This window comes from Desulfobacter postgatei 2ac9, from assembly GCF_000233695.2.
GTDB lineage: Bacteria > Desulfobacterota > Desulfobacteria > Desulfobacterales > Desulfobacteraceae > Desulfobacter > Desulfobacter postgatei.
The window spans coordinates 2,412,279-2,642,964 of sequence record NZ_CM001488.1 but is presented as its reverse complement, the minus strand read 5'-3'; the positions used below and the strand labels follow the sequence as shown (position 1 = coordinate 2,642,964).

General features: G+C 47.3%; 209 protein-coding genes, 6 tRNA genes and 1 pseudogene. 95 read left to right on the top strand and 121 right to left on the bottom strand.

Annotation, left to right across the window (positions count from 1 at the left end):
* Window positions 1-80 precede the first annotated feature (80 nt).
* The 10 genes from rplA to DESPODRAFT_RS12020 all read right to left on the bottom strand — a co-directional run bounded on the left by rplA (window position 81) and on the right by DESPODRAFT_RS12020 (window position 3,041).
* On the bottom strand, window positions 81-776 hold the full coding sequence (gene rplA, locus DESPODRAFT_RS12065) for a 50S ribosomal protein L1 (RefSeq protein WP_004073787.1): 696 nt from the start codon (window positions 774-776) through the stop codon (window positions 81-83).
* Window positions 777-800: 24 nt separating this feature from the next.
* Entirely contained in the window at window positions 801-1,223 is a 423-nt protein-coding gene (gene rplK, locus DESPODRAFT_RS12060; RefSeq protein ID WP_004073786.1) for a 50S ribosomal protein L11, read from the bottom strand.
* A gap of 35 nt (window positions 1,224-1,258) precedes the next feature.
* Window positions 1,259-1,789 (bottom strand): transcription termination/antitermination protein NusG, encoded by a 531-nt coding sequence (gene nusG / locus DESPODRAFT_RS12055; protein WP_004073785.1) that lies wholly within the window; start codon window positions 1,787-1,789, stop codon window positions 1,259-1,261.
* A 16-nt stretch (window positions 1,790-1,805) separates the two neighbouring features.
* Window positions 1,806-2,051, bottom strand: a complete 246-nt coding sequence (secE, locus tag DESPODRAFT_RS12050) for a preprotein translocase subunit SecE (RefSeq protein WP_004073784.1) — start codon at window positions 2,049-2,051, stop codon at window positions 1,806-1,808.
* Between the two features lie 181 nt (window positions 2,052-2,232).
* A tRNA-Trp gene (locus DESPODRAFT_RS12045) sits at window positions 2,233-2,309 on the bottom strand.
* Between the two features lie 10 nt (window positions 2,310-2,319).
* Complete coding sequence (gene rpmG, locus DESPODRAFT_RS12040; protein ID WP_040015969.1) at window positions 2,320-2,478, bottom strand: 50S ribosomal protein L33; 159 nt, start codon at window positions 2,476-2,478, stop codon at window positions 2,320-2,322.
* Between the two features lie 107 nt (window positions 2,479-2,585).
* Window positions 2,586-2,662: transfer RNA gene (locus DESPODRAFT_RS12035), tRNA-Thr, on the bottom strand.
* Between the two features lie 43 nt (window positions 2,663-2,705).
* Window positions 2,706-2,781, bottom strand: a tRNA-Gly gene (locus DESPODRAFT_RS12030).
* 89 nt (window positions 2,782-2,870) lie between these two features.
* Window positions 2,871-2,955, bottom strand: a tRNA-Tyr gene (locus DESPODRAFT_RS12025).
* A 10-nt stretch (window positions 2,956-2,965) separates the two neighbouring features.
* Window positions 2,966-3,041, bottom strand: a tRNA-Thr gene (locus tag DESPODRAFT_RS12020).
* 427 nt (window positions 3,042-3,468) lie between these two features.
* Here DESPODRAFT_RS12020 and DESPODRAFT_RS12015 point away from each other — a divergent pair.
* The 11 genes from DESPODRAFT_RS12015 (at window position 3,469) to DESPODRAFT_RS11970 (ending at window position 16,621) form a co-directional block, all read left to right on the top strand.
* Window positions 3,469-5,220 (top strand): LysM peptidoglycan-binding domain-containing protein, encoded by a 1,752-nt coding sequence (locus DESPODRAFT_RS12015; RefSeq protein WP_004073774.1) that lies wholly within the window; start codon window positions 3,469-3,471, stop codon window positions 5,218-5,220.
* Window positions 5,221-5,401: 181 nt separating this feature from the next.
* Window positions 5,402-5,476 (top strand) — tRNA-Arg (locus tag DESPODRAFT_RS12010).
* A 51-nt stretch (window positions 5,477-5,527) separates the two neighbouring features.
* A complete protein-coding gene (locus DESPODRAFT_RS12005; RefSeq protein WP_004073771.1) occupies window positions 5,528-6,757 on the top strand; it encodes a peptidase U32 family protein in 1,230 nt (409 codons plus the stop codon).
* Between the two features lie 194 nt (window positions 6,758-6,951).
* A complete protein-coding gene (locus DESPODRAFT_RS12000) occupies window positions 6,952-10,158 on the top strand; it encodes a hybrid sensor histidine kinase/response regulator (RefSeq protein ID WP_004073769.1) in 3,207 nt (1,068 codons plus the stop codon).
* A gap of 37 nt (window positions 10,159-10,195) precedes the next feature.
* Entirely contained in the window at window positions 10,196-10,645 is a 450-nt protein-coding gene (locus DESPODRAFT_RS11995; RefSeq protein ID WP_004073767.1) for a chemotaxis protein CheW, read from the top strand.
* Window positions 10,645-11,727, top strand: a complete 1,083-nt coding sequence (locus DESPODRAFT_RS11990) for a protein-glutamate methylesterase/protein-glutamine glutaminase (RefSeq protein ID WP_004073766.1) — start codon at window positions 10,645-10,647, stop codon at window positions 11,725-11,727. Before DESPODRAFT_RS11995 ends, DESPODRAFT_RS11990 begins: the two co-directional genes overlap by 1 nt.
* Window positions 11,728-11,759: 32 nt before the next feature.
* Window positions 11,760-12,602, top strand: coding sequence for a CheR family methyltransferase (locus tag DESPODRAFT_RS11985; RefSeq protein WP_004073765.1), 843 nt, complete (start codon window positions 11,760-11,762; stop codon window positions 12,600-12,602).
* A 12-nt stretch (window positions 12,603-12,614) separates the two neighbouring features.
* Window positions 12,615-14,309 carry a HEAT repeat domain-containing protein gene (locus DESPODRAFT_RS11980; protein ID WP_004073764.1) on the top strand — a complete coding sequence of 565 codons (1,695 nt, stop codon included), beginning with the start codon at window positions 12,615-12,617 and terminating at the stop codon, window positions 14,307-14,309.
* A gap of 158 nt (window positions 14,310-14,467) precedes the next feature.
* On the top strand, window positions 14,468-14,989 hold the full coding sequence (locus DESPODRAFT_RS21125; protein WP_052314674.1) for a hypothetical protein: 522 nt from the start codon (window positions 14,468-14,470) through the stop codon (window positions 14,987-14,989).
* Window positions 14,974-15,828 (top strand): IS1380 family transposase, encoded by an 855-nt coding sequence (locus DESPODRAFT_RS21120; RefSeq protein WP_052314677.1) that lies wholly within the window; start codon window positions 14,974-14,976, stop codon window positions 15,826-15,828. Before DESPODRAFT_RS21125 ends, DESPODRAFT_RS21120 begins: the two co-directional genes overlap by 16 nt.
* Before the next feature lie 334 nt (window positions 15,829-16,162).
* Window positions 16,163-16,621, top strand: coding sequence for an N-acetyltransferase (locus DESPODRAFT_RS11970; RefSeq protein WP_004073763.1), 459 nt, complete (start codon window positions 16,163-16,165; stop codon window positions 16,619-16,621).
* 7 nt (window positions 16,622-16,628) lie between these two features.
* Here the strand turns inward: DESPODRAFT_RS11970 and DESPODRAFT_RS11965 are convergent, their stop codons facing one another.
* The 12 genes from DESPODRAFT_RS11965 to DESPODRAFT_RS11915 form a co-directional block, all read right to left on the bottom strand.
* Window positions 16,629-17,684: a hypothetical protein gene (locus DESPODRAFT_RS11965; protein WP_004073761.1), complete on the bottom strand. Its 1,056-nt coding sequence runs from the start codon at window positions 17,682-17,684 to the stop codon at window positions 16,629-16,631.
* 25 nt (window positions 17,685-17,709) lie between these two features.
* On the bottom strand, window positions 17,710-18,885 hold the full coding sequence (locus DESPODRAFT_RS11960; RefSeq protein ID WP_004073759.1) for a phosphoglycerate kinase: 1,176 nt from the start codon (window positions 18,883-18,885) through the stop codon (window positions 17,710-17,712).
* 26 nt (window positions 18,886-18,911) lie between these two features.
* Entirely contained in the window at window positions 18,912-19,184 is a 273-nt protein-coding gene (locus DESPODRAFT_RS11955; protein WP_004073757.1) for a hypothetical protein, read from the bottom strand.
* A complete protein-coding gene (gene radC / locus DESPODRAFT_RS11950) occupies window positions 19,181-19,900 on the bottom strand; it encodes a RadC family protein (protein WP_004073756.1) in 720 nt (239 codons plus the stop codon). The genes DESPODRAFT_RS11955 and radC overlap by 4 nt, the downstream gene beginning before the upstream one ends.
* The gene (gene gyrA, locus DESPODRAFT_RS11945) at window positions 19,878-22,430 is read right to left on the bottom strand and encodes a DNA gyrase subunit A (RefSeq protein WP_004073755.1); all 2,553 of its coding nucleotides are present in this window, start codon (window positions 22,428-22,430) and stop codon (window positions 19,878-19,880) included. The genes radC and gyrA overlap by 23 nt, the downstream gene beginning before the upstream one ends.
* Window positions 22,431-22,544: 114 nt before the next feature.
* Complete coding sequence (locus tag DESPODRAFT_RS11940; protein WP_004073754.1) at window positions 22,545-23,636, bottom strand: AI-2E family transporter; 1,092 nt, start codon at window positions 23,634-23,636, stop codon at window positions 22,545-22,547.
* 93 nt (window positions 23,637-23,729) lie between these two features.
* Complete coding sequence (locus tag DESPODRAFT_RS20380) at window positions 23,730-23,885, bottom strand: hypothetical protein (RefSeq protein ID WP_004073753.1); 156 nt, start codon at window positions 23,883-23,885, stop codon at window positions 23,730-23,732.
* A gap of 171 nt (window positions 23,886-24,056) precedes the next feature.
* The gene (locus tag DESPODRAFT_RS11935; RefSeq protein ID WP_004073752.1) at window positions 24,057-25,385 is read right to left on the bottom strand and encodes a replication-associated recombination protein A; all 1,329 of its coding nucleotides are present in this window, start codon (window positions 25,383-25,385) and stop codon (window positions 24,057-24,059) included.
* Window positions 25,385-26,914 carry a ribosome biogenesis GTPase Der gene (der, locus tag DESPODRAFT_RS11930; protein ID WP_004073751.1) on the bottom strand — a complete coding sequence of 510 codons (1,530 nt, stop codon included), beginning with the start codon at window positions 26,912-26,914 and terminating at the stop codon, window positions 25,385-25,387. Before der ends, DESPODRAFT_RS11935 begins: the two co-directional genes overlap by 1 nt.
* Before the next feature lie 152 nt (window positions 26,915-27,066).
* On the bottom strand, window positions 27,067-29,259 hold the full coding sequence (ppk1, locus tag DESPODRAFT_RS11925) for a polyphosphate kinase 1 (RefSeq protein ID WP_004073750.1): 2,193 nt from the start codon (window positions 29,257-29,259) through the stop codon (window positions 27,067-27,069).
* Between the two features lie 76 nt (window positions 29,260-29,335).
* The gene (locus DESPODRAFT_RS11920) at window positions 29,336-29,767 is read right to left on the bottom strand and encodes an arsenate reductase ArsC (RefSeq protein ID WP_004073749.1); all 432 of its coding nucleotides are present in this window, start codon (window positions 29,765-29,767) and stop codon (window positions 29,336-29,338) included.
* A 330-nt stretch (window positions 29,768-30,097) separates the two neighbouring features.
* Window positions 30,098-31,546, bottom strand: a complete 1,449-nt coding sequence (locus DESPODRAFT_RS11915) for a sigma-54 dependent transcriptional regulator (protein ID WP_004073748.1) — start codon at window positions 31,544-31,546, stop codon at window positions 30,098-30,100.
* 381 nt (window positions 31,547-31,927) lie between these two features.
* Between DESPODRAFT_RS11915 and DESPODRAFT_RS21485 the strand changes: the two genes are divergently transcribed.
* From DESPODRAFT_RS21485 to DESPODRAFT_RS11835, 17 genes are all read left to right on the top strand, one after another.
* Window positions 31,928-32,164: a M23 family metallopeptidase gene (locus DESPODRAFT_RS21485; protein ID WP_280985090.1), complete on the top strand. Its 237-nt coding sequence runs from the start codon at window positions 31,928-31,930 to the stop codon at window positions 32,162-32,164.
* Window positions 32,165-32,285: 121 nt separating this feature from the next.
* Window positions 32,286-33,419: a peptide-methionine (R)-S-oxide reductase MsrB gene (gene msrB, locus DESPODRAFT_RS11905; RefSeq protein ID WP_004073747.1), complete on the top strand. Its 1,134-nt coding sequence runs from the start codon at window positions 32,286-32,288 to the stop codon at window positions 33,417-33,419.
* A 211-nt stretch (window positions 33,420-33,630) separates the two neighbouring features.
* Window positions 33,631-34,164 carry a hypothetical protein gene (locus DESPODRAFT_RS11900; protein WP_004073746.1) on the top strand — a complete coding sequence of 178 codons (534 nt, stop codon included), beginning with the start codon at window positions 33,631-33,633 and terminating at the stop codon, window positions 34,162-34,164.
* A 61-nt stretch (window positions 34,165-34,225) separates the two neighbouring features.
* The gene (locus DESPODRAFT_RS11895) at window positions 34,226-34,501 is read left to right on the top strand and encodes a CBS domain-containing protein (protein WP_040015966.1); all 276 of its coding nucleotides are present in this window, start codon (window positions 34,226-34,228) and stop codon (window positions 34,499-34,501) included.
* Window positions 34,498-35,478 carry a universal stress protein gene (locus tag DESPODRAFT_RS11890; RefSeq protein ID WP_004073745.1) on the top strand — a complete coding sequence of 327 codons (981 nt, stop codon included), beginning with the start codon at window positions 34,498-34,500 and terminating at the stop codon, window positions 35,476-35,478. The genes DESPODRAFT_RS11895 and DESPODRAFT_RS11890 overlap by 4 nt, the downstream gene beginning before the upstream one ends.
* A 62-nt stretch (window positions 35,479-35,540) precedes the next feature.
* Window positions 35,541-36,473: a universal stress protein gene (locus DESPODRAFT_RS11885; protein ID WP_004073744.1), complete on the top strand. Its 933-nt coding sequence runs from the start codon at window positions 35,541-35,543 to the stop codon at window positions 36,471-36,473.
* Window positions 36,470-36,709 (top strand): CoA-binding protein, encoded by a 240-nt coding sequence (locus DESPODRAFT_RS11880; RefSeq protein ID WP_040015965.1) that lies wholly within the window; start codon window positions 36,470-36,472, stop codon window positions 36,707-36,709. The genes DESPODRAFT_RS11885 and DESPODRAFT_RS11880 overlap by 4 nt, the downstream gene beginning before the upstream one ends.
* A gap of 11 nt (window positions 36,710-36,720) precedes the next feature.
* A complete protein-coding gene (locus DESPODRAFT_RS20075; protein ID WP_157488476.1) occupies window positions 36,721-36,885 on the top strand; it encodes a hypothetical protein in 165 nt (54 codons plus the stop codon).
* Complete coding sequence (locus DESPODRAFT_RS11875) at window positions 36,882-37,067, top strand: hypothetical protein (protein WP_040015964.1); 186 nt, start codon at window positions 36,882-36,884, stop codon at window positions 37,065-37,067. Before DESPODRAFT_RS20075 ends, DESPODRAFT_RS11875 begins: the two co-directional genes overlap by 4 nt.
* A gap of 176 nt (window positions 37,068-37,243) precedes the next feature.
* Window positions 37,244-38,953: a sensor histidine kinase gene (locus DESPODRAFT_RS11870; protein WP_004073743.1), complete on the top strand. Its 1,710-nt coding sequence runs from the start codon at window positions 37,244-37,246 to the stop codon at window positions 38,951-38,953.
* A gap of 29 nt (window positions 38,954-38,982) precedes the next feature.
* Window positions 38,983-39,405 (top strand): response regulator, encoded by a 423-nt coding sequence (locus DESPODRAFT_RS11865; RefSeq protein ID WP_004073742.1) that lies wholly within the window; start codon window positions 38,983-38,985, stop codon window positions 39,403-39,405.
* Between the two features lie 10 nt (window positions 39,406-39,415).
* Window positions 39,416-39,826: a response regulator gene (locus tag DESPODRAFT_RS11860; RefSeq protein WP_004073741.1), complete on the top strand. Its 411-nt coding sequence runs from the start codon at window positions 39,416-39,418 to the stop codon at window positions 39,824-39,826.
* Window positions 39,823-41,397, top strand: coding sequence for an SLC13 family permease (locus DESPODRAFT_RS11855; protein ID WP_004073740.1), 1,575 nt, complete (start codon window positions 39,823-39,825; stop codon window positions 41,395-41,397). The genes DESPODRAFT_RS11860 and DESPODRAFT_RS11855 overlap by 4 nt, the downstream gene beginning before the upstream one ends.
* Window positions 41,398-41,404: 7 nt before the next feature.
* Window positions 41,405-42,586 carry a hybrid sensor histidine kinase/response regulator gene (locus DESPODRAFT_RS11850; RefSeq protein WP_004073739.1) on the top strand — a complete coding sequence of 394 codons (1,182 nt, stop codon included), beginning with the start codon at window positions 41,405-41,407 and terminating at the stop codon, window positions 42,584-42,586.
* Between the two features lie 42 nt (window positions 42,587-42,628).
* A complete protein-coding gene (locus DESPODRAFT_RS11845; protein ID WP_004073738.1) occupies window positions 42,629-43,069 on the top strand; it encodes a sigma-54-dependent transcriptional regulator in 441 nt (146 codons plus the stop codon).
* Window positions 43,070-43,094: 25 nt separating this feature from the next.
* On the top strand, window positions 43,095-44,573 hold the full coding sequence (locus DESPODRAFT_RS11840; RefSeq protein WP_004073737.1) for a sensor histidine kinase: 1,479 nt from the start codon (window positions 43,095-43,097) through the stop codon (window positions 44,571-44,573).
* The gene (locus tag DESPODRAFT_RS11835; protein ID WP_004073736.1) at window positions 44,551-45,987 is read left to right on the top strand and encodes a sigma-54-dependent transcriptional regulator; all 1,437 of its coding nucleotides are present in this window, start codon (window positions 44,551-44,553) and stop codon (window positions 45,985-45,987) included. Before DESPODRAFT_RS11840 ends, DESPODRAFT_RS11835 begins: the two co-directional genes overlap by 23 nt.
* On the opposite strand, the gene DESPODRAFT_RS18735 is transcribed toward DESPODRAFT_RS11835, so the two are convergent.
* Window positions 45,977-48,055: an OmpA family protein gene (locus tag DESPODRAFT_RS18735; RefSeq protein WP_004073735.1), complete on the bottom strand. Its 2,079-nt coding sequence runs from the start codon at window positions 48,053-48,055 to the stop codon at window positions 45,977-45,979. The two genes, DESPODRAFT_RS11835 and DESPODRAFT_RS18735, sit on opposite strands and share 11 nt — an antisense overlap.
* A 375-nt stretch (window positions 48,056-48,430) precedes the next feature.
* Between DESPODRAFT_RS18735 and DESPODRAFT_RS11825 the strand changes: the two genes are divergently transcribed.
* The 4 genes from DESPODRAFT_RS11825 to DESPODRAFT_RS11810 all read left to right on the top strand — a co-directional run bounded on the left by DESPODRAFT_RS11825 (window position 48,431) and on the right by DESPODRAFT_RS11810 (window position 52,103).
* Window positions 48,431-48,685 carry a hypothetical protein gene (locus DESPODRAFT_RS11825; protein ID WP_004073734.1) on the top strand — a complete coding sequence of 85 codons (255 nt, stop codon included), beginning with the start codon at window positions 48,431-48,433 and terminating at the stop codon, window positions 48,683-48,685.
* Between the two features lie 75 nt (window positions 48,686-48,760).
* The gene (locus DESPODRAFT_RS11820) at window positions 48,761-50,335 is read left to right on the top strand and encodes an SLC13 family permease (RefSeq protein WP_004073733.1); all 1,575 of its coding nucleotides are present in this window, start codon (window positions 48,761-48,763) and stop codon (window positions 50,333-50,335) included.
* A gap of 53 nt (window positions 50,336-50,388) precedes the next feature.
* On the top strand, window positions 50,389-50,829 hold the full coding sequence (locus tag DESPODRAFT_RS11815) for a sigma-54-dependent transcriptional regulator (RefSeq protein ID WP_004073732.1): 441 nt from the start codon (window positions 50,389-50,391) through the stop codon (window positions 50,827-50,829).
* A 200-nt stretch (window positions 50,830-51,029) separates the two neighbouring features.
* A complete protein-coding gene (locus DESPODRAFT_RS11810; protein ID WP_004073731.1) occupies window positions 51,030-52,103 on the top strand; it encodes a patatin-like phospholipase domain-containing protein in 1,074 nt (357 codons plus the stop codon).
* Between the two features lie 7 nt (window positions 52,104-52,110).
* Here the strand turns inward: DESPODRAFT_RS11810 and DESPODRAFT_RS11805 are convergent, their stop codons facing one another.
* From DESPODRAFT_RS11805 to fbaA, 9 genes are all read right to left on the bottom strand, one after another.
* Window positions 52,111-53,010 (bottom strand): hypothetical protein, encoded by a 900-nt coding sequence (locus DESPODRAFT_RS11805; RefSeq protein ID WP_004073730.1) that lies wholly within the window; start codon window positions 53,008-53,010, stop codon window positions 52,111-52,113.
* Between the two features lie 27 nt (window positions 53,011-53,037).
* A complete protein-coding gene (locus tag DESPODRAFT_RS11800) occupies window positions 53,038-53,859 on the bottom strand; it encodes a purine-nucleoside phosphorylase (RefSeq protein ID WP_004073729.1) in 822 nt (273 codons plus the stop codon).
* Window positions 53,859-54,542 carry an SH3 domain-containing protein gene (locus tag DESPODRAFT_RS11795; RefSeq protein WP_004073728.1) on the bottom strand — a complete coding sequence of 228 codons (684 nt, stop codon included), beginning with the start codon at window positions 54,540-54,542 and terminating at the stop codon, window positions 53,859-53,861. Before DESPODRAFT_RS11795 ends, DESPODRAFT_RS11800 begins: the two co-directional genes overlap by 1 nt.
* Before the next feature lie 204 nt (window positions 54,543-54,746).
* Window positions 54,747-55,523 (bottom strand): ABC transporter ATP-binding protein, encoded by a 777-nt coding sequence (locus DESPODRAFT_RS11790; protein WP_004073727.1) that lies wholly within the window; start codon window positions 55,521-55,523, stop codon window positions 54,747-54,749.
* Window positions 55,520-56,398 (bottom strand): ABC transporter ATP-binding protein, encoded by an 879-nt coding sequence (locus DESPODRAFT_RS11785; RefSeq protein ID WP_004073726.1) that lies wholly within the window; start codon window positions 56,396-56,398, stop codon window positions 55,520-55,522. Before DESPODRAFT_RS11785 ends, DESPODRAFT_RS11790 begins: the two co-directional genes overlap by 4 nt.
* Entirely contained in the window at window positions 56,398-57,321 is a 924-nt protein-coding gene (gene nikC / locus DESPODRAFT_RS11780) for a nickel transporter permease (RefSeq protein WP_004073725.1), read from the bottom strand. The genes DESPODRAFT_RS11785 and nikC overlap by 1 nt, the downstream gene beginning before the upstream one ends.
* A 19-nt stretch (window positions 57,322-57,340) precedes the next feature.
* Window positions 57,341-58,315, bottom strand: a complete 975-nt coding sequence (locus DESPODRAFT_RS11775) for an ABC transporter permease (protein WP_004073724.1) — start codon at window positions 58,313-58,315, stop codon at window positions 57,341-57,343.
* 145 nt (window positions 58,316-58,460) lie between these two features.
* Window positions 58,461-60,041, bottom strand: coding sequence for an ABC transporter substrate-binding protein (locus DESPODRAFT_RS11770; protein ID WP_004073723.1), 1,581 nt, complete (start codon window positions 60,039-60,041; stop codon window positions 58,461-58,463).
* Between the two features lie 11 nt (window positions 60,042-60,052).
* Window positions 60,053-61,084, bottom strand: coding sequence for a class II fructose-bisphosphate aldolase (fbaA, locus tag DESPODRAFT_RS11765; protein ID WP_004073722.1), 1,032 nt, complete (start codon window positions 61,082-61,084; stop codon window positions 60,053-60,055).
* 347 nt (window positions 61,085-61,431) lie between these two features.
* Here fbaA and DESPODRAFT_RS11760 point away from each other — a divergent pair, with 347 nt between their 5' ends.
* The 4 genes from DESPODRAFT_RS11760 to DESPODRAFT_RS11745 all read left to right on the top strand — a co-directional run bounded on the left by DESPODRAFT_RS11760 (window position 61,432) and on the right by DESPODRAFT_RS11745 (window position 63,536).
* On the top strand, window positions 61,432-61,863 hold the full coding sequence (locus DESPODRAFT_RS11760; RefSeq protein WP_004073721.1) for a hotdog fold thioesterase: 432 nt from the start codon (window positions 61,432-61,434) through the stop codon (window positions 61,861-61,863).
* 67 nt (window positions 61,864-61,930) lie between these two features.
* Entirely contained in the window at window positions 61,931-62,524 is a 594-nt protein-coding gene (locus DESPODRAFT_RS11755) for a TrmH family RNA methyltransferase (RefSeq protein WP_004073720.1), read from the top strand.
* The gene (gene nadE, locus DESPODRAFT_RS11750; protein ID WP_004073719.1) at window positions 62,521-63,300 is read left to right on the top strand and encodes an NAD(+) synthase; all 780 of its coding nucleotides are present in this window, start codon (window positions 62,521-62,523) and stop codon (window positions 63,298-63,300) included. Before DESPODRAFT_RS11755 ends, nadE begins: the two co-directional genes overlap by 4 nt.
* Window positions 63,297-63,536 (top strand): sulfite exporter TauE/SafE family protein, encoded by a 240-nt coding sequence (locus DESPODRAFT_RS11745; RefSeq protein WP_040015962.1) that lies wholly within the window; start codon window positions 63,297-63,299, stop codon window positions 63,534-63,536. The genes nadE and DESPODRAFT_RS11745 overlap by 4 nt, the downstream gene beginning before the upstream one ends.
* Before the next feature lie 100 nt (window positions 63,537-63,636).
* Here the strand turns inward: DESPODRAFT_RS11745 and hcp are convergent, their stop codons facing one another.
* The 11 genes from hcp to gspG form a co-directional block, all read right to left on the bottom strand.
* Window positions 63,637-65,280, bottom strand: coding sequence for a hydroxylamine reductase (gene hcp, locus DESPODRAFT_RS11740; RefSeq protein WP_004073718.1), 1,644 nt, complete (start codon window positions 65,278-65,280; stop codon window positions 63,637-63,639).
* A 677-nt stretch (window positions 65,281-65,957) separates the two neighbouring features.
* On the bottom strand, window positions 65,958-67,097 hold the full coding sequence (locus tag DESPODRAFT_RS11735) for a GTP pyrophosphokinase (RefSeq protein WP_004073717.1): 1,140 nt from the start codon (window positions 67,095-67,097) through the stop codon (window positions 65,958-65,960).
* A gap of 38 nt (window positions 67,098-67,135) precedes the next feature.
* Complete coding sequence (gene gspE / locus DESPODRAFT_RS11730) at window positions 67,136-68,836, bottom strand: type II secretion system ATPase GspE (protein ID WP_004073716.1); 1,701 nt, start codon at window positions 68,834-68,836, stop codon at window positions 67,136-67,138.
* A 1-nt stretch (window position 68,837) separates the two neighbouring features.
* Entirely contained in the window at window positions 68,838-70,808 is a 1,971-nt protein-coding gene (gspD, locus tag DESPODRAFT_RS11725) for a type II secretion system secretin GspD (protein WP_004073715.1), read from the bottom strand.
* Window positions 70,809-70,874: 66 nt separating this feature from the next.
* Window positions 70,875-71,435, bottom strand: a complete 561-nt coding sequence (locus tag DESPODRAFT_RS11720) for a type II secretion system protein M (RefSeq protein ID WP_004073714.1) — start codon at window positions 71,433-71,435, stop codon at window positions 70,875-70,877.
* Entirely contained in the window at window positions 71,432-72,892 is a 1,461-nt protein-coding gene (locus DESPODRAFT_RS11715) for a PilN domain-containing protein (protein WP_004073713.1), read from the bottom strand. Before DESPODRAFT_RS11715 ends, DESPODRAFT_RS11720 begins: the two co-directional genes overlap by 4 nt.
* A 3-nt stretch (window positions 72,893-72,895) precedes the next feature.
* Window positions 72,896-74,047, bottom strand: coding sequence for a type II secretion system minor pseudopilin (locus DESPODRAFT_RS11710; RefSeq protein ID WP_004073712.1), 1,152 nt, complete (start codon window positions 74,045-74,047; stop codon window positions 72,896-72,898).
* Window positions 74,001-74,723: a prepilin-type N-terminal cleavage/methylation domain-containing protein gene (locus DESPODRAFT_RS11705; RefSeq protein ID WP_004073711.1), complete on the bottom strand. Its 723-nt coding sequence runs from the start codon at window positions 74,721-74,723 to the stop codon at window positions 74,001-74,003. Before DESPODRAFT_RS11705 ends, DESPODRAFT_RS11710 begins: the two co-directional genes overlap by 47 nt.
* Complete coding sequence (locus tag DESPODRAFT_RS11700) at window positions 74,689-75,123, bottom strand: prepilin-type N-terminal cleavage/methylation domain-containing protein (protein ID WP_004073710.1); 435 nt, start codon at window positions 75,121-75,123, stop codon at window positions 74,689-74,691. The genes DESPODRAFT_RS11705 and DESPODRAFT_RS11700 overlap by 35 nt, the downstream gene beginning before the upstream one ends.
* Window positions 75,107-75,637, bottom strand: coding sequence for a pilus assembly FimT family protein (locus DESPODRAFT_RS11695; RefSeq protein ID WP_004073709.1), 531 nt, complete (start codon window positions 75,635-75,637; stop codon window positions 75,107-75,109). The genes DESPODRAFT_RS11700 and DESPODRAFT_RS11695 overlap by 17 nt, the downstream gene beginning before the upstream one ends.
* Entirely contained in the window at window positions 75,603-76,097 is a 495-nt protein-coding gene (gene gspG / locus DESPODRAFT_RS11690) for a type II secretion system major pseudopilin GspG (RefSeq protein WP_004073708.1), read from the bottom strand. The genes DESPODRAFT_RS11695 and gspG overlap by 35 nt, the downstream gene beginning before the upstream one ends.
* A gap of 320 nt (window positions 76,098-76,417) precedes the next feature.
* Here gspG and dnaX point away from each other — a divergent pair, with 320 nt between their 5' ends.
* The 4 genes from dnaX to DESPODRAFT_RS11670 are packed head-to-tail and all read left to right on the top strand — an operon-like array spanning window position 76,418 to window position 79,560.
* Window positions 76,418-78,187 carry a DNA polymerase III subunit gamma/tau gene (gene dnaX / locus DESPODRAFT_RS11685; RefSeq protein WP_004073707.1) on the top strand — a complete coding sequence of 590 codons (1,770 nt, stop codon included), beginning with the start codon at window positions 76,418-76,420 and terminating at the stop codon, window positions 78,185-78,187.
* Between the two features lie 24 nt (window positions 78,188-78,211).
* Complete coding sequence (locus DESPODRAFT_RS11680; RefSeq protein ID WP_004073706.1) at window positions 78,212-78,520, top strand: YbaB/EbfC family nucleoid-associated protein; 309 nt, start codon at window positions 78,212-78,214, stop codon at window positions 78,518-78,520.
* Window positions 78,521-78,544: 24 nt separating this feature from the next.
* Window positions 78,545-79,144 (top strand): recombination mediator RecR, encoded by a 600-nt coding sequence (gene recR / locus DESPODRAFT_RS11675; protein ID WP_004073705.1) that lies wholly within the window; start codon window positions 78,545-78,547, stop codon window positions 79,142-79,144.
* A 2-nt stretch (window positions 79,145-79,146) separates the two neighbouring features.
* Entirely contained in the window at window positions 79,147-79,560 is a 414-nt protein-coding gene (locus DESPODRAFT_RS11670; protein ID WP_004073704.1) for a YkgJ family cysteine cluster protein, read from the top strand.
* A 92-nt stretch (window positions 79,561-79,652) separates the two neighbouring features.
* On the opposite strand, the gene DESPODRAFT_RS11665 is transcribed toward DESPODRAFT_RS11670, so the two are convergent.
* Window positions 79,653-79,895 carry a type II toxin-antitoxin system MqsA family antitoxin gene (locus DESPODRAFT_RS11665; RefSeq protein ID WP_004073703.1) on the bottom strand — a complete coding sequence of 81 codons (243 nt, stop codon included), beginning with the start codon at window positions 79,893-79,895 and terminating at the stop codon, window positions 79,653-79,655.
* Window positions 79,895-80,143: pseudogene (locus DESPODRAFT_RS11660) on the bottom strand (DUF4258 domain-containing protein); the annotation flags it as partial. The pseudogene DESPODRAFT_RS11660 and the gene DESPODRAFT_RS11665, both read right to left, overlap by 1 nt.
* A 388-nt stretch (window positions 80,144-80,531) precedes the next feature.
* Here DESPODRAFT_RS11660 and DESPODRAFT_RS11655 point away from each other — a divergent pair.
* Window positions 80,532-80,729, top strand: a complete 198-nt coding sequence (locus DESPODRAFT_RS11655) for a phage integrase N-terminal SAM-like domain-containing protein (RefSeq protein WP_040015961.1) — start codon at window positions 80,532-80,534, stop codon at window positions 80,727-80,729.
* 397 nt (window positions 80,730-81,126) lie between these two features.
* Here DESPODRAFT_RS11655 and DESPODRAFT_RS11650 read toward each other — a convergent pair whose 3' ends face one another.
* The 5 genes from DESPODRAFT_RS11650 to DESPODRAFT_RS11630 all read right to left on the bottom strand — a co-directional run bounded on the left by DESPODRAFT_RS11650 (window position 81,127) and on the right by DESPODRAFT_RS11630 (window position 87,008).
* Window positions 81,127-82,749 (bottom strand): RHS repeat domain-containing protein, encoded by a 1,623-nt coding sequence (locus tag DESPODRAFT_RS11650; protein ID WP_040015960.1) that lies wholly within the window; start codon window positions 82,747-82,749, stop codon window positions 81,127-81,129.
* Between the two features lie 44 nt (window positions 82,750-82,793).
* Window positions 82,794-83,399 (bottom strand): IS630 family transposase, encoded by a 606-nt coding sequence (locus DESPODRAFT_RS11645; RefSeq protein ID WP_040016018.1) that lies wholly within the window; start codon window positions 83,397-83,399, stop codon window positions 82,794-82,796.
* 81 nt (window positions 83,400-83,480) lie between these two features.
* Window positions 83,481-84,887, bottom strand: a complete 1,407-nt coding sequence (locus DESPODRAFT_RS11640; protein ID WP_040016342.1) for a hypothetical protein — start codon at window positions 84,885-84,887, stop codon at window positions 83,481-83,483.
* 187 nt (window positions 84,888-85,074) lie between these two features.
* Window positions 85,075-85,491 carry a helix-turn-helix domain-containing protein gene (locus DESPODRAFT_RS11635; protein ID WP_040015959.1) on the bottom strand — a complete coding sequence of 139 codons (417 nt, stop codon included), beginning with the start codon at window positions 85,489-85,491 and terminating at the stop codon, window positions 85,075-85,077.
* A 305-nt stretch (window positions 85,492-85,796) separates the two neighbouring features.
* Window positions 85,797-87,008, bottom strand: coding sequence for a PEP-CTERM sorting domain-containing protein (locus DESPODRAFT_RS11630; protein ID WP_040015958.1), 1,212 nt, complete (start codon window positions 87,006-87,008; stop codon window positions 85,797-85,799).
* 51 nt (window positions 87,009-87,059) lie between these two features.
* Between DESPODRAFT_RS11630 and DESPODRAFT_RS21110 the strand changes: the two genes are divergently transcribed.
* On the top strand, window positions 87,060-87,362 hold the full coding sequence (locus tag DESPODRAFT_RS21110; RefSeq protein ID WP_004073701.1) for a hypothetical protein: 303 nt from the start codon (window positions 87,060-87,062) through the stop codon (window positions 87,360-87,362).
* Window positions 87,363-87,386: 24 nt separating this feature from the next.
* On the opposite strand, the gene DESPODRAFT_RS11620 is transcribed toward DESPODRAFT_RS21110, so the two are convergent.
* The 6 genes from DESPODRAFT_RS11620 to DESPODRAFT_RS20630 form a co-directional block, all read right to left on the bottom strand.
* A complete protein-coding gene (locus tag DESPODRAFT_RS11620; RefSeq protein WP_004073700.1) occupies window positions 87,387-87,869 on the bottom strand; it encodes a PilZ domain-containing protein in 483 nt (160 codons plus the stop codon).
* A 158-nt stretch (window positions 87,870-88,027) separates the two neighbouring features.
* On the bottom strand, window positions 88,028-88,834 hold the full coding sequence (locus tag DESPODRAFT_RS11615) for an OmpA/MotB family protein (RefSeq protein WP_004073698.1): 807 nt from the start codon (window positions 88,832-88,834) through the stop codon (window positions 88,028-88,030).
* Window positions 88,835-88,862: 28 nt separating this feature from the next.
* Window positions 88,863-89,624 carry a motility protein A gene (locus DESPODRAFT_RS11610; protein ID WP_004073697.1) on the bottom strand — a complete coding sequence of 254 codons (762 nt, stop codon included), beginning with the start codon at window positions 89,622-89,624 and terminating at the stop codon, window positions 88,863-88,865.
* 5 nt (window positions 89,625-89,629) lie between these two features.
* Window positions 89,630-90,997 carry an HD-GYP domain-containing protein gene (locus DESPODRAFT_RS11605; protein ID WP_004073696.1) on the bottom strand — a complete coding sequence of 456 codons (1,368 nt, stop codon included), beginning with the start codon at window positions 90,995-90,997 and terminating at the stop codon, window positions 89,630-89,632.
* A 25-nt stretch (window positions 90,998-91,022) separates the two neighbouring features.
* Window positions 91,023-91,574, bottom strand: a complete 552-nt coding sequence (locus DESPODRAFT_RS11600) for an HD domain-containing protein (protein WP_004073695.1) — start codon at window positions 91,572-91,574, stop codon at window positions 91,023-91,025.
* A 362-nt stretch (window positions 91,575-91,936) separates the two neighbouring features.
* The gene (locus DESPODRAFT_RS20630; RefSeq protein WP_216594001.1) at window positions 91,937-92,074 is read right to left on the bottom strand and encodes a hypothetical protein; all 138 of its coding nucleotides are present in this window, start codon (window positions 92,072-92,074) and stop codon (window positions 91,937-91,939) included.
* 245 nt (window positions 92,075-92,319) lie between these two features.
* Here DESPODRAFT_RS20630 and DESPODRAFT_RS11595 point away from each other — a divergent pair, with 245 nt between their 5' ends.
* The 4 genes from DESPODRAFT_RS11595 to DESPODRAFT_RS11585 all read left to right on the top strand — a co-directional run bounded on the left by DESPODRAFT_RS11595 (window position 92,320) and on the right by DESPODRAFT_RS11585 (window position 94,893).
* Complete coding sequence (locus DESPODRAFT_RS11595; protein WP_083843628.1) at window positions 92,320-92,754, top strand: DMT family transporter; 435 nt, start codon at window positions 92,320-92,322, stop codon at window positions 92,752-92,754.
* A gap of 117 nt (window positions 92,755-92,871) precedes the next feature.
* Window positions 92,872-93,351 (top strand): hypothetical protein, encoded by a 480-nt coding sequence (locus DESPODRAFT_RS21105; protein ID WP_245531903.1) that lies wholly within the window; start codon window positions 92,872-92,874, stop codon window positions 93,349-93,351.
* An 81-nt stretch (window positions 93,352-93,432) separates the two neighbouring features.
* Window positions 93,433-94,278: a hypothetical protein gene (locus tag DESPODRAFT_RS21100; protein ID WP_004070694.1), complete on the top strand. Its 846-nt coding sequence runs from the start codon at window positions 93,433-93,435 to the stop codon at window positions 94,276-94,278.
* A 30-nt stretch (window positions 94,279-94,308) separates the two neighbouring features.
* Entirely contained in the window at window positions 94,309-94,893 is a 585-nt protein-coding gene (locus tag DESPODRAFT_RS11585; RefSeq protein ID WP_004073692.1) for a DMT family transporter, read from the top strand.
* 90 nt (window positions 94,894-94,983) lie between these two features.
* On the opposite strand, the gene DESPODRAFT_RS11580 is transcribed toward DESPODRAFT_RS11585, so the two are convergent.
* The 3 genes from DESPODRAFT_RS11580 to DESPODRAFT_RS11570 all read right to left on the bottom strand — a co-directional run bounded on the left by DESPODRAFT_RS11580 (window position 94,984) and on the right by DESPODRAFT_RS11570 (window position 98,523).
* Window positions 94,984-95,172: a ferredoxin family protein gene (locus DESPODRAFT_RS11580; protein WP_004073691.1), complete on the bottom strand. Its 189-nt coding sequence runs from the start codon at window positions 95,170-95,172 to the stop codon at window positions 94,984-94,986.
* A 111-nt stretch (window positions 95,173-95,283) separates the two neighbouring features.
* On the bottom strand, window positions 95,284-96,240 hold the full coding sequence (locus DESPODRAFT_RS11575; protein ID WP_004073690.1) for a hypothetical protein: 957 nt from the start codon (window positions 96,238-96,240) through the stop codon (window positions 95,284-95,286).
* 6 nt (window positions 96,241-96,246) lie between these two features.
* Entirely contained in the window at window positions 96,247-98,523 is a 2,277-nt protein-coding gene (locus DESPODRAFT_RS11570) for a cysteine synthase (protein ID WP_004073689.1), read from the bottom strand.
* Window positions 98,524-98,691: 168 nt separating this feature from the next.
* On the opposite strand from DESPODRAFT_RS11570, the gene DESPODRAFT_RS11565 reads away from it, so the two are divergent.
* The 8 genes from DESPODRAFT_RS11565 to DESPODRAFT_RS11530 all read left to right on the top strand — a co-directional run bounded on the left by DESPODRAFT_RS11565 (window position 98,692) and on the right by DESPODRAFT_RS11530 (window position 110,916).
* On the top strand, window positions 98,692-100,935 hold the full coding sequence (locus tag DESPODRAFT_RS11565) for an LPS-assembly protein LptD (RefSeq protein WP_004073688.1): 2,244 nt from the start codon (window positions 98,692-98,694) through the stop codon (window positions 100,933-100,935).
* Entirely contained in the window at window positions 100,932-101,456 is a 525-nt protein-coding gene (locus DESPODRAFT_RS11560) for a UpxY family transcription antiterminator (protein WP_004073687.1), read from the top strand. Before DESPODRAFT_RS11565 ends, DESPODRAFT_RS11560 begins: the two co-directional genes overlap by 4 nt.
* Before the next feature lie 83 nt (window positions 101,457-101,539).
* Window positions 101,540-101,815, top strand: coding sequence for an HU family DNA-binding protein (locus DESPODRAFT_RS11555; protein ID WP_004073686.1), 276 nt, complete (start codon window positions 101,540-101,542; stop codon window positions 101,813-101,815).
* Window positions 101,816-101,830: 15 nt separating this feature from the next.
* Window positions 101,831-102,859 (top strand): DNA polymerase III subunit delta', encoded by a 1,029-nt coding sequence (holB, locus tag DESPODRAFT_RS18725; RefSeq protein WP_004073685.1) that lies wholly within the window; start codon window positions 101,831-101,833, stop codon window positions 102,857-102,859.
* Between the two features lie 102 nt (window positions 102,860-102,961).
* A complete protein-coding gene (locus DESPODRAFT_RS11545) occupies window positions 102,962-103,774 on the top strand; it encodes a PSP1 domain-containing protein (protein ID WP_004073684.1) in 813 nt (270 codons plus the stop codon).
* Window positions 103,771-105,681: a methionine--tRNA ligase gene (gene metG, locus DESPODRAFT_RS11540; RefSeq protein WP_004073683.1), complete on the top strand. Its 1,911-nt coding sequence runs from the start codon at window positions 103,771-103,773 to the stop codon at window positions 105,679-105,681. Before DESPODRAFT_RS11545 ends, metG begins: the two co-directional genes overlap by 4 nt.
* A gap of 38 nt (window positions 105,682-105,719) precedes the next feature.
* Window positions 105,720-107,105 carry a penicillin-binding transpeptidase domain-containing protein gene (locus DESPODRAFT_RS11535; protein ID WP_004073682.1) on the top strand — a complete coding sequence of 462 codons (1,386 nt, stop codon included), beginning with the start codon at window positions 105,720-105,722 and terminating at the stop codon, window positions 107,103-107,105.
* A 97-nt stretch (window positions 107,106-107,202) separates the two neighbouring features.
* A complete protein-coding gene (locus tag DESPODRAFT_RS11530) occupies window positions 107,203-110,916 on the top strand; it encodes an SIS domain-containing protein (RefSeq protein WP_004073681.1) in 3,714 nt (1,237 codons plus the stop codon).
* A gap of 157 nt (window positions 110,917-111,073) precedes the next feature.
* Here DESPODRAFT_RS11530 and DESPODRAFT_RS11525 read toward each other — a convergent pair whose 3' ends face one another.
* The 12 genes from DESPODRAFT_RS11525 to DESPODRAFT_RS11475 all read right to left on the bottom strand — a co-directional run bounded on the left by DESPODRAFT_RS11525 (window position 111,074) and on the right by DESPODRAFT_RS11475 (window position 127,894).
* Complete coding sequence (locus DESPODRAFT_RS11525) at window positions 111,074-114,415, bottom strand: Swt1 family HEPN domain-containing protein (protein ID WP_004073680.1); 3,342 nt, start codon at window positions 114,413-114,415, stop codon at window positions 111,074-111,076.
* 11 nt (window positions 114,416-114,426) lie between these two features.
* Entirely contained in the window at window positions 114,427-117,309 is a 2,883-nt protein-coding gene (locus DESPODRAFT_RS11520) for a DUF1156 domain-containing protein (protein WP_004073679.1), read from the bottom strand.
* Between the two features lie 9 nt (window positions 117,310-117,318).
* Window positions 117,319-118,230: an Abi family protein gene (locus DESPODRAFT_RS11515; RefSeq protein WP_040016337.1), complete on the bottom strand. Its 912-nt coding sequence runs from the start codon at window positions 118,228-118,230 to the stop codon at window positions 117,319-117,321.
* A 145-nt stretch (window positions 118,231-118,375) separates the two neighbouring features.
* On the bottom strand, window positions 118,376-121,966 hold the full coding sequence (locus DESPODRAFT_RS11510) for a DUF8742 domain-containing protein (RefSeq protein ID WP_004073676.1): 3,591 nt from the start codon (window positions 121,964-121,966) through the stop codon (window positions 118,376-118,378).
* Between the two features lie 94 nt (window positions 121,967-122,060).
* Window positions 122,061-122,828: a ComFC family protein gene (locus DESPODRAFT_RS11505; protein WP_004073675.1), complete on the bottom strand. Its 768-nt coding sequence runs from the start codon at window positions 122,826-122,828 to the stop codon at window positions 122,061-122,063.
* The gene (gene rlmB, locus DESPODRAFT_RS11500; protein ID WP_004073674.1) at window positions 122,825-123,655 is read right to left on the bottom strand and encodes a 23S rRNA (guanosine(2251)-2'-O)-methyltransferase RlmB; all 831 of its coding nucleotides are present in this window, start codon (window positions 123,653-123,655) and stop codon (window positions 122,825-122,827) included. The genes DESPODRAFT_RS11505 and rlmB overlap by 4 nt, the downstream gene beginning before the upstream one ends.
* On the bottom strand, window positions 123,655-124,215 hold the full coding sequence (gene gmk / locus DESPODRAFT_RS11495) for a guanylate kinase (RefSeq protein WP_004073673.1): 561 nt from the start codon (window positions 124,213-124,215) through the stop codon (window positions 123,655-123,657). The genes rlmB and gmk overlap by 1 nt, the downstream gene beginning before the upstream one ends.
* A gap of 3 nt (window positions 124,216-124,218) precedes the next feature.
* A complete protein-coding gene (locus DESPODRAFT_RS11490; RefSeq protein ID WP_004073672.1) occupies window positions 124,219-124,491 on the bottom strand; it encodes a DUF370 domain-containing protein in 273 nt (90 codons plus the stop codon).
* A 19-nt stretch (window positions 124,492-124,510) separates the two neighbouring features.
* Window positions 124,511-125,395 carry a YicC/YloC family endoribonuclease gene (locus tag DESPODRAFT_RS11485; protein ID WP_004073671.1) on the bottom strand — a complete coding sequence of 295 codons (885 nt, stop codon included), beginning with the start codon at window positions 125,393-125,395 and terminating at the stop codon, window positions 124,511-124,513.
* 21 nt (window positions 125,396-125,416) lie between these two features.
* Window positions 125,417-125,947: a DUF4416 family protein gene (locus DESPODRAFT_RS11480; RefSeq protein WP_004073670.1), complete on the bottom strand. Its 531-nt coding sequence runs from the start codon at window positions 125,945-125,947 to the stop codon at window positions 125,417-125,419.
* Window positions 125,944-126,117 (bottom strand): Trm112 family protein, encoded by a 174-nt coding sequence (locus tag DESPODRAFT_RS19505; RefSeq protein WP_004073669.1) that lies wholly within the window; start codon window positions 126,115-126,117, stop codon window positions 125,944-125,946. Before DESPODRAFT_RS19505 ends, DESPODRAFT_RS11480 begins: the two co-directional genes overlap by 4 nt.
* A gap of 22 nt (window positions 126,118-126,139) precedes the next feature.
* Complete coding sequence (locus DESPODRAFT_RS11475; protein WP_004073668.1) at window positions 126,140-127,894, bottom strand: ABC transporter ATP-binding protein; 1,755 nt, start codon at window positions 127,892-127,894, stop codon at window positions 126,140-126,142.
* Between the two features lie 66 nt (window positions 127,895-127,960).
* Here DESPODRAFT_RS11475 and DESPODRAFT_RS11470 point away from each other — a divergent pair, with 66 nt between their 5' ends.
* Together DESPODRAFT_RS11470 and DESPODRAFT_RS11465 are read left to right on the top strand one after the other, a co-directional pair.
* Window positions 127,961-129,259, top strand: a complete 1,299-nt coding sequence (locus tag DESPODRAFT_RS11470) for a 3-deoxy-D-manno-octulosonic acid transferase (protein ID WP_004073667.1) — start codon at window positions 127,961-127,963, stop codon at window positions 129,257-129,259.
* A gap of 24 nt (window positions 129,260-129,283) precedes the next feature.
* Window positions 129,284-130,621: a Fic family protein gene (locus tag DESPODRAFT_RS11465; RefSeq protein ID WP_004073666.1), complete on the top strand. Its 1,338-nt coding sequence runs from the start codon at window positions 129,284-129,286 to the stop codon at window positions 130,619-130,621.
* A gap of 100 nt (window positions 130,622-130,721) precedes the next feature.
* Here DESPODRAFT_RS11465 and DESPODRAFT_RS11460 read toward each other — a convergent pair whose 3' ends face one another.
* The 9 genes from DESPODRAFT_RS11460 to DESPODRAFT_RS11420 all read right to left on the bottom strand — a co-directional run bounded on the left by DESPODRAFT_RS11460 (window position 130,722) and on the right by DESPODRAFT_RS11420 (window position 139,737).
* Entirely contained in the window at window positions 130,722-131,162 is a 441-nt protein-coding gene (locus DESPODRAFT_RS11460) for a DUF1294 domain-containing protein (RefSeq protein WP_052314703.1), read from the bottom strand.
* Window positions 131,163-131,300: 138 nt separating this feature from the next.
* The gene (locus DESPODRAFT_RS20625; RefSeq protein WP_040015765.1) at window positions 131,301-131,624 is read right to left on the bottom strand and encodes a hypothetical protein; all 324 of its coding nucleotides are present in this window, start codon (window positions 131,622-131,624) and stop codon (window positions 131,301-131,303) included.
* Between the two features lie 874 nt (window positions 131,625-132,498).
* Window positions 132,499-132,927: a response regulator gene (locus tag DESPODRAFT_RS11450; RefSeq protein ID WP_004073665.1), complete on the bottom strand. Its 429-nt coding sequence runs from the start codon at window positions 132,925-132,927 to the stop codon at window positions 132,499-132,501.
* A 62-nt stretch (window positions 132,928-132,989) separates the two neighbouring features.
* Window positions 132,990-133,637: a sensor histidine kinase gene (locus DESPODRAFT_RS11445; RefSeq protein ID WP_004073664.1), complete on the bottom strand. Its 648-nt coding sequence runs from the start codon at window positions 133,635-133,637 to the stop codon at window positions 132,990-132,992.
* Window positions 133,634-134,005: a response regulator gene (locus tag DESPODRAFT_RS11440; RefSeq protein WP_004073663.1), complete on the bottom strand. Its 372-nt coding sequence runs from the start codon at window positions 134,003-134,005 to the stop codon at window positions 133,634-133,636. Before DESPODRAFT_RS11440 ends, DESPODRAFT_RS11445 begins: the two co-directional genes overlap by 4 nt.
* 3 nt (window positions 134,006-134,008) lie before the next feature.
* Window positions 134,009-135,736 carry a sensor histidine kinase gene (locus tag DESPODRAFT_RS11435; RefSeq protein WP_004073662.1) on the bottom strand — a complete coding sequence of 576 codons (1,728 nt, stop codon included), beginning with the start codon at window positions 135,734-135,736 and terminating at the stop codon, window positions 134,009-134,011.
* A gap of 30 nt (window positions 135,737-135,766) precedes the next feature.
* Window positions 135,767-136,984 carry a response regulator gene (locus tag DESPODRAFT_RS11430; RefSeq protein ID WP_004073661.1) on the bottom strand — a complete coding sequence of 406 codons (1,218 nt, stop codon included), beginning with the start codon at window positions 136,982-136,984 and terminating at the stop codon, window positions 135,767-135,769.
* Between the two features lie 12 nt (window positions 136,985-136,996).
* Entirely contained in the window at window positions 136,997-139,132 is a 2,136-nt protein-coding gene (locus tag DESPODRAFT_RS11425; protein WP_004073660.1) for a SulP family inorganic anion transporter, read from the bottom strand.
* Window positions 139,133-139,158: 26 nt separating this feature from the next.
* Window positions 139,159-139,737 carry a TetR/AcrR family transcriptional regulator gene (locus tag DESPODRAFT_RS11420; RefSeq protein ID WP_004073659.1) on the bottom strand — a complete coding sequence of 193 codons (579 nt, stop codon included), beginning with the start codon at window positions 139,735-139,737 and terminating at the stop codon, window positions 139,159-139,161.
* Window positions 139,738-139,927: 190 nt separating this feature from the next.
* Between DESPODRAFT_RS11420 and argJ the strand changes: the two genes are divergently transcribed.
* Both argJ and DESPODRAFT_RS11410 read left to right on the top strand, forming a co-directional pair.
* The gene (argJ, locus tag DESPODRAFT_RS11415) at window positions 139,928-141,121 is read left to right on the top strand and encodes a bifunctional glutamate N-acetyltransferase/amino-acid acetyltransferase ArgJ (RefSeq protein ID WP_004073658.1); all 1,194 of its coding nucleotides are present in this window, start codon (window positions 139,928-139,930) and stop codon (window positions 141,119-141,121) included.
* Window positions 141,102-141,833: a pseudouridine synthase gene (locus DESPODRAFT_RS11410; RefSeq protein WP_004073657.1), complete on the top strand. Its 732-nt coding sequence runs from the start codon at window positions 141,102-141,104 to the stop codon at window positions 141,831-141,833. Before argJ ends, DESPODRAFT_RS11410 begins: the two co-directional genes overlap by 20 nt.
* Here the strand turns inward: DESPODRAFT_RS11410 and DESPODRAFT_RS11405 are convergent.
* Complete coding sequence (locus tag DESPODRAFT_RS11405; protein ID WP_004073656.1) at window positions 141,822-142,832, bottom strand: tryptophan--tRNA ligase; 1,011 nt, start codon at window positions 142,830-142,832, stop codon at window positions 141,822-141,824. The two genes, DESPODRAFT_RS11410 and DESPODRAFT_RS11405, sit on opposite strands and share 12 nt — an antisense overlap.
* A gap of 93 nt (window positions 142,833-142,925) precedes the next feature.
* The gene (locus DESPODRAFT_RS11400; protein WP_004073655.1) at window positions 142,926-145,598 is read right to left on the bottom strand and encodes a CBS domain-containing protein; all 2,673 of its coding nucleotides are present in this window, start codon (window positions 145,596-145,598) and stop codon (window positions 142,926-142,928) included.
* A gap of 148 nt (window positions 145,599-145,746) precedes the next feature.
* Between DESPODRAFT_RS11400 and DESPODRAFT_RS11395 the strand changes: the two genes are divergently transcribed.
* From DESPODRAFT_RS11395 to DESPODRAFT_RS11325, 15 genes are all read left to right on the top strand, one after another.
* A complete protein-coding gene (locus tag DESPODRAFT_RS11395; protein ID WP_004073654.1) occupies window positions 145,747-146,958 on the top strand; it encodes a type II secretion system F family protein in 1,212 nt (403 codons plus the stop codon).
* On the top strand, window positions 146,951-148,264 hold the full coding sequence (locus DESPODRAFT_RS11390) for a two-component system sensor histidine kinase NtrB (RefSeq protein WP_040015956.1): 1,314 nt from the start codon (window positions 146,951-146,953) through the stop codon (window positions 148,262-148,264). The genes DESPODRAFT_RS11395 and DESPODRAFT_RS11390 overlap by 8 nt, the downstream gene beginning before the upstream one ends.
* 166 nt (window positions 148,265-148,430) lie before the next feature.
* Window positions 148,431-150,104: a 4Fe-4S dicluster domain-containing protein gene (locus tag DESPODRAFT_RS11385; protein ID WP_004073652.1), complete on the top strand. Its 1,674-nt coding sequence runs from the start codon at window positions 148,431-148,433 to the stop codon at window positions 150,102-150,104.
* Window positions 150,101-150,934, top strand: a complete 834-nt coding sequence (locus DESPODRAFT_RS11380; protein WP_004073651.1) for a CoB--CoM heterodisulfide reductase iron-sulfur subunit B family protein — start codon at window positions 150,101-150,103, stop codon at window positions 150,932-150,934. The genes DESPODRAFT_RS11385 and DESPODRAFT_RS11380 overlap by 4 nt, the downstream gene beginning before the upstream one ends.
* A gap of 231 nt (window positions 150,935-151,165) precedes the next feature.
* Window positions 151,166-152,644, top strand: coding sequence for a lysine--tRNA ligase (lysS, locus tag DESPODRAFT_RS11375; protein ID WP_004073650.1), 1,479 nt, complete (start codon window positions 151,166-151,168; stop codon window positions 152,642-152,644).
* 9 nt (window positions 152,645-152,653) lie between these two features.
* On the top strand, window positions 152,654-153,877 hold the full coding sequence (locus DESPODRAFT_RS11370; protein WP_004073649.1) for a lipoprotein-releasing ABC transporter permease subunit: 1,224 nt from the start codon (window positions 152,654-152,656) through the stop codon (window positions 153,875-153,877).
* Window positions 153,870-154,559 (top strand): ABC transporter ATP-binding protein, encoded by a 690-nt coding sequence (locus DESPODRAFT_RS11365; protein ID WP_004073648.1) that lies wholly within the window; start codon window positions 153,870-153,872, stop codon window positions 154,557-154,559. The genes DESPODRAFT_RS11370 and DESPODRAFT_RS11365 overlap by 8 nt, the downstream gene beginning before the upstream one ends.
* A 33-nt stretch (window positions 154,560-154,592) precedes the next feature.
* Window positions 154,593-157,229 (top strand): outer membrane protein assembly factor BamA, encoded by a 2,637-nt coding sequence (bamA, locus tag DESPODRAFT_RS11360; protein ID WP_004073647.1) that lies wholly within the window; start codon window positions 154,593-154,595, stop codon window positions 157,227-157,229.
* A gap of 30 nt (window positions 157,230-157,259) precedes the next feature.
* Entirely contained in the window at window positions 157,260-157,793 is a 534-nt protein-coding gene (locus DESPODRAFT_RS11355) for an OmpH/Skp family outer membrane protein (RefSeq protein WP_004073646.1), read from the top strand.
* A gap of 3 nt (window positions 157,794-157,796) precedes the next feature.
* Window positions 157,797-158,834 carry a UDP-3-O-(3-hydroxymyristoyl)glucosamine N-acyltransferase gene (lpxD, locus tag DESPODRAFT_RS11350; protein ID WP_004073645.1) on the top strand — a complete coding sequence of 346 codons (1,038 nt, stop codon included), beginning with the start codon at window positions 157,797-157,799 and terminating at the stop codon, window positions 158,832-158,834.
* Window positions 158,831-159,610 (top strand): acyl-ACP--UDP-N-acetylglucosamine O-acyltransferase, encoded by a 780-nt coding sequence (gene lpxA, locus DESPODRAFT_RS11345; RefSeq protein WP_004073644.1) that lies wholly within the window; start codon window positions 158,831-158,833, stop codon window positions 159,608-159,610. The genes lpxD and lpxA overlap by 4 nt, the downstream gene beginning before the upstream one ends.
* A gap of 5 nt (window positions 159,611-159,615) precedes the next feature.
* Entirely contained in the window at window positions 159,616-160,467 is an 852-nt protein-coding gene (locus DESPODRAFT_RS11340) for an LpxI family protein (protein ID WP_004073643.1), read from the top strand.
* Window positions 160,460-161,605 carry a lipid-A-disaccharide synthase gene (gene lpxB, locus DESPODRAFT_RS11335; RefSeq protein ID WP_004073642.1) on the top strand — a complete coding sequence of 382 codons (1,146 nt, stop codon included), beginning with the start codon at window positions 160,460-160,462 and terminating at the stop codon, window positions 161,603-161,605. The genes DESPODRAFT_RS11340 and lpxB overlap by 8 nt, the downstream gene beginning before the upstream one ends.
* Window positions 161,606-161,620: 15 nt before the next feature.
* Window positions 161,621-162,868, top strand: a complete 1,248-nt coding sequence (locus tag DESPODRAFT_RS11330; RefSeq protein WP_004073641.1) for a hemolysin family protein — start codon at window positions 161,621-161,623, stop codon at window positions 162,866-162,868.
* Window positions 162,869-163,007: 139 nt separating this feature from the next.
* A complete protein-coding gene (locus DESPODRAFT_RS11325) occupies window positions 163,008-163,739 on the top strand; it encodes a class I SAM-dependent DNA methyltransferase (protein ID WP_004073640.1) in 732 nt (243 codons plus the stop codon).
* 186 nt (window positions 163,740-163,925) lie between these two features.
* Here the strand turns inward: DESPODRAFT_RS11325 and DESPODRAFT_RS11320 are convergent, their stop codons facing one another.
* Window positions 163,926-164,570, bottom strand: coding sequence for a DDE-type integrase/transposase/recombinase (locus DESPODRAFT_RS11320; RefSeq protein WP_083843576.1), 645 nt, complete (start codon window positions 164,568-164,570; stop codon window positions 163,926-163,928).
* Between the two features lie 107 nt (window positions 164,571-164,677).
* Here DESPODRAFT_RS11320 and DESPODRAFT_RS11315 point away from each other — a divergent pair, with 107 nt between their 5' ends.
* From DESPODRAFT_RS11315 to DESPODRAFT_RS11285, 9 genes are all read left to right on the top strand, one after another.
* On the top strand, window positions 164,678-165,247 hold the full coding sequence (locus DESPODRAFT_RS11315; protein ID WP_052314702.1) for a group II intron maturase-specific domain-containing protein: 570 nt from the start codon (window positions 164,678-164,680) through the stop codon (window positions 165,245-165,247).
* Between the two features lie 193 nt (window positions 165,248-165,440).
* On the top strand, window positions 165,441-166,127 hold the full coding sequence (locus tag DESPODRAFT_RS11310) for a hypothetical protein (protein WP_004073639.1): 687 nt from the start codon (window positions 165,441-165,443) through the stop codon (window positions 166,125-166,127).
* A 510-nt stretch (window positions 166,128-166,637) separates the two neighbouring features.
* Entirely contained in the window at window positions 166,638-167,000 is a 363-nt protein-coding gene (locus DESPODRAFT_RS18720; RefSeq protein ID WP_052314701.1) for a hypothetical protein, read from the top strand.
* A gap of 125 nt (window positions 167,001-167,125) precedes the next feature.
* Window positions 167,126-167,365 (top strand): zinc ribbon domain-containing protein, encoded by a 240-nt coding sequence (locus DESPODRAFT_RS19495; protein ID WP_216594000.1) that lies wholly within the window; start codon window positions 167,126-167,128, stop codon window positions 167,363-167,365.
* 360 nt (window positions 167,366-167,725) lie between these two features.
* Complete coding sequence (locus DESPODRAFT_RS21480; RefSeq protein WP_004073638.1) at window positions 167,726-167,851, top strand: hypothetical protein; 126 nt, start codon at window positions 167,726-167,728, stop codon at window positions 167,849-167,851.
* Window positions 167,852-168,551: 700 nt separating this feature from the next.
* Window positions 168,552-169,238 carry an aquaporin Z gene (gene aqpZ / locus DESPODRAFT_RS11300; RefSeq protein WP_004073636.1) on the top strand — a complete coding sequence of 229 codons (687 nt, stop codon included), beginning with the start codon at window positions 168,552-168,554 and terminating at the stop codon, window positions 169,236-169,238.
* Window positions 169,239-169,566: 328 nt separating this feature from the next.
* The gene (locus tag DESPODRAFT_RS11295; protein WP_004073634.1) at window positions 169,567-169,869 is read left to right on the top strand and encodes a sll1863 family stress response protein; all 303 of its coding nucleotides are present in this window, start codon (window positions 169,567-169,569) and stop codon (window positions 169,867-169,869) included.
* A 94-nt stretch (window positions 169,870-169,963) separates the two neighbouring features.
* Window positions 169,964-170,503 (top strand): peroxiredoxin-like family protein, encoded by a 540-nt coding sequence (locus tag DESPODRAFT_RS21475; protein WP_263657641.1) that lies wholly within the window; start codon window positions 169,964-169,966, stop codon window positions 170,501-170,503.
* 94 nt (window positions 170,504-170,597) lie between these two features.
* Complete coding sequence (locus tag DESPODRAFT_RS11285; protein ID WP_004073632.1) at window positions 170,598-172,022, top strand: SDR family NAD(P)-dependent oxidoreductase; 1,425 nt, start codon at window positions 170,598-170,600, stop codon at window positions 172,020-172,022.
* A 57-nt stretch (window positions 172,023-172,079) separates the two neighbouring features.
* Here DESPODRAFT_RS11285 and DESPODRAFT_RS11280 read toward each other — a convergent pair whose 3' ends face one another.
* The 5 genes from DESPODRAFT_RS11280 to DESPODRAFT_RS11260 form a co-directional block, all read right to left on the bottom strand.
* Entirely contained in the window at window positions 172,080-174,044 is a 1,965-nt protein-coding gene (locus DESPODRAFT_RS11280) for a DUF1365 family protein (protein WP_004073631.1), read from the bottom strand.
* On the bottom strand, window positions 174,041-175,321 hold the full coding sequence (locus tag DESPODRAFT_RS11275; RefSeq protein WP_004073630.1) for an NAD(P)/FAD-dependent oxidoreductase: 1,281 nt from the start codon (window positions 175,319-175,321) through the stop codon (window positions 174,041-174,043). Before DESPODRAFT_RS11275 ends, DESPODRAFT_RS11280 begins: the two co-directional genes overlap by 4 nt.
* 126 nt (window positions 175,322-175,447) lie before the next feature.
* Window positions 175,448-177,571 (bottom strand): hybrid sensor histidine kinase/response regulator, encoded by a 2,124-nt coding sequence (locus DESPODRAFT_RS18710; protein WP_004073629.1) that lies wholly within the window; start codon window positions 177,569-177,571, stop codon window positions 175,448-175,450.
* A gap of 20 nt (window positions 177,572-177,591) precedes the next feature.
* Window positions 177,592-178,107 (bottom strand): pyridoxamine 5'-phosphate oxidase family protein, encoded by a 516-nt coding sequence (locus DESPODRAFT_RS11265; RefSeq protein ID WP_004073628.1) that lies wholly within the window; start codon window positions 178,105-178,107, stop codon window positions 177,592-177,594.
* 42 nt (window positions 178,108-178,149) lie between these two features.
* A complete protein-coding gene (locus DESPODRAFT_RS11260) occupies window positions 178,150-179,685 on the bottom strand; it encodes an SDR family oxidoreductase (RefSeq protein ID WP_004073627.1) in 1,536 nt (511 codons plus the stop codon).
* Window positions 179,686-179,863: 178 nt separating this feature from the next.
* On the opposite strand from DESPODRAFT_RS11260, the gene DESPODRAFT_RS21095 reads away from it, so the two are divergent.
* The 5 genes from DESPODRAFT_RS21095 to DESPODRAFT_RS11245 all read left to right on the top strand — a co-directional run bounded on the left by DESPODRAFT_RS21095 (window position 179,864) and on the right by DESPODRAFT_RS11245 (window position 182,880).
* Window positions 179,864-180,385, top strand: a complete 522-nt coding sequence (locus DESPODRAFT_RS21095) for a hypothetical protein (RefSeq protein ID WP_052314674.1) — start codon at window positions 179,864-179,866, stop codon at window positions 180,383-180,385.
* Window positions 180,370-181,224, top strand: coding sequence for an IS1380 family transposase (locus tag DESPODRAFT_RS21090; protein ID WP_052314677.1), 855 nt, complete (start codon window positions 180,370-180,372; stop codon window positions 181,222-181,224). The genes DESPODRAFT_RS21095 and DESPODRAFT_RS21090 overlap by 16 nt, the downstream gene beginning before the upstream one ends.
* Window positions 181,225-181,615: 391 nt before the next feature.
* Entirely contained in the window at window positions 181,616-181,726 is a 111-nt protein-coding gene (locus DESPODRAFT_RS21975) for a hypothetical protein (protein ID WP_337833555.1), read from the top strand.
* A gap of 19 nt (window positions 181,727-181,745) precedes the next feature.
* The gene (locus tag DESPODRAFT_RS11250) at window positions 181,746-182,141 is read left to right on the top strand and encodes a hypothetical protein (protein WP_004073626.1); all 396 of its coding nucleotides are present in this window, start codon (window positions 181,746-181,748) and stop codon (window positions 182,139-182,141) included.
* Between the two features lie 481 nt (window positions 182,142-182,622).
* A complete protein-coding gene (locus DESPODRAFT_RS11245; protein ID WP_245531902.1) occupies window positions 182,623-182,880 on the top strand; it encodes a hypothetical protein in 258 nt (85 codons plus the stop codon).
* A gap of 724 nt (window positions 182,881-183,604) precedes the next feature.
* Here the strand turns inward: DESPODRAFT_RS11245 and DESPODRAFT_RS11235 are convergent.
* From DESPODRAFT_RS11235 to DESPODRAFT_RS11135, 21 genes are all read right to left on the bottom strand, one after another.
* On the bottom strand, window positions 183,605-185,296 hold the full coding sequence (locus DESPODRAFT_RS11235) for a DEAD/DEAH box helicase (RefSeq protein WP_004073624.1): 1,692 nt from the start codon (window positions 185,294-185,296) through the stop codon (window positions 183,605-183,607).
* A 304-nt stretch (window positions 185,297-185,600) separates the two neighbouring features.
* Complete coding sequence (gene ftsZ, locus DESPODRAFT_RS11230; RefSeq protein WP_004073623.1) at window positions 185,601-186,899, bottom strand: cell division protein FtsZ; 1,299 nt, start codon at window positions 186,897-186,899, stop codon at window positions 185,601-185,603.
* Between the two features lie 19 nt (window positions 186,900-186,918).
* A complete protein-coding gene (gene ftsA, locus DESPODRAFT_RS11225; protein ID WP_004073622.1) occupies window positions 186,919-188,145 on the bottom strand; it encodes a cell division protein FtsA in 1,227 nt (408 codons plus the stop codon).
* A 1-nt stretch (window position 188,146) separates the two neighbouring features.
* Window positions 188,147-189,112, bottom strand: coding sequence for a cell division protein FtsQ/DivIB (locus tag DESPODRAFT_RS11220; RefSeq protein ID WP_004073621.1), 966 nt, complete (start codon window positions 189,110-189,112; stop codon window positions 188,147-188,149).
* Window positions 189,102-190,040 carry a UDP-N-acetylmuramate dehydrogenase gene (murB, locus tag DESPODRAFT_RS11215; RefSeq protein ID WP_004073620.1) on the bottom strand — a complete coding sequence of 313 codons (939 nt, stop codon included), beginning with the start codon at window positions 190,038-190,040 and terminating at the stop codon, window positions 189,102-189,104. The genes DESPODRAFT_RS11220 and murB overlap by 11 nt, the downstream gene beginning before the upstream one ends.
* 19 nt (window positions 190,041-190,059) lie before the next feature.
* Window positions 190,060-191,427 (bottom strand): UDP-N-acetylmuramate--L-alanine ligase, encoded by a 1,368-nt coding sequence (gene murC / locus DESPODRAFT_RS11210; protein ID WP_004073619.1) that lies wholly within the window; start codon window positions 191,425-191,427, stop codon window positions 190,060-190,062.
* Window positions 191,414-192,550: an undecaprenyldiphospho-muramoylpentapeptide beta-N-acetylglucosaminyltransferase gene (murG, locus tag DESPODRAFT_RS11205; RefSeq protein ID WP_004073618.1), complete on the bottom strand. Its 1,137-nt coding sequence runs from the start codon at window positions 192,548-192,550 to the stop codon at window positions 191,414-191,416. Before murG ends, murC begins: the two co-directional genes overlap by 14 nt.
* On the bottom strand, window positions 192,537-193,688 hold the full coding sequence (gene ftsW / locus DESPODRAFT_RS11200; protein ID WP_004073617.1) for a putative lipid II flippase FtsW: 1,152 nt from the start codon (window positions 193,686-193,688) through the stop codon (window positions 192,537-192,539). The genes murG and ftsW overlap by 14 nt, the downstream gene beginning before the upstream one ends.
* Window positions 193,681-195,051: a UDP-N-acetylmuramoyl-L-alanine--D-glutamate ligase gene (gene murD, locus DESPODRAFT_RS11195; RefSeq protein WP_004073616.1), complete on the bottom strand. Its 1,371-nt coding sequence runs from the start codon at window positions 195,049-195,051 to the stop codon at window positions 193,681-193,683. The genes ftsW and murD overlap by 8 nt, the downstream gene beginning before the upstream one ends.
* A gap of 1 nt (window position 195,052) precedes the next feature.
* On the bottom strand, window positions 195,053-196,132 hold the full coding sequence (gene mraY, locus DESPODRAFT_RS11190; RefSeq protein ID WP_004073615.1) for a phospho-N-acetylmuramoyl-pentapeptide-transferase: 1,080 nt from the start codon (window positions 196,130-196,132) through the stop codon (window positions 195,053-195,055).
* A 4-nt stretch (window positions 196,133-196,136) separates the two neighbouring features.
* Window positions 196,137-199,139 carry a UDP-N-acetylmuramoyl-L-alanyl-D-glutamate--2,6-diaminopimelate ligase gene (locus DESPODRAFT_RS11185; protein WP_004073614.1) on the bottom strand — a complete coding sequence of 1,001 codons (3,003 nt, stop codon included), beginning with the start codon at window positions 199,137-199,139 and terminating at the stop codon, window positions 196,137-196,139.
* Window positions 199,126-200,862: a peptidoglycan D,D-transpeptidase FtsI family protein gene (locus DESPODRAFT_RS11180; RefSeq protein WP_004073613.1), complete on the bottom strand. Its 1,737-nt coding sequence runs from the start codon at window positions 200,860-200,862 to the stop codon at window positions 199,126-199,128. Before DESPODRAFT_RS11180 ends, DESPODRAFT_RS11185 begins: the two co-directional genes overlap by 14 nt.
* Window positions 200,863-201,174: an FtsB/FtsL family cell division protein gene (locus DESPODRAFT_RS11175; protein ID WP_004073612.1), complete on the bottom strand. Its 312-nt coding sequence runs from the start codon at window positions 201,172-201,174 to the stop codon at window positions 200,863-200,865.
* A gap of 16 nt (window positions 201,175-201,190) precedes the next feature.
* Window positions 201,191-202,129 carry a 16S rRNA (cytosine(1402)-N(4))-methyltransferase RsmH gene (gene rsmH / locus DESPODRAFT_RS11170; RefSeq protein ID WP_004073611.1) on the bottom strand — a complete coding sequence of 313 codons (939 nt, stop codon included), beginning with the start codon at window positions 202,127-202,129 and terminating at the stop codon, window positions 201,191-201,193.
* Between the two features lies 1 nt (window position 202,130).
* The gene (gene mraZ, locus DESPODRAFT_RS11165) at window positions 202,131-202,571 is read right to left on the bottom strand and encodes a division/cell wall cluster transcriptional repressor MraZ (protein ID WP_004073610.1); all 441 of its coding nucleotides are present in this window, start codon (window positions 202,569-202,571) and stop codon (window positions 202,131-202,133) included.
* Window positions 202,572-202,849: 278 nt separating this feature from the next.
* Entirely contained in the window at window positions 202,850-203,569 is a 720-nt protein-coding gene (locus DESPODRAFT_RS11160; RefSeq protein ID WP_004073609.1) for a lysophospholipid acyltransferase family protein, read from the bottom strand.
* On the bottom strand, window positions 203,566-204,567 hold the full coding sequence (locus DESPODRAFT_RS11155; RefSeq protein ID WP_004073608.1) for a DUF4340 domain-containing protein: 1,002 nt from the start codon (window positions 204,565-204,567) through the stop codon (window positions 203,566-203,568). Before DESPODRAFT_RS11155 ends, DESPODRAFT_RS11160 begins: the two co-directional genes overlap by 4 nt.
* Window positions 204,568-204,588: 21 nt before the next feature.
* Window positions 204,589-206,772 carry a Gldg family protein gene (locus DESPODRAFT_RS11150; RefSeq protein WP_004073606.1) on the bottom strand — a complete coding sequence of 728 codons (2,184 nt, stop codon included), beginning with the start codon at window positions 206,770-206,772 and terminating at the stop codon, window positions 204,589-204,591.
* Between the two features lie 9 nt (window positions 206,773-206,781).
* Entirely contained in the window at window positions 206,782-207,486 is a 705-nt protein-coding gene (locus DESPODRAFT_RS11145) for an ABC-2 transporter permease (RefSeq protein WP_004073604.1), read from the bottom strand.
* A complete protein-coding gene (locus DESPODRAFT_RS11140; protein ID WP_004073603.1) occupies window positions 207,486-208,430 on the bottom strand; it encodes an ABC transporter ATP-binding protein in 945 nt (314 codons plus the stop codon). The genes DESPODRAFT_RS11145 and DESPODRAFT_RS11140 overlap by 1 nt, the downstream gene beginning before the upstream one ends.
* A 9-nt stretch (window positions 208,431-208,439) precedes the next feature.
* On the bottom strand, window positions 208,440-209,015 hold the full coding sequence (locus tag DESPODRAFT_RS11135; RefSeq protein ID WP_004073602.1) for a hypothetical protein: 576 nt from the start codon (window positions 209,013-209,015) through the stop codon (window positions 208,440-208,442).
* A 249-nt stretch (window positions 209,016-209,264) separates the two neighbouring features.
* On the opposite strand from DESPODRAFT_RS11135, the gene DESPODRAFT_RS11130 reads away from it, so the two are divergent.
* Window positions 209,265-210,080, top strand: coding sequence for a YdcF family protein (locus tag DESPODRAFT_RS11130; protein ID WP_004073601.1), 816 nt, complete (start codon window positions 209,265-209,267; stop codon window positions 210,078-210,080).
* Window positions 210,081-210,084: 4 nt separating this feature from the next.
* On the opposite strand, the gene DESPODRAFT_RS11125 is transcribed toward DESPODRAFT_RS11130, so the two are convergent.
* The 3 genes from DESPODRAFT_RS11125 to DESPODRAFT_RS11115 form a co-directional block, all read right to left on the bottom strand.
* Window positions 210,085-210,507, bottom strand: a complete 423-nt coding sequence (locus tag DESPODRAFT_RS11125) for a hypothetical protein (protein ID WP_004073599.1) — start codon at window positions 210,505-210,507, stop codon at window positions 210,085-210,087.
* A gap of 125 nt (window positions 210,508-210,632) precedes the next feature.
* Window positions 210,633-212,978 (bottom strand): tetratricopeptide repeat protein, encoded by a 2,346-nt coding sequence (locus DESPODRAFT_RS11120; protein WP_004073597.1) that lies wholly within the window; start codon window positions 212,976-212,978, stop codon window positions 210,633-210,635.
* Complete coding sequence (locus DESPODRAFT_RS11115) at window positions 212,975-213,802, bottom strand: hypothetical protein (RefSeq protein WP_245531901.1); 828 nt, start codon at window positions 213,800-213,802, stop codon at window positions 212,975-212,977. Before DESPODRAFT_RS11115 ends, DESPODRAFT_RS11120 begins: the two co-directional genes overlap by 4 nt.
* Before the next feature lie 154 nt (window positions 213,803-213,956).
* Between DESPODRAFT_RS11115 and DESPODRAFT_RS11110 the strand changes: the two genes are divergently transcribed.
* A complete protein-coding gene (locus DESPODRAFT_RS11110) occupies window positions 213,957-216,248 on the top strand; it encodes a tetratricopeptide repeat protein (protein WP_004073593.1) in 2,292 nt (763 codons plus the stop codon).
* Window positions 216,249-216,379: 131 nt separating this feature from the next.
* On the opposite strand, the gene DESPODRAFT_RS11105 is transcribed toward DESPODRAFT_RS11110, so the two are convergent.
* The 3 genes from DESPODRAFT_RS11105 to DESPODRAFT_RS11095 are packed head-to-tail and all read right to left on the bottom strand — an operon-like array spanning window position 216,380 to window position 219,709.
* Window positions 216,380-216,772 (bottom strand): secondary thiamine-phosphate synthase enzyme YjbQ, encoded by a 393-nt coding sequence (locus DESPODRAFT_RS11105; protein ID WP_004073591.1) that lies wholly within the window; start codon window positions 216,770-216,772, stop codon window positions 216,380-216,382.
* Window positions 216,773-216,806: 34 nt separating this feature from the next.
* Window positions 216,807-218,810, bottom strand: coding sequence for a transketolase (gene tkt, locus DESPODRAFT_RS11100; RefSeq protein WP_004073589.1), 2,004 nt, complete (start codon window positions 218,808-218,810; stop codon window positions 216,807-216,809).
* 29 nt (window positions 218,811-218,839) lie between these two features.
* Complete coding sequence (locus tag DESPODRAFT_RS11095) at window positions 218,840-219,709, bottom strand: radical SAM protein (RefSeq protein ID WP_004073584.1); 870 nt, start codon at window positions 219,707-219,709, stop codon at window positions 218,840-218,842.
* Between the two features lie 318 nt (window positions 219,710-220,027).
* Between DESPODRAFT_RS11095 and DESPODRAFT_RS18695 the strand changes: the two genes are divergently transcribed.
* Window positions 220,028-221,344 (top strand): D-alanyl-D-alanine carboxypeptidase family protein, encoded by a 1,317-nt coding sequence (locus DESPODRAFT_RS18695; RefSeq protein ID WP_004073583.1) that lies wholly within the window; start codon window positions 220,028-220,030, stop codon window positions 221,342-221,344.
* A gap of 120 nt (window positions 221,345-221,464) precedes the next feature.
* On the opposite strand, the gene DESPODRAFT_RS11080 is transcribed toward DESPODRAFT_RS18695, so the two are convergent.
* Window positions 221,465-222,175: a TerC family protein gene (locus DESPODRAFT_RS11080; RefSeq protein WP_004073582.1), complete on the bottom strand. Its 711-nt coding sequence runs from the start codon at window positions 222,173-222,175 to the stop codon at window positions 221,465-221,467.
* A gap of 142 nt (window positions 222,176-222,317) precedes the next feature.
* On the opposite strand from DESPODRAFT_RS11080, the gene rlmN reads away from it, so the two are divergent.
* Both rlmN and DESPODRAFT_RS11070 read left to right on the top strand, forming a co-directional pair.
* A complete protein-coding gene (gene rlmN / locus DESPODRAFT_RS11075; RefSeq protein WP_040015953.1) occupies window positions 222,318-223,361 on the top strand; it encodes a dual-specificity RNA methyltransferase RlmN in 1,044 nt (347 codons plus the stop codon).
* Between the two features lie 106 nt (window positions 223,362-223,467).
* Window positions 223,468-224,286, top strand: a complete 819-nt coding sequence (locus tag DESPODRAFT_RS11070) for an SIR2 family NAD-dependent protein deacylase (protein ID WP_004073576.1) — start codon at window positions 223,468-223,470, stop codon at window positions 224,284-224,286.
* Between the two features lie 59 nt (window positions 224,287-224,345).
* Here DESPODRAFT_RS11070 and DESPODRAFT_RS11065 read toward each other — a convergent pair whose 3' ends face one another.
* The 4 genes from DESPODRAFT_RS11065 to DESPODRAFT_RS11050 all read right to left on the bottom strand — a co-directional run bounded on the left by DESPODRAFT_RS11065 (window position 224,346) and on the right by DESPODRAFT_RS11050 (window position 228,222).
* The gene (locus DESPODRAFT_RS11065) at window positions 224,346-224,792 is read right to left on the bottom strand and encodes an NUDIX hydrolase (RefSeq protein WP_004073575.1); all 447 of its coding nucleotides are present in this window, start codon (window positions 224,790-224,792) and stop codon (window positions 224,346-224,348) included.
* A complete protein-coding gene (locus DESPODRAFT_RS11060; protein ID WP_004073574.1) occupies window positions 224,789-225,727 on the bottom strand; it encodes an alpha/beta fold hydrolase in 939 nt (312 codons plus the stop codon). Before DESPODRAFT_RS11060 ends, DESPODRAFT_RS11065 begins: the two co-directional genes overlap by 4 nt.
* A gap of 334 nt (window positions 225,728-226,061) precedes the next feature.
* Window positions 226,062-227,321 carry a CNNM domain-containing protein gene (locus DESPODRAFT_RS11055; RefSeq protein WP_216593999.1) on the bottom strand — a complete coding sequence of 420 codons (1,260 nt, stop codon included), beginning with the start codon at window positions 227,319-227,321 and terminating at the stop codon, window positions 226,062-226,064.
* Window positions 227,302-228,222 carry a Tim44 domain-containing protein gene (locus tag DESPODRAFT_RS11050; RefSeq protein WP_004073572.1) on the bottom strand — a complete coding sequence of 307 codons (921 nt, stop codon included), beginning with the start codon at window positions 228,220-228,222 and terminating at the stop codon, window positions 227,302-227,304. Before DESPODRAFT_RS11050 ends, DESPODRAFT_RS11055 begins: the two co-directional genes overlap by 20 nt.
* A gap of 148 nt (window positions 228,223-228,370) precedes the next feature.
* Here DESPODRAFT_RS11050 and DESPODRAFT_RS20060 point away from each other — a divergent pair, with 148 nt between their 5' ends.
* Together DESPODRAFT_RS20060 and DESPODRAFT_RS11040 are read left to right on the top strand one after the other, a co-directional pair.
* A complete protein-coding gene (locus DESPODRAFT_RS20060) occupies window positions 228,371-228,670 on the top strand; it encodes a hypothetical protein (RefSeq protein ID WP_004073567.1) in 300 nt (99 codons plus the stop codon).
* Window positions 228,671-228,817: 147 nt separating this feature from the next.
* Window positions 228,818-229,219, top strand: a complete 402-nt coding sequence (locus DESPODRAFT_RS11040) for a nucleotidyltransferase substrate binding protein (RefSeq protein WP_004073561.1) — start codon at window positions 228,818-228,820, stop codon at window positions 229,217-229,219.
* A gap of 38 nt (window positions 229,220-229,257) precedes the next feature.
* Here the strand turns inward: DESPODRAFT_RS11040 and DESPODRAFT_RS11035 are convergent, their stop codons facing one another.
* Window positions 229,258-230,271 (bottom strand): IS630 family transposase, encoded by a 1,014-nt coding sequence (locus DESPODRAFT_RS11035; RefSeq protein ID WP_004073560.1) that lies wholly within the window; start codon window positions 230,269-230,271, stop codon window positions 229,258-229,260.
* A gap of 64 nt (window positions 230,272-230,335) precedes the next feature.
* On the opposite strand from DESPODRAFT_RS11035, the gene DESPODRAFT_RS20365 reads away from it, so the two are divergent.
* A partial coding sequence (locus DESPODRAFT_RS20365; protein WP_083843626.1) for a nucleotidyltransferase domain-containing protein occupies window positions 230,336-230,686 on the top strand: 351 nt, incomplete at its 3' end.

Genomic DNA, 230,686 nt, shown 5'->3' with positions numbered 1-230,686 from the left:
TATTATATGCACCTACTGTCTATGACAGGTTTAAGCGTGTTTCGTTTAATAAACACCAAACACGCTTATTATTTATTTAATCAACTATTTATCAACAAAGGATCTACTTTAATACCAGGACCCATTGTTGAAGATACGCAGATGGATTTCAGATAGGTTCCTTTGCTTGCCGCAGGCTTGAGAGAGACAATCTTATCAAGAAAGACGGTTACATTTTCCAACAGCTTCTCGGCACCAAAGGATACTTTACCAACGGGGACATGAACTATACCTGCTTTCTCAACCCTAAAATCAATTTTACCGGCTTTTACTTCATTGATGGCCTTGGCAAGTTCAAATGTAACGGTACCGGTTTTTGCATTGGGCATAAGGCCTCTTGGACCAAGGATACGCCCCAGTTTACCGACGGTACCCATCATATCCGGTGTAGCAATTGCTTTATCAAACCCGAACCATCCGTCCTTAATTTTCTCAACGATCTCGTCTGTGGCAATGAAGTCTGCGCCTGCATCAAGGGCTTCCTGTTCTTTTTCACCTTTGGCAAAAACCAGGACTTTTACCTCTTTACCCAGTCCATTGGGCAGAACAACGGTTCCGCGAACCATCTGGTCTGCATGCCGCGGGTCAACCCCCAGCCTTACGGCGACATCAACCGTTTCGTCAAATTTTGCATAACTGGAAGATACAGCAATTTCCAGGGCATCTTTGGGTCCATACTGAACCATTCTGTCCACTTTGCTCAGTGCTTCGTTATGTTTTTTACTCCGCTTAGGCATTTTAATCACTCTTATACTTGAAAGTTAAACGACTTCTATTCCCATACTTTTTGCAGTGCCTTCAATAATTCTCACGGCAGCATCAATATCCGAGGCATTCAAATCCGGTTTTTTAGTTTCTGCAATCTCAACAACCTGATCTTTTGTCACCTTGCCGACTTTTTCTCGATTCGGCTCTCCAGACCCCTTGGAAAGCTTGGCTGCGGCCAGAAGCAGTCTTGAAGCGGGCGGGGTTTTGGTTATAAAACTGAAAGACATATCCTGATATACAGTGATAACTACCGGAATAATCTGTCCTGCATCATTAGCGGTTTTAGCGTTAAACGCTTTACAGAAATCCATAATGTTGACACCGTGCTGCCCCAGAGCCGGACCAATGGGGGGAGACGGATTTGCCTTGCCGGCTTCAACCTGAAGCTTAATCTGTGTCATTACTTTTTTTGCCATTTTATTACTCCTGAAACTCTTTATTTATAACCCGACTAAATCTTGGTTACCTGTATAAAATTTAATTCGACTGGAGTGGCGCGTCCGAAAATGCTGACTAGCACTTTGACCTTCTCCTTATCCGGAGACACTTCTTCTATAGTACCGTTGAAGCTTGAAAAAGGTCCGTCAATAACCCGCACATCATCTCCCGGCTCAAAATAATATTTGGGCTGGGGTTTCTCCTTACCCTGCTCCATCTTTTCAATAATGGTCTGGGCTTCTCTATCGCTTATGGGGGCAGGTTTATTTTTCCCACCAAGAAAACCGGTAACCTTTGCAGTGGAGCTGACAATATGCCACGTCTCGTTATCCAGATGCATACGCACGAGAATATATCCAGGATAAAACTTCCTGGAAGACTGCCTTTTTTTTCCATCCACCAACTCAACAACATTTTCGGAAGGAATCAGGATGTCCCCGAATTTTTCCGGATGCTTTAAACCCTGGATTTTCTCTTCCAGGGCAAGCTTCACCTTTTGCTCATGACCGGAATAAACGTGGACGACATACCATTTTAAAGACATCTTAATTTCCCTCAGTCTAAGTAAGGACAACTTGAACAAGCTTGGACAGACTGTAATCAAAAACGCCCAGAAAAACAGCAACGATAAATACGAACACAATTACCACAACCGTTGTTCCAGTTGTCTGCTTCCGGGTCGGCCAGACAACTTTTTTTAATTCAACCTTTACTTCCCGAAAAAACTCTACTGTCCTTGCAAAAAGATTATCTACCCCAGGCTGCCCCACCGGTTTTTCAGGCCTGGCAGCAGATGATGGCTGCATCGGCTTCCCTGGCGCAGTCGATCTTACAGCAACACCTGTATCGCCGTCGATTTCAACAGCACGCTTTCGTTTTTCACTTTGAGGTTTTTTTTTCTGTAATCTCGACATATTTCACCGATGATTTACCTACTTACACCTAACTGACCGACATTAAATACCGATCAGGAGGCCATAAAAAAAATGGCAGGTCAGGAGGGAGTCGAACCCCCAACAGCCGGATTTGGAGTCCGGAGCTCTACCAATTGGAGCTACTGACCTGCATGGTAAATTATTTTATTTTTGTTTCTTTATGGACGAGATGTTTATTACAGAACTTGCAATATTTTTTAAATTCAATCTTGTCCGGAGTACTGCGTTTGTTTTTGGTCGTTGTATAATTTTTTCTCTTGCACTCAGTACAGGCAAGAGCAATAAGTACTCTGTCCACTTTCAACCCCTTGACTTGACGTTTATTTTTGATTTGCTTACATCGCCTAACTATTAGGCTGGCAAATGACACCTTACGTTATGCCGGAATAAATCTTTAGCATAATTTGGAGCCCATGACCAGAATCGAACTGGTGAACCTCTTCCTTACCAAGGAAGCGCTCTACCAACTGAGCTACATGGGCTTAAGCGCCATACAATCTGACCCGGCGTACAGGAAACTACGAATGGAGCGGGAGACGAGGCTCGAACTCGCGACATTCAGCTTGGAAGGCTGAAGCTCTACCAACTGAGCTACTCCCGCTTATGATAAGACTAAATCAAGTCAATCAACCAAACCGACTATGTAGTCCCAGCAATCCACTACGCTACGCAGATCTCCTACATCTCTTTTGGTGGTGGGGGGAGGATTTGAACCTCCGAAGGCTGAGCCGTCAGATTTACAGTCTGATCCCTTTGACCACTCGGGAACCCCACCTAAGCTATTCTGGAGCCGATACCCCGAATCGAACGGAGGACATTCTCATTACAAGTGAGATGCTCTACCAACTGAGCTATATCGGCTTACTTTAAGCTACACAATCTCCGTAGCAAAAAGACCGGGTAAATGTACCAGAACATTTTTGCCATGGCAAGCATTTTTTTTAAAAAAACTGCATTTTTTTTAAGCCTTCGATAAACACCAGATAATTTGAATCTGCCTCAAGGCATGTAAAGACATAACAACGCCCCAAAATCAGACTAAAAACATCAACACGATATAATTTTCATCGGTTTCTATGACAACTTAATGAAACATTCTAAAACAATCGTTCCACATTTTTTTCATTGACATTCCATACGATCTTCATTAAACCAATACAACTTCTGTGAAAGCTATGGGGAATCTGGTATATCAACACCCAGATTCAACCCAATAATAAAAAAAACAACAGCAATTCAAAAACTTAATTTAAACTCACCAATAACCTTATAGCGGTAAGGAGACAAAGTGAATACTCACAAACTGGCCGCATTAATTTTTTTATTATTTCTTATCACCGGTTGCCAGCAGTCCCATTTGTCAGCCAATAATCCCATAACAGACCAGACTTTCAAAATGGGTGATGACCAGGACCAAGCTACCCTTCAGGATGAAACAGAAGACCGGAACCAAGCCCCGAATTCTGATCAGGGCAAGATAGACCAGGCCCTCGAACTTGCCAGTGAGGCACAAAATTACTGGGAAGAAGATAACCTTGAAGAAGCATTGTCAAGCCTTGATGCAGCCTATGCCCTGATCCTTGAAATTGAAACCACTGACAATTCCGAATTTGATCAGCAAAAAGAGGACATCCGTTACCTTATCTCTAAACGTATTCTTGAAATTTATGCGTCTCGACAAATTGTTGTTACCGGACATCATGAAGCCATTCCCATCACTTTGAATGATCATGTCAATGCCGAGATAAAATGTTTAACAGGCCCTGAGCGTAATTTTTTTATCCGTTCACTTAGCCGTTCCTACCGCTACCGCCCATTTATTGTCCAGGAGCTTAAAAAAGCCGGACTGCCTGAAGAGATATCCTGGCTTCCCCTGATTGAAAGCGGCTTTAACAGCAGAGCGTTGTCCCCAGCAAGAGCACTTGGCATGTGGCAGTTCATACCGTCAACCGGCAATAAATTCGGATTAACCCGTAATCACTATATAGATGAACGCATGGATCCTGAAAAAGCCACCAGGGCCGCTATTGATTATCTCAAGGAATTGCACAATCTGTTCGGGGACTGGACCACTGCCATTGCAGCGTACAATTGCGGGGAATACCGTGTTTTAAAGACAATCCGCCAACAGAAACTCAACTACCTGGATAATTTCTGGGATCTATACCAAAGCCTACCCCGAGAAACGGCAAGGTATGTACCAAGATTTCTGGCCACTGTTCATATTGTCAACAACCTGGAAAAATACAATATTGTTATAGACACACCCCCAACGCCTCTTGAATATAAGACCTTTGATATAAAAAAACAGATACGCTTAAGCGATATTGCAAAAGCAATTAATGTAGACACAGATACACTTGTTTCTCTCAACTCGGAATTGCGTCATAAAATCCTGCCGCCAGAAACCTACACGATTAAAATACCTATAGCGCACGCAGACCAGTTTATGACCAAGATTGATGAGATTAAAACGACTTACCAGAAGACTCCTCAGCCTCAGCCTCAACCTCAGTATAAGTATAAGTATACTTACTACCGCGTACGAAAAGGAGACACTTTATCAGGCATTGCCGATAAACACAAAACCTCTGTAAGTACCCTTGCCAGTTGCAATAACATTTCAGAAAAAAGCCGTATTGCTACCGGAAAGGTATTGAAAATTCCAGGATCAAAGCACCAGGCAAGAGCGAAGACAGCCTCAGGGACCAAGAAGGGCAAAGGCTCAAAACAGATCACATATACCGTCCGAAGAGGAGACAACCTGTGGATGATTGCCCAAAAATTTTCTACGACCACAACACAAATTAAAGCACTTAACAAATTATCAGGGAGCAGGTTAAGCAGTGGTCAGCGCCTGAGAATTGTCACCGGGGGTACAGAAAACAGTAAAACCCTCTCAAAATATCAAGTTAAATCCGGAGACAGTCCTCTTTGTATTGCAAAACGACACAATATGAGTCTTGACCGTCTGCTGTCATTAAATAATTTGAGTACGAGAAGCAAAATTTATCCCGGTCAGAACCTGCTTGTTGAATAATGGATTCTAAAGGATGTTGAAATTGAGGTCTTAAATTAAGACAAAATCATACTCGCATCAATGTTATCACTTGCTTTCATAATAATTTTAGAATATATCCGAATCTCCCATTAATTTGGAAGCTTGAGTATTGTCTAAAAGGCCAATTTATGATACTTATAGCTCGAATTAATAAGCTCGTGCCCCCGTAGCTCAGTGGATAGAGCATAGGATTCCTAATCCTTGTGCGCAGGTTCGATTCCTGCCGGGGGCACCATTATTTTAACGAGCCTTGGCTGTGTGGGTATTTTGCAGCAACTGGTATACAATGTCGGATGTATTAAAAAAACCTGAGTTACTTGCACCAGCCGGCAACTTTGAAAAACTCGAAATTGCGGTCCATTACGGGGCAGATGCAGTATATCTGGCTGGTAAGGATTTCAGCCTGAGAAATTTTTCAGGCAACTTCACAGACAACGAACTTGAAGATGCGATAAAATTTGCCGAAAAACACCAGGTCAAAATATATCTTACTTGCAACATTTATTCCCGTAACCATGAGCAGGACAATATCGAAGCCTTTCTGGAAAGGATAGGCAAAATCGCCCCCCATGCCATAATCATTTCAGACCCAGGCATTATTCTAAAAGCAAGACAGATTATTCCGCATATTGACATACATTTAAGTACCCAGGCCAATACCACAAATTTCAATGCGGTCCTTTTCTGGGAACAACAAGGCGTTAAACGAATAAATCTGGCGAGGGAATTATCCATTGAAGAGATAAAAATCATTACATCACGCACAACAATCGAGACTGAGACCTTTGTCCACGGCGCCATGTGCATGTCCTACTCCGGCAGGTGCCTCTTGAGCAGTTTCTTAAGCGGCCGCGACAGCAACAGAGGACTGTGCAGTCATCCCTGCCGCTGGAAATACGCTGTCATGGAAGAGCTTCGGCCCAATGAATATTATCCTGTTCAGGAGGACAGCCGCGGCACCTACATCTTTAACTCCAAGGATATGTGCCTGATAGACCATATCCCCGAATTAATCCATGCCGGAATTTCCTCCTTTAAAATCGAGGGAAGGATGAAAGGAATAAATTATCTGAGTTCCGTGGTCAAAACATATCGTAATGCCATTGACTCATATATCGCAGCACCGGGGTCTTATTCCGTCCGTCCGGAATGGCATTCAGAACTATACCAGATATATCACCGGGCTTATTGCACCGGTTTCTATTTTGGCCATCCGGATGACGAATCAAAAAACAGCTTGAATCCCGGAAACGCGCATAAAGGAAAGATTCATAGTTTTATAGGTAAAATCATTGAAAACCGTGGAAAAAATTTATACTTGATTGATATCAGAAACAAGCTGATACCTGGTGACGAAATAGAGATCCTCAGCCCCCAAGGCCCTGCACGGCAAGCCAAAGTATTGTCACTGACGAATGATAAAGGCAAGCCCGTGGATAATGCGAAACCCAATACACGTCTGCTGATTGGGATACCTCTGGACGCCCGGCACAACGATATTGTTCGTAAAATATAAAGTCTTTGTAACAACACCCAGGTTCAACCTACGACAAAACACGAAAGTAATTTAAGAACTTAAACTTATTGGAACGTTCGTATAAAATATGGCGGTCGCTTTAATTTGACTTTACATTATACGGTCTGTAGATTATTTTTATATCAAATATTTTAATTAAATCATTTCTATGACATTCCTTCAGGAGTTTTAATATGTTTGAAGACGACGAAACCCTACAGATGTATATTGAAGAATCACTGGATCACTTGGCAGACATTGAAAGTGATTTATTGACGATAGAGGAAGGGGGCGCAAACATTGATCTTGATCTGGTCAACAATGTTTTCAGAGCCGCCCATTCTGTCAAAGGCGGTGCGGGATTCATGGGGCTGACAACCATTAAAAACCTTGCACACCATCTTGAGAATGTACTAGGGATGATCCGAAACAGAGAGCTGATCCCCGATTCTGAAAAGATCAGCATATTGCTCAAAGGGTTTGACGAACTTGAAAGTCTGTTAAAACACATTCAAACCAGCAATGAGGTTGATATCTCCGTCCATGTCCAGGCTCTGGAAAATATAACCCGTGCGTCTGCACCTGACCAGAAAGCAGAACAACAAGAGGCTCAGGAAGAGAACCAGACAGATGCGCTTGCAGATATTGCACTCAAGGACGGTAGAAAATTCCAGCAGGTGCCACTCAAAGCAATTGAAATCAGCAAGATCGAAGGCAAAAACCTATTCCTAATTGAATATGACCTGATTACCGATTTTCAGCAGAAATCCAAAAAACCTATAGAGGTTTTAAGCAATCTGGCTAAAACCGGCACAGTTATAGAAACCAGAATTGATACCGATGGTGCCGGCATGCTCAGTGATGCAGGCATGCCCGGAAAGATTCCTTTCCAGATAGTGTTTGCATCTATTATTGAATATGATATGGCCGAGACACTCTTTGGTGTCGCAAATCGTTACATCCATATCATTACAGACGATATGATCAGCGCTTCAGCAGACAGTGCCGGTGCAATCCCGCCGCCCCTGCCCCAACCTGTCGAACCCGTAACAGCAACACCCCAGAGTGCAGTGATAGCTCAATCCACGCCTGTCGCCTCCCCTGCACCCACAGTCGCAAAACCGCAGGACAAACCGGCAGTCGAAGAAACGACCGTGACCAAATCCCAGGAAAAAGATTTGGCCATAGGCGGAAAACCCCAGAGCTCTTTGCGTGTTAATGTCGGACTGCTTGACACGTTGATGAACCTTGCAGGAGAACTTGTGCTCAGCAGGAATCAGCTTCTTCAGGGGGTCAACGCGTCTAACGTAAAGGCGACAGAGCTGTCCAGTCAGCGAATTGACATGATCACATCAGAGCTCCAGGAAGCGATCATGCGCACACGGATGCAGCCTATTGCCAATATCCTGAACAAATTTACCCGCGTGGTCAGGGATTTGTCGCACCAGTTGGGAAAATCCATAGAACTGGAAATTGAAGGCAAGGATGTTGAGCTGGATAAAACCATCTTGGAATCCATCAATGACCCGCTAACCCACCTTGTAAGAAACTCCGTTGACCATGGTATTGAAACGCCTATGGAAAGGGAAGAGATGGGCAAAAATGGCACTGGAAAAATTATTTTAAAGGCATTCCACGATGCCGGTCAGGTCAACATCGTCATCTCAGACGATGGCCGAGGCCTGAATCCTGACAAAATAGCCTCATCTGCCATTGAAAAAGGTCTGATATCGGAATCAAGGGTGGCGGAAATGTCGGACAAGCAGAAAACAGAACTGATTTTCCTGCCGGGATTTTCAACTGCCAAAGAAGTCACGGATGTGTCCGGACGTGGTGTAGGTATGGATGTGGTGGTCACAAACATTGAGGCGTTAGGCGGAATTATAGAGCTGGATTCAACACCCGGACAGGGAACTGACATTCAGATCAAGCTGCCTTTGACCCTGGCCATTATTCCCAGCCAGATCACCTCTGTGGGCAATGAGCGCTATGCCGTTCCGCAGGTCAACCTCAACGAGCTGCTCAGGATTCCGGCAAGCCAGATCAAAGAAAAAATTGAAAAAGTTGGGGATGCGGAGGTTGTCCGGCTCAGAGGTGAGCTGCTTCCCCTTCTGAATTTAGCGGACATGCTCGGCATAGAGCGCACGTTTGTTGATCCTGAAACCGGCGAAGAACGCGAAGACCGCAGGATAAGGCTTTCTGACCGCAGATCAAGGGTCCACATGCCTGGAAAGGCTCCTGATTCTGGGGACAAAACAGAAGGCGAAACAAAAAGAGCGAAAGGCGACCGCCGGTATCATGCCGCATCTGCGATCAATATTGCGGTTGTATCTGCCGGGGCATTCAAATACGGCCTTGTGGTAGATCAGCTTCATGACTCCGAAGAAATCGTCGTGAAACCTGTGGGACGTCATTTAAAGAAATGCACAGCCTATGCCGGTGCCACGATTATGGGTGACGGCAAGGTTGCTTTAATCCTTGATATCTCCAACCTTGCCCAGATGGCCGAACTTTCTGCCGTTGCGGAAGCAAGCCAGAATGCTGCCAAGGCCGCAAAGGACGAAGAAGCCGCCAGAGCCGATAAGGTCGCGTTACTGACATTTAAAAATAATGAAAAAGAACATTTTGCTGCACCGTTAAGTATTGTGGAACGTATTGAACGCATCAAAACATCCGACATTGAACAGATCGGCAACCGTAAGGTTGTCCAGTACCGCGGCGGTTCCCTGCCCCTGTATGAACTGTCCCAGGTGACAAACGTTGAACAACTGCCGGAAAGGGAGCAGCAGGAAGTTATTGTGTTCAAGGTTAAAGACCGGGAATTAGGGCTTATGGTCACCCCGCCTGTGGATGCCCAGGAAGTTGTGCTCAACATAGACAGTTCTACTCTGAAACAGCCTGCCATCAGCGGCTCCATGATCATCAACAACCATACCACCTTACTGGTTGATATTTTCGAATTGGTTAAAACTTTAAACCCGGATTGGTTTGACGCCGAGGCCAAGGCAGCAGCAACCATGGCTGAAGACGGCGAAAAAATTATCCTTTTTGCCGAAGATTCAGCCTTTTTCAGAAGCCAGGTTAAAAAGTTCATGGAAGAGGACGGCTTCAAGGTCATTGAAGCTGAAGACGGACTTATTGCCTGGGAATTGTTAAAAGAACGCGTTGACGATATTGACCTGGTTGTAACGGATCTGGAAATGCCCAACATGGATGGATTTGAATTGACCAAGCGAATTAAGAGTGATCCTATCTACTCACATCTTGGGGTTATTGCCTTGACCTCCCTTGCCAGTGAAGCACATATTGAAAAAGGTAGATCCGCGGGTATTGACGAATATGAGATCAAACTTGACAGGGAAAAACTGATGGCTGTTATCAGACAATACACGAATTTATAAAACACCCACAAAGAAGATACCCGTTAAGGAGATTTACATGAAAAAAGAGACCAAAGAAACCACATCCAATGACATAGAGTTCTCCACGTTCTATGTTGGCGGGGCCGTCTGTGGAATCGACATATTAAATATTCAGGAAATCAATAAACATTTTGAAATTACACAGGTACCCCAGTCATCTGAATACATCAAAGGGATATTAAATCTTCGGGGCAGAATTGTAACCATTATTGACCTGGGCAAAAAATTAGGTCTGGACCCGGTCGTCCCAAGCAAAGACAACCGCAACATCATAGTCAATTCTGAAGATGAGCATATCGGACTTCTGGTGGATTCCATCTCCGATGTGGTCATCACCCAAAAGGAAAATATAGAGGCGGCACCTTCAAATATCGGAGGTGTCAAAGGTAAATATTTCCAGGGCGTTTTAAAAACAAAAAATCAGTTGATCGGCATTCTTGATATTGATGAGGTGCTCAAAGAATAATGAACACCATCAAAGCGCTTGTGGTTGATGACACAATTGTCTACCGGAAAATTGTTGGAGACGCACTCAAGCAGATGCCGGGCATTGAGGTGGTAGGTACAGCCAACAACGGGAAAGTTGCCCTTTCAAAAATTAAAACCCTCAAACCGGATTTGATAACCTTGGATATCGAGATGCCGGAAATGAACGGCATTGAACTCCTTCAGGAACTTCAGAATATGGATAGCCCGCCCTTGGTGATCATGGTTTCCACCCTGACCCACCAGGGCGGCGCCTTGACCCTGCGGGCCCTGGAACTTGGTGCGTTTGACGTTCTGCCCAAGCCCGAAGACGGAAAAATGGCAGAGAATATGCTTAAAATTCAAAAAAACCTTGAACCTATTGTACGCCATGTCAAACGTCATAAATTCGGAATAATTGATCCACCGGCCAGACTGAAAGCTGCGGTGGCGTTTCCAGATAGGGTTTCCCATAGCCCGGCAAAGCCCAGACCGGCCGGCATCAGGTCAAAATCTGAAATTATAGGTATCGGTATATCTACCGGCGGTCCAAATGCATTGACAAAAATGATACCGATGCTGCCCAAGGATCTCAAGGTACCGGTTCTCATTGTACAGCATATGCCGCCTGTATTTACGGCCTCCCTTGCTGACAGCCTGAATAAAAAATCAGCCCTTGAAGTCATAGAGGCCAAGGATGGGGATATCATTAAGCCCGGCAAAGTCTTTATTGCACCTGGGGGAAAACAGATGAAAATTGTTGCAGGGGCAGACGGTTTGACCCGAAAAATAAAAATTACGGATGATCCACCTGAAAATTCGTGCAAACCCTCGGCAGATTACCTGTTTCGCTCCATTGCCCAGCACTATGTTGGAAGATCCACAGGCGTCATCATGACTGGTATGGGCGCTGACGGATCAAAAGGGCTCGTTCAGATGAAAAACAACGGCAGTTTCATTATTGCCCAGGATGAAAAGACATGCATCGTTTACGGCATGCCCAAAGAGCCTATTGAATCCGGGATAGTCGATATCATCGCACCATTAGAAAAAATTGCAGATGAAATCGTAAAAACCGTTTAACCTGAAACCCAGCCGATACCGACACGATATTTATGAGTAAAATCAAAGTAACTCCGGAGGAGTTTAAATTATTTTCCCAATATATTCTGGATATATCCGGGATTGCGATAACTGTTGGGAAAGAATACCTTCTGGAAACCAGACTCAATCCTCTGCTTGCCAAATATCAGTGCAATTCATATGCGGATTTGATAAAAAAATCCAAATTCGGTTTTAACAAAGAGCTGGAAGGCGAAATTATTGATGCCATTTCCACCAATGAAACCTATTTCTTCAGGGACAAATCACCGTTTAAACTTCTCCAGCATAAGATACTGCCGGATCTGATTGATAAGCGTTCAAAAAAGAGTATTGGCAAACCTACCATAAAAATATGGAGTGCGGCAAATTCAACGGGGCAGGAACTGTACAGTCTTGCCATGACCATGATTGAAATGGGTATAACGATTGACAAATACAATATCCGACTGCTTGGTACGGATATCTCTGATGCAGCCATTGCCAAGGCCAGTTACGGCGTTTACAACAAATTTGAAGTGGCACGCGGACTTGAGCCTGTCCGGCTTAACAGATTCTTTCAACCCAAGGAGGATAAATATAAAGTTAAAGACGAGCTTCGGGCCATGGTTCAGTTCAAAAAAATGAACCTGATGAAACCGTTTATCGGTATCGGAAAATTTGATATTATCCTTTGCCGAAATGTAATGATCTATTTCACCACTGAGGATCGCCGAAGAATATATTCAAATATTTCAAAGGTTATGGAACCGGACGGGTACCTTTTGATTGGTTCCACAGAATCCCTGGTAAATGACACAGACCATTTTGCCTCTTTCAGATATTTAAATTCGGTATTTTACCAGTTTAAGGGTTAGCAGAGTGACGTTATGGGTGGTATTAATGCACAAGATTTTATTAATGAACTGATTTTCTGTCTCAACGAAAAAGATATAATTAAAGCCAAGGCCCTGCTTCAATTTGCATCGGATTCCAACGTTGATGTTCAAGTACAGAAAATGGCCCTTGCAGAGCTGGCAAAAGGACCTAAAAACGTAGTTTTTCCTTTGCTTGAATACCTCACTAAAATAGAGATTTCCAACACAGATATCCAGGAAAGCCTGTATGATCTGATTCTGGACAAAGCATACGGCAATACCAATCTGGTCATAGAATATATTATCAACAACGAAAAAAAGACCCGGATTCAATTTATCCGTGCAGCCGGAGATCTGTTCATTGAAGAAACCATCCCGGTACTGATCCAGATTGTGCAGGGTGAAAAAGACCCGGAAATTATTATTCCGGCCATTAAATCACTTGCGGTATTCCGCAAACCCGAACATATTCAACTATTTGCTTCGTTTACCACGCATTCAGACACCGAGATTATCAGAGCTGCCATTTTCGCCATCGGTGCCATGCCCAATCCCCAGGCAGCAGACACCCTGATAAGCTTTCTATGCGAAGATGAAACCATAAACAAACTCGTTGTCCAGGCCTTAGCAGATAAGCAGGAACTTTATGACCTGGAAAAAATAACCCTTCTTTTATCGTCTCCTGTCACCATTATCAGGGATACAGCCATTGATGAACTTATCAATATGGGCAAAAAAGCCACACCGCTTCTCACCAAGGCATTCCAGAATGCAGAAGCCGACTATATGGTGCACCTGATCACCACCCTTGGCTACATTGAGGATCAGGCTGCCATCCCCGCTATCATGGACATTATCAATACCCAACCCCAGGATGCCAACATCCGCCAGGCTGCGTACGAAGCCATGGAACGTATTCCATCTCCCCGGACAGCCATCTGCCTGGTCCAGGGTCTCCAGGATCCCGAAGAATCCGTTCGCATGAGTGCGGCCCGGGCCATTGACAAAAACCTGTCCAAACCATTGGTGGCCGGACTGAAAAATATTATCAGGGACAAATCCACTGAAGCCATATTAACTATAGGTGCACTTATAGACACGGAAGCAACCAATATTTTCAATTTTCTAATGGGTGAAGAATCCTTCAGGGAACTTGCCGGTAAACATATTACTGAAAAAGCATCTCCTGCCATCCGCAAGGCCTTCTTGAAAAATATGGCATCCATTGGTCAAATTGAGTTTGCCAAAGAAATTGCATCCCAAATCACAGGGAACACTCAGGCAGAACCGCCATCTACAATGAAAATTGTAGTGGTGGATGATTCAAAAATGATGCTCAGGCTTTACCAGAACAAATTGTCAGCATTAGGACTTGGTTGTGAAATCTATCACCGCCCGGAAGATGCGGTGAAACGGATACTGTCCGGAAAAACAGACCTCGTCATTACGGATTTAAATATGCCCAACATCAGTGGCCTGGAACTGACTACGGAAATAAGGCGCAAATTCACCCGGACGGATCTGCCCATTCTGATGATCACCACTCAAAGTGATTTTGTAAAAGAAAAAAAAGAAGATGTAAATGTCAACGCATCCCTTTTGAAAAAAATCGGCATCAATAGAATCCTTCACAAACCCTTTAGTGACAATAATTTCAAAGAAGCCGTATGTAAACTGCTGCCCTTCGATCCCTGTGAAGCGGAATAGAAGATTGTGATATACCCTATATAGGAAACATGCTATATTTTATGTTTAACCTGAGTTAGCGGCATAAAGATTGCTTTTTTAATTATAACATATTGAAATTTTAATATAAAATTAATACAATGGCATTAAAAAAACATTCACTTCGGAGGTGAAGACCGATGCCGACCACTATCAATGTAAAACATGGAAATGAAAACCTTGTCAGTCAAAGCGGATTGCTCCCTGTAGGTGCATTGCTTAAGTCGATTAATTTTGCCCAGCGGTTCAAAAATTTACCGGATGTACATTGTGTTGATCCTAATATTTCTCATGGAGAGATCCTTTCGTCCATGTTGGGACTTATTTGTGTTGGTAAGCCAGACTATATCGCTATTGAAATTTTCAGGCAGGATCCATTTTTCTTTACACAATCTCTGGGAATCAGCAATTGTCCTTCTCAATCAACATTGCGTGAACGCATTGACCTGATCGGGGAATCTGCCAATGAACTTATCAAGGAGGCTTCAGTTGAAATGATTCGAGGCAAAGCACCCGCCATTTCACCGGTTCAGACGAGTGTCGGCAATTATATTCCCTTAGATCTGGACGTTAGCCCTTTTGACAATTCAAAAACGAAAAAGAGGGAGTTTCCAGGACATACAAAGGCTGTGATGGCTATGCACCAATGTTCGGATATTTAGGAACTGAAGGATACTTAATCAATGTAGAGCTTAGAGAAGGCAGCCAGCATTGTCAAAAAAACACCCCGGAATTCATTCAAGAAATATTAAAATTAACCAGGCAGATTACCCAGGAACCTCTTCTTATCCGTCTTGATTCAGGAAATGACAGTCAGGATAATTTTGAAGTAATAAAAACATGCGAAGGTGTTGATGTCTTGGTTAAGCGCAATTTACGTAAAGAATCTTTGGATGGTTGGCTTATCCTGGCCCAGAATACTGAAAGCGTTAGATTGATTCGCTGTGGACACAAAAGTGTGTGGGTCGGGCAAACAACTGTTGACCCAAAAGGGCGGGCATTGCCACGTCCGATTGTCTTCAAAGTGACTGAACGATATGAAGAAAAAGGGGAGCCCCTGCTTTTTCCCACAATTGAAGTCGAGACCTATTGGGTTACCATCGCCGGGCTGAGCCCCCAAGAGGTCATCAATTTATACCATGATCATGGAACCAGTGAACAATTTCATTCAGAAATCAAAAGTGATCTTGGGTTAGAACGCTTCCCCAGTTGCCGTTTTAGCAGCAACAGCCTGATTCTCCATCTTGCTCTTTTGGCGTATAACATTCTTAGAATCATAGGCCAAATTAGCCTTGAGGAGCAGGATGAGAACAATCTTCCGATCAACCGTAGAAAAAAAGTCTCACGAAGGAGGTTAAGAACAGTTATGCAGGATTTAATGTATATGGCTGGCCGTTTAATATATAGTGGTCGGCGGTGGAGCATTTCATTTGGTAAGATCAACCCGTTTGCCCAATTGGCTGAGAACGTATTGTACCGGTTACGTTGTTCTCCAGGATAAGCACATTATTGGGTAAAAAATCGGGATGGAGAAGTTATGCGCAGAGCGCTAATGGTGAACTGTGCCTATCTGGCGTGATTTGACCATGGGTAATCAAGTATAGTTCAGTAAAAAAATGGATTAGCTAAGATTGCTGGCCAATAAGTCATCAAATATGATCTTGGGTCAGGGTTTGCAGAGGCCAAGCCTCAGCAGATTTTTATGTATCAGAGCGCAAGGGTTGGCTAAGCAAATTTTATGCCGGGAATCCAGGTTTAAAGTAATCGTATCAGAGCGTAGCAAATTTTAAACACAGCTACCCTCCTAAGGAGCCCTGTAAAAAGGGATTTTACCCATGATTAGAAAAGCCCTTATCCATGATGTTGCCCCCATACATGCCCTGCTTCAATTTTATGCCCAAAAAGGAGAGCTTTTAGGCCGGCCTTTAAGCAACCTTTACGACCATTTACGGGATTTCTGGGTATATGAGGATGAAGATACCGGCATAATAACAGGTTGTGCAGCGCTAGCCTTTTGTTGGGAAGATATCGCGGAAATCCGATCCGTTGCAGTAAAAGAGGAATACCATGGCCAGGGGATTGGATCGGCCCTTACAGAACGCTGTATCCAGGAAGCCTTCTATTTTAAATTGAAAACATTATTTGCAATGACCTACCGCCCGAATTTTTTCGCCCGTTTCGGATTTAAAATAACTGAAAAAAACAATCTGCCCATGGTCAAAATATGGGCCGGATGCCTCGACTGTGTCAAGTTTCCCGATTGTGATGAGATCGCAATGATCAAAAAATTATAGTCATTGTCTAGGCATAAACCATCTTGTAGGGAATGGGCGCGTATTTTGATACGGACGGTTTGGGAAGAATTTGTTCTTCGGCCACGGTCAGCCAGTTATTATCCGGATTCAGTTCTCGAAGGCGTCCGCCTTCCGAAGGCAGGGCATGACTGGTGTAATCATACCAGACATTGAAAATACAGATATAAAATTTTCCCTCGCGGGCCACCACATAATTATTGGTAAAGGTACTCTGGGGAAGCCCCTCCTGCTGGGATAAGGCTTTGACCTGGTCAACCTCAAGCTTCACCAGAACGGACTTTGACACGCCTTTTTCATCAAGGCGAAGCAAGCTTCGGGATTCGCTGGACCCAACATACACCGTAGTAATTGAGTCGAGCTGCCGGAAATACTGGGCAGCGACAACGGCAGCTGTCCGTCTTCCACCGGCCAACACAGGTACCCCATAATATTCAAACAATTTTTTTTGCATATTTTCAGCGTAACAATCCCCTTTCTCGTAAAGGTCTTTGGAGATATAACGTAAAAATTTGGCAAGGTTTTCTGACGCATCTGCAATGGGCCAATCCACCCTGACGTGAAAATGGGTCAGGGCGTATTGGGTCTTTAAGCGGTGGTTGGGCTGGATTAAAATGGCATAATCCACGGGCAACAGGTTTTTAAGAAGAGAAAAAAAACCGTCGGACTCAAAACATTTTATGTTCCGGTTATAATTTTCAAGGTCAGGAAAATCTTTAAGCCGGAGCAGATTGGTTTTCGTGGTTTTATTAACGTCAAAGTACCGGATATACTTTTTGTGCGTTTTATCAATATACTCTTCACAGAAAATAATCAGAAAAGAATTTTGTGCCTCAAACTCCACGGAAGGGATGCGCGCCCGGGGTTTGAGTTCCCTTAACTCAACAAAGGGATAAGGGGTCCGAAGCTTTAAAAAATTATTGTAGGACCCCACAAGGCAGTAATCCAGGACAAACTGATCCAGTTCATCCCTTAATACCTGGTAATAGGAGCGGCGCAGCCGGTCTTCCCTGCTCAGAGCATGCCGTAATTTGCAAAACTTCACCTCAGGTTAATCCTTTCAAGTTAAGCTATTCCAGGGCAGCCACCCCTGGTAGCACTTTCCCTTCCATCATATGAAGAAAAGCCCCACCTCCGGTTGAGATGTAGCTGACTTTTTCCGTGATCCCGCATTGTTTGGCGGCAAGGCCCGTATCCCCCCCACCCACGACGGAAAAGGCAGAAGATTGGGCAATGGCATCCGCCAGGGTCTGAGTACCTGCAGCGAATCGCTCCATTTCAAACACCCCCATGGGGCCGTTCCACACAATGGTACCGGCCCTGGCAATGGTCTTGGCAAAGCTTTTGGCACTTTCAGGCCCAATATCCAGAGCCATCCAGCCATCCGGAATCTGATCCAAAGAAACAATCCGAGACTCGGCATCCTTGTCAAAACGCTCCGCAACAACCAGGTCTACGGGTAAAGCCAAGTCAATGCCTTTTTCCTTTGCATGGTCCATGATATCCGAGGCGGTCTGAATCAAGTCCGCTTCAATCATGGAACCCTTGGTATCCACGCCTTTTGCCGCAAGAAAGGTATTGGCCATGGCACCACCGATAATCATGCAGTCTACAAACTTGAGCATATTTTCAAGGGCAGCCAGTTTGCTGGAAACTTTTGCACCGCCAATCACAACGACGAGCGGTTTCTTAGGATTTTGCACAGAATCGTAATATGAACGAACCTCTTTTTCAAGCAGAAAACCGGCTGCAGACGATTTCGCATACCGGGTAATACCGGTAACCGATGCCTGGTCCCGATGGGAGACGGCAAAGGCATTGTTCACATAAACGTCGCAAAGCTCTGCAAGGGCCTTTGCAAATTCAGGATCGTTTTTCTTCTCCTCATCGTGAAATCTTAAATTTTCAAGCATGAGAATCTGGCCGGGGCCAAGGGATTCCACCTGCTTTTTCACCGCATCCCCAATGCAGTCATCGGCAAATGCCACCGGCATGCTTAAAAGCTCCGACAACCTGACCGCTGCAGGCTTAAGGCTGAATTTTTCATCCCGCCCACCTTTGGGACGGCCCAGATGGGAGGCCAGTACCAGCTTAGCCTTTTTTTCAATCAAATAGGAAATCAGTTCCAGGGTGGCCCGGATCCGGTTATCGTCTGTAATATTTCCATGGTCGTCCATGGGCAGGTTGTAGTCCACCCGGATAAAAAGGGTCTTGCCGTTTACATCTATATCTCGAATCGACTTCATGTTTCCTCCTAATAAAAAGCTTAGTACTATTTCTTCATTTTCAGGCCACGCCTGTACGCCTGTTTCTTTCTGGACCAGCGTTCAAAAAAGGAGATGGCCCCGGCTTTGCTGGAACGTTCAATAACCTCTTCTTCAACCTGAATCCCGTTCTTTGTGGCCATGGCCTGTTGAAGGCAATTGGTTTTCACAGGACAATGGTAAAAGCATTGTTCCGGGGTTTCCCGCAACCCATTGGGCCCCATGGGAAACACTTTTTCAAGATCGCCAAAGCAGTCAGGAAGCTCGTCGTTGCTCGTCATTTAATCTGTTCATACTCCTTTTGGAATTGCGCCATTACCCCCTGGGCCGCAAAACTGTAATACCCCTGGCTGCCTGTGACAAGATGGTCGTGGATATGAATGCCGGCAAATGCCAGGGCAACATACAGGGTCCGGGTAATACGGATATCCTGGGCTGACGGGGTAATATCCCCGGATGGATGATTATGCGCTAAAACCACTGATGCCGCATTGTGTGCAATGCTGCGTGCAATGACTTCCCGTGGATATACAGCCGAGGCTGAAAGGGTTCCGGTGAAAAGGACTTCCGATGCCAAGACCCTGTTTTTGGCATCCAGGAATATCCCTAAAAAATGTTCTTTGTTTTTGTAACCAATAGTCTGGTTTAAATATGCGATAAGGCTTTCAGGATTACTGACCACATCCATCTTGAGTATGCGCGTTTCAAGATACCGGTCTGCCACAGCCTTGATCAGGTGAATCCCGAAGCTGTTGGCAGGCCCCACCCCGTTAACCCGACAAAGGGCCTGGGTATCGGCCTCCAGCACCCGGGGCAGGGTTTTAAATTCTGCTAAAAGATCTTTGGCAGCCTGTTTGGTATCCTTTCGCGGGGTGTTCAGAGCCAAAAGCAGTTCCAGGACCTCATAGTCCTGGAACCCTGACAGGCCCCCCTGGAGGAAGCGCTCCCTCAGGCGCCGCCGGTGTCCGGCACCCTTATTCGTCGTCTCCCTGGTCATCAATCGGGTCATCCGTATCAAAATCTTCCGGATACATATCCGTTTCCAGCTCATCCAAGAGGTCGGCATCATCCCCATCCGGATGAAAACATGCGTCACCATCATCAGGTTGACCATCCTCTTTAGGAAGCCGTGCAATGCCGATAAGCGTCTCTTCCTTGGCCAGGTTAATGAGTCGGACCCCCTGAGTATTTCTGGAAATCACGTTGATCCCGCAGATATCGGTACGGATCAGTTTTCCTTTATCTGTAATCATCATCAACTCATCATTGTCTCCCACCAGCGCAAGGGCCATCATTTTACCGTTGCGCTTGGATGTTTTGATGGAAAAAACACCTTTACCCCCCCGGGCCTGGGTTTTGTACTCCTCAATTTTAGAGCGCTTACCATAACCGTTTTCCGTAACCGTTAAAAGCGTCTCTTCGTCCCCCAGCACCTCCATGCCCACCACCCGGGCACCTTCGTCTATGCGCATGCCCCGCACACCCATGGCGCCACGGCCCATATCACGGACGTCATCTTCATTGAAGCGGATTACCTTACCCCCTTCGGACCCCAAAAAGATCTCCTGGTTGCCATCAGTGATGCGTGCGGCAATGAGTTCATCACCGTCAGCCAGCGTCACACCGATAAGACCCCCGGCCCGGGGACGTGAATAGGCCATCAACTCGGTCTTCTTGACCCGGCCTTTTTTGGTGGCCATGACCACGTACCGGTTCTCTGTAAATTCATCCACGGTGAGCACAGTGGCAAGTTTTTCGCCCTCATCAAAATTAAGCAGGTTCACAATGGCTTTACCAAGTGAGGAGCGCCCTGCCATGGGCAATTCATACACCTTGGCCTGATACACCTTGCCGAAATTGGTGATAAACAGGAAAGTGGCGTGGGTAGAGGCCACAAACAGATGTTCGACAAAATCGTCGGATTTGGTTCCCATGGCGGTCTTGCCTTTCCCACCCCGGTGCTGGCTGGCATAAAGGGTAATGGGATTACGCTTGATGTATCCGCTGCGGGTCACCGTGACCACCATGTCTTCTTCGGCAATAAGATCTTCAATCGAAATTTCAGCAGTGCTCTCCACGATACGCGTGCGGCGCCCATCCCCAAACTCATCATTGAGTTCGGCCAATTCATCCTTGATCAGCCCCCGGACCACGGTTTCAGAGCCAAGAATCTCCTTGAACCAGGTAATATCCTTAAGCAGGGCCTGATATTCGGTTTCAATCTTTTCCCGTTCAAGCCCAGTCAGGCGTTGCAACCGCATGTCCAGAATGGCCTGGGCCTGAATCTCGGTCAGGTTAAACCGGTTTATCAAGCCGGTCCTGGCCTCTTCCGGTGACCGGGAAGCCCGGATCAGGGCAACGACTTCATCCAAATTATCCAGAGCAATCTTCAACCCTTCCAGAATATGGGCACGTTCTTGTGCTTTACGCAGATCATAGCGGGTACGCCGGATAATGACATTGGTCCGGTGGGAAATAAAGTGGTTTAGGATTTCCTTAAGAGAGAGCAGCTCAGGCCGATTGTTAACCACCGCCAGGAAGATGATGCCAAAGCTGGTCTGCATATTGGTGTGCTTGTAAAGCTGATTGATCACCACGTCAGCGATCTGGTCGCGTTTAAGCCCAATAGCCATACGCATGCCATCACGGTCGGATTCATCCCGAACATAGGAGACGCCGGTAATCACCTTATCCCGGACCAGCTCGGCGATCTTTTCCACCAACTTGGCCTTGTTCACCTGGTAGGGAAGCTCGGTGACCACAATGGTTTCCTGGCCGGTTTTCTTGTTCTCCTCCACCTCGACTTTGGCCCGCAGCGTGATAATCCCCCGGCCGGTGTCATAGGCTTCAAAAATTCCCTTGGTACCGTAAATATGACCATAGGTGGGAAAATCCGGTCCCGGGATATGCGCCATTAGCGCCCTTGTGTCTATATCCGGGTTATCAATCAGCGCCTTTAACCCCTCAATAACTTCACTGATATTGTGGGGCGGCACATTTGTGGTCATGCCCACGGCAATGCCGGAGGAGCCGTTGACCAGCAAGGCCGGAAATTTAGTGGGGAGCACCGTGGGTTCTTCCAGGGTTTCATCATAGTTGGGGGTGAACTCTACGGTCTCCTTCTCAAGATCGGCCAGCATCTGGTGAGAGAGCTTGCGCATACGGATTTCCGTATAACGCATGGCCGCCGGAGAGTCGCCGTCCACGGAGCCGAAATTGCCCTGGCCGTCCACAAGGGTATAACGCAGGGAAAAGTCCTGAGCCATGCGGACAATGGTGTCATACACGGCAGAATCGCCGTGGGGGTGGTACTTACCAATCACATCACCCACGATACGGGCAGATTTCTTATAGGGTTTATTCCAGTCATTATGCAACTGCTGCATGGCGTATAACACACGCCGGTGGACCGGTTTCAACCCGTCCCGCACATCGGGCAGGGCCCGCCCGATAATGACACTCATGGCATACTCGAGATAGGACTGCCTCATCTCCTTCTCAATACTGGTACTTTCGTTTTGAATCATCCTAAATTAACTGCTCCCGATTAAATTGCTTATGAGAAAAACCCTTCAAGCCGTCTTCAGATATGTTCAAGGCGCATTAAGGGAATAACCCTGGTGAAATTATTGGTCAGACCATCAATCCAGCATCCCCTTGCCCGGTTCCACCATGGACTGAAACGTGGAAAAATAAATATCGGAAAGGGTCAAAAACAAAGTAGCGATCAAAGGCCCGTAAATTATACCTAAAAGTCCGTATACGTTCAAACCGCCGATAATGGCAAAAAACACAACCAGCGGGTGCATGGCCACCCGATCGCCCACCAGCTTGGGTTTAAAAAGGTACTCAACACCCCATGATAAAACAGCATAAAATCCAGCAATGAAAAAGCCTTTACCCAAACTGCCTGTCAAAAGGAAAAACAAGGCCGCAGGCAGCATGACCACACCAATGCCGACAATGGGCAGAAAAGCCAGAAACCCCATGATGACGCCCCATAAAAAAGGAGAATTCAGCCCGAGAGACCAGAACAACACCCCGCCCGCAATCCCTTGAATCAATCCGCCCAGCCCGTTGCCGATGAGTACGGCACCGGCCATACCGTTGAACTTTTCGAAAAGCTTGCGGTCATGCTCGTCCTTGAGCGGAGACAAGTCATACATGTACTGTATGAAGCGTTCGCCATCCATGAACATGTAGAAAACCACAATGAGCATCAAAAAAAAGTAAAACACCAAATTCAGCAGGTTGGAGGTCAGAAACCTGGCCTGTTGGAACAGTGAAAAGCCTAAGTTTTTTCCAACTTCAGTCAAAGGGTCGATCAACTCACGCCAGGTGATATGGGTGTGAATATTGGCCCTGATTAGAAATTCGTTGATCCGCTCAAGGGCCCGGGTGCTTTCCAAAAAATCAATCAGATTTTTGGAAAACACGGCATCCTTTGCCAGGGTGTAAAGCCCCAAAGCTTCCCTGGAAAGAATGCCCACAAAAAAGACTACCGGAATAAAGACTATGAAAAAAACAGCCAGACAGGTGAGAACCGAAGCTGGCCGTGCAGGCATAAATCTATGCAGTTTTTTAAATACAGGGCTGAAAATACCGGCAATGACGATGCCAAGAAGCAGGCTTGCAAAAAACGGGGCAATCACTTTTCCCACGAGAAAAATGGATATGCAAAACAGAGTCAGAAAAAAAAAGAACACTGCCCGATGAAAAATATTCTGCTCCAAATATACCTGCCTAAAGAATGAGGTAAAGCCGCATCATGCAGAAAATTTTCTGCACAGGTGCGGCTTTGCCTTTAATGTACGAAATGCCCGGCGTTAACTGCTTATAAATCCCAGGGCAGCCAGCACCAGCAACACTTCCCAGATAATCACCTGGGTAAAACTTCCAAATAAATGGTATACAATTCCGCCGCCTACGATGGCAGGTACGGCCGTGAATATCAATACCCCAAGTTTGCGTGGAATATCCATGGTTTTACACCTCTTTTTTCAATTCAATTTCAATCAGTTATACCGGCAATATTAATTTGTCTGTTTAACATTTTAAGGGCCTGAAGTAAAGGAGAACATGGCGGAAAATCCCAACAATCTACCGTTCAATAATCATTTCCTGATCTTTCAGGGTTGCAGGGAAAAACGCCATCAGGTGTTTATCGTGTTCTTTTTCAGATCCAGCCATGCCTCAAGGCGCTGCTTTACTGTTTTTTCATACCCCCTGGCGGTGGGATGGTAGAATCGTCTGCCTTCAAGGGATTCCGGCAAATAAGACTGGGATGCATACCCATGCGTGTAATCATGGGCGTACTTGTAACCGTTGCCGTAACCCATCTGTTTCATTAATCCGGTGGGCGCATTTCGGATATGCATGGGCACGGGCAGAGACCCATATTTTTTCACGGCCTCCTGAACCTGTTTCTGGGCCGCATACACGGCATTACTTTTTGGCGCTGTCGCCAAATACACAGCGGCCTGGTACAAAGAACCGTCCCCTTCGGGGCGGCCCAAGCGCCTGAATGAGGCATCCGCATTCATGGCCATGGTCAACGCCCCGGGATCGGCAAGGCCGATATCCTCGGTGGCAAGGCGAATCATCCGTCGTAATATATAAATGGGGTCATCTCCCGCAGCCAGCATCCGCTCAAGCCAGTACATGGCCGCGTCCGGATCACTGCCCCGCACACTTTTGATAAAGGCGGAGATCAGGTTAAAGTGCTCTTCCCCTGCCTTGTCATGGCGTAAAAGTTTTTGGGCCACCACGCCCCTGACATCGTCCACATCCAGCGTTTTGCCGTCCCTGCGGTTCAACGCACAGGCCTCAAGGTTTGTCAGTGCCGCCCTTGCATCTCCATCAGATGCGGCGGCGATGTGTTCAACAGCCTCTTTGGAAAATATATCTGATGACAGCCCAAGCCCCTTGACTTTATCGATTAAAGCCCGGTTCAAAATCCGTACAATAGCATCCTGGGACAGGCTGTTCAGGGAAAAAACCCGGCATCTGGATACCAGGGCGGGATTGACTTCAAAGGAAGGGTTTTCCGTGGTGGCCCCGATCAGGGTGATCAATCCGTTTTCCACATGGAAAAGAAAGGCATCCTGCTGGGATTTGTTAAACCTATGGATCTCGTCCACAAACAAGAGAGTCCGCCGGTTGTGAAGCCGTCTTCTCTCCTGTGCCGCCTCAATGATCTGCCGGACCTCCCTGACGCCCGACAACACCGCAGAAATTTTGACCCATTGGTTTTTGGTCTGGGCCGCGATAACATTGGCCAGGGAGGTTTTACCACACCCCGGCGGTCCCCACAGAATCATGGAAAAAACCCGATCTTCGAACACGGCGCGTTCAAGCAGGCTGCCATTGGACGTGATATGCTCCTGCCCCACAACATCTTCCAGTCGCCGGGGCCGCATACGTTCGGCCAATGGTGCAGCCCCCGCCATATCCTGACCGGCGGTATGATCAAAAAGATCCATTACAATGTGTTCTTCTGATCCCGTTCGCGTTTTTTGCGGCTTTGCTCCTTGCGCTGCTTCTCCCGTTTTGTCATGACCTTCTTTTTCTTCTCCTGGATTCGCCTGAACTCCTTTGTGTTGCCGGAAAATTCAATTTTACCGGTTTTTTCCCTGAAATAAAGCGTAACAGGTGTCAAGGTCAAAGGGATCATCTGGCGCAGCTGGTTGACCAAATAACGCTTATAAGAGAAGTGCACTGCATCGGGATAATTGACAAAGCAGACAAAACAGGGGGGTTTTACAGCCACCTGGGATGCGTAAAAAAACTTGAGGCGCCGGCCCTGATGAAGGGAAGGCTCCTCCCGGGACACGGCATCCTCAATAATCCGATTGACCATGCCTGTATTGATTCTGTGGCAGTATTCCGTATAGACCTTTTCCACTTCATCAAAAATCTTGTGGCAGCTCTGGCCGGTTTTGGCTGAAATGGTAACGGCAGGCGCAAAGGAAAGAAACCTTGCTTTCCGGCGCAACTCTTTGATAAACGCCTGCTGCCCTTTTTCGGATTTATCCACAAGATCCCATTTATTGAGCAGGAAAACAGCCCCGCATCCTCTTTTTTCGGCATAGCCTGCAATGGTGATGTCCTGGTCGGTAATTCCTTCGGAACAGTCGATGACGATTAAGGCCACATCACAGTCTTCCATACTGTCCAGGGCTTTAAGAATCGAAATTTTTTCAAGTTTATTCGTAACTTTGCCTTTACGGCGGATGCCCGCAGTATCTTTAAGGATAAATTCCCGCCCGTTGCGTTTCACGGACAATTCAATGGCATCCCTTGTGGTGCCGGCCTTATCGTCAACCAGCATACGCTGTTCTCCGAAAAGCCGATTGGCAAGGGAGGATTTCCCCACGTTGGGACGCCCGATAATGGCAATACGGATGGGACCGTCGACATCATCTTCTCCCGGCTCGTCCGATTCGTCCGATTCGCCCGATTCGCCCGATTCGCCCGATTCGCCCGATTCGCCCGATTCCTCTATGACCGGAGCATTGGGCAGCAGGGCAACCAGATCTGAAAGGAAATCCCCTACCCCCAGACCGTGTTCAGCTGATACCTTGTAAAACCGGTCCATCCCCAGGGTGTAAAACTCTCCAAGCTCCTCTTCCTGTCGGTGCAGGCTTTCAACCTTATTAATCAGATAAAAGACCGGTTTTTCGGTGCGACGTAAAAAATCGGCAAGATCCCGGTCATAGGGAGAAAGACCTGCCCGACCATCCAGAATAAACACCAGGATATCGGCCTCCTCAACGGCCCGCGACAGCTGCTCTTTGATCTGGGATGCAAAATAGTCATCATCCGCACTTAAAAAACCGCCGGTATCCACCAGCGTAAAGGCTTTATCATCCCACTGTGCATCGGCATAGTGCCGGTCCCGCGTCACACCTGGCATATCATCCACCAGGGCCTGGCGGGATTTTGTAATCCTGTTGAACAGTGTAGATTTTCCAACATTGGGGCGGCCGACAAGGGCCACAACCGCTTTCATATTTATTTCTCCCGGACAAAAAAAAGATTAAAAATATATAATTATAGGATATTTTGAGAAAAAAAACTACCTTACGATATTATTATCAGGCTGCCGCACCCATGGCCGATAATTGCAGGACTCCTCCCGAATTCCTATTTCATATATCAAGTTTATTTCTTCTTTTTTGACGCAGCCTTCCCTTTCTTCAGTAGCATCCGGTGTGTTGTTTTCAGCCTCTTTTCCGCATTTTTAATGAGGAGTTCAAAAGAACTTCGCGCATCTTCACCCTGTTGCGCCTGCAGTTGGACATAGCTACCGTCACTTTGCATCTCCCAGCAACTGTGCCTGTCGTTCAACTGGATATCAAGCATCTCCCGCAATAAGGCCTGCAGGCGAGGAGATTCGACAGGCGTGCAGACCTCGACTCGACTCTCGAGATTTCGTTTCATCAGATCGGCCGAAGATATAAAGTATTCTTCCTTACCGTCATTGCGAAAATAAAACACTCTTGAGTGTTCCAGAAACCGGCCGACGATGGAAATAACCCGCACATTCTCAGAGAGTCCTGGAATGCCCGGCCGCAACCGACAGGAATCACGGACGATGAGATCAATGTGAACACCGGCCTGAGAGGCCTTGTACAATGCAATTGTAATTTCTTTGTCTTCAAGGGCATTTGTTTTTAACTGGATTAGTCCCGCCTTCCCTTCAGCTTGCAACTTACTCTCCCGGTCAATCTTTTCCAGCAATTTTTTTTTCAAAAAATTGGGGCAAGGCAAAAGCTTCTTGTACTTACGGGCAAGCGTGTATCCGGTAGTCAGATAATTAAACAACTCCGTGAGATCGGAACCAATGACTGCATCACAGGTAAGGAGACCAAGGTCGCTGTATCCCCGGGCAGTACCGGCATGATAGTTGCCGGTTCCGATATGGGCGTAGCGATGCAAGCCGTCAAAATCCTTGCGTACCACAAAGATAACTTTTGAGTGGGTTTTCAAGTCAACAACCCCATAGGTCACATGGATACCCACCTCTTCCAAAGATCTGGCCCAGAGGATGTTGGCCGACTCATCGAAACGAGCCTTCAGCTCCACAACCACGGCGACCTGCTTACCGTTCTGGGCTGCATCAATCAGGTACTGCATGACTCTGGATTGCTTGGCTGTCCGGTAAAGCGTCATCTTAATGGCTAAAACTTTGGGATCCCGACTGGCCTCTTTTATAAACCGTTCCACTGAGGTATCAAACGATTCGTATGGGTGCTGCAGAAGAATGGAACCCCTTTGTTTTATGATATGAAAGATATTAGGATCATCTCCAGCCAGTTCCGGATGATCCACGGGTTGATGAGGCGGAAAGCGCAAATCCTGCCGATCAAGTTCGGCAATTTGCATCAGGTGCCTCTTAGCGATGATTCCCTCAACTTCGAAAACATCCTTTTCTTCATTGATGTTGAGTTCTGCAGCCAGCAGTCCTCGCAGAGGCATGCTCATATCCGGATTCACCTCAAGCCGGACGATCTCAGCAAACTTTCTGTCACGGAGGGCCGATTCGATCATAGACAGAAGGTCGTTAGCCTGTTCCTGGTCGCGTTCAGTAATGGCATTCCGGGTTACCCGGAAAAAATCGCATGATTCAATAACCATACCTGGGAAAAGCAAGTCAAGGTTGTTGGCGATAACATCCTCTATCGGCACATATAAATCCTCTTCACCAATCTTTATAAATCGCGAAGATACCCCGGAGTCGACCGGAACCTTGATTCTGTTCAGATACGCGTGCTCCGTATTGGGATAGCTTACCTTGACAAGAAGGTTCAATGATAGGTTGGAGATAAAAGGAAAGGGATGTGCCGGATCCATTCCTTGGGGCGTCAGGAGTGGGTATACATTATCGGAAAAAAAATTGTTGGCAAATGTCTTCTGCTCTTTTGTCAATTGGTCGTAGCCCATAAGAACAATACCCGCTTCAGCCAGCCGTGTCTTTAACTCCTTTTCCAACATCTGGTTTTGTTTTAAGATGTCCTGAACAACAATATGGCAGTCATAAATCTGCTCCTGCGGTGTCCGCCCGTCGACACTCAATTTTTTGACCCCGGCCCCTACCAGTTGTTTGAGTCCACCGATACGTTTCATGAAAAACTCATCAAGATTCGAGCCAACGACTGAGAGAAAGAAGACCCGTTCCAGAAGGGGGGTACGTGAATCCTGTCCTTCATGAAGGACCCTGCGGTTGAATTCCAGCCAGGTCAGCTCCCTGTTCAGGAACCATTCCGAAGAATCCAGGTCAAACTGCGTGGAAAGTTGTTGTTTCGCTGAAATCGGTTCACGTTCTATGGCATTATTCTGTTCATCGAAAGACATGATTCACTCCGAATTGTTTTTACAACGTTACAAAATGTCTATGTCTAATGTGTTAAAATACTGCTGTTATAAATACTCATTCTTCAAGCCAGCTATCGATCCGGGATCGGATTTGATCCCGGATCTGTTTTACCCTTATGATTTTTTCATCAAAAGTCCCTTCAAGCGCCGATGGATCTTCAAAGCCCCAGTGCATTCGTTCTCCCTTTCCAGGAAAGACAGGGCATTGCTCTGCGGATGATTCATCACATACGGTGATTACATAATCAAATTCTACGCCGGCATCCAGAAATTCGTTAACCGATTTGGTCCGGTTTCCTGAAATATCAATACCATCCTGTTTCATTGCTTCAACAACTACAGCGTTAAGGTTTCCAGGCTCAAGACCAGCGCTGAACACCTCAAATTTTTTTGAACCTGCTTTTTTCAAATAAGCTTCTGCCATCTGACTTCTGGCCGAATTATGACTGCAAACAAATAAAACACTTTTTTTCATCTTGATATCCATTATAAGTTTCCAAAAAAATTATTGCCAGGACAGCGCCCTGGGAGAAATTGACTGAAATACTTTATTGGAAAGCTTTTCAGTCATATATAAAAAAAACACAAAATGGCGCAAGCCCAAATGGCACTTTTAGACGCCCCAAACGAAATCAATAACCTGAGGCAAATATAAACTAATATTATAAGAATTGTATTAGCGACCTACCCTGCATATCTAAAAATTCATTTCTCATAATTATTGGAAAACTTCAATGATCGGTAATTTCAAATATTTTAGGAAAAGGAATCAATTTACCATCGCGCCTCTCTTTGGGCGGTGGCTTTACGACTTTCTTTATCCCCGGGGTTCCCCTGTGTTTTTATAATTTTCCTTGAACAAGGCGTGCTTTTTCATCAATTTATGGAGCTGTCGGGTAGTGATACCCGCAGCGGCAGCTGTGGCATTTATTTTCCCATTGCATGTTGTTAAGAGCAGGTCCAGATAATTATGTTCAATCCTGCCAAGTTCAATCTTCCTGACTTCGGAAAGGGTTAAATTATGGTTAATAGTACCGGGCATAGGCTTAGGCGGATATGTAAACAGCTCCACCGGGAAATTTTGCGGCCTGAGGATGGATGTTTGTTCTAAAATATAAGCCCGTTCCAGGATGTTTTCCAGTTCCCTGATATTACCTGGCCATGAATAGGCTAAAAAAGCCTCAAGAACCTTGGGGTGCACCTCTGCAATATCCTTGGAATGAAAGGTGTTGAGTTTTGCCAGGAAAAGTTCCGCCAGTTGTGGGATATCCTCTTTTCTTTCCTTGAGAGGCGGCAGTTCCACAGGAAATACATTCAGGCGGTAATACAGGTCCGAACGAAAAAGCTTGTCATCGCGCAGCTGCTTTAAATCAATATTGGTCGCGGCAATGATGCGCACATCAGACTGAATATCCTCTTCTCCGCCCACCCGGTGAAAGACACCATCCTGGATGACCTGGAGGAGCTTGATCTGTGCCGGCGGGGTAATGGTGCCGATTTCATCCAGAAAAATGGTACCGTTTCTGGCAATCTCAAATTTACCCAGTTTACGCTTAATAGCACCTGTGAACGCGCCTTTTTCATGGCCGAACATTTCGCTTTCTACCAAAGTATCCGGAATCGCCCCGCAGTGGACCTCAATAAACCGCTCGTTTTTTCTTAAAGAAAGCCTGTGAATAAGTCGGGCCGTAAACCCTTTGCCGCTGCCGGTTTCACCGGTTAAAAGCACGGTACTCTTGGTGGCAGCCACAGCCCGGATGTTTTCAAACACTGTTTTCATGGCCGCACTTTTGGTATGGAGCAGTTCAAACTCGTCCTCCTGCCAGACCTGCTCCCTGAGATAATCCAGTTCCGATTCCGCCCGAGTCTGTTCAATGATGCTGTTGATCACCAGCCGGAGTTCATCAGGCACCAGGGGATAGGTCAGATAGGATGCTGCACCTTCATGAACAATTTTTACGGCCTCCGGCAGCAATTTTGGGGTGGCCATGACAATAATACTGATATTCGGGCAAATCAGACTGATGGTTTGGAAAACCGCCTTGTAGTTGCTTTCGGCAGCAGCCTGCTGAAGGATTTCAATATCTACAAATACAAACTCGGGCCGACTGCGGCGGAAAACCTGAAGAGCCGCACTCAATTGCCGGTTGGAATCAATATGATAAACAGATGACAGGTTGTCTTGGATGCCTTTTAAGGCATCTGTCTGCTTGAGGATAAAATGAAGTTTTTTCAAAAACGTTGTTATGCCTTTATCTATTGTCACACTATTTCGGCCTGAGATCTCCCCAACGCGACCGGCTAAAAAAGGAACTTTAAATTCTTATTAAAAAATCCCAATGAAAAACGCAATGCTTTTTATATATTTGTAACCTCCCGGGTGATTGATGATAAGCCTCGCATATTATGTTGAATGCTCTCTTAGAGAAAACCATCCAAGACTTGCCATAATCGCAACAGCTATTTATGATAAAGTTGGGTACAGATATTCTTACCACCCAGCCAGGTCGCTAAAAACTTCTGATCCGGGCCTGGGCAGGAGAAAAAGAAACGGTCCGGCAACGGTGGATACTTATCGTTGCCGGAACATATCCCCGCCAGGAGCTGAACCTTCCGTCAAAGATGGTGACCCCTCCCGCTGTTGAACTTGAGCGAATCAAAGCGGAAAGAACACCATGGTAACGGCGTCATCTCCTTGTACTTTCATCTGAATAAATTTGACGTTATTCAGGGGAATATTGTAAAAAGGGGAGAGATTATCGGTCGATCCGGCTCTACGGGCCGAGACACGGGGCCTCACCTGCATCTGTCTATATCTGTGCAGGGCCAGTTGGTGGATCCGATGCCCCTGTTTGAGCAGACAAGCGGCCAATTGATCCGGTGAGACGCGTTTGGGAAGATGCGATTCGCGCTCTTTTTTTGCTCCGTCCTTTTTTTATGATTCATTCGTGATTATGTTTGGTAGAATCGACAGACAAGATACCAGAAAAAAAAGGAGAATCAATATGAAATACGTTTTTATCATAATCATATCACTGGTATCACTCATTTTGTTTTTCAGCTCTGAACTCTTTTCCCCAAACCCGGATATGGAGGTTAAAAAAATGAAAACAACTGAAAATAAGCACCTGGAACTGGCGACATTTGCCGGCGGATGTTTCTGGTGTACGGAAACAGACTTTGAAAAAGTGCCCGGTGTTATAAAAGTTACATCCGGATATACCGGCGGACATGACATGCAGCCGGACTATTATTCTGTGTCGTCGGGAACCACCGGCCACGCAGAAGCGATCCAGGTGCAGTTTGATCCTGAACAGGTCAGCTATGAACAGCTTTTAGATATTTTCTGGCGACATATCAATCCAACAGATGCCGATGGTCAGTTTGTAGATCGTGGCGACCAGTACCGCTCTGAAATTTTTTATCACACAGAATCCCAGAAAGTAAAAGCCCTGGCATCCAGGAAGGCGCTGGACGCTTCAGGCGTTTTTCAAAAACCGGTTGTCACATCAATCACCCCGTTTAAAAAATTTTTCGCGGCTGAAGAATATCACCAGAATTACGCAAAAAAAAATCCCAGCCATTACAAATTTTACCGACTGGGTTCCGGACGTGACCAGTTTCTGAAAAAAGCCTGGGGAAATCTGCCCGATTCTGCACCGGACCGCCACAAAGTATGTACACTTCCAAAAACATCGGCATGGTCTAAACCAGAGGCACCCGATATCAAAAAAAAACTGACCCCGCTTCAATATGATGTTACCCAGAACGAGGGCACAGAACCCCCATTCAATAATGAATACTGGGATAACAAAAAAGAAGGCATCTACGTGGATATTGTATCCGGAGAGCCGCTTTTCAGCTCTCTGGACAAATTTGATTCCGGGACAGGTTGGCCAAGCTTTACCAGGCCTTTGGAATCGGAGCATATTGTGGAAAAATCCGACCGGAGTTTATTTGTGACCCGAACCGAAGTCAGAAGCAAAAACGGCGACTCCCATCTCGGTCACGTTTTTGATGATGGCCCGGCGCCGACAGGTCTTCGATACTGTATTAACTCAGCGGCACTTCGCTTTATCCCGAAAGAAGACCTTGAAAAAGAAGGTTATACTCCATACACAAAGCTATTTGAACAATAATTCTATATGTCAACCTTTTTTACAGATTGAAAAACCTATCGACAAACTTAAACTTAAACTTTCGCCGGGGCGCTGATAACAAAACAAATATCATTTTTAATTTCAATATATTAAATTTTTTTTAGCCCTGGTTTTTATCCGGCATCATAGTTGCTACATGTAGTTCCAGACAAGAGAACCTTTTTTTCAACAACCAACAAAGGGGAAAATCTTGAATACACCAGGGGCACTTTCGGCATTGAAATTTTACAGCCAGGGTGTAATCCGGCTTCTCATCGAACCGGTCCTGTTTTTTGCAGATCTGCCTGCGGTCCACACCCTGGGCCGGGCCTTGGGGTTTACAGCCCTGTGTGCCGGATTTTATGCCGGTGCAGGAGTTCTTACAGGTCCAGGCCCCCAATCTCCTGCGGTCATGGCATTGATCTATTTTATCAATGCGGCAGGCATGGTGCTCATCAGCTCAGTCACGGGCTTTTGCACCATGGTGATGATGAGCGGTAAAAGCCGGGGCTTTTCCCTGGTGTTCGGGCTTTATGCCTATGCATCCGGGATCACCATGCTCATCTCATGGCTGCCCTTCATGCTCTGGTTTACGGAGCCGTGGAAATATTGGTTGGTTTATACGGGATTCAGACAAAGCTGCGGTCTGTCCAAAGCCCGGGCGATTAGCGTCCTGTTGATATCTGTGCCTGTCCAGTGGTGCCTGATTTATTCGGCCATAAGAGCAGTCACAGGCCGTGTGTAAAAAAATTTAAATAGGAGCAATATAATATGAAACAACCCATAAAAGTCTTAATGGTTTCTTAATGGTTGATGATGAAAAACCGTTCAGGGAAACCACGCGCAAGATTCTGGAACGGAACGGTTTTCAGACCATTCTTTCGGAAACCGGCCACAGAACCATACTGGTCATGGAGAAAAACAGGCAGATTCAAGGTATTCTCACGACTCGTGATCTTTTAGAACGGATTCTGCCCGCATACCTGACCACAAGCAAACCCGCAAGGGTAATCCGGGAACAGGACCTGTTTTTTCAAATGGGAAAACACCTGATTCCCCCAAGATTAAGGAGAAACCAATGACTGACATCAAAACCATCATGGCCTGCGTAGACCTGTCCGACTATTCGCCCATGACTCTGGGCTATACATTAGGCCTGGCACAACAGGGAGATATCAAGATCACCATTTGTTCGGTTATTCCCCTAAGGGAGGTCACCCCGGTGTTCATGACAGGGACAATATACCACTGCAGGGAAGATACAACGGAATATCTGGAAGAACTCAAAGAAAACCGGAAAGCCGAAATTAATGCACTGATCAATAAACTGATCATGGAACGATGCCCGCAATTTTCCAGTAAAATAGATATCCGGGTCTCAACGGGACATCCGGCAGATGCAATTCTTGACATGGTTGAACGCATCAACCCGGACCTTGTTGTCATGGCAAATAAGGGCCGGTCCAACCTGTCCAATTTCATGTTCGGCAGTGCTGCCGAATATGTGTTCCGTTACTGCACAGCCCCGTTACTCAGCGTCAGGGACAAAAATGTTTTCAAACGCATGGACTCAGGGAAGGCCACACTCGAAGCCGAAAAGATCCGCACGGTGATGGCGGCTGTGGACTTTTCGCCCTGGTCTCCGGATATTCTGGCCAAGGCCGGGTGGGTGGCAAAAATCAGTGGGGCAAAACTGCATGCATTCAACTGTATCAGCACCCAGGAGATCTCCTGGGTAAAGTCCCACTATATTCCTGAAAACACATTTGACCTAGAACAATTTTTGCAAAAGGAAAAACAGCGGCGGCATGATCTTCTGGCCGACCAGATAAAGGCAGCCGGACTTGACAGGATTGAAGGCATAGATATTTCCATTGATTCAGGTGTACCTCACGAACAGATTCTTTCGACGTCACAGGATATCGGCGCTGACATCCTGGTTCTAGGCCCCAGGGGGCGAAGCCGTTCAGCCAGATTTACCCTGGGCAGCACCATAGAAAAAATTTTCCGCCACAGCCCGGTACCGGTGCTTCGTCTAGGACCGGATATCATCCATTAAACAAAGCACCCCCCGGGTTCGGGTCCAATCAACCGGCCCGGGGGTTTCCAAAGGAGGTCCTCATGTCTGACGAAAAAAGAATATTAGTTACCCTTGACGGCTCAAAACGTTCAAAAAGGACCATTGACTATCTGTGCAGCTTCACCCCCTTTAAAACCAGGCAGGTGACCTTATTTAACATAACAACGCCCGTGCCCGAAGCCTATTATGACCTGAACCAAAATTCCTTCGGCAAGATTGCCGTCTCCCAGGTTAAAGCGTGGGAAATGGGCCAGAAAACCATAATGACCGAATTTCTCAAAGAAGCGCGCCAAAAAATGATAACTGCCGGTTATGTACCGGCAAATATCGAGGTCAAGCTTTCCAAGCAGGAAAAGGGGGTTGCCAGGGGCATTCTCAACGAAATCGGAAGTAATGCGTACCACACGCTTGTGATCCGCAGAAAAGGAAGTGCAAACTCCATTATGGGCGTAACCATGGGTGGCGTTGCTGCCAAGCTGGTGGAAAAAGCAGATAAAATTCCTTTGATTATTGCCGGAACCCGTCAGATTCAGCACTATTTGTGCATCGCGGTTGACGGTTCCGCAGGATCCAAGCGCGTGATCCAGTATACGGCCGAAATAATGGGAAAAACAGACTGTCGTATTCTTCTATGCGCGATCATGCGCACCACTGTTACAGATTCAGTACCTGAAGGAAAGGACCCCTTTGTAGACATGTCGATTCAGGCCAAATGCAAACTCGAAAATGCCCTCGCCAAGGCAAAAGAGAACCTCACCCAGGGAGGAATCCCGGACGACCGAATCGAAACCCGTCTTATCCAGGGGGCTGAAAGCCGGGCAGGCGCTCTACTGGACACGGCCCGGGCGGCAAAGTGCGACACCATTGTCCTAGGCCGCAAGGGTATATCGGACGTTGAGGCTTTCGATTTGGGACGAATCCCCAGAAAAATTATTTACGCATCCAGAAAATTTACGATTTGGCTGATTCCATGATACAGGGAATTGTGGACCTGGCTGTTGTGACGGCACCCATCAATCAGGTTCCCCAGATCATTGAGGTGTGCGCAGACAAAGGGGCAGCAGGTGCTGTGATCATCAGTGGCGGAGGCAGGGAGACAGGAGACCAGGGGGCCAGGATAGAAATACAGATCAAGGCCGCTGCCGGGCAAAGCGGTATGCGCATCATCGGCCCCAACTGCATTGGGATCGCCCATCCCCGTCGAACCTGAATGCATCCCATATGCCGGGCACCCCGGCCCAGGGACGAATTGCCTTTTTGTCCCAATCCGGAGGGAAGATTATTGGAAGCGCCAGAATTATATTCACCCCCAGCGGCACGGAGGGTGAATTTGCCATCATGCTGGCGGATTCCTGGGAGGCAAAGGGATCGGGGCAGCGCTTTTGAAATCCTGCCTGGCATTCTCCAAACGATACGGCTTGAAACGGGTATTCGGTGTGGTGCTGCGTGAAAACAGGCAGATGCTTCGCCTTGCCGACAAACTGGGATTTAAAAAAGCCAGCAGCCCAGCTTCAAACGAAATTGAACTCATTATTGACATCGAAAAGTTGGATCTTTACACACTGTAAAAAAGCGTGACAGGTGACAGCCTTTTTGACCACCCGTCACTTTTTTTGAATTCTCGTATCATTTCAAGACATTAACCCCTATTTTCATCACTTTTCTTCAGTTGGCATATATCTTGATATTCTTGTGTATAAAAACTTAAGCCGAACAAAACGGCCTCACAGGAGCCATAGATATTATGAACGAACCCATAGCTGACAGAAAAGCGTTTTATCAGGTACTGACCCGGAATATCAGAATCCGAATCCTGCTGGTTTCCATTATCCCCATGATGCTGACATTGGGCATTCTGTGCTGGCGGTTTCACTTGGCTTATTCTGAAAAGATCAGCGCTCATGTCGGTGAACTGGTCCTCAAGCACACCCAGAACATCGATACGTTTCTCAAAGAAAAACTGGGGAATATCCGCTACCTGGCCGGGCAGTTGTCCATAACTGAGCCGGAGATGGCCCAGCAGTTTCTGACATCACAACTATCTGAACTGAATGATAAATACGGAGATGTATTTACGGATTTGGGGCTTGTGGATTCAGATGGTGTTCAGTTTGCCTACGAAGGGCCCTTCCGCCTTGTCAATGCCGATTACAGCGAGGCGACCTGGTTTTTAAAGGCCATAGAGAGCCCCTATTATATTTCCGATTTATTTGCAGGGCTTCGCGGCCATCCCCATTTTATCCTGGCAGTCAAACTGTCAGCCCAGGGGCGCACGTATATATTAAGATCCACCATTAATGTTACAACGTTTAACAGTTTGGTGGAAAACGTCCAGATCGGCAGGACAGGTACGGCAGTCATTGTCAATGGCAAGGGAGAACTCCAGACCCGCGCCCGCTCGGAAACCATGGAAATCGTTCCTTCATTTATTGCGGATCCAACCATCTTCAACGGCAAGCAAGCACTCATTCTCAAGCATGAAAATGACAAGGGCAAAACCTATCTGTATGCCCTGGCCCTGTTTAAGACAGTGGACTGGCGCATGGTGTTCCGCCAGGATACCGGAGATGCATTAAGGGATATGTGGAAAGCCGAAGTACTCACCCTCATCATATTCCTGCTCGGATGTGCCGCCATAGTGTCAGTTTCTTTTACACTCTCCAGAAATCTTGTCAAACGCATTGCAAAAGCAGACCAGAATAATGACGCCATGAACCAGCAGGTGGTGGAAAGCGGCAAACTGGCCACAATTGGCGAACTTGCGGCAGGCATTGCCCATGAAATCAACAACCCTGTGGCCATCATGGTGGAAGAGGCCGGATGGATGAACGATCTTCTTGAAGAGGAGACCGGGATGACCCCGGACAATAAAAATGAATTTAACCGGGCCATTGCACAGATTACAACCCAGGGACGGCGCTGCAAAGATATTACCCACAAATTGTTAAGTTTCGCCCGAAAAAGTGATGCCACTGTGGCAGATATCGACATCAATGACAACATCCGCGAAATTGTTGCGCTCACCGCCCAGATGGCCCGGTATAACAATGTCACCATCTCCACCCGGCTTGATCCTGACCTGCCCTGTATCCGATTCTCCCCTTCTGAACTGCAGCAGGTCATCTTGAACCTGACCAACAACGCCATCGATGCCATGGGTAAAGACGGCGGCAACGTGGAGATTGTAACCGGCGTTAATGAGCAGGACAATAATATGATTGAAATTAAAGTGGACGACAACGGACCAGGCATTCCGGCCCAATATCTGGACCGTATTTTTGATCCCTTCTTTACCACCAAGGCCGTGGGAAAAGGCACAGGACTCGGCCTTTCCATCTGTTACGGCATTATTCAGAAAATGGGCGGCACCATTGAAGTGGAAAGCCATGTCGGCAAGGGCACCTGTTTCTTAATCCGGTTGCCCCTAAATGTCGACCAGACAACCAATAAATAACTTTTAAACCAATTAGGGAGACTTTGCAGATGAAACTTTTATTTGTCGATGATGAGAAAGCCTTTCTGGACACCTTGCTTAAACGGCTTGAAAAACGAGAACTTAAAGCAGACGCCGTTTATGACGGAGAGTCAGCCATAAGCTATCTGTCAGAAAACGCCAACACGGACGTGATTGTCCTTGACGTGAAGATGCCCGGCATGGACGGTCTTAAAACACTTGAGGTCATTAAGAACAAAAATCCGCTGGTGGAGGTCATCATGCTCACGGGCCATGCCACAGTGGAAAATGCCATTGAAGGGATGAAACGCGGCGCATTTGACTACCTGATGAAGCCCTGTAATCTGGAAGATCTCATCCGCAAGATTGAACAGGCGGCAACCAAAAAATTCAAACATGAAGAGAAGATCATGGAGGCCCGAGCCAAAGAAATCACAGGCCGCATGGTTTAGGAAAATCAAAATGAAAGAGATACCCGCACCCCATACCCGGCTGCTTCTGGTGGATGATGAGAAAGGATTCGTGGATGTGCTGACCAACCGGCTGGGCCGTCGGGGCATTCAGGCCGTCAAGGCATATTCCGGCGCTCAAGCCCTGCGGGCGCTTCGTGAAGCCAGGTTTGATGTCATGGTCCTGGATCTGAAAATGGAAGATATGGACGGCATTGAGGTGTTGAAAATTGTCAGGAAAATGGCCCCGGATCTGCCGGTGATCATTCTGACCGGACACGGTTCAAGAACTGCCGCAGAGGAGGGTATGACCATAGGCGCCTTTGATTACCTGACAAAACCCTGCGAACTTAATCAATTAATGGAGAAAATAAACCTGGCACGGCAGACCAGAAACAAAAGAAACGGAGAAAAAAACCAATGATATTCAAATCAAACGGATTCAAACTGGCAATAGCAGTGTTAATAGGCGTAATCGTGTTTATTCTGCCCAGGCCGGAAGGAACAAAATTTAAACTTTCCGGCACCGGCGCAGACCAGTTAAGTCAGTCAGTGTCACAATATTTTTCAACCCAGCAGACCGCACCCGACAAGCCCGTTATTCTGACGGCCAAGGCACCTGGCGTTGAGCAGGCCCGGGCAAAATATCTTGTCGACCAGGCCAAGGCAATGGGCCTTTCAGAAGTTAAGGTGGATTATGTGGACGGGATGCCCCCCAAAGCCAAACGGTTTTTAGCCGTGCTTGCGGTGCTGGTTGTCCTGTTTGTGGTGGAGCCCATTCCCCTTGAAATCACGGCAGTGCTCATTGGCGCCTCCCTTGTGATTCTGGGCCTAACCGATGTAAAAGGGGCATGGGCGCCCTACATGCATCCTGTTGTTATTTTCATCATGTGCTGCCTGATCTTTGCCATTGCCCTGGACAGAGTGGGGCTGACAAAACGCCTGGGGTATTATATTATTAAAAAAGCGGGCAATTCCGTAACAAAGTTCACCTTTATCATTGCCATGGGCTTAGGAATTTCATCCTCTTTCATGCACGATGCAGCCGCCTGTGCCATCGGTATTGTCACCATGCTGCCCCTGATGCGTGCCGTGGGTATTGACCCCCATACCAACACGGCCAAATTCATGATGCTCTCCCTGCCCTTTGCCTGCTCCTGCGGCGGCATGGGCTCTTTAATAGGCGGCGGCCGGTGCATGGTGGCCGCTGCATTTTTAAAGGAGTTCACCGGGATAGAGATCACCTTTTTTGACTGGATCAAATATTGTATGCCGGCAGCCATTATTTGCGTACCTGCGGTTGTATTGATTGTCTACCTGATCTACCGGCCGGACCCCAATATCAAGCTGCCGGCGTTTGATGAGGATCTGGGACCAATGACGGCTGTTGAGAAAAAAGCACTGATTATTATTGGTGCCGCTTTTATATCATGGCTCACCAAGGGCCTCCACGGCCTGGACTACTCCGTCACCGGGGCTGTGGCCGTGGCTGGCCTGGTGCTGTTCGGCGTTTTAAAATGGCGGGACATCAACGACAACCTGGAGTGGGGCACAGCCCTGTTTATCTTTGGCGGCGGTATCTCTTTAGGCCTTGCCATGGGATATACCGGTGCAGCAGACTATTTTGCCAACCTGTTCTTCCCGCTGATTGAAGGTAAAGGCTGGCTGGTGCTCTTTGTGGGTGTGGGGGTCTTCGGTGCCCTGGTTACCAATGCCATGGCCAATGTGGCGGCAGCGGCTTTAATCTTGCCCATTGTTATTCCCATGGCCCAGCTTGAAGGGGTCAACCCGACCATCCTGGCCCTGTGCCTTGGTATGGCCACATCCTTTGCCATGCTTCTGGTCATCGGCTGTCCGCCCAATGCCATTGCCTATTCATACAAATACTTCAAATCCTCGGATCTGACCAAGCTGGGTCTTGTGACCACACCAGCCCTGCTTCTGATACTGGTAGGCGTGGTATGCACCTGGTGGAAGTTTTTGGGTCTAATATAGGAGGCTTTTGCTAAACCTGATGGAAATCAATACCCTTGAAAATGATACGGGGAAGGTTGTCCGCGTGCTGCTGGTAGATGATGAAGACAGCTTCCGCAACGCCATTGCCCGGCGTCTGGAGCGACGCAATATGGTCGTCAGCCAGGCGCCGGACGGGACATCCTGCCTGGAATACCTCGGCGCCAATGAAGCCGATGTGGTGGTGCTGGATATGAACATGCCCGGTATGTCCGGCATTGACACCTTTAAAGCCATCAACAAATACCATCCGGGTCTGCAGGTAATTTTTCTGACCGGAAATGCCGCGATAACCGAAGGGGTGGAAGGGATCAAGGCAGGTGCCTTTGACTACCTCTCCAAGCCCATTGAGATCGATCACCTGGCCGGCAAGATCCGCCAGGCCTGGGAACTCAAACGCCTGGAAGCGGCCCGCGAACAGGATAAAATCTTCAGACGGCGTCTGGAAAAGCGCATGATCCACACCCAGCGCCTGGCCTCCCTCGGCACCATGTCCACAGGCATTGCCCATGAAATCAATAATCCTTTGGCCATTATCAAGGAGTCAGCCGGGTTCATGCGCATGGTGCTCGAGGGCGCAGGCCAGATTCCGGAAAAAGAGATGCTTTTCAAAGGACTTGACAAAATAGAGAAAAGCGTGGACAGGGCCAGACGAATCACGCACCAGCTGCTGGGCTACGTCCGGAAGCACGGCCATGAGCTCACCCCGGTCGATATCCGCCAACTCACCGAGGATACCGTGGTGTTGATAAAACAGAAAACACAGGCTAAAAAGGTATCTGTACAATGGGATATTGCACCGAAAGAGCCGATGCTGATGTACACAGATCCTTTCCAGGTACGCCAGGTATTGATCAATCTTTTGGAAAACGCGGTGGATGCCGTGGAGACCGGGGGACAGATCAGGCTCTCCCTTACCAGAAAAGATCAGTCGGTCTGTCTCCAAGTCCGGGATAACGGCAGCGGCATTGCGCCGGAAAATATCGAAAAGATATTTGATCCTTTTTTCACCACCAAACCCAATGTGTCGGAGAATGAGTCCGGTACCGGACTTGGGCTCTTTGTGGTACACAAGATAATGACCGGACTTTCAGGCAGCATCCATGTGGAATCAGAGCCCGGACATGGTGCCACCTTTTCGATCTGTCTGCCTGAATGGCATTCCGAATAGACAATTACAAGTTCTTTCATAAAATTTTAAGGAGAAAAACCCATGATAAAAATACCGGTAAAAATCTTGATCGTTGATGATGAAAAAGATTTTGTAGAGATGTTTTCCCTGCGCCTGACGCGGCAGGGGGAAAAGGTGTCTACCGCCTATTCAGGACAAGAAGCCCTTGATCTGCTTGAAAAAACTGCGATCGACGTGGTAATCCTGGATATCCGCATGCCCGGCATGGACGGCATAGAGACCTTGAAAAAAATCAAAGCGGCTCATCCTCTGGTGGAAGTCATCATGCTGACCGGGCACGGGTCTACGGAAACGGCAGTGGAAGGCATGAAGGAAGGGGCCTTTGATTATCTGATGAAACCGGCCGATTTTGAGGATATCAGTAAAAAAATGGCCAATGCCTGGAAGCGCAAGGACGAACAGGAAGAACGCATCCGCAAGGCCGAAGCCAGACTGCTTCTGCGGCGCACCGGGGAAATATAGTTTATAAAATAAGGAAATGCTATTGATGAGCCTGAAACAACGGGTATATCTTGCCAATGCCGTACTTTTAGGAATAACGGTCATGGGAGCCATTGCCATGATCTGGTATACCTATAAAACAGAAGACCTGTTCACCGGTATTGTTCAAAGGCATATTCCCATGTATCAGGCCGCCGAGGCCCTTGAGACCTCTTTGCTCAACCAGAAAGGGTATCTATCATATTATCTTCTGGATAAAAATCCCGAATGGCTCAGGCAGCTGGCTGACTTCAAACTGGATTTTGAAAGCCAGCTGGCCTTAGCCAAGCCCCTGGTCACAAAAGACTGGGAAAAAGAGGCGCTGGCCGGAATTGAATCCGTGTACAAGACATATATTGCGGCCAAGGACCGGGTGGTGACGTTGTATGAAAAGGGAGAACCTGGGGCCGGGGCCGCGCTTCACCGGGAAGTCAGGAGCAATTTCTTCAAAATTTATGAGCTATGTGAAAAATTTAAAACCGCACATAAAAAAGACATAGAGCTTACCGTGGAAGAGAGTCACTCCGATGCCAGGAATCTACGCTATATAGGTCTTCTGGCCATTGTCACCGTGGTGTTGCTCAGCCTTTTGATCAATTATATTTTCACCCGCCACATTCTGGGACCCATCCGAAAACTGGCGGCGGAAGCGGATCAAATGGGCGATGGCCGGGTCTCCGGCAACGAGCTGGCAGCATTAAAAAGCAGTGTTCACGGCTTGATTGAAAATGCGGAACAGACCCATGCTGAACTTGTGCGAAGTCGGGAATCTCTAATGCAGTCGGAAAAAATGGCCCTGGTGGGACAACTGGCCGCAGGCACGGCACATTCCATCAGAAATCCATTGACCTCAATTAAAATGCGGCTGTTTTCCCTGGGTCGGTCAACCAAACTATCCCAGGACCAGCATGAAAATATCAGTGTGATTTCAACGGAGATCGGCCAGATTAATAAAATCCTGGAAAATTTCCTGGAATTTTCCAGGCCCCCCAAATTGACCATGAAGGCACAAAGCCCGTCCCAGGTGGTGGACAATACCCTGCGCCTTCTGGAACAACGGCTCAAATCCTACGGTGTAACCGTCCGGCTGGTACGCAGCAAGCCTTTGGACAACGTGATGCTGGATGCGGCCCAGTTCAAAGAGGTTCTGGCCAATATCATCATCAATGCCTGCGAAGCCATGGAGAAAGGAGGCCGGATCACCATCACCGAAACCATGGACAATGTCAATACGGACAGGGACACGGCGGTCATAAGAATCCAGGATACCGGCCCCGGTATTCCCGCAACCATTCAGGGCGAAATTTTCAACCCGTTTTTCACCACCAAGGACGAGGGCACCGGACTGGGATTGAGCATCTGTTTTAATATTATCAGTGAACATGGCGGCTGCCTGGTACTGGACAGCCAGGAGGGCCAGGGGGCCTGTTTCACCATTACGCTGCCTGCAGGGGAGGATCTCCATGGCAAAAATTCTGATCATTGACGACGACGACCAGCTGAGAATCAGTTTTTCAAAACTTCTCACCGAAGAGAACTATGACGTGGTGTCTGCGGCTTCCGGCGAAGCCGGTGTTGAGATCGTTAACACAACGCCTCTGGATCTGGTGATTCTGGATGTCCGCCTGCCCGGCATGAACGGGCTTGAAACCTTCAAAGAGATAAAAAAAATTGACGGCACCCTGCCGACCATCATTGTCACGGCATTCGGCACCACGGACACAGCCATTGAAGCGACCAAGGCAGGCGCTTTTGACTATCTGCTCAAACCCTTTGACATCCCTGAGATGCTCAACCTGATCACCCAGGCCATTGATGCAGGATATTGTATGCGAACCCCGGTGCATGTGGGGGCCGAACCCTCGACCTATTCCCCGGACGCCATTGTGGGACAAAGTCCCGGTATGCAAAAAGTGTATAAAACCATCGGGCGTGTGGCCCAGACCGATGCCACGGTGCTGATCCAGGGAGAATCGGGCACCGGCAAGGAGCTGGTCGCCCGGGCCGTGTACCAGCACGGTATCCGGTCAGATAAAAACTTTTCCATCATCAACTGTGTGGCCATCCCTGAAAACCTTTTGGAAAGCGAATTGTTCGGCTTTGAAAAAGGGGCATTCACCGGTGCGGCACGACGGCATATCGGAAAAATTGAACAGGCCAACGGCGGCACCGTGTTTCTGGATGAAATCGGCGACATGCCCATTTCGATCCAGGCCAAAATTCTGCGGTTGCTCCAGGAAAGATGCATTGAGCGGCTGGGCGGCGATGAAACCATCCCTGTGGACGTGCGCATCATTGCCGCAACCAACAGGGATCTTAAATCCGCCATTGCCCAGGGCCTTTTCAGGGAAGATCTCTATTTTCGACTCAAAGTCGTAACCATAGAACTGCCGCCCCTTAGGGACCGCATAGAGGATATCCAGCCCCTGACCGCCCATTATCTGAAACGGTTCTCCCATGAATTGAAAATCGACAACCCCGGCATCCGGGAAGAGGCCCTGGACCTTTTGAAAAAATACGAATGGCCGGGCAATATCAGGGAACTTGCCAACCTGATTCACAAAGCCCTGATCTTTAACCGCGGCAATCCCTTGTCGGTCAGTGATTTAAGCCAGATTATCCGAAAACAGGAAACCCCAGGGGAAATTTACCAGGATTCAACCCAGGCAGAGACCATCCGCCAGTGGGTCCACGCCTGTCTGTCCGACCCGTCCAATGATCACAGTTTTGAATTCTTTTCAGACACGATCTGCGCCATGGCCGTGGAAGAGGCACTGAAAATTTCAAACGGCAACCGCTCCCAGGCTGCCCGGCTTTTGGACATATCCCGTCCTACCCTGCATGCAAAAATTGACAAGTACGGAATCAACACCATTTCATCCACCCAGATTATTCGCTGAGTTCCGGTTCTTGGATCTGATACTCCAAGGTGATGATAACGGTGCGGTTAAAGGATCTTCCTTCGGGAAGCCTATTGTCATAAGGCGGGTCATGGGGACCGTTGCCCTTGAATTCAATACGTTCGGGTGACGGGATGCCGTTTTCCGTCACACTCTGGAAAACAGACTTTGCCCTTCGCTGGGAAAGCCCCAGGTTGTAATCTTCCGTTCCGATGATGTCGGTCTGCCCAAGGATGGTGACCCTGGCATTGGGCAATTCTCGTATCCGTTTCACCACCCGGTCCAGAACGACCTTGTTTCTTTCTTTTATTTCCGCACTGTCGTAATCAAAGAGAATCAAAGCGTATTTTTCCATCACCCGTTGCGCATTTCTCTGGGCCTTGGTTGTCACCCGCCTGGTATATGTAACCGGAATAACAACAGTATCCGTCTCAAAGGTCTGACCAGTGATATCGGTCAAAAAGGCGGTAACGCTTATATGTTCAAAGGCGCTGATCTTGCCGAGCCCGAACCTCCCAAGGTCAAAGATATAGTTCGGAACAATATTGCCCTGGCCTTCCTTGAGATTCAAAAAATCCCGGTTTCCTTTGATTTTGATATTCCAGGTCTTAAGATCGTATCCGGGCGTGATATTGGGTTGGACTGTGATCTCATTGGTATTGGCGATCTGAAAGGTATAAGTACTCTTGATGACGTCCAGAATATCCGGAGAATCCGAACGGATTTCAACCCGCTGGTTTTCCACCCGGGCTTCTTCGACATTTCCGGTACTGGGTTTTTCCGGAAGTTTCCGGGCCGTGATCGTGATCCTTGAGGGATCAATGTTCCAGATATACTGAAGATAGGATTTCACGCTTTCCGCCCGGGCCCGGGAAAGGGTGATGTTGTTCTTTTCCGGACCCCGGTCGCTGATGCAACCCACCAGTTCTATACTGGCACCGGGGTTCTCGGTCAGGCGTTTTCCGATGATGTTGAGTACATGATAGTACTTGGTCATGGTATTTTCCAGCATCTTTTCATCGAATTGACCGGCCTCGCTTTGGGTTTTCAGGAGGCGATACCGGTCCGGAACGCTGCTCTGGCCAAGATCGAAAAAGATGTAGTTGAGCAGGGGGGAGCTGTCAATAATGGTCAAATCCTCGATGGAGATCGAAGAGGGGCTGACAGCCAGAGATGCCTGGGGCGGCCTGTTGAAATTGTATTCCACCACATACTGATAAAGCAGGGTGGTGGATATGTCCCGGAAAATGGGAAGAAGATTGTCAGCGGATTTAGCTTTCCATAATTTACCGCCCAGACTTTGAGAAAAGGCGTCCAGAAATTGATCCTTCTTTTCGCCCGGCATGAAATCAATGGAAAAAGCCTTGAAATTTTCGAGTCCCTTGGATTTCAGCCCGATGGTTTCTTTTTTGATGTTGCTGTTGAGATCTTCTCCATCGGAAAATACCACGAGGAATTTATTGGTTTTTTCAGGCTTTCTTGAAATCAGATCCAGCCCACCCAGCATTCCTTCATAGAGATAGGTCTCACCCGTCATGCCCTCTTTGAAGCTTTTTTCAAAAAAATTTTTAAGTTCCGAAATATTGTTGGATCTAAAGGTCGCAAGCCTTAGATGCTGGCCGTTGACCAGAAAATCACCCTTACTGTCAAAGACCACCACATCCACCTCATCAATAGGCCGGACAATCTTTAAAAACTCATCCAAAGCAGCCAGGAGGGGTTGAACAGCCTTTCTTTTTTCCATTGAAAAGGAATTGTCCACCATAAGCACATAGCTGATGGGCATATCCAATCGAGTCTTTAGTATCTGTACGGAAATGACGTTGGCCGGAATGCTTCCCTTGATCACTTCAAAATCCTTGGCCATAAGATCCTTGACGGGTTTCTCCTGACTGTCCAGGACCGATACCAGGATCTTGGTTTCGTCAATGGACTGAAAAGAGATTTTCCCGTCTTGACCGGGAACACGGATATGGAGTTCACCTTCCGGGACAAAGGCCAGGCCGCCGCCTGACCATACCAGACATAACACCGCTACCAGTGCGGAAACAATTATTTTTGATTTCATCGGACATCTCCACCAAAGAGTCTAAAGGATATCCCGAATTTTATACCTCTTGGAGTCAAAGTCAAATACAATTCATCATGGATTGATCAAGGATTTCGGACTTTCAGCCAAGATGTCTTTAATCCAAATGAGTGGCAAATTGGCACCCCTGTCCTGGGTGAAATGGAAAGTATCACTCATATCGAAAAATAAAATCTTTACATGCCGTAAAAAAACGTGACAGACAGCAACCTTTCTGACCACTGGTTGCATTTTTAAATTATCTTATTATTTCAAAGCATTAATATACATCTTCAGCTCTTTTATTCATCTGGCATATATCTTGATAGATGAGCTCAAGCCGGATCAAACGGCATCACAAGAGCCATTGATATCATGAACACCCCCATAGCTGACAGAAAAAAATTTTATCAGGTACTGACCCGCAATACCCGTAAATATCCCCCAGACAGACAAACCGCCAAAAAGAATAGAGCCAACAACCTTATAAACCATATTAAGGAGACTTTGCAGATGAAACTTTTATTTGTCGATGATGAGAAAGGCTTTCTGGACACCCTGATCAAACGGAAGCATGAGAAAAAAATTATGGAGGCCAGGGCCAAGGAAATCACAGGTCACATGGTTTAGGTGTTTGAAAGAATTAATGTAAAAAAACGGCCTGGCTCGGCAGGCCAAAAACAAACAGAATGGAGAAACAAACCAATGATACTCAAATCAAACGGATTCAAACTTGCGGTAGCAGTGTTGATCGGTGTAATCGTGTTTATTCTGCCCAGGCCGGAAGGAACAAAATTTAAACTTTCCGGCACCGGTGCAGACCAGTTAAGTCAGTCAGTGTCACAATATTTTTCAACCCAGCAGACCGCACCCGGCAAGCCCGTTATTCTGACGGCCAAGGCACCTGGCGTTGAGCAGGCCCGGGCAAAATATCTTGTCGACCAGGCCAAGGCAATGGGCCTTTCAGAAGTTAAGGTGGATTATGTGGACGGGATGCCCCCCAAAGCCAAACGGTTTTTAGCCGTGCTTGCGGTGCTGGTTGTCCTGTTTGTGATGGAGCCCATTCCCCTTGAAATCACGGCAGTGCTGATTGGCGCCTCCCTTGTGATTCTAGGCCTAACCGACGTAAAAGGGGCATGGGCGCCCTACATGCATCCGGTTGTTATTTTCATCATGTGCTGCCTGATCTTTGCCATTGCCCTGGACAAAGTGGGGCTGACAAAACGCCTGGGTTATTTTATTGTCAAGAAGGCAGGCGATTCCGTAACACGATTCACCTTTATCATTGCCGTGGGTCTAGGCCTTGCGTCCGCTTTTATGCACGATGCAGCCGCCTGTGCCATCGGTATTGTCACCATGCTGCCCCTGATGCGTGCCGTGGGTATTGAGCCCCATAGCAATACGGCAAAATTCATGATGCTCTCCCTGCCCTTTGCATGCTCCTGCGGCGGCATGGGCTCCCTAATAGGCGGTGGGCGGTGCATGGTATCGGCTGCATTTTTAAAAGAGTTCACCGGAATTGAGATCACCTTTTTTGACTGGATCAAATATTGTATGCCCGCAGCCATCATCTGTGTGCCTGCGGTTGTATTGATTGTCTACCTGATCTACCGGCCAGATCCCAATATCAAGCTGCCGGCGTTTGATGAGGATCTGGGACCAATGACGGCTGTTGAGAAAAAAGCACTGATTATTATTGGCGCCGCTTTTATATCATGGCTCACCAAGAGCGTCCACGGCCTGGACTACTCCGTCACCGGAGCTGTGGCCGTGGCTGGCCTGGTGCTGTTCGGCGTTTTAAAATGGCGGGACATCAACGACAACCTGGAGTGGGGAACAGCCCTGTTTATCTTTGGCGGCGGTATCTCTTTAGGCCTTGCCATGGGATATTCAGGTGCAGCAGACTACTTTGCCAACCTGTTCTTCCCGCTGATTGAGGGTAAAGGCTGGCTGGTGCTCTTTGTGGGTGTGGGCGTCTTCGGCGCCCTGGTTACCAATGCCATGGCCAATGTGGCGGCAGCAGCTTTAATCTTGCCCATTGTTATTCCCATGGCTCAGCTTGAAGGGGTCAACCCGACCATCCTGGCCCTGTGCCTTGGTATGGCCACATCCTTTGCCATGCTGCTGGTTATCGGCTGTCCACCCAATGCCATTGCCTATTCATACAAATACTTCAAGTCCTCGGACCTGACCAAGCTGGGTCTTGTGACCACACCAGCCCTGCTTCTGATACTGGTAGGCGTGGTCTGCACCTGGTGGAAGTTTTTGGGTTTAATATAAGAGGGCTTTGCTGAACCTCATGGAAATCAATAATTTTATAAGGAGAAAACCCCATGATAAAAATACCGGTAAAAATCTTGATCGTTGATGATGAAAAAGATTTTGTAGAGATGTTTTCCCTGCGTCTGAGCGGGCAGGGGGAAAAGGTATCTACCGCCTATTCAGGACAAGAAGCCCTTGATCTACTGGCAAAAACTCAAATCGACGTGGTGATCCTGGATATCCGCATGCCCGGCATGGACGGCATAGAGACCTTGAAAAGAATCAAGGCGAGCCATCCCCTGGTGGAAGTGATCCTTCTCACCGGACACGGGTCCACGGAGACGGCAGTCGAAGGTATGAAGGAAGGGGCCTTTGATTACCTCATGAAACCGGCGGATTTTGAGGATATCAATAAAAAACTGGCCAATGCCTGGAAGCGCAAGGACGAACAGGAAGAACGCATCCGCAAGGCCGAAGCCCGGCTTCTTCTGCGGCGCACCGGGGAAATATAGTTTATAAAATAAGGACCGATGCCCTTGAGACCTCTTTGCTCAACCAGAACGGGTATCGGTCCTATTATCTTCTGCATAAAAATCCTGAATGGCTCAGGCAGCTGACTGACTTCAAAAAAATGCATCTATTTCCATATATGTATCCTTGTGTTATTGTTCACGCACTATTTTAATGATGCCTGCCAATGGGGTAATGCCGCATGTTAAACAATCTAACGATCCTTGCCGGGGCAACAGCTTATCGCCATATTAAAGAAAACGGTCTTTCTCCTAACCATATTGATGCCATGCTCGGGGCCTCGGGCGCAGCCAAATGGCTCTGCATTTACGGACTTGATTCGGTAATTTTTTCCCAGTGGTTTTCAGGCCGGACCCGGCCTTTGCACCTGTTTGGCACCTCCATCGGAGCATGGAAGTTTGCCGCAGCAGCCCAGACCAACTGCCGGGAGGCCTTTGACCGCCTCAAACACGCCTATACCCATCAGCATTATAAGGGCAGGGTTTCGGCAGCCCAAATAGCCAGGCAAACCCGGCGGATCATGGATGAATTTCTCACAAACCGGGCCATTGATGAAATATTGAACCATCCATACATTCGCATTGGTTTTTCAGCCGCCCGGTGCAAAGGGCCCATGGGTTCAAAACAAAGCCCTGTCCAGGCCATTGGCCTAGGGCAGGCATTTGCCCTGAATGCGATATCCAGAAAATTTCAGCGGTTCTGTTTTGAACGTATTCTCTTCCACCATCCCCAATATGACACCAGCATACTGGAAGAAAACATTTTTCCCACAACACCCATTCCCCTTGACCGAAAAAATTTTTCCAAAGCAATTTTGGCATCAGGGTCCATCCCCATGGTCATGGAGGGCGTCAATGATATTACGGGCGCACCTGGGGGCACTTACCGGGACGGAGGACTTCTGGATTACCACCCGGCACTTTCCTTAAATCCTGAGCAGACCGGTTTTATCCTCTATCCCCACTTTTATACGGAACTGACCCCTGGCTGGTTTGATAAAAAATTCCACAAGCGAAGAGTTAAGGGCAGGGCCGTGGATCGAACGATTCTTCTGGCCCCGTCTCCCGAATTTGTTTCCACCCTGCCCTTTGGGCGTATCCCGGACCGCCGAGATTTTATCCGGCTCATGGGACGGGATAATGAGAGGATTTGTGCCTGGAATAAAGCCGCGAATATGTGCAGGGTGTTGGGAGACGAATTCATGGATGCTGCGCAAAACGGTTCCATCAGGAAAAAAGTCAAAAAATTTGATTAACGAAGAATTATCCCTGGTCCTGATTGCTCTTTAAAATGTCCAAAATTTCGTCAATTTTGTCCTGGGCATCACGGGCATCCACCGTGCATCCGCCGGCACCGAAATGTCCACCGCCGCCGTAACAGGCAAGCATGGTTCCGGCATTTATCCGGCATTCAGGATTGAAAATGCTGTGACCAACGCTGATGAGAACCTGTTTTTTGTCCGGCCTTGCATACCGGATCTTGACACTGGCAATGGCGTCTGCAAACAGAGAATAAATTAAAAACCGGTTGCCGGAAGGTACGTTTTCAAGGCTTCTAAAGTCGGTCACGGAAATACGGTCAACCATGGTGGTATAGGTTTCCAGGTAATATTTAAATGCCTTGTTTTCCTCAATCACTTCCCGACACCGGCGGTCCACATCAGGGTCCTCTAATATGGTCTTAATATCCGCTTTGCCAAGCATATCCACCAAACGTTCCCAATAGGGAATATCCTGAAAATCGTTATTTTTAATAGTCATGGACAAAAGCAGGTAAGGATAGTCTTCAGGCGCTTTGACCTGTTCCCGGGTAAGGTCGGCAGAATCAATCATGTCGGTCTGATCCACCAATTCATCAAACCGGTTATCCAGAAGGTTCTGTTTTTGATAATATTTATAGACAACCCCTGCGGCGGACGGTGCAATCTCAAAGAGGCCGGGCACCTCCTGGGCAGGTTTATTGGAGATATGGTGATCAAACCACAAATAGGCATTAGGATGCCAGGGCAGGTTCGCAAGGATATCACCATCCCGGATATCAGCGGTACCCGACTGAATGGCATTGGGCTCTATCCAGTATATCGGTAAAGACGGTTCCAGGGCTTGGCGCAGAAGGACTGCGCAGACAATGCCGTCAAAATCAGGACGGGTGACGATTCTCATGGTATCTCCTCTTGTTTAAAATCGATATTACGCAGTCTGCCCAACAAATCCGGTAATGATCCGATTCAATTTTTCAGATGCCGTTGCTGCAGTCTCAACCACAGCCTCCAGGGTTGTCTGTGCAGGCGCATCCGGATCATTGATATTGGTAATCAGGGAAAGCCCCAGAATTTTCATACCGGCCTGAACCCCGGCAATGGCCTCCATTACCGTTGAAAACCCCACGGCATCGGCGCCGATAATTTTAAGAAAGCGTGTTTCTGCAGGTGTTTCAAGGCTTGGCCCCAAAAGGCCGGCATAAACCCCGGCGTGTAATTGAATTTTTTCCTGTGCAGCGACCCCAACGGCACGCCGCCCCAAATCGGGATCATACACCCGGGTCATATCAGGAAACCGAACGCCAAAGGAGGCCTCGTGCGGACCTGCAAGGGGATTTTTTCCGGTAAGGTTGATATGATCCCGGATGAGCATAATGTCTCCGGCCCTGAAGTTCAGGTTGATCCCGCCGGCTGCATTGGTAAGGATGAGCATCGGCACCCCAAGGGCCTGAAGCAGCCTTACCGGAAACGTGACAAGCTCCGGGCAATACCCCTCATACAGATGTATCCGGCCCTGGAAAACCAGAATATCCCTGCCATTAAGACTGCCCTGAACAAGACACCCCTTGTGGCTCTCCACCGTGGCCTGGGGGAAATGGGGCAGTCCGGCATAGGGGAACACCTGGTGGATCTGCAGGTCGGTCAAGGTATCGGAAAGGCCTGTTCCGGTAATCATACCGGCAACAGGCCGCACCTGCATGCGCTCCTGTATAAATCGTGCACACTCCTGAACTTTATTGACAAACACCATTACCCCTGGGCTCCGTTGTCGGGCATAGTCACAAACGCTTTCATGACCCAGCCATAGGTATTATCAGGAAGCCGGACATAATACCAGTCAGACGCACTGCCCTGGATAATCAGAACATTGCCCATATAAGTCTGGGTCAAAACGGCATGATTGATTCCCGGACCGGACCGAACATTAAGAATTTTGGACATTACCACGACCTGGGTACCGGAATCGGCCGGATTCATCGGTACAGCAGGAGGGGTGTGCACAATGGTCGTCGTCTGGGTGGGAGCTTGTACTACCTGATATCCGGCAGGCACTCTTCTATAATACACATTATCATACAAATAATAGGTTAATCCCGCGATCAGCACAGTGACAGCAGCGGCCGGAAGGCTGTAGGCAATGATCCCCAGCGGCGGACGCACCCCAAAATAACCGTCAGGTCTATGCCTGTAAAAGCGGCCCCTGTGGAAAAAATAGTCATCTCCCCTGTGCCTGACCTTTTGGCCGCCCGGCGGAACATGCCTGAAAGCCGGACCGTGTTTCCTTCCTGGACCGTGCTTGCCTTCAGGACCGTGACCGCGCCAGTGGCCTGGTTTAGAGTCCCGATCTGCCAGGGCTGCAGCCGGCAGTATGGTGGTTAAACCAAAACAAACAAGCATGATTAGGGTTGAAAATTTCAAATATCTGTTTTTCATTGTATCCTCCTGATTAACCCATTCAGATTAAACATTCATCTTTGGATTCCGGTAACGCGTCCATTCATTAAACGTATGTCAGCCCGCCGGCATAAACAAAAGCAAAAAGTGTACCACGTAAAAATACTCACAGCATCAAACGCTTCTACTTATATTATCATAATTTTCGGGACAATGCAGTCTCCAAAATAGCGGCATTGGGTATCATCTGAAATCCTGGAATAGATCAATGGCGGTTCGGTCATATCCCTTGCCGGCCACAAGAAGCTGCTTTGTGTACTTTTCTTTGATCACACCGCTTTTAAGCTGACTGCGGGTAATGGTTTCAACAGCTTTGCCGCGGTTCATCACCAGAAGCGTATCACACATATGGGAGACCACGGCAAGATCATGGCTGACAAGGATATAGGTCAATTGTTTTTCCCTTCTAAGATCCTGGAGCAGATTAAGCACCTCGGCCTGGATGGAGACATCAAGGGCAGAGGTGGGTTCATCAAGCAGAATCACTTCAGGATCGAGGATAAGGGCCCTGGCCAAAGCCACGCGCTGACGCTGCCCTCCGGAAAGCTGGTGAGGAAAACGAAACCTGAATTCAGCCCCCAGCCCCACCTCGTCAAGCACACGCGCCACCCGGTGGTTGGCATCCCCAAGGCGGTTTATCTTCACAGGTTCCTTGAGTGTCCGGTCAATGGTATGCCTGGGATGAAGCGACCCGTAGGGGTCTTGGAAAACCATCTGAACTTTGCGGCAAAACCCGATGTTCCTTTTTTGCTTCAACCTGACGCCGTCAATTTCCATACGCCCTGTCCAGTGGCTCAACAGTCCCGAGATACAATTGAGAACCGTTGATTTGCCTGATCCGGACTCTCCGACCAGGCCGAAACTTTCACCCTTTTCCACGGTAAAATTAACATCCCGTACCGCATGGTTTCGGGCCTGGCCATGGCCGAAAAAAACATTGAGATTCTCAACGACGATCATGACGCAGCCCCCCGGCCAAAGGCTCCTGGAGCCGGCTTAAGCCAGGCGTCATCGCGGACAAGTGTGGGCAGACGATCCTGGGTGCCGTCTATTTTAGGCAGGCAAGAAAGCAATCCCTTTGTGTAAGGATGATTTGATTTATGAAGATTACCGGCGGGAAGCACTTCCATGATTTGTCCGCCGTACATAATGATCACCCTGTCGCAGAACGAGGCGACAAGCTCAAGATCATGGGAAATAAACATAAGGCCCATGCCCCGTTCACTGACCAGATCATCAAGGATGGCAAGGACCTGAAGCTGCACCGTAACGTCAAGGGCGGAAGTGGGTTCATCGGCGATGAGCAGACTGGGTTCGGGAATAAGCATCATGGCAATCATGATTCTCTGGCCCATGCCCCCGGACACCTCATGGGGATAAAGGTCGTAGACCTGCTCCGGATTTCTGATCCTGACCGCGTTGAGCATATCCAAGGCTTTTTGGCGGGCCTGCTTTTTCCCGGCTTTATGATGGATGGTATAGGCCTCGCGTATCTGCTCCCCCACGGTTCTTACCGGATTCAGGGAGTACTTGGGATCCTGCATGACCATGGAGATCTCCATACCCCTGATTTTTCTCATCTGTTTTTCGGAAAAATCCAGCAGGTTTTTTCCCCTCAAAGAGATTTCAGAGGCCCTGACCCTGGCACAGGGCGGCAGCAGACGCAGTACGGCCCGGCCGGTTACGGATTTTCCCGAACCGGACTCTCCCACAATACCTAATTTTTCCCTACCCATGGAAAAGCTGATGTTGTTGACCGCACAGACATCCCCCTTAAAAGACGGAAAGACCACGGACAGATCCGTTACCGTGAGCAGTGACGTGTTGCCGGTCATCAGTTGTCACTCCTTGGATCAAGGACTTCACGAAGCCCGTCCCCCAGAAGGTTGAATGCAAGGCTCACAATAAAGATGGCGCTCCCGGGCATGGAGATCAACCACCAGTGGTCGATGATGTACGTTCTTCCGCCGGCAGTCATGGCCCCCCATTCCGGAGTGGGCGGCTGGGCACCCAGACCCAGAAACCCCAGTCCTGCAGCCGTCAGAATAATTCCTGCCATATCCAGGGTAACCCGGATAATCAGAGAAGGCAGACAAAGGGGCATAATATGGCCGGTAATAATCCTTAACGCACCTGCGCCCTGCAGCCTGACGGCTTTTATGAAATCGCAATTTCTTATGGTGAGGGTCTCTGCCCGGGCGATTCGGGCGTAAGGGGGCCAGGAGGTAATGGAGATGGCAATGACGGCGTTTTCAATGCCCGGCCCCAGAGCGGAAACAAAGGCCAGGGCCAGGATAAGCTTGGGAAAGGCCAGGAAAATATCTGTGATGCGCATGAGCACCGTGTCCACGATCCCGCCGAAATACCCTGCAACCGTACCCACAAGGATTCCCACAGGGGCAGCAATGATGGCCACAAGGCTGATGATGTAAAGGGTCAGTCGGGAGCCGAAAACAATCCGGGAGAAAATATCACGTCCCATCTCATCGGTACCCAAATAGTGGGTAAAGGACAATGGCTGAAGACGGTTGCCGATGTCGGTTTCAACCGGGTCATAGGGGGCAATGACAGGTGCAAGCACTGCAATAACGATCAGGGCGACAATAATCAGCAGCCCCAAAACTGCCAGCCGGTTTTTCATGAATGCCAGAAGCCCCAGATAAGCTCGACCGGACCAGGCCTGGAAAGCGGAGTCCGGCGTATCTGCCCGAAGCCACTCCCTCATGCGGCCTGTTTTCAGTGTTTTGTTGGTCATCATTTCAATATCGTTGGGAAAATTAACGGGCCCTTGGGTCCATCACTTTATATAAAACGTCGGAGAACAGGTTAACCCCCAGAAATATGGCACCCACAACAATGGTGCTGCCTAAAACCGCATTCATGTCGGCATTGAGCAGGGAATTGGTCAGATACAGGCCCAGGCCAGGCCAGGCAAAAACGGTTTCCGTTAACACCGAACCCTCAAGCAGGCTCCCGAAACTCAGGGCGATGACTGTGATTAACGGGATGGCACAGTTGCCTAAAGCATGCCCCCATATCACTTTCCACTCCTTTACGCCTTTGACCCGGGCAGTAAGAATATACTCCTGGCGAAGCTGTTCAATCATAAAGGAGCGGGTCATTCTTGACAGATATGCCATGGAATAATAGCCGAGAAGGGAGGCCGGAAGAATCAGATGATACACGGCGTTCCTGAAAATTTCCCACTCCCCGGCAATAATACTGTCTATCATCAAAATGCCGGTGACAGGCATCACAATGCCCTCATAAAAGAGATCGACCCGGCCCGGGCCGGGCAGCAGGTCAAGCCGGACATAGAAAAACATCAACGCCAAGAGCCCAAGCCAGAAAATGGGCAGGGAATAGCCAAACAAGCCGATGACACGCGTAACATGATCAAAAAAGCTGCCCTGCTTTACCGCCGAAAATATGCCAAGGGGGATGCCTGACACAATGCCCATGATCGTAGCCGTGATGGCCAGTTCAAAGGTGGCCGGAAAAACCCTTAAAATATCGTCGATCACAGGATTGGCCGTCAGCACGGATGTGCCGAAATCGCCTGTGACCACGTTGCCGATATAGATTAAAAACTGTTTCCACAGCGGCAGGTGCAATCCCATGGCAATGCGGGCTTTTTCGTAAACCTGGGGAGAGGCTTTGTCTCCGACCACGGCCAGAACCGGATCAATGGGAACAATTCTCCCAATGAGAAAAGTGATCAGCAAAAGGCCTAAGAATGTGGTTGCCAACATCAGCAGTATCCGGATCGTCTGATTCAGGGTCCTGATTAGCCTTGTTCTTGTTAGCGGTTCAGACATGAATAAACATCGCAGGCATTATCTGCGCCTCGGGTATAGCATCAGGACGCCCATGGTACGATTTTGAAACTCACGCGTGTTATTTGGTTGTATACCGGTAAAAGTTACTGTCAAAACTGGGTCCTAAAATGAAATTGTTAACATCGGCCCTTTCAGCCACAACCTCAATATCCTGGAACATAATGACAAAAGGGGAGATTTGCTGGTGTTGACGCTGGAGATCCATGTACATCCGGGCGCGTTTGGCCGTATCCCGTTCCAGTACGGCAGCATCGGCTTTTTTGGTCATCTCCGGAATATCCCAGGCATTTCTCCAGGCAAGGGGTTTGGATTTTGCATCGTCGGCGTTGTCCGGATTCCGGGCAAAGGCGTCTGCATTGGTGTGCGGATCCATATAGTCCGGCCCCCAGTCTCCGATATAGATATCGTGGCGTCTGGCGCGGTATTTGGTCAGGGTCTGTTTGCCGTCTCCGGGAATGATCTCAAGTTTTATGCCGACTTTGGCAAAAGTGGATTGGATGGAAAGGGCCATGGAAGTTACGGGTTCGGTATTCCTTGTGTCCATGGTGACGCAGAAGCCGTTTTCAAGACCGGCTTTTTTCAAAAGCGTTTTTGCTTTTTCAATATCAAGGGAAAAAGGCGTCTCTTCCAATGCGCCCAGAAAGCTCTTCGGCAAAAAGGCCTGGTGGATGGTGGCCTTGCCGCTGAGGATGGTCTGTTCCATACCTTTGTAATCAATGAGATACTTAAGTGCCTGGCGAACCTCAGGTATCTTGAGATATTTGTTTTTCTGGTTCAGCCCCAGGTAGTAGATCCTGCCTTTGGCCCTTTTCTGAAATTTTATATCTTTGTTCTTTTCCAGATTTTTCAGATCATCCGCCGTCAGGTTTCTTGCCATATCAATGTCGCCTTTTTCCAGCAGCATGCGCTGGCCGGCAGATCCGGCAATATGCCGGATGATGATGCGTCTCAATTTGGGTGCATCCCCCCAATAATTTTTGTTGGCATCAAGGATCATGATTTCCGATGCCTTCCAGGTTCTTAATGTATATGGCCCGGAACCGGCATACCCGGTCTTAAGCCAGCCATACCCAAGATCACCGTCCTTTTCATGGGCCATGACCTCTTTTTTATCCAGAACGGATCCGGCTGTTGAGGTCAGGCAGTAAAGAAAAAAGGTGGGGGCATAGGCCTGGTCCACAAGAATTTTCACCGTATAATCATCCACCTTCGCGATGGTCTTTTCCACGTTTTCAGGCGTAAATCCAAACTGGGTCAGAATAAAGGCCGGAGATTTGTCAAGCAGGACAACACGACGAAGGGAAAAAACGACATCGTCTGCCGACAGTGTGTTTCCCGAGGCAAAGGTAACACCTTTCCTGATTTTAAATGTGTAGCTCAACCCGTCATCCGAGATATCCCAACTTTCAGCAATGCCCGGATATATCTTACTGACATTATCAACATCATAGTTAATCAGACGGTCGTATGCGTTGGCGGCATATTCAGCATTGGCAAATTCAAAAATTTCAGCCGGATCCAGTGAGATAATCTCATCTATATTAAAGGCCATGACAAGGGTATCTTTCGGGGTTGACGCCTGGGCTGCCTGTATCACAAATAACGACAGGGCAAAAACAAACAGAAACAGCTTCTTCACTCTTTCCCCCTTTAGATATTTTTTCCAAGGGAAGTGCCCTCGGATCTTAAATCCCGGCAGGCCTGTATGATCCTGTCCGCCATGCTCCGCTCAGCTTTTTTGCCCCAGGAACGCGGATCGTACACTTTTTTGTTACCCACTTCCCCTTCGATTTTGAGTACACCATCATAATTTTTCATCATATGGTCCGCAACGGGCCGGGTATAGGCGTACTGGGTGTCTGTGTCCACATTCATCTTAACCACCCCATAATCAAGGGCCTCATGGATATCCTTTAATTCGGAACCGGACCCACCATGAAACACCAGGTCCAGCCGGCTGCCGGCGCCAAGCGCATTGGCCACGGCGTCCTGACCCTCTTTTAAAATTGCGGGTTTGAGCACCACATTACCCGGCTTATACACCCCATGCACATTGCCGAAGGTGGCGGCTAAAAGAAACCTTCCCATGGCGCCCAGTTCCTTGGCAGCCATCACCATATCCTGGGGTGTGGTATACAGTTTTTCTTTTTTCACCCCTGACGTATCATGGCCGTCTTCCTCGCCGCCGACCACGCCGGTTTCAATCTCCAGAATCAGGTCATTGGCCACACAGTCTTCCATAATTTTTTTTGAAGCAGCAATATTTTCCGCCATGGGCAAAGCAGATCCGTCGTACATGTGTGAACTGAACAGATTGGGCAGCCCCTTGGCACGACGCCTTGCCGTCTCTTCGATCAGGGGCATTAAAAAAGAGTCAACATATTCAGGGTGACAGTGATCCGTATGCAGGGCAATATTGACATCATAATAGGCCGCCATGGCATGGGCAAATTCAGCCAGGGCAATGGCTCCTTTATAAGATTGTGCCACCCCCAGGCCCGAGGCAAAACTGCCGCCACCCGTGGAGACCTGGATAATGCCGTCGCTGTCGGCTTCCTTGAATGCCAGAAGGGCGGCATTAATGGTTTCGCTTGAGGTGGTGTTAATGGCCGGGTATGCAAACTTGTTCTGTTTGGCATTATCCAGCATCCGGCAATATTGCTGATAATTAACGATTGGCATGATGCGTCTCCTTGTTTAATGGGATTGTCAGGATTGTAACTTTTTTCTGCAACGCCGCAGGTGGGTGACTTTGCGTTCAAACGCTAATTTCCCAAATGTAATTCGAGTATTCAACAATACCTTATTATAAAGGATTTGAAAATCACCTTTTTTAATCTTAGAGGCTGAACGAAAACCTATTTTACAAATATACAACAGCCGTTATTGCAAAGTTTATCCAAAACCAATATGTAATAACCCAACGATGCGATCCGTATAGCAACATAAGAAAAATGGCGTGAACAAACCACTTTGTTAAGCCCGGAACCGTTTAGGCCAAATCAGGATAAAGCAATTAAGGACAAAACATGATCTGGAAAAAAGAGTTCACTATTGATGATATGAACCGGTTCAAGGAAAATACAATGATGGGTCATCTGGATATTACGTTTGAAGAAAAAGGCGAGGATTTTTTAACCGCCTCCATGCCCGTGGATACCCGCACCCATCAACCCATGGGCATCCTCCACGGCGGTGCCTCGGTGGTCCTGGCCGAAACCCTTGGCAGTTGCGCCTCCCAGATGACCCTTGATGACGGATATTACAGCGTGGGTCTTGAAATCAAAGCCAATCACATTAAAAGTGTATCCCGGGGACGGGTCACGGGGCGAACCACACCGTTGCACCTTGGCAGAACGACCCAGGTATGGGACATTGACATTAAAAACGATAAAGGAGAGTTAATCTGCGTCTCCCGCCTGACCATGGCTGTATTAGGAATTCGAAAAAACCACAGTTAAACAATTTTGCAATTTTCACGGCAAGGGTGTATACAAAACACTTAAATTTTAATTGGGAAAAAAGGTTATGGGCTCATATAAGGCAAGAATGATGATCAAGGATGCAAAAGAAGAGGCAAGACGCCGGTTCCGTCGCCACCGGAATAAAAACCGCCTGGCCACGCCGGGCATTCACAAATGCATCCTTGTTCTGGACGGCCTGAAACCCACCTTTAACATCGGCAAAATATTCAGAAGTTCAGAAGCTTTTGGCTGCCATGAGGTTCATCTTATCGGCACCGAATTCTTTGACCCCGCACCTGCCAGGGGCGCATTCAAATATGTGCCGGCAAAATTCCACAGCCGGTTCATCTCGTGTTACGCCGAACTTCTTGAAAGGGGATACACCCCATTTATACTTGAACCGGGTCAGGGAGATCCGGTAATGGATGTGGCCCTGCCTGAAAAAAGCGCTTTTGTCTTTGGTCATGAGGAATTCGGCCTCAGCTTTGAACCGGACCTGTTCCCGGAAGTAAAACGGCTGACCATTCCGCAGTACGGGCGCTCCCAGAGCCTGAATGTCAGCGTGGCCGCCTCCATCATCCTGTATGAATACACCCGGCAGTCTGCCTGCCGGGATTTGGAAACCCAAGCGCGCCATCCATGCAAGGAAAAAATATGAATGCAGAAAAAGTGGCTGCCCACATCATCAACTGGCTGAAAGACTATGTCGACGCATCCGGATTAAAAGGATTCACCATCGGCGTATCCGGCGGGATTGATTCGGCTGTTACATCAACGTTATGTGCAAGGACCGGTTACCCCGTAATCGTCTTGAACATGCCCATCCACCAGGCATCGGATCAGCTCTCCCGGGCCGGCGAACACATTGCCTGGCTCTCCAAAACCTATGACAATGTCACAGGCCATGATGTTAATCTGACCCCGGTGTTTGAACAGATAAAAACAACCTTGCCGTCAGCCATTCAGGATGGTCTGACCATGGCCAACACCCGGGCCAGACTTCGCATGATCACCCTGTACGCCTTTGCCTCCCATCACCGAATGCTCGTGACCGGTACCGGAAACAAGGTGGAGGATTTCGGTGTTGGATTTTACACCAAATACGGAGACGGCGGCGTGGATATATCCCCCATTGGAGACCTGATGAAAACCGAGGTGTATGCTTTAGGCCGTTATCTTGGTGTAAGCCGGGATATACTGTCAGCCCGGCCAACCGACGGGCTTTGGGAAGACAACCGTACGGACGAAAGCCAGATCGGTGCCTCCTATGATGAACTGGAATGGGCCATGACCTATGACGCCGGCGACAAAAGCCGGGATATAACAGATCATCAGAAAAATGTTCTGGAAGTGTACCGGAAATTCAACCGGGCCAACCGGCATAAAATGGAACCTATCCCGGTGTGTAGCATACCCGGAGAGCTCAAATTATGAATTTTAAAAATGGTCTCCGGAATGTATTATTCCCCGAAACGGCTTTAGCCCTGTTTATCGCAGGGGGAAATGCCCTGTACACCGTAAGTCTGGTTATGGCGGTCGGGCAGATTATCGGTGCCAATATCGGCTCGGGAATGGCCATCAAACGAGGGACGCCCTTTATCCGGCCCATTTTCCTGACCATGGTGCTTCTAACCATCACCAGACTGATTTATGTGAATTACGTCTCTTAATAAAAAAGCAGCCGTTAAGATTCATTCTAACGGCTGCTTTTTTAATGGAACTTGTTTTATACTACTTTTTCAAGCTGATCATTACCTATTCCGCTGTTTTCTAATTACCGGCCATCATGGCTTCAATATCTGCTTCAACGTCACCAATAAGCTTGATATCAAAATTTTCAACCAGAACATTCAACACTGTCGGTGAGACAAAAGCGGGCAGCGTAGGACCTAAACGAATCCCCTTAACACCCAGGTACAGCAATGCCAACAAAACAGCCACGGCTTTTTGTTCATACCAACCGATATCAAAAGAGAGCGGCAGGTCGTTAATGTGATCCAGCCCAAAAGCATCCCGCAGTTTCATGGCTATCACGGCCAGGGAGTAAGAGTCGTTGCACTGTCCTGCGTCCAGCACTCTTGGAATTCCGCCGATATCTCCCAAATTGAGTTTATTGTACCTGTATTTTGCACACCCGGCAGTGAGTATCACCGTATCTTTCGGTAATTTTTCAGCAACTTCGGTGAAATAGTTTCTGTCTTTCTGGCGGCCATCGCATCCGGCCATGACGATGAAGCGCTTGATCGCTCCTGATTTAACGGCTTCCACAACCTTATCCGCCAGTGCCAGCACCTGATTGTGTGCAAATCCGCCAACGATTGTACCCGTTTCTATCTCTGTGGGAGGCTGACAAGTTTTTGCAAGTTCAACAATCTTTGAAAAATCTTTGGCGCCGCCATCTGTCCTGTCCGGAATATGCGTTGTGCCCGGATAGGAAACAACGCCGGTCGTGAAAACCTTATCCTGATATGTATTTTTCTTTTTAATGGGGATAATGCAGTTTGTTGTCATCAGGACGGGACCGTTAAAGGTTTCGAAATCTTCATTCTGGTGCCACCAGGATCCGCCGTAATTGCCTTTCAGGTGATCGTATTTTTTAAATGCAGGATAATAATTGGCAGGCAGCATTTCCCCATGGGTATACACATCAACGCCCGTACCTTTTGTCTGCTCCAGCAATTCTTCCATGTCTTTCAGGTCGTGGCCGGAAATCAGAATGCCGGGGTTTGTACCCACACCGAGATTGACTTCTGTTATCTCCGGGTTGCCGTAGGCCTGGGTATTGGCCTGGTCCAACGCCGCCATTGCGGTCACGGCTGTTTCACCGGCTTTCATGACCATCGCAACCATGTCATCAACACTCAGATCCTGGGTTGTGGAGGTTAATGCCTCATACAGAAAATTCCAAATCTCATCTTTCGTGACACCAAGGACAGCGGCATGATCAGCGTATGCACAGATCCCTTTCAGGCCGATGACCAGAAGCTCCCTGAGAGATCTGACATCTTCATTTTCAGTTGCAAGAACGCCGACTGCTTCTGCCTTGGCTTCAAATGCCGACGTATCATCCGAAAACCAGGTCGCACAATCATGAAGATCTGACCCGATCTTATCTTTGACGCTGTCGAACAATTTCTTTTTAACAGCCTGGGCACGGATAATCCAATTTATAAGGTTTTCATCATTAAAATTGGTGTTTGTAATCGTCGTAAACAACCCTTCTGCGATAAATTTCCCATTGGCCGTCGGGACATCCGCACCTGCGTTTTTTGCTTTTTGGGCAAGGAGAGCGATTCCTTTTAAATTATAAATCAATAAATCCTGAAGATTTGCCGTGCTTCCCTTTTTCCCGCAAATCCCATTAATGGTGCATCCCTGGTTCTTAGCGGTTTCCTGACATTGAAAACAAAACATGTAAAGGCCTCCTTTTTATAAATTAACTGCTAACTGACGTCGTATTCGCAGGTACAAGATACGATTAGAAAAGTCCAAAAACCTTGATCTGGATCAAGTCACAAAGAAAAAGTATAAAACTAAAATAACCGCGGACACAATAAAAGCTGGAATGGTGTATTGATTACTGCCTAACACATTACAATTCAAAAATAAATTCGTTTGGTGAAGAATCTCTTTGATATAAATCAAAGACTGGCCTGTCTATCTGCAATGATAACAGCATCATTGACGTGTGATTTTTCGGTTCTCGCGTTATAAGCATGCCTCTGCCAGGCATGCATTCAATCGATTATATCTTCCAATTTTGATACTGGTCTCAAGCTCTGGCTTACTCAAATTTTCTGTATATTTTTTTGAATGGTTCCATACATTTTTAAAGTTTGTTTTTTTTCTGACATTAAGGCATCCTCTTTATGAAGGTTATCCAGATATCATATCATACAAATTATTTTCTTGATACATGGCCGGCGTAAGGTCGATTCCGGCATCAAGGATACAATGGTGTGGAGAATCATTTTAAACATCAATCCCGGCCCAGAGTGGACAGGCGGAAGAAGAGGCAAGTACTGCGGCAGCGCCGGGGGCTCTATCGGCTTCTTCTGCAGTTTCGATATCAACGAATGGACTAAAGGAGGTTATCGCGATGAACGATCTTTTCTCCATTTCAAAGTGGATCTCAACCCTTCCTTTGCGACCATTGTGCCTTCAATCTCATCAAAAAGTGCGAAATTTACAGCATTTATTATATCAATATTTATCGTCTTACTCTCCTTAAAGGGATCTCGGTTCAGCACTTCTTGAAAAATCGTTTGAAAATCATTCAGCCTGCTTTTTTTGAACATTGTCTGAAAAAACCGCTTAGAGCGCTGGGTGTAGCCTAATTTATTGAGCCGCCTCATGATATACGCAAGCGTTCGGTCTGTCACTTTAAACCCAAAGCTCTGTTCCAGCACCGTTTTAAGCGCTGGAGGAACCGTTAGTTGATCAGCAAATCCATTCGTTTTCTCATCCACCCCATGTTCAGAGGCAATCGAAAGCCTATTCTTTCCATTAGAGGTTAGCCGCCGTGACGCCCGATACGCCTCTACTTCCCGACACAATTGCTCCGCATGCATCGCGGCAGCCTGAAGATAAGCACTTAGATTATAGAAGCCTGAATGTATATGTTCCGGAAGAGATTCCCCGATTCGGCTGTATCTATACCTGTATTTGTGGTCAATTTCCCCCCACGCCTCCTCAAGAATGGTCCGCAATTGCAGTTCAATCTGAATTTTTTTAAACGCGTCGCCTGCATCTGAATTATCACCCAGCCTGATCTGGTAATGAATTGAAGAATATCCGCTATATTGAAAACTGATATCCTGTGGTGCTGCTTTGCCCGGGTCTATGGGTAAAACAAAAGATCTTTTATAATCGGGTCCTTGTATGAATTGCAATATTTTCTCTTCAACCAGAAACTTAAGATAGGCTTCGACTTTTACAATATCAGAAAGGCGCAGGCAAATAATCCTGATACCGATTAAATCCCCAATCCTTTCATCAAAATTTTTGTGTGTGACAAGATCTTTATCAGATTCAGAACCGGCATTTTTCTGCTCGATTTTTTCAATAAGCCTTGATTCACCTTTGATTCGATACAGTATCGTATGGATACTTTCCTTTGGCGCTGAAGGATCATCGCTGATCAGCCGGACAATATACTCAGCCAGTTTTTTGTAGATCTCTTTTTTCTTGAAAAAAGAGATCAGTAATTTGTCCCGTTCCTGTTTTTTCAATGGGTTAATCCTTATTGAAAGGAGGATTAGGATAAGACCTATTCCTGGGTCACGCGCAATACCTCCCGAAGGGAAGTGATGCCCTTTGCCACTTTGGCCAACCCGTCGCTTCGCAGGGTTTTCATCCCTTTTCTCACCGCAGCAACCTTGATCAGGTTGGCATCCGAGGTTTCCAGGATAAGTGACTTCAATTCCTCATCCAGGGGGAGAATCTCCATAATGGCCTGGCGTCCCAAATACCCTGTGTTAAAACATTTTGGGCAGCCCTTGGGCTTGAACACCTTCTGTCCCGGGACAAGGCCGTTGATGCTGTTAAAACTGCTCAGATCCCCACGGGACAGCACAAATTCCTCCCGGCAATGGGCACAGAGCACCCGGACAAGGCGCTGGGCAATCACATGATTCACTGAAGAGGTGATCAGGTAAGGCTCCACGCCCAGATCCACCAGGCGGGTCACCGCACCGGGGGCATCATTGGTGTGAAGTGTGGAAAACACAAGGTGCCCGGTCAAAGCCGACTGAATCGCAATTTCAGCGGTTTCAATGTCGCGGATCTCACCAATGAGAATGACATCCGGGTCCTGGCGAACAATAGATCTAAGTCCCCGGGCAAATGTCAGGCCTGTTTTCTGGTTCACCTGAATCTGCCCCACACCTTTCAAGTTGTATTCCACCGGGTCCTCAACCGTGATAATAGACCGGTCCGGGGTGTTGATTTCAGACAATCCCGCATAAAGGGTGGTGGTCTTGCCGCTGCCTGTGGGACCGGTAACCAGAACAATGCCGTGATTTTGCCGAAAAATATCATGCAGGTGCCGTTCATTTTCACTGGACAGGCCGAATTCTGAAATCTGCATGAAATATCCGGACTTGTTTAACAGGCGGATAACCAGGCGCTCGCCGAAATTGGTGGGGACCGTTGAAATACGCATGTCAATTTCCTGGTTTCCCATCCGGACCTGGGCCCGGCCGTCTTGGGGAACCCGCTTTTCGGCAATATTCATCTTGGCCATGACCTTAATCCTGGAAATCAGGCTGGACTGAAACATCTTGGGCGGGGTCATCATGGGGTAGAGTATTCCGTCAATGCGATACCGGACAATGAGTTCATCCTGGAACGGTTCGATGTGAATATCGCTGGCACCCGCCTTGACCGACTGGGAGATCATCTGGTTGACCAGGCGGATGACCGGGGCGTCGCTGGTATCGTCCAAAAGATCTGCGGTATGCTCAATGTCTTCGATATGGAGGAATTCATCATCTTCCATGTCGTCCATAAGTTTCTGGACATTGCGCCCGTCCTGATCGAAGATCATATTGATCGCACTTAAAATCTGGGCTTTTGTGGCCAAGGCCAGGGTATAGTCCGCAAAGCCTGCATGCATGGCCACGTCATCCACATAACTCAACTCCGAAGGATCATTCAGCGCGATAACCGGGGGGTTGTTTTCAGGCTTAAGCGGGACAATAAGATTTTTTTTCAAAAACTTGCGGGTAATCTTTTCGGACACGGAGAGATCCGGATTAAAAAACGCGAGATCGTCCAGAAATTCAATGCCGTAGATCCCCCCTAACGCCTTCAGGGAGTGGGATTCGGACACAAGCTTGGTGTCACAGGCCATTTCCCACATCCGGGCCGGATCCTTGGCACAGGCAGCCTTGATTTTTTCCCTTTGTTCACGGTCCAGGGTGACAAATGTTGCCAGCCTGTCAACAAACTGCTGGATTAATTTTTCCATATCAATTCAAAAGAATGCTTTTTATGGGCGCATCTTCATCATACAATTTGATTTCCTGTTTATGAAGTTCGTCCATCTTATCCTTTTTTTCCAGATAGACCTGTTTTGCCTCCAGGTTATTTTTAACCACCCTGGGAGTCAGGAAAATAAATAGATTGGTTCTGTCACTGCCCGAAGAGAGGCTTTTAAAGGCATTACCCAGAACAGGTATGTCACCGAGACACGGCACCTTGCCGACTTCCTTGCTCAGGCTCTCGTCAATCAATCCGCCAATCACCACGGTATTGCCGTCTTCCACAATAATGGTGGTTTCAAGTTCCCGTTTTAAGGTGGTTGGCCGATCCGCATTGGTGGTGTTCGCGGTGTCCAGTTTGGTAATCGTCTGATAGAAATCAAGCCTTACCAGGCGTCCCTGGCTGATGGACGGGGTGATTTTGAGGGTAATGCCCACGTCCTTGTATTCGTATGCATTGTAAGCGGTGGAGTCGGTAGAGGAGTCATTGTAGACACCCCCCCGGGTCTGGTAGGCCACGTTTTTACCAATGGTAATCGTGGCTTCCTCATTTTCCGTGGTCAAAAGCTGGGGTGTGGACAAAATCTTCACATCTGAATCTTTCTTGTATGCCTGGAGAATGGCCTGGAATGACGGAAAAGTTACCCCGCCGATTTCAAGGGTTTTACCGATGACACCCATGGAAAAACCGCTGGGCAGTACTCCTTTCGCCGCAGAGGCCAGATCTCCGGAGTCAGAAGCTTTGGTGCCGAATCCGCCAAACGCGACATTGGAGTCGCCGCGAACTGTTTCGGCCGCCTGCCATTCCATGCCGAAATCAAGGGATCGTTCCGCATTCATCTCCATGAGCATACACTCAATGTAAACCATGGATCTTGGCACATCCAGTTTTTTAATCACCTCTTCCAATACCGGATAATCATCTTTATCCGCAATAATAACCAGGGAATTGGTGGCCTTGTCCGCCGTGATTTTAATGTCATCGGACAAAAGGGGGGCTTGTTTCTGGCCATCCTTTTTTGAGTTACTGCCGCTCTTTTCGGGAATTTCCTGGAGCACGGCAGCTAACTCCTCGGCAGTGGCATGCTCAAGATAATAGACCCGGATCTTTTCTTCCCCTTTGGGGACCTTTTTATCTAAAGCAGTCACAAGTGCCGTGATCTGTGCGCTTTCCTGTTCACTGGCCAAAAGGATAATGGAATTGGTTCGTTCATCGGCCACCATCTCCACAGAAAAATCATTGCTGTTTTTTCTCCTTCCTGCAATTTTTTTTGTTTGTGCTGAATAAATTTTGGTCAGATTGGTGACCATTTTCTCCGCATCTGCATATTTGATGGGCAAAATGGTAATTTTGCGGCCCACGCCTTCCACATCAATGGTGTTGATCAGCTTGAGCAGCCGGTCAATGCTGGATAGGGTTGCCGTGACAATAAGCATATTTGAATCGGGATGGGACAAAAGGAGACCGCCCTTTGCAAGCATGGGGGATAAAAGGGCTTTAAGCTCATCGGCACTTGCATAAGTCAGGGGGATAATCCGGGTGACCAGTTTATCTGATGTCTGTTCCGCATACCTTGCCATACGGGTGTCCACATTGTCTCCCCTGGCATCTACAGCAGGAATGATCTTGACAACGCTTCCGGTTTCAACCGTGGCAAACCCGTAAATATCCAAAACCGATTCAAAAACCTTGTATGCGTCATCCACGGATATTTTTTCAGGAGAGATAATGGTCACCTTTCCCTTGACCTTGGTGTCCACCACAAAATTTTTCTGGGTCAGTGTGCTGATGAATTTAATGAAGACACCGATGTCAACATCATTGAAATCCATGGACACATATTCTGAAGCGCTCCGATTCTGTGCCGCCTGCACCGGGCAAAGCCCGGCCAGGGCCAACACCACAAGGATTAAGCAGAGGTATTTCAGCGTAAACGCGTTGCTACGATCCTGCAACATATTTATTCTCCTTCGGTTGTTCATCGGCACACGCTTCGTCCTTGGCTGTAAAGCATGCAACAGGTCTTAAGATCTATCTTCATTTTCTTTTTCGGCTTTTAACGCCAGGATCTGGGTTTCAATTACTGCATCCAGAAACTGCCCCTTGTCACCGGACTTTGTCAGGGATAGTGACATGACGGATACACCATGGGGAGAAGTTTCAATTCTGACAAGGAAATCCACCAGGCCTTTTAAATAGACCTGCTGTAACTTGACCGTTACCCGGGAGAGTCTGTAATCACTGTTTTCCATATCCTGGGAAAACGGTTTCATATAGGCAACATTTTTTTTCACAAGACTCTTGGAGGACAGGGCATCCAGAAAGGAAAAAAGCGTAAACTTGGACCCTCTTTTTTCAAGGGCCTCTTTTTCCAGATCAAAACTTTTTGCGTATTGCCGCCGCGTCATTTCAAGGACCTGCATCCGCTCAATATCTGCGGCTTTTGAGATCACCTTTTTTTCAAGCATTGCCCGCTTGTCCACGGCCGGAAGGTAAACAAACCAGACAAGACTGAACAGAACAAGGAACACAGTGCCTGCGGCTATAAATTTTTTATCCCGTTTTGACAATTCAAGCATCATCATATCTCAATAATGAATTTAAAGTCCACACGGTTACCGCCCTTCCCTGCCACTGCACTGCCGATATTCACCTTTTTGAAAAACGGCGACTTTTCAATGAAGCCCTTTACCTGATCAATGGTATTATAATTATCTGCAGATCCTGACAGAAGCATCCGTTCCTTATCCAGCGTGAGGCGGTCCACCTGGACATCCACGGTTGCCGGGATACAAAGGGAGAGTTCAAGCAGGATATTTCCGGCCTCCACACGGTCTATCTCTTCAGAGCCGGCATTTGCAGAGCCCCCCCGGGTGAGCTCCCCTACACCGGCCTGCATGAGCAGCAAAGGATCAATGTTGCCTATTTTTTTATCCGGAAACGCCTTTTTATAAATGGCGGTCATGGCCTGATTTTCCTGATCAATCTGTTTTTCAAGCCGTGATATGTCCATGTGGATATTAACCATGAACAGAATAAACGCAAGCAGGGCAAGGGCACAGCAGCTTATGATATATCCCGGGTATGCCCGGATAAATGACTCTGAACCGTACTTTCCCCGGCACATGTTCAGCATCGCAAGGTCCGGGGTGATTGATGCAAGATTCTGGGACAGATCCACAAAGGCCAATCCGTTCATTGGTTCCGGCAGTTGCGGTTCGCTGACATCCTGACCGGTATAGTCGGACTGAAATTTAAAAATATCTGCAAGGGCGTTACGCATCCTCTTCCGGGCAGATTCATCAAAATCTCCGCAAATATAAATATGAAAGGTATCCGTTACACCAAAACGCTGCCAGAACCCTAACAACATCTGCCTAATTGCCTGGGCCGGCAGTTGAAACGATGGGTCCACAGAAAGAGTCCGAACTTGCACCACATTTGCCTGGGCCACCAGGGTTAAAACCATCTCACACCCGTCCGTGTCCCAAAAAACAAAATTTTTATTTTCTTTGTTCTCTCTAAGAAAAGCGGCGACCATGGCCAGGCACCCGGGCGCAATGGCAACGGGTTTAAGACCGGCTGCCATAAGGCTTGTATGGTAAGACTTAAGTATATCTTCCTCGATGGACCCGGAAAATACCAAAGGGTTCGACTGTTGTGTTTCCAGTTCATAGCAGAAAAAGTCAGTCACCACAGGGCCCAGTTCCTTTGGAAACCGGGTATTAAGCTCCAGGGGCAGAACCTGCCTGATTTTTGAGCGGGATGTAAAGGGCAAGCTGATATTTCGAAAATAAAACCGGCCGGCCGGCAAAAGAAGCATGGCCTGGAGCGTGTTATCCTTTTTAACGGCCGGGTCAACGGCCTGGACAACAGATGCCAATCCCGCATCAAACAAGGTCTGATCTTTTTCAACCGTTTCGAGATCTTCATAGGCCACACGGGCCAATGCCTGAACAATCTGGGATTTCCCACGCCCCTCCACCAGCCAGGCATCAATCCCTGTGCGATTTTCACGGATGATCAAAAGGGGGGCTGCCATGGTCTATCCTCTTTCCATTTGAAGAATCCGGCAGGACCATTTGCCTGTCATATCCTGTTTTTCCCGTTTCATTACAGCGCGCAAGGTCACTTGATAACCATTTTTTTTAGCGGTACAGTCAGCCCTGAAAACACTGCTCGAATAGGTAATCACATTTTCAAACGCCTTCTTTTCATTATCACTTAGGGCAATGACATCCTCAAACCACCCGGATTCAAGGGTATGGATATATTCCCGGCCCAAGCTTGCCTTCTCGGACCGATAGTCGGCAAGGTCCTGGGCATTTAAGTCCCGGCCTTCGGGCAAAAGTGCTGCGAGTACCGCCACAGGTGCGGTATTGATATTAACCGTGCCTGAAAATGAAAAACGGTTCTCTTGGGAATTGTGGACATCTGAAAGACCGTATACTGTAAACATATCCTTTATATCTGCCTGAATAGATTCATCCATCCCCTGACTGATATATGACGGGGATAAAATTGCGTCAACACCCCCTTTGACAAGGAATAATTCACTGATATGCCTTAAGGGACCATTGGCACAGGTATAAGGCACATCCAGGGATTCATAATAATTTGACTCGGCACCTGTCAACCCTGTTATGGTATCATCGTCCATTGAATCAAGCCAGTCCTTAAGCGCATTGACAATTTCAACGGCGCTGCCGGCACCATCGGACTTGTCTTCCGGCGCTGCCAGGGTTAAAAAGCGTTCCAGTACCACCACCTGAGCATCATTGAAGTCATTGCCGGGAAACTGTTTAAGCAGTGCGTTTAACTGCAATTTTCCCATCTCGTCGGAAATTTTCAGGGATACGTTTTCCGGGTTTAATCCCATGGCTGCCACAGCCAGGGAGATCTGTTCCGGATCCGCCCATGGTTCCTGGATGGAATCAATCTCGTTGTCAGCCCCGTCCATCGCCAGAATCATCATGGCCAGGTGGATGCCGGACATGGCCATTTCCCGGGCCGCAAACATATCGTTCTCGGCGATGGTCCCCGAAGCAGCCTGCTTTGCAAGGCGTCCGGCCTCCAACGCCACTACACAAAGAATGGCAACCACAGCAATGGTGGCAATCAGGGCCATGCCCTTTTGATTGCGGTAAATACTATTCACCTGTCGGGCCCTGTACCGGTAAAACCACGGCAGTTTCATATACTTTTTCTTTATTTTCACTTTTCAGTGTCAACCCGATGTTCAATACGCACGGCAGGGACACTCGGTCACGCTCCTTATTCTTATCCGTATCCGCATCCCAGTCCCGATACTCATTACGCTTTGCATCAATGAAGTCAATGGTAAATCCGGTAATATTGTCGGCAAGGACCGGGTCTAAACACGGGTCGGTCTCCCTGTCACTGCCGATGGGACGCTCAGCCCGGCAAAGATCAAATAATTCCTGGCTGTTTTTTCGAACGTAATAAGTAACACGAACCACACCGGACGGCCTGCTGCGGCCCGTCTGAACGCCTGAAAGGCAGGCAAATCCAAGGGTGGAAAAGGTCTCTCCACCTACGCTGGTCTCACTGCCGGTCATCTGGAAAGTATCCACGTCCTGATCATCGACACGGTTCAAAACATCTATTATCCCGGATTCCGGCACGTACATGTCGGTCAGATCATCCAGAATTCTTCTGAATGCATCCCTGGCCCGTTCATTATAATCAACACCGTGTGCAATGGACTGCCCTGTGGATATAAATGCATTAAAAGATGAAAAAAGAATGACCATAACAAATGAAAAAATAACAAGGGCCACCATCAGTTCCATCAGGGTGAATCCGCACTCTGTTGGGTTAACTTGCAGGGGCATACCTGAATGTTTCAACATGATAAGACCGGCCCCCCTGCTCCCGCGTTATTGTCAAATCAATTTTTTTTAATGTGCCGATCTTGTCGGTCAAATCCGGCATGATATCTGAAAAATTGGCGTTTACATCCGTCAGCTCACAATGCCAGGCATATCCTTTAAACGCCTGGTCAAACTCGCCTTTCAGCTCCGGGTCATTGATGGAAAGCTCGATTTGGGCAAGGGCCTTGGCGGCAAGATACCGGGCTGTTGTCTGGAAATCATCGGCCCCGGCCAGATTGATGGTGCCGGACTGCATCCTGAACAATGCCACCATAACCGTTGCAATAATGGTCATGGCAACAATCACCTCAATCAGGGTAAAACCGGTCTGCCCCTGACAGCCGCCATGATCCCATAATCGATTATATGCAGTCGTCATAGGAGACATATCGGTCGATCAGATGAACGCTCTTTTGGAACATGCATACCTGAATGGTCATCTCCCGACTCTCTTCCCGGACATGAATCAGGACCCGGTCTGAATAACCTTTGCTGAAAAAACAGATGCTTTTGTCATCACCGGCCCTGGTGCCGTCATCCGGAAATTCCAGATTAAGCAATTGCAGATCACCGTTCAGGGATATGCCATTATTCAGGGCAACCTGCCGGGCATCCGCATCCATTGTGTCATCGGTCACATACATTTTTCCGGAACCGGAATCCATATAAAGGGTCAAATTTTTATTTTCCACCATGGCCTTAAGCTTTAAATTTTCCAGGAAAAAAATCAACCCGGATACGCGATCAGAGGCGTTTGACGTCAAATGAATCTGCCGGAACAATGGGATTGAAAACAGCAGAACAATAGAGAAGATGCCCACCACCACCATCAGTTCAACAAAGGTAAATCCAGATGGATTATTCCTGCTCTTCCCAGTTGGTGATGTCCGCATTGATCCCCTCCCCTCCTGATTCTGAATCCGCACCATATGAAATCAGGTCAAACGTGCCGTGGACACCGGGGCACAGATAAACATACTCGGCTCCCCAAGGATCTTTGGGAACTCTTTGCTTTTCAAAATATCCGTTTTCATTCCAGCTTCGGGGGACGGGATCGGTGGCCGGCTTTTCTATCAGGGCTAAAAGGCCCTGTTCCGTTGTGGGATAAAACCCATTGTCCAGTTTGTACATTTTAAGGCTGGTTTCAATGGCAGCAATGTCCACTTGGGCTTTTACGATTTTTGCCTTGTCCGCCTTATCCATATACCTTGGCACAATGGCGCCGGCCAGAATCCCCAGGATGATGACAACCACCATCAGTTCAATAAAGGAAAAACCTGCCTGGTTTCCAATCTGCCTGCCGTACTGCCTGAAAAATTTTATGCACATCTCTTTTATGTTTATGATTTTCATTTATGAATGCCTCTTATATGAGAATTACAATAACTTGTTGAACTACTATCATTATTTGTTGTCGGTTGAGCCTGGTGTCAACAGAGTATCTGGGCCATGGCTCTTAGCCGTTGCCTTTTAGCCGGGTATATACGAATTTTTAAATGGCCAATTTGAGTGGATTATTAAAAAAATAAGAAAAAATGACAAGAAAAAACATTCTGATATTTTTTTGTGTTAAAACAAAATCCCACCCCGACATTGACCCCTAACACCCCCTCTGGTATAAAGCCTTGTACTTTTTAAAAAGAAACATAAAAATCATTTAGATACTAAACACCATGTCTTACCAGGTTCTGGCATTAAAATACCGGCCCCAGACATTTTCAGAAGTTGTTGGACAGGATCATGTCACCACCACCCTGACCAACGCCATTTCCGGAAACAGGGTGCCCCATGCCCTTTTGCTGGCAGGCCCCAGGGGTACCGGCAAAACCACCATTGCCCGCATCATGGCCAAGGCCATGACCTGTCAGACCGGGCCGACCCCCTCGCCCTGCAATGAGTGCACAATTTGCAAAGACATTATCAACGGTCATTGTGCCGATGTGTTTGAAATTGACGGCGCCTCCAACAACAGTGTGGAGCAGATCCGTGAACTGAGGGACAATGTGGCCTACATGCCCTCAGCTGCCAGGTACAAAATCTATATCATTGATGAAGTCCACATGCTTTCGGTGGCTGCCTTCAATGCCCTGCTCAAGACCCTTGAAGAGCCCCCGGCCCATGTTCTTTTCATCTTTGCCACCACGGAAATCCACAAAATTCCGGCCACCATCCTGTCCCGGTGCCAGCGCCATGACTTGTCGCGAATTGCCTTGGACAGGATCTGCGCCCACTTAGGGGATCTATGCCGAAAAGAAGGGTATACGGTTGAAACTAAAGGGCTGGAACTGATCGCCTTAGAGGCGGACGGCTCGATCAGGGACGGCTTAAGCCTTTTGGACAGAATTCTTTCAGCCGGGCCTGAAAAAGAGATTGACAGGCTTTTGGTGGCCCAGAGACTTCGGGTCACGGACCGAAAAATTCTTTTTTCCATATCTTCGGCCGTACTGGAAAGAAACGGGGCACAACTAATTGATCTTGTGAGCAAAATCAATGATTCCGGCATGGATTTAAAAGAATTTTATTCCGGTATCATTGCCCAATTCAGGAATCTGAACATCATCCGGCTGTGCGGAAAAGAGAGCCCTGTGCTCAATATGATTGAAACGGAAAAACTTGAGCTTGACCGGATGTGCAGAAATTTTCCATCGGCCTATCTTGGGATGCTGCTGGACCTTCTCTTAAAAGAGGAGAGTGTTGTGCGCTTTGCATCCCATACCCAGACCGCCGTAGAGATGGTGTTGCTCAAAATGATCCAGATTGAACCGGAGATCCGGCTTGATGAGATCATCACCAAGGTGGATCTTTTAGCACGCCGGATGGAGAACCGTCTTGGCCAGACCCGTGTTGATTCACCGCCGCCCCAATCTGCTAAGCCGCCCTTGACATCTGCACCGCTTTCAGAACAGATCCCCGGAGACAAACTTACCGAAACACCGCCTTTGGCAGGCACACGACCCATGCCGGAGCCCATGCCCTATGAACCGGAACGGGAGCAGGCGCCACCGCCGCATATCCCAACGGATTTATCCGATTCACCCGATTCACCTGGGCCTCCCCCCCCTTCCCCTTTGCGTCAGGAGCAGGAACACCAGAAACCAGGAACCTGGTCGCAGTTCATGGATGTACTTCAACATGAACTGCCCTTTATCTTCGGCTTATTTTCCAAGGGTCAGGCGGACACATCCGCCCCGGACAAAGTGATTGTGACCCTTTCATCCTGTTCGGGGTTTGAAGAATCAAGACTCAACACCAAAACCAAAGCGCTGGCGGAGCTGGGCCGAAAACATTTAGGAAAACCCATTGAGGTAAGCATAGAAAACAACGGCGGCCCTGAGGATGAGACTTGCCGGCAGCAAGCGTCCCAGCAAAAAGCGGAACAAGCTGCGGCAGGACACCCCATGGTCCAGCATGCGGTACGTTTATTTGACGCAGATATCATATAACACCCCCAATATAGGAGTTGATCCATGAAAAATATGAACAACATGATGAAACAGGCACAAAAGCTGCAGAAAAAAATGTTGGAGGCACAGCAGGATCTGGCAACCAAAACCGTTGAAGCCAGCTCAGGTGGCGGTATGGTAAAAGTGGTTGCCAATGGGGCCCAGAAAATCGAATCCCTTGTGCTTGAAAAAGAGATAGTTGACCCGGAAGATGTTGAAATGCTGCAGGATCTTGTGCTTGCCGCAGTGAACGACGCGTTGAAAAAATCCCAGGAAATGGTCTCCGCTGAGATGGGAAAACTGACCGGCGGCATGAATATTCCAGGTCTGTAATATTAAAAAGAACCTGCACCCGTTGTGAACCATTATCCTGAAGCCATTGTTAAACTGATCCATTCGCTTTCCACCTTGCCGGGTATAGGAAAGAAAACAGCAGAGCGCCTGGCGCTTCATATCCTTCATGCCCCGGACCATGAGGCCGCGTCTCTGGCTGCAGATATCATTGAACTGAAAAAAAGCGTCAGGTTGTGCGCATCCTGCTTTGCACTCACTGACCGGGAAACCTGCCAAATCTGTTCAAACCCCGGCAGGGATAAAGGCGTGATCTGCGTGGTGGAAAACCCCGCCGACATGGCTGCCATTGAAAAATCAGGGGCCTTTTCAGGCCTGTATCACATCCTTGGCGGGGCGCTGTCCCCCATTGACGGCATCGGCCCCGGAGACATCCGCCTGGCAGAACTGTTCAGGCGGACCCGGGGCAACGACGTCAGGGAACTGATCCTTGCCACCCGGACCAATGTGGAAGGTGAAGCTACGGCTGCCTATATCCGGAGCAAGCTGACTTTGACAAAAATTAAAATAACCCGAATTGCATCGGGCATACCCATGGGCGGGGACCTTCAGTATGTAGATCCCTTGACTATGCAAAAAGCCATGGAAAAACGTTACGGGATTTAAAAATGCTGACACCGGAAGATATTTTTGACTGTAAATTATGCGGTGAGTGCTGCAGAGGATTTGGCGGCACCTATGTGGATGAAAGGGACATCAGAAAGATCTGCGATTATATCCAGGCGGATACTGACACCTTTGTGGAAAATTATTGTGACATGTCCGGCTCAAGGCCGGTGCTGACACTGGGACAAGACGGGAGCTGCATCTTCTTTGATCCCCAAAAGCAATGCACCATCCATCCGGTCAAACCCTATATGTGCCGGGCCTGGCCCTTTATCAAAGCCCTGATCAACCATCCGGAAAACTGGGATATGATGGCAAACTCCTGCCCAGGAATGAAAAAAGGCGTCCCAGCCGAGGATATTTCACGCATAGCTGCCATTGAAAAAGAAAAACTTGATCGGGATTTCAACCGTTAATCAGACTCAAGCCCGGGCAATGGCACTGTCAATTCCTCTTTTTTTCTTTTTAGCTTGTCTGGAATTAAGTATCATGTCCCGCGAATTACATACTATGCTGCTTTTCGATATTGGGTAACTTCCATTTGTCGATGATTTTTCTTTGCTTCTTCAACGATAATTTCAATGTCACCGGCTACTTCATCAGAAAGCCATGCATTAGCACATAAGGAGCAAATCGTTGCCGGTACATTCCTAACCACAACCAGGGTATTCCCCATATCTACTGTAACTGTTGTTGTTCCTTGTTTTTTATGCCCTCCGCAAAGTGGACAAATATCTTTGATTGAGTTCATTACTTCCTCCTGGTCCTAAAGTCACTTTCAAAATGTTCTTCATCCGGCCAATAAGCCGTGATAACAAATATCTTCTGGGAAGCAGCATCGTAGGCAATAACAACGTGTAATATCATATCTTCCCATGGTCCGTGAAACAATCCACTTGGAAATGGTTTGTCATCAGGATAGTTTTCAATCATTTCACCATTAGCAATGATATATTTGACGGATGCTCTGCTAATCCCTTTCTCCAACATTCTCGATAGAGCGTGTGCAGATCATTCAATCCTATTTTTCTGGATTATATCCTTCAATTGTTCATGATTCAATTTCTGTTTAATCATAGTATTAATTCATGCAGAATTAGATTCAACATTCTTTACCACAGAACGCCGCAAATAACCGCACGCAAAAAGCGCGCAGCGGTTTTTGCGGTCCGAGTTAATTTGCCTTGTTGGACGAAGCCGATGCGCGGAGGCAACCGCCCCACCTCTTTTAAATCACATTGTAACTTCAAGTTTCATAGTATTATACCAGAAAAGGTGATGCAAGTGCATTACCATTGACCAGTTACTTTAAAATGAGGTTACAATGAACACCAGTATGCCCAATGATCCACAATTCAACAAATATTAGCGCAAGCATATCCAGTGCTTGAAACCGGCAGGCCTGCAACCCAATACCATCGAGGTGTACTCACAGGCGACCAGGCGGATTGGCAACTATTGCGACTGCCGGGTCGAAAACCTGACCACAGGCCAACTCCTCAATTATTTCAACTACCTGCTTGAAGACCGCTCCTGGAATGTGGTCAACAGACTGTTAATTTTTGTTAAAGCTCAAGGCGTATGAAATCTTTAGTCACAGGCTAATATATTACATACTTTGAGGATTAAAAATTCCATACAACGTAGAGATTGGACAAAAAGTAACGTTCTCTAACAGCCTGTCAAGCTCGACCTTTATATTCTGAAAATATATACAAAAGCATGGTCAGCCTCTCTTTCTTTTTTGTTCACTGGCTTGTCTGGAATTAAGTATCATGCCCACCGAATTCCTTAATTTAATTGAATACACCGCATGGTTTTACACAAAAGCGGATAGCCTTTCAGCGAGGTAGGGTGGGCACGCTTTTTGTGCCCACCAGTTGTCCTTGAGCCCCTCTGATTTATCGTTCAGGCCCAAGATGTTATACATACAAATGGTGGGCAACGCTGCGCTTTTGCCCACCCTACCTGGATTCACGTGGCTAAAAATCAGTTTTTGGAGCCCTCCCGCATATGAAATCGCATGTTTTTTCTTTAGCTCCGAATTGTGCTCCACCAACGGCAATAATCTCGACTGCGCCAGCTTGCGTTGGAATACGTATGGTTAGCGTTAGGCTTCCCTTCGCAACAAATTGAAGTAGATAAACTCGCCTGTCATCCTTACATTTTTTCGGGCAGTTGTCTTCTTGCGTAGCAAGTAGTGGTACAGCTGAAAAACCCGCATCTCCTTTAACCTCAATTACTTTACCTATTTGAGTTTGAGGCACACTTACTGAAAATTCAAGCTTTCCAGAAGGCCCTCTTATCCAAGTATTTGCTTCGCCATCGAACTGGCAGCAACATCCCTTAACCTTCGTCTCTTTTCCTTCCACCCACTTTGTCTTTGTGCACCTAATATCCGGGTTTTCTTTGATAAGCATGCACGCAGCTATAGCTGAATTACCCGCGTCAAGAATGAGACTTTCCCATTTCTCTGGAAGGACTAACTTCTCAAAAAAATTGGTCAGACTCTTGATTGCCTTAATAGTGAAATCGCCCAAACCTACACAGCATTTTGATAAGTTTCCGAAAGGATCAACCAAATTTTTTGAGTTTGATCTTGTGTACTCATAGAGATTCATCCCATCCACATACCCCAACACATCCCTCTGCAAAAATCTTCCCTTCTCACAGTCATAGTAGCGTGCCCGGTAATAATAAAGTCCGATTTCCTCATCCAACTCCCGCCCGGTGAACATATACGGATTGTCGATGGCACTGTGCGGTATGTTCCAAGCATTCGGCGGCACGGGATTATTCGCCCCATCGGTAATCGTGACGCAACCGTAAGCGTCATAGGTATAACGTTCAACTACATTGGCAAGACTATCGGTAATAGCGGCGACGGACCACAGGGCGTTCTGGTGGTAGTAATAAAGCTGCCCTCCCCGGCTCATGACCAGCACTTCGTCGATGTAGTTACCGTAGATGTATTCGGCCTGGGTTGCGGCCAGGGTACTCTGTTCCTCGATCACCCGGGCGTCGTCATAGAAGTAAAGGGTTTCAGTGACCGTGCCGGTGGGGCTGGCCTGTTTGTCGACCCGGCGGCCGAGGGCGTCATATTGGTAGATGCCGACGATCTGGCTGTCCGACCTACGGGTGACGCGCTGCAATCGATTTTCTTCGTCGTACACGTAGGTGTAGCGTTCATCTTCGATGACGTTGCCGTTGTCGTCGTAATCAAGCGACACCCCGCCAATGGCGGTCAGTTCATTGACCATGTTGTGGGTACGGCTCTGGGTGGTTCCGTCCGTGGTTTTGCTGTCCCAGTTGCCGAGGCAATCGAGATCATAGGCGGTCTGGGTCATGGGCACAGAAACCGTGGAGCCGGACAGAGTCCCAACCTTGTAGTCGATCAGGCGGTAACTATTGTCGTACTGATACGCCTCGGAAAGGTTGGTGTTATGCTGTTTTTCCTCGAACTTCTTGTTCCCTTCCTTGTCGTAGTCGTGCCCGAAACCGGCGATGAGCGTCGCACCGACGGTATGCTCAAGTTGAGTAATCCAGTTGTTGGCATTGTAAGTGTAATCTGCAGTGACGCCGTTCTCGTACTGGCGGGTCTGCACCCGGTTACCGAGGTCATAAGTACATGGACAAATATAAATCCAGGTTAAGAAAACGAAATTGTAAATTCCTTACCGACGCTTGCCAATATATTATTCAACTCAGTTTTCAAAAATTCAAATCCTTTATAAGCAGATGTTGATAGCCAAAAGTACTTGATATGTTTCCATAAAATTTCAATCAGATTCAACTCCGGTGAATATTTGGGGATAAAGTATAGAAAAAGGCCTCTTTCTTCCCATGTCCCAATTTGAGATTTAAAAATGGCGCTGTGATGTATTGGAGCATTATCCAGAACAACAATGGTTCTTTTTGTTATGTAACGTGAAAACGCATCAAAGCAGGCGGTTACAATATCTGAAGTAACTGAGCAGTCAAAAACGCAAGGAAAGAAATCATTTTGCTTATTCAAGAATCCCAACACATTGATTCTTGAGGTTTTTCCACTCGGAAGCAAAAGCTGCTCATCCTCATCTTGCCAGGCATATGGAATCTCAGGCACGCCGGTAAAGCCAGATTCATCAAAATAATACAAGTCAATGATATTTGCCTGATCTTCATCTTTCAAGATTTCAATTTCCTTTTGCGCTTCCCTGAACTCGTTCTCATTGCGTTTGCTTTTGAGAGATTTCCGTCCTCGACACCAACGCAGTTTTTTTTATAATCCGTTTCACTCGATGATCCAGTTTTTAAAAATTGACATGGAACGTATCTACCAGTTATTATCCCCATGTTAACAGAATGCTTTATATTTTAATGATGGGGAGGATTGATAATTTCCCCAAGGTTTTAGATTCATGTGTTTTTTGGAATCATTTGACTTTACAAAATGCTCTTTTAAAAATACCGAGATCTGCTTGAAATGGGATTCTGGGTCATCACTGTGAATGATTTGTTCGACAAAGGATAAGATGCTGTCAACTTTGACGATATCACATAGGCTGCCAACAGTTTTTGCGGGCAGTTTGTTATTTATCGAGGCCACTTGGTCCGGATGAAGGAGGAGACAATGATCAACCAACAGGCTCAGGGTCAAACTTCTGTAAGACCCATCTTTACCAGGTTGTTTGGTCAAATTTCCCCACCCTTCATTACCCTTGTGGTCTTGAATAAAAACCTCTACTAACCATCTGAGTGTAAAAGCATCTATTATATCAGCATATCGCCAGGTCAGGTCCGAAGCGACAAGGTACCGATAGTCCTCTTCTCCAGTGTATTTTATTGCAATGACAAATCGTTTTTTTCTATGGGCACACACATGTATTCTGGCACTTTTAATAAGTACAACAACCCCTTTGCCTCCGCGTATATGTATGGTTTTTTGAATCGGTTGAATATTTTCAAAATATTTTTCCACTGATTTTTTACTGTTTTTGAATGAAATATTTTGATTGTACCTTATTTGACTAATGACTTGAGCGCTTCCTGCAATTTTTGAAGCTTCATCCATGAACTCAGCATTACCATACAAGGCATCTGCAACAATTGCTTCTATTTTTATTTCAGGGTGTTGCTGTACAAAGGTTTTTAAAATAGCTATAGAAATACTTGAAATAGTTGGATATTCATCTGATCGCACCGGCTTTTTCGAGCGTTTTGATTTTGGTACTCCAGCCTTTTTTAACCTTTTATCCTCCTTGACCCATTCGCTGATTTTTGGATCAGGAACATGAAAGGCGTAGCCTATTGGAATGGTTATTTTCGGTGTTACCAATACCAAAAATACCAAACTTTGCCCCATGCAAAAACCGCCTGTTGATTTGTCTTTTATTTTGTTGGCGCCAAAAATTTTTGTTGTGCATTTACTGCGCTTTTTATCGGAATCATCAATACTGACAACGCCTTTGGTGATACCATATACTTTGAAAATAATTTTGAGACTGAAGTGGAACAGATGCTCCCAAGCAATTTTAGAATGGCGAAACATCCAGGAAAGTGCTGTTTTTTTATACCGTCCTATGCTGATACGGGAAAAAGCAGTCCAATTGATGCTGTTGGTTAAAATGATTCCAGTGATGCAGAAACCCAGCCAGAATTTTTGTGATTTACTTAAGGTCATCCCAGGGGAAGACTCTGTTAACTCAGTATTCAGTGACTCGGTATAATTTTCAACAAACGGCAACAGCTTCTCTATTAACACATCCGCCTCATTTATTATTTTCAGGAATGAAGCGATATAGCGCAATAGAACCCTTGTATTCAAGTAAAACTTATTTTATCCTGCTCATTGGAGGCTGGCCAACCGATGGGTGAGATATCAGCTGGAATAGTTGGTATTATACCATCGACTTGACCAGCCTTTACATTTTCCAATATTGTGACATTGTCTAATCCCAAAAAACTGGATCATCGAGTTTCAGGGTTTTTACGCTGACTTTTTTACCAAATTTTTCCTGTATTTCAGTAATGGCACTTTTAAGTTGTCTTGGATTTTTCTTCACAATATCAATAACTTCATCATGCATCTCACTATGGATCAGCGGCGTTCTTCCAGAACGTGGTTTATCAATTAAAGAGTCAAATTGATATTTTTCCCATCCATCAATCCACTTCGAAACTGTTTCCTGAGTGGTCAAACATATTTGTGAAATCTGACTGATACTATACCCAGAGTTGCTCAATCGGATTGCTTGAGCCCTGAGTTTAGTACGGTTTGACTCTTCATCCGAAAATTCAATAAGTGACAGCCATTTTAATGCCAACGGCTCAATTGGAGAAATAAATTTTTTACCCGTACGTCTCATCTGATATCCTTGCTATGCAAATTTAAAAAAACAATGATTTGTTGCAAAGCAAGATTATACAGGAATTATATTTGTCCACCTACTTAGGTCAGGGTAACAATGTTGTTATTCCGGTCTTTGACAGTAGTCAAGCGGTAAACTGGGCCACCGACCATGAAAGGTGTATCGGGTATCAGGGCAAAATTAAAAATGGTGTCGTCTTTTTGGGTTAGGGTGAAGGTGCCGTCAAGGTTCTGGACCAATGTTTCAAAATAGCCTTTTGTTGGCGTAAACGTACCGCCTGGTCCGCGCGTATATTTGCTGGTTCAGCCATTGCCGTCCATACGGAACATATGGCCGCGCTGGCTGAAAAGAAACATATTGTAAGAGTGGGTCCAGCCGTACCCCAGAACCGTATCCACCATGGCCCAGGAGGCATCAGCATCAAAACTGTTATAGGTCAGATCAAGATCAATTGTTGCGCCGGCACTGCTTCCAATGGAGATGACATTGTATTGTTCCCGAAGATTGCCCTCAGTGCTGCTCAAGGAACTGCCACCAGAAAATTGTGTGTCAGGTCCCCGGGTTTCTTCACAGTCACAGTCACAGTCACAGGCGCAAGGTTTTCCCCCACCAATGTACCGGGCTTGAGCAGAACCTGCAAAGACAACCACGAAGAGGGTTATGAGCAGCAAAATCAGGAAAGTACCCATTGTGCTTAATCGCGTCCTTGCTGTGCAAATGACATTTTTACGCCTGATAATCCCCAGCGCACAGAGTCCTCCAAAAAACAACAGGATTCCTGTTGACGGTTCCGGTACAGTGGCTGCTTCTGATTCTGAATCTGTTTCCATATAAAGGAAATAACCCGTGTCAAATTCAAGGGATACGGTCGTGGACAGGGTTTCTGAAATAGATCTTGCATCACTGTCAGAAGGGCCGATGTGAAGAAAATCCTGGAAAAAAAGAACAGGAGAACCGTCCAACTCCATCCCGAAAATAACTTCAGTATCGGCAAAAAGCCCACAGCAGTCAGTGAAAACCGACATGTCTCCACCCAAATCTACTGAAAATTCCACATCAACGGTTCCTATGCCGCCAGTGATCATAAAACTATTAAAAGCCGCACCCCGACCCAGGGCTGCTGCACTCCTTTGATCACAGCCCGGAATATTGACATTACTTGAAGCATCTCCAGCAACACTCAAATCTGGCGGGAGAACAAATGGGTCTGGTCCCGAGACTGCTCCCTGGCCCTCTGCAAAAGAGACAACAGCATTTGCTTTTGCGCTACCGTCGTAATCATAATCAGGGTCATAATCAAAGTCAGATTCTCCCAGGCTGTTATGTGCTTCAGCAAAAGCATCCAGGAACCAGAAATCGAACAATACAACACTACCGCTGGTTGGAAAAATCTGAAGGTTGGAAAAAGCAAGATTACTTGTGGCGATTGCCGTTGCCGTGACTTTCTGGGGTAAAAATAATAAAAATCCGCAGAAAAGAACCAGAATAAATTTGTGGAAATTCATGTGTTTCATTTCTCCTCCTTAATTTTAAGGATGTGGAAAGGAATTAATAAGGGACGCGTTATGTATGATCACTCGATCGATTTTGGCTTCAAGCCACTGGCTGATGAAATTATTTCCACCAAGAGAGACTATGCAAAAAGCCATGGAAAAACGTTACGGGATATGAACATGCTGACATCAGAAGATATTTTTGACTGTAAATTATGCGGCCAGTGCTGCAAAGGATTTGGCGGCACCTATGTGGATGAAAAGGATATCATGGCAAACGCCTGCCCAGGTATGAAAAAAGGCCTCCCACCCGAGGATATTTCACGTATAGCTGCCATGGAAAAAGAAAAACTTGATCGGGATTTTAACCGTTAATCAGACTCAAATCGCAGCCGGGCATCACTTCTTCTGGGAAAAATAAAACAAAAAATACTTTCCCAGATCGTCAAAATGATCGGTATCCTCGAATTCGCAGCCAAGGCTGTATTCGGAAAAGGCTTTCCTGATCCGTATACGCTTACGAACCTCGGAGCGGTTTGGATTATCCAGGGTAAACTTGACCTCAGCCATGCTCTCCTCTTTGATAAGGGCCTTTTCCAGAGTTTTAAACTGGATGCCATTGTGAGAGAGGTCCGTAATTACCCCGGGGAACTGCTTCCGGTTCTGGGTCAGCACCCCTTTAAAGTTCACTTCCTTGCGTATGCCCCGTCGTCTTTCTAATATCACGCTGAAAATATGCCCGCACTTGCACTTGTATTTCAACTGGACTTTGGCCTTGTGCCTGATGAATTTGGACACGTCCCTGGTGGAGCAGTTTCCGCATGCTTCACAGACAAAGGTGGCCGCAAGCTCCGAGGATACGAAGATCTTTGGTATCGTCATTCTTTATCATTTCACCAAATTGTTTGTATAATTGCTCCGTTGTGGTCCAATAGGACTTGCAACGAAAATAATAATTATAAGACAGGATCGTCAGTTTTTCAAGAACCAAAAGACAGCTTTGAATCCAATGAAGAGATCGGATAAAATAACGCGTTTTTTTATTTCTTATACATGTCTTCGAACTGGCGGGCGATACTGTCACGCTCATAAACAATCTCCACCCGCCGGTTCTGGGTCCGCCCCTGTGCCGTATCATTGGTGGCCACGGGATGATACTGGGCATAGCCTTCGGCAGAAATATAAAAAGGGGGTACCCCGTTGGCTACCAGCAGGCGCGCAACAGTAGACGCCCTGGCCGAAGACAGTTCCCAGTTGGAGGGATAAATGGATGACGTAATGGGCTCGGAATCGGTATGCCCCCGGACCTTTACATGATAGGCAAGCTTTGACAAGACCGCCGCCACTTTTTCAAGAATTTCCAACCCCTTTGGCGATAGCTGTGTGCCGCCTGCTGAAAAAAGCAGCAGGTCGGACATGGTGATGACCACACCGGCATCGGTTTTAGTAACACTGACCTCCCCGCCCAGTTTATTGAAAAGAACCAGTTCCCTGACTTCAGAAACAATGTCATCCATCTCTTTTTCAATCATGCCGCCGAGCTCATCAACCGACGGACTCTCCTCTGTTTTTTCCGAAGGCACCGGATGCATGATCAATCCCTCCCGGGTACCCGATTCAGGCACAGACTGGGTACCCAGGGCACTTCTCAAGGATGTAACCAGTTCTTTGTAGGTCTCCTGCTGGGTGGTACTCATGGCGAATAAAAGAACAAAAAAGCACATCAAAAGCGTTACCAGGTCCGCAAAGGTTGCCATCCATGCCGGCGCACCTTCGGTGACATTGATAATTTCTTCCTTAACGACCTTTTGTTTTCCGCTACCTGAATTTTCGCCGTTTTCACCCATGCGTTTATCCTTTTACTTCAACCCAATATTACTTCTTCTTTTCTTTGGCACCATCCCCTAAATATACCTTGAGCTTGTCTTCCATAAGTTTTGGATGTTCGCCTTCCCGGATGGATAAAATGCCCTCGTAAACGATATTCATATTAGTAATTTCTTCTTCGGTACGCCCTTTGAGCTTATCGCTCATGGGAATGAAAAAAAGGTTGGCCATAATGGCCCCGTAAAATGTAGTAATCATGGCAACCGCCATTTTCGGGCCAATGGTTGAAGGGTCATCCAGATTGGCCAGCATCTGTACAAGACCGATCAGCGTGCCAATCATGCCGAATGCCGGGGCATATGCAGCCATGCTGGCAAAAATGGCCGAACCGGTATCCAGGTTCTTTTTGGTCAATTCCATCTTCTTTTCCATAATCTGCCCGATATCTTCGGTCTTAACCCCGTCCACGGTCATCTGCAGGGCCTGCGCCAGATAGGGATCCGAAGTGCTCTGAATATCGCCTTCAATGGATAGCAACCCCCCTTTTCTGGCCTTGTTGGATATTTCCGTAAGATTGGATATAATATCCTCGGCTTTTTCAATCTTGAACATGAACACCTTGATGGCGGTTTTAAACATGCCTATAACATCCCCCAATGGGAAACCGATCATGGTTGCGGCAATGGTCCCCCCCACAACAATAAGAATAGAGGGGATATTGATAAACATACTGATGGGACCGCCCAGAAGAATGGTGCCCAGAATGAACCCAATCCCGGAAACAGCACCGATTATTGAAGAAATATCCATTCGTTTCAGACCTTTATATAAACAGTTTCGTCTACAGGATATGCCCTGTGATATTGTATTATTTTATCAATGGCCTGCTGGGTCAGGGTCTGCCCGGCAGGCAGCAGTTTGGTGCCGGTCTGGGTGAACAGCGTGGCACTGAGAACCATGCCCGGTTTCAGCTGTTCCACGCCGACGCCACGGACCTTGAGCATATCACCGCCCAAATGCAGCACCGCATACTTCTCAAGCCATCCGGCAACCAACGGATCAAGACGGGTGCCGATTAAGGGCTCAAGTCCTGAAAGCAAATCCTGGATGCCAAAGGCGCCGTTGTTCTCCCTGAGGGTCTCCAGTTCATCCGCGGCAGCCAGAATTCTTGATGTCAAAGGGATATGCTGACGTTTCAAGCCATCAGGATATCCTGTGCCGTCCACGTTTTCGTTCAAAGACCGGATAATGGCTGCCGGCCGCTCAAATCCCCGGCAATGGCTGAGCAATTCAGCACCTTTAACCGGAAACTGCACTATCATCGTTTGATCATATGTTGTGAGAAAATTGTCGGAACGTTGCGCTGCTTCTTCTCCACCGGACACGCTTTCGCAGATATAATCCTTTGAAAGGAAAAGAAGTCCTGTTTCGTGAAGCATACCAGCTGTTGACATATCCTCCAACTGTTTTTCAGACAGGCCCATCTGCGCTGCCACAAAACAGGCAATCTTTCCCACGCGCTCGCCATGGCCGCGATTAAGCTCCACCCGCTGACGAATTAACGTGTAAAGAATGTAACCGAATCCTTCCATATCCTCAGCCATCTGTGTCCTGATATCCAAAAGACTCTGTTTTAAACGCCTACGCTCTTCGGACATCTGCTGAATCTGCTTCAACGCAATATTTAAATTGCTTTTATCCTCAAGCAGCTCATCTTTGACTTCTTTTAATTCCCTTTTAAATCTATCCAGATATCTAAAGGATTTTTCAAGGGAACCAGTCTTGGAAAAAAGCGCCTGTTCAAGATGGAGCTTATCTAGTACGCTTTTGGCCTTAACTTCAATCTCCCGGGTATCCAGAGGCCAGTCCAACACCTGATCCGCACCCGATTCCATAAGACTTAATCGGACACTTTTCTTTATTTCTTCAGGTACGATAACAAAAAGTGCCGGAGAAAATCTAAAATTATGACTACGGAAGGAATCAAACCATGAGCGGACCTTTTCCGGGCCGATCTCATTGTCATGGACAAAGGGATCCATCAACACAACATCCGATCGATGTTTCTGGAATTTTATCGCATCAGGCGTATTGACACATGTAAGGGAAAGATGCGGCGTTGCAGATGCAAGCTCCCGGGGACACCGGAGACCCACATATAAAATGGAAAGGCGCAAAGCCATAAATCAAAAGATACCTGTATCTTGTCTATTCCGAATATCCACGGGTCCACCATTCATCCCAGCGTGTGCCAAGAATCTCCCGGGCAAGCTGTTTACCCGTATCTGTCCTAAGGCGGTCGACCACAAAGGGCAGCCAGGATTCAGGGGAGGTGGCACCAAGGTCTTTTAATTTTTTAAGTTCAAGCATCAAGGAGAGCTGATCCGCGTCATTGGCCAGTTGGGCTTCCCGGGTTTCTCCTTGGTTGAATTCCTCTATAAGCTCGGAAATATTTTTTGCCCATTCAAGGCCGTGAATCAAATCTGATACCGCATGGGGTTCGTCCACGGTGTTATATTGTTTATGCACATAATTCAAATCACCTGTCCGGGCTTCGGCCGCATCGTGGACCAGGGCCATGGAAATAAGCTTTTCGGCATCCACACCCGGTTCAAGGCGGGCCATGACAAAGCACAAGAAAGCTGTGGAAAAGCAGTGTTCAGCAATACTTTCTTCTCCGGCACCCAGAAAAGCGTACCCGGTCCGGTTCAGGTCTTTGAGCATACGTACTTCAAACAGAAGATCAGCTATCCGTGTCATTTCAGATCCATTTTATGTGATTTAGGCAACAAATATTGAATTGACAGGTTATAGAACATTCGCTCAAATAAAGTCAAGATTTACACCACCAAACGCGGCAATGACACCGAATCGGGTTACGACGTAAGAACAGTGCCGGATACCGTACCGCTGGCAGCGGGTCGGTTCACTCTTCTTCATAGGGAATCGACAAAGCGCCACGACCGTGGTTGAATAGTCAACCCAGGCTATTCACGCTGACGATATCGTCACTTAAAAGTAAGAGACCCGTCGTCACACCTGCTCCCAGGTCATCCTCAGGATTTCCTGGCAGGTTGTATGTCCGCCAAGCATTTTTTCTATCCGGTTTTCACGTAAAGGAATCAGACCGTGTTCACGGGCAGCACTGCGCATGTGACCAAGGTTTGCTTTCTGGTTGTCAACTGCTTTATCCTCCGGGTATAGGCAAGGATTTCATAAATCCCGGTCCGGCCACTGTAGCCGGTATTTCTGCATTTCATACATCTCTTGCCATGCTTCAGCTTCAAGGGGCACAACACCTTAACCAGGGATATTTTTCACCTTGACTTTTCATACCTTCCGGCACAAATTAACCCTCTAAACTTGGTAACAGGCCTGAAACCCTGACGTTTTTTGCATGAAAGTATCAATAACCTATTGAATTACCATCATGTTCTGTTGTGGGTTGGGCCTGGGTATTGATAGACCCGATCGGCCCATGGCCGTTATTCAGAGACAAATAGTTATGACATACCTCAAACTTTTATTGACCGCTTTTTTCTGGGGCGGCACCTTCATTGCCGGCAAAGGCCTGGCAGGTCATGTACACCCCTTTTGTGCGGCATTTTTAAGATTCTCCATTGCGTCATTTTTTCTGGTCATACTGGTGATAAGGCAGGAGGGGAGGCTGCCCAGGCTTTATGGGCGGGATGTGCTTCTGGTTCTTGTTTCCGGTTCAACCGGCATTTTTGCATATAATTTATTTTTCTTTTCCGGCCTGACCATGATCAACGCAAACCGGGCCGCTCTGATTATTGCCACCAACCCCATATTCATAAGTCTTTTCTCAGCATTAATCTTTAACTCGATGATCCAGTTTTTTGGGATTAGACAATGTCACAATATTGGAAAATGTAAAGGCTGGTCAAGTCGATGGTATAATACCAACTATTCCAGCTGATATCTCACCCATCGGTTGGCCAGCCTCCAATGAGCAGGATAAAATAAGTTTTACTTGAATACAAGGGTTCTATTGCGCTATATCGCTTCATTCCTGAAAATAATAAATGAGGCGGATGTGTTAATAGAGAAGCTGTTGCCGTTTGTTGAAAATTATACCGAGTCACTGAATACTGAGTTAACAGAGTCTTCCCCTGGGATGACCTTAAGTAAATCACAAAAATTCTGGCTGGGTTTCTGCATCACTGGAATCATTTTAACCAACAGCATCAATTGGACTGCTTTTTCCCGTATCAGCATAGGACGGTATAAAAAAACAGCACTTTCCTGGATGTTTCGCCATTCTAAAATTGCTTGGGAGCATCTGTTCCACTTCAGTCTCAAAATTATTTTCAAAGTATATGGTATCACCAAAGGCGTTGTCAGTATTGATGATTCCGATAAAAAGCGCAGTAAATGCACAACAAAAATTTTTGGCGTCCAACAAAATAAAAGACAAATCAACAGGCGGTTTTTGCATGGGGCAAAGTTTGGTATTTTTGGTATTGGTAACACCGAAAATAACCATTCCAATAGGCTACGCCTTTCATGTTCCTGATCCAAAAATCAGCGAATGGGTCAAGGAGGATAAAAGGTTAAAAAGGCTGGAGTACCAAAATCAAAACGCTCGAAAAAGCCGGTGCGATCAGATGAATATCCAACTATTTCAAGTATTTCTATAGCTCTTTTAAAAACCTTTGTACAGCAACACCCTGAAATAAAAATAGAAGCAATTGTTGCAGATGCCTTGTATGGTAATGCTGAGTTCATGGATGAAGCTTCAAAAATTGCAGGAAGCGCTCAAGTCATTAGTCAAATAAGGTACAATCAAAATATTTCATTCAAAAACAGTAAAAAATCAGTGGAAAAATATTTTGAAAATATTCAACCGATTCAAAAAACCATACATATACGCGGAGGCAAAGGGGTTGTTGTACTTATTAAAAGTGCCAGAATACATGTGTGTGCCCATAGAAAAAAACGATTTGTCATTGCAATAAAATACACTGGAGAAGAGGACTATCGGTACCTTGTCGCTTCGGACCTGACCTGGCGATATGCTGATATAATAGATGCTTTTACACTCAGATGGTTAGTAGAGGTTTTTATTCAAGACCACAAGGGTAATGAAGGGTGGGGAAATTTGACCAAACAACCTGGTAAAGATGGGTCTTACAGAAGTTTGACCCTGAGCCTGTTGGTTGATCATTGTCTCCTCCTTCATCCGGACCAAGTGGCCTCGATAAATAACAAACTGCCCGCAAAAACTGTTGGCAGCCTATGTGATATCGTCAAAGTTGACAGCATCTTATCCTTTGTCGAACAAATCATTCACAGTGATGACCCAGAATCCCATTTCAAGCAGATCTCGGTATTTTTAAAAGAGCATTTTGTAAAGTCAAATGATTCCAAAAAACACATGAATCTAAAACCTTGGGGAAATTATCAATCCTCCCCATCATTAAAATATAAAGCATTCTGTTAACATGGGGATAATAACTGGTAGATACGTTCCATGTCAATTTTTAAAAACTGGATCATCGAGTTTAAGGAACGGTTGACACCTTTAAAAATCATAGGCCTTATCCTGTCGGTTTCCGGAGCACTTATCATCATCACCGGCGGGGATATAGGCCAGATTTTTAAGACCGGTCTCAGCCGCGGAGAAATGGCCATTTTCGGTTGTGTGTTCTCTTGGGTCAGCTATTCGCTTCTCGGCAGGCCCCTTACCGCGCGGTTCTCTGCTTTGGTCAGTGTGTGTTACTCATCACTGGCAGGCACCCTGATGCTCTTTTTCCCGGCAGTATCAAAAGGCCTGTTCTCAGCCCTTCCGGAATACGGCATGCTTGAATGGGTCAGCCTTTTCTACTTGGGGTGTTTCGGCACAGTGCTGGGTTTCTACTGGTATTACCAGGGGATCAAGGAGATCGGGCCCACAAAATCGGGTGTATTCATTAATTTTGTGCCGGTTTCTGCCCTGATTCTGTCTTACTTTATTCTTAACGAACCTGTAACAATGCAAATTCTTGCTGGCGCAGGTCTGGTTGTCACAGGTGTCTACATAACGAATCTATCTGTTTTTTTGGGAAAAAACAGATAGAATTGATACTGACAAACACGACAATAAAAAATGCCGGGATTGCTTACAAAGGGCAACCCGGCATTCATCGGGTATAATGATAACGCCTTTTTAGTCTTCTTCGATGATAATGGCGTCCGCTTCACAAACTTCTACACAGCTTTCGCAGCCCATGCATTCTTCTGCATTAACGGGATCGGATTTGCCGTCTACCATTTCAAAGACTTCTGCAGGACATACGTCAACGCACTCTTCACAACCTACACATTTTTCCTTATCAACGATCGGGGTAAAAGCCATTCTACAACCTCCTTAAAAATTAATAATACAATTGTGTAAACTCACATTCTAAAGATAGTAACCTGATTCAGCACCCGCTTTTACAACAATGTTTTTGCTAAAACAAGCTTTTTATGAGTTTAATTCCACCAGACATACGCCAATTTGTCCGCCTGGATTTTTTTTAGTTAAATTCACACACCTAAGTTCCGGGAACAACCGAATTTGAATCCGCCCGGTCACAAAACCTTGCTCAGCACCTCCAAAATAGTCGTCTTCAGGATCAGGCGTCAGGCCTTGGGCCATCTGCGCTATGATCGTCTCTATTTTAAAATGCTGTTGTTCTATGAACTCACAACCATTTTCATGCACTTTTATGGAATCAATGTCAAGGGCATTTATCGCCTTGCCCGCACCCGTCAAGAACGCATCCATGACGGCACTGCTGGTGGTAACCAGAACAGGAATACCGCCCTGATTAAAGCATTCTGAATCAAGAGCGGCTGTAAGCCAGGCCTTTATTCTTTTTTCAGTCATGGACCGCCCCGGTTCAGGAGATTGGGTATGCTCCACGGACAAGGGTGTGTCCGCATCCCCCTTAAGTTCGGCAAAAAGCGCTGCCTTTTCCTGATCCAGAGCATCCAGCGCAGCCTGGATGTTCTGGGATTGCCGGTCATGGATATCTGCTAGTTTAAGAAAAACAAGTGCCTCATTGCCCTCTCCGACGGTTGTTGCATCCGGGTCATGGGAAATTGTCCGGTTACGGATACCGGCACGGATGGCAGCCACACTTGAATCATCTTTAAAAAACACATTCTCACGAATCAACGCCCGAAGATTTTTTTCATTGCCCTTGTGAATGGCGGCCCAGTCCAGGTAGGCGCGGACCTGTTGTTCAGCCAAGGCAAGTTTTTCTTTATCAATGCAAACCCGTGTAAGCACGCCTTTGGCTTCCAGACCGGCCATGGGCTCGGGCAGCGCGGCGCCGCCATGAATATCCAAAACATTCAACCGGTTAAAAAAACAGGATAGAATCTTTGCCTGACGGGCATCCATAAACGTAAACGGAAAAAAATAAAAGTTTATCATACCATTTTATACCTTTTGATCATGAACCAGAATCCCCATTTCATCGAGTTGTTCCCGGATTCTGTCTGCTGTCTTAAAATCTTTTTGCTGCCGGGCCGCATCCCGTTCAGCCATGAGTGCCGACACCTCTGATGAATACCCAACCTTTGTGCTGAAATCAAAAATATTGAGGACCACATCCACATCTTTGAAACAGTTCAGCAGGCGCTCCGCCCCTCCCGGGCCGATCTGACCGTCAACAACAAGCCGGTTGATGCGCTTCACGCCGGACAAAAGACCGGAAACCAGGACAGGGATCTTGAGATCACTTGCCATGGCATCCATCATGCCCTGGCGCAGATCATAGGTAATCTGCTGGATATCTTCTTCATTGGACTGACCCGACACATGACCAAGGGATTCAATGCACCGGTTGATCCGGGAAAGAACGGTTTGGGCATCATCCAGGCTTTTTCTCGATAACAGCAACGATTTTCTGTAATGGGCGGAGAGCAACCAGAAGCGAATGGTTTTCTCATCCCACCCCATATCAACCAACCGGTCCAGGGTCAGAGACCGGGGATCATCGGTATCCAGGGATCCGTCATATTGCACCGGGTGGCAATGCATCCACACCCTGGCAAAAGAACCGCCGGCAGCCCTGGCAATGGCAATTTCGTTTTCATGGTGGGGAAACATAAGCTCCCTTGAACCCGTATGAATATCAAAATCTGCGCCAAGGAAAGTTGAGGCAAGGGCGGCACACTGTAAATGAAGAGAGGGACGGACATTACCCCATTCCGTTTTAACACCAAGCCCCTGCTTAAGCTCCGACAGCGTTACCCGCTTGAGCAGGGTAAAGTCCTTGGGATTGTTTTTCTCATATTCATCCAGATCCACAGTGGCCCCGACCCGGATCTTGTTAACGTCCACCCGGGAGAGTCGGCCGTAATCCGCAAAGCTTGCAAGGTCAAAATATACGGAATGAAGCTTTTCATAGGCATGGTTATTGACAAGCAGTTTTCTTGTCAGATCCGTCATTTCGGTAAAATGTTCGGACACTCTCGGATAGGCCTGGGCCGGCCTCATGCCAAGCCGTGACAGATCAGCCAAAAAGGCATCAATAAAAGGTTGTGTAAAAGCCTGGGGGGTGGTTTTTGCCTGTCTTGCCCCCTCAATGGTTTTATCGTCATAATCGGTAATATTAACGATATGCCTGACTTTCACATTCTGATATTCAAGGTAGCGGATGAGCAGATCCGTAAACGCGTGACGCCTGAAATGGGTTATATCCAGACGCCGGTGTACCGTTGGACCACAGGTGTAAACACCAAATTCCTTGTCTCCCTGGGGGTTTAAGGGCTCTTTTTTCCCACCCAGGGAATTGTAGACGGTAAGGTGAATATTCTTCTTTACACTGAAAAGCTCGGTGGAAAGATAGCGCTCACCTGAATCCGGAAAGATGACAACGATAACCCCGTTTTGAAGACGCTTGGCCTGGTCAAGGGCCACGGCCATGGCCGCACCTGAACTCATGCCCACAAAAAGACCCTCTTTTGCAGCCAATTGACGGGCAGTCTCAAAAGCCGTTTCATCATCAATGTGGACGATTTCACCCAACAGGGTTTTATCAAATATCTCGGGAGTGTAGGACTCTTTCATATTTTTAAGACCTTGGATGCCGTGTCCTAAGTAGGGTTCGGCACAGATCACCCGGGCGCGATGGTTCTGGTCCTTGAAATACCGTGCCAGGCCCATGAGGGTCCCGGAGGTGCCCACAGTCGCCACCACTGCATCTATCTGGCCGTTGGTCTGGGCCATGATCTCAGGTCCTGTGGTGTGGTAGTGGGCTTTCCAGTTGGCCTCGTTATTGTACTGGTCCGTAAGAAAATACTTGTCCGGATACTCCCTGGCCAGGCGGTAGGCCTCTTCAATGGCCCCGTCCGATCCCAGGTGCCGGGGGGTAAGAATAATCCGGGCACCCCGGGCTTTGAGTATTTTTTTACGCTCCTCACTGGCGCTTTCAGCCATGGCCAGGGCCAGTTTGTAGCCCTTGACCGCACAGATCATGGCAAGGCCGATGCCCGTATTTCCCGAAGTGGCCTCTATGACGGTCTTTTCAGGCGTCAGTTCGCCGTCGGCTTCGGCCTGGCTGATCATATACAGAGCTGCTCTGTCTTTGATGGACCCACCCGGATTCATATATTCAAGCTTGGCCAGGATGGTGACGCCCGGCACAGGATTAATCGTCTGAATTTTTACAAGGGGGGTGTTTCCGATTGAATCGATAATGCTGGCATACATGCTTATCCTCTCTTTGCCGGGGGAAACCGGCCACGGTTCTTCCTTACAAAAGCCATGATTCCGGCCCGGAGCCGATTTGCGCAGCGGCCTTGACTTTTCAAGTATAAAATGGCTTTATACAGTAATTTTATTTGATGCGCAATTTATTAAACAGGACCATTTCCCCGTATGGTTTCATGTAAAAGAGTGCTGTTCCGGATATCTATTCTCCCGGTCATGATGATATGCCTTTCAGGCCAGGCCTTTGGTTTCTCCACTTCCATATCCACCCAAAAGGTATCCTGGCATATCCAGGCCCGGCAGGTAAGCTACGAAGACAAACGCAAACTTTACATTGCGGAAAATGACGTGATCATTACCGGGGGCAAAACGCGCCTGGAAGCGGATTATGTTGAATTTTCAGATAAAACCAAAGACGCCTTTGCCACAGGCAATGTCCTGTTTATTTCAGGCAATGACACCATTACCTGCAAGTCCATGAATGTAAACCTAAGCTCGGAAACAGGTACGATCAACCAAGGCACCGTATTCATCCAGGACGGCAACTATTATATTTCAGGCGATAAACTTCGAAAAACCGGGGAGTTTACCTATGATGCGGAAAAAGGATCCATCACCACCTGCAACGCAGATACACCGGACTGGAAAATCACAGGAAAAGAGATTGAGGTGACCATTGACGGGTACGGCCATGCCACCCATGCCACCTTCTGGGCAAAAAAAATGCCCGTCCTCTACACGCCCTATTTTATATTTCCCGCCAAAACAACACGCCAGACAGGTCTTTTAATGCCCATGTCAGGGTATTCGGACGACATGGGGGTTGAATACCAGCAACCCCTTTTTTTAGCCCTTTCCGACAATACGGACGCCACCTTGTACCCCTACTACATGTCGGACAGAGGAGTAATGCTCTCAGGCGAATACAGATATATATTGTCCCCGGAATCCAAAGGAATGATCATGATGAGCTATCTTAAGGATAAAACCGTTGGAGACGATCGGGATGAAAACCAGGATTACAATATTTCGGCCACACTTGACCGCACCAACCATGACAGGTACTGGTTTCGGATGAAGCATGATCAGGAGCTGTGGTATGGCTTTAAGGCCAAACTGGATATGGATTATGTTTCTGATATGGATTATCTGCGAACGTTTACAGACGGCTTTACAGGTTTTGACAGCACAGATGGCGAATTTGAAGATATGTTTGGCCGTGACCTGGATGAAGAGACCGATTACATCCGGGAAAACAGCCTGCTTGTCACAAAAAACTGGTCCTCATACAGCCTCAATCTGCAGACACTTTGGTACGATAATGTCGAGGCCAGGCAGATGGACACAGAGGACACCACCCTGCAGACGCTACCTTCGGTTGAAGTCTTTGCACTCCGCCAGCAAGTCGGACAGACCGGAATCTACTATAAAATGGACTCTGAGGTGACATCTTTCTATCGCCAGGATACCACAGATGACCTTGTCACCGGGAAAGATGCAAAGATCACAGGCAGACGGGCAGACGTTCACCCGGTATTTTATTATCCCATAAAACTGGGCAAGGCATTTTTTCTCGAGCCCTATGCCGGTGTCAGGGGGACCTTATGGGATACGGATGATTTCACCGACAGCGGCGGAGATGATTCAAACGACAGGAACCGGGGGCTTTATGAAATGGGTATGGACCTGTCAACAACCCTTAGCCGTGTGTTCACATTAGACATGGAACTTGTCGAAAAAATCCAACACAAGATTGTGCCCAAGCTGGAGTATGACTATATTCCCTTTGTGGACCAGGAGGAGCTGCCCTACTTTGATGACATCGACGATATTTCAGAAAAAAACATCATCACCTGGTCTTTGACCAACACAGTCACTTCGAGGAATACAATAACGGATGAAAACGGGGACGAATCCATCTTATACAAAGAACTTTTCTGGTTCAAGCTCTCCCAGGGATATGACATCCGGTATGAACAGGATGGGGATGATGCCGAAGACGACCCCTGGCAGGACCTGACCTTAAAATATGAGTTAAATCCAATGCCATACCTGCAGTCAAACGGCACCATAGCCGTTGATCCCAATAACAGCCATTTCACAAAAATACAGGTCGGGGGCTCGCTATCAGATACAAGAGGGGACAGTCTTCACATCTCTTATCGATATTCGAAAAGTTATTCACATACCTGGAAAACAAAAATCAGCACGAATCTGCTGCCGGACATCCTGGGCGCATATTATTTCATTGAAAGCGATCTTGAAGACCAAAAAATCGTTGAAACCGGTGTAGGCATTTCCATCAACCGGCCGTGCTGGGGTCTGAACCTGGCGTTTAAAGATGAATCTGCAGACAAAGCCTTTGCCTTCATGGTGACCCTGAAGGGTCTTGGAGAATTCGGGACAAAATGAAAGACAATGCCCTTTGGTTTGCCCTGCTGACCCGAAGTAATTTCGAGCAAACCGTATATTCGCGTATCTGCAAAAAACAAATTGAAGCTTTTCTGCCGAGTACAAGAAAGCCCAGCAAACGCAAAGACCGCAAGCTCATGATAGAAGCCCCGTTGTTTCCCGGGTACGTGTTTGTTAAATCCAGCATGGCGCCGGTGGACCAGTTACCGATTTTAAAAACCCTGGGTGCGGTTAGGCTTTTAGGCAACTCTGCCGGCCCCATACCTGTGCCCCATCGCCAGATTGAGTCGCTCAAGCTTTTGACATCCGTAACCCAGAATTTGGTTACAGGCAGTATTATTGAGTTAAAAAAAGGCGATCCGGTTATCATTCTTGAAGGTCCCATGGCCGGACTGAAAGGAGAGTTCTTTGAACATAAGGGTAAGGGCAGGGTCATTATTAAAATAGATCTGTTAGGCAGATATGCCGGTGTAGAGGTTGATTCCGACAAGGTTGAAAAAATCCCGGACCTACTGTCATAAGCCCTTGACTTTTTGATGCATATTCATTAAAACCCCCCTTGACTTGAAAAAACTTTTTAGCTGTTTAACATATTTGAGGTTCCATGAATAAACTTGAATTAATTTCCACATTGAAGGATCGGGCCAACCTGACCAAATCAGAAGCAGCCGAAGTAATAAAAATATTTTTTGACTCCCTCTCAGACGCATTTGTCAAGGGCGAACGGGTCGAGATACGAGGCCTTTGCAGCTTTCATATCAAAGAATATAAAAGTTATGTGGGCAGAAACCCCAAAACCGGCCAGAAGGTAGACATCCCGCCCAAACGCCTGCCGTTTTTCAAATGCGGTAAAGAACTCAAAGAGCGGGTTGATTATTAGTCCGATGTTTCTACTATGCCTCTTGCACCTTCCGAAACGAAGCCGGAAACGCTTCCCTCGTATCTGCCATTATCTGAATTAACCTATATTGTTCAGACCGGCCGGATCCCCAATGCCCTGCTTTTTCACGGTCCCCGGGGAACCGGCAAAAAACAGGCTGCGCTTTTTTTTGCACAGGCCTGTAACTGCCGTGCAAACAGCGGCCGGCCCTGCAATACATGCGTTTCATGCAAAAAAATATCTGCAGGCGTGCACCCGGACATGATCTTTCTTGGCCCGGCGGACAACAAAAAGATTATCACCATTTCCCAAATCCGGGAGATTGGCGGCATCATTGCATCACGTGCCAATGAAGCTGCTTTCAGGATGGTGTGTATCTGTCATGCAGATTTAATGAATCCCCAGGCCCAGAATGCCCTTCTTAAAATGCTTGAAGAACCGCCGAGACGAACATTCTTCATCCTTGCAGTAGAACGCACCGCACCCCTTTTACCGACCATCTTATCCAGGTGCCGGCGCATTGACTTCCAGCCTCTTGCAGACCACGAAATCAAAACGATTTTATGTACGCAATACGGGCTTGATCCCGAAACTGCGCATATTATCAGCGGAACGGCCGGAAGTGACCTGGACCAGGCGCTGCGCCTTTCCGGACTGAATAAAGGGAACGCACCCGACCATAAAAGCCTTCGGGCATGGCTGATTAAAGAGATATGCGGATTTCTCACAACGCCAAAGCATCAAAGTGGTTTTAAAGGCCTTGATTTATCCAGACTCCTGTCGGCCCGCCCGGAGTATATTCATGATGCCATGGCTGTAATCCGAACCGTATTCAGAGACTTTTGCATATTAAAATACATGCCGGATAAAATAGTTAACCTTGATTTTTTAAGTGTATTTAAAGATATTAGTAAGGTGCATTCATATTCAAGGATATTAACATGGATAACACTGTTTCATGAAACGGAAAAAAGACTGGAATCCAACAGCGGCACAAGACTGACCCTTGACCGTTTTTTCCTTTCCTTGTCCTTGTTTGAATAACACCCATGGGCTGACCCGGCCTCAACACCCAGGCGCAACCTACGGCAAAACATGAAAGTAATGCAACAACTTATTGGAACTTTTAATAAAGAGGCCAATTTTATGGTAACTGTTACCGGCGTTAAATTTAAAACCGCAGGTAAAATATACGATTTCAACAGCAACGCCCTGGCCGTGAACTTAGAAGACCGGGTGATTGTTGAAACAGAACAGGGTCTGGGATTCGGGATTGTTGCCGTTCCTCCCCGGGAAAAGGACAAAGATGAAAAAGCCTTGAAAAATATTGTCAGACTGGCTACCCAGGAGGATTTTAACCGGCGTACGGAACTTGCGTCACTGGAACGGCAGGCCCATGAATACTGCATTAAATGCATAAAAGACCTGGACCTTTTAATGAACCTGTTCAGTGTGGAGAGTACATTTGACAGAAACAAGCTGACATTTTTTTATACGGCGGACGGCAGGATTGATTTCAGGGAACTGATCAAACTTCTGGTCAAGGAATTCTCCATCCGTATTGAAATGCGCCAGGTAGGTATCCGAAATCTGTCCAAACATGTGGGCGGTGTAGGAAAATGCGGCAGGGAATTGTGCTGTTCATCTTTTATGCATACCTTTGATCCGGTCTCCATAAAAATGGCAAAGGAGCAGGGCTTAAGCCTGAACCCGACTAAAATCTCAGGGGTATGCGGCCGGCTGATGTGCTGTCTGACCTTTGAAGATGAGACTTACCGCCACTATAAAAAAAAAATGCCTAAACTGGGCAAAACCATTACAGTTGAAGATGTCAAAGGCAAGGTGGTCCGCCAGAATGTTCTGAGACAAAGCGTCACCATCAGGCTTGATGACCACATGGAAAAGGAAATATTTCTGTCACAACTGCAAAAAGAAAACACAGGAAATTCATCTCAATGACTTGTCAATACTATACCACGCCCATTTACTATGTGAATGCCAAACCCCATCTCGGCCATGCCTATACCTCCATTGCAGCAGATGTCGCCACCCGTTTTAAAAAGATGGAAGGCGCAGACACCTTTTTCTTAACAGGGACTGATGAACACGGGGATAAAATCGTTCAGGCTGCTGAAAAGGAAAACACCACACCCAAGGCTTACGCAGATAAGATCAGCAAACTATTCCAGGATATTCTGCCCCTGCTCAATATAGAAAACAACCACTTTATCCGGACAACCGATCCCGGGCATATTGAGGTGGTAAAATCCGTTCTGACAACCATTTACGAAAAAGGGGAGATCTATTTTTCGAGTTATGAAGGCATTTATTGCTTCGGATGTGAAAGATTCTACCAGGAGCGGGAGCTTGTGGACGGCAAATGCCCGGACCACGGTACTGTGCCGGAAACCATCAAGGAATCAAACTATTTTTTTAAAATGAGCAAGTATCAGGACTGGCTCATTGAACACATCGAAACCCACCCGGACTTTATCCGGCCTGAACAGTACAGAAAAGAAATTCTCTCATTTCTCAAGGAACCGTTGGAAGACCTGTGCATCTCCCGGCCCAAAACCCGACTGACCTGGGGCATCACCCTGCCCTTTGATAAAGAGTATGTCACCTATGTATGGTTTGACGCCCTGGTCAACTATATCACGGCCCTTGGATACCCTGATGGGGATATGTTTAAAAAATTCTGGCCCACCACCCGGCATTTTGTGGCCAAGGACATTATCAAGCCCCATGGAATTTACTGGCCCATCATGCTTAAGGCGGCCGGCATTGATATATACAACGGACTGAACGTCCATGGTTTTTGGAATGTTCAGGGTTCTAAAATGTCAAAAAGCATCGGCAATGTCACCGACCCTGTGGAGGTCACCGGCCGGTTCGGCGTGGATGCGTTCAGATATTTTCTTATGCGGGAGATGGTCTTTGGTCTGGACGCCAATTTCACCGAAGATGTCATTGTTTCACGGATCAACTCAGACCTTGCCAATGATTTGGGCAATCTGTTCTCCCGTGTGCTGTCCATGAACCAGAAGTATTTCAAGGGTACTGTCCAGTGCCCGTCTCCGGATTCAGACAAAAATTTAAGCCTTGAACCCGAGGCTGCCGCAGCCTTTGACGCGTACACAGCCGCCATGGCAGAATGCCAGTTTCACAAGGCCCTTGCAAGCGTATGGGAACTGGTATCAGCCATGAATAAATACATTGTTACCAATGAACCCTGGGGCCTGGCCAAAGATCCGGCACGCACAGGCGATCTTGGTACGGTGTTGTACGAACTGCTCGATGGTATCCGCTTTGTGGCCGGTCTAATCTGGCCGGTCATGCCGGAAACCAGCGGTAAAATCATTACCGCCCTTGGCCTTGAGCTGCCTGAAAAAGGGTTTTTCACCCTTGATGCCATCCGGCCCTGGGGTCAGATGCCTTGCGGCATTACTCTGGCAACGCCCCAGATTCTTTTTCCCCGGGTGGACGTTGAAAAAAAAGCGGCTGAACTCCCTGCACCCAAACCGCTCAAACCGGCATTAAAAGAAGAAATCACCATTGATGATTTTTCCAAAATAGATTTAAGAGCCGGCAAGATTGTCTCTGCTGAACGTATTGAGAAATCGGACAAATTACTTAAACTTCAAGTGGATTTAGGCACCCAGACCCGGCAGATCGTGGCAGGCATAGGCAAATCCTACACACCCGAAGAGGTGGTGGGCAAAGAGGTCATTGTTGTCGCCAACCTGAAACCCGTGAAACTTATGGGAGAATTGTCCGAGGGCATGGTGCTTGCGGCAAGTGTGAAAAAAGACCTTGTTCTTTCCGGATTCAACGGTAGTTCGAAGCCCGGTGGCCAGGTTAAATAGTCCACCATTCAAACATATTGATATTTTGAGATCAGCTTTTGCATTCCATTAAAACACATCGTTCCTGGCGAGAACTTCAGACAGACTATATTGAGCTAAAAAAGAAACAGGCCATGGCCAAGCGAATACGCCAAATGAGAAGGGTTCTCTGTCTTGGTGTTGCAGCCGCAGTGTTGCTCTGGTTTGGAGTGAACACGGTTTCCAAATTAAGTGATCGACCGCTTCCCGAAAAACCGGACAAAATTGTCAGTGAGCCGGTCCCGCCCAAGCACCTTGGGAAATCCCAAGTCAAAGCCCTGATCCAAAGCATTGATATTCTCAATTCAAAAACAGACGTATTATTTGCGGACTGCCCTTCCGGGGCATTTACCATCCACACCCAACTGGATACACGCCTTCAGGAAGAACTGATCAGCACACTGAACTATTTGAAGACATTGGACCGGGGAAAGCCCGAACTTATCGGCATGGTCGCCATGGATGCCGATACCGGATTCATAAAAGCCATGGCAGGGTTTGATCCGAACGATCCGACCGTAAACCCCTGCACACTGGCCGACTATCCGGCTGCCAGCATTTTCAAAATTGTCACCGCATCTGCTGCCGTGGAAAAATTAAATTATACCGCCACGACCCCCCTTTATTTCACCGGCAGAAAACACACCCTGTACCAACAGCAGTTAGCAAACCAGAAAGGCAAATATACCAACAAGGTTTCCCTGGAGACCGCTTTTGCCGAATCTATTAACCCGGTATTCGGCAAACTCGGGCAAATTACCCTTGGCAAAGAGGCACTTAACGATATTGCCCAAAAATTTGGTTTTAATCAGAGCCCGGATACTGATTTTGATTTCCCGGCCCCCCATTTTGACACCACCGGCTCTGATTACCATATAGCAGAACTTGGGAGCGGATTTAACCGGGACACCCTTATTTCACCTGTATTTGCCGCGGCAATGGTTTCAGCGGCGGTGAACAATGGGAACATCCTTGTACCCCGCCTTGTTGACAGCATATCAATTTCAAACGGAGACCTGATTTACAAAAGCACCAAAGAGATATATAAAACACCTTTCAGTCCCCAAACAGCGGCAACCATGATGAGATTAATGAAAAAAACCATATCGAGCGGTACAGCCAGGAAACGCTTCGTTGGGTATTCACGGGATGACGTGTTATCCGATCTTGTGATCGGAGGGAAAACCGGCTCCCTGTCCAACAAAGAGCATACCATTCGATATGACTGGTTTGCGGGATTCGGACAGCATAAAGTGACAAACCGTACTTTAATTGTCGCCGTGGTGGTGGGTCACGGCAAATATATCGGGACCCGGGCAAGCATCCACGCAAAAAATATGCTGAAAACCTATTTCAGCGCCCCCACCCAAGAAAATAGAGACAAGAAACAAGAGAGTAGAGGATGAAGCGCCAGCGGCGCTCATTTAGTTTTATATATCGGTTGCTTATGGTTTCATTCTTTGTTGTGTCCGTCTAGGACATAGCGCTATATGGAGGATACATATGAAATGGCAGGACAATCTTTCAGCACAACTTTTTAATTATCTTAAAGACATTGCAAAAATAAATGTAGACATGGGCAAACCATTGTCATCGGTGAAGGAAAACACCCTACTTTTTTTTCCCGACACCGGCTGCACCCTGGGCTGCGGGATCTGTGCCCTTGTGGCATTTAAAGGGCCTGCCTGTGAAAATGATCTGGATTCCTTGTCCAAGGGCATTGAAACCCTTTCACAAAATCGTCTTGGCCCGCTCTCCAAAGGCAACCCCCCCATGGTTTCAGAAAATTATCTGGGCGGCGCAGACTTTTTATCCACCCTGTTTGACCATGCCCAGAACCTTAAACAGGAAACGAGTTTTGCCTCCCTGTTTTATAACCGGGAAAAAACCCGCAAATTGTCAGGCATTGCTCAGGATATTGAAAAAATTCTTACGAATGAAGTCCGGGATTTCAAATCTGCGACTGCGGGCTTATCCACGCCCGAGGCGGAGATTGCCTCAAATTATATTGACCTGCTCAAGGATATCGTCTGGTGCCTGAAAAAAGAGATTATTGACAATATTGAGGCCATTGCGAATCTGGCCCCGGGCATAGAGAAACAAAACAATCCGTCAGGGATAGCGCTTTTTAAGCGGATCAATGCCGTACTCAACAGCCTTGACCGCCTGGAGGTCAGAGGACGGGATTCGGCAGGCATTTCAGTGCTGTGCACCCTGGATGAAAAAGAATTTTCAAAATATAAAAGAGTTCTTGAAAAAAGTGGGCTCGACAAAGATTTGGAAAACAGAAGCAACCGACAAATCCTGTCAAACAACACCATCTCAGTTAATGAAGTTAGCGGCCCAGGTTCCCAGAACCGTATTACCATCTGTTTTGTATACAAATTTGCCGCAGAGATAGGTGCCCTTGGCGACAACATCGCCTTTATCAGGAATCAGATTAAAAAAGATCCCATACTCCAGGCTCTTGCCGAATTTTCACCCTTGACGTCATCGGTCTCGGCCCATACAAGATGGGCATCCATAGGTGATATAACCGAAGCCAACTGCCATCCTTTGGACAATGCATCCACAGATACCAGGATACCCCGAAGCGGTATCATCCATGTCTGCCTTAACGGGGATATTGACAACTACCTGGAACTGAAAACCGAATACGAGGCCCGGTACGATAAAATTCATCCCCAGATCACCACGGACACCAAATTGATTCCGCTGCAGATTGAACACCATCTGAAAACGGGCGCACCCATTGAAGAGGCTTTCCGCCTGGCGGTCAATGAATTCGAGGGGTCCCACGCCATTTCCATGCACACAGATCTTGCCCCGGGCAAATTGTTTCTGGCGCAGAAAGGCAGTGGACAGGCCATTTTTGTGGGGCTTGCCCCGGACCATTACATCGCTGCATCTGAATTGTACGGTGTGGTGGAGGAGACCCGCCACTACATCAAACTCAAGGGGGAAGAAAAGGGACAGATCGTGGTCCTGGACCAGGAGGGTGCCGGTGGTATTGAAGGGGTGCGCTCTTTTTACTATGATAACCAGCCCATCACCCTGACCCGGGATGATGTGCTCGAAAGCCAAATCACCTCCCGGGATATTGACCGCCAGGGGTATAACCACTATTTCCTCAAGGAGATATCTGAATCCCCGCTCTCCGTTGAAAAAACACTGGAAAACAAATTCAAACAAAATCCGGTTTCAGGACTTCTCAATATTAATCTGCACAGGACGATTATCCCGCCGGACCTGGAAGAAGAGTTACGGTCCGGAAAAATTAAAAAAATATTTTTCATCGGCCAGGGGACAGCGGGTATTGCAGCCCAGGGATGTGCGGATCTTCTCACCCATTACCTTGGGGGTAAATCCATTGATATTCGTGCACAGAAAGCATCTGAGCTTTCCGGGTTCAGCATTGGCGGCAAAGGTGAAAATACCAGAGCCATGGAAAACACGCTGGTTGTCGCCATCAGCCAGTCCGGCACCACCACGGACACCAATCGGACCGTGGACATGGTTCGGGCCCACGGTGGCAGGAGCCTTGCCATTGTCAACCGCAGGGATTCAGATCTGACTTTCAAAGTGGACGGGGTATTGTACACCAGTTCCGGCAGGGACATTGAAATGTCCGTGGCCTCCACCAAGGCCTTCTACTCCCAGATCACGGCCGGGGCTGTGCTTGGGCTGCACATAGCCGCCCTGCTCAATGCCAGAAGTGAAAAGTATATCCACGAGCAGATCCGGGCGCTGATGGAACTGCCGGCAAAAATGAAAACCGTGCTTGCCATGGGTAATGAGATCAGGGAATGTGCGGACAAGCTGGCCATCTCCAAAAATTACTGGGCCACAGTAGGGTCAGGTGCCAACAAAACATCTGCTGATGAAATCAGGATCAAACTGTCCGAACTGTGCTACAAAACCATCTCCTCCGATTTTGTTGAAGATAAAAAACACATTGACCTGTCAAGCGAACCACTGATCATTGTCTGTGCTGCCGGCACCCGGGAAAGCGTGCTTGGGGACATCATTAAGGACACAGCCATTTTCCATGCCCACAAAGCCTGTCCCATTGTGATCACGACCCAGGGCGAAGACCGCTTTGATCTATATGCCAAGGCCGTATTCAAGATACCCGAAGTCCAGGAACATTTTGCCCCGATTCTCAATACCCTGGTGGGACATATCTGGGGTTACTATGCAGCGCTTGCCATCAATGCCGGATCAAAATTTTTCTATGAGGCAAGGCTGAAAATAGAAAATATCATTAAAGAGTTCAGGCACATGGGCCATGATGATTACGAGGTGCTTTTAGAAAACAAATTCACGGAAACCGTGGCAGAGTTCTACAACCGGTTTTCCCAAAAAAGGCGCCGGGGAGAATTTCCCGGTGCCATGGGCTTGACCACCGTATCCGATATCACCCTGCTGCTAAAATACCTGTCCGGAAGGCTGCCGGTATCGGATTTTGAAGTGGATTTTGGCGTCAAAGGGACCCCGCCCAATATGCTGTCCACCTTTTTTACCACCATGAACCAGGCCATCAATGTCATGGCCCGGCCTGTGGACGCCATCAAGCACCAGGCCAAAACGGTTACCGTGGGTACCAGCCGGACCAGTGAACGCTTTGAAGGCATTGTATTTGATGCCCTGGCGGAACATAAGATCCAGATTTCTTTGCTTACCAATACCAATGTACTGGTCCTTAAAAACCTGCAGGAAATCATATCCGAAATTAAAGGCGCAGTGCTTTACCGCATCACGGGCTTGAGTCTTTTAGGAAAAGTGACATCCAATACCCGCATTGATGTGGTATCAAAAACAGGCATTCTGACCAATGAAACCTCAAGGGTGGAAACAGATCACCGTCTCAAGGGCACCAAAAACATCATTGTCAGGGAGGGTAACGTATATATCGGCAAGGGCCGGAAAGACAACAGAAGCATTCTTGTGATTCCGGTACTCTCATCTTCGCCCACGTCACCCAACATCATTGAATTTCTTCTGTCTTTGAACATTGCCTTTAAATCCTCAGAAGAAGTCACCCTGCTCAAGAAAATCAAGGCCCTGGGCGGAAAATACACCCGGATCAAGGACTGGGTTCTTGAAAGTAAAAATGTGGCATGGGATGATAAATACCTCAACCTTATGGATATTGAGACCCTGTTCGGGGCCACGGCTGAACGGGCTGTGGCGGAGATTGTTGAAAAACTCAACTGAGTTAGTGCCTGAACCAGCAGTTCTAAATTTGGAGTGGAATCAATAGACATTATATCGATTTTGGCTAAGTTCTTGATTTTATTAGATCCTTAAAAACAATCTTCCCAGTAAAATCAATAGGTTATGAAAAATCGGTATAATGTCTAATTGAAAGAACTTATTCTTTCTCAAATCCCTGGCTGCTAAATTTTAATGCACGGCTGTTTTCAGTGACAATGCGGACCACCTGATCTGATACACCGTCTGGCATTTCAGCGGATATTTCAAGGGTCACAGTAACCTTTGCCCCTATCAGACCGGAAAGATGAGCAATCACCTCTTCTGCGATTTTCCCTGCATCACGGCCGACGCGGGTGGCATCGAGGTTTACGGTTCCAAAAAATCGTTTGGGTTTATCTGAATCACCTTCTGGTTCAGGGTGCAGATCCCCTGGCAATGGCCTTGGAAATTCCCCCCCGCCAGGGCCACTATCTCCACCCAAAGAGATGGGAGAAACTGAGGGGATGGTCTCGGCCTCTATCTGCTTTTGTGCAATTTCCGGTTTGACCAGCAGGCCCTGGGGATTTTCACTTGCCATTGGTACTGTCTGATTTGTCCGCAACCCCCGATATCTTTTTTCAGTCTCATCAAAACTCTCGGCATAGGCAAATGAATCTTTGAACCAGGTGCTCAGTGACAGGCCGGATTGGATGGCAGATATCAATACAGCCGGATTTTTCAGCCGCGGCAGATAAGGATACCTTGAAAAATCTTCAATTATCTGCCTGACAGAGACATGATTTCCCCCTCGCCAGAGGGGTATTCGGTCCATCTCCATGCGCAGCAGTGTGGGTGCATAACTTGTGATCATCAATTCGTCATTTTGCAGTTTCTTGCCGGCCCTGACGGCGAGGGCATCCAGGCCAGTCAGACGGAACGCCTGCCACTCTATCATTGCTGCAGGGTCCTTTTGTACCGGTACTAAGAGCCACTGGTATGTTTCAGGCAGGCGGGCCTTTACAGCCCCGTCCGCAGCTGTTTTTTGAGCCTGGGCCTGTTTTACCTGCTGGGGATCAAGATTCAACTGGGTTGCTTCGGCCAGGATCGATTCCCAGGCAAGATATTTTCTGACCGCCTCATCCAGGTCCTGCAGCCGGGTTTTATCTGCAGCCATAAAAATAAGGGAATTCCGGTGCAGCCTGGGGGTGTTGCCGCGGGATTCGAATATGGATTTTGCCGCAAGTTCTGCTTTGCTCGCCGATTCTCTGCCATAGGGAGTTTCAATCCCCAGCATCACCAGCCGGACTTCCGGATCATCGGGCACATCCTGGCCCGAGGAGGGCATGGGGTGAATGCGGGAAAAATCCCCCATGGTTTTAAGATCCTCCCGCAGCCTAAGATTCAGCTCATGAATCATTTTATCCGGATCCCGTTTGAGCTGTTCAGCCCGGTCATCAGCCAGTTTGGTCACGGTGGGCTGGGTTGAATACCAGTACCGGGGTCCATCCTGGTACAGATAAGTTCCCACTGATGCCAGACGCCGCAGGGCATCGCCAAATATAGCCGGTGTTTCACCTGGGATAACACATCCCAGCTTGATGCGACGATCCTCAATCCCCCGGTGGGCTGCCTTGGTCAGGGGGGCCGATCCCATGTAAATGGCTCGTGCCACTCTTCTGCAGGCTGCAAATTTGCCCAGGTTCGGCACATCCCCATCCATCTGCAACGGCAGGGCGTTGGGGCCATCCACATCCTTTTCAATAACCGGTACCCAGTTGTCTGAAAGATACCGGGTCAATTCAAACTGGACCCGCGGGTCGTCAATGGGAATATTGGCCGGCATGATCAATGGATTTTTATCCCCCTTTTCCCACAGGCTGTGAATCACGGCTGCCATAAGCCGCAAAACACCCCGGGTTCTCTGAAATTTCACCAGGGTGGACCAGTCAGTATAGAGGCGGTCAAAAATTTCCGGATGGATGGGATAGGCTGCCTTGATCCGTTTTTCATAATCAGCATCCCGGCTTTCAGGCGGAAATTCCGCAGACTGGGCACGATAAAAATCACTGAAATTTCTGGCCACCACATCCCGGTCCTTGAACTGGTCCGGATCTGTCATGGGCTCGAACAGCCTACGCCGGACAATTTCAAACCCCTCTTCTGCACTGGCCGGCCGCCAGGAGGACTCCACACGGCCCACCACATTGCGCAGACGATCCAGGGCCTCGCGCCCCCTTTGCCCGCCCACTTCAACATCATCGGCCCGGGTATGGTGGGAACCTGCTGTATCCGATGCCGGGAGACTGATGACCAAAAGGCAGTTACCGGCCAGCTTGGCAGATTCGGTCAGGACCTGGGCAAAGGTGAACTGGGTCTCAAATCCGCCGGCCGGCAGATCACTCTGGTCATGAAGCTGTCGGGCATAGGCCACCCATTCATCAATCAGGATCAGGCAGGGACCATATTCTTGAAACAGCTCGCGCAAAACATCCCCGGGGCTGGTGGCTTTTTCATCATCCGCCTGGATGCGGGCATAGGCTTTTTTACCGCCCAGCTGCCAGGCCATTTCCCCCCAGAGGGTGTGCACCATAGTACCGTCCGGTTTGACACAAGGATTTCCCGGGGAAATCTTATTGCCCACCAGCACCACCCGGCGGGCCGCTGGTACCGTGGCAGCCCCGGCCTCATCCATCACCGCATCAATCCCGGCAAGTGTGGTGGGACTGACCCCTGAAAACAGATGATACAACGCCAGCATGGAATGGGTCTTGCCGCCGCCGAAATTGGTCTGGAGCTGAACCACAGGATCACCCCCCTGACCATTCAAACGCTGAATACCGTCTTTGAGCATGCTTTTCAGACTCTCAGTCAAAAAGGTACGCCGGAAAAACTCAATTGGATCACGGTATTCGTCTGTTCCCTGTCCCAGGTGTACCTGCCAGAGGTCTGCGGCAAACTCAGCCTGCTGATACCGGCCGCTGGCCACATCCTTATGAGGGGTCACGATTTCCCGCCAGGGTTTCAGATTGCCCGTGGCCGCACTTTCCACCACTGTGCCTGCGCTTTTTCGTTTCTCACTGCGCACCTGCTCATCAAACCGCAGGCGCAAAAGCTCCATTTTCATGCGTTCAATATCATCGGCCTCGGGTGCGGAAACTGCGGTTAAAAGCCTTGCGGCAGAATCCAAAGCCCGATAGGTGTTATCGCCGGTAAAGGACTCCTGGTGCGCCCATTTGTTGCGGATATCCCGAAGCTCGCTGACAAGACTTCTTTCCGTATGGCCCAGGGTCAGACGGAAAACCGTGTTCCAGGAATCCCACATGAGTTTGAGCAGCACAGCCACATCCCACTGGGCCATGGAGCCGTCCATATTGATTCGGTCATCAGCCACCATCTGCCGAATTTCCTTTTGCGCCTGACCTTTGTAAATATGTTTAAACTCGCGCTCGGCAAAGGGCCCCAGCCCTTTTTTAAGCGACGCCAGTGCCTTGCCGACGCGTTCGTGGTTGGTAATTGCCATGGGATCTCCTGTCAGAACATTTCAGATTGTTCGTCTTGAGGTTTCTTGTCTTTTTCTTCACCTGCCAGCCGGATAATTTCCGGCCAGCTCTGCACCAGACTATTGTATGCAATGGCCTCATTGGCCCGTTTTTTTCGTTCACAAAGGGTATAAAGGCGGTAGCACAGTTCCCGGGCCGTCTCGGCCTGTGCACCCAGTTTGGCCACAAGCATGGCTGCGGCTGAATCTCCGCCGGTTTCAAGGGCGCGGATGAGCTGATGCACCATTTCCCAGACCGTGAGCCGTTTGTCGGTTTCAGGGTCCCAGCCCTGGGGCAGTTCAGCCGGTGTCAAAAGGCGAACTTTCCCGGATCTGGATACCAGAATCCCGGCCTCCACCATGCCGGACACGCTGGTATTTTTAGATTTGGAAAGCTGCTCTGCGATCCCGTAATCACCTTCAGCAAACCCCATCTGGTCAAACCAGGTCAGGGCCCAGCGGCTGTCTGCATCAAAATCCCCCTCCTGCTCGGCCAGGGCTTCATCCAGGGTCTGGTTGATCAGGGACAGGGCTTCGCGAACCGTAAGAGGGGTGCCTTTGGCATCCAGAACTTTTGAATACCGGGTGTAAACCGCCATGCCCGGACCGATGGCCGCCTGGGCCAGATCCACGGGTGCAATATTACCGCGCTGGAGATGGGCAAGGGCCTGGGGCAATTCGGATTTGAGGGTAGCCACAAAATCCCTGCGGGTGGCAATGGGGGCATCAACATATCGCTTTCGGCAGACTAAGACGATGCTGGAGGCAAGAGCGTTGGTGCCTTGATTAATTTTACGATTCTCACGCTCAGTTCTCATTGGCCAAGTTCCACTGATTGCGAATTCAGCTTTGATAATGGCATCTAAAAAAGTATCCCAACCGGTATTGGTTAGGCCATCTGCACCATCACTCTCAGACTGTTTAAAGGCATAATAAATGGTAACCGGGAAAGCTGGATGTGTCTGAGCTGAGAGCCGGTGCATAACCTGGGACATTCCCTCAAGGAAGAAAGCTTCAGCTTTTTTTTTGCTGCCATGACGGTAAGGTGTGGCCACCAATTCTCTTTCCTTTGGTACAACAAGCGTGGCAAAAAGTTCTGGAAAGGTCAATTTTAGAGAACGGCGTAACCAAACATAAAAAAAATCAGACAAATCAGCATAGCCTATATTGTCATAATAGGGAGGATCTGTGGAGACGATTTTTGTTGCACTAATCGATTGTTTTGAAGCATCTTGTTGCCTTGCCAAGCCTCTTGTGCCATTCGTTGTACCGTTTGAAAGCAATCCAGCAACAACATTTTTCATCATGCTTTCAAATGAGCCGCTTGGACCATTCACTATATTGGCTTCTGCATAATCCCAGGACATAGGTATCGCTTGCCTACCAAAAGTATCTCCGGGGCACTGTACTCCACTCTTAAAAGTACATATCGAGCTCGAACGATTGCTTGTCTTGCTCACTCCAAACCCTAAAAATACTGCCACTGCATCAGCATAGGCCTCAGCCCCATCGCCCAATTTATCCAGTGTTTTGCCATCATCAGACAGACCCGCCTTAACAGCATCCTGTTTTACTTGCTCACGGGCTTCCTGCACCAGATCGGAGAAGGTTGTCAGGGCCACAAGCTGGCGAGGGGTAAAAAGATCGCCGTAAACATCCAATCCATAGTTGGATACATTGACGCGACACTTGCCATACATTGGTGTATCCGGCTTCCATTCAGGTTTTGCGGTCAAAGCAATGGCTTCCATTTCCGGTGTCGGCTTAAGATACACCCGCCCACGCACACCTTCTGCAACAATGGCCATCATTCGTTCCCCCATGCGACCAGCCTGCCCTTCAGACCGGATGTAATCATAGGGCAATGGCGTTCCGGACATCAGACACTTAAATCCTGCCCGTTTGCCTGCCGATGTTCCAAGTTTTACAGCTATATCATCCTCAGGCTTACCCACCTTCACCGCAAACCGATACCCCCCATTTTCAATCACCGGCTCCACATAGGCTTCCTTGCCCTTTTTGGTGGAAAGCATGAAGGTGGAAGCCAGCGGCACATCCACATGGGCAAAGGCCGGGTTGGGACTTTTCACCGTACGGGCCCAGAGCCAGGCAATCACAGTGAGTTTTTTACCGGCATAGGGGTTCAGATCCGGTCTTTTTTTGACCATTTCATCTGTGATTTCAATTTTGGGGTACAGGTGGCCGATGCGTTTTTCCGCCTCATCCCGCATCCATTTCCCATAGTATCTGACATCCTCGGCCAGGCCCTGGGCACCCTTCCAGAGAGACAGGGCCTTTTCTCTCTCGGGTTTATTCTGCCAGTCCGGGTTTACCGGTGGTTTCCCGGCAAATTTGGGCGGGATTTCGATCATGGCCTTGTTGATGAGCACCGCCACGGGATTGAGATCCGAGGCATAACTTTCCAGCCCCAGGCGTTGGGCCTCCAGGGGCAGGGACCCGCCGCCGGCAAAGGGATCATGGAAAGCGGGCAGAACATAGCGGTTAAACAATTCTTCTGCCCTTGGATGATCAGCATGTTGCGCACAGGTGCGGTGCCAGCTCTGCCAGATTTCATCCCTGGCCTTTTGCAGGACCGTCTCGTTGGTGGTATTCTCCCACAACACCAGATCCTCGATAATTTTAAACAGGCGCTGGCGTTCCTTTTCCCGGGCTTTTTCTGTGGGGAACAGGTCTGGATATCCGGACGGATCATCCACCATCTGGGCAAAAATCACAGCCCGGGCTGCGGCCAGGGGGCGTCTGGCCCACCAGAGATGAAGCGTGGACGGATGGCCATGGCGGATGGATTTTTCACGGGCACAAGCCTTGTTAATGGCATCCAAAGGCAAGGCCACTTCAATGAGTTTCTTTTTCATATATTTATTCTATTCTCTTTTATTGGTATCCCACACAGGCAGATCTGTCCAATTTTCATTGAATCCCATGGCTGAAGGTCGAATACCCGGGGAGTCCTGAATCAGTTTTCGCATTCTTTCAGGCCAGGATGTTCCCGGACTGATCAATTTAAGAAAATATCCCAGCATGATCGCAGTGTTTCCAATATACCGTTCGGTTTTCGGGTTAAGCATGGCAGAAAGTGCCCTGGGTGTTCTGGGCAGTTTCATGGTGATGGTCATGCGGCGGTTCCAGAGCCGGCCGTGATGGGCGGTGATATTCCGGATAAACGTCAAATGGTGCATGAATGACTGTAATATGACCTCATCAATGCCATAGGATTTGGCCACACGGTTCCGATCGCTGCGGGTTTTAAGATTCTTAAACCACAAGGAAAGCTGACCAAATGACATGACCTCTGCAGCGGCCCAGATGGGGGGCATGGCAGGATCATCATAGGTCTTGCGGTAATGATCAATAAAAAGCTCGGTGCTTCGGTCTATTTCAGCCTTAAGAGAGTCAATCAGGCCTGATTGAATCCGTGTATTATGAATATAGTCTGCATCCAGATAAAAATGGCTGCCATAACAGACTCCCAGTTCATTGGCAAAATGAGCCCGCAGGGAGACTTCCACCCGTTCAATGGCTTCAAGGATGAGGAGGCGAAATTTTCTGTCAAAAATATAGAGATCAAGAACATTGTCAAAGGATGTGCCTGCTTTAAAATGATGGTCTTTCCCATTATCCCCCTTTTCAAAAGGAATCCAATAACCGCGAAGGCGGAAATAACTGATATGGGAGAGATAGCGGGCAGTCCGGGCAGGATCGGGTATGGTCATTCCCCGGGACGTCAGCAAATTGATCTGGTCGTCAATGGTCAGCGGGGGCTTGGTATATTTCACGCCTTCCCCCAAAAATAAGTAACCCGCCGGGGTGCGCATTCGGGGTCAAGACCCCAGGAGGCGTGGCGGGTGTTATTCAGATTCAGTATTGAGGTTACAATAACACCCAACAATCCCATTGTCATCATTTTTTTTATCATGATAATCATGATGGATTGTCCGCCCGGGCCAGAAGTTCAGCAAAAGCATAGTTGACGCTGGTCACGCCAAAATCAGGCTCCCGCTGGAAGGGCTGGCGCAGATAATGGACCTTGTGCTCATCGTTCCCCATGAATTCCACAATGGCCAGAATAAAATCATCGGGTTTGTTCAGGGAATAAAGAATTTCGTTGCGGGTAACGGTCAGCGCCTGTGCCCCGGTGATGCGGCCTTTAACCTCAATAAACCGCAGCTTGCCGGTATTGGGGATACGGCTTTCAATGTCGTAGCCCAGTTTTTCCGTTTCCCGGTCAATGGGGTCAAAACCGAGGCTGCGCTCAATATCCATGATCACGGATCGTGCTTTGGCAGCAGCCGCCTGGGTATCCCTGGCCCGGCTTATGGTTTCCGGAGTTTCTTCTGTGTGACCGGTCATGTTGCGGATCAGTCCTGAAGGAATGATCAAAAGCCCTCCCATCACCACGGGTGGCAAAGGTGAGATCCGGGCTTCCAGCTTGAGTTCTTCAAGCCTTTTCTGCAGGCGGGCCTGCAGGGTATCTGCCCGTTTACGGGCTTCGTTTGAATTCAGGCGGGCATTGACTTTCCCGGCCTGCTCCTGCAGTTTAAGCTGTTCTGACCGGTGATCCCAATAGGTGATTTCCTTTGTGAGCCGCTCTTTGACGGCCGCCTCTGTTTTGCCGATCAGGGCAATCCGCCCTTGTTTTACTTCTGCCAAATGCTCGGGGACCACATGGGTAATGGCATACCCTTGGGCCTTGTGTTCAAGTTCCCGGTCGATCCAGCCGCATTCAGGTCTTGAAAGAAGATCCTCAACGGAAGGCTCTCCCTCTTTTAAAGGCCTGAAATCAAGATAGGGTGCATAATGCATATGCCGGCTGTGACCATCCGCGTCCAGTTCCACATAAAGCATCTGTTTTGAAATAATGCGGCGGTCCCCGGATCGGGTGGTGCCGGCATCCTGGATGGCATGCGCCAGATAAAAAAGGACCCGGGGACAGGTGCCTGCATCATGGTCATCGACCAGGACAGCCCCCCGTTTAAGAAGATCCTTGTGCCGTTCCAGTGTCAGATCTGTTACTGCATCCAGAAGCGGGTGCCCGGGACATACAAATGCCGCAAGGGGCTGGCCCTGGGGATTGATCAATTCTTTTTCAAAGGTGATCCGCTCATATCGGGAAAGAACCGGCTCACCCATGCCGACCAGACGGTCCCGGTTCCGGATGACGGCAGGCACATGGGTAATTTCATACCGCCGGGGTTCCCGTTGCCGGTCAGTTCCGCCAAGTTTCTGGAATGCCTCCCTAAAAAAGGATTCAATATAATGGGGTTGCAGACGCCTGGCATCGGCTCTCTCCATGTCTTCGCGTACCCTTCGAATTCTGCCGGCATCCATGGCATCATGGGCCAGGGCCCGTTCATCAAGGAGGTCTCGCAATTGTTCCCGGTCCAGGGCATGGTCCAGAACAGTGGTTAAATAGGTCATCACCTCAGGCTGTTCTCCATACCGGATGGCCTGGATCAGCAGATCTCGCAAGGGTTTCCCTTCGAACTGCAGTTTGCCCAGGACATCAAATACCTGGCCGCCAAGGGATTGGCGGGCCTGCTCCAGTTTGTCCAGAAGCTTACGATAGACATCGCCCTCTCTGGTTTCTTCAGCCACAAGGTTCCATAAATGGCAGACTTCAGTCTGGCCGATACGGTGGATCCGGCCGAATCGCTGTTCAATCCGGTTGGGGTTCCAGGGCAGGTCATAATTGATCATCAAGTGGGCGCGCTGTAAGTTGATGCCCTCGCCTGCAGCATCAGTGGCAAGCAGGACCTGGACTTTTGGATCATGCCGGAAGGCTTCCTGTATTTTCAGGCGTTCCTCGCGGCCAATCGTACCATGAATGACAACAACGGCGGATTCTCTTCCCAGCAGAGCCGTGATTCTATTTTCCAGATAGTTAAGCGTGTCCCGGTGTTCGGTAAAAATAACCAGTTTCTGATGAACAGAAGCCTTGTGAGGTGGAATAGGCCGGGCACCATAAGGTTTAACCTCTTCAAGCACTGCATCTTCTGTAGTCCGGATCGTAAAAATTTCATGTAAAAGGCTTGCCAGTTGCAGCCATTTTGTATCAGCACCGCTGTTTCTGACGTTGAGGGCAATGGATTCAATATGCCGGAGCGTCCGGATCTCGGCCTTCAGCTCCTGGAGCGATCGTGCGGCTGTGGCCTGGTCAAGGATTTCTGCTTCTGCGACTTCGACCTCATCATCCGGTGCATCCTCAAGATCCTCCACCTCTTCTGCATCCAGGATCGGCAACAGGTCAGAAAGGATGCTCCCGGTTCTGCCGGCACGCTCGAGCACTTCCAATTCCCTCAAACGGCTTTCAAGCCTTTCCCTTCTGCGCCGAAGCGATTGATGAATGGCCTCGGGAGAAGATGCAAGACGGCGTTGGAGAATGGTTAAAGCAAATCCGACTGTTCCTCTCCGGCCGCCGTTTTCAACTGCTTCCACCCGGTTGAACTCTTCGCGGACATATTCAGTAACTGCCTTATAGAGAGACGCTTCTTCATCGGAAAGCCGGTAGGGAACCGTATAGGCAATACGTTCAGGAAACAGTGGTGTGCCATCAAATTTGAGAAGATTTTCCTTGACCATGCGCCGCATGAGATCAGACACATCGGCAGAATGAACACCATCCCGGAAACGTCCTTCAAAGCGATCCCCATCTATCAATGCCATGAATAACTGAAAATCAATCTCTTTTCCATTGTGCGGGGTCGCAGTCATTAATAAAAAATGCCGGGTAAGGCTTGATAAAAGCTGCCCAAGCCGATAGCGCTTGGTGTATTTTGCCTCTGTTCCAAATACCGTTGCTGACATTTTATGCGCCTCGTCACAGACGACCAAATCCCATTGACAATCCTGGGCCTTTAGTTTCTGCTGAACATCTTCATTGCGCGAGAGCTTATCCAGGCGGGCAATGACCAGGTTCGTTTCAAGAAACCAGTTGCCGGTGCGGGCGGCTTCAAATTTATCATTGGTCAATATTTCAAACGGCAGGGAGAATCGACGGTAAAGTTCATCCTGCCATTGTTCAGCAAGACTGCCCGGACAGACGATCAGGCAGCGTTGAAGATCTCCCCGCGCGATCAGTTCTTTAATCAGAAGCCCCGCCATGATGGTTTTCCCGGCACCCGGGTCATCGGCCAGAAGAAAGCGTAGCGGCTGCCTGGGAAGCATTTCTCCATAAACAGCAGTAATCTGGTGGGGTAAGGGATCGACCAGAGAGGTATGAACCGCCAGAACCGGATCAAAAAGATGGGCAAGATTGATACGGTGCGCCTCTGAAACAAGCCGGAACATGGCCCCGTCTCCATCGAAACCCCATGGACGCCCTTGTTCGACCAGATCAAGTCGTTGTTCATCGCTGCGATAGACCAGTTCATTTGCCACCCTGCCATTTGGTGTTTTATAGGTCAGTTCCAAGGCTTCGGAACCATACCATTGAATATTGACTACAGTTACCAGACTATCGGGTAAAAGCCCTCGCAATGAGGCATTGGGTTTAAGGTCTTCGAGTCGAATCATATAGAGCCTTTGAAAGCATTATAGAAATAAATTCAAATTATTACAGTGCTATTTTTTTTTACCTTCCTTCAATTAAAAACAGCTCAAACCCCAATTAAGCCCTGGCCAGAACAAGGGCAGACACACCGGCAGCCCCTGCATTCATAAGGGTCTGGGCCGCGGCATTGCAGGTGGCTCCTGTGGTAAACACATCATCTACTAAAAGGATATTTTTACCTTGGATATAGTCCGGCTTAGGACAGGCAAAGGCCTGGGTAAGATTATTTTTCCGGGCTTTATGGTCTAAGCCGGTCTGGCTGACCGTTGCCCTGACCCGGGCAAGGCAGCGGATGTCAATGCACCATGGCGCCGGCCGGCCATAGGCATCCCTGTACAACCGGGGAAAATTCCGGACAAGCAAATAGGACTGGTTGAATCCGCGCTTTTTAGCCTTTGAGACATGGAGGGGAATGGGCACAATCAAATGAAAACCATTCATGTCAAAATGGGTGGCAAAGGCCTGGAACAGGTGACGTTCAAAGGGACGGGCCAGACTGAGCTTTGACTGGTATTTGAACAACCCCAGGGCCTTTTGTATTAACTCCTTATAGATAAATGCAGCCCGGACACTCTCCATCACCATGGGTGTTTTCAAACATGCTTCACACAGGTGATCAGGTCCGGATTCAAAACAATGGCCGCAGGCAGGGCAAAAAGGGTGATCAAATACCGGTAAAACCTCTCCCAGACATCTGTGGCAGAAACACTTGCTTAACGGGTTGTCAGCGTTTTTTTTAATATATTTGCCGCATCCCAGGCATTTGTCCGGAAACACCAGTGCACAAACCCCTGCCCCGGTGGCTTTGACCAGTTTTTTTATCATCCGAAATTGATGCCCAGACGCTGACGCCGGGCCTCAAACATGGCAATGCCGCCTGCCACGGATGCATTCAGAGAAGTAATACGGGTCTCCATGGGAATGGACAGGATAAAATCACACGCTTTTATAACCCCGGGCCGCAGCCCGGTGTGCTCGCCTCCCACCACAAGGGCCAGGTTGCCGGTCAGGTCTGCGTCAAAAAGACCTTTATCGCCACCGGCATCCAGACCGGACACCCATGCCCCATATTTTTTAAGGTCATGAATGAGAATCGACAGATTGATGGCTAAAAAAATGGGGGCATGCTCCATGGCCCCGGCTGAACTTCGGGATACTCCGGCGGACGGGAGGGCACAGCGGTCCTTTGGCATCACAATATAATCAACGCCGGCACACAGGGCGGTGCGGATCAACGCACCGGTGTTTTGAGGATCTTCAATACTTTCAAGAATAAGAATAAAAAACGGCTCTGTCCGACCTTCAATCAGTTTGAGCAGCGCAGAGACTGATTGGACCGGAAAGGAAGAGACTCTGGCGGCAATGCCCTGGTGACGGCCAAATCCGGCCAACCGGTCCAACTCCTCACCGGAAAGGGTTTGGACAGCCACCTGTTTTTCCCCGGCCAGATCTGCCACGGCCTGTAACCGTTTATCAGAGCGGTTCTCATATACCATGATGGATTCAAATTTACGGCGGCCGGCCTTCAGGGCTTCAAATACCGAATGGTATCCGTAAAGAATCTCTTTATCCCCGGGATTTCGAGGTTCACTTTTTCCTCCCTGGCCGCGGGGTTTGCGCCTCCGGCCGGGGGAAGCTGATTTGCCGGCCATCAGCCTACCGTTTCCTGTTTAACAATGGCGATAAGTTCGGCAACCGCCTCATCCAGCACATCATTGACCACCACATGGGTATAAAAGGATTTCTGGGCAATTTCCCCTATTGCATTCTCCAGGCGCGTGCGGATCACCTCTTCGGTATCGGTTCCCCTCCCCCGCAACCGCTGTTCAAGCACATCTAAAGACGGGGCCATGATGAATATGGAAACTGAATCCAAGCCGAAATCCATAATCTGACGCCCTCCCTGGACGTCAATATCCAATAGAACGCTTTGCCCTGCGGCAAGCTGTTCTTGAACAAAAGCGCCGGAGGTGCCGTAGCAATTGCCGTGGACCTGTGCCCATTCCAGCATCTGGCCGGATTCCACCATTTCCATGAATTGAGCCTTATCCGTAAAAAAATAATCTTTTCCGTGAACCTCCCCCTTCCGGGGGGCGCGGGTGGTGTGGGAAATGGAATATACCAGGTCCGGACACCGCTTCAAAAGTTCTTTAACAAGGGTTGTCTTGCCGACACCCGAGGGTGCAGAAACAATAAAAAGTTTTGCCGCCATGCCCTATTCCTCCTGGGGTGCGCCGGGGTTTTGGATCAGTGCCTCAAAGCGTGAGGAAACCGTCTCCGCCTGAATCGCGGACAGAATCACGTGGTTGGAATCCGTCACGATGATGGCCCGTGTCTTTCTGCCATGGGTCACGTCAATGAGACGCCGATCCTCCCGGGCTTCATCCTTGACCCGCTTCATGGGCGACGAGTTCGGGGATAAAATAGCCACCACCCGTTCTGCCACCACCGTATTGCCAAAACCAATGTTCAAAAGTGGCTGTTCCATAGGTTTCCTCTTCTCAATTCTACTCAATATTCTGGACCTGCTCCCGGATCTTTTCCAGCTCGGATTTCAGGTCTACCACAGCATGGGACAAGGCTGCATTACCGGCTTTGGAACCAATGGTGTTAAATTCCCGGTTAAACTCCTGGATCAGAAAATTGAGCTTTCTGCCCTGGGACTCATTTTCATCCATGACCTCCCGGAACATTTTAATGTGGCTGTGCACCCGGACAATCTCCTCGGATACATCACTTTTGTCCGCAAGAAGAGCTGTTTCCTGGGCCAGGCGGACCGGATCAAAAAAATCCCCGTCCTCGGCAGTCAGCACGGCCAGGCGTTCCTTAAGCCGGGCCTTGTAAACTTCAGGTATGGTTCTGGCCTGTTCTTCAATACCTGCCATGCGCTGCTCAATGTCGGAAATACGACGGGTTAAATCCTGGTACAGGTTGTCCCCCTCGCTCTTTCGCATGCGGTCAATTGCCTGCGCCGCAGCCCGGGTCGTTTCACACAGCGCGGAACGAAGAAGCGCCATGTTGACTTCAGGCTTTGCAGCCACAATGACTTGCTTGGCGCCGAGCACGCTTTCCAAGGCAATGTCACCGGAAAGGCAAAGGCTGTCCCGGACCGTTTTCAGTGCTTTATAATAGGCTTTAGCCTTGATCATGTCCACCTCAAACAGATCCTGGTCCAGGGACTGGTCCGTAAGAGTTGCCCGGATCTCTATTCTGCCCCGGGTATGCAACTGCCCCATGATTTTTTTAATCTCATCTTCAAAGCCCTGGCAGGTTTCGGGCAGATAGATCGAAAAATCAAGAGAACGGGAATTATAGGCGCGAACGGTCATCTCTACAGTCAGGGTATCCAGAGTATGTGACACTTTGGCAAAAGCAGTCATGCTTTTTATCATACAATCATCCTTTTATGGCATTTAATCATGAGCCTTAAGATCCGAAAGATATTTCTGCCTCACCTGGCCTAAAAATTTGAGCACAGCAGGGGACGCATAATCCGGATAAGTCCATTCCAGGGATTTAAAGCCTTTTTTGGTGTACATTAACGTCAGGTCGGCATAAATTTTCTGCCCTATGTAAATCCTGTGGGAATACTCCTTTCCCGTAGCCAGGATAAACCGGGAAGCCAAAAGATACCCCGGATCAATGTTGATGGTTCTGTTGTTCTGTTCCAGACAGTCCGATTCAATCCGGTTGGTGGCAAGTTTAATCGAAGCAAGTGCCTCCTGTTCCATGAGCGGCTTGAATGCAATCAGCCTGCGAAACAACGGTTCCCCCATTTCCCTGTAATAATAATCCGTGAAATCAAAATCCAGCCAGGGTGAGATCATATCCACGGGACCGCCCACAGCTTCAAGGCGTGGGAAGACCGATTCCAGGACCGTCTTATCTTTCATGAAAACCGACATCACAAGCTTGGCCGGTACCGGTGCTTTAGGCGTACTCATTTTTTAACGGGGATTGCCTCATCAATAAGCATAATGGGAATATCATCCCTGATTTCGTATTTGAGAGCACAGGCGTTGCATACCAGACCGTCCTCTGTCTCGGTCAGTTCCACCGGACCTTTGCATTTGGGACAAACCAGAATTTCGAGTAGTTCCTTTGATACAGCCATGGCAGTATCTCCTTGAATGGTGTTAATTTTTTATAGTCTGCATGGACTGCAGTTTATGATAAAAACCTTTTGCAGCCATCAGGTCATCATGACATCCTTGTTCAACAATGGCGCCGTCTTTGAGCACAATAATCCGGGAGGCGTAATCTATGGTGGACAGTCTGTGGGCAATGACAAAGGAGGTACGGCCCGTCATCAGATTTTCCAAAGCCTTTTGCACAACTTTCTCCGCCTGGGAATCCAGGGCGGATGTTGCCTCGTCTAAAATCAGCACCGGCGCATTTTTCAAAAGCGCCCTTGCAATGCAGATTCGCTGCTTTTCCCCACCGGACAGACGAGAACCAAGCTCTCCGATGACGGTATCATACCCCTTGGGAAAACCGCAGATAAAATCATGGGCAAAGGCGGCCTTGGCTGCCGCTTCAACCGCTGCATCATCTGCATCCATTTTTCCATACCGGATATTGTCCCGCACGGTCTCGTTAAATAAAATGGGTTCCTGGGTGACAATGGAAATATGGTCCCGGAGGGACGCAATTGTCAGGTCCCGAACATCGCAGCCGCCGACAAAAACACCGCCGCCGGTCACATCATAAAGTCTTGGGATCAGGTTCACCAGGCTGGTTTTTCCGCCGCCGCTCATGCCGACTAGCGCCAGGGTCTCCCCGGGTGCGGCCTTAAGATTGATGTTCTTTAAGGCCAAAGGTTCGTCAGGACCGTAGGCAAAGGAGACGTTTTCAAAAACCACATCACAGGATGACGCCTCAAGGGGGCGGGCATCGGATTTGTCCTTCACATCATTGCGGGTTTCCAGCACATCAAAAACCCTGGATGCCGCAGCTACCCCCTCCTGGATGGTGTTGTTCAGATTGGACAGTTTCTTCACCGGGTCATAAAGCATCATCACGGCAGTCAAAAAAGAAAAAAACACACCGGGAGTGGACGTCCCGTTAACTACCCGCATCCCGCCAAACCAGATTACAAAAGCAATGCCCAACCCGCCTAAAAATTCCATCACCGGGGAGGACAATGCCCGTGTCATCACCTTTTTCATCTCCAGACGGAACAATTCTCTGGTTTTTTCCTTAAATCTGGCCGTTTCAAAGGACTGAAGGTTGAAAATTTTAATGATTTTTGCCCCGGAAAAGGTTTCATGCAGAAAGGAGTTAAGATCTGCCATGGTTTCCTGGGATCCTGTGGAAAATTTGCGGATTCTTTTGCCAAATATGACAATCGGATAAAAGGCCACGGGCAGGACAATAAAGGCGCCCAACGCAAGTTTCCAGTCCCGGTAAAAAATAACAAACAAAAACGCCACAACGGAAAAAGAGTCCCTGAACAGGCTGATAACGGCAGTGGAGACCATGCCTTTAATGATATTGACATCATTTGTGATCCGGGACATGAGCGCCCCGGTCTTTTCCTTGTGGATATATGCAATGGGCAGATTCATGATCTTTTCATAAAGAGTGTCCTGAAAATCGCGGATAATACGCTGCCCCACATGATTCATCAGGTAGTCCGACCCGTATGAGCCGACCCCTTTCAGGAAAAAAACCAGGACGGCAAGGCCGGGGATAAGCAACAATTTGGTATTGTCCCTGGCAATGAAAATATCATCAAGGACAGGTTTCACCAGGAGAGCCATGCTACCGTTGGCGCCGGCAACCACCACCATACATAACGCGGCCAGGGCAATCCGTTTCCAGTGTGCAAACACCATCCGGATAATCTTTTGCCTGCGTTCTATAGACAAGCTGTTTTTTTTTGATTTCATGGGCGGGGACAATTGCTTTACAGATTCTATTGTCAAGTGTCAAAAAACATGAGAGCATAGCCTCCCATGACAAAGTGTGCTTTTATACCCAATTTTTTCAAATTTTACAATATGCTGTGGAGTGCGGCCCTGCCTTTTTTGAAAAAGCACCCAAGGCTTGCACCAACCTTTGACAGGCGCATCAATCCGGTTCACCTTGAACCGGCAGATATCTGGATACAGGCAGCATCAGCCGGAGAGGCTTACCTTGCCGTATGCATCATAAAGGCCCTTGACGTGGACAGGCCGGTCACCATTCTGTTGACCACAAACACGGAGCAGGGCATGGAGATTCTGACACAAGCGTTGTCTCAAAAAGAGTATTCACCCCATATCAGCCTGTGCTTTGATATATTCCCCCTTGACAGCCCAAAGGCCATGGACAAAGCAGTGTACCAGGTCAATCCTGCCGTCATGGTTCTGCTGGAAACAGAACTGTGGCCGGCCCATCTTTATGCTTTAAAAAGAAATCATACCAGGGTATTGATCATCAACGGCAGGTTGTCCAGAAAAAGCAGCCGGTATTACAGGCTCACCAAAGCGTTCTGGCGCTGTTTTGCCCCGGAGCGCATCCTTGCCATCTCTGACCAGGATGCCCAAAGATTTTCCCAGGTGTTTTCCCATACCCATATCGGGATCATGGATAACATCAAATTTGACCGTATGAAATTTCAAAAAACCGATACGGATAGTGACGTTTCAGCTTTGGCTGCAATTGTACCCCGGCAACTGCCCCTCTCTATTCTTGCCTCCTTCCGCCGTCAGGAAGAAAAGCAGATCATTGACATGGTCAAAGGATTAAAAAAAGAGGTGCCGAACCAGGTGATTGCCCTGTTCCCCAGGCATGTGCACCGGATAGCGCCATTATTAAAAAAATTGAACAACAACGGCCTCAAGGTTTACAAAGGCTCACAGATATCATCCGTTCTAACCGGCCCGGCAATTATCCTCTGGGACAGGTTTGGCGATCTGTATCAGGCCTACAAACATGCCCACGTGGTTTTTGTCGGCGCAAGTCTTGTGCCCTTAGGGGGACAAAACTTCATGGAGCCTGCAGCATTGGGCATTCCCACAATCATCGGCCCCCACTGGCAGGATTTTGCCTGGGTAGGAAAAGAGATCTTCAATACGGGTGCCGTAACCCGATGCAAAAACCGGCAGCATGTGGTTAAAACCATGTGCAGACACCTGGTAAAATCAGGAAACCGGAAAACCCGTATTGATGCGGTGAGTCATTATATTTCACAAAAACAGGGTGGAGCACAGATCGCTGCAGAGACAATTCTGGCATCATGGAAGAGAAACAGACCATTCATAGGAAATTAAATATTTAACAGGATACTATTGACCATGAAAATCCCAGTCAGTCCACCTGATTTTATAAAAACCATTACAGAAAGAAGAGAGCTTTTTGCCAAGGCTTTCGATGCAAGCATAACAGATGAAAAGGGCCGATATCTTCATTGGGACAAACTTAGACATTTAACGCCACCAGATGAATTAACCAGCGAAGAATGGTGGGCCATCATTAGATTTAAAAGACAAAATCTATTCACGACACTTCCATTATACGATAAATCTAATCAGCCTTTTAAATTCTGTACTCCTGATGCCGTCAATCGTGATTTGCACTGGCTTGATATGAATGCAGCCGGAACTATTACCGCCAATCAACCCATTGCAAATCAGGGTATGCAAAATACATATTTAATCAAATCGCTTGTCGAAGAAGCGATAAATTCCAGTCAATTAGAAGGTGCCTCCACTACAAGACACGTTGCAAAAGAAATGATCAGGCAAGGAAGGGGCCCAAAAGATAAAAGCGAACAGATGATTTTGAATAATTTTCATGCGATGCAGTTTATAAGGGAGTTTAAAGATGATGAATTAACACCTTCCTTCCTTTTTGAACTTCACCGAATATTAACTGAGAAGACATTAGATGATCCAGAAAAAGCAGGTGTCTTCAGGTCAGAAAATGATAAAGTGTATGTATCTGATCACACTGGTTATAACATTTTACATTCGCCACCAAATGCCTCGGAATTAAAAAAACGATTGGAATCTTTATGTAAATTCGCCAATTATAAGTCAGATGCGGGTTTTATTCACCCTGTCATCAGGGCAATAATACTTCACTTCATGTTGGCCTATGACCACCCCTTTGTTGATGGTAATGGTAGAACGGCAAGAGCATTATTTTACTGGTCAATGATAAGCCAAGGATATTGGTTATCAGAATTTATTTCCATATCTCGAATTATGAAATTAGCACCCGTTCAGTATGGCAGGGCATTCCTGTACACGGAAACTGACGACAATGATGCCACCTATTTTATAATTCATCAACTTGAAGTTATTAGAAATGCCATTCAAGACCTCCATGCTTATCTGGAAAAAAAGACCAAGGATATTGAAGAGGCGCAAGAAACATTACGGAGTGCCAAACACCTTGGAGGGAAGCTAAATTTTAGGCAATTAGCCATTCTCCGTCATGCTCTGAAAAATCCAAGATTTATTTATAATATCAACGAACATCGCAACTCACATGGAATTTCCTATGAAACTGCAAGAAAGGATTTATTATACATGTCGGACACATTAAATCTTTTAAGCAAGCTGAAAGAGGGGCGAACTTTTATTTTTATTTCACCTTCAGATCTCGAAGAGCGGATTAAAAAAAGTTAATCGCGGTGCTGAACGGCGCCGTGCGCCGATCAAGCAAACGCAGTTTGATTCATCGGTGTGCGTTGACCGGCGAGGGAACCAAGACCGAAGTAGTGGCTGGTTAACTCAATTTTATGCTTTTTAGGGCGCTTATCAGATTTTCTATCTGTTGAGCGCCTTCGGGAGTTAATAGCCAGCCTAAAATGCCACAGTTAATTACAACTGTGAACCAGAATACAACTCTAAAAGATAGTTTTTTTGACTTATGCCGCAGTTGACTCTGGGTAATAAAAGCTCCAGGCCACCCACCAACTAAGGAAAAAAGATGCAGTGTACTCTCAGAAGTTCTCCACTTCCCTTGTCGAGCTGCTGATTTGTCTCCCGCATATAGACCAAATGTTACTATGCTAATTACAATGTAGAAAGCAAAAATTATAAAAGGCAGCTTGTTGACAATAAATAGCCCAATAAGAATGCTTAAAAAAACGCCGCTGATGGAAACTGATACCACCCTTTGTTTATGTGCCTTTGTTACTTCCTTATGACCTTTTTCAGGATACACATTAAATCAATCCGAATCAATCCGGGTAGAGTAGAGCACTGATTCGGCCGGTTTCTTCAGCCCTTTTTATATTCGAGACGCCTTGCCGCACGCGGCTACTACGTGTTCCAAAGGCCTTGCATCCTCAATGCTCCCTCATCAAACCGTGCATACGGTTCTCCCGTACACGGCTTTCCGATGTTCTTCGCTGTAAGGCTTGCGCCCTTTTCCACTTTGCGTAAGTTGGGATTCCAACTTTTGCACAAATTTGATTTCCCCTCCATCCTTCTCTATGGACTTAAAGCTGACACCATCTATTCCAGGTGCACCTTTGTTTGCCCGGGCAAGGCGATAGGCATGACCAAGGATGTCAGCCCGGTAGACCTTGTCATATAAAGAATAGAAACGAAAATCCGGTTCCTGCTTGGCCTTACAATAGAGCTTCCTCTGAAGCGTCCTGATCCTATCCGGAGTTAGTAGCATATTGCAATCTCCTGATCCTCCGCTCGTTAGTTACGTGAACAAAGTAGGGTCCCTTTCCTTGGCCGGGGTTATGTTGTCCCTCAGCCTCAATCGGTACTATGAACCCCTCCGACTCCCAATACAGCCCCATGGAATTTCGGATCTCCTTATATCCATCAGTTAACGGCCCTTCACCGTAACCGCATTGGGTCTCCCGCACTGCACTGCAATTCTTCCGATACATGCCATCCCTGCTACCCCGGAAGATCACCTGAAAGGATTTCCGTTTTCTACTCCCAGGCACTACGGCCTTCCCTTGATGTCCAAAAGGTCGGCATCTTCAATTAGTTGACGAGGCTACATATAGGTTCACTTTCGTTACGGCCTGCATCTTTGCCCATAAGAAACTTACAACCTCTGGTTACCCAGACGCTGCTTCCCGGTGCTAAGAAGGCGTACGGATAATTCCTCCTTCAGGACTTTAACCTGTTAGAACTACAGTTGTTACGGCATACGGACAGCTTACTCAATTCAAACAAGAAACATGCTACGGTCAAACCGTAGATGTTCAGAGTTCACGGCGACTCCGCCGCCGTAAATCGGCCATCTTCAAAGATTTTGAGGAATTAGAGGCCTTACAATGTGTCTATGTTATGAACACCTAGCTGTTGCTGACTACTTTATTGATCGCTTGGCGTGTAAAATTCGGTTGAGAAAATCGAAATGTTTGAGGATAAAACTACACGTGACAATCTCTGTTTTTTAGGCCGATAAACACCTGATGGTTTTCCCTGTTGATCCTCTGTAACTTTAAAAGGGATAAAAGCGGGGTTCGATGTTTTTATCCCTTTTCTTTGTCCATTGAAAAATCGACCAACCGCTTAAGGCTTAGGAGCTACCATCCCCGGGTTTCTATGATTTCCTTAATTCTTTCCTCGGATTTTTTCTCCACCAGGATCATTTTTTTGGCCTGGGCCTTTTTTATTTTTTCCGTCAAGGTCGTCATGTCAGCCGGCTTTTCAAGCAAATCCATGGCACCGAGCTTCATGGCCTCTATACCTTTTTCAACCGTGGCGTGCCCGGTCAAAAGAATCACTTGAAGTTCGGGTCTTTTCTTTTTCAGGATTTTTAAGGTTTCGATACCATCCATTTCCGGCATCTGCAGATCAAGGACGACCACGTCAAAGGATTGTTCTTCAACGCTCTGCAGGCCTTCAATAGCGGAACTCGAAGTACTCACCGTCATTCCCCGGTTCGTCATTCTTTCTGCCAGGGCTTCTGTGAACTCCTGTTCGTCATCTATAATTAAAACTTTTTCACTCATTGCCGGGGTCTCCTTTTAATTAGTTGATATTAAAGAAGCTGTTGTCTGTTGAAATTATTTTGTTATCTGCCAAATATCAGGTCGGCCTTGGTGTACTGATCATCCAATACAAGTTTCGCCTTTAATAAGGCCAATGCCTGACTGTTTGCCTGTCGATCAAAATTAGAGGCAAAAGGCTGTTCACACTGAAAGCTTAAACAAATTTGTTTATTCTCATCTTCCATAGAGAATATATTGAGAATGGCATTTGATGCAAGGTTTTCTGTTATATTTTCTAAAATTGACCAGATCAGGGATAATAAAAAGAAAAGTGATCCGTTGACATAAAGTTTGTCGGGAGCCTGGGTATGATTCACCTTAATGCCTCTATTGGCAATAATCCTGGCGCCAAGACCCAGGACAAGCCCCACCGCCTCATCCAGATCTATCTGTTGTTCCGGCTTGTCCATGCTGTGGGAAAATGCGTTAAGGGATTTCAAGATACCATCAGCCCGGGCGATCTGTTTTTCAATGCGCCGGACAATTCCTGAAAAACGATCAATATCGGGTGGAACGCCTTTTTGGGCCATCATAAGATGATCAGACATCAACCCTGCATTTTCGTTGATGATCGCCAGGCAGTTTTTAATATCATGGGATATGGATGCTCCCATTTGGCCGAAATAAGCTGGGCCGTATTGATCTATTATTTCCTGAGCCGTGTGTTTCAACTTTTTCCTCCATCAAGCATGACCTGGTTGAGCTTTTCAATCAGATTGTCAATTTCCACAGGTTTAACAAGATAAAAAGCCTCTCCGGTCTGGGAACATCCTTCATAGTAGCATTCTTCAGACCCGTGGCCGGTCATAAAAATAAACTTGAGTTCAGGACATATCGCCTCCATCTGTTCCTTGAGCTCAAAGCCGTTCATATCCGGCATCTGAACATCGAGAACCGCAATGTCATAGCTTTGATTAGACAGCATGGAGATGGCGTCATTGGGCGTGATGGCCCAGTGTGCGTCAATTCCTCTGTACCCAAGGCGTTCTGCCAGGGTAGAGACCAGTTCCTTCTCATCATCGACCAGAAGTATCTGCATAGTTCACTCTTCTTTCTGTTTTGTTGTGGGCAGATATATTATAAATGTTGTGCCCTCATTAACCTTGCTTTCGACTTTAATCCGTCCACCTAACTCCTGGACAAGGCCATAGGTGATGGAAAGCCCCAGACCGGTGCCGCCCTGATTTGTTTTTGTGGAGAAAAACGGTTCAAAAATATGTTTAATATTTTCAGGGGGAATACCACATCCACTATCACTTATATCAAGGCGGACAAATGGTTCGTCCGTTTTTTGTGCACTGATCGAAAGCTTCCCCTCCTGGGGCATGGCAGCAAATGCGTTGTTTACTATGTTTAAAAGAACCTGCTGCAGTTTACCCCGGTTGCCGATGACTTGGGGCAGGGTATCAGGCACATCTATATCAATAAAAATTTTTTTTAACTGCGCCTCTTTTACCAGAAAGACCAGCACTTCATCAAGAACGGATTTAAGGACTAAGGGCACCGGAGCAGTCTGGGTCTGGCGACCGAAACTGAGCAGTTGGCGTGTAATCCTGCTGCACCGCTTCACCGAGCCAAGGATAACATCCACAGTTTCAAGAAGTCTTGGGTCTTGTTTCAGCTCCGGCTTGAAATGGGCCATATCCTTTATGAGCCCTGCCTTTTCATTGATAATGGCCAAAGGATTATTGATCTCATGCGCCACACCTGCGGCAAGCCGGCCTATGGACGCCATCTTGTTTTCATATTCAGCCATATGAAAATATTTGGAACGTTTAAGATCCAAATATTCTAAACGCCGGAAAAAATAACCGGTCACAGCCGCGATCCATAAAAGAATGACAGAGATACTGATGCCCAGATACTGGATTAATGTCACCTGACTGTGATGCCAGGGAGACATCATTACCTGTTTGGATTTAAGTATCACCAGGATGAACGGCGTATTGGGTATATGCCTGAACGCGGCGATCAAATCCTGTCCATCTTCTAATGCAATGGTCATGGTATGGGTTTGGTCCGTGGCAGGGGGTAAAGAAATGTTTGTTTTTTCAAGCACATTCCCGAAATGGTGGGACGGTGTTTGAAGCACGCCCTGTGCATTGACCAAAAAGGCATCCCCGTTACCTGCTGTCTTGACTTCGGATAAAATTCCGGATAGCTGGTGCTCAATGGTGGCCCGGATAATGAAGTGCCTGTCATCAGGTGCCGTATGACGCAGGGCAATGGAAATATGGGGAACATTTCGGAACCCTAGAAATACCTCACTTACGGAAATTCCATGGGCCATGGCCTCCTTGAACCATTGCTGATCCTTGTAATTTTTGCCTGCAAGTCCGTGGGGTCCGGCATAGGTGCTTTGAACACCCGTGGCGTCAATAATGCCGATATCCGTGAATCCCCCAAAGCTTTGGCGCAAAAAATCTAAGATATTTGCCAGTTGCTGGATGTTCCCAAGCTGTTCAAATGAGTTGGATCGCACCACGTAGTTTAACGCATTTTTACGCTCATTAAGAAAAGAGGAAAGAGATCGCCAGGTATTGGAGGCCAGGCGGGAAGCTCTGGCCTCAGCATCATTTTCTAAAGACTGCCGGGTCAGGTTGTAATTCAGGACGGCAAAAAAGATAACAGGAATAATCGCAAATGCGGCTGTCAGCCCAAAAGAGAGCAGCCATATTTTTTTGTAATTAAGGAATTCTCCGATAGGCAGCTTGGGGCCTGGGCCCCTGCCTTCTGCTTTTTTCTCTGTATTTTTAGTTTCCTGAGCCATAATAATGATCCTGTTCCTGCAAGATTCCGGTTATTTTTGTTTTTGCCGGATTTTTTCATTGGCAGCCTTTAAATTCAGGCTCAACTCTTCTATGTCCACAGGCTTCTGAAGATAGGCAAAAGCCCCGAGTTTCATGCAGATCTCCCTGTCAGCCTCTGATCCATGACCTGTTAGAATAATGACTTCAATTTCGGGCCTGGATGCCTTGACCTTCTTAAGCACTTCAATCCCGTCAATACCCGGCATTTTCAAATCCAGGATCATCACATCAGGTTCGTCCGCTTCCACAAGATTTAAAGCGGATTCACCGTCATAGGCAATAGCGGAACCCATGTCACGCATCTGTAGTCTTTCGGAAAGTGTTTGTACAAATTCGCGTTCGTCATCCACCAAAAGTACTTTTGACGGGACCTGGAAATCGAATCTGCGATAAATATCCGCCTGGTAAAAACCCTTGCCGATACGGGTTTCAACCGATGATACCCCTTCAACCTGTTTTACAATATTTTTGAGCTCTTCTTCAAGTCTTCCCAAAAGAAGCACATTGGTATTGATTGTCAGGGTAACCAGGCCGTCCCGGGCACTGACGCTAATCGTATGGCCTTCTTTGGATAATGCCACTTCCACCCGGGCTGCCAGAACAAAATCATCGACTGCCTTTCTTGATGTCTTGGTGGGCTGAATCACTTCATTTTTCAAATTTTCAAGAATCATGGCAACCGCCTCATCTTTGGTCATCTTGTCCGTGGGCAAAATCATATCGTAAAGAGAAGCATCCCAGGGATCAATAATTTTATACAGTGTATTTGACCATGCACTGTATAATTCGTCATTTTTTGATATCAGACTGACGGCATCTTTTTCACTTAGGTTATGCGCTTTCATGGCCTGTTCAATTCGAAAGGTTTTGTCTGCAATCAGGCATATTCTTAATACGTGGCTTATGGATGCAGGGATCAAAAGGCTTGTAAACCCTTCTATCATGCATTTATCCTCGGACATCAGTTCTGCCATGGCAAGGCGCAGGTAAGCAATGGCGCGCTCTTTTTCATGGGTGAACTTATTGAACACCGATGTTTTTTCAAGAAAAGATCGGGCAATTTTCTTTTCGGGCATTCCGGACAGCCGGCTGGCCGAAGCTACCAGATCATTGTCTGAGAGCAGTTTAAATCCGCTTTGATCAATAACATCTGAAATGATTGACGATTTGCCGCAATATGAACCGCTGAAAAATGTCAGTATAGACATGGGATGTCTCCTTTATTTAGTTGATTGGGTTCCCAGGCAGTTTACAAGTAATGGACACTGATCTTCCTTGGTATTGTCATGAGTCTGTGGATGAACACTTGAAATCGCGGTTTCCATGGTGGGATAAATATTGTGAACCCCGATCTCTTCAAGCAGATGGGTACGTGCAAGTACCCGGTAAACCGCATCATTGACCCCGCTTAACGATACCCCGTATCCGGCACTTCTTAATCGCTGAATAATCAGGGCCAGGGCTTCCTGGCCCGAGGCATCGATATCATTGATACCGTTACAGGCGATAATAAAGTGCCTTAGATCGGATGACGCCTGGATCCGGTCGTTTATTTCATCTTCAAGGTAGCTGGCATTGGCAAAAAACAGCGGGCCTTCAAAACGGATCAGTTGTATGTGCTTACAGGTGGCAAGTTCATGCACACAAGAATCTTTGAGCGCCTGATCTTGGGCCCTGGAAAGAAGGCTGATTTTGGGGCGCATGCTTTTGTATAAAAATACGGCCAGGGAGAGGCCGACCCCGATATAAATCCCGCTTTCAAGGTGAGGTGCCACAGCCAGGGTGACAATAAACGTAATCACGGAAATCAGGCCGTCATACCACTGTGCATGCCAGGCATGAACAAAACCGGAAACGTTTACAAGCCCGATAACCGCCATCATGATAACCGAAGCAAGGACTGCCTGGGGCAGATGGTAAAGCAATGGTGTAAAAAACAGCAGGGTGATAATAACCATAAGGCTTGTTATGACACTGGAAAGGCCTGAAACAGCGCCGGCCTGGAGATTGACGGCGCTTCTGGAAAAAGAACCGGATACCGGATAACTTTTGCCGATAGAGCCCACGATATTGGCAAGTCCCTGACCGATAAGTTCCTGATTGGGGTCAAGCCTTTGACCGGTTTTGGCCGCCATGGCCTTGGCAATGGCAATCGCTTCCATGAAACCGAGCAGGGAGATAATAATGGCATAGGGCAAAAGCTGAAGGAATATGGAAATATTAATACCGGGCATACCAAGTTTTGGAAGCCCTTTTGGAATATCACCGACCACCGCACCGCCACCGGACAGGTTTATGGCATTAGTATCAAGGGCTTTATTACCTATCCGGATACGATATACTCTGTCATCCACTCTGGTCTCCGGCATCGGGCTCTCTTTTTTATAGAACACAATCCCTTTACCCGTATCCTCAACAGCACTGAAATGTATCTCCCGCAGTCGGGTACGAATTTCAGAAGCCTTGGCTTTGGCTGCATCTATTCTCGCGGTAAGAACTGTGGCCTGGTACTGTAAATCCAGTTTCTCAAGTGTGGAGGCATCATGCCTGCTTTCTATCTCGGATGTAAGTTTTGTACGATCGACACTTAAATCCTTAATGGACTGAATAGTGATATTAAATGATTGGATCTCCTCTTGGATTTTTTCATCCATAATTTGGGTAATAGCTGCGGTTTCATTGTGCTCGAACCCGGTGGCCCAGGAGATGATTGTGGTGATGGCAACCGCAGCCAGTACGAAAGGCATTTTAGGATTCAGTCGTTTTAACCCCACCATGATGGCAATGGATAAAATCCCCATGGCAAGGGTGGGCAGATGGGTATAGTGAAAGGCACTTTCAATCACCCGTATAATGGTTTCATAATGGTGAGGCGCCTTGTCTACATATACGCCGAACAGCTTGGAGAGCTGGGAGGTGCCGATAATAATTGCCGCAGCATTGGTAAAACCGTTAACAACAGGATGGGACAGAAAATTAACAATAAGGCCCAGGCGAAGAACGCCAAGCAGCAGCTGGAAAATACCAACAGTGAGAGCCAGGACAATTGCATAGGTAATAAAGCCTTCACTTCCGGCTGATGCAAAAGGTTCAAGACTTGCTGCGGTCATCAAGGAGACCACGGCTACAGGACCGGTTGCCAGCTGGCGGCTGGATCCGAACAATGAAGCTATCATGGGGGGCAGAAATGCTGCATAAAGGCCGTAATAGGCGGGTAGGCCCGCCAACTGGGCATAGGCCATGGACTGCGGAATAAGCACCAGGGCCACAGTGAGCCCGGCCAGAAAATCAATTCTGAATTTGCCCAGGGAGTAATCCTTGAACCACTCTATGAACGGCAGTATTTTAGTTAACATGTCGAATACCTTTCTAAATTAATTGTCTAAGTCTTTAGCATGCGTTTGCAGGAGCTTACCAGTTCATTGAACAGCGAATTGGCATTGTACAGATTGTACGTTTTAAACCGGACCACCCCATCCACCATGGAAAAGATAATCAAAGCGGTTTTGCGGGCGGGCAGGGGATCAATGGAACCGTCCTTTACCCCCATTTCGATACCGTCTTCATAGATGGAAACAAGACAGTCGTAAATGGCTTCCAGATATCTACGGCATTGGGGTACTACCTCTGCCATCTGGTAGGGGTAGTACCTGTGCAAAAGAAGAAACTGATTCTCCATCTTGCCGGCCAGGTATAAATGGAAAGAGACCGCACGTTCAATCATGCCCATGCCGCTGTCAAAATGCTGATTTTCCATATATGAGTCAAATTCCTCCAGGATCATTTTTTTGGTCTTTTCAAGAACCGCTAAGAATAATTTCTCCTTGGTCTTGAAATGATAGAAAATGGTCCCTTCCGCCACATTGATCATTTTTGCCAGATCAGCGGTGGAGGTTTCTTTGAATCCGTTTTTGGAAAACAGCACGGTTGCAGCCTGCAGTATGGCATCTTTTTTGGACATAACACCTCTAAGCTTTTGAGTGAATACTCATTTTATTTGAGTGTATACTCAGTAACTTTTATCGTGTCAAATGGTTTTTAACAGGGTTTTTAATTTTTTTATTACTTATGTTTACAAAGGGGTTAAAACCCAATTATAATTTATGGTCAATTTTTTAAGATGGACTTAAAGAAATAAAAGGAAAATAAAAATGAAAGGGTTTAAATTTGCCGGAATTTGTGCCGGAATTAAAAAAAGCAGATCCTTGGATCTTGGCCTGATCTATTCGGAAAAACCTGCAAGTGCCGCAGCATTGTTTACACAAAACCAGGTGGTTGCAGCCCCTGTTATTCTTGGCAGAAAAATCATGCAAAAGGGCATGCTCCAGGCGATACTGGTCAATTCAGGGAATGCCAACTGTTTCACCGGCGCACAGGGAATCGCCCATGCAGAACAATGCGTTGAATTTGTGGCCAAAGCCCTTAGAATTGATCCTGAACACGTATTGGTCTCTTCTACCGGAGTGATTGGTGCGCCCTTGCCAATAGATAAAATTGAAGCAAAAATTCCACAAGCTGTGAGAAGTCTTGACTCTTGTACAATTGCAGATTTTGCCGGGGCTATCCTCACCACAGACACCTGCACCAAAATGGTGTCCCGCAATGGGACAATTAATACATCCGGCAATACATCCGGGGAGGAAAAGAGCTTTACCGTTATGGGAGTTGCCAAAGGTTCGGGTATGATTCGGCCGGATATGGCCACCATGCTTTCCTATATCGTCACGGATGCTGACATTTCAAGCAGTCTGCTCAAACAGGCACTGACGCATGCTGCGTCCCGTTCCTTTAACCGGATTACAGTGGACGGGGATACCAGCACAAACGACACCCTTGTATGTATGGCCAACGGGGCAGGGCAGGCAGTGATCGACAATGATGAATCCTTTGGGGTATTCCAAGCGGTTTTAGATGAGGTCTGCTATGAGCTTGCCAAAAAGGTTGTCAAAGACGGAGAGGGTGCTACAAAAGTTGCCTCTATCACGGTTAAAGGCGCATTGACCCAACAGGATGCATTTGCAGCGGCCGAAGCCATTGCCCATTCCCCCCTGACCAAAACAGCTATTTACGGCCAGGACCCAAACTGGGGGCGAATCACTGCGGCGGCCGGAAGATCCGGGGCCACAGTGGATCAAAATAAAATGGATTTGTATTTTGGTGATATCCTGCTGGTTCAAAACGGACAGTGGCAGGGTAAAGGGGCTGAAGAAAAAGCAGCAGAGATAATGAAAAAGGATGAAATCAGCATTGTCCTGGATCTCAATCTTGGAGATGGCCAGGATCAGTTCCTGTTCTGTGACTTCAGTGAAAACTATGTGAAAATTAATGCAGATTATAGATCCTGAAACAGCGCAAGGCATCCGACTACAGAAAATTTTAGCCCATTGCGGGCTTTGTTCGCGTAGACGCGCCGAGAGCCTTATTCTTGAGGGCAGGGTCTCGGTGAACGGGGTTATTGTAAAAGAACTGGGCACCCGGGCAGATCCGGTAAAGGAAAAGATCTGTCTTGACGGTAAGCAGCTTCACTATACGTCGGACAAAAACCGCGAATATACCTATCTTGCCGTAAACAAACCCAAAGGGGTTGTCACAACCTGCTCCCAGAAAAATGCAAAAATCATCCTGGACCTTGTGCCGGTAAAAAAGAGGGTCTATCCTGTGGGGCGACTGGATAAGGATTCAGTGGGGCTTGTTCTACTGACCGATGACGGTGACTTGCATAACCGGTTATCCCATCCCTCCCATGACCATGAAAAAGAGTATCTGGTGTTTGCTGTGCGGCCTGTCAGCGACCAGGATCTGGCTGCCATGGCCCAAGGCATGGTGATAGATGGGAAAAAAACCCGGCAGGCCAAGGTCCGCAGGGTTTCTGAAAACGGATTTAAAATTGTTTTAAAACAGGGGTTAAACCGCCAGATTCGGAAAATGGTGGGCAAAACCGGCAATCAGGTGGCCATGCTCAAACGGATCCGCATGGCCAATATCCGCCTTGGTAGTTTGCCCGCCGGAAAATGGCGATATCTCACCGAACAAGAGGTGGAAAAATTAAGACAATGATTGAATACCCACGCACTTTCTAACTTTATCCAGGAAGGGTACCGAATATTCCCTGGCCCGGGCCGCTCCTTTTTTCAGAATATCTTCGATATCTTTGGGATTGGCGATCAGTTCTTCGTACCGCTGTCTGGGTTCCTTTAAGATATCGTTGATGTATTCAAACAACTCCTGTTTCATGGCGCCCCAGGCAATGCCTTCTCTGTATCGCCGGGCCAGGTCTTTGGTCTGCTCCTGTGTGGCAAATGCCCGGTAAATTGAAAACAACGTGCAGGTATCCGGATCTTTGGGTTCATCGGGTTCCAGGGAATTGGTCTGGATCTTCATGATCATTTTGCGCAGCCGTTTTTCCGTATCAAACAGCGGAATAAAGTTATTGTAGCTTTTGCTCATCTTGCGCCCGTCAAGGCCGGAGAGCACGGCTGCGGTTTCATCCACAACCACCTCGGGCAGCACAAACAGTTCCTTGTAGGTGTGATTGAATCTTGCGGCAATATCCCTTGTCATTTCAAGGTGCTGGACCTGATCCTTGCCAACGGGTACCTTGGCGGCATTGAACATGAGAATGTCGGCTGCCATGAGAATGGGATAGGAAAAAAGACCCATTGTAACCCCCTGGTCCGGATCTTTTCTTTCCTGCTCCTCATTTTCCTGAACAGCGGCCTTATATGCATGGGCACGGTTCATCAGCCCCTTGGCGGTCAGACAGGTTAAAATCCAGGTAAGTTCGGGAATTTCGGGAATATCAGATTGCCGGTAAAATACACAATTATTGTAATCCAACCCTAAGGCAATCCAGGCCGCTGCAATTTCAAGGGTGGATGCCTTTCGTTTTTTCGGATCATGATTTTTGATCAGAGAGTGGTAATCTGCCAGAAAATAATAGGATGTCAGGTCAGGGTTTTTGCTGGATTCAACAGCCGGACGAATAGCTCCTACATAATTGCCAAGGTGAGGCGTACCCGAGGTGGTAATACCGGTTAAATAATCTGCGTTTTTCATTTATATTCCTAAAGGGTTAATTAGTGTTATGCAAAAGCAAGGAAATTACCAGAATCCCTCTTTTTTTTCAAGCCGCTCCTTTTTCAAGCACCATCAAATTAGGTTGTTTTCTATGGCATAGTGTCTGGCAAATTCAATTTCCTGTTCCATGGTATTCAATTTGCCGTCCAGCTTTTCGTCGATAATTTTATTGAGAATCCTGCTGTAAACCGGCCCCGGCTTTATACCGACGGATTTAATCTCTTTTCCCCCGATCAACGGTTGAATCTTTCGCTGGTGTGTATAAAAATGGGAAATGCCTTTGCGCACCGATTCATTCTTAGTTAATGCCAGCATGAACAAAAGGCTTTCGGTTTTAAAATAGATCAGCCACCAGTACATTTGCTGATTTGAGACCGGATAGCTTTTCTCAATAAGCCGGATACTTTGTTCTGCCTTGATGCGTTGCTCAAGAAGCAGCTCTCTTTCCTTTAAGGGGAACATAAGCCTGTCCGCGATCTGGGTGCTTACCTTGACGGTGTACCCGTGAAGCCATGCCATGAAGTAAACCGCCCACCTTGGATAGACATCATCTGAATACAAAAGATCATGCCATGCCAGGGTTTTACCCACGGATTCAAATAAGGCGCAGGTGGCATCGGTTAATTTCAACTCATGATGAATCACCTTGTCCAGTCCGTAATCCGCCATGGTTTCCAATGCAGGCAAAGGATTGTCTTCTCCGAAAATTTGTTTGAGTTCCGAAAGCACCCGCAGTCCGCTTAAATGTTTGACGGCACCGACACTTAAGGCGTTTGCGATAAGGTTGGCGGTAACTTTTCCGATCCTGAATCCAAACCTGTTGGAGAATTTGATTGCCCTGAAAATCCGGGTGGGGTCTTCAATAAAGCTCAGATTATGGATAATCCGGATGATTTTATCTTTAATATCCCTGCCCCCTCCAAAATAGTCAATCAGCGTCCCAAAAGTCTCCGTGTTCAGGGAAATGGCAAGGGTATTGATGGTAAAATCTCTTCTGGCAAGGTCCATCTTAATAGAGGAGTTCTCCACTACGGGCAGTGCTGCGGGTGTTGCATAATATTCAAGCCGGGCAGAGGCCACGTCAACCTTAAACCCGTCCTCAAAAATGATAACGGCGGTATTGAATTTAAGGTGCTGGTGCAGTCTGCAATGATGCATTGAAGCAAAATAACGGGCAAAAGTGATGCCGTCTCCCTCCACCACCACATCCACATCTTCAATGGGCCTTTCCAGCATCAGGTCCCGGACAAATCCTCCCACCACAAAGACTTCTACACCCAGGGAGTCTCCGGCATTGCCAATGTCGGACAGCAGGGTGCGTACACGCTGGTTCAAATGGTTTTTTAGACGATTTCCCACGTATCTTGTCCGGGGTTTCAGGCCCGCAATATCTCGTTTCTCACTCAGGACAACCTCCCGGTTATGCTCCACCAGAAAATTTAAAAGGTCGGTGCGTGTGATAACGCCGACAATGACCCGATTTTCGATTACCGGAACGACCCGCTGTTTTAAATCAATAATTTTTTGTTCAATTTCAGCCAGATCGCAGGAGAGACCGACGCTTTGGCCATCAGGTTCAAAATAGTCGACAACAGGCTGATCCCCAAGGTTATGATGTACGATTTTTTCGGCCACATGGCGGGTAATATACCCTAAGTATTCAGATGATTGTGAATCAAGGACAAGCAGGGTGTTGACATTGTATCGAATCATTTGCTGCCTTGCTTCCAGGCACGATTGATCAGCGGTGATGGTGATGGCCGGACTGGACATTAATTTTTTTGCCACACGCACACGTCTGATCTGCTGTTCGATAAGTTCCATCAAACGCATTTCAACCTGGGGAAGGGTCTGGTTTTCCACCTTGGCGGATGCCGCATAAAAATGGCCTCCCCCGCCAAGGGAGCCCAGTATTTTACCCACATCCAGCTCATGTAGACGGTTTCGGGCAATGATATGCACCTTGGATCCCATCAGCACCAGTGCAAAAAAACAGTCTATATTTTCCATTCTGACAATTTTTTGAACAATGGAAGCAAGATCAGGAATGTAATGGGATGCTGCAATGGCGGATAGATGGATCTGGATGCCGTTGACGGCAATGGTTGTCATTTCATTGATCAATTCGTTAAGCCAGGTGACCTGTTCTGTCTTCATCTCCTTGACCACAAGGCTCGAAATGGTTGATAGGCATGCGCCGCAGGAGATCAGGAAGCCTGCCTGTTCGAAATCCGCCCGGGTTGTAGAGGCATAGGTAAAGTTGCCGGTATCCTCGTAAATGCCAAGTGCCATCACCGTGGCCTCATCACTGCTGATACTGATTTTTTTTTCACGAAGCAGTTCACACATGATGGTGGTGGTGGCCCCATATGGCTTTGACAGGTCATAAGTCCCTTTGATTTCATCAGGAAAAGAGGGATGATGATCGTAAATGTCAATGATAAGATTGGGTTTTTCCAGGAGCTGTTCAACGCCGGACAAGCGGCTTTTTTGCCGGGTATCGACGATAACAAGTCGCTGGGTGTTGGAGAGGTCAATCGTAGCAGGGTCTGCCATATTGAACAGATATCCCATGGAATGAACGAAAAAGTCCCTGAGATTTTTCTCCTGGGAGCCGGGAAAAATAATTACACTTTCAGGGTACAGCTTTTGTGCGGCAAGCATGGCGCCAATGGCATCAAAATCAGAATTCACATGGCTGGTTATGACCGTTTTGGGGGAAATTTCCTGTTTTTTGGGGGGCACTGAATAACTCCTGTTGAAATGAACTTTGCAAATTTATATAGTATATCTGTATTGAATTTACAATGTTCTGACAATCCCTGGAGTTACATCGCAAAATAATGGTCGCCACTGGACGGCCACTATCTCTTAAATATATGAAGGAATGAATATGGCAATTATTTACGAGTGGAAGGGAAAGAACCCCAAAGGCAGAAGGGTCAAAGGGGAGATGGAAGCTGAAACGCCGGAACAGGTCCGCACGAGCTTGGAACGTCGCAAAATAACCCCGACAAGAGTCCGGAAAAAGCCAAAAGATATATTTGAAAACATCTCCTTTCTTGCGCCCAAGGTAAAAGAGAGTGACGTCATCATTTTCGCACGACAGTTTTCAACCATGATTGATGCGGGCCTGCCCCTTCTGCAATGCCTGGATATTTTGTATTCCCAGCAGGAAAATCCCACATTTAAAAAGCAGCTTAAGCATATTAAAGAGTCTGTTGAATCTGGAGAAACCTTTGCCGACGCACTGAAAAAGTATCCGAAAACCTTTAATGAGCTTTTTATCAACATGATCTCCGCCGGGGAGGCCGGCGGTATTCTTGATGTCATTTTACAGCGTTTATCAGCCTATGCTGAAAAAATGGCAAAACTCAAAAAGCAGGTCAAGGGGGCCATGACTTATCCGGGCATTACGTTGGCTGTGGCAGTTATCGTGGTCGGTGTGATCCTCGTCTTTGTTATACCGGTATTTGAAAAAATGTTTGCCGACATGGGCTCGGCGCTTCCCGTTCCTACCCAGATGGTTGTGACGTTAAGCAATTTTGTGGTGGGGCATATAATATGGATCATCCTGGGAGTGATTGGTGCAGTTTTTCTCTTCAGACAAACGTATAAATCAAAAAAGGGTCGAATTTTTCTCGATGACCTGTTTTTACGTCTGCCGGTCATCGGGATTTTGATCCGAAAGGTAGCCGTGGCAAAATTTACCCGCACCACCGCCACCATGATTTCATCCGGGGTATCCATTCTTGAAGCCCTGGACATTGTAGGCAAAACCGCCGGCAATAAAATTATTGAATTTGCCATATCTGATGTCAAGGTCGGCATTTCCGAAGGCCGATCCATGGCAGATCCCTTACTGGAGAGCGGGGTGTTTCCATCCATGGTCTGCTCAATGATCGCAGTGGGTGAATCGACCGGAGCCCTGGATGTAATGATGACCAAAATAGCAGATTTTTATGATGATGAAGTGGATCAGGCCGTAAAAAATCTGACGGACATGATTGAGCCTTTCATGCTTGTCTTTTTAGGTGTCGTGGTCGGAGGTCTTGTTATTGCTATGTACCTGCCCATTTTTTCAATGGCCGCCGCAGTTGGATAGCCCTGATTTTTTATTCCGGAGGAGCCGGGAACTGTTCGTTCAGAGCAAGTGGATTGTGCTGGCCAGGGCCGTATTCGCACTGGTGCTGGTGTTTTCCACCCTTTTTTTTTCAGATACCGAACTGTCCGGTCAAAGGGCCCCATCTTTTTTGTCCCTTTACAAAATTTCCGGTACCATCCTTGGCCTGTCTTTGGTTTATTTTGTCTGGCTTTATCAAGAAAAATACCTGTATGCCCTTGCCTATACCCAGATAATTATAGATACGTTTATCGTCACGGCCATTGTTTTTGTTACCGGCGGCTATCATAGTATTTTTACTTTTTTATATCTATTGGTCATCATCTATGCCGCCATGCTGTTGCTTGCACGGGGTAGTTTTTTAGTGGCTTTGGCATCAAGTATTCAATATGGTTTTCTCATTGAGCTTGAGTATCATAAGATTATTGCCCCGTTGTCGGAAAATCAGCCCCTTGCCCTGGTGGTGGACCAGCATCATATCCTGTATCGGGTTGTGATTATTATTTCAGCCTGTTTTGCCACGGCAGCGTTAAGCGGCATTCTTTCTCTGCAGCTTAAAACAGCCAGAAAAGATCTTAAAATCGCCCAGGAACATTTAAAACGTGTGGAAAAAATGGCGGCTGTGGATGAGCTCGTGTCAGGCATTGCCCATGAGATTAAAAACCCTTTGGCGTCTTTGTCAGGCTCTATACAGATGCTAAGGCATCAAATGGCACCAACAGGGGAAAATGATAAACTGATGCAGATTATTTTAAGGGAGACAGATCGCCTCAGACAGATTGTGACCGATATTCGACTGATTTCAAAACCCGGCCGGACCAATGCAGAATTGATTGATCTTTCCAAGGCAATTGATGATGTAAAAATTTTGTTTGACAATACACCGGCCTGGCATACCAGAATCAATATTGTCACCAGGATTGAAAGGGATCTGTATGTGTATATGGATAGGGTACATCTGCAGCAGATTTTATGGAATCTGATTAAAAACGCAGCTGAATCCATTGAAGGGAAAGGAAAAATTACAATCTCCTTGTATTCGCCTAAACACAAACGCATTTATTTGACCATTCAGGATACAGGCCTGGGCATTGACAAAAAAAATGCCCCCCATATTTTTGATCCGTTTTTCACCACTAAAAGTGATGGCACAGGACTTGGGCTTTCAATTATTCACAGGATTGTGGACGCCTATGACGGCATGATTGATTTTGAATCCATTCCCGGGAAAGGTACTGTTTTTACACTTATTTTTCAAAATCCCCACTCCTACTCAAGCATGTCGTAACTGACTCAAATCTCGTTGACTCAAATTATACTTTTATGATTTTTAACCTTAATTTTGCCAAATATTTGAATTGCTATAAAAAACAGGTTTGACATATTGGATTGATTACAATAAAGATAAACTTTTTTGTTTTTGCATTTTGACAATTTTAGATTGGATTGGAACAATGCTGTATACTTGGAGTTTTTTTATTGCGTTGGCAGTATTCCTCATCGGAATCATTTACAGAATCATTGGATATTTTCGGTTAAATATCGGACCGGACCGGGCCGAATTCACTACGGCAGACCGAATAAAAGCTTTTTTGTCGAGCCTGTTCGGTATCCTGGTTTCACCTGTTCAAATGTTTAATCTTTTCAAGACAGTCATTCTGAATGTAGTGTTTCAAGTGCCGCTAATGCGTCAGGATCCCCTGAAGTGGTTTATGCACATCTGTATCTACTGGGGATTTTTTGGGTTATTGTTTTTCCATGCCCTTGAAGGCTATGTCAGTGAAGTGATTTTCTCAGGTTACCAATCCACCCTGACCCCGTTCCTGGCGCTTCGGAATATGGCCGGTGTAATGGTGATGGCGGGAGTGGGCATTGCCGTATATCGCAGGAAAACCAATTTTCGATTAAAACAAATCAGCAAGCACCATGATTACCTGGCAATCGTCCTGCTTGCAGTCATCATGATATCCGGTTTTGGCCTGGAAGCTGCCAAGATCATCTCTTCCGGTGTGTTTTACGACATGGTGGATGAATATGGCGCCATGGATTACGATGAAGAACTCCCGGCGCTTAAGGCCGTCTGGCAGGAAGAATTTAATGTCCATTTCCCCGGGGAGACCATCCCGGTCACCCCGGAACTTATGGAAGAAGGATGGTTGGTCAATGAAGACAATTGTGCAGCCTGCCATTCCAACCCAAAGTGGGCCTTTGTATCCTATCCTGTTTCCATTGCCATGACGCCTGTTGCCGGTTTTTTCAACAGGAACCGCCTGGATTTACTATTACTGAATATCCACTTTTTAAGCTGTTTTCTCGGCTTGGCCTACCTGCCTTTCAGTAAATTCCGGCATATTCTGACAACTCCGATAAGCCTTATTATTTCAGGCGTTGCAGGACAACAAATAAAACGCGATGAAAACAAAGCCACCCGCCGGGTTTTTGATCTTTCCGCCTGCATCGAGTGCGGCACCTGCACCAGCCATTGTGCCGTGGGACCTTTATTTGAAATCTTTAATAACCAATGGGTGTTTCCCTCGGAACGTGTAATCCGCATCCGGGAGTCGGCATGGGGACGGCCGATGGATCCTGAATCAAGGGATGCCTTTTTCCAGGGCAGTTTTCTTTGCACCATGTGCAACAAATGTTCCCAGGTCTGCACTGCCGGAATGAACCTGCAGGATATCTGGAAGGAAACCAGAGAGCAATTGGCGGAGGAGTTTCTTCCGGATCCCGTTATCCGGATAAGGGAACTTTGCGAAAAACATCAGTCTGAAAAAGCCGGAGTGAAAACCCCTGTGGTGCTCAAACCCGGGAAAAACCCTGTGGTTGAATCCTTGAAAAAATCCTTCCAGGCGGCTACGTTTTCAAACTGTTACACTTGCCTGACATGTACCAATTCATGCCCGGTAGTCGCTGTTGCAGGCGAAACCCGGGAGTTCGGATCAGCACCCCACCAGGTCATCCATGCCCTTGTTCTGGGGCAAACCGAACTGACAAAGGATGCCTCCATTGTCTGGAGCTGCCTGACCTGTTATAAATGCCAGGAAAATTGTCCTCAGGGGGTCAGAATTACGGATATTTTTTACCAACTTAAAAACATAGTACACCACCAGGAATTTGGAATATGAAGTACGCGCTATTCTCAGGATGCAGAACCGGATTTGACATTCCCCAGCACCCAAAGTCTGCCAAAGCAGTTTTATCCAGGCTCAATGTTGAGGTGGAAGAGCTTGATTTTGGCTGTTGCGGATACCCTGTTAAAGAGAAAAATCTGGATGCCTTTCTTTTGCTGGCCATACGGAACCTGGCCATCGCCCAGGCCCATAATCTGCCTGTACTGACCCTGTGCAAGTGCTGTTTTGGCTCCCTTAAACAGGCAGAATATCATTTTAAAAATGATCCCGACAAACAAGCCATGATCAACTGGCTATTGCAAAAGGAAGGACTGTATTATGACGGGGGTGTCAAAATCCATCACATGCTGACCCTGCTGGACCGGGAGATTGATGAAGGCCTTATACGTCAAAGCATCACCCGTCCCCTTGACGGGATAAAAGTGGCCCCAAGCTACGGCTGTCATGCGCTGCGTCCCTCAACCATCACCGGGTTCGATGAGCACCCCGATGCACCGACGATATTTGAACGGATTATCACACTGACCGGGGCGGAACCTGTAAACTGGTCCAAACGCCTGGAATGCTGCGGCAATCCCTTATTGGATAAAAACACCCCTCTGGCCGATGGCTTTATCCTGGCAAAATATGAAACAGCAGAACAGGAAGGGGCGGATATAATCTGTACGGCATGTAATTATTGCCACATGCAATTTGAACACGGCCGGAAGCTTATCCTGAAATCCGGATCAAGCACCCCCCTTCCCGCCATTCTTCTTACACAATTGCTGGGCCGGGCCATGGGGCTTGAAAAGGGTTGGACAGGGGTAGAAACGAGAGCCTGAAACCGGTTAAAACATAAAAAAACATCCCGTGGTCCGGAACGGCCACGGGATGTTTTTTTATGTGATTCTTTTTCCCTTTCGTGCCATCATTGACAAGGCTATACAAAAACGCTATTTTACCATGTTTTTATTCATGGGGTTTACTGTGCCTTAAAGTTTTAAATCAAAACGAAGCGGCCCCTTTTTATTTATAAATCCGGAGCCTAAATATAAACGAAAGCAGCTATTTTTATGGATAACAAAACAAGCAACCTTCTTGATATTCGCAAAGAAAAGATAAACGAGCTGAAAACCGAAGGCATAAGCCTTTATCCCAATGATTTCAAACCGGATCATAGGGTTTGTGAAGTAAAGGACATTATAGAACAAAATGCGGAAACCCTGGGCGAGAATGGCCGCAAATTCTGCCTGGCGGGCCGTATGATGGCCATTAATAAAATGGGGAAATCCTCATTTGTCCGGTTTCAGGATGCTGGTGAGCAGATGCAGGTATATATTCAGAAAAACAAGGTGGGAGATGATATATATGCTTTGTTTAAAAAGCTGGATATTGGTGATTTCATCGGTGTTGAGGGGCCTTTGTTCCAGACAAGAACCGGTGAATGGACCCTGCTTGCTGAAAGCTTTAGGCTTTTATCCAAATCCGTAAGGCCGCTGCCTGAAAAATTTCACGGCATCAAGGATCCTGAAAAAAGATATCGCCAGCGGTACCTTGATCTGATCATGAATGAAAATACCCGGCAGATTTTTAAAAAACGAAGTGCCATTGTGGCTGCCATGAGACGTTTTTTTGATGAAAACGGATTCATGGAGGTGGAAACACCCATGATGCAGACATTGCCCGGCGGTGCCGAAGCTACTCCTTTTAAAACCTGGCACAATGCCCTGGGCATGGAACTTTACCTGCGTATTGCCCCGGAATTGTACCTGAAACGACTGGTGGTGGGCGGATTTGAAAAGGTCTTTGAAATTAACCGGAATTTCAGAAATGAAGGGGTCTCCACCCGGCATAATCCGGAATTCACCATGGTCGAGTTCTATCAGGCCTATGCCACTTATGAAGATCTGATGAACCTGACCGAAGAGATGTTTTGCGACATTGTCACCCAGATTTCCGGGGACACCCGCATTGAATACCAGGGGCTTACCATTGATTTTGCCAAGGGCTGGAAACGCATCTCCATGATAGACTCCTTATCTGAAATCGGAGGCGTTGATCCGGCCATTGTCAATGATACCCAGGCCTTGCTTGCACATGCTGAAAAGGAAAATATTCAAATCGCCAAAAAGGATCGTCACGGCAAAGTGATGACCAAGCTTTTTGATGCACTTGTGGAGCCCAAGCTGATCCAGCCCACGTTCATTACCGGATATCCGGTCGAAGTCTCTCCTCTGTCAAGGAAAAGCGAAGCTGATCCGGAACTTACGGACCGGTTTGAATTGTTCATTGCCGGAAGGGAAATTGCCAACGGATTTTCTGAAATCAATGACCCTGAAGATCAGTATAACCGTTTTATTATGCAGGTGCGTCAGCGTGATGAGGGCAATGATGAAGCCCATATCATGGATACGGAGTATGTCGAAGCCCTGGAATACGGAATGCCGCCTACAGCAGGCGAGGGGATCGGTATTGACCGTCTTGTCATGCTGCTTACAGATGCTGCCTCCATACGCGAGGTGATTCTTTTTCCACATATGAAAAATCAATAAAAGGTATCTGTGGGGGCAGAATTTTTTATAGCCGGAAAATATCTGCGGGCTAAACGCAAGGAGGGATTTATTTCCCTGATCACTCTTTTGTCCGTGGCCGGTGTCCTTCTCGGCGTGATGGCATTGGTGGTGGTTATTGCCGTCATGAGCGGATCTGAAACAGAATTTAGAAAGAGAATTCTTGGATTGGAGCCCCATGTTCTAATCATGAATTATTCCGGCCATTTTAGCCCTGATCCGGATATGGAGGATACGCTCAGGCAGACCCCCGGGGTCACAGCCGTCTCTCCCATTTTATTTGGCCAGGCAATGATACGCACGGCCGACTCTTTTTCCGGTATTATTATCAGAGGTATTGAACCGGAAAAAGGGGCTGCACTGATCAAAGGATACACGCCCGAAGCCCTTGATCACGCATTGAACCAGGCAACGATTACAAAAGGTCTTCCCGGTATTATTCTTGGCCAGTCGCTGGCCGATGCCGTTCGGGTGGCTCAAGGAGACCGTGTGATCCTTATGTCAACATCGGGCATTATCTCGCCCATGGGGCAGATTCCCTCCATGAAGCAGTTTGTGGTCACCGGCACCTTTAAATCCGGCATGTCGGAATACGATTCCAGTCTGGCCTACGCCCGGCTGGATCAGGTTCAGGCCCTTGTGTCTGCCAAAGGTAAAATTTCCGCTTTCGGCATCTGGACCGATCAGATCTTCAAGGTAAAAGATTTAAGCCAAGACGAACTTGGATTCATTAACTATCCGTATTACCTGCGCAACTGGATGGATATCAACCACAGTCTTTTTTCAGCGCTTAAACTTGAAAAAACCGCCATGTTTGTCATTTTAACGCTGATTATCCTTGTGGCGGCGTTTAATATTGCTTCTGCACTAATCATGATGGTTATGGAAAAAACCCGTGATATTGCCGTATTAAAAGCAATGGGTGCCACAAATTCCATGATCCGCCGTATTTTTATCATAAAAGGGATGATTATCGGCATAATCGGCACGGGTATTGGAACAACGCTCGGGGTGGTTATTTGTTACATCCTTAAACGGTACGAATTTATCAAGCTGCCTGAGGCATATCCTTTTTCCACACTCCCGGTTCAGCTTGAATATTCGGATGTCATTTTAACCGCTGTCTCCGCCCTACTGATTTGTTTTCTGTCCACCCTGTATCCCTCTTATAAGGCGTCGCGAATGAATCCGGTGGAGGCTATAAGATATGGGTGATCCGCCGTTGATTCAACTGCATGGGGTTTCACGGTCTTTTGTATCCAAAACAGCTGCGCTGGACATTCTGCACAAGGCAGATATATCCATACAACAGGGGGAGACCATTGCCATCGTCGGGGCTTCAGGTATTGGAAAATCCACTCTGCTTAACATCATCGGCACCCTTGACAAGCCTGATGAGGGGCGCCAGTTCTTCAGCGGTGAAGATATCCTGGGGTACAATGATGAAAAGCTTGCTGCCTTTAGAAACAAAAATATTGGTTTTGTTTTTCAATTTCACTATTTGCTCAAGGGATTTACAGCCGTTGAAAATGTGATGCTGCCTGGGCTGATAGGTGGTAAATCTAAAAAAACTATTGAAAAACATGCAGTAAATATGCTTGAAAGGGTACAACTTGGTTCCCGAATCGAATACAGGGTGGAAGATCTGTCCGGCGGTGAGCAACAGCGGGTAGCCATTGCCAGGGCACTCGTCATGGGACCGGCCCTGCTGCTCGCTGATGAGCCCACCGGCAATCTGGATCAAAAGAACAGCAGTGCGGTTCACCAACTCTTGAAAGAACTTAACCAGGAAATGGGAATGACTATTATCGTGGTCACCCACAATTCAGATCTGGCCGGTTTAATGAAAAGAAGGCTAACGTTGAAAGACGGGAAAATCGTACCGGTGTTAAAGTAATAATTAAGTTAAATAAGTTACTTAGGATCAATCATGAAACATATTAAGTTCAGTGTATTACTCGCGACGGTGTTCTGCCTTTGGGGAACAGGCCTTTTGTCTGCCGAGGAGCGCGTCGCAGTGGCATTATTTCCCTTTCATGTCCAGGCAAAACAGTCTGATGAAAAAATTGCGCCGGCCCTGTCGAAAATGTTGAAGGAAAAATTTGAAAAAGACGGCGCGACCGTAGTGGTTAGAAATGTTTTTGTTGATACAACGGACTGGAACTATGAGCAATTTCGTCAGGAGGGTGTCCGTTTAGGTGTTGACTGGATCCTTACCGGTGACATTTTTATAGCCGGACAGGCTGTGAGCATTGATGCGCAGATGCACAATGTGCACAAGAAACAGGCACCCTTAACCTTTTTCTCACAATCACCAAGCCTATCGGACTTGTATGCCGGTATGACCTCTCTGGAAAAAGATATTATCGGCGAACTGTTTCAGCAGAAAATCATTTCGGCTATTACCATCAAAGGCAATGTGCGTGTTGATGCAGATGCCATCCAGAGGGTCATCTCATCCCGAAAAGGCGATCTTCTAAATCCTACTACGTTAGGCAATGATCTGAGCAGCGTGTATAAAATGGGGTATTTTGATGATGTGGTCATCAAAAAAGAGAACATGGATAAGGGGGTTGAGGTTATTTTTGAAGTCCGGGAAAAACCCAGTGTCCGTAATATTCGCTTTGAAAATAATCATGTTTATGAAGAACAAGAGTTATTTGAAGTCATAGGAACGTCAACCGGGTCCATTCTCAATGCATATAAGCTGAATACTGATGTGGATAAACTTAAACGCCTCTATTATGAAAAAAATTATTATAACTGCGGGATTTCATATGAGGTCAAACCATTGAAAAATCACCAGGCGGATATTATTTTCAAAATCGACGAAGGTGAAAAAGTAAAAATTACTAAAATTGAATTTGAGGGTAATAAATATTTCGACGATGATGATATCAAAGATGAGATGAAGATCAAGGAAAAGGGATTCTGGTCATTTATAACATCTTCGGGAGAACTCAACGAAACAGAACTTGACAATGATGTGCTTCGCATAGAATCTTTTTATAACAACAACGGATTTATCAATGTCAAGGTATCCGATCCCGTAGTGAATATGGGAACAGAAGAGATTACCATTCAGTTTAGAATTGATGAGGGTGAACAATATAAAAATGGTGTGGTTCATGTTACAGGGGATATTCTTACCACCGAAGAAGAGCTTTTAGCGCTTCTGGTTTCCCAAAAATCTGAATTGTATAACAGGGAACTTATTCGCAAGGATATGATTACCCTGAATGATTTTTATGCCAACCAGGGTTATGCAAATGTCAGGGTCACCCCAAGAGCAGATAAGAATGATGAGGACGCAATTGTAAATATAAGCTTTGACATTGATAAGGGTTCGCTTGTTTACTTTAACCGGATCATTATTACCGGTAATAAAAAAACCAGAGACAAAGTCATCCGAAGAGAGCTTGCCATTGATGAGCAAGGTCTTTACAGCATGGCAAAAATCCAACGTTCGAACAGGAACCTGGTGTTCAAAGACTATTTTCAGAATATCGACATCAAACCGGTTAAAACCGAAGAAGAAAATAGACGGGACGTTCAGATCACCGTTGAAGAAAAACCCACGGGAAATTTTTCATTCGGCGGCGGTTTCTCAAGTGATGACGGGGCATTCGGTCAGGTTTCCGTTGAAGAGCGTAACCTTTTCGGAAAAGGGCAGACAGGTAAATTTACCATTCGGATGTCTGGCGAAAATGCGTTGTATAATATCGGCTTCACTGAACCCTGGTTGTTTGACAGAGCTATTTCAGCCGGATTTGATATCTATAAATTTGAAAACGAATACGATTATTATGAAAAGGACGCCATGGGCCTCACCCTGCGCGCTGCCTCGCGCCGATTCTGGGACTACACCACCATTGGTTTAATTTACAACATTGAGAAGTTCGATATTGAAGATGTGGAATCCGATTATACATCGGTGAGTGCAGGCAATTATCTTACCTCCAGTATTACACCTTATGCCAGTTATGATTCAAGAAACCACAGTTTTTTGTCCACGAAGGGTATGTATCACAAATTGTCCATTGAATATGCCGGTGAATTTTTAGGTGGTGAGATTGATTTTACCAAATATCTTGGTGAATCCGCTTTGTTTTTTCCTTTGTTCTGGAAATTTTCAGCTGGCATCTACGCCAAGGGCGGTTATCTTGATGACAGGACTAATGGGGATCCGGACATTGACTGGGAGCGCTTTTATCTTGGGGGTATCAACTCCATCAGAGGGTTTGACGATACGGACATCAACGGTACCAGAAACAACTCTTCCATTGAGGTCGGTGGTGAAAAATATTTCCAGTTCAATATTGAAATGATGTTCCCCATTGTAGAGGAACAGGCGGTTTACGGTGTCTTTTTCTACGACAGAGGCGATGTATATAACAACGGTGAAGATATTGATTTTGGCAATCAATTTTCCAGTTCAGGCTTTGAGCTTAGATGGAACTCTCCCATGGGGCCCATCAGACTGGCCTATGGTATTGTTATAGATGGTAAGGATGTTAAGAGTACCGGTGATGGTCAGTTTGATTTTTCAATTGGTGCATTTTTTTAAAAAATTAAAATTTTATTTTCGGAGGGATACATGAAAAAAAAAATTCTATTTCCGGCAGTTTTGATTATTGCCACAATGTTCACCTGCAGTGCGTTTGCAGCTGATACCACTAAAATAGGTGTGGTCAATTTTGAGAAAATAATACAAGAATCAAGTGCCGGCAAAGTGATGCAGAAAGACCTCAAGGCTAAACTTGAACAACTTCAGGGAAAACTTCAGGCCGAGGATAAAAAATTTCAAGATATGTCAGCGGCGTTAGAGCGTGAAGCCCTTGTGCTCAGCTCTGAAAAAAAACTTGAGCGCCAAAGGGAACTTCGGGACAAAGCGGATGATCTGAAAAAGATGAATGCCGACTATACCCAGGAAATGAACATTATGCAAAACAAACGGGTGAATCAAATACAGAAAGATGTCTTTGACATCACCAACAAGATAGGAAAGGCACAAGGGTATATTGTGATCATTGAAAGAAAGAGGGCAGGTGTTATCTATGCTGCAGATAAGATGGATATCACTGATGAGATAATCAAAGAATACAATTCAATTTACGCTAAGAAAAAATAATTCATGCTTACTGCAGAACAAATAGCTGCGATGGTCAACGCCCGGACACATGGGGATCCGGGCAAAACCATTTCCGGGGTATCCTCCTTTGACGATGCCGGGCCCAAGGATCTGACTTTTGCGGTGGATCACTCTTTTTTTTCCCGGCTGAACGAAACAAAGGCGGGAATCATCCTTGTTCCCAACGAAGCCCCTGCGGTTTCCGGTATCACACTTCTTTACAGCGATAATCCGAAACTTGCTTTTTTTAAGATTGTGGCGCATCTAATGCCTGCAGAGCCGTTGAAGGAATTTATTCACCCTTCGGCTGTTATTGCAGATGACTGCATTATTGGTGATAGCACATGCATTGAGGCACATGTCAGTATAGGGCAGGGCAGCACCATCGGTAATCATGTCCACATCATGGCCAATACGGTGATCGGAAAGCAGTGCCGGATCGACGATGCCTGCCGAATCAGCCCCAATGTCACCCTGGCAGATAAAACACGGATCGGCAGACAGTCCATTATTCATCCCAATTCAGTCATCGGCTCTGACGGGTTTGGATTTGTCCAGGACGGACACGCACATGCCAAGCTGTTACATACAGGGCGGGTCCATATTGGTGATTGTTGTGAAATCGGTGCCTGCAACACCATTGACAGGGGTACTTTAGGAATAACCCGCATCGGCAACGGGGTTAAAACGGACAATCAGGTCCATATCGCCCACAATGTTAAAATCGGAGATAATACACTGATCGTCGCCCAGGTGGGTATTGCCGGGAGTACCACCATCGGCCGAGATGTTATTATTGCAGGCAAAGCCGGTATTTCCGGGCACCTGAATATAGGAGACGGCGCTATTATCGGTCCTTATGCCGGCGTTGCAGATGATGTTCCCCCGGGCAATGTCGTTTCAGGCATCCCCCACATGCCCCATAAAATATGGCTCAAAGTATCCCGTATCATACCCCGCCTGCCCAGTTTAAGAACACGACTGCTTTCCATTGAAAAACGGGTAAAAAAGCTCGAAAGCAGCAGTACGGAGCAACCATGATTCAATCCATTCACCCAACGGCAATTATTGATTCCTCTGCCAGGATAGATGAAAATGTCACTATTGGCCCCTATACCATTGTCAAAGGCGATGTAACCATTGGCTCCGGTACAACCATCGGTCCTTACTGCACCATTGATGACCATGTTACCATAGGCCCGGACTGTAATATTTTTCAGTATGCCTCCATCGGCGGCGCCCCCCAGGACCTTAAATTTCATGGCGAGACCACCTATCTTACCATTGGCAGGGGGTCCATTATCCGTGAATTTGTCACCATTAACAGAGGTACGGGGGTTGGTGGCGGGCTTACGCAGGTCGGTGAGGAAAATTATCTGATGGCTTACACCCACATCGCCCATGACTGCAAAACCGGCAAAGGTGTCATTCTTGCCAACAACTCCACCCTTGGAGGACACATTGAAATCGGAAACTATGCCACGGTAGGCGGCCTTGTGGCCATTCATCAGTTTGTTAAAATCGGGGACTATGCCTACATCGGCGGTAAATCCGGTGTGGTAAAAGACATTCCGCCCTATGTCATTGCCGCAGGTGACAGGGCCACCCTGCATGGTCTTAATAATGTGGGGCTCAAGCGCCATCATTTTGATCCCTCCGTCATCCGTCAGTTGAAAAAAGCATACCGGATATTTTTTCGGATCGGATTGACAGTGACCCAGGCCGTCGAGAGAACCAAGGCAGAAGTTGAACAACTCCCTGAGATCGTATCTTTCTTAGAATTCATAAAAAATTCCAACCGGGGGATTACACGTTAATTGCCATGAACGATCCCGAAGGCAATAGTTGTTCTTCTCACATCGGTCTGATTGCCGGCGGCGGCCAATTCCCGCTGCTTTTCACCCGGAAGGCACATGAACACGGATATCAAGTGATCGGGGCAGGATTTCGCAGTGAAACCGATCCCCAGCTTGCCGAGCTGACCCACCGGTTTGAATGGCTCTATCTTGGGCAGCTGAGTAAATTGATCCGTTATTTTAAATCCCATGGTGTCACCAGGGCACTGCTCATGGGCTCCATCAGTAAGGCCAATATTTTCAAAGATATCAGACCGGACTTCAAAGCCCTTGCCTTTATCGCCAAAACAGCAGGGACGCATGATGATAATATCCTTTCATCCTTTGCGGACTTTCTGGAAAAGCAGGGCATTACCCTGGTGCCGTCGACCTTTCTTCTGCCTGAACTTATCAGTCCCAAAGGATGCTGGACAAAGCGGAAACCTGACAGGGCGGAAAAAAAAGATATACAGCAGGGTTGGAAGCTTGCCAAAGCCTTAGGCTGTCTAGACATCGGTCAGTGCCTTGTTATCTCCAATGGAACCGTTCTTGCTGTAGAAGCCATTGACGGCACGGACGCCACCATAGAGCGGGGAGGACGGCTGAGCCGGGGCAATGGGGCCACCGTTGTAAAATTATCCAAACCTCATCAGGATTTACGCTTTGATCTGCCTGCATCCGGATCTACCACTATTGAAACCATGCACCGATCCGGCGTAAACATGCTTGTGCTTGAAGCTGAGAAATCAATTTCATTTGACCGTGAAAAAATGATTGCCCTTGCAAATAAATATAATATCTGCATAACAGCGGTGACCGAGGATGAGATCCATGAGTGAAGGTAACCGGCATATCATGATCCTTGCCGGAGAACCTTCCGGCGATTTTCACGGTGCAGCCCTGGTGCGGGCCTTAAAACAACTTTGCCCCGGCATCCGGATTACGGGTATCGGCGGAAAAGCCATGGCAGAACAGGGAACAGACATTTTCTTTCCCATTGAAAAGCTCTCTGCCATGGGGCTTGTTCAAGTGATCAAGCAGATAGGTACCATTAAACAGGCGTTCTCCCTGGTTAAGCGACGATTAAAAACAGATCCCCCGGATGCTGTTGTGCTCATTGACTATCCTGGCTTTAATCTGAAAACCGCCGGTTTTATCAAGCAGCATTATGATATTCCTGTCTGTTATTATATCGCCCCAAAAATCTGGGCGTGGAATGCCGGACGCCTGGATACCATTGCAAAAGTCACGGACCATGTGGCACTGATCTTTCCTTTTGAAATTCCCATTTATAAAGCCAAAAAAATCTCTTCCACATATGTGGGAAATCCCCTGGTGGATGAATATCCCCAAAGCATGCCGGGTTTAATCCAAGACAATAAAAAAGGCCTGGTAGATGATTTTGTGATCGGTATGCTTCCGGGTTCCAGATCCGCTGAAATTGACAAACTGCTCCCTGTGATGCTTGCTACAGCCGGCATTGTTGCAAAAAAAATTCCTGATTCAAGATTTCTTATTTCATCGGGCATTCAACAACATGAAGAACGTATTAAACACATTGTTTTTCACCACCCAAATGGCGGTTTATGCCGGATTGTAACAGGACGGCCAAAACAGATTTTTGACCGGGCCGATATTTTGATTGCCGCATCGGGAACCGTCACGCTGGAGGCTGCTTTAAATCTTGTGCCCACTGTAATTATTTATAAAATGTCCGGAGTGGCTTACCGGCTTGCACAGCTGCTTGTGAAAGCCAAATACATCGGGCTTGCCAATCTGATTGTCGGTCGTCAGGTGATGCCGGAGTTGATTCAGGACAATGCCAATGCCGAAACCATCAGTGAAACCCTATTCTCAATGATACCTAAACTTGAGGATCATAAACAGCAACTTCGCCAGGTACGCAGGCGGTTAGGTTTTCCGGGGGCACCGAAACGCACGGCGGCCATTATACTTAACCTGATTCATAAACATTAGGAAATATTACCGCTTATGAGTATTGAAGTGACCCTGTTAGGCATCTGCCTTTTTTTATCAGGTTTTTTTTCCATGTCTGAAACAGCGTTGTTTTCCATTTCCAAAATTAAAGCCCTGCATATCTCCAAGGATGGTTCAAAGTCAGGCCGGCTTATTCTGGAGATGAAAGCGGACTCCCACACCCTTTTGACCACTGTTCTCATTGGTAACAACCTGGTAAACATTGGTGCCTCCTCCCTCGCCACCTCTCTTGCCATTGCCCATTTTCAGTCTAATGGTGTGGGTATTGCCACCGGTGTCATGACGCTTCTGATTCTTGTTTTTGGAGAAATTTTCCCAAAATCCTTTGCCAACCACAATAATGTGGTTGTCTCAAGGGCGGTCATATATCCCCTGTACTGGTTGTCAAAAATTTTATGGCCTTTGATTTTTGTTCTTAATTTTATACCTAAATTGCACGGCACCATAGACAATGCCCAGGAAACCGTGACCGAGGATGAATTGATGACCATGGTGGAAGTGGTGGAAGGGGACGGTGAGATCAAGGAGGAAGAAAAGGAATACATCACCAATATCTTTGAATTTGATGACACCTATTGTTCTGAGATTATGACACCTAGAGCGGATATGTTTGTGGTTGATGTGGCCGAAGGCCTCGATATTCCAACGGTTCTAAAAACAGGTTTTTCACGTATTCCCGTGATTGAGGATACCATAGATAATATTGTGGGAATTTTGCATATCAAGGATTTATTTCTCAGATACCTGGAAAAAAATGATTCCGAGACGACCCCGGACAGCCTTGATCTCAAATCGATTATGAAAAAGCCCTATTTCATACCGGAATCAAAGAAACTGGATTCACTGCTTAAAGCATTTAAGGCAAAAAAGAGCCATATGGCTGTTGTGGTTGATGAATATGGTGGCGTGTCAGGTATTGTCACCCTTGAGGATGTGGTTGAAGAGATTTTTGGAGAAATTGCCGACGAGTCCGATAAAAACACACCGGACATTGTCCAGATTAAAGGAAACAAGTGGCTGGTAGCCGGCAAAACAGACATATATCATCTCAACAAAGAGCTGAATCTGGGCATTCCAGACTCTGTGAACTACGATACAGTCTCGGGATTTTTTTTGGAACTTGTGGAGCGTATCCCCAATCCCGGGGAGTCCATTCGCATGAATAACTGGGAGTTTTCGGTCAAGGACATGGATGGCAACCGGATTCAGTCTTTTATCATTAAACCGGCTGAAGAACCCTGATTTGCGCAATTTTATAAGCTTAAGCACGGTTCAAAAGTCACGGATCACGGGTTCACCTTGATTTTTACCCTTACATTTCAACAATTAAAGCCATTATCTGCACCGGGTTGATAATAACGGTTTTTCTTCGGAGGTAAGCATGGATAAAAAAAGAAGTTTTGACGAATTTGCACAAGCATATGATGCCTGGTTTTTTGACAATATGAATCTGTTAAATTCAGAGGTGAACCTGGTCGCTTATTTTATGAAAGATGCGGGTGATACCTTTTCTGTAGGGTGCGGAAGTGGTCTTTTTGAATCAATCTTAAAAAGAGATTTTAACATTCTCATTCAGTACGGTCTCGAACCATCAGAGGGAATGGCTCAGATTGCCCGTAAACGCGGGATAAGTGTGGATGTAACCACAGCGGAAGACGCCGATCTGGGCGAAGAACAATACGATACAATCCTATTCAACGGCACACCAAGCTATATCCATGACCTGCAGTCCGTGTTTCACAAAGCCTATACTGCTTTGAGAAAAGGAGGTAAAATCGTGGTTATTGATGTTCCTAAGGAAAGTTCATACGCAACCATGTATAACCTGGCAAAAAGTCTCGAAACATGGGAACATCCATTGTTGGAAGGAGTTCACCCGAGGAACCCTTATCCAATTGAATTTGTAAAGGTTGCAAACTGGCGTACAACTGCTGAGAAAGTGGAGATGCTTAAAACAGCAGGTTTTCAAGACTTTGATTATGCACAAACGCTCACTAAACATCCGCTATACTCAAACAATATGGAAGAACAACCAATTCCGGGGTTTGACTGCGGTGATTATGTTGCCATTTGTGCCTTTAAGGAACGAGAACGAAATAAGATGCCCAATTAAAATTTCTAAACGTACGGCCGACAATGACCGCCTGTTTTGAACGGTGTGTGTCAAGCAAGTTGTCGCCTTTTTTTCAAACGAAGTTCCAAGCTCTACCGCACAATTCTCTCATGGCCTCCGACGAGCAATTGGGGGCCCATTCTCGGCCATGAGAGAATTGTGCTATACCGTGCCATACTCAAACGGTTATGCAGCTTGCTTATCAGCCGTCTTTTCAGCTTTTTGCTGTTTAAATTTTTTCAAAGTAACCGTTGTTCCAGGTTCCCAATTCCTTGTCCTTCCAGACCATCTTTCAGGATGTTTCGATTTGGCTTTTTGATAAATTTGATGTCTGTTGGCAAGAACGGCTACATCATTGCCATTGTGCCGGTCAGCGGGGGTGACAAATCCAATACCGCTGTGCAAATGGACGTTATTGTACCAATATGTGAAGTTATGGACCCATTCCCTGGCTTCCAGCATCGCATCAAATGGCTTGGCCGGATATTCAGGCCGGTATTTCAGGGTTTTGAATAATGATTCAGAAAAAGGATTATCATTACTGATAGAAGGGCGGCTAAAGGATGGTATCACGCCCAAATCCTGAAGTTTGGCCAGCATCGTTACGGATTTCATGGGAGCACCATTATCTGAATGCAAGGTGACCTGCTTTTTGTTAATTTTCTCCCGCAGGTAGGCATCCGTTATCAGATCAGAAGCAAGTTCTCCAGACTCACAGTCATACACCTGATAAGCAACAATTTTACGGCTGTACAAGTCCATCATCATGTAAAGGTAATAAAATTGGCCTTTTACTCTTGTTGGCAGATATGTGATGTCCCAGGACCACAGTTGATATCGTCACAGGCAAGTCTAAACGCCTGCTTGAAGAGCAGGTCAAACCCGCAGTCGAAGCGTTTCTAACTGAACGTGGTCTGTCATTATCTGAAGAAAAGACCATGATCACGCATATAACAGATGGATTTACGTTCCTTGGCCAAACTTTTCGAAAAACCGGAAATGTGCTGCACATCACCCCGGCAAAGAAGGGAGTTCTCGCCCTTAAAGAAAAGCTCAGTGAACTGATCCATAAACATGTCGGCGGTCCTTTGGAACCATTGGTCAAAAAGTTAAACCAGACCCTCCGAGGCTGGGGAAACTATCACCGGCACGTAGTCTCATCGGAAACATTTTCTCTTATTGATACGTTTGTTTACGAACAGCTATGGAGAATGATTAAAAAGCGTCACCGGAAGAAATCCTCAAAATGGTTGAAAAACCGTTACTGGACTGACGGAAAACGTAAGTGGATATTCACTGTCAAGAGCCGAAATAAAAAAGGGCCTTGCAGATATCACGTCATTCACCTAATCTCATTAGGAATAAAACGATATATCAAAATCAAAGCAGATGCAAATCCATATGATCCCGAATACAGCTATTATTTCTGGCGTAGACGGAATCAAAAGGACTCACGGTTACTCCCTGTGCTATCAGCCAGGGAATACCGCCAAAAGCAAGCTGCATGAGGTAAACAGCCGGGACGTCCCACAAGGTCGTCCTTTATAAACGCTTGAGCCGTATGACGGGAAACTGTCACGTACGGTTCTTAGGGGGGAAAGGGGCAGAGATACCCCTGACCTACCCGATTTTTGGCAAATACGAATCTGTAATATGAATGCTGTGAATGCATAAACTTTTAAGTAACTGGTTAAAATTAAAATGAAATTCAATATTAATCAACTTGATGAAGTAGAATATGATGGAAGTTATGACTCTGAAGAGGCACTGACACAATATCAAGACTCAATTTTAGAAGAATTTGCTCTTTCATTCGAAGGTAAAGAACGTATTAAAGCTGATCCCGAAATGGGATTTTGGATTGCGCAGCTTATATACTATGGAATTGGTTATATTGGTGTCAGTCTTCCTCAAATGGATGAGGGAGATATTAATGAAATTATAACCGATCTATTTCCAAGAAAAATATCCTTGAGTTCACCTGAGGATGCAGATGATGCTATTCCTGAACTTTTAGCGTTTTGGCAATTTCTTGGAAGCAAATACAAGCTTCCAAATGCAGATACTATCATTGATTATTTGACTGAAATTAAACCGAAGTTCAATAGCATCATGCATGATTCGTCAAAGTTCGGTATGGCTAAATCATTTATGACAATGGGACAGAGAGCTGGTTTTGAGATGGCAGATCAAAATCAAATGAATGAATTTATGCAACTATACAATAAAAATATAATTGAAGGACAAAGCGGCATACCTTCAACAATAAAGGCTTTTGATTCTAACCCCGAATACCCATTATCGAAAAAAGCAAACGCAAAAAAGAAACAAAAAAGAAAAAATGCTAAAGCTTCACGTAAAAAAAATAGCAAAAAACGTAAGCGTTAAATACGGTGACCATGAGATAACATTTTTGTATTATTATTGATTGATCTCGGTCATAAGTTGTAATGTTGATTTAAAGTCAATCGGGATAGGACTCCCCATCACTGAGGAGCCCCTCCCACACCACCCGGCATACGGATCACGTACCAAGGCGGTTCAGCTGGTATTAATAGAATCGGCTTGTAGGTTATCCCACCGATTTTATCGGGTTTTAGGCCGATACATGCTATGGAAATTTCGGCCACTGCCGCATTACTCCCATAAATGCCGTCCACTTACTCACCACCACCATTCACTCGGGCCATTCGGCCCGGGTACTGTTCAGGCCTTCATCGGGGTGAGGCCTCTCCACTTTTGTGAAGCTCGTTTCCACCGATTACTATGCCGTCTGCTGACTTCTCCCATGCGGTCAGAGGCGGTTGCCCGACCCTCAGCCATTTGGCATATGGGAGATCTCCCGGGGTAAACACGTGTCTTTCGGTACGTGAATGCCGGATTTACGGACACCATTGGATGGAAATTAAAAAAGATGCCATTATACTCAAAACTAATGGAATTTATCCGAAGGTCTCTGGGAAAGGATTGAAGTTCCATGAATCTTTACCTGAATTTCCTATGGATAGCAGGTTAATCTGGAGAGACGAAAAGTGGTGGATATCTGTGCCGTTTAAACAAACGATCCCCCGCAGCGAGAACCAAGTCAGTGGGCTTGTTGCCATAGACCCCGGTGTCAGAACGTTTGCCGCGTTTTATTCTCCCGATATTTCCGGTAAGATCGGCGAAGGTGGTTTTTCAAGAATGTATAGATTATTGTTGCACTTGGATCAACTCTATTCCAAAAGGGCCAAGCCAACACAAGAAATAAAAAGTCCCTGACCAAAGCTATCCGTCGCCTGTCTGCCAAAATTAAAAACTTAATAGACGAGCTGCATTGGAAAACCGCAAGGTTTTTATGTGAAAATTTTTCCGTTATTTTGATGCCGACTTACGAAATCAAACAGATGGTTGAAAAAAATAACAGGAAAATCAGAACCAAAACCGTGCGTTCCATGCTGGGCTTTAACAATTTTAAATTCAAGCAGCGTTTAAAATGGATAGCAAAAAAGTTCGGGAAAACGGTGCTTGATGTTTGCGAAGCCTACACAAGCAAGACACATCCACAAACAGGCCAAGTAAAAAATATCGGTTTTGAAAAGTGGATAAAACTGCAAAACAGGTCTATGATGACAGAGATTTGGTAGGAGCGCATAATATTCTGGTTAAATTTTTAACCGAAGATTATGCTTTGGGAAAGACCCCCGCTATTTAGAAAATAGCGCAAGGGATAGCTTTATATAGCAAAAAATGTATTGCCTGGAGTAATACGAGCAAACCTCACTGCGCAGAACAGCAACTGGACCTTGAAACGGGTAACTGTCAAGGTTCGCGCGGAAGCGAGTCTAACCAAAGAACCGGATGCGGGAAAACCGCACGTCCGGGACTGTGCGGGGGGCGCCGGGTGGCCGACGTTCCTGCCGCGAGATGTGTTTTCACACTCTGTCTGATTATGATGGAAATGCAACAAATAAATATATTTAACTGACTGAAAAAAGGAGAATCTCATGGCTAAAGGAAGAGATGCACAAAAAACCGTTAAGAAAAAAGCAGAAAAAACGTTGAAAGAAAAGCGTAATGAAAAAAAAGAGAAGAAATCCCAAAGGATAAAATCTGACTCTTTAATCAAATGAATTTTGAAAGTGATAATCAGAAAATAGCAACATTTTTATATTGCTATCTGAAATTTATTTGTAAATTCCTGATTATTCAATTTGGCAAACGTATTGCGAAAGAATGTAACTTTTTGAATTTGGGAAATCTGGTGACATTTAGAGTATTTGTTTAAACCCTTTCATGGCACCAATCGCAAGGGCGGTGGCGCCAGGTTTCCCCATCACATTAGACAAAAAAAAGGGAGGGAATAGAAGGCAGCAGACATTTTTTCAGTGATCAGGACTTTAAAGCCTATTTTGCGTTGACGGCGAAATGGGGTTTGAAGTATAAGGTCGAAATATGGGCCTATTGCCCGATGACCAATCGTATTCACCCGATTGCAGTTCATGAAACCAAGGATGGATTAAATCCGGCCGTTGGGGAAGCACACCCGCGATATACGAGGATGATCAATTTCAGGGAAGGTTGGCGCGGTCATTTATCATGGAAGAAAGTTACTTGCCGGCATGCACGCGGTATAAGGAATCTGAAATCGAATTGTTCAGAAAGCATGAACGGACTGGTCGGTCCTTGAAAAACCACTTTTGTAAAACAATTGGAGACTCTTTTAGACAGATGGCTTAGGCCAAAGAAGCCGGGTCGAAGGAAAATAGGTAAGGTGTCCGGGATTATGTCCCCGGGATTAATATCATAATAAACAAGAAAAAGGAGAAATGTATGAACAAGTATGGTGCAGAGTTTTTTGGAACATTCTGGTTGGTTCTCGGCGGCTGCGGTAGCGCCGTTTTAGCGGCTGCTTTTCCAAATGTTGGTATAGGGCTGCTTGGTGTATCACTGGCATTTGGCCTTACCGTCCTTACCATGGCCTTCGCCATCGGACACATATCAGGCTGTCATCTGAATCCAGCGGTTTCGTTTGGTCTCTGGGCCGGTGGACGTTTCCCGGCAAAAGAGCTACCGCCCTACATTATTGCGCAGGTCTTGGGCGGTATAGCAGCGGGTGGTGTTCTATATCTGATTGCCAGTGGTAAGGCGGGGTTTGACCTTTCCGCGGGGTTTGCTTCAAACGGCTACGGCGCCCATTCACCGGGTGGGTATAGTTTGTCGGCTGCCCTGATCACTGAAGTAGTTATGACGATGATGTTTCTTGTTGTCATTCTGGGTGCCACTGACAAACGGGCGCCACAAGGTTTCGCACCTATTTCAATTGGCTTGTGCCTGACTCTGATCCATTTAATTAGCATCCCGGTAACAAATACTTCCGTAAATCCTGCGCGCAGCACTGGTGTTGCGCTCTTCGTAGGCGATTGGGCGATTGCACAGCTTTGGCTGTTCTGGGTGGCCCCGATCATTGGCGGTATGCTTGGCGCTGTAATCTATCGTTTTATCGGCAGTGAGAAATAATTGACATCGTTCATTGTTTGCTGTGTCTGTCAGGAGATGGTCGTTATTCGGAACATTCGGCACTATCGTTGAGAGGGCCTGGAGCGATTTTGACACGGGCTGGGTAGGGGTTGAACAGTTAACGTCGGCGGTTAAAAATATAGGGTTGCAATTATCTGTGAATCTTGTATAGTAAATAATCATATAACTTTATGAGATTTTCGTCAGTTGTTGCCTGGATATTCGAAACCTGTTCTGATTTGTTATGGTACGACGATTTTCTTAGTCTTTATAAAGGTTATATGTGTCTGAACGCAACATTTCATTAATCTAATTGAGAGGAGAAATCATGGACGTTAAAGACTATTGTCAAGCAATGTTGGCTGAAGTGACTGCTTGGAAAAAGAAATTAGAAGCGATGAAAAAGGTCGCAGATACTTATGGTTCTGCACAAAAAGAAAAGATTTTACCACTCATAGGACAACTTGAACAAGAGGTAACGACTGCTCAGGCTCGCGTTGATCAACTGGAAAATGAATGCCCGTCAGACTGGTCTCCGATGAAAAATGAACTGGATGAGTTGTTCGGAACAGTGGGCAGCAGCGTTAACAGGGCCTGGATGGATCTTGAAGGTGGTAACGTCGGCGGTTGAAAATCTCATAATTTTTAGTCTTAAATACACGTTAAAGGCCTCAGTTCTCAAAAATTGAGGCCTTTTGTTATTTTACGGTTTCAAGGGGGTAAAAATGGCATATGAAAATGTTTCAACTGAAGTTCTTGGTGAACTGACTGTTCTAAACGAGCGCAGAGAACAGGTGAAAATATCAACGCTGTGGCATGAAAAAACAGCGGCCTTAGTGTTTGTCAGACATTTTGGATGAGTCTTCTGCCGTCAGCAGGTTGCTGATCTTGCCGATAACGCAGAGCGATTCAGTGAACACAAGGCGAATCTTGTCGTAATCGGGTCGGGTGATCCTGTTCACTTCACGGAATTCCGGGAAAAAACAGGATATCGCGGATTACTTTTTTCCGATCCCTCACTCAACGCTTTTTCAGCTTTAGGGTTTTCAAACGGCTTGAAAGGATTTGTGAGTATAGGATCTGTATTTAAGGCTGCGTCGGCATTCAAGCAAGGCCATCGGCAGGGTTCGATTCAGGGAAGCACATTTCAGCTTGGTGGCGCGATTGTCGTAGATAAGTCAGGCGCGGTACGCTATTTTTTTTCATCTAAAAAAGCCGGTGATCACCCAACGGTTGATGATTTGGTACTGGCAATTGGGCAATAACCGTCTTTGAGTACCCGAGGATAAGTGAATCATTTAAAATAAAGTTTATTTCATAGGTGAAAATTAAGAGCATATTTAAAAATTAGGGGGCCTGATGATAAGATTAAAAGAGTCCATTCTCGTTGAAAGATCCTTAAATTATGTCTTTGAATATACCAGCGATTTCAGCCATATTCAGGCCTGGGACCCAGGGGTGGTTTCTTCGGTCAGGGTTGATCAGAAAAAAATCGGCGTTGGTTCACAATATGATCTTGTTTTGAAGTTTGGCCCCTTTCGTCCGAAAATGAAATATGAAATTATTGAGTATGACCCTTTTTCCAGGGTTGTATTGAAAGGGGTGGGTGAGTCCTTCACGGCAATGGATACCATTGTTTTTACAAAAACAGCCATTGGAACACAAATCGACTACCAGGCAGATATCCGCTTTCATCGGTTTGGTAACCTTATTGAGAAACTTCTGTTTCCGGTCATGAAAAAAACAGGTGAAAAAGCCATGGCAGGCCTTGAACAGAAACTTGCCGGAACCCGACGTCTGCCCAATAAAGCGATGTGGTTTAAATCAGGGAGCGGCCTGCCTGATTATCTTGCAGATCATTTAATTATCCCCGGAATGATCCTGTTCAGCCGATTTGGGTATGCCTTGGGCAAAAGATTCTGGTCAGAACCAAAGGGGGTGCTATACGGAAAAAAGATCGTATTGACAGGCGGCACCTCCGGAATTGGAAAGGCGGCCGCTTTTAAACTCGCAGAAAAAAAAGCCTTTTTAACCATTATCGCAAGGAACCGTGTAAAGGCTGAACAGGTTCGTCAGGAAATTGTTGAAAAGACCGGTAACCCGCATATTGATTTTTTGATTGCAGACTTAAGCCTGATGGACGAGATCAGGGAGGTCTCAAAAGCCCTTAAAGCTTTTAAAAAGAACATCGATATCCTCATTAACAATGCCGGTGCATTGTTTAATGAGCGTAAAAATACCCCGGAAGGATTGGAGCAGACGTTTGCGACGGATCTTCTGGGGGTATTCCTGTTGACACAATATTTAAAGGATGCCCTTGCTGCATCGGAATCTCCAAGAATTATCAATGTATCATCCGGCGGCATGTATACCCAGAAAATTGAGGTAAACGATCTTGAAAACAGCCAGGGGCAGTATAACGGGGCCAAAGCCTATGCCCGTGCGAAAAGGGGTGTCGTCAGTTTGACTCAAATCTGGGCTGAGCAGTTTAAAACACATGGGATACGGGTAAATGCCATGCATCCCGGGTGGGTGGATACTCCGGGTATTGAACGGTCCCTGCCTGGATTTCATGAACGGGTGAAAAGAATTTTAAGAACGCCGGAACAAGGTGCCGATACCATTGTCTGGCTGGCAACTTCAAAGCGGGCAGGGCAATATACAGGGTTGTTCTGGTTGGACAGGCGTCCCCATGAAACCGTCATCTTTCCCGGGACCTGTGAATCAGCACAGGAAAGGCAGATTCTCTGGGAAAAATTAAACGCTTTTGTGTCAAAGGGTTAAGAGCCTGTTTAAAAATAGATGAATCGGCTGGAATCACATGAGAATGAGAACCAATTTTTAAACAAGCTCTAAGCTGACCTGGATATCGTCAATGCCACCAACGGTAAACCCTGCTTCACAGATAGAAAAATAATAGATCCATTTTCTGAAGAATATCTCGTCAAAGCCCAATCTGACGATATTCTCTTTATTTGACAGGAAGCGATCCCGCCAGTGCGACAGGGTTACGGCATAGTCGGCGCCCATATGATGAACATTTGATATATGAAAATCGGTATGTTCTGATATGGTCTCTTTAAGAATTTTCAGGCATGGCAGATGACCGCCCGGAAAAATATGTTTTTGAATCCAGTCCCTTTCTTTGCAATAGTTCTTATATCGTTTATCTTCAATTATGATGGACTGAAAGAGCATCCTGCCGCCGGGTTTTAGAAGGGCTTGCCCACGCTTGAAATATGTGGAAAAAAACTGTGGTCCCACAGCCTCGATCATTTCTATGGAGACAATCCGGTCAAATTTGCCTGTTATATGGCGGTAGTCCTGAAGCTTGATGGTGACCCGGTCCCCAAGCCCTTCATCAATTATTCGCTGACATGCCCTGTCATACTGGGCTTTGGAAACTGTAATGCCGGTCACATGACAACCGGTTTTTTGGGCGGCAAATACCGCAAAACCACCCCACCCGCATCCGATTTCAAGAATATGATGGGTCTCCCGGATATCCGCTTGGGTCAAAATACGCATCATTTTCTGCTCCTGCGATTTTTCCAGGGAATCGTCCGGTTGTTCGAAAATGCCGCATGAATACATCATCTGATTATCCAGGAAAAGTTCATAAAAGGCATTGCTCAAATCATAGTGGGCCCGGATGTTTTCCGGGGTGTTTTTTATGGAATTTATCCGCCCGTCATGGGCCGTTTTTTCCTTTATCCGGGTGAAAAACGAAAGCAGCAGGTTGCCGTCTGAAAAATGATCACGGTTTTGAATTAAGATCTTTAACAATTTCAAAAGGTCCGGGGTATCCCATTCAGAATGCATATAGGCTTCACCGAATCCGATTTCACCATCCAAAATGACTCTTGGGAAAAAATTGTAGTCCTCTATTTTCATGATCACAGGATGGGAATCTTCGGGATGGCCGAAACTAATTATTTCCTGATTCGGCATCTTAATCTTAAAGCCGCCGATGGTGATTTTTCTCAGTGCCTTGAAAACAAGTTTTTGACAGAGGGTTTCAAAAATACCCGGGGTTTGTTTTTTCATTGTCATGGGGCTTTGGGGAATGGGTTTATCATTAAAGCTTAACTTTTTTTTGAAAAACAGCTTAAATGCATGGGCATATATTCTGGGAATACTTAAGTGGGGAGCAAAAGGATATTCCATTATTGTTTTTAAATGATTGACAGCGGTCATAGGCACCCCGGCACCCTTAAACTCTGCGGTCATTATTTTTTTGTTATTATTGAACAGTTCAATTTTAATTTCCAATTGATCTTTGGGATCTGAAAAATAAAAGCGGTAAATGCCTTCGACTTTGTTGAATGGGGAGACATGGAATACTTTGGGGGTTTGAAATGTTGCAATCCACTTGCCTGCCCCCGGCGTTCCGGCTTTAAGCACATAGGGATGACGCTCGCCGTAGGTATTGTTGACTTCAGCAATGATTGCCGCAAGTGCATGATCGTCAGTATAGCAGTAATAAAAACTGACCGGGTTAAACACATAATTAAAATACCGGGCGGATGTGATCATGATAATATTGGAAACAGACTGTTTGATCTGGTGCCGGCGGAGCAATTCAGATAGTTTTTCTTTTATCGGAAGATTGCCGGGCTGAAGGTAATCCCTGTCATGGATGGATGTAACAGCCAATTTGTTGTACCCAAAAAGGGGATATCGTCGATTAAGACCGGAAAATTCATCAAGATCAAAGGCATACAGGTACACAGGGTAGGACAGATCATGGTCCACAGGCCAATAACGACGATGTTTTATTTTTCCTGTAAAAATTTTAGAATTCATAAGGTCACCCCAAATTTCTTCCCAACACATAATGCAGACTTAACCCCATCTTCATGAAATCCAAACCCGAAATATGCCCCGCAGAAAAAAGTGTTATTTTTTCCGTTTAAGGTTGGCAATTCGTTCTGTGAGCTAAATGCTTCAAAAGAATATTGAGGATGGGTGTAATTAATTTCTTTGATTACATGGGATTGGGGAATCTGGTTTTGTGGATTCAGGGTTACAAAATATCGCTGCCGTGTCTTCAGTCTCTGCAGGTGGGTCATGTCATAGCTTACCGTTACCGGGGCATCCGGTTTGGATTTTTTGTGACGTGTATAATTCCAGCTGGCCCAGGCCCTTTTGCTGGGGGGCATGACGCTTGTATCCGTATGCAGGAAGGTTTTGTTTTTTGAATAAGACCAGGCTCCTAAAAGTTCTTTTTCCCTGGCACTTGGGGTTTCAAGCAGCTTTAAGGCCTGATCTGCATGGGTGGCGACCACAACGGCATCAAAATCCTGGGGGCCGTCATTTTTAAAATCCAGGGTAATGCCGTCCGGCTTACGGGATATTCGACTCACGGCACTGCTTTTAACGGCCCTGCCTTTGAATGATTTCAGAAAGGCATTGACATAGGAATGGCTGCCTCCCTTGACAAAATACCAGGGCGGATGGCCGGTTACGCCTAAAAGGCCGTGATTTTCATAAAACTGGGCAAAGGTTCGGATGGGGAAACGGCTGATCTGAAAATCTGAACCCGACCATATGGCTGCTGCCATGGGGATGATGAACTGGTCAATGACCTCACGGTGAAGTCCTTTTTGTCGTGCATATTCAGACAGTGTGACAGCCGGCAGGCCATTGGAACGATATGCTTTTCTCAGTATCCGCAGAAAGCGTACCATTTCGTAAACAAACCGGAGGAATTTAGGCTTAAATATGTTAGCACGCTGGGCAAATATGGAATTCAGATTTTGGCTGGCATAACAAAGACCTGTTCTTTCACAAAAGTAGGAAAATGACATATCGGTTGGGCATTTTTCAACGCCGAGCAGTGACAAAAATTTTATAAAATTAGGATAGGTCCGCTCATTGAGTACGATAAAACCCGTATCCACAGGGGTGCCTGTATCAGGACCGTCCGGGAGGATAATCGTATGGGTATGGCCTCCGAAATAATCATTTTTTTCAAACAGCGTCACCTTGTGCCGTTTTTGGAGAAGATATGCGGCGCAAATACCGGAGATGCCGGAACCAATAATGGCGATATTCAAGTTGCTTTGTTGTTTTAAGTCCATGGCAACCACCTTTGCAGATATAGAACGATTTAAAGATATCCGAGTCATTAAGCTATCCCATTACGGAAAATAACATGCTCAAATTCGTTTTGCTATATCCCGGGTTAAATTATTTCGGTCTCATTCCTAAGCGTCAAGAATATCCCGAATCATTTTGGACAGCAGGGCGACTTCTATGGGTTTCTGGACATATTTTCGTATGCCAAGTTCCAGAGCGACTTCCCTGGTAAAGGTTTCATGGTATCCGGTACACAGGATGATCGGAATATCGGGTTTTATTTTTAAAATTTCTCTGGACAGCTTGTCCCCTGATATCCGTGGCATGGTCATATCCGTGATAATCAGATCAAATGAATGCGGATGGTTTAAAAACGCCTGTAAAGCAGATTGTCCGTTCTCAAAGCTTGACACCTTATATCCCAGACCAGTCAAAAATTTTTCCTGGGAAATAAGAATGTCGGTTTCGTCATCCACAAGCATGACGGCTTCCTTTCCACTGTATGAGCTGAGATTTCCCTCTATTTTTGGTTTTTCTATAGACAGTTTGGAAGCAATAATCGGTAAAAAAACCTTGAAACTGGCTCCCTCTCCGGGTTGACTGTGCACGGTGATGAATCCATTGTGCTTTTTGACTATTCCTGCGACCATGGCAAGCCCCAGCCCCGTTCCTTTGCCCATTTTTTTTGTTGTAAAATAGGGATCAAATATTTTATTTTGGATGGCTTTTTCGATACCGGGCCCGGTATCGGAAACTTCAAACTTTAAATATTTACCCGGTAACAGATTATTTTCCTGACCCAATTGGTCCTTGCCAAGGACCACCTCATTTAGGCTGATGGTCAACACCCCGCGCTCGTCGCCCATTGCCTGATACGCGTTGGTACACAAATTCAGTGCCAGCTGATGGATTTGGGTTGAATCAGCAAGTATCATGGCTTTTGAAACAACATTGTTTTTAATGTCAATGTTCGCGGGAATCACGGACCGAAGTAATTTTAAGGTTTCCTGAACCAAAGGAAATACGACCAGAGGCTGGCGGTCATTTCCTTTATGTCGGCTGAAAGTAAGAATCTGCTTGGTCAGCAAGGCGGCCCGTTTGGCGCCTTCTAAAACTTTTTGGAGGTCTTTTTCGGCCAGTTCCGGCTCGTGAATATGGAATTGGGCCAACTGAAGATATCCCAAAATCCCGGAAAGAATATTATTAAAATCATGGGCAATGCCCCCTGCCAGGGTACCGATGGCTTCCATTTTCTGGGCCTGCCTGAGACAGGATTCAATCTGTTTTTTTTCTGTTATGTCAATGGCCAAATCAAATCTGACATCACGTCCGTCCGGCCAGCGAATGATCCGGTCCATAATGGAAAATGTTTTGTCCATCATGGCATTGTAAAATTCCCATCTGTGAATTTTTGGCTTTTCTTCAAGGATCTGTTTATTGCTGCAAAAACAACAGGGTGAATCAAGCCCCTGAAACTCCCTGTAACATATTTTTCCGATCAACTCATGGTCAAAATATTTTTTCAAGGCTTTGTTTACATAGAGTATTTCATATGTATGGGGATCGGATACGAAAATATTTCCGTCCAGGCTGTCAAATATGGACAGCAGTTGCTTTCTTTCAAATTCCAGCCTTTTTTCAGATGCGTTTCGCTCCAGGTCACCGGAGATCATCTCTCCTATAATCTGCAGGGCCTCGATTTCCGTTTCTGTCCATTTGCGTTTTTTTTGTGTATCATCGAACCCCATGAATCCCCACAATTTTTTCCCTTTTGCCCAGATCGGAACACAGACAAGGCTCTGGATCTGTTGGCTCTGGAGGATCTGTTTTTCAGCGGCCGCCCGGCTTGAAAGGTTGGCCACATCTTCTATGACAATATTCTTTCCATCCTGCAATTGGTCCGTCCACCATGAAAAGGCATAGGCATCAAGTTCTTTGAGCTTTTCTATCTGGGGTGCGGTTCCTTTGGCACACCATTCATGGGTATTGGAAAGGGTGCGGCCATTACCCGTTATCTCAAAAATATAAACCCTGTTGACCGAAATACTCTCTCCCATTGTTCTGAGTATGGCCTGGTAGTCCACTTTATCGGGGGAAATAAAAAAACTGGAGGCTTTTGCAATGGCTGTGGCGATGATGTTGCGGTACCTGAGTTCTTCCAGGAGGATGCGTTGCTTTTCCTCACTCTTATTCAAGTTTAGCTCCGCTTGTTTGCGTTTGGTGATTGTGGTTTCAAATACGTTTTTTTTCATCAAATCATAAGTCCCGAAATTCACAGATCTTCAGTGTGGCAGGTGATGATGCCCAGGTATCCGTCAACGGTTATCTGATTCCCATGTTTGACCTTAACTTCAACGACATTTTGAAATCGGTTCACCATAAAGTACCGCTTCATAGAGATACGGACGAACGCTGTGGTAGGTGCCTTGGAAAAATTTTTTAAATGAGGATGCTTTCTCAGGAATAAATCAAGTGCTTTTTGCTCAACTGATTTATCAATAGTTTCCGCAACACCTGTGCCGGTAACGGAAACTGCATTGTAAACATCATCGGCATTATTTTGGCTGTCGTTAACAAGAATACAGACTTTCGGATTTGTTTTCAGATTGTCGTATTTACGGGTTGTATTGGGGGTTAGAAAATAAAAATAATTAAGATCAGGGTTTACAGCAAATGCAACAAGGCTTGAATATGGCTGATCGTTTTTCTGGGTGGAAAGAACAGCAAAGCTCTGTGATTCAAATAGCTGCGCAATATTTTTTAATATCTGTTGGGTGTCATCACTCATATAATAATCCTATACATTTTACTCGATGATCGAGTTTTAACATTATTGATCTGACAATCTACATGTATTTGCCGGACCAGGAGAGTATTTGTTCGGTTTTTTTACAAATTTTGAATTAGAGGCGTTTACTAACCCTTTCAACATTTGCGTGAATACATATTGGTGGAATGGATGCAGGGCATACCAATAGACAAGTCCGACTAAACCTTTAGGCAAAAAACGTGCGAGTAAACTGACGTTACAAAGATCATTGTTCATAGCCTCCATTTTGATCTCTAAAAGCGCTTCGCCCGGTATTTTCATTTCAGCCAATAAAATCAGCTTTGATTCGGTTTCTATTTCAAGGACTCTCCAAAAATCAAGTGCATCCCCGACCCTGAGTTCCTTCTCGGAACGGCGGCCGCGGGATAGTCCAACCCCTCCGGTAAATATATCTATGATACCGTAAACTTTCCACAATAAATCCGCACCGTAATACCCGGTCCGACCACCAATTTTTTCAATAGACTTCCATAAATTGCCTGGCCTTCCTTTTACAGTAGCCTGGTAGCCGCAAGAAAGAATGGTACCTCCTGAGTAGGCAGAATCTCCATAGTACGACCATTCAGGGTATTTGATTTCACCGGCATCAGCCCAGCAGGTGTCGACCTGCTCCTGACGAACCCGGTCAAGTGCCCTTCGAATTGCTTCAGAACACGAAATCAGATCTTGCGGAATAATCCGGGTTATGCTGTTTTCCGTGCAGGTAGTGGGTAAGCTTAATCCTTCTGCCAGGGGTTGTGCGATGGCGGCAGGCACTGGTGTCACAAGGTGAATCCAAAGTGAGGAGAATTTAGGCGTTAACAGAGGAACCGGAATTATAAATGGTGCAGGTAAATTTGCCTCTTTGGCAAAGAGGCGGAATAAATCGCGGTATGTGATCACCTCGGGTCCACCAATATCAAATATTTTTCCTTTTGTTTCGGGATGCTCTAAACAGCCTTTTAAATATCCTAAAACGTTGGTTATTGAGATTGGCTGGGTTGGCATGCTAACCCACTTGGGCGTTATCATTATAGGTAATCGTTCAGTAAGATATCTTAGTATTTCAAAACTGGCACTGCCTGATCCCAGAATCATGGCGGCTCGGAGTATAGTTGCAGGAACGGGGCTTTCCATAAAAATTTTACCAACTTCATTTCTGGAAATGAGATGTTTGCTGATATTTTTATGGTTTATGTCTCCAAGGCCGCCTAAATATATAATATGATCTACACCTTCCTGTGTAGCGGCTTGAACCATGTTCCTTGCACCGTTTTTATCTGCATTTCGATATTTGCCTTTTTGGGAGATCATGGAGTGGACAAGATAATAAACGGTACCACAACCTTTTGCCGCATTTTTCAGCGATTCTACATCTTGAATATCTCCTTTAACCAGTTCTACATTTTGATCCTGCCCCCATGGTCGGTCTTTCATCTTTGGGATCGAACGTCCCATGGCTTTCACCTTGTATCCGTCCGCCAATAATAATGGGATAAGACGCCCGGAAACATAACCGGTTGCTCCTGTCACCAGAATAGGTTTTACGTTATTCATCCGGGCCCCCCCTGAAATAATTTGTTGCCGAAATCAAAAAATGGAAAAGTTGTTTGTAAATTACTTATACCTGAGTTAGCGGCATAAAGATTGCTTTTTTAATTATAACATATTGAAATTTTAATATAAAATTAATACAATGGCATTAAAAAAACATTCACTTCGGAGGTGAAGACCGATGCCGACCACTATCAATGTAAAACATGGAAATGAAAACCTTGTCAGTCAAAGCGGATTGCTCCCTGTAGGTGCATTGCTTAAGTCGATTAATTTTGCCCAGCGGTTCAAAAATTTACCGGATGTACATTGTGTTGATCCTAATATTTCTCATGGAGAGATCCTTTCGTCCATGTTGGGACTTATTTGTGTTGGTAAGCCAGACTATATCGCTATTGAAATTTTCAGGCAGGATCCATTTTTCTTTACACAATCTCTGGGAATCAGCAATTGTCCTTCTCAATCAACATTGCGTGAACGCATTGACCTGATCGGGGAATCTGCCAATGAACTTATCAAGGAGGCTTCAGTTGAAATGATTCGAGGCAAAGCACCCGCCATTTCACCGGTTCAGACGAGTGTCGGCAATTATATTCCCTTAGATCTGGACGTTAGCCCTTTTGACAATTCAAAAACGAAAAAGAGGGAGTTTCCAGGACATACAAAGGCTGTGATGGCTATGCACCAATGTTCGGATATTTAGGAACTGAAGGATACTTAATCAATGTAGAGCTTAGAGAAGGCAGCCAGCATTGTCAAAAAAACACCCCGGAATTCATTCAAGAAATATTAAAATTAACCAGGCAGATTACCCAGGAACCTCTTCTTATCCGTCTTGATTCAGGAAATGACAGTCAGGATAATTTTGAAGTAATAAAAACATGCGAAGGTGTTGATGTCTTGGTTAAGCGCAATTTACGTAAAGAATCTTTGGATGGTTGGCTTATCCTGGCCCAGAATACTGAAAGCGTTAGATTGATTCGCTGTGGACACAAAAGTGTGTGGGTCGGGCAAACAACTGTTGACCCAAAAGGGCGGGCATTGCCACGTCCGATTGTCTTCAAAGTGACTGAACGATATGAAGAAAAAGGGGAGCCCCTGCTTTTTCCCACAATTGAAGTCGAGACCTATTGGGTTACCATCGCCGGGCTGAGCCCCCAAGAGGTCATCAATTTATACCATGATCATGGAACCAGTGAACAATTTCATTCAGAAATCAAAAGTGATCTTGGGTTAGAACGCTTCCCCAGTTGCCGTTTTAGCAGCAACAGCCTGATTCTCCATCTTGCTCTTTTGGCGTATAACATTCTTAGAATCATAGGCCAAATTAGCCTTGAGGAGCAGGATGAGAACAATCTTCCGATCAACCGTAGAAAAAAAGTCTCACGAAGGAGGTTAAGAACAGTTATGCAGGATTTAATGTATATGGCTGGCCGTTTAATATATAGTGGTCGGCGGTGGAGCATTTCATTTGGTAAGATCAACCCGTTTGCCCAATTGGCTGAGAACGTATTGTACCGGTTACGTTGTTCTCCAGGATAAGCACATTATTGGGTAAAAAATCGGGATGGAGAAGTTATGCGCAGAGCGCTAATGGTGAACTGTGCCTATCTGGCGTGATTTGACCATGGGTAATCAAGTATAGTTCAGTAAAAAAATGGATTAGCTAAGATTGCTGGCCAATAAGTCATCAAATATGATCTTGGGTCAGGGTTTGCAGAGGCCAAGCCTCAGCAGATTTTTATGTATCAGAGCGCAAGGGTTGGCTAAGCAAATTTTATGCCGGGAATCCAGGTTATACTGATAAAAAGACTGATTAATCAAGAAAATGAGTGTCATTTCTGATTGGATGCACTGGAATACCTGAAAATATTAAACCCGTTAATAATTTCAACTTAGAAAAATATCTGGGACGTGGTATGAAATTGCAAGATTGGACCATTCATTTGAGCGAGGATTGTCCCATGTGACTGCAGATTATACATTGCGAAATGACGGGGGTGTCAACGTCATAAAGCTTTATTTATCAGTTTATTTTCGGTGAACCATCAGATGGCATTGCCATGATTAATATGGATATGGCCAATTTATATCTGGATTTGTCTTGTGATGTGATATGGGTTTTCAATACTGTGTTTGGCAGGCTTCCTGAATTAAAAAATGAGGAGGATTGCGTCTTAGGCCATTTATCAAAAATTGATGCAGAACTTAAATCTATTACCGCAGAAATCCCAATGGATCAAAAGTTTAGAACGAAATTGCAGAAAAGGTTTGTTAAGCAAAGCCTTGAGTCAAAAATTCAACTTAATCTTTTGAAATATTTGGAGAGCGAGGTGGTAAAATATGCATCATTTAAAAGTGCCCGGAAAAAGGCTATATCAATAACAAATAACCTGTTGTTTGTATTGGTTCGTTTGTTGGGAGATTTATATTACAGTGTCCAAATAAAAGATGCATAATCGGGATAGGACTCCCCATCTCTGAGGCGCTTTCCCACACCACCCGGCGATCTCGTATCAAGGCGGTTCGGCTGGTATTAATATAATCGGTTGTAGGTTGTCCCACCGAATTTTATCTGATTGTGGGAAGAGTCATGCTATGCAAATTTCGACCACTGCCGCATTGCTCCCATAAAAGCCATCTGCTTACTCACCACCACAATTTACCCAATACTCGATTTCTGTACCTCATCCCGTACCTTCGCGGTACCTTGTCTCAGCAAGACCTTTCTCCCAAAGCACCCTCAGCGGCACGCCGTTGCACTACCGCTACCCCCTTCGCCTCCATCCGGCTGGGTCTAAGACTTGCCAAATGTTTGGAAATCCATTACATTTGACTCACTTTTAAGAACATGTGCCGTGTTCGGTACACAAGTCGCTTTCAGCTGACGCAAAAAAGCAGCGCGGCTGAAGCGAAGGGTTCGCTTCAAAAAAAGGGGAAATGAACAGGCTGAATGAAGCCATGATCAAAAATAAAAAAGGAGGAGAAAAGATGCCTTACAAAATCATTTATAATACAGGTGTATCCTTTATTTCAAACGCAAAAACTTTGGTTGAAGCAAAAAAACAAGCTTCAGAACACGCTGGTTACGGATTCGGTAGTATCTGGATATTAGAGGGTGAGGATAACGATTCTTCCAGCGATCCCGTGGCTCTAAAATTTGAACATGACACTGAATGGATAGAACCTGAAAGATAGAGCAAACCGCCCCGGTGAAAGCCGGGGCATAATATATGAAAAAGAAAAACAAAACAAAAATAAGTTTGTGGTCAGAGCTTGAATTATAAGGTTTTCATATCGAAGAAAAACTGACAATTCAAGACCTGCCTCCTTCCTCGAATTTTTACATAAACAGATGTCTTACACTAAACCGAGTATAACCGAGGACCCGGATGCAGGAAAACCAGGCGTCCGGGTCTGTGAATGTTGGGGAATATTGGTCTACGCTTAAAGAAGAAGAGAGTGAAGCATCTGGTACATGGTCGCACTCCTGGCATTTTGATGATGCTGTATTTGCGAAAGATCTTTTTCTAACATTGCAGGGTGACATTGATCGATCCAGTATACCAACCCGAGAAGTTGTCGGAGGGCAACTCATATTGCGAGGCTAACAATCACATACAGTCAACCCACAACACTGCGTTGCTTTTAGCACATGGCTTTGGTCTTTTTACGAAAACGCTCCTGCGCGTTGTGGTCGACTCATTTAGCGTGTTGGGTGGAAAGCGTATCGCTTGGGATCAGGTCTTTAATTATAAAATTTTGATAACGAAAATTAACAATTTAAGACCTGATTCCTGCTTGATGAATAAACTTGACCGGCCCTATTTTCTGTTACGGGAAGAACATAAAGATGGAATGATCACCGGAGATCAGCAGATACTGTCGTTCCGGCGAATGCCATGGCTGTCCATATATCTTTTTAGCAAGCATATTTCGAAATTGACATCTTTTGGGATTTTACCCAGGTCATTTTCAGCAGATTAAAGATGTTTTTAGGCATGCCGAAAGGCAGGTCCACCAGAGAATAATCATAGTCAATATTGATGGCACCGATAAACTTGCTTTCCAAACCGGATTCGTTTGAAATGGCGCCAACGACATCACCGGGTTTAAGCCCATGCTTGTGACCAACTTCAATGCGATATCGTTCCATCCCTTTTTCAGTCGGCGCAATTTTATTGGGGGTAAGCCGGGCAGGAGTCTGCTTCTGTTTTGGTGCAACTGGTGATTTGGCTTTTATTTCGGCTTTTGTTCCCTTTTTTTTAGCTGCAGATTTATGAGCCATCGTTTCAGGCAGAAACGGTGTGTTTCCCTGGAGCATTTTTGCCAGGGCTGCCGCCACCTGCGAAATCGAAATATCCTGTTCTTTTGCAGTCGACTCCACCAGATCCGTAAAAACGCATAGATCTTCGGTGCCGATGGTCTGATAAATTTTATTTTTAAAATCATCCATCCGTTTTTCATTGATTTCCCTGTTGGATGGCAGGGCTATCTCTTCAATCTTCCGGAGGGTGGCTTTTTCGATCTGTTTTAACATCCATTTTTCTTTTGGCTGGACAAATAGAATGGCTTCACCGGTTCGTCCGGCCCGACCGGTCCTCCCGATTCTGTGAATATAGGGGTCGATTTTGGAAGGCATATCGTAGTTGATGACGTGAGAAATCCGGTCAACATCAAGTCCCCTTGCCGCCACATCCGTGGCCACAAGAATATCAATGCTTCCGTTTTTCAATCGGTTAACCGTCCGTTCCCGGGCTGCCTGGGCAATCTCTCCGTTCAGGGCTTCTGTTTTGAATCCTTTTTCTTCCAAAATTTTTGTCAACGTCATTGTGTCATTCCGGGTTCTGGTAAATACGATGACACCATCATGGAAGGATGCTTCAAGTATCCGGACGAGTGCATCACTTTTATTTATATTTTTCACCATTAAAAATTTTTGGTGAATGGTGTTAGTGACATCTGACTCCTGACGGATAATAACCTTTTCAGGATTTTTAAGGTATTTGCCTGCAATTTTTTGGATGGGGGCCGGCATGGTGGCGGAAAAAAGTGCGATCTGGGTAGGTTGTGGTATTTGGGATAAAATCCATTCAACATCATCAATAAATCCCATCTGCAGCATTTCGTCCGCCTCATCCAGCACCAGGCCTGTAAGGTCAGCAAGGCAGAGGGTTTTACGCCGCATATGGTCCATGAGGCGTCCCGGTGTCCCCACGATCACGTGTGCGCCCCGTTTTAACTGGTTCAACTGAACACTATAGCTTTGGCCACCATATACAGCCAGAACGTTAAGGCCCTTCATTTTTGCGCCATAGTCATTGAAAGACTGAGCCACCTGGATGGCAAGCTCACGGGTCGGGGTGACCACAAGAACCTGGGGTCTTTTGTTTTCAAGATTGATGCGGGAAAGCAGCGGAAGTGCAAAGGCGGCTGTTTTTCCGGTTCCGGTCCTGGCCTGACCCAACAGGTCTTTGCACTCAATCATGCGAGGAATGGTCAGTGTCTGGATCGGTGTCGGGATTTCATAGCCAACGGTCTGTAAGACCGCAAAAACATCCGGGCTTAGGTTCATTTCGTCGAACCCGGTCTGTTTTAGATTTTTATGGGGCATAGTTTTCCTTAAAAGCAAAAAAGGCCGGCGTTGCCAGCCCTGTATATCAATATTAACTAAAAATAAAACGTTTATAAATATACGAATTTTTAATAAAATGCAAGTTCTTTTATTTATTTTGTGACCGCAGGCGTCCCCCTGCAGCTACCAGAGGGTGGATGTGGTGTCGGTCAGATGACCACAGGGGAAAGCCTGCTGCCCGAAACATACGATCAAGAATTAAAAGATCGTTCTCAAATGAAAATTGGTCCCCGGTTTTTTACAAGACCGGGGCCCGCAAGGCTTGGTGCCTCTTCTTCATTGACTAATCGGCTTTGCGTCTTAAGAAGGTGGGAATCTCAAGATCGTCATTGTCATAATTCATGCCGTAGTCCTGGGCCTGGTTGTCATCCCCCACCATGCGTTTGTGGGGAACAACACGCACCGGTTCATCCCAGCTGGCCATATCCTCTTCTGTGGCGTCCCTTATAACACCCCTGGCAATGGGTTCCTGCTGGCAGGTAGGCATGCTCTGTCCCATTTCGGGTGCGCCCTGGCCATAGGCCTGGGCCCGGTATGAGCCATATGTGCCGTTGGCCGCAGACATCTGCTGGGTCTGGGCTGTTTTGGGGTCAAATCTGCGCATATTTTCAGCAAATGCGGGCTCTTCCATACCGATACCTGTGGCGATGACGGTGATGCGGATTTCATCGCCAAGCTCTTCGTCAAAGGTCTGGCCCCAGATGATTTCTGCATCGTCACCGACTTCCTGATAGATGCGGTCGCAGGCTTCGGTCATTTCGTCAAGGGTCAGATCAGAACTTGATGTGATATTCATCAGTACGCCCTTGGCACCGGATACGGAGATATCTTCCAGCAGCGGATGTGAAATGGCCCGTTCAGCCGCTTCCGTGGCCCGGTTTTCCCCTGAGGCGATCCCAATACCCATTAACGCCTTGCCTGCTTTCTGCATGGTGGTTTTTACGTCGGCAAAGTCCAGATTGACGTGACCGGGCATCATGATCAGGTCAGTGATGCCTTTAACGGAGTGGTGCAAAATTTCATCGGCTTTGATGAACATGTCCTTCATGCGTGCTCCTTTGCCGGCAATGCCGCGAAGCCGATCATTGGGAATGATGATGACGGTGTCCGTAATTTCCTGCAGTTTTTTTAAGCCGTCCAGGGCTGCCCGTTCCCTTTTCTTCCCCTCAAAGGAAAAGGGTTTGGAAGCAACCGCTACCGTAAGAATGCCAAGGTCCTTGCATATTTCTGCAATCACGGGTGCGGCACCTGTACCGGTACCACCGCCGAATCCGGCGGTAATAAAAACCATATGGCTGTCTGCAAGTGCTTCACGCAGCTCCTCCATGCTTTCCAAGGCAGCGTCTTTGCCCACATTTGGATCTGCACCGGCTCCAAGGCCTTCGGTAAGCTGGGTGCCCATTTGAATTTTGATTTCCGCCCTGGAATGCTCAAGGGCCTGGGCATCGGTGTTGGCCGCAATGAATTTAACTCCCTGAAGTTTGGCATCAATCATATTGTTGACCGCGTTGCCGCCGGCCCCGCCGACACCGATGACCTTAATTTTTGCCGTGTTGTTGTTCTCCACATAAGAAAAAGTCATATCCACCTCCTTGAAAGATTTAAATTATATTTTTAAACCATTGTTTCATTTTATTTAAAATCATCTGCATCCCACTGGAATCGGACTTGACCTCCTGGATACGGCAACTTGTTTTTGATCCGAAAATGACAAGTCCAACGCCTGTGGCGTATGCGGGGTTTCTAACAATATCCTTGAGTCCACCAATACGGTTGGCTTGACCAATACGAACGGGTACGTTGAATACGGATTCTGCCATTTCAGCAATGCCGTCCATGACAACGCTGCCGCCGGTGAGTATAAATCCGGCAGGAAAGCTGTTTTCAAGTCCATTTGAAAACAACTCCTGTTTCAGCAGGGAAAAGATCTCCTCCACCCGGGGTTCCAGGATTTCAGAAAGAATAGTCTTGGGCAGACGCTTGGGTGCTCTGCCCCCCACCGCAGGCACATCAATGACATCATGGGCCTTGACATGTTGCGGTATGCAGGTACCGTGTCTTTTTTTAATTTTTTCCGCTTCGGGCAAGGGGGTACGAAGCCCTACGGAAATATCGTTGGTCAGGTTTTGGCCGCCGACAGTGAGTTCGTAAATGAATTTTAAATTGTTGTCCTTGAACAGAGCCAGGTCTGTGGTTCCGCCGCCTATATCGGCCAGGATGCAGCCAAGTTCCTTTTCTTCATTGGTGAGAACCGCATAGCCCGAGGCCAGCGATTGAAGGGCTATATCGCAGACCTCAAGCCCTGCCTTTTGGCAGCACTTGACAATGTTGCGCGCTGCAGAGACCGCACCTGTGACAATATGGATTTTGGCTTCCAGCCGCACAGCCGTCATGCCCACGGGGTTGCGGATGGAGGTCATTTCATCCACAATAAATTCTTGTGAAATTACATGCAGAATTTCCCTGTCCGGGGGAATGGCAACCGCCTTGGCCGCGTCAATGACACGTTCCACATCCATTTCGGTGATTTCACGGCCTTTGATGGCAATGATGCCATGGCTGTTGAATCCTTTGATGTGGTTGCCTGCAATCCCCACGAAAACCGAAGATATATTGCAGTCGGCCATAAGTTCGGCTTCCTCCACAGCCTTTTTAATAGAATCCACCGTGGACTCTATGTTGACCACGGATCCTTTGCGAAGCCCCGTGGAGGGATGAGAGCCCACACCGATGATGTTGATCTCATCGTCAAACATTTCACCTACGACTGCGCAGATTTTGGTGGTACCGATGTCAAGTCCCACTATTAAATTTTCGTTTCCCTGCAAGTTAAACCCCCTTTGCTATTGTATTTTGGGCAGCATCCTCAGTTGTAACAAACACCTTTTCCAGGCTGAAAAGATCTATGGCCGATATGGTTTTATCCGGATAATTTGTCTCCATATAGCGTTGGATCTGCCTGGCCCTTGCAAGTTTTTTTTCAAATCTGTCAAACCCGAGTTTAACCGGAAGAACCGTCTTGTTTTCAGATTCCGTTTCGCCGGGATTTTCTGTGAAACCTGTATTCGGATGTGTGTTTAATATGTTTATGAGGATACCGGTATTTTCGTCTCCGAAAATGGTCTGGATCTGTCCAAACCCTTTTATTTTTAAAATTTCCATAACTGCATTGAACAACTCGCCTTCAAACAGGTAAGTACTGTTGGACAGGCTTAAATCCACCCCGGATATAACCGGCAACGCCTTTAGATTATCCTTGGCCGGTTCATATTCCTTAAAGGGCGCTCCCTGGGCGTTGATGACAATGTCTGCCAGGTTTTCAATGGTCACGATGGCCAAGGGTTCCTGCTCTTCAATTTTAATCGAAATGGTTGATAAAAGCTGACGTTTCACCGTGGAGATGCGAATCCATGGATGGGTATTCAGCTCTTTTTCAAGCATATCCGGTTGCAGTTCAAAAATATTGGCCGGCTTGTCAAGTCCTGTCCGCGCCAGAACCTCGTCTCTGGTCACTCGGTTAAGACCATCAATCATAATGGTTTTAACATCAAAAGGCGGGCTCTGGAGAAGCGCATCGTGTATGTAGATGCAGCCAAAACTCATAGCACCGACAAAAAGAGTAAGAAAAATTTTTCCCCAAAAGGCTTTGTCTCTCAAAAAAGGTTTAAGTTTCCGGGTCTTTTTAACCTGGACCTTGTACTTGTTTTGAGCTGGCGCTGTGGCTGCCAGGCCCGCGCCGCTGACCTTTTTAGGCTGCACTTTGTACCTGTTTTGAGAGATTTTTTTAGTTGCCAATGGTTTTCACCTCTTCTTTAAGGTTAATCCCAAATTTTTCATATACGCTTTTTTTTACCTGGCCGGCCAGGTCCAGGATATCTTTTGCGCAGGCGTTGCCGTGGTTGACAATGAAATTGGCGTGCAGATCAGAGACCATGGCCCCGTTGCATCGGGCTTTTTTCATGCCGGCCTGCTCAATGAGAAAGCCTGCTGATTTAGAACCCGGGGGATTTTTGAAAAAACACCCGGCAGATGCCTGGGACACCGGCTGGGTAGATTGTTTTGTTTTAAGGTTGCGGTAAAATTCATCCTTGACGGTTTCGGCGTCAGCCCTGGTCAGCCCAAGTTTGACCTTGAGCACAATACTGTTTTCAAGGGCAAGTTTTCGGTAGGAAAAGTGAAGACTGTTTCTCGGGAGAACCACTGTTTCCAAGGTGGTAAGGTCCAATACCTCGATTTGTGTTACAATTTGGCTCATGTCGCTGCCAAAGGCCCCTGCATTCATCATGACGGCACCGCCAATGGTGCCTGGAATCCCGGCTGCCCACGCCAGACCGGCCAGGCCTGAGTCAGCAGCGAATCTGCAAATATGACCAAGAGACTCTCCGGCAAGAGCTGTCAAATAGATCCGGTCCGGTGAGTCACCGCCTGTGTTTATGAGCGGTGTGGTTTGCTCAATTCCCTGTTTCAACCGGGTGAGAACCATCACAAGCCCCCTGATTCCTTTGTCGGATATAAGCACATTGGTGCCGCCGCCGATAATCGTAATTGGCAGCTCAATTTTTTTTGCGGTTTTAACAAGGCAGATCACCTGTTCGATGTTTTGCGGCAGTACCAGAAGATCCGCGGGTCCGCCCACCCTGAAACTGGTGTACCGGTCCATGGCCTTGTGCGTTTCCGGCGCAAAGGAAGCGAACATCTTTTTTATGTCATCGCCTATCACCATGTGTTGCAAAGTCTCCGTATTACAAAATCTCCACCAGTTTTTCCCCAAGGGTATATACATCCCCGGCCCCTAGGGTGAGCACCATATCTCCCGGCTTTGCCTTATGGGTGATGATGGATAGTGCCTGGGTGAAATCCGGGGCAAAGCAGGCTTCCTTGTGTCCATGGGCCTTGATACCTGCCACAAGTTTTTCCGAGTCCACGCCCTCAATGGGGGCTTCCGAAGCCGCGTAGATGGGCAGCACAATGAGTACGTCGGACTGATAAAAGGCCCGGGTGAATTCCTGGAACAACGCTTTTGTCCTTGTGTATCTGTGGGGCTGGAACAATACAATAATTCGTTTGTCCGGATAGCTCTCCCTGACCGCCGTCAAAGTTGCCTTGATCTCTGTGGGGTGATGACCGTAATCATCCATCACCGTGATACCCTTGGTTTTCCCTTTGATCTCCAGGCGACGTTTAACGCCTTTAATCTCCTCCAGCGCTTTTTTAATGGTGTCAAAGGGGACCTTAAGTTCCAGGCCCGTGGCAATGCCGGCCATGGCATTGAGAATATTGTGCTGGCCGCCGATGTTTAAAAGAATATGGCCCAGGTCCTGTTTTCCCTTGAATACGTTGAACAGGGATTTACCGTTTTCAAACCGGATGTGTCGTGCCTGCAGTTCGGACTGGGCTGTCATGCCGTAGGTGATGTAGCGTACCGTGATCCTGGGCAGAATGTCCTGGATATGGGGGTTGTCCAGACATAGAATGGCAAGGCCGTAAAAGGGCACGGAGTTGATAAACTGGACAAATTTATCCTTTATATCTTCGATATCCTTGTAAAAGTCGAGATGTTCCAGGTCAATGTTGGTCACAGCTGCAATGGAGGGGGCATATTTAAGAAATGATCCGTCGCTTTCATCTGCCTCGGCCACAATAAATTCGCCTGACCCATGCAGGGCATTGGTGTCCAGACCCTGGAGCAGGCCGCCGATGATTACCGTCGGATCAAGGCCGGCGGTATTAAGGATTTGGGATATCATGGCCGTGGTGGAGGTTTTGCCATGGGCCCCTGCCACGGCAATGGCATATTTGATGCGCATCAGTTCGGCCAGCATTTCGGCCCGGGGAATGATGGGACAGCCCAGCTCTTTTGCCCGGATCACTTCCGGGTTCTGGGAGGATATGGCCGAAGAGGTCACCATCACATTGACATCTGTGATGTTTTCCTTGGCATGACCCTTGTAAATCACCGCACCCTTGGCTTTGAGACGGTCTGTGATGTGGGACAGTTTGAGATCAGACCCGGATATGGTATAGCCAAGATTTAACAGCAACTCGGCAATGCCGCTCATGCCGATGCCGCCGATGCCTACAAAGTGTATGTGATAATCATGCTGATACATTGTTTTCCTTTTTTGAAATATTGCCCCCGAGAATACGGTCTGCAATCAGGTCTGCGCCATGGGGCATGGCAAGCGCCTTCATGGTGTCTGCCATGCGGGATCTTTTATTCGTATCGTGTTGCAGATCCTCAATGGCTGCCAATAAGGTTTCGCCTGTCAGGTCTTTGTCCGCAATCATGATGCAGGCACCCTGGTCGGCCAGGAATCTTGCGTTTGCGGTCTGGTGATCGTCTGCCGCATAGGGGTAGGGGACAAGGATGGCGGGTTTTGCCTTGATGCACAGTTCCGAGACCGTGCCGGCGCCTGCCCGGCTGATAACCAGGTCTGCCCGGTCCTGAATGGCCGGCATGTCATAAAAAAAGGCTGCGGCCTTGTGCCGGATATCCCCGGTAGCATAAAATTGCTGTATCTGTGCCTCGGCGTTTTTTCCGGTCTGGTGAATGATGAAAAGCTGACGGGTATCTTTCATCATTGCTGCGGCATCAGTAAATGCCCTGTTGATGGAGGCTGCACCCTGGCTGCCGCCGGTGACAAGAATAAGAAAATCATCCGCGTTGATTTGGTTGAGGATACTGTCATCACTCTTGATGTTTTCAAGAGGCGTGCTTAAAGGTCGGCGTACCGGGTTGCCGACCAGCAAGGTGGTTTCATTTTCCGGCATACCCTTTGTCTCTTTAAAGGAGATAAACCGGGTCCGGGCAATTTTGGACAGCATGCGGTTGGTCATGCCGGGAAAGGCATTCTGCTCGTGGATGGCTGTGTCTCTGAAAAGGATGCGCCCGCCCAGCACCAGGGCAAAGGATGAAAATCCGCCCACGCCCAGAATGAAATCCGTCCTGAACGCAATAATGATCACCAGGGCCTGGAACAGGCTGATACCCACAAGACTGGCGGACCAGGCCTTTGCAAAGATGTTTTTTCCCTTTATGGGCCTTGCAATAATTGATTTATGGGCAAATCCGTACCGCGCAAGGGTGTCTGTTTCAAAAGGCGCGCTGGTGCCCACAAAAAGGATTTTTGTGGACGGGTCTTTTTCCATCAGGGCCTGGGCTACGGCAATGCCCGGGAAAAGATGTCCCCCTGTTTTCCCGCCGGCAATGATGACATGTCTATTTTTTGGCATGGTTTGCCGATGCTCCTATGTTCATTAAAATACCCATGGCCGCCATATTGATGATCAGCGATGTTCCGCCGTAGGAAATAAAGGGCAGGGTCAGACCCTTGGTGGGAAGTACGCCTAATGTCACGCCGGTGTTGATGATGACCTGAAGTCCTAAATAGAGGGTGATGCCCGTGGCGGTTACGGCCCCGAAAAAAGTATCTGACTGCCGGGCAATGCGGGTGCCTGTGTGGAGGATGAGGCCGTAAAGCGCCAGGATTGCCGTCACCCCGACAAGGCCAAGTTCCTCGCCAATGATGGAGAAAATAAAATCCGTATGGGGTTCAGGCAAAAAGTGCATCTTCTGCATGGAAAGCCCTACGCCTTTGCCGAACAAACCGCCCGATCCAAAGGCCTTAAGGGAGTTGGTGAGCTGGAAGCCGATGTCGAGGGGATCTTTCCAGGGGTCCATGAATCCGAGGACCCGATCGAGCCGGTAACGGACTTTGACGACCAGAAAATATGCCATAGGAATGACCAGCGGCAACGGGCTGAGCAGGTGCAGTAAGGGCACGCCTGCAATGAACATCATTCCCCAGCAGATCATCCCCATGACCACGATGGTGCCGAAATCGGGCTGGCACAAGATGAGTACGGCCATGAGGGCGAATACCACGGCATGGGGCACAACGCCAATGGAAAATTCCCTCAGTTTTCCCATTTCCTCTTTTTTGGACAGAGAGTAGGCCATGAAAAGGATCATGGCAAGCTTGGCAAATTCTGCAGGCTGGAATGCGAACAGCCCGAAATTAAGCCAGCGCCGCGCATTGTTGGCCTTAATGCCGAAAGCCGGGATAAGCACGGCAACCAGAAGGCCGATGGCTGCAAACAAGATGATATAAGCCATGCTTTTGTATAATCTGTAAGGCAAAGAAGCGGTGATATACATGATGACAAAGCTGACAAGCAGAAATATGGACTGGCGTTTCAGGTAATAAAACAAGGTGTTATGCTCATCCATGGAGATGGAGCAGGAGGCTGAATACACCATGACCAGGCCGATTCCCGTGAGAATAAGCACCGGGAAAAGAATGGTTTTTTCCCTGAAAAAAGGGTGAAGAGGGCCCGGGAAGTATTCGCCGATGTGCAGGGTATCAGCCATGGCATATCTCCTGTTTCGGAACTATCGCGTTGACAATGCGGGCAAAATCCTTTCCCCGTTCCCGGTAATTGGCATAAAGATCAAAACTTGCGCAGGCCGGGGATAAAAGGACCACATCGCCTTTGCCTGCCACAGACACTGCCTTGTTAACGGCGCACAACATGTCCCTGCAGGCGTATGCGGGGCAGATGCCTTCAAATGTCTCCATAACATGACCGGTAGCTTCGCCCATGCCGATAACGGCTTTGGCCCGGGTTTTCACTTCAGGCACCAGGGGGGCAAAATCCAGGCCCTTTTCCCTGCCGCCGAGAATGAGAATGACATTGGATTCAAAGGATTCCAGGGCCCGAAGCACGGCATCTACATTGGTAGCCTTGGAGTCGTTGTAAAAACGTATGCCGTCAACCTCCCGGACAAAGGCGATACGATGTTCTGACAGGATAAACGCATTTAAGGCCTGTCTGATACCTGCCATGGAGGCACCGCAGCTCAGGGCCGCAAGGACCGCTGCCGCAACATTTTCCCTGTTATGCATACCGGGAAGCCTGTCCAAGGTTTCTGCTGTAAGGGTGTCGCTGATTTTTTTTTGCCGGATGTCGATTCCCATCTTGTGAACGCTTGCTCCCCGGGGTACAGGACCGGTGGATGAAAATTCAAGAATATCGGCGCAAATGGTTTTGGTCCGTGTTGAAAAATCTTTGATGGAGGCATTAACCACGGCAGTATCCAGGGCAGTCATATTTTTAAAAACAGACCATTTTGAATCGGCGTAAGCCGCAAAATCCGGATACCGGTCCAGGTGATCCTGGGCAAGATTGAGAAGTGCTGCCACATCCGGCCGGAACGCATCCGCAAGATCAAGCTGGAAGGAGGAGACTTCGGCGACAACAACATCCTTTGGGGTCTCCTGCATGAGATATTCCACCAGGGGGGTGCCGATATTCCCGCCGACAAAGCAGGAAATTCCTGATGCCTCAAGCATGGCTGCCGTCAGCTCCGTGGTGGTGGTTTTTCCGTTGGTGCCTGTGATTGCGATCACGGGCGTGGTGTTGTACTGGGCAAAAATATCCAGCTCGCCTGTTACAGGTACGCCCTTGTCCCGGGCAGACTTGATGAACGGCATGTCTAAGGGAATGCCTGGGCTTGGGATAATTACGGACGCCTGGTCAAACATCTTCTGGCCATGGCTGCCGATTCTTACCGGGATCCCCAGTTTTTTTAAGGCCGCAGCTTCACTTGTCTTTGTTCCGTCAATATCCGTGGCTGCCACGCAGTGTCCACGGGAACGCAAAAAACGGGCCATGGAAAGCCCACAGGCGCCTAAGCCCACAATCAGTTCATATGTATCAGTAAGGTTTGGCATATTATCTTATCTTCAATGTACTCAACGCTATGGCCGAAAGGAAAATGGCAATAATCCAGAACCGGACAATAACTTTGGATTCATGCCAGCCTTTTAATTCAAAATGGTGGTGCAGGGGGGCCATTCTGAAGATTCTCTTGCCGTGGGTGAGTTTAAAATAGGAGACTTGAAGAATCACAGAACACGCTTCCATGACAAAAAGTCCGCCCACGAGTACCAGCATGATCTCCTGTTTGGTGACCACGGCAATGGTGCCAAGGATGGCCCCAAGGGGGATAGAGCCGGTATCGCCCATGAAAATTTGGGCCGGATGGGCATTGAACCATAAAAATCCCATGCCTGCACCGGCCAGAATGCCGCAGATGACAGATACTTCACCGGCTGCGGGAATGTGACGGAGCTGCAGATACTCGGCAAACTGGGCATGACCGACCACATAGGCAAACAGCATATACGTCAGTGATGCCACGATAAAGGGGCCGATGGCCAATCCGTCCAGACCATCCGTGAGGTTCACGGCATTGGATGTGCCCACAATAACCAGGCAGGCAAAGGGGATATAAAAGATACCTAAATTCATGGCCACGTCTTTGAAGAACGGTACCGTGAGCACGGTATTGAAGTCCGGGCTGATATAAATCAGAAAACCGATGAGCAGGCCGGAAAGGATCTGGAGAAGGAATTTGCTTTTCGCCGTGAATCCCATATTCCTTTTTTTCATCAGCGACAGGTAGTCATCAATAAAACCGATGGCACCGAAAAGCAGGGTGGACAGCAGCAATATTCCCACATAGTGGTTGGTGAAGTTTCCCCATAAAAATGTGGAAACAAAAATGGAAAACAGAATCATGATGCCGCCCATGGTGGGGGTGCCCTGCTTTTTTAAGTGGGACTGCGGGCCATCGGTCTGGATGATTTGGCCGAAGTGCATGATCTGCAGCTGCCGGATCACAATGGGGCCGAGAATAAAACAGATGATAAAGGCGGTCAGCCCTCCGTATATGGTGCGGAAGGTAATATACCGAAAAATATTGAAAACGGTATAATGTTCATGTAACGGGTATAAAAATTGGTAAAACATTAGATCAATCTGCCCTTTCAGCAGGGATTTCTTCAAGTACCGGAATCAGCGTTTCCATGGTCATGCCCCTGGAGCCTTTAATCAGTACCCAATTCTCTTGTTTTATTGATTTCTTCAGGGTTTGTGCCAACTCTTGTTTGGAGCCCATGACGATGTGGGCATCCGGGTATCCTTTTTCCAAAGCACCTTCCCGGATCTGGGCGACCTGGGTGCCGAACAGTAAAAGCTTTGCCGGTGAAAGCGCTGCCACCAGGTGTCCCACCTGCCGGTGGTGCAGTTGGGTCTGATCTCCCAATTCCAGCATGTCACCCAGCACGGCAATGCCCCGGTTACTGCCCGCCAGCCGGTTTAAGACCTGCAGGGCCTGGTTCATGGAACAGGGGTTGGCATTGTAGGTGTCGTCAATGAGATGAATGCCGTTGTCAAGATGCCTCAAACGCATTCTGCCCTTGACCGGGACAAACGCTTCAAGCCCCTGGGCAATATCTGTTTCATCAATACCGGCGGCCTTTGCCAGGGCAGCGGCAGCGGCTGCATTAAAGGCCATGAACGCAGCAGGGGAGGGGAGCGCATATTGGCGGGCATGCCCATCTATGGTAAGGGAAAAGGTGATGCGGTGATCCGTTGTGTTGATTTCCGATAAACGTACATCGCTTTTGCTTTGTGTGCCGAAAAGCATCACGCTGCCTGTGGTCGGGTTTTCCCTTGCACCCTGGACAAGGATTTCAAGTCTTGGGTCATCAGCAAAAAGGATGGCTGTGCCGCCGGGGTTCAGGCCTTTAAAAATTTCAGCTTTGGCCCGGGCCACGTTATCCAATGAGCCCAGACCTTGCATGTGCGAACCATGGGTGTTGGTGATCAGGGCAATGTCGGGCTTGGCAATGGCGGAAAGGCGTGCGATTTCGCCCGGGTTGCTCATGCCCATCTCCACCACGGCCCATTCATGGATATCTGCCAGTCTGAGCAAGGTCTGGGGCAGGCCGATTTCATTGTTCAGGTTCCCTTGGGTGGCCAGGGTGTCATGGTGCAGAGAAAAGATCTCTTCGGCCATTTTCCGGGTGGATGTTTTTCCATTCGAACCTGTCAGGGCTGCCACCCGCGCATTGGAGCGCATTCTATGATAGCGGGCCAGGCGTCCCAGGGCAGCCAGGGTGTCCGGCACTTCAAAAAAGCAGACACGGGGTTTGTCCATCAGTCGCTTTTGATTTAAATCAAAGGTGTTCAGGTAACCCTGCCTGACAACAAAAACGATGATTCCCTTTTCTGCCAGGTCCGGAATAAAGTTGTGTCCGTCAAAATGTTCCCCTGCCAATGCCAGAAATACCATATCCGGAGAGATGGTTCTTGAATCGGTGCTGATTCCTTTGAAAACCGCTCTCTTGACATCGGTAACCGTTTTTTGTCCCCAAACGGTTACGGCGTCACACCCGATGGCGTTGGAAAGATCCGCAAGATCCCATGGTCTGGGCGTCAATGCGTTGGTGCAGGCATTGGTTAAGTGCTCCTTGTCGTCAAAGTGAATGGTGCCTGCATTGGTGATCTGGTATGTTTCATGGCCTTTACCTGCCGCCACGATAATGTCCTGGGGTTTTGAAATCCGCACGGCTAAAGCCAGTGCTTTGGCCCTGTCGGTCATCCGGATATATCCTTTTTCACAGGCACCGGGGCTGTAAGGGTCGATTTCTTTGAATCCCTGGGCACGGATACCGTCTATAATTTCGTCAATAACGGCATTCGGATTTTCGGTTCTCGGGTTGTCCGAGGTGACAATCGCGATGTCCGAGTATTTGCAGGCAATGACACCCATGGGGCCGCGTTTGGTGCGGTCCCTGTCTCCGCCGCACCCAAACACCGTGATCAGTCGTGCAGGGGCTCGACCGGCAAGGGTTTTCAGGATGGATTCAAGGGCATCCGGGGTGTGGGCATAATCCACAAAGATATGCCGGTTCAGTTCTGTGGGAAGTTTTTCAAGCCGGCCCGGTACCCGTTCAAGGGCCGCAATGCCCCGGGCAATGGATTCAGGGCAGATACCTGTGGCCAAAGCCGCACCGGCCGCACATAAAATATTTTCTAAGTTGAAGCGGCCCGTGAGTACCGAAGTCATGGGCGCGTGTACACCACTGAAATCCAGGATGGCTCTCAGTCCATGGATGTCATCTGTGATGTCAATTGCCCGGATATCGGCTTCACGATCCGCACTGACCCGGATTGCGGGCAGGTTAAGGCTGTCCGCGAGCCGGGTGCCGTATTCATTATCAATGTTGATAACGGCCTTGCCCCGGGTTCCGTCCCCAAAGGGCCCTAAGCACCTGGTGAACAGTACTCTCTTGCAGGCAAAATAATCTTCGAATCCGTCATGGTAATCCAGATGATCCTGGGTGAGGTTGGTGAACACGGCTGCATTAAATTCGCATCCATCCACTCGATGCTGGTTCAGGCTGTGGGAAGAGACCTCCATGATGACATGGGTGACACCGGCAAGTTTCATGTCGTGCATGGTTTTTTGCAGGCAAACCGCATCCGGGGTGGTGACGGGGTTGTCAATGGTGGTGCCCGGGTATCTGATATTTATCGTACCGATGACGCCGCAGGTGATGCCGCAAGTCTGGTAAATCTGTTCCAAAAGCCAGGTAATGCTGGTTTTGCCGTTGGTTCCGGTGATGCCCACAAGCACCAGATCCTTTGATGGGTGGCCAAAAAAGTTTGCGGCCGCAATGGCTGTATCTTTGCGGGTGTCCTTTGAAAGAACAATATGCAGGGCCTGATCCCGGGTCACTCCCTGGGGAATTTTTTGGGCCAGAACCGCCGCTGCCCCTTTGTCAAAGGCCTGGGCGATATAATCATGGCCGTCTGCTGTGTGACCGTCCACGGCAATGAATAAAGCCCCCTGCACCACCTGCCTGGAATCGCAGGTAATATCGGAAATGGAGGTGGTGACCATGCCTGCCTGTTCCTGATCAGGCGTGAGCACGATGTCAATTGTGTTCAGGATGTCACTCAACTTCATGGGACACCTCCCGGGGTAATGCCGCGACCATGTCTGTTTGGGGAGGAATATTGAGGTAGTTAAAGGAGCGGGCCATGATATCCTTAAAAGCCGGTGCCGCCACAATGCCGCCGTAATGATTCTGTCTGGGCTCGTCCACCACCACCAGGATGGCCAAGGCCGGGTTGTCAAGGGGGGCAAAGCCTGCAAATGCCGCAGTGAACTTGGTATGGGAGTAGCGCTTTGTCTCTTTGTCTGCTTTCTGGGCTGTGCTGGTTTTTCCGCATACCCGGTAGCCGGGGATAGCTGCCTTGGTTCCGGTCCCGTCTTCCTCGACCACTGTGGACATCATCTCTTTTATAATCCCTGCAGTTTTGGCAGAAATAACCTGACGGATCACACAGGGTTTATTGTCTTGGATAATCTCACCTGAATTTGAAAGGATTTTTTTAACCAGCATGGGTTTCATCAGTTTGCCGCCGTTGGCTATGGCTGATACGGCACTTACAAGCTGAAGCGCCGTCACCGACATGCCCTGGCCAAACGACATGGCCACGGCATCAATGTTTGTCCAGCGGTTCAAAGGCAGAAGAACGCCCGAACTTTCTGCAGAGCAGTTGATTCCGGTTTTTGTGCCGAATCCAAAGGCATTCAGATAGTAGTACATGGCCTTTGGACCTACATCCTGGGCTATTTTTGCAGCCCCGATGTTGGAGGAAACTTTTACAATCTGGCTCGGGGTCAGATAATCATAGGGATGGGTATCATGGATCACGGATCTGCCAATACGGTAACGGCCTTTTTCACAATTGATAATGGTTGTGGCAGGCATGCCCCGTTCAATGGCCGCAGCCACAGTGATCACCTTCATAATGGAACCGGGCTCAAAGGGGTCGGCTACCGCTCTGTTTCTGTACCGCTTCCTGCTGAAATCGCCATAGTTGTTGGGATTAAATTCCGGGTAATGGGCCACGGCCAGAAGTTCACCGGTGGCCGGCTGCATGACCAGAGCCATGCCTGATGTTCCTCGATGTTCTTTCACGGCCTGTTCAAGGGCCTGTTCGCTGAAAAACTGGATTTTCTTATCCAGGGTTAAAACAATAGTGGATCCTTTAAGGCTTTCCCGCTTCTTTTTTCCCGTATCAAGGACTGTTCCCTGGCCGTCCCTATATTCTTCTGTCTTCAGGGTTAGGCCTTCCAGAAAGTCATTATATGAGAATTCAAGCCCCTCAAGGCCGTGATCATCTTTCCCTGTGAATCCGATGACCTGGGCTGCCAGGCTCCGGTTGGGGTAAAACCGTTTGGAGTTATCCTGTATATATATACCGACAATGTTCAGCTTTTTTACCTCGTCTGCCCTATGAGGCGCCACCCTGCTTGCCAGAAGCGCAAACCGGCGTTTCTGGGAAAGTTTTTTCTCTATTTCAGCCTGGCTACCGCCAATGATCTGTACCAGTTGACCTGCCGCCTGCCGGACATTTGCGATCTGGGTGGGATCGGCGGTGATGTCGGGGGCCTCGGTGCTGGCACCCAGCTTATTTGAGTTGCGGTCAAGGATCAGTCCGCGGTCACCCTGGATCGTGATCCGCCGGACATAGGTGTTTTCAGCTTTTTTTTTAAGCGCTTTACCCTGGAGAATCTGGATATCAAAGGAGCGGATGACAATACCTGCCAGGCACAGCAGCAGAAAAAAACGGATAAAACAAATCCGTAAACCGATTTTTTCACAAGGGTTTGCCGCCATTCAGTTCGTTCCTTTGGGCAGGTAAATGGTTTGATTAAAGATGTCCGGTGCCAGTCCCAACTGGGTGCGGGCAATATGGGTGATACGTGCTTCGGATTTAAGGCGCTCTATTTCCATGCCCAAGGCCTGGCGATAATCTGTCAGATTCCGGATCCGGCTTTCAGTTTTTGCAATCATGATCATTGCCTGGTTGGATTCGCTCCTGATCCAGGCGTTGCAAATAAGCTCGGCTGCCAGCACCATGATAAGAAAAAACCACAGCAACCCTTTTCGGTTCTGGATGGAATCAATCTGTTGTTGTGGTGTGTTCACAGCTGGTTTGCCTTTTCTATATTTTCTGGGCCACCCGCAGCTTTGCGCTTCTTGCCATGGGATTTGCTTTAAGTTCGTCCGGATCGGCTGTCACGGGTTTTCTGGTAACGGATTCCATTTGTTTTACAAACCCGCATATGCATTGGGGAAATTGTCTTGGGCATGTGCATCCTTTTTCAAAGGCCCGCAACCGCTGTTTGACAATGCGGTCTTCCAGGGAGTGAAACGTGATGATACTCACACGCCCGCCCTTGACCAGCATCGAAGGAACCGCCTGCATGAATTTTTCTAAGCGTTCAAGCTCCCGGTTGACTACAATCCGCAGGGCCTGAAACACCCGGGTGGCCGGATGAATTTTTTGTTTTGCCTTTGCACCGGCAGGTACGGCTTCCTCAATGACCCTGGCCAGTTCAAGGCTGGTGGCAATGGGGGAACAGACTCGTTTTTCAGTGATTGCCCTGGCCATCCGTCTTGAAAAGCGTTCTTCCCCGTATGTAAAAAAAATATCAGCCAATTGTTTTTCCGAATATGTATTTACCACCTGGTGTGCGGTTAACGAATTGCGGACATCCATCCGCATATCCAACGGTTCGTCTTTTTTAAAACTGAACCCTCGTTTGCTTTGGGTCAATTGGTTGAGTGAAAAGCCCAGGTCGAGAAGGATGCTGTTAACTCCATTAATACCGGCATCTTTGAGAATGTCGGGGAGATCACTGAAGTTATTATGGTACAGCCGGATATTGTCTTCGAAAAGATGAAGTGTGCTTCGGGCGTTGGCAATGGCATCCATGTCCTGATCAATGCCGATGAGCAACCCGTCGGAACCTATGGCCTTGAGCGTTGACATCGCGTGTCCGCATCCGCCGAGGGTACAGTCCACACATATGTCTCCGGGTTTAAGATTCTGATATGCGTGCACCTGATTCGGCATGACAGAGATATGTTCAAAACCCATATTACAACCCTATGGAAGCGATCTCTTCTCTGACTTCCTCCCGCTCAAGCTCTTGCTCCATTGCCTTCTGCTCCTGCTCCCATTTTTCTTTGGCCCAGATTTCAAACCGATCCAGAACACCCACAAGAACAACCTCTTTGTTTATCCCTGCATAGGTTCTTAGATTCTGGGGAATTAACACCCTGTCCTGCTTGTCGCATGTCAGTGGGCAGGCATTTCCCAGGAAAAAGCGTTTGAACTTCTGCATGGTTGAGGTCTTAGCCGTTTTTAAACGATCCTCAATAGCCTTCCATTCGGTGAAGGTAAAGGCAAATATGCAGCCGTCCTTGCATGAGACCACGATTCCGTAATCATCCTCCGCTTTGAGCACTTTTCTGAATCGTGCCGGGATAATGAGTCTTCCTTTGTCATCAATTGTATGACAGGAACTGGATCGAAACACTTGAGCGGCCTTTTCTATAGAATGCTACATCCACTTTGTACCCACATAGCTGCCACTTTTACGAAAAATATAAGAGAAGTCAAGTTAAAAAAAAGAATATTTTTTTAAGATATAGGGTTGTGTCGGGGGAAGGGCGGTGTACCTGATTTAAAATTAAATAGTTATATGTCAGTATGGGGGCGTGGCGGATTGTGGGTGGAATTGGTGGTACAATGTGGAGGAGAGTAGACGATCGACGAATTTTGGTCAGACTTTAACTTAGGTTAGGTAAAGACAGATTAAACCACGCTATCTACGGTCTGATGAATCTGATCAATTTTATTATTCAGTTCTGGCTTGCTGCAGTTAGGAATATACACTGGGGGGTGGATGATCAGATCCACCGTACCCGGCATGAGGGCAAGGGTATCAGAGGGTAAGATATGTTCTGAATTTTTAATGGTTATCGGCAAAACAGGCCGTCCTGAATTCATGGCAAAGACAAACGCGCCTTTTTTAAAAGGCAGAAGATTGCCCCTGGATCTTGTCCCTTCGGGAAAAAAAAGCACGCTCGCCTTGTCCGACAAGTTCTTTTTTGCCGCTTTTATGGATTCCACAGCAGCCTGACCATTGGATCTGTTTACATATATGCAGCCAAGAGACGCACAGGCTGTACCAAAAACAGGGATCTTTTTGAGTTCCTTTTTCATCACCCATTTGATGGTCAGCCCTGTAAATCCCTGTAGCACAGGGATGTCCACCATGCTTTTGTGATTGGCCACCACCACATAGGATGATTGGGGATTGTAATTTTGCTTGCCCTCGATTCTGACCCGTATAAACGCAATGGCACAGACTATTCTGGCCCAGGTCACGGCCAGCGCATCAGCTTTGTCAGGGCTGAAAACAGCCCCGACAAAGATGCAACTCAGCGCCATGACCAGGGTGTTTAAAATTATGGCTGGGATAACAATGAGCCATTTATAGGGCTGGTAAGCTATTTTAAATAAAGCGTTCACTCCTCGCCGGATTCAGTGCTGTCCTGTTGTTGAATTCCCAAAAGTTTGTCCGCGTATGAAACAATATCTTCGGCTTTATAGCTGGTCAAGGTGAAGGCATAGGGTGTGTATGAACAAGACCCTTCCACATCCTGATTCTCATTTTTGTTGAACAGATTTAAAATAAAAGTTTTATCGTTTTCAAGTAAAATTTTATATGAGGGTTGTATCTCCTTTAACCGGGCAGCCTTGTCTTCATCCAAAAAGGCCTGGCATTCAAGCTTTGACAAAGACGACAAAAGATCTGATATCGTTTTTTGATCTGTAACAGAACCGTCTTCTTTTTTCCAGATCGATTCTTGGGGGACCGGCTTTTTTTTGATCAAATCCTTTTTGGTTTCCTCTTTTTCCTGATCGGTTGTTTCAGGTGTCTGGGATTTTATCAAAGTGACGATTTGTCCCTGCTTCTCCAATGTAAGCTTGTTTACGCCGGCCGGGTCAAATTCAAGCACTTTTTTATCCCTGAAATCCGCAATTTCTTTGTCAAACTGACTTTTGAAATTGCCGTTGGCCTGGTATACGGTCCGATCCTTGTCATCCAGATAGATAAATGTATGGTTGTAGCTGGGCGCTGTTTTGCCGATGACAAAGCTGCGTACCGCCTCTTTTCCGGCCAGGGCCTTGACCTTTACGGCATGGGTGTCATCCAGTTCATACCTTGCAAGGTCCTTTGCCTCTGATACAAGGGCGGACAGTTTTATCGCCTTTAATGTGCCGATCATCTGCTCTATGTCTTCGGGGTTTGCCGAAAATTTTTTGTCGGTAACGGTCCAGCCATTTTCTCCTTTATTAAGGACTACCAGGCGGTCTGCCTTTGAGATTTCCACCCGGTCAATGCGGGTGGTATCCACCTGGGGAATCGTTGGCAATTCATAATGGACCTGGTTGTCCTTTTTAAGACCAAGATAGGCAATCAAGCCGATGATTAGGATGATTAAAATGATATATTCTTTTTTCATGATTCTTCCTTGATTCAAAAATCAACCAAACATATGTGCAATTTTCTTCTTTTTTATGCTTCTGAAAAACCAGACACCCAGACCGAAGAGGAAAACCAGCACACAAAGCCCTATAACATTGAATCCCTTAATGATGTTTTTGGTTAAAGGATCGGTGTCGGAAATGGGGTTCAAGGTTTGCTGCTTGCTTCTCAAAAGAGCTGTGCCGTCATCTCCGTTGAGGTGGTCTATAACGTTGAGCAGGAAGGTGGCATTGGTGGTGCGGCCCTCTTCGTCCAGCATGTTGTCGTGCAGCATCTGCACACATCCGAGTACAAATATTTTTGCAGGTGCTGATGTCTCGATTACCCGGTTGCCGGCTTCAAGCCCTTCAATGTTTTTGGACGACTTCTCAGGCGGTTGGGGGCCTTCCTCATTTTCTTCGTCTTGGATGTCGGTTTCTCCAGCCTCCTTTTCGGGGACGGGTTTGCCTTTAAAGTAAGATGTAAATTGCCCTTCCAGAAGATATGCCAGGTCATAGGTGGAAAGATCGCTATCTGAGGGGGGCGGGCTTAAAAACATGGGATTCAGGTTGATGTTGTCTTCCATGAGCCATGCCTGGTCAGATGAGGACAGAAGACGGATCGCACGGACCTTTGCCTCGTCCTGGTTGCCTTTGACATGCTTGAGCGGGGATATCTGCATGGCCACAAGCCCTTTGATATTTTTCATGAATAGAGGATCGTTGTTGATGGCGTTCTCTTTAATCACCGGCGCAAAATAGATGGTCTGCTCTCCGCCTCCCTGGGACTGGGGCAATTGCTGTTTATATGAATTTTTGTCCAGCACATAGGCTTTTTGGATCTGAATGCCATAGTGGGCCAGAAGTTTTTCAAGGCCGGTATCAATCGGGGCAAAGGAGGGCATACCCATCATTCCGCCTTGGCCCTGCTGCTCTTCAAAGGCATCGGCAAAAACAGCGATATTTGTGCCTTTCATCAGGGCCTGGTCAATCCGGAACAGTTCATAATCGGAAAAGTGTTTGGTGGGTTTGGCAATCACCAGGCAGTTGAGGCCTTCGGGGATACCTTCATCTTTAAGGGGAATCTGTCTGATATTGTATCTTGAGCCCACAAGCTGATCAAAAACGGAAAGACCGTTTCCGGGCCGGCCCTGCATCATGGCCATGCGATCCGGTCCAAGGGTGGGGCCCCCATGATCGGACAGATAGCCGATATCCTTGTTGATGCCGATCAGTTTTTCCATGACCGCCGTAATCTCTTCTTCAAGTCCCCGGGGGTCCGCCATTTGATAGGTGGTGCCGATGATCGGAATCTCCACTGCTGTGATCAGGGGTAAGGTCCAGGCCTTGCCTTTATATTCCACCACAAGGCCGGCTGTGCCGGAGCCTGCCCGGATATTTTTTTCGGGCAGGTCAGGCCAGCGCAGGGCCATGAGATCATGTTTTTTTGAGACCTTTTCAAGTTCATCCGGATCTGAGATATCCTTGCGCTCAAACTGGAAAATATTTAAGTTTTTACTGTTCAGGTTGCCCACAGCCGCGGCCACTTCATCGCCAAGCTGCGGGAGCCCGTCCAACCCGATTAAAGGCCCTATGGCATTAAGTCCGGGGGAGATATACATCGTAATATTAATTTTATCCGTCTGGCGCAAAAGTGCCGAGACCTTATTGTTCAGTTTTCGGATGGCGCAGGTCAGTTGATATTCAAGTCCGTCCGTGGTGGTGATGGCCGGGATCTTTTCGATGAGATCTCCATGGAGGATAACCAGGCCCATATAAGCGTTTTTAAATTTCAGCTCATCGTTCTCCATCACCCTGATCTGAACCGGAGATATTCCATAATCCCGTGCCATTTCACGATTCTGGTTTGCCTGGTCCCCCATGTCGGTTTCCTGAGATACATTATAAAAGGTAAAGTTGAAATATCGTCCGGCCTGGGCTGCGTATTCCGTGAGCAGATCCTTTAAATACCGTTCCGTATTATTGTGAGGAGCAGGCATGTTTTTTGAGAAAAATACTTTGATGTTCAACGGTTCGGACAGGGTGGAGACGGCCTGTTTGCTGGCATCGGACAGGGAATAGATCCGGTTGGCGGTCAGATCAAATCTGAAAAACAGGCTTAATCCGGCCACATTCAACAAAACGATAACAACGGCGTACAGGATAAATTTCAGATAATATTCTTTAAGGAAAGGCTTACCCATGGTGACTCCTTAATTTTTTTCTTTCATGGCGATATCGGTTGAGAAAATGAAGATAAAGATCACGGATGTAAAGTAAATAAGATCCCTTGAATCGATGATGCCTTTGGAAATGTTTGTGAAATGGGCATTGGCACCGATGTATTCCATAACCGGCACAAGAGGTTCGGGGATGAAAAAAAGCATCCGGTCAATGATGGTCAGGGTAAAGCACATGGCGCACCCGATGATAAAAGCGATGATCTGGTTCCGGGTCAGCGCCGAGGCAAACAGCCCTATGCTGCAGTATGCCCCGCCAAGGAGTATCGCCCCGAGATACCCCCCGGCCACAGGCCCAAAGTCCATATCTCCGATGAAGGAAATGAACAGCGGGTAGGAGAGGGTGGGCAGCAGCATGGCCGCAGCAAAGGCGGTTGCCGCAAAAAATTTGCCCAGGGCGATATGGGTAAAGGAGACCGGCATGGTCAAAAGACTCTCATAAGATCCCACGTTTTTTTCCTCGGCAAACATGCGCATGGTCACGGCGGGAATAAAAAAGGAGAAGGTCATGGGCAGAAGGGCAAAAAAGTCTCTTAGGTCGGCCCGCCCGTAAATAAAAAAGGTGGAAAAGAAAAACCACCCCGTAACAATAAGAAAAAGGGAAATAACAATATACGCAATGGGCGAAATAAAATAGTCTTTAAATTCTTTTAAGGCGATGGTTTTGATCGGTGTCATTAAGCGCTCTCCCGTGTCAGTTCGTGGAAGATTTCCTCAAGGGCTAAAGATTGTCTTGCAAGTTCGGTGATAATCCAGTCTGTTTTTTTAATGGACAGGTAAAGGTCCTGGCGGATATCTTTATCTTCTTTGCAGCACAGTTCAAAGCTTATACCTTCACTTGCAGGTGTATCTGTTACAGTGATGTCAATGCTTGAGTCAAAGGCCTTAAGATGGGCAAGGGCCTCGGTTATTTCCGCACCCTGCAATGTCAGGCGGACCACACTGCGGTGCCGGGCATTTTGTTTTAAATGTTCGGCGCTGTCGTCCGCCACTTTTTTGCCCTTGTTGATTATGGCGATCCTGTCGCAGGTGGCTTCGGCTTCGGAAAGGATATGGGTGGAAAAGATAATGGTCTTCTCCCTGCCGATGCTTTTGATGATATCACGGATCTCTGCGATCTGGTTGGGATCAAGGCCCGAGGTGGGTTCGTCAAGGATCAGGATATCCGGGTCGGACATCATGGCATGGGCTAACCCTACCCGCTGGCGAAGGCCCTTGGACAGATTGCCGATGGGCTTGGCCATGATACCGGAGAGCCCGCACAGCCTGCCCAATTCCCTGAACCGGGACAGCCTGCGCCCGGGATCATCCATCCCTTTAAGCCGTGCCACATAATCCAGGTAATCATATACCAGCATATTATGGTACAACGGCGCGGATTCGGGCAGATATCCGATCATGGATTTTATTTTCAGGGTATCTTCCGGCATTTTGAGGTCATTGATCCTGATCGTGCCGGATGTAGGGGTATAAAATCCTGTGAGCATCCTCAAAGTGGTCGTCTTGCCGGCCCCGTTGGGGCCGAGAAGGCCAAGTATCCGGCCGGGTTCAATGGTGAGGCTGATGCCGTCAACAGCACAGAAATCGCCGTAATACTTGGTCAGATTCTGAACATCAATCAATGTCTTCTCCTAAAAATCTTCAAGTACTTTGCTTTTTTCAAGGAACGCATCCACGTCCTGGGTTGTTCGTTTCATATGGTCTATCAGTTTTTCAAGATGCCGGCAAAAAGGGTCGTCTTTGCCTAAAGTTAGCGCCGATTCCCTGTAAAGTGAAAGAATGTCGTTGAAACGGCTCTCCAAATTTCCGGCCAGTTTTTTTCGGTCTTCGTGTCTGATTTTTTCAGACTGGATAACGGATTCCAGTTTTTTGATGGAATACTCAACAAGCGCATCCCGGGGCATACTATAGGTTTCGGAGATGGCCGTCAATGCCTCAATTGTTTTACGGCTGAGAACAAAAGTTTTCTGCTTTCTGTCCAGCTGCTTGAACTGGCGTATCCGGATGGATCGGGCCAGCTGATCCAATGCTGCATGATCTTCAATAATGTGATCAAACAGGGATTTTTGCTTGATGCCCATGTGAACGGCCACAAGGCCGATGGCATCAATGGCTTTCTGAGAGAGCTTGAATGTTGCCCTCACCGATTGTTTGCCCCTTAAATCAAGCATGGATAGTTCGGCAAAGGGGTCATTGGATTTAGCCATGTGTTCTCCTTTTCAGGACATTTCATTACTCCATATTGGCAGTCCAAAAAAGTAATTCATATTTATTATGACTGCGTATATTATCTTAAACGGTGAACCGGATCAATGCTTAATGCCCGGATGACTAAAATGTAATTTATATTTTTAAAATATTGGGATACCAAAGAAAACCGGACTGATATAGTATGGCATAGAAAAAACCGGCTCTTTGAGCCGGGTCTGAGTTCAATTTTTCGGGAGAGGTTGAGTATGGCAGGGTCATTGTTCTTCTGGTTGTCAAAGCTGGGTTGGATGTTCATCCGCCCGGATTTTCTTTTGGTTGCTTTTGCCGTAATGGGGATGTTGTTTTTGTTTTCAGGAGCAGAGAAAAAGGCAAAATGGATGCTTGGGTGTGTGGTGCTGTCGATGCTCGTTATCACTGTTTTTCCTTTAGGAACTATTCTTTTGGCTCCCCTGGAGCACAGATTTTCCACAAACCCGGTCCTGCCGGAAAAAGTGGACGGTGTTATCATACTTGGCGGAGCGGAAAACAATTTTTTGACCCATCTGTGGCATCAACCTGAAATAAACGATGCCGCTGACCGGTATATCGGGTTTGCCCGTCTTGTCAGAGCATATCCGGATGCGGTGCATCTTTTTACCGGCGGGTCAGCAAGCCCCATGCATCAGGAATGGAAAGATGCAAATACGGCCCGACAGGTATTTATGGATATGGGCCTGGATATCTCAGGCATGATATTTGAGGATCAATCTCGAAATACTTATGAAAACGGGTTGTTTTCAAAAAACATGGTTCATCCTGAACCCGGGCAGACCTGGGTGCTTGTGACCACAGCCGCACACGTTCCCCGGTCTGTCGGGGTCTTTAACCGCCTTGGGTGGTCCGTGATTCCCTATCCTGTGGATCATTATACCCGACCTGACAGGAAGTTCGGATTAGGCCTTAATTTTTCCCGGAATCTGGGAAGGCTGGTCACGGCAGCAACTGAATGGACCGGGCTTGCAGCCTATTATATTACCGGCAAAACCGACACCCTGTTTCCATCCGCTGTATCCGGACGGTGAGGGATCAAAGGATTCTGCCGGTATTGCGCTCCACACGTATGGCCCGGTCATCATACAGACGCTCCATGTAATAATCCTTCACATTGGTGATTTCCAGGTCCGGCAGCCCGTTCTGATTCATCCAGGCCTGGATTTTTGGAATTTGGGCAGGGTCACACGCTCGGGCCGTAAAAATTTTAACCCGGATGCCGTTGTCCACCATGCGTAGGACCATATCCACCATGGACGGTATGGGGGCTCCGATACGACTAAGGGTTGAGTTCTCGTCCCAGACCGCCAGGGTTCCGTCCAGATCCACGCCGTACCAGGGGCCGGGGGCAGAGCTACCTGATACGGTATCCGTATTGTCGGGCCAATTGTGAACCATGCCTGTTAAAAATTTTTTTATGACTGACAGCATGCCGCCTTTCTTTTTAAGAACAGCCATGGGCTGACCTGGCATATCAACTGCCAGACATAGCCCACAACGAAGGTTGAAAGATCTGTGTAGGTTACACAGATCTTTCATATAAAAAATAGAGGATAAGATGAAAGGATCCGGAGTAAACCGGTTTAATATCCTATTGAATCCATATTACGCCAGTCCGGTTTTAATATATCTTCACTCTCGTCTGTTTCCAAAGGTATTTGAGATTCTAAATCCAGGGAAGGGGTGGCCTCGGGATTAAATATCATATTTCCCCCTTCATCTTTTAACCCCTCTTTTCCCTTCAATCCTGCAAGCAGGCTTTCAGCTTCATCCCTTTGCCGCGTATCAAGCGATATATCTCTCAGAGCTGATTCCAGTTTTGTTTTGGCCTGAAAAAGCTTTCCCCGGCGGTAGAGCACCATGCCCAGGTGATACTGGATCATTCCGTTTCCAGGCGTTAATTCTTCGGCCTGCTCCAGCATCCATTGTGCCTGGGAATAGATTTTTTTATGGTAATAGGCCCACCCGAGGGTATCCATGAGCCAGGCTTGGCCCGGCAGTTTGTCATAGGCTTCTCTTGCCAAATCAAGGGCCCGGTCAAAATCGGTCTCCTCTTCCAGCAGCAGCCAGGCCAGGTTTCCTCTAATTTCAGGGTGATCCGGAAAGGAATTAAGCGCCTGTTCCATCACCTGTGCGGCATCCGATATCCGTTGTTTTTTCATATAATACGCTGACAGCTTAAGCCACCCCCCGACATACTGCGGCAGCTTTGTTATGCATTCGGTCAGTGTTTTCTCGACGCCGTCATCCTTTCCTGTCGCTTCAAAAAGTGCTGCCTGCAAAAGAAAAAAAGGACCTGACACCTCTTTTTTCGCCATGGCTTTGTCTATATATGCCTGGCATCGGTCATAGTCTTTGAGCCCAAGGCAAATTTTTGCCGCAGTATAGTAAACAGCCGGATTCGCGTCATGACCCGCCAGCGCATCTATCTTTTCAAAGACCCTCTCTCCCAGGCCCTGATCTGAAGCGAGCCGGGCATACGCGTACAAGGCCGGATAGATGAGGGGTGCATCTTCAAAGACCTGGCTGTAAGCTGTCAGCGCCTCCTGAACCATGCCTTGGGCCTCAAAGGCCTGTCCCAGAAAAAAGTGGGCCGAAACGTCTCCCAGATGCCACGACTTGGACAAAGGACCTGTTGCACAGGAAGGATCCCTGCGGCCAAGGGCGCACAGCCCTTTGAGCTTCCAGGCCCGGGCACTGGACGGTTCCCGTCCCAGAAATTGATCCGCATATTGGTCTGCCAGGCCGTAATCCTTCCGCTTATAATTCAGCGCAGCCATGGCAAATATGGACTCCTCATGATCCTGGTCCAGCATCAGTGCCTGAAGAAACGCTTTTTCAGCCAGCTTACTCTGGCCCCCCGCAAAATAGGCCACGCCCAGAAGATAATGGGCGGACAAAAGGCCGTAGTCTTTGTCCAATGCGGTTTTCAGATATGACACGGCATGGGAGTACAGTCCCTTGAATAACCAGAATTTTCCCATCAGTAGATGATACCCCGGCGCATCCCTGCTTGCCTGGGCAAGTTGATCCAGCAGCTTTTCGGCGCCTGCCATCTCTTCAATCGCAAGATAAAAATCGGCCAGCATCATTTTAAATCCGGTATTTTCAGGATACTCGGCAATTAGTTTTTTTAAATAGGCCGCTGCCTTTTCTAACTTCCCGGCAACGCGATAAAACAGGCAAAGCCGGGTTTTAAATTCAAGGTCTCCAGGATCTGAATCCACGGCCATGAGGAGGTACCTTTCGGCCCTGGTATCATCTCCTGCAAGGGCATAATAATCTGCAGCAAGCATGAGATCCATGGGTGTTTTAATACCCTGGGTGCGGCAAAGGGTGATGATCTTTTCGGCCTCAACGTCCTTTTTTTGTTCCTGAAAACAGATGGCCAGCTTGAGCCTGGGGCCAATCTGGCCGGGTAAAAGCGCTGCAGCTTTCTCATAAGCCGCTTCTGCCGTTTTGAATTCAGTCTGTAGCATGGCAAGATCGCCGGAAAGCATGAAAAGGAGGGGATCTGAATCATGGTTCTTGAGACGCTTTGACAACAAATTTCCCGCCGCTGCCGTATCCCCGCGAACCAAGGCGATCCGGATAATTTGCTGTTGCGTGTCAACATCTTCGGGATTTTTTTCCAGTGCCTTTTTAAAGCATATCTCAGCCTGGTCCAGGTTGGACAATTTCAGATAAACGGCGCCCATCTTCGCATATACGCGGCCGGACTGCCCGACCGGCTCCTTTGCTCTTAGCCAGTATTGAAGGGCATCGGCATAATCACCGCGCTCAAAAGCCTGGTCGCCTTGATTCTCAAAATGATCCTGGGGCGTTCCAAACTCCCAGATCAAAAAACAGCCCACAAGGATCCCTATCATTAAAGCGGAAATCAACACGCCTGTGGCGGCAACAGCTATTTTTTTGCGTTTACGCGTCATCGTTTCACCACAATCAGACCGACCAGACCGATAACGGCCATAACAGCCGCCCAGGAAAGAATTTCAATTTTATTGTTTGCCAGAGCCTGCAGCAGCTTGAGTCCCAAGGAAAAAATCGAAGGTACTTCCGTATCCCGGCCATAGGTTTGGTGATATGCGCCGCTGCCTACCGGATTTTTCGAATACACCTCTTCTAAACTCAACGCCTCGTATTTTTCAAGGGCAGGCATTGAATCCTCCCTGCCTTTTTTTTCTGCCTGGACCGGCTGAAGATCTCGGCTCTCTTGAACAGGCAGGCTTACTTTTCCGTCGGTCTGAAAAAGAATCACCTCTGCCACTTCCCGTTTCAGGCTGTCGGCAGGCACCAATTCTTTGGCATCAGATACCGCTGCCGCTGTTTTGCGGCTTTTTTTTGCCTCAAGATAAGGGATGCTCAAATCCTTTAACAGTTCGGCATTTCGTTTTTGTAGCGCCCGGTATTGCTCTATAAGATTTTTTAACCTGAGATTTGCGGCAATCCGGCGGTCAAGCGAGGCTTGAACGTTTGTCTCTGATGCGGATAAAAGATTAAAAGGAATATCAATCTTAAGCTCTCCGGCGCTTGCCGGAGACGACTCTTTAGAAAATGTTCTATACAGGCGGATTTCTGAGTCAGCATCCGGGGTATTCGGCAGAAAGGCATAGGTTTTGGAGACCTCCTCTGCGATTCGGGGCGACTCGAAAACGGGACAATTTTCGCATGTGTCGGAAAAATGAAACCAGGCATACGTTTTTCCCTGGGTTAAGCACAAAAAAAACAGCGTCCCCAAAATGTTTAAAATCAAATACCGCGTCCGCATATCTCGTTCCATGTTCCTACAATGTCGAAATTTTTATTTCGTTGACAATACTGAGTATCCCATAATACAAATTGTATTTAACATTTGAGCGTTATCATAAAGTAATTAAAAAGCCAATTCACTTTTAAAGAGGTTGTTCATGAAAACCTGTTCCAAAATTATATTAGTCATTTTCATCACATTGATTACTTGCACCGGATTTGGATGCGCAAACAAGGACGAAAAAAAAGCAGCCCATGTAAAAAAGGGTGACGAATACTTTGATGCAAGGGAGTATAAAAAGGCTGAAATAGAATATAAGAACGCGCTCCAGATAGACAATAAAGATACGGCAGTCCTTTTGAAGCTTGGCGACACATTCATGAAGACAGGGCAGTTAAAATCGGCCTTTGCCCTCTATTCCAGCGTAGAAAAACTTGATCCGGAAAATATTGAAGCCCTGGTGAAATTATCGAGATTTTATTTTCTGGATAAAAAACTGCCGGAAACCCAGGCCAGGATCGATAATATTCTGAAAAAGGACCCCCAAAACCTGGACGCGCTCTTTCTCAAAGGACAGGTTCTGATCAGAAAGAATCAGATTGAAGATGGCCGGATTGTTTTTGAAAAAATTCTTGAAATCCAGAACAGCCATGTGGGAGCCCTCCATGCCATGGCCGCCATAAAAGCCGGCCAAAAAAAATTCGACGAGGCTGAAGCTTTTTTGCTCAAAGCTGTGGAATCAGGCAAAGATACAACAACGCCCAGAAACGTCCTGGCTCAGTTCTATATTCTGCGAAAACAATTGGATAAAGCAGAGGAACAATTACATCTGTCAGCGGCAGAGCATCCTGAAAATCCAGGGCACCAGATTCTTCTGGGTAATTTTTATCTGAGAACAAAAAATTTCCAAGAAGCTGAGACCGCGTTTAAAAAGGCGGTTGAGATCCAACCGGATACTCCCCGGTCCATGGTTATACTGGCCGGATTCTATAACGTGACGGACCAAAAGGATAAGGCCCTTGAATTGTACAGGAAAGCCGCTGCTCTTGATTCTGAAGACAGCAATAGCCAGATGATCTTGGCAAGATTCCTGTACAAGGAGAAAAAAATAGACGAAGCGGAGAACCTGGTCGCCGGCATTCTCAAAAAACGGCCCAAGTTGCCGGATGCCAGAATGCTGAAAAGCGAAATTCTGATTTTTCAAAAAAAATATCAGGATGCGCTCAATATCCTTATCGCCCTTGAAAAGGAAGAACCAAATGCCCACAGGGTTCAATATTTTAAAGGCCTTTCTTATATCGGAATAGGGGAGCCGAACCAGGCGGCATCAGCCCTGGTCAAGGCGGTGGAGCTGAAACCGGAGTATACCCAGGCCCGGTTGCTGATGTCTGAAATTTATTTGCGCCAGCACGCCTATGATCTTGCCGTAAATCAGACCACCGCGGTAATTAAGCTTGATCCCAAAATCTATCGGGCCTATATGCTCCGGGGTAACGCCTATGTGGCCCTGAAAAAAATTAAGGAAGCTGAAGACGATTATAAAAAAATGATTGAAATCGGCTCTGACAATCCGGCAGGATATTACCGGCTTGCCTACTTAAAATCTGCGCTGAGGCAATTTGACCAGGCAGCCCCTCTGCTGGAAAAGGCCTGGTCCCTGAACAACAAACTCATTGACGTATTTACCCTGAGAATCAGAAACGCCGTGGTCCAGAAAGAATTTGATACTGCCCATGCCCTGTGTACTCAGCAGATGGATGCATTCACGGATAACAATAATTTAAAAGCGCTTGTGCACAGCACCCGTGCAAATATTTATCTGGCCCAGAAGGATATGAAACAGGCAGAATCAGAACTGCTGAAAGCCGTTGACCTTGCCCCGGATTATCTGAGTCCCTACGGAACGCTGGCAAAAATATACCTGTCCCAGAAAAATATTGAGGACGCAAAAAAACAATATCTGACCATGATTGAAAAAAATGATAAACTGGCCCCGCCCCATATGTTGCTGGCCGTCCTTCTTGAAGCGGAAAACAAATTTGATGACGCAGAAACCCATTACCGTAAAGCCCTTGAAATCAATCCCAACTATGCCGCCGCCGCCAACAATCTGTCATTTTACCTGGCAAGCCGGACAGATAAATTTGACGAGGCCCTGGCCTTGGCAAAAACAGCGAAAGCCCTTTATCCCGAAGATCCGAGCATCATGGATACGATGGGATTTGCCTATTATAAAAAAGGGTTGTACGGAAATGCCGTTGCCGAATTTTTGGACTGCCTGGAAAAACAACCAAACCATCCCATTATCCGCTACCATTTAGGGCTGGCGTATTACGGAAAAGGGGAAAAACAGCAGGCACTCAAAGAGCTGTCCAAGGCCCTGGAGCTTAATGATAATTTCCCCGGGGCCAGTGACGCAAAAAAATTGATAGAGGAAATAACTCAATAAAATAATGGGAAAAAGAAATATGCGGGCTTGATCATAACATCGGCCACGTTGTGTTCATCTCCATTTCGAAGGCTTGACGGGGCAATTTTTAATACCGGATAAAATTAACTGAGCCGGTATGATTGAAGATGTTATGCGCCGACAATTGTCACGTTGATTTTTCGGGTTCTGGGCCCGTCAAACTCGCAGAAAAAAAGACTTTGCCAGGTACCCAGGACCAGATTTCCATTTTCAAGGCCAACGGTTTCAGAGGGTCCGAACAGACTTACCTTTATGTGGGCCGCTGAATTGCCTTCCATGTGCTTGAAATTGTCATCAAAGGGGATCACTTTGTTGATGCAGGATAAAATATCGACAGGCACTGCCGGATCCGCATTTTCATTAATAGTCACAGCACCTGTGGTGTGCATGGAAAATACATGCACAAGGCCGTTGCGTACGCCGGACTGCCGGACAATGTCCCGGACCTGGGCGGTAATGTCCATCATCTGGGTCCTGGCCCCGGTTTTAATTGAAAACTGCATCTGTCTATTTAATCCCCCCTGATTCGCTTTTAATTTACATTTCCAGGGCGGTTTTTACGATGTTGTCCACGGAAAAACCAAACTCTTTAAGTACCTTGCCGCCCGGGGCTGATGCGCCGAACCGTTCAATGCTGATGCATTTACCCTGGCTGCCGGCATACTTTTCCCAACCCATTGAAATACCGGCCTCAACGGTGAGGCGTTTGGTAACGGAGGCGGGTAACATTCTTTCTTTATATGCCACAGGCGCCTGTTCAAACAGTTCCCAGGAGAGCAGGGAAACCACAGACGCCTTGATATTGTGTTCTTTTTCCAAAATATCTGCAGCCGCCACGCTGATGTGAACCTCTGAGCCCGTGGCAATGATCAGCATATCAGGGGTTTTGCCCGCACTTTTTACGGTGTATCCGCCCCATATCATATCTCCGTCTGAATTGGACAGATCCAGGGTGGGCAGTTTCTGCCGGGAAAGAATCAAGGCCGTGGGGCTGTTCAAGGTGCCCAAAGCCTTTTTCCAGGCAAAGACCGTTTCATTGGCATCTGCCGGCCGGATTACGGTAAGCCCGGGAATCGCGCGCAGCGCAGCCACATGTTCCACGGGCTGGTGGGTGGGACCGTCTTCGCCCACGGCCACGGAGTCATGGGTAAACACATAGATGATGGGCAGCCGCATCAGGGATGCCACCCGGATGGCTGGCCGCATGTAGTCGGAAAACACCAGGAAGGTACCGCCAAAGGGCCGGACCCCGCCATGCAGGTACATGCCGCTCATGATGGCACCCATGGCATGTTCCCGGACGCCGAAACGAATGTTTCTGCCGCCCCACACCTCTTTCTGGAACTCCTCGGCACAGGTCATGTAAGTTTTGTTGGAAGGCGCAAGGTCGGCAGATCCGCCCATCAAAGCCGGCAGGTTCGGTGCGATGGCGTTGAGCACCTTACCTGAAGCAGCCCGTGTGGCCACAGGTCCGTCCTCGGGCTTAAACACAGGAATATCCTTGTCCCATCCTTTGGTTAAAAACCCTGTGATGGCATCCACAAACAGATTGGCGTCTTCGGGGTAGAGGGTCTTAAATTTTGTGAACGCCTCCTGCCAGGTTTTCTCATACCCCTCCCCATATGCCAATGCCTTGCGTGTGTTGTCCAGAACTTCATCAGGCACATAGAAATCCTTATCTTCGGGCAGACCATAGAATTTTTTCACCACTTTGATCTCTTCTTCACCCAGGGGTGAGCCGTGGGCATCCGGTGAATCCTGTTTGCTGGGGCTGCCATAGGCGATATGCGTACGAATTTTTATTAACGAGGGCCTGGAAACCGCATCCTTGGCTGACCGAATTGCCTTTTCAATGGCAGAAAGATCGTTGCCGTCCGCCACCTCGACCACATGCCAGTTCATGGCCTCGAATTTGGCCCGGGTGTTTTCGGTAAACGCGATGCCGGTTTTGCCTTCGATCGTGATTTGATTGTCGTCATAAATGAGGATCAAACGGCCAAGCCCCAGATGCCCTGCCAGGGAAACGGCTTCAAGCGCGACCCCTTCCATGAGATCCCCGTCACCGCAGATGGCATAGGTGTAATGATCAATCACATACTGGTCATCCTTGTTGAACCGATCCGCCATATGGCGTTCGGCAATGGCCATGCCCACGGCATTGGCCACGCCCTGTCCAAGGGGACCGGTGGTGGTTTCCACACCCGGAGTCTCTCCGTACTCGGGATGTCCCGGGGTTTTGGAGCCCCACTGTCTGAAATTTTTTAAGTCATCCAGGGTTAACCCGTAGCCAAACAGATATAAAAGAGCGTACAACAATGAGGATGCATGCCCGCCGGACAGAACAAAACGATCCCGGTCTACCCAGGATGGATTGGCCGGGTTCTGTTTTAAAAAGTGTTTGAAAACCACATAAGCGGCAGGTGCCAGGCCCATGGGGGCACCGGGATGCCCGGAATTGGCTTTCTGGACCATGTCCATGCACAGAGCGCGGATGGTGTTGACGGTGAGCTGGTCTTGGTTGTTGTTTTCGGCATCAGCCATGGATAGTTCTCCTGTAAAAAATTTAAAAATTATAAAGCTCTCATATATTCGGGTTTCAACGCAACTTTGCCGTCCAGGGCCCGGGATATAAGTTCAAGGGTTTTTTCTTTATCCCGGGGCAAATGCGCCCGTATGGGTAAATAATTGGATGCATGATTGGCGTGGAAAAGGCCGTCTGTCAGGTTGGTGGCAGAAATCATGGCCCCAAGCTCGGTGAGCATCTCATCCGGCCCGAGCAGCTGAAAGTCTCCTTTGACATACTGGTCATGCAGTTCTGTGCCGGGGATGAGCATCAGGCTTAACGCACCGACAAAGTCAGGGTCCATGGCCGTAAGTACCCTGCCGGTCTCCCGGGCATGGTCCAAGGAACCTTTGCGGCCACCAAGCCCAAGCAAAACCGTGACCGAAACCTTGATGCCGGCCTTTTTTAACTTTTTTCCCATGGCGATCATTTTATCCGCATCCGCACCCTTGCGGATGGCTTCAAGCACCTTGTTGTCACCGGATTCAAGGCCCATGTAGGCAATCTTGAGTCCAAGGTTGTGAAGCAGGGCCAGCTCTTCATCGGTTTTCATCCTGATGCTTTTGGTGTTGGCATAGACGCCCACCCGCTCCACCCAGGGCAGCCGGTCCCGGATCCTTTCAAGGATGGGAACCAGGCGTTTCATAGGAAGGATCAAAGCATCCCCATCACATAGAAACAAGCGGTTCTGCCGACGGCAGTGCGCCCTTGCAAATTCTATGTCTGAAAAGATCACATCATCTTTTTTTATGTTGAAGCGTTTTTCCCTATAGGTCCCGCAAAAGGTACATTTATTATGGGAACAGCCCAGCGTAACCTGGAGCAGTATGCTGTTCGCCTCGCTGGGAGGCCTGATTATCATACCTTCGTAGTGCATTGTGTATCCCCTTAAAAATTTAAGCCATTATATTTATCAGGTATGATTCAAAAATTCAATGTATCAACCGCTTGAGCAGGGCAAGGGCATGTAAAAAATCAGCTCATCAACGATTGTCATAAACATACCCGGCTTGAGGGTTGGCCCAGATCAACTCTTTGTACTGTTCTATGGTAAAAAGCTTAATTTTTTAGTAAGCTATGGGTGTCGATATTTTGCATGCCGCGTTTGGCTTAACACTTGACACGAAAGATTGATCCGCCTATATTTTGTCAAATAAAAAGGCCATTCTTTATTTACCTTAAATATCTTGTGATAATGCCGCAAACAGAAAAATCACACAATTTGAAACGGTTTTATATTCTTTTCTTTACATTTATATTACTTTTATTTCAAGGATATGCCGCTTCCGCCGCACAATCTAAATCGGCTTTACTCCCCCCGAGGGTTCGAATTAACGACCAGGCGGTCCGGGCCGGACTTTTGTACGATCTTTCTACAGACACCGTTGTATGGAATAAGAATATGCATCACACGTATCCCATTGCATCCCTGACCAAAATGATGGTGGGGCTGTTGGTCTTTGAAGATATTCGTGCCGGGAAAATATCCTGGGATACGCCCATTCGGGTCACCCCGGAAGCGACCCGTGTGGGAGGCTCCATGGTCGGGCTGAAATCAGGCCGCTCTCTTTGCGTGGAGGACCTAATGAAAGCAGCCCTTATATCCTCGGGCAATGATGCGACATATCTTTTATCCCAGTATTTGGGGGGTACTGAAAAAAATTTCGTGTATCGCATGAACCGGCGCGCGAAACAACTGGGCATGGCGTCAACGGGTTTTTCCAACGCCACGGGCATGCCCGCTCGGAACAGTTATAATGACAATTATTCCACTCCTTCGGATCTTCTTCTGCTTTGCAGGGAAATGCTCAAATATGATAAGTTGCTGCAAATCACCCGCATGGGTGAATCCGTGATCTCGCAAAGTGGAAAACGCATACGGCTGAGAAATCATAACCCACTTGTGGTAACCTATGAAGAGGTGGACGGATTAAAAACAGGGTTCACCAATAATGCGAAATTCTGCCTGGCGGCCACTTCGGAAAAAAACGGCCGACGGATGATCGCCATTGCGTTGGGTGTTGCATGCAGGTCCGTGAGAAATCGATTTGTCGGCAGTATACTTTCCCAATCCTATATCGCTTTAGGCATGGGATCTCTGGATCCCAAAACCAGCTCAGCCATAGCCATCAAACCCAAAGGGACCCATTCTGCTCGCGACGCAGAGACTTGCCATCGGGTAGGAAAGGGAGATACCCTCTATAGTATCGCAAAACAGCATGGATGTTCGGTTGAACAATTGAAAAGTTGGAACTGCCTTAGAGGAAGTGAGATCCATCCGGGGCAGAAATTGCGCATACACAAAAATTCCGGCGCAATTTGTACCTTAATGCCTCGACCCGCCCAGACAACCGTTATTTACTACAAAGTCCTGCCCGGCGATACGCTTTGGAAGATTTCTAAAAGATACAATGGAATATCAGTAGAAAAATTGATCCGACTCAACAGGCTAAAACGGGCCAGTGATTTGAAAGCCGGTGATACCGTTAAAATCGTTCTCAACCTCGGGTAATTTAGGTTCTGCGCATCCCATGGGCACTGGGCGCCAACAATTCAAGCCCCCTCTTTTCGGTTATTTGCTGAAAGCAGCAATACAGCCATGGAAAAGGAAATTTTAATATTTCCATGGCCCTTAAGGGGAGCCGACTTTTTTCTTTTTGACCTTGTTATGTTCATACCTGAGTTGCAGGGCCTCCACAAAGAGAGCGAACCCCATGGGCAGGTAAATATAGGCCTTGGGCACATGCTTGTGCATCCCTTCCATGAAAATGGTGATACCGATGGTTATCAGAAAGGAGAGCGCCAGGATTTTAATTGATGGACGCTTGAGAATAAACTCCCCCACAGGTTTTGCAAAGAAAAGCAGCACGGCAAAAGAGGCAATCACAGCGGTGATAATCACCCATACTTTGTCGGTAAGGCCTATGGCGGTGATCACCGAATCTACCGAAAAGACAATATCCAGCAGTACGATCTGGGAAACGACGGCGGTCATAACAACTGAGGCGCCTGAATGTTCTTCGTCGAGTTCTTCCTCCTTTTCAATGGTGTGATGAATTTCGGATACTGCTTTCCAAAGCAGGAACATGCCCCCTGCCATTAATATGAGATCTCGAATCGAAAACAGCAAAATAATTGGATTGGTAAGGCTCGCCAGTTTTAGCAGTATAAAGAGCATGAGAATACGTACCGCCATTGCCAGGGCAAGGCCGAGGATTCTGGCAAAATCCCGCTTCGCCTTTTCAATTTTTGAGACCAGGATGGAGATTACGAGAATATTGTCTATACCAAGAACCAGTTCCAGGCCGATCAGCAGGGCCAGCATAGCCAGCGAATCCGTCATTTCATTCCTCTCTATGGTATGGGTATTATTTTCAATTCATCATTGATTGAACCTGATCAATATTGTAAATCTATGACGATGTGTCAAATACAAACATTTTATCAGAGTGATGCACATTAATTATAATGGTACCTGTCAGTTCATGAACTCCCTGAAAGAAGAGAAGATAGATATCCTTGGCCTGCCCTTGGATAAACTTGTCAATGTCATGCAGGTACAATACGGCAAAGGGCCTTTTCATGCCGAAGCGCTGTATCGTGAAGTGTTTAAAAAAGGGGGGACCGATATTGGCCACGCCCCGGAGTTCAAAGGATCTCCCAGGCTGTGGAGTGCGCTTGAAAAGGCAATCCGCCTTTTACCCGGCCGGGTGGAAAAAACCATTGAAGAAGAGGGCCTGGTTAAATTCATTACCCGCCTGTCCGACGGACTGGCCATTGAATCCGTCATAATCCCCATGACCCGGCACAATACCCTTTGCGTCTCCAGCCAGGTGGGATGCAAAATGGGATGCAAATTCTGCCAGACCGCCCGCATGGGATTTAAACGCAGCCTGACAACATCCGAAATTGTGGGCCAGGTGTTTAATGCCCGGCATCTCCTTGGCCATGATATAAAAAATATTGTTTTTATGGGCATGGGAGAGCCATTTGACAATTTTGATGCGGTCATGACTGCTGTCAGGGTGCTCAACAGCCAGAAAGGATGCGATATTGCCCTGCGCCACATGACCATCTCCACCTGCGGCGTGGTGCCGGGGATTGAGCGCCTGGCACTGATGAATCTGCCCAATATCCGCCTGGCAGTCTCAATAAACGGACCGGACGATGCCACCCGGTCAGCCCTGATGCCGGTGAATCGTCACTGGCCCCTTGCTGCACTGAAAAAAAGCCTTGACGCGTACCCCCTGCCCCCAAGGGGGGTCTTTCTTTTTGAATATATCCTGATCAAAGGGGTAAACGACTCAAGGGAGCATGCCCAGGCGCTGGCCCGCTTCATCCACCCGTTGCCCGTGCGCCTGAATCTGATTCCCTACAACCCCGTAACCGGTTTTGACCATCAAAGCCCCAGTGATGAACAGATGCATGACTTTGCCCAAACGCTCACCGACAAAGGGATTTTTGTAATCAAAAGATGGAGCAAAGGCAGGTCCGTCAGTGCCGGATGCGGCCAGCTGGGAAAAATTTGATATGGGTTAAACGTGACGATCATCATATAAATTTGTTATGTAATTTGATCAACAGAAAGGTATTTGCATCACACTTATCAATTGACACAAACAAGGAGGCAGGAAGATGGATACAGCCAAGCTGCTTGAGCCGTTTAAGGATAACAACAAACGGATCACCGTTTTAACCGGGGCCGGGATTTCAGCTGAAAGCGGCATCCCGACATTCCGGGGGCCTGAAGGGTACTGGACTGTGGGGTCCAGAGAGTACCGGCCCGAAGAGATGGCCACCCACAGCATGTTTACCCAAAACCCTTGGGAAGTCTGGGCCTGGTACCTTTACCGGCATACCGTGTGTAAAAATGCAAAACCCAATTCAGGTCACCATGCCATTGCCCGGATGGAAGAACTTTTCAAAGACAGATTCTGTCTGATCACCCAGAATGTGGACGGTCTTCATTTACGGGCCGGCAACAGCCTTGAACGAACCTTTCAGATCCACGGGAACATTAATTATACACGGTGTGCAGGAGAATGCACCCCAAGGCTTTTTGAATTCCCGGAGGGCATCGTAGATAAGAAAAAAGACCAGCCGGTTACTGAGGAAGAAAAAAAACTGCTGACCTGCCCCAGGTGCGGCAGCCTTGCCCGGCCCCATATCCTGTGGTTTGATGAATGTTACAACGAAACCTGGTACAAGGCCGAATCCGCGATGGGATGGGCCACATCCACCGATCTTCTCCTGGTGGTGGGCACAGCAGGCGCCACAAACCTTCCCATGCAGATCGGCATGATGGTCGCCCGAAATCCTGAAGCGGTCATTGTGGACATCAACCTCAGCGATAATCCCTTCAGGCAGTTTGCCGCCGGGCACGACCGGGGAATTGTCCTTGACGGACCCGGGGGTAAATTTTTACCCGAACTGCTCTCCCTTTGGGAACCATAAGACGTTCATGTTTTGTTATGGGTTGAGCCTGGGTAATAGACCAGGTCAGCCCATGGCGGTTATCGGAAGTTGAAGGTCTGGCGAAGAAGTTTAAGGGTGATGGGATTGACGTTAAGACGACCAAGCGCTTCTCCGGAGATCCACCCGGCATCCAGGGCATCATCTCCGGGAGAGGGCTCTCCACTGATATAAGTGGCTGCAAGATCCACAATATAATAATGAAACCTGACCCGATCATTGTCATCCCTGTGAATGGATTCAAATGACAATACGGGTTCCCCGGCCTTGATGACAATGCCGGTTTCCTCTAAAACTTCCCTTTCAGCCGCTTTTTGAAGGGTTTCTCCCAATTCCACACTGCCGCCGGGTATTGCCCAGACGCCTCTGGCCGGAGGGTTCCCCCGTTTGACCAGCAACACCCTGTTGTCTTTGAATACAACGGCGCCCACGGCAAGGGCGGGGCGGAGAGGATATTGTATGGGGCGGCTGTCAGGTGGGGGGGTCATATTTTTTCATCCCTGATGAAATCCAGCATGCGCTCGGCCAGTTTCCGGGGGCCTTCCAAATGGGGCGCGTGGCCATATTCATCAAATATATGAACCTGTGAACGGGGAAGCAACTCATTTACAAACGGCGCTGTTTCCCACGGCAAAAGAGAATCATGGCGCCCCCAAAACAGCATGACAGGCATGGTCATATCTTTGCAAAGATGGTTTAACGAGGCCTGTTCCAGGGATATTGTGCCGGACTTTATTGACTCCATATCCATCAATTCATCAAATATTTTGGCAAACCACTGCCGGTCCCCTATGGCCTTCAAAATCATATACTCCCTGACACAAGCAGGAAGCGGCGGGCTTTTTTTAAAAATTCTGGATTGTAAGGTTTCGAAATCCTCGGGAGAATTTATATGAAAAATATTGGATCCGGCCACCGCCTCATCGTAAACAGAGTGTTTGCCGGGCAGGTAAAAACCGGCCGGGTCCACCAAAGATAAGGATTTGACTTTGGAAGGGAATTGGGCCGCAAGCTTTACGGCAATGGCACCCCCCATGGAACAACCGGCAAGATGGAAAGAGTCCAGTCCGGTTTGTTCAATAAATCGCCCGAACCAATCTGTATAATTATCCAGACTATAAACAAGTTGCGGGTCCATACCGGAATTTCCAAATCCAGGCAAATCCGGGATGATGAGATTTAGCTTTTCTTTTAAAAATTCTGAAATAAAATAAAAACTTTCTTTTCTGTCTCCAAACCCATGAATCAGAACCAACGTCTCTTTTTTGTCCGATCCTATTTTGGCCCACGAAATAAGTGGCGGTCCTTCATGGGTATGAAGATTCACACCCAGCTGCTTTCCGTTTTTTTTAAAAAAAGCCTCCACCATTGCCTCCCCGGCTTTGGCCTTGGCCCTAAACGCTATGGATGGTTTAAATGTCATGGATGTACAATTCCTTCGCCATTAAGCCCTTTTTCTCCCCATGAGTCCGTCCTAAGACAGGAATCTTTTCAAATAGCTGCACAATATTAATCGGTTTTGTGTTTTCAGGAAGTATTTTAAGCGCCTGTTTAAAAATTAGTCATTCTACGGTTGCCGGAATAAGCACCATCAGCCCAGATCCATTTCAGGCGTGAATAATTTCCTTTCGGTCCTGGATTCCCAGGGGACCCTTTTTGTCTCCGAACAGGGTGGCATCATCATCTGCCTGGCCTGGCTCAGCAACCTGGTCAATTTGTACAAGGTTCTGGGTGGCAGATCTGAGCCATCGCCCGGGTCAATCTTTGCCAGAGTCCAGACGGTCCAGCAGGTTATACTTGGCCTGCCGCGTTTCCCAACGTTCTCTGGCATATTTGCGCATGTCGGTGATGGTATCTTTCTCGTCTATGATTTCAAGTCCCAGAAGGGTTTCAATAATATCTTCCATGGTAACGACTCCGTCCAGCCCGCCGTATTCGTCGACGAGGAGGGCGATATGTTCCTTGCTTTCCAATAGTTTCTCCCACAGCGAGAATAGGGCAGATGTAGAGGGAATAATGAGGATCTCCCTTTTGATATCCCTGAGAGTCAGGTCATGCCGGTTTTCGGCCAGTTTTTCAAATACGGTCTGCCGGAATACGTATCCTTTAATATTCTCGGGCTTTTCGGCATATACAGGGATTCTGGAAAATTTCAAATAGTTTTTGCTTGCCAGAAACTCCTTCAGGGTCAGACTTTCGTCAGCCGCAGTCACCACGACCCTTGGGGTCATGATCTCTTTAACTTTAACGTTTTTGAGCTTCAGAATATTCTGAATGATTTTATACTCTTTTTCCGAAAAGATCCCCTCATCGACCCCAATGCTTGCCAGGGCTGCAATCTCTTCACGGCTGGTACTCCGAACATTTCCGGAGGTTGATATCAGTTTAGTGATGGCAGCGGAGATGAAGACCAGCGGATAGGTCATGAAGATGACAGCATGAATTCCGGCCGTTGAAACCCTGGATAGCTTGCTCCAATACTGGGCCCCGATGGTTTTGGGGATAATCTCAGTGAAGACGAGGATCAGAAGGGTCAGAAGTGCGGAAATCCATCCGAACGAGGCCTCACCGAAAATTTTGACTGCCTGGGCTCCCACGCCGGCAGCCCCGATTGTGTGGGCGGCAGTGTTTAAGGAGAGGATGGCGGACAAGGGCTTGTCAATGTTTTTTTTAAACTCGGTGAAGGCCTCGGCCCACTTGTGCCCCTCGTCCTGACTGACCATCAGAAAGGTCTGGGGAGTGGAAAGCAGGACCGACTCCAGGATTGAACATATGAAGGAGACCCCCAGGGCCAGGAAGAGATATGCAAAGAGCAGAATCATGTGATATTGTCCGTAACAGGGGTCAAAGGATTTATGGGTTTCGGAAAAGGGCGGCTCACGCCGGCCAAGAAGTCTGTGGGCGCCTTTCCGCTGGACCACCAGAATCTGTGCTGCCAGCAGGTCTGCATCCAGGGGCAGAGAAAGGCAGGCATCTGCCCCCCTGACCAGATCCGGGTCAGGACCCGATGCCCTCAAGCTTCCAGGACGGGATCCCGGCCGGGGCCGCAAAGGTCCACTCTTCCCTGAACTTGACAACGGTGTCCGGATTTCCGGAAACCACGCGGTCCGTGGCTTCGTCAACAGTGTAGTCCAGAAGGTTGGCCAAAAACCGGACCGTGACGAACATCTCAGGACCGTCCACCCCTGCAGCCGTAAGGTCCACGCTGCGCACCGCAATATTTTCCAGCCGGTTGATCACGCCCTGCTCCCGCATTTCCCGGAAATGGCGGTCATATTCTGCCAGAAGCTGCTCTCCCACATAGGGGTCCAGGACCGCCGTATCCCGCCGGGTCCAGCCCGCCTGGACCTTGAAGAAGAGGTCTTGGGCCGTTTCCTTGAACCCTTCGGGATCAAAGGAGGGATACACCGCCCAGATTTCCTTGACCCCCATGACCAGGGGATCCGCCTCCGGGTCGGTTTGTCCGGGACTGCCGGAGAAAAAACCGGCGGCCGCGGGGGCCTCATTGCTTCCATGGCCGGCCAGGGCCTTTTTCCTGGTAAATATCCGAAAGGCCGCATATGCCAGTCCCGCCATCAGAAGAATCTCAAACAGCCCGATGCCGCTGCCGCCCAGTCCGCCCATGCCCATGCCGTGGGCCAGGCCACCAAAGAGCAGGCCGCCCAGGACTCCGCCCATGATGCCGCCGGCCAGCCCCCGCATCAAAGAGGAGCCGCCGGACATGGGGGCCCGGGGTGAGGCCGCAGGCTTTTGCTGAACAGCCTGGGTGGATTGCCTCGAGGTCTGGGAGGGCCTTTTAAAAGAGCGCCCCCCGGAACGGGACTTGGCGTCGGCCACCTCCGCAAAGGCGGTGAACAGAAAAAGAGCGGCCGCGGCAAATGCGGCCAGGGTCATTTTTTTGGGGGTCAGGTAAAGCATGGATAAAACTCCTTTAAATATTGAAGGCATTTGAAAAACGGCCCAGGGAATGACCTGAGATTACAGGAACATGCCCCCTTTTTACGGATAGGAACTTTCTTTTTTTTACCGAGAAAATATAGCAAAAAATGAAAAGATTATCAAGAGCATGAAATATGGTCAGCAGAGCAAACGCATTAAAATTTTGGCTCATGTTGCGTTTCGCTGTCTGACAGCAGGTGCAGCGGAATTTCGACGGGGACGGGTCGTCGACCCGGGCTTGCATGTCCCGGATCCGAGCGTCGAACCGGGAAGAAAAAGACATGGCACCCCGGAGCATGGGGGGCAGCAGGGCTTTGGTGGCATGGGTGCGGAGGATCTCGCCTTTAAACCCGGCATCAATAATGTAATCTTGGTTTTCTTGCCATATGGATTTGATCTCAGTAGAATATCAAAATATCGAGTCTGACCTCTTCTGTTTTAACTTGTGGATGGAATTACGTATGCTGTCCCGGAATTCGAAGTTTGCCTTTTTGGGGGTTGATAACTTGTGCCAAAATTTATAATCTACAAAAAAAAGTGAAGTGAACCACAATAATGTATAATAAGAGGGTAGATGGATAATTTTAAAAACATCCGGTGGCGGCAGCGATTTCAAAATTTAAACAAAGCCTTTGAACAATTACAACGGGGGTTGGCTATTAAAACGCCGAGTGATATTGAACAGCAGGGAATCATTCAAAGCTTTGAATTCACATTTGATCTTTCCTGGAAAACCATGAAGGATTATCTTGAAGCACAAGGTGTAGCTTGCCAATTCCCAAGGGATGTAATCAAGCAGGCCTTTCAGTATCAACTTATTTCAGCTGGAGAAATATGGCTGGATATGCTGGGGAAAAGAAACCTGCTGTCCCACACATATGACGAAAAAATTGCTTCCGAGGCGTATAGATCAATTAAATATGAATATGCGTCACCAGTTAAAGCCCTTGTACAATGGTTTAAAGCGCAGGAGTAGGAGTGACTGGTAAGTACATGGACAAATATAAATCCAGGTTAAGAAAACGAAATTGTAAATTCCTTACCGACGCTTGCCAATATATTATTCAACTCAGTTTTCAAAAATTCAAATCCTTTATAAGCAGATGTTGATAGCCAAAAGTACTTGATATGTTTCCATAAAATTTCAATCAGATTCAACTCCGGTGAATATTTGGGGATAAAGTATAGAAAAAGGCCTCTTTCTTCCCATGTCCCAATTTGAGATTTAAAAATGGCGCTGTGATGTATTGGAGCATTATCCAGAACAACAATGGTTCTTTTTGTTATGTAACGTGAAAACGCATCAAAGCAGGCGGTTACAATATCTGAAGTAACTGAGCAGTCAAAAACGCAAGGAAAGAAATCATTTTGCTTATTCAAGAATCCCAACACATTGATTCTTGAGGTTTTTCCACTCGGAAGCAAAAGCTGCTCATCCTCATCTTGCCAGGCATATGGAATCTCAGGCACGCCGGTAAAGCCAGATTCATCAAAATAATACAAGTCAATGATATTTGCCTGATCTTCATCTTTCAAGATTTCAATTTCCTTTTGCGCTTCCCTGAACTCGTTCTCATTGCGTTTGCTTTTGAGAGATTTCCGTCCTCGACACCAACGCAGTTTTTTTTTTATAATCCGTTTCAGGGTTTTTACGCTGACTTTTTTACCAAATTTTTCCTGTATTTCAGTAATGGCACTTTTAAGTTGTCTTGGATTTTTCTTCACAATATCAATAACTTCATCATGCATCTCACTATGGATCAGCGGCGTTCTTCCAGAACGTGGTTTATCAATTAAAGAGTCAAATTGATATTTTTCCCATCCATCAATCCACTTCGAAACTGTTTCCTGAGTGGTCAAACATATTTGTGAAATCTGACTGATACTATACCCAGAGTTGCTCAATCGGATTGCTTGAGCCCTGAGTTTAGTACGGTTTGACTCTTCATCCGAAAATTCAATAAGTGACAGCCATTTTAATGCCAACGGCTCAATTGGAGAAATAAATTTTTTACCCGTACGTCTCATCTGATATCCTTGCTATGCAAATTTAAAAAAACAATGATTTGTTGCAAAGCAAGATTATACAGGAATTATATTTGTCCACCTACTTAAGCATATTAACCTGCCTCAGAAAACAATCAGCCAGCTGATAGAAATTTTTTCAGCCTATCCGGAGATTGAAAAAGTTATCGTGTTCGGCTCCAGAGCCATGGGAAACGAAAAACCAGGCTCGGATATAGATCTTGCGATCAGCGGATTAAAAGTGACGTCAGAACTTGTAGAAAAAATCCATAACTATTTGGTAAGAAGAAACCCTGTTTCCTATATTTTTTTGTACTGCCTTCATTTTGAAACTCTAACTAACCCCGATTTGCGCAACCACATTCTGGAGTATGGCAAAATTCTTTATCATAGGGGTAGGCTTTATTTTGATATTACA

Coding starts and splice junctions, on each gene's coding strand:
- rplA (WP_004073787.1), bottom strand. CDS start 776: ATGCCTAAGCGGAGTAAAAAACATAACGAAGCACTGAGCAAAGTGGAC.
- rplK (WP_004073786.1), bottom strand. CDS start 1,223: ATGGCAAAAAAAGTAATGACACAGATTAAGCTTCAGGTTGAAGCCGGC.
- nusG (WP_004073785.1), bottom strand. CDS start 1,789: ATGTCTTTAAAATGGTATGTCGTCCACGTTTATTCCGGTCATGAGCAA.
- secE (WP_004073784.1), bottom strand. CDS start 2,051: ATGCAGCCATCATCTGCTGCCAGGCCTGAAAAACCGGTGGGGCAGCCT.
- DESPODRAFT_RS12005 (WP_004073771.1), top strand. CDS start 5,528: ATGTCGGATGTATTAAAAAAACCTGAGTTACTTGCACCAGCCGGCAAC.
- DESPODRAFT_RS12000 (WP_004073769.1), top strand. CDS start 6,952: ATGTTTGAAGACGACGAAACCCTACAGATGTATATTGAAGAATCACTG.
- DESPODRAFT_RS11995 (WP_004073767.1), top strand. CDS start 10,196: ATGAAAAAAGAGACCAAAGAAACCACATCCAATGACATAGAGTTCTCC.
- DESPODRAFT_RS11990 (WP_004073766.1), top strand. CDS start 10,645: ATGAACACCATCAAAGCGCTTGTGGTTGATGACACAATTGTCTACCGG.
- DESPODRAFT_RS11985 (WP_004073765.1), top strand. CDS start 11,760: ATGAGTAAAATCAAAGTAACTCCGGAGGAGTTTAAATTATTTTCCCAA.
- DESPODRAFT_RS11980 (WP_004073764.1), top strand. CDS start 12,615: ATGGGTGGTATTAATGCACAAGATTTTATTAATGAACTGATTTTCTGT.
- DESPODRAFT_RS21125 (WP_052314674.1), top strand. CDS start 14,468: ATGCCGACCACTATCAATGTAAAACATGGAAATGAAAACCTTGTCAGT.
- DESPODRAFT_RS21120 (WP_052314677.1), top strand. CDS start 14,974: ATGTTCGGATATTTAGGAACTGAAGGATACTTAATCAATGTAGAGCTT.
- DESPODRAFT_RS11970 (WP_004073763.1), top strand. CDS start 16,163: ATGATTAGAAAAGCCCTTATCCATGATGTTGCCCCCATACATGCCCTG.
- DESPODRAFT_RS11960 (WP_004073759.1), bottom strand. CDS start 18,885: ATGAAGTCGATTCGAGATATAGATGTAAACGGCAAGACCCTTTTTATC.
- DESPODRAFT_RS11955 (WP_004073757.1), bottom strand. CDS start 19,184: ATGACGAGCAACGACGAGCTTCCTGACTGCTTTGGCGATCTTGAAAAA.
- radC (WP_004073756.1), bottom strand. CDS start 19,900: ATGACCAGGGAGACGACGAATAAGGGTGCCGGACACCGGCGGCGCCTG.
- gyrA (WP_004073755.1), bottom strand. CDS start 22,430: ATGATTCAAAACGAAAGTACCAGTATTGAGAAGGAGATGAGGCAGTCC.
- DESPODRAFT_RS20380 (WP_004073753.1), bottom strand. CDS start 23,885: ATGGATATTCCACGCAAACTTGGGGTATTGATATTCACGGCCGTACCT.
- DESPODRAFT_RS11935 (WP_004073752.1), bottom strand. CDS start 25,385: ATGGATCTTTTTGATCATACCGCCGGTCAGGATATGGCGGGGGCTGCA.
- der (WP_004073751.1), bottom strand. CDS start 26,914: ATGAAAGCGGTTGTGGCCCTTGTCGGCCGCCCCAATGTTGGAAAATCT.
- ppk1 (WP_004073750.1), bottom strand. CDS start 29,259: ATGTCTTTCGATGAACAGAATAATGCCATAGAACGTGAACCGATTTCA.
- DESPODRAFT_RS11920 (WP_004073749.1), bottom strand. CDS start 29,767: ATGGATATCAAGATGAAAAAAAGTGTTTTATTTGTTTGCAGTCATAAT.
- msrB (WP_004073747.1), top strand. CDS start 32,286: ATGAAATACGTTTTTATCATAATCATATCACTGGTATCACTCATTTTG.
- DESPODRAFT_RS11895 (WP_040015966.1), top strand. CDS start 34,226: ATGGTTGATGATGAAAAACCGTTCAGGGAAACCACGCGCAAGATTCTG.
- DESPODRAFT_RS11890 (WP_004073745.1), top strand. CDS start 34,498: ATGACTGACATCAAAACCATCATGGCCTGCGTAGACCTGTCCGACTAT.
- DESPODRAFT_RS11885 (WP_004073744.1), top strand. CDS start 35,541: ATGTCTGACGAAAAAAGAATATTAGTTACCCTTGACGGCTCAAAACGT.
- DESPODRAFT_RS11880 (WP_040015965.1), top strand. CDS start 36,470: ATGATACAGGGAATTGTGGACCTGGCTGTTGTGACGGCACCCATCAAT.
- DESPODRAFT_RS20075 (WP_157488476.1), top strand. CDS start 36,721: ATGCCGGGCACCCCGGCCCAGGGACGAATTGCCTTTTTGTCCCAATCC.
- DESPODRAFT_RS11870 (WP_004073743.1), top strand. CDS start 37,244: ATGAACGAACCCATAGCTGACAGAAAAGCGTTTTATCAGGTACTGACC.
- DESPODRAFT_RS11865 (WP_004073742.1), top strand. CDS start 38,983: ATGAAACTTTTATTTGTCGATGATGAGAAAGCCTTTCTGGACACCTTG.
- DESPODRAFT_RS11860 (WP_004073741.1), top strand. CDS start 39,416: ATGAAAGAGATACCCGCACCCCATACCCGGCTGCTTCTGGTGGATGAT.
- DESPODRAFT_RS11855 (WP_004073740.1), top strand. CDS start 39,823: ATGATATTCAAATCAAACGGATTCAAACTGGCAATAGCAGTGTTAATA.
- DESPODRAFT_RS11845 (WP_004073738.1), top strand. CDS start 42,629: ATGATAAAAATACCGGTAAAAATCTTGATCGTTGATGATGAAAAAGAT.
- DESPODRAFT_RS11840 (WP_004073737.1), top strand. CDS start 43,095: ATGAGCCTGAAACAACGGGTATATCTTGCCAATGCCGTACTTTTAGGA.
- DESPODRAFT_RS11835 (WP_004073736.1), top strand. CDS start 44,551: ATGGCAAAAATTCTGATCATTGACGACGACGACCAGCTGAGAATCAGT.
- DESPODRAFT_RS18735 (WP_004073735.1), bottom strand. CDS start 48,055: ATGAAATCAAAAATAATTGTTTCCGCACTGGTAGCGGTGTTATGTCTG.
- DESPODRAFT_RS11825 (WP_004073734.1), top strand. CDS start 48,431: ATGAACACCCCCATAGCTGACAGAAAAAAATTTTATCAGGTACTGACC.
- DESPODRAFT_RS11820 (WP_004073733.1), top strand. CDS start 48,761: ATGATACTCAAATCAAACGGATTCAAACTTGCGGTAGCAGTGTTGATC.
- DESPODRAFT_RS11815 (WP_004073732.1), top strand. CDS start 50,389: ATGATAAAAATACCGGTAAAAATCTTGATCGTTGATGATGAAAAAGAT.
- DESPODRAFT_RS11810 (WP_004073731.1), top strand. CDS start 51,030: ATGTTAAACAATCTAACGATCCTTGCCGGGGCAACAGCTTATCGCCAT.
- DESPODRAFT_RS11805 (WP_004073730.1), bottom strand. CDS start 53,010: ATGAGAATCGTCACCCGTCCTGATTTTGACGGCATTGTCTGCGCAGTC.
- DESPODRAFT_RS11800 (WP_004073729.1), bottom strand. CDS start 53,859: ATGGTGTTTGTCAATAAAGTTCAGGAGTGTGCACGATTTATACAGGAG.
- DESPODRAFT_RS11795 (WP_004073728.1), bottom strand. CDS start 54,542: ATGAAAAACAGATATTTGAAATTTTCAACCCTAATCATGCTTGTTTGT.
- DESPODRAFT_RS11790 (WP_004073727.1), bottom strand. CDS start 55,523: ATGATCGTCGTTGAGAATCTCAATGTTTTTTTCGGCCATGGCCAGGCC.
- DESPODRAFT_RS11785 (WP_004073726.1), bottom strand. CDS start 56,398: ATGACCGGCAACACGTCACTGCTCACGGTAACGGATCTGTCCGTGGTC.
- nikC (WP_004073725.1), bottom strand. CDS start 57,321: ATGATGACCAACAAAACACTGAAAACAGGCCGCATGAGGGAGTGGCTT.
- DESPODRAFT_RS11775 (WP_004073724.1), bottom strand. CDS start 58,315: ATGTTGGCAACCACATTCTTAGGCCTTTTGCTGATCACTTTTCTCATT.
- fbaA (WP_004073722.1), bottom strand. CDS start 61,084: ATGCCAATCGTTAATTATCAGCAATATTGCCGGATGCTGGATAATGCC.
- DESPODRAFT_RS11760 (WP_004073721.1), top strand. CDS start 61,432: ATGATCTGGAAAAAAGAGTTCACTATTGATGATATGAACCGGTTCAAG.
- DESPODRAFT_RS11755 (WP_004073720.1), top strand. CDS start 61,931: ATGGGCTCATATAAGGCAAGAATGATGATCAAGGATGCAAAAGAAGAG.
- nadE (WP_004073719.1), top strand. CDS start 62,521: ATGAATGCAGAAAAAGTGGCTGCCCACATCATCAACTGGCTGAAAGAC.
- DESPODRAFT_RS11745 (WP_040015962.1), top strand. CDS start 63,297: ATGAATTTTAAAAATGGTCTCCGGAATGTATTATTCCCCGAAACGGCT.
- hcp (WP_004073718.1), bottom strand. CDS start 65,280: ATGTTTTGTTTTCAATGTCAGGAAACCGCTAAGAACCAGGGATGCACC.
- gspE (WP_004073716.1), bottom strand. CDS start 68,836: ATGGAAAAATTAATCCAGCAGTTTGTTGACAGGCTGGCAACATTTGTC.
- gspD (WP_004073715.1), bottom strand. CDS start 70,808: ATGTTGCAGGATCGTAGCAACGCGTTTACGCTGAAATACCTCTGCTTA.
- DESPODRAFT_RS11720 (WP_004073714.1), bottom strand. CDS start 71,435: ATGATGATGCTTGAATTGTCAAAACGGGATAAAAAATTTATAGCCGCA.
- DESPODRAFT_RS11715 (WP_004073713.1), bottom strand. CDS start 72,892: ATGGCAGCCCCCCTTTTGATCATCCGTGAAAATCGCACAGGGATTGAT.
- DESPODRAFT_RS11710 (WP_004073712.1), bottom strand. CDS start 74,047: ATGAAACTGCCGTGGTTTTACCGGTACAGGGCCCGACAGGTGAATAGT.
- DESPODRAFT_RS11705 (WP_004073711.1), bottom strand. CDS start 74,723: ATGTTGAAACATTCAGGTATGCCCCTGCAAGTTAACCCAACAGAGTGC.
- DESPODRAFT_RS11700 (WP_004073710.1), bottom strand. CDS start 75,123: ATGACGACTGCATATAATCGATTATGGGATCATGGCGGCTGTCAGGGG.
- DESPODRAFT_RS11695 (WP_004073709.1), bottom strand. CDS start 75,637: ATGCGGACATCACCAACTGGGAAGAGCAGGAATAATCCATCTGGATTT.
- gspG (WP_004073708.1), bottom strand. CDS start 76,097: ATGAAAATCATAAACATAAAAGAGATGTGCATAAAATTTTTCAGGCAG.
- dnaX (WP_004073707.1), top strand. CDS start 76,418: ATGTCTTACCAGGTTCTGGCATTAAAATACCGGCCCCAGACATTTTCA.
- DESPODRAFT_RS11680 (WP_004073706.1), top strand. CDS start 78,212: ATGAAAAATATGAACAACATGATGAAACAGGCACAAAAGCTGCAGAAA.
- DESPODRAFT_RS11670 (WP_004073704.1), top strand. CDS start 79,147: ATGCTGACACCGGAAGATATTTTTGACTGTAAATTATGCGGTGAGTGC.
- DESPODRAFT_RS11665 (WP_004073703.1), bottom strand. CDS start 79,895: ATGAACTCAATCAAAGATATTTGTCCACTTTGCGGAGGGCATAAAAAA.
- DESPODRAFT_RS11635 (WP_040015959.1), bottom strand. CDS start 85,491: ATGAGACGTACGGGTAAAAAATTTATTTCTCCAATTGAGCCGTTGGCA.
- DESPODRAFT_RS11630 (WP_040015958.1), bottom strand. CDS start 87,008: ATGAAACACATGAATTTCCACAAATTTATTCTGGTTCTTTTCTGCGGA.
- DESPODRAFT_RS21110 (WP_004073701.1), top strand. CDS start 87,060: ATGTATGATCACTCGATCGATTTTGGCTTCAAGCCACTGGCTGATGAA.
- DESPODRAFT_RS11620 (WP_004073700.1), bottom strand. CDS start 87,869: ATGACGATACCAAAGATCTTCGTATCCTCGGAGCTTGCGGCCACCTTT.
- DESPODRAFT_RS11615 (WP_004073698.1), bottom strand. CDS start 88,834: ATGGGTGAAAACGGCGAAAATTCAGGTAGCGGAAAACAAAAGGTCGTT.
- DESPODRAFT_RS11610 (WP_004073697.1), bottom strand. CDS start 89,624: ATGGATATTTCTTCAATAATCGGTGCTGTTTCCGGGATTGGGTTCATT.
- DESPODRAFT_RS11605 (WP_004073696.1), bottom strand. CDS start 90,997: ATGGCTTTGCGCCTTTCCATTTTATATGTGGGTCTCCGGTGTCCCCGG.
- DESPODRAFT_RS11600 (WP_004073695.1), bottom strand. CDS start 91,574: ATGACACGGATAGCTGATCTTCTGTTTGAAGTACGTATGCTCAAAGAC.
- DESPODRAFT_RS20630 (WP_216594001.1), bottom strand. CDS start 92,074: ATGAAATGCAGAAATACCGGCTACAGTGGCCGGACCGGGATTTATGAA.
- DESPODRAFT_RS11595 (WP_083843628.1), top strand. CDS start 92,320: ATGACATACCTCAAACTTTTATTGACCGCTTTTTTCTGGGGCGGCACC.
- DESPODRAFT_RS11585 (WP_004073692.1), top strand. CDS start 94,309: ATGTCAATTTTTAAAAACTGGATCATCGAGTTTAAGGAACGGTTGACA.
- DESPODRAFT_RS11580 (WP_004073691.1), bottom strand. CDS start 95,172: ATGGCTTTTACCCCGATCGTTGATAAGGAAAAATGTGTAGGTTGTGAA.
- DESPODRAFT_RS11575 (WP_004073690.1), bottom strand. CDS start 96,240: ATGATAAACTTTTATTTTTTTCCGTTTACGTTTATGGATGCCCGTCAG.
- DESPODRAFT_RS11570 (WP_004073689.1), bottom strand. CDS start 98,523: ATGTATGCCAGCATTATCGATTCAATCGGAAACACCCCCCTTGTAAAA.
- DESPODRAFT_RS11565 (WP_004073688.1), top strand. CDS start 98,692: ATGGTTTCATGTAAAAGAGTGCTGTTCCGGATATCTATTCTCCCGGTC.
- DESPODRAFT_RS11560 (WP_004073687.1), top strand. CDS start 100,932: ATGAAAGACAATGCCCTTTGGTTTGCCCTGCTGACCCGAAGTAATTTC.
- DESPODRAFT_RS11555 (WP_004073686.1), top strand. CDS start 101,540: ATGAATAAACTTGAATTAATTTCCACATTGAAGGATCGGGCCAACCTG.
- holB (WP_004073685.1), top strand. CDS start 101,831: ATGCCTCTTGCACCTTCCGAAACGAAGCCGGAAACGCTTCCCTCGTAT.
- DESPODRAFT_RS11545 (WP_004073684.1), top strand. CDS start 102,962: ATGGTAACTGTTACCGGCGTTAAATTTAAAACCGCAGGTAAAATATAC.
- metG (WP_004073683.1), top strand. CDS start 103,771: ATGACTTGTCAATACTATACCACGCCCATTTACTATGTGAATGCCAAA.
- DESPODRAFT_RS11530 (WP_004073681.1), top strand. CDS start 107,203: ATGAAATGGCAGGACAATCTTTCAGCACAACTTTTTAATTATCTTAAA.
- DESPODRAFT_RS11525 (WP_004073680.1), bottom strand. CDS start 114,415: ATGGCAATTACCAACCACGAACGCGTCGGCAAGGCACTGGCGTCGCTT.
- DESPODRAFT_RS11520 (WP_004073679.1), bottom strand. CDS start 117,309: ATGAAAAAGAAACTCATTGAAGTGGCCTTGCCTTTGGATGCCATTAAC.
- DESPODRAFT_RS11510 (WP_004073676.1), bottom strand. CDS start 121,966: ATGATTCGACTCGAAGACCTTAAACCCAATGCCTCATTGCGAGGGCTT.
- DESPODRAFT_RS11505 (WP_004073675.1), bottom strand. CDS start 122,828: ATGATAAAAAAACTGGTCAAAGCCACCGGGGCAGGGGTTTGTGCACTG.
- rlmB (WP_004073674.1), bottom strand. CDS start 123,655: ATGGCCGGCAAATCAGCTTCCCCCGGCCGGAGGCGCAAACCCCGCGGC.
- gmk (WP_004073673.1), bottom strand. CDS start 124,215: ATGGCGGCAAAACTTTTTATTGTTTCTGCACCCTCGGGTGTCGGCAAG.
- DESPODRAFT_RS11490 (WP_004073672.1), bottom strand. CDS start 124,491: ATGGAACAGCCACTTTTGAACATTGGTTTTGGCAATACGGTGGTGGCA.
- DESPODRAFT_RS11485 (WP_004073671.1), bottom strand. CDS start 125,395: ATGATAAAAAGCATGACTGCTTTTGCCAAAGTGTCACATACTCTGGAT.
- DESPODRAFT_RS11480 (WP_004073670.1), bottom strand. CDS start 125,947: ATGAGTACGCCTAAAGCACCGGTACCGGCCAAGCTTGTGATGTCGGTT.
- DESPODRAFT_RS19505 (WP_004073669.1), bottom strand. CDS start 126,117: ATGGCTGTATCAAAGGAACTACTCGAAATTCTGGTTTGTCCCAAATGC.
- DESPODRAFT_RS11475 (WP_004073668.1), bottom strand. CDS start 127,894: ATGAAATCAAAAAAAAACAGCTTGTCTATAGAACGCAGGCAAAAGATT.
- DESPODRAFT_RS11470 (WP_004073667.1), top strand. CDS start 127,961: ATGACAAAGTGTGCTTTTATACCCAATTTTTTCAAATTTTACAATATG.
- DESPODRAFT_RS11465 (WP_004073666.1), top strand. CDS start 129,284: ATGAAAATCCCAGTCAGTCCACCTGATTTTATAAAAACCATTACAGAA.
- DESPODRAFT_RS20625 (WP_040015765.1), bottom strand. CDS start 131,624: ATGCTACTAACTCCGGATAGGATCAGGACGCTTCAGAGGAAGCTCTAT.
- DESPODRAFT_RS11450 (WP_004073665.1), bottom strand. CDS start 132,927: ATGAGTGAAAAAGTTTTAATTATAGATGACGAACAGGAGTTCACAGAA.
- DESPODRAFT_RS11440 (WP_004073663.1), bottom strand. CDS start 134,005: ATGCAGATACTTCTGGTCGATGATGAGAAGGAACTGGTCTCTACCCTG.
- DESPODRAFT_RS11435 (WP_004073662.1), bottom strand. CDS start 135,736: ATGGCTCAGGAAACTAAAAATACAGAGAAAAAAGCAGAAGGCAGGGGC.
- DESPODRAFT_RS11430 (WP_004073661.1), bottom strand. CDS start 136,984: ATGTCTATACTGACATTTTTCAGCGGTTCATATTGCGGCAAATCGTCA.
- DESPODRAFT_RS11425 (WP_004073660.1), bottom strand. CDS start 139,132: ATGTTAACTAAAATACTGCCGTTCATAGAGTGGTTCAAGGATTACTCC.
- DESPODRAFT_RS11420 (WP_004073659.1), bottom strand. CDS start 139,737: ATGTCCAAAAAAGATGCCATACTGCAGGCTGCAACCGTGCTGTTTTCC.
- argJ (WP_004073658.1), top strand. CDS start 139,928: ATGAAAGGGTTTAAATTTGCCGGAATTTGTGCCGGAATTAAAAAAAGC.
- DESPODRAFT_RS11410 (WP_004073657.1), top strand. CDS start 141,102: ATGCAGATTATAGATCCTGAAACAGCGCAAGGCATCCGACTACAGAAA.
- DESPODRAFT_RS11405 (WP_004073656.1), bottom strand. CDS start 142,832: ATGAAAAACGCAGATTATTTAACCGGTATTACCACCTCGGGTACGCCT.
- DESPODRAFT_RS11395 (WP_004073654.1), top strand. CDS start 145,747: ATGGCAATTATTTACGAGTGGAAGGGAAAGAACCCCAAAGGCAGAAGG.
- DESPODRAFT_RS11385 (WP_004073652.1), top strand. CDS start 148,431: ATGCTGTATACTTGGAGTTTTTTTATTGCGTTGGCAGTATTCCTCATC.
- DESPODRAFT_RS11380 (WP_004073651.1), top strand. CDS start 150,101: ATGAAGTACGCGCTATTCTCAGGATGCAGAACCGGATTTGACATTCCC.
- lysS (WP_004073650.1), top strand. CDS start 151,166: ATGGATAACAAAACAAGCAACCTTCTTGATATTCGCAAAGAAAAGATA.
- DESPODRAFT_RS11365 (WP_004073648.1), top strand. CDS start 153,870: ATGGGTGATCCGCCGTTGATTCAACTGCATGGGGTTTCACGGTCTTTT.
- bamA (WP_004073647.1), top strand. CDS start 154,593: ATGAAACATATTAAGTTCAGTGTATTACTCGCGACGGTGTTCTGCCTT.
- DESPODRAFT_RS11355 (WP_004073646.1), top strand. CDS start 157,260: ATGAAAAAAAAAATTCTATTTCCGGCAGTTTTGATTATTGCCACAATG.
- lpxD (WP_004073645.1), top strand. CDS start 157,797: ATGCTTACTGCAGAACAAATAGCTGCGATGGTCAACGCCCGGACACAT.
- lpxA (WP_004073644.1), top strand. CDS start 158,831: ATGATTCAATCCATTCACCCAACGGCAATTATTGATTCCTCTGCCAGG.
- DESPODRAFT_RS11340 (WP_004073643.1), top strand. CDS start 159,616: ATGAACGATCCCGAAGGCAATAGTTGTTCTTCTCACATCGGTCTGATT.
- lpxB (WP_004073642.1), top strand. CDS start 160,460: ATGAGTGAAGGTAACCGGCATATCATGATCCTTGCCGGAGAACCTTCC.
- DESPODRAFT_RS11330 (WP_004073641.1), top strand. CDS start 161,621: ATGAGTATTGAAGTGACCCTGTTAGGCATCTGCCTTTTTTTATCAGGT.
- DESPODRAFT_RS11325 (WP_004073640.1), top strand. CDS start 163,008: ATGGATAAAAAAAGAAGTTTTGACGAATTTGCACAAGCATATGATGCC.
- DESPODRAFT_RS11315 (WP_052314702.1), top strand. CDS start 164,678: ATGATCACGCATATAACAGATGGATTTACGTTCCTTGGCCAAACTTTT.
- DESPODRAFT_RS11310 (WP_004073639.1), top strand. CDS start 165,441: ATGAAATTCAATATTAATCAACTTGATGAAGTAGAATATGATGGAAGT.
- DESPODRAFT_RS18720 (WP_052314701.1), top strand. CDS start 166,638: ATGGAAATTAAAAAAGATGCCATTATACTCAAAACTAATGGAATTTAT.
- DESPODRAFT_RS19495 (WP_216594000.1), top strand. CDS start 167,126: ATGGTTGAAAAAAATAACAGGAAAATCAGAACCAAAACCGTGCGTTCC.
- DESPODRAFT_RS21480 (WP_004073638.1), top strand. CDS start 167,726: ATGGCTAAAGGAAGAGATGCACAAAAAACCGTTAAGAAAAAAGCAGAA.
- aqpZ (WP_004073636.1), top strand. CDS start 168,552: ATGAACAAGTATGGTGCAGAGTTTTTTGGAACATTCTGGTTGGTTCTC.
- DESPODRAFT_RS11295 (WP_004073634.1), top strand. CDS start 169,567: ATGGACGTTAAAGACTATTGTCAAGCAATGTTGGCTGAAGTGACTGCT.
- DESPODRAFT_RS11285 (WP_004073632.1), top strand. CDS start 170,598: ATGATAAGATTAAAAGAGTCCATTCTCGTTGAAAGATCCTTAAATTAT.
- DESPODRAFT_RS11280 (WP_004073631.1), bottom strand. CDS start 174,044: ATGAATTCTAAAATTTTTACAGGAAAAATAAAACATCGTCGTTATTGG.
- DESPODRAFT_RS11275 (WP_004073630.1), bottom strand. CDS start 175,321: ATGGACTTAAAACAACAAAGCAACTTGAATATCGCCATTATTGGTTCC.
- DESPODRAFT_RS18710 (WP_004073629.1), bottom strand. CDS start 177,571: ATGAAAAAAAACGTATTTGAAACCACAATCACCAAACGCAAACAAGCG.
- DESPODRAFT_RS11265 (WP_004073628.1), bottom strand. CDS start 178,107: ATGAGTGATGACACCCAACAGATATTAAAAAATATTGCGCAGCTATTT.
- DESPODRAFT_RS11260 (WP_004073627.1), bottom strand. CDS start 179,685: ATGAATAACGTAAAACCTATTCTGGTGACAGGAGCAACCGGTTATGTT.
- DESPODRAFT_RS21095 (WP_052314674.1), top strand. CDS start 179,864: ATGCCGACCACTATCAATGTAAAACATGGAAATGAAAACCTTGTCAGT.
- DESPODRAFT_RS21090 (WP_052314677.1), top strand. CDS start 180,370: ATGTTCGGATATTTAGGAACTGAAGGATACTTAATCAATGTAGAGCTT.
- DESPODRAFT_RS11250 (WP_004073626.1), top strand. CDS start 181,746: ATGATTAATATGGATATGGCCAATTTATATCTGGATTTGTCTTGTGAT.
- DESPODRAFT_RS11245 (WP_245531902.1), top strand. CDS start 182,623: ATGAACAGGCTGAATGAAGCCATGATCAAAAATAAAAAAGGAGGAGAA.
- DESPODRAFT_RS11235 (WP_004073624.1), bottom strand. CDS start 185,296: ATGCCCCATAAAAATCTAAAACAGACCGGGTTCGACGAAATGAACCTA.
- ftsZ (WP_004073623.1), bottom strand. CDS start 186,899: ATGACTTTTTCTTATGTGGAGAACAACAACACGGCAAAAATTAAGGTC.
- murB (WP_004073620.1), bottom strand. CDS start 190,040: ATGGTGATAGGCGATGACATAAAAAAGATGTTCGCTTCCTTTGCGCCG.
- murC (WP_004073619.1), bottom strand. CDS start 191,427: ATGTATCAGCATGATTATCACATACACTTTGTAGGCATCGGCGGCATC.
- murG (WP_004073618.1), bottom strand. CDS start 192,550: ATGCCAAAAAATAGACATGTCATCATTGCCGGCGGGAAAACAGGGGGA.
- ftsW (WP_004073617.1), bottom strand. CDS start 193,688: ATGGCTGATACCCTGCACATCGGCGAATACTTCCCGGGCCCTCTTCAC.
- murD (WP_004073616.1), bottom strand. CDS start 195,051: ATGCCAAACCTTACTGATACATATGAACTGATTGTGGGCTTAGGCGCC.
- mraY (WP_004073615.1), bottom strand. CDS start 196,132: ATGTTTTACCAATTTTTATACCCGTTACATGAACATTATACCGTTTTC.
- DESPODRAFT_RS11185 (WP_004073614.1), bottom strand. CDS start 199,139: ATGAAGTTGAGTGACATCCTGAACACAATTGACATCGTGCTCACGCCT.
- DESPODRAFT_RS11180 (WP_004073613.1), bottom strand. CDS start 200,862: ATGGCGGCAAACCCTTGTGAAAAAATCGGTTTACGGATTTGTTTTATC.
- rsmH (WP_004073611.1), bottom strand. CDS start 202,129: ATGGGTTTTGAACATATCTCTGTCATGCCGAATCAGGTGCACGCATAT.
- DESPODRAFT_RS11155 (WP_004073608.1), bottom strand. CDS start 204,567: ATGAAAAAAGAATATATCATTTTAATCATCCTAATCATCGGCTTGATT.
- DESPODRAFT_RS11150 (WP_004073606.1), bottom strand. CDS start 206,772: ATGGGTAAGCCTTTCCTTAAAGAATATTATCTGAAATTTATCCTGTAC.
- DESPODRAFT_RS11145 (WP_004073604.1), bottom strand. CDS start 207,486: ATGACACCGATCAAAACCATCGCCTTAAAAGAATTTAAAGACTATTTT.
- DESPODRAFT_RS11135 (WP_004073602.1), bottom strand. CDS start 209,015: ATGGCTAAATCCAATGACCCCTTTGCCGAACTATCCATGCTTGATTTA.
- DESPODRAFT_RS11130 (WP_004073601.1), top strand. CDS start 209,265: ATGGCAGGGTCATTGTTCTTCTGGTTGTCAAAGCTGGGTTGGATGTTC.
- DESPODRAFT_RS11125 (WP_004073599.1), bottom strand. CDS start 210,507: ATGGCTGTTCTTAAAAAGAAAGGCGGCATGCTGTCAGTCATAAAAAAA.
- DESPODRAFT_RS11120 (WP_004073597.1), bottom strand. CDS start 212,978: ATGACGCGTAAACGCAAAAAAATAGCTGTTGCCGCCACAGGCGTGTTG.
- DESPODRAFT_RS11110 (WP_004073593.1), top strand. CDS start 213,957: ATGAAAACCTGTTCCAAAATTATATTAGTCATTTTCATCACATTGATT.
- DESPODRAFT_RS11105 (WP_004073591.1), bottom strand. CDS start 216,772: ATGCAGTTTTCAATTAAAACCGGGGCCAGGACCCAGATGATGGACATT.
- tkt (WP_004073589.1), bottom strand. CDS start 218,810: ATGGCTGATGCCGAAAACAACAACCAAGACCAGCTCACCGTCAACACC.
- DESPODRAFT_RS11095 (WP_004073584.1), bottom strand. CDS start 219,709: ATGCACTACGAAGGTATGATAATCAGGCCTCCCAGCGAGGCGAACAGC.
- DESPODRAFT_RS18695 (WP_004073583.1), top strand. CDS start 220,028: ATGCCGCAAACAGAAAAATCACACAATTTGAAACGGTTTTATATTCTT.
- DESPODRAFT_RS11080 (WP_004073582.1), bottom strand. CDS start 222,175: ATGACGGATTCGCTGGCTATGCTGGCCCTGCTGATCGGCCTGGAACTG.
- rlmN (WP_040015953.1), top strand. CDS start 222,318: ATGAACTCCCTGAAAGAAGAGAAGATAGATATCCTTGGCCTGCCCTTG.
- DESPODRAFT_RS11070 (WP_004073576.1), top strand. CDS start 223,468: ATGGATACAGCCAAGCTGCTTGAGCCGTTTAAGGATAACAACAAACGG.
- DESPODRAFT_RS11065 (WP_004073575.1), bottom strand. CDS start 224,792: ATGACCCCCCCACCTGACAGCCGCCCCATACAATATCCTCTCCGCCCC.
- DESPODRAFT_RS11060 (WP_004073574.1), bottom strand. CDS start 225,727: ATGACATTTAAACCATCCATAGCGTTTAGGGCCAAGGCCAAAGCCGGG.
- DESPODRAFT_RS11050 (WP_004073572.1), bottom strand. CDS start 228,222: ATGCTTTACCTGACCCCCAAAAAAATGACCCTGGCCGCATTTGCCGCG.
- DESPODRAFT_RS20060 (WP_004073567.1), top strand. CDS start 228,371: ATGAAATATGGTCAGCAGAGCAAACGCATTAAAATTTTGGCTCATGTT.
- DESPODRAFT_RS11040 (WP_004073561.1), top strand. CDS start 228,818: ATGGATAATTTTAAAAACATCCGGTGGCGGCAGCGATTTCAAAATTTA.
- DESPODRAFT_RS11035 (WP_004073560.1), bottom strand. CDS start 230,271: ATGAGACGTACGGGTAAAAAATTTATTTCTCCAATTGAGCCGTTGGCA.